General features: G+C 66.6%; 168 protein-coding genes, 1 tRNA gene and 1 pseudogene. 33 read left to right on the top strand and 137 right to left on the bottom strand.

The window, feature by feature from the left end:
- The 12 genes from VEW47_06870 to VEW47_06815 all read right to left on the bottom strand — a co-directional run.
- A partial coding sequence (locus VEW47_06870; protein ID HYS04900.1) for a PHP domain-containing protein occupies nucleotides 1-410 on the bottom strand: 410 nt, incomplete at its 3' end.
- A complete protein-coding gene (locus VEW47_06865) occupies nucleotides 407-1,063 on the bottom strand; it encodes a DUF4013 domain-containing protein (protein ID HYS04899.1) in 657 nt (218 codons plus the stop codon). The genes VEW47_06870 and VEW47_06865, both read right to left, overlap by 4 nt.
- Nucleotides 1,060-2,259: a hypothetical protein gene (locus VEW47_06860; protein HYS04898.1), complete on the bottom strand. Its 1,200-nt coding sequence runs from the start codon at nucleotides 2,257-2,259 to the stop codon at nucleotides 1,060-1,062. The genes VEW47_06865 and VEW47_06860 overlap by 4 nt, the downstream gene beginning before the upstream one ends.
- Before the next feature lie 27 nt (nucleotides 2,260-2,286).
- Nucleotides 2,287-2,496, bottom strand: a complete 210-nt coding sequence (locus VEW47_06855; GenBank protein HYS04897.1) for a type II toxin-antitoxin system HicB family antitoxin — start codon at nucleotides 2,494-2,496, stop codon at nucleotides 2,287-2,289.
- Between the two features lie 9 nt (nucleotides 2,497-2,505).
- A complete protein-coding gene (gene lexA, locus VEW47_06850; GenBank protein HYS04896.1) occupies nucleotides 2,506-3,135 on the bottom strand; it encodes a transcriptional repressor LexA in 630 nt (209 codons plus the stop codon).
- A gap of 237 nt (nucleotides 3,136-3,372) precedes the next feature.
- Nucleotides 3,373-5,427 carry a thioredoxin family protein gene (locus tag VEW47_06845; GenBank protein HYS04895.1) on the bottom strand — a complete coding sequence of 685 codons (2,055 nt, stop codon included), beginning with the start codon at nucleotides 5,425-5,427 and terminating at the stop codon, nucleotides 3,373-3,375.
- A gap of 259 nt (nucleotides 5,428-5,686) precedes the next feature.
- A complete protein-coding gene (locus VEW47_06840) occupies nucleotides 5,687-7,750 on the bottom strand; it encodes a glycosyltransferase family 39 protein (GenBank protein HYS04894.1) in 2,064 nt (687 codons plus the stop codon).
- 24 nt (nucleotides 7,751-7,774) lie between these two features.
- Nucleotides 7,775-9,583, bottom strand: coding sequence for a sulfatase (locus VEW47_06835; protein ID HYS04893.1), 1,809 nt, complete (start codon nucleotides 9,581-9,583; stop codon nucleotides 7,775-7,777).
- A 4-nt stretch (nucleotides 9,584-9,587) separates the two neighbouring features.
- On the bottom strand, nucleotides 9,588-10,838 hold the full coding sequence (locus VEW47_06830) for a dihydroorotase (protein HYS04892.1): 1,251 nt from the start codon (nucleotides 10,836-10,838) through the stop codon (nucleotides 9,588-9,590).
- Between the two features lie 43 nt (nucleotides 10,839-10,881).
- The gene (locus tag VEW47_06825) at nucleotides 10,882-11,973 is read right to left on the bottom strand and encodes an aspartate carbamoyltransferase catalytic subunit (protein ID HYS04891.1); all 1,092 of its coding nucleotides are present in this window, start codon (nucleotides 11,971-11,973) and stop codon (nucleotides 10,882-10,884) included.
- 5 nt (nucleotides 11,974-11,978) lie between these two features.
- Nucleotides 11,979-12,578, bottom strand: a complete 600-nt coding sequence (pyrR, locus tag VEW47_06820) for a bifunctional pyr operon transcriptional regulator/uracil phosphoribosyltransferase PyrR (GenBank protein HYS04890.1) — start codon at nucleotides 12,576-12,578, stop codon at nucleotides 11,979-11,981.
- A gap of 275 nt (nucleotides 12,579-12,853) precedes the next feature.
- On the bottom strand, nucleotides 12,854-14,599 hold the full coding sequence (locus tag VEW47_06815; protein ID HYS04889.1) for an alkaline phosphatase family protein: 1,746 nt from the start codon (nucleotides 14,597-14,599) through the stop codon (nucleotides 12,854-12,856).
- 62 nt (nucleotides 14,600-14,661) lie between these two features.
- Between VEW47_06815 and VEW47_06810 the strand changes: the two genes are divergently transcribed.
- Both VEW47_06810 and VEW47_06805 read left to right on the top strand, forming a co-directional pair.
- A complete protein-coding gene (locus tag VEW47_06810; protein HYS04888.1) occupies nucleotides 14,662-15,462 on the top strand; it encodes a dihydroorotate dehydrogenase electron transfer subunit in 801 nt (266 codons plus the stop codon).
- 38 nt (nucleotides 15,463-15,500) lie between these two features.
- On the top strand, nucleotides 15,501-16,475 hold the full coding sequence (locus tag VEW47_06805; protein HYS04887.1) for a dihydroorotate dehydrogenase: 975 nt from the start codon (nucleotides 15,501-15,503) through the stop codon (nucleotides 16,473-16,475).
- A gap of 9 nt (nucleotides 16,476-16,484) precedes the next feature.
- On the opposite strand, the gene VEW47_06800 is transcribed toward VEW47_06805, so the two are convergent.
- Nucleotides 16,485-16,958, bottom strand: a complete 474-nt coding sequence (locus VEW47_06800; protein ID HYS04886.1) for a thioredoxin family protein — start codon at nucleotides 16,956-16,958, stop codon at nucleotides 16,485-16,487.
- 134 nt (nucleotides 16,959-17,092) lie between these two features.
- Between VEW47_06800 and pyrF the strand changes: the two genes are divergently transcribed.
- The 4 genes from pyrF (at nucleotide 17,093) to VEW47_06780 (ending at nucleotide 21,531) form a co-directional block, all read left to right on the top strand.
- Complete coding sequence (pyrF, locus tag VEW47_06795) at nucleotides 17,093-17,809, top strand: orotidine-5'-phosphate decarboxylase (protein ID HYS04885.1); 717 nt, start codon at nucleotides 17,093-17,095, stop codon at nucleotides 17,807-17,809.
- Nucleotides 17,806-18,720, top strand: coding sequence for a hypothetical protein (locus tag VEW47_06790; protein ID HYS04884.1), 915 nt, complete (start codon nucleotides 17,806-17,808; stop codon nucleotides 18,718-18,720). The genes pyrF and VEW47_06790 overlap by 4 nt, the downstream gene beginning before the upstream one ends.
- Nucleotides 18,717-19,937 (top strand): patatin-like phospholipase family protein, encoded by a 1,221-nt coding sequence (locus tag VEW47_06785; protein ID HYS04883.1) that lies wholly within the window; start codon nucleotides 18,717-18,719, stop codon nucleotides 19,935-19,937. Before VEW47_06790 ends, VEW47_06785 begins: the two co-directional genes overlap by 4 nt.
- A gap of 160 nt (nucleotides 19,938-20,097) precedes the next feature.
- Entirely contained in the window at nucleotides 20,098-21,531 is a 1,434-nt protein-coding gene (locus VEW47_06780; protein ID HYS04882.1) for an AAA family ATPase, read from the top strand.
- A gap of 47 nt (nucleotides 21,532-21,578) precedes the next feature.
- Here VEW47_06780 and VEW47_06775 read toward each other — a convergent pair whose 3' ends face one another.
- The 7 genes from VEW47_06775 to VEW47_06745 all read right to left on the bottom strand — a co-directional run bounded on the left by VEW47_06775 (nucleotide 21,579) and on the right by VEW47_06745 (nucleotide 29,806).
- Complete coding sequence (locus VEW47_06775) at nucleotides 21,579-21,977, bottom strand: DUF2752 domain-containing protein (GenBank protein HYS04881.1); 399 nt, start codon at nucleotides 21,975-21,977, stop codon at nucleotides 21,579-21,581.
- The gene (locus VEW47_06770; GenBank protein HYS04880.1) at nucleotides 21,974-22,834 is read right to left on the bottom strand and encodes a glycerophosphoryl diester phosphodiesterase membrane domain-containing protein; all 861 of its coding nucleotides are present in this window, start codon (nucleotides 22,832-22,834) and stop codon (nucleotides 21,974-21,976) included. The genes VEW47_06775 and VEW47_06770 overlap by 4 nt, the downstream gene beginning before the upstream one ends.
- On the bottom strand, nucleotides 22,831-26,586 hold the full coding sequence (gene smc / locus VEW47_06765) for a chromosome segregation protein SMC (protein HYS04879.1): 3,756 nt from the start codon (nucleotides 26,584-26,586) through the stop codon (nucleotides 22,831-22,833). Before smc ends, VEW47_06770 begins: the two co-directional genes overlap by 4 nt.
- 142 nt (nucleotides 26,587-26,728) lie before the next feature.
- On the bottom strand, nucleotides 26,729-27,808 hold the full coding sequence (locus VEW47_06760; protein HYS04878.1) for a polyprenyl synthetase family protein: 1,080 nt from the start codon (nucleotides 27,806-27,808) through the stop codon (nucleotides 26,729-26,731).
- Nucleotides 27,805-28,521 carry a hypothetical protein gene (locus VEW47_06755; GenBank protein ID HYS04877.1) on the bottom strand — a complete coding sequence of 239 codons (717 nt, stop codon included), beginning with the start codon at nucleotides 28,519-28,521 and terminating at the stop codon, nucleotides 27,805-27,807. Before VEW47_06755 ends, VEW47_06760 begins: the two co-directional genes overlap by 4 nt.
- Nucleotides 28,522-28,531: 10 nt before the next feature.
- The gene (locus VEW47_06750) at nucleotides 28,532-29,023 is read right to left on the bottom strand and encodes a YajQ family cyclic di-GMP-binding protein (GenBank protein HYS04876.1); all 492 of its coding nucleotides are present in this window, start codon (nucleotides 29,021-29,023) and stop codon (nucleotides 28,532-28,534) included.
- A 105-nt stretch (nucleotides 29,024-29,128) separates the two neighbouring features.
- A complete protein-coding gene (locus VEW47_06745; GenBank protein HYS04875.1) occupies nucleotides 29,129-29,806 on the bottom strand; it encodes an outer membrane lipoprotein carrier protein LolA in 678 nt (225 codons plus the stop codon).
- A 147-nt stretch (nucleotides 29,807-29,953) separates the two neighbouring features.
- On the opposite strand from VEW47_06745, the gene VEW47_06740 reads away from it, so the two are divergent.
- Nucleotides 29,954-31,228, top strand: a complete 1,275-nt coding sequence (locus tag VEW47_06740; protein ID HYS04874.1) for a tetratricopeptide repeat protein — start codon at nucleotides 29,954-29,956, stop codon at nucleotides 31,226-31,228.
- Here the strand turns inward: VEW47_06740 and VEW47_06735 are convergent.
- Both VEW47_06735 and VEW47_06730 read right to left on the bottom strand, forming a co-directional pair.
- The gene (locus VEW47_06735) at nucleotides 31,212-31,823 is read right to left on the bottom strand and encodes a DedA family protein (GenBank protein HYS04873.1); all 612 of its coding nucleotides are present in this window, start codon (nucleotides 31,821-31,823) and stop codon (nucleotides 31,212-31,214) included. The two genes, VEW47_06740 and VEW47_06735, sit on opposite strands and share 17 nt — an antisense overlap.
- Before the next feature lie 26 nt (nucleotides 31,824-31,849).
- Entirely contained in the window at nucleotides 31,850-32,230 is a 381-nt protein-coding gene (locus tag VEW47_06730) for a hypothetical protein (GenBank protein ID HYS04872.1), read from the bottom strand.
- Between the two features lie 81 nt (nucleotides 32,231-32,311).
- On the opposite strand from VEW47_06730, the gene mutS reads away from it, so the two are divergent.
- On the top strand, nucleotides 32,312-35,014 hold the full coding sequence (gene mutS / locus VEW47_06725) for a DNA mismatch repair protein MutS (GenBank protein HYS04871.1): 2,703 nt from the start codon (nucleotides 32,312-32,314) through the stop codon (nucleotides 35,012-35,014).
- 12 nt (nucleotides 35,015-35,026) lie between these two features.
- On the opposite strand, the gene VEW47_06720 is transcribed toward mutS, so the two are convergent.
- The 3 genes from VEW47_06720 to VEW47_06710 all read right to left on the bottom strand — a co-directional run bounded on the left by VEW47_06720 (nucleotide 35,027) and on the right by VEW47_06710 (nucleotide 36,362).
- A complete protein-coding gene (locus tag VEW47_06720; GenBank protein HYS04870.1) occupies nucleotides 35,027-35,338 on the bottom strand; it encodes a hypothetical protein in 312 nt (103 codons plus the stop codon).
- A 227-nt stretch (nucleotides 35,339-35,565) separates the two neighbouring features.
- Nucleotides 35,566-35,901, bottom strand: a complete 336-nt coding sequence (locus VEW47_06715; GenBank protein ID HYS04869.1) for an STAS domain-containing protein — start codon at nucleotides 35,899-35,901, stop codon at nucleotides 35,566-35,568.
- On the bottom strand, nucleotides 35,898-36,362 hold the full coding sequence (locus VEW47_06710; GenBank protein HYS04868.1) for an ATP-binding protein: 465 nt from the start codon (nucleotides 36,360-36,362) through the stop codon (nucleotides 35,898-35,900). The genes VEW47_06715 and VEW47_06710 overlap by 4 nt, the downstream gene beginning before the upstream one ends.
- A gap of 274 nt (nucleotides 36,363-36,636) precedes the next feature.
- Here VEW47_06710 and xrtH point away from each other — a divergent pair, with 274 nt between their 5' ends.
- Entirely contained in the window at nucleotides 36,637-37,134 is a 498-nt protein-coding gene (gene xrtH / locus VEW47_06705; GenBank protein HYS04867.1) for an exosortase H, read from the top strand.
- A 19-nt stretch (nucleotides 37,135-37,153) separates the two neighbouring features.
- Entirely contained in the window at nucleotides 37,154-38,341 is a 1,188-nt protein-coding gene (locus VEW47_06700; GenBank protein HYS04866.1) for a tetratricopeptide repeat protein, read from the top strand.
- A gap of 24 nt (nucleotides 38,342-38,365) precedes the next feature.
- Here VEW47_06700 and VEW47_06695 read toward each other — a convergent pair whose 3' ends face one another.
- From VEW47_06695 to VEW47_06600, 20 genes are all read right to left on the bottom strand, one after another.
- On the bottom strand, nucleotides 38,366-39,706 hold the full coding sequence (locus tag VEW47_06695; GenBank protein HYS04865.1) for a sigma-54 dependent transcriptional regulator: 1,341 nt from the start codon (nucleotides 39,704-39,706) through the stop codon (nucleotides 38,366-38,368).
- On the bottom strand, nucleotides 39,703-40,956 hold the full coding sequence (locus VEW47_06690) for a HAMP domain-containing sensor histidine kinase (GenBank protein HYS04864.1): 1,254 nt from the start codon (nucleotides 40,954-40,956) through the stop codon (nucleotides 39,703-39,705). Before VEW47_06690 ends, VEW47_06695 begins: the two co-directional genes overlap by 4 nt.
- A gap of 811 nt (nucleotides 40,957-41,767) precedes the next feature.
- Nucleotides 41,768-43,126 carry an IPTL-CTERM sorting domain-containing protein gene (locus VEW47_06685; GenBank protein HYS04863.1) on the bottom strand — a complete coding sequence of 453 codons (1,359 nt, stop codon included), beginning with the start codon at nucleotides 43,124-43,126 and terminating at the stop codon, nucleotides 41,768-41,770.
- A 568-nt stretch (nucleotides 43,127-43,694) separates the two neighbouring features.
- Nucleotides 43,695-45,032 carry a hypothetical protein gene (locus VEW47_06680; protein HYS04862.1) on the bottom strand — a complete coding sequence of 446 codons (1,338 nt, stop codon included), beginning with the start codon at nucleotides 45,030-45,032 and terminating at the stop codon, nucleotides 43,695-43,697.
- A 49-nt stretch (nucleotides 45,033-45,081) separates the two neighbouring features.
- The gene (locus tag VEW47_06675) at nucleotides 45,082-46,641 is read right to left on the bottom strand and encodes an IPTL-CTERM sorting domain-containing protein (protein HYS04861.1); all 1,560 of its coding nucleotides are present in this window, start codon (nucleotides 46,639-46,641) and stop codon (nucleotides 45,082-45,084) included.
- Between the two features lie 461 nt (nucleotides 46,642-47,102).
- Nucleotides 47,103-48,326, bottom strand: coding sequence for an FtsX-like permease family protein (locus VEW47_06670; protein ID HYS04860.1), 1,224 nt, complete (start codon nucleotides 48,324-48,326; stop codon nucleotides 47,103-47,105).
- Nucleotides 48,320-49,009, bottom strand: coding sequence for an ABC transporter ATP-binding protein (locus VEW47_06665; protein HYS04859.1), 690 nt, complete (start codon nucleotides 49,007-49,009; stop codon nucleotides 48,320-48,322). Before VEW47_06665 ends, VEW47_06670 begins: the two co-directional genes overlap by 7 nt.
- A gap of 48 nt (nucleotides 49,010-49,057) precedes the next feature.
- A complete protein-coding gene (gene fabG / locus VEW47_06660) occupies nucleotides 49,058-49,801 on the bottom strand; it encodes a 3-oxoacyl-[acyl-carrier-protein] reductase (protein ID HYS04858.1) in 744 nt (247 codons plus the stop codon).
- On the bottom strand, nucleotides 49,791-50,246 hold the full coding sequence (gene fabZ, locus VEW47_06655; GenBank protein ID HYS04857.1) for a 3-hydroxyacyl-ACP dehydratase FabZ: 456 nt from the start codon (nucleotides 50,244-50,246) through the stop codon (nucleotides 49,791-49,793). The genes fabG and fabZ overlap by 11 nt, the downstream gene beginning before the upstream one ends.
- The gene (locus VEW47_06650) at nucleotides 50,230-51,459 is read right to left on the bottom strand and encodes a beta-ketoacyl synthase N-terminal-like domain-containing protein (protein HYS04856.1); all 1,230 of its coding nucleotides are present in this window, start codon (nucleotides 51,457-51,459) and stop codon (nucleotides 50,230-50,232) included. Before VEW47_06650 ends, fabZ begins: the two co-directional genes overlap by 17 nt.
- Complete coding sequence (locus VEW47_06645; protein ID HYS04855.1) at nucleotides 51,431-52,639, bottom strand: beta-ketoacyl-[acyl-carrier-protein] synthase family protein; 1,209 nt, start codon at nucleotides 52,637-52,639, stop codon at nucleotides 51,431-51,433. Before VEW47_06645 ends, VEW47_06650 begins: the two co-directional genes overlap by 29 nt.
- Nucleotides 52,640-52,879, bottom strand: coding sequence for an acyl carrier protein (locus tag VEW47_06640; protein ID HYS04854.1), 240 nt, complete (start codon nucleotides 52,877-52,879; stop codon nucleotides 52,640-52,642).
- A 28-nt stretch (nucleotides 52,880-52,907) separates the two neighbouring features.
- Nucleotides 52,908-54,278 (bottom strand): DUF1302 family protein, encoded by a 1,371-nt coding sequence (locus tag VEW47_06635; GenBank protein HYS04853.1) that lies wholly within the window; start codon nucleotides 54,276-54,278, stop codon nucleotides 52,908-52,910.
- The gene (locus tag VEW47_06630) at nucleotides 54,275-55,045 is read right to left on the bottom strand and encodes an outer membrane lipoprotein-sorting protein (GenBank protein HYS04852.1); all 771 of its coding nucleotides are present in this window, start codon (nucleotides 55,043-55,045) and stop codon (nucleotides 54,275-54,277) included. Before VEW47_06630 ends, VEW47_06635 begins: the two co-directional genes overlap by 4 nt.
- Complete coding sequence (locus VEW47_06625) at nucleotides 55,042-56,409, bottom strand: beta-ketoacyl-[acyl-carrier-protein] synthase family protein (GenBank protein HYS04851.1); 1,368 nt, start codon at nucleotides 56,407-56,409, stop codon at nucleotides 55,042-55,044. Before VEW47_06625 ends, VEW47_06630 begins: the two co-directional genes overlap by 4 nt.
- Nucleotides 56,384-57,385 carry a DUF1702 family protein gene (locus VEW47_06620; protein HYS04850.1) on the bottom strand — a complete coding sequence of 334 codons (1,002 nt, stop codon included), beginning with the start codon at nucleotides 57,383-57,385 and terminating at the stop codon, nucleotides 56,384-56,386. The genes VEW47_06625 and VEW47_06620 overlap by 26 nt, the downstream gene beginning before the upstream one ends.
- A 1-nt stretch (nucleotide 57,386) precedes the next feature.
- Nucleotides 57,387-58,217, bottom strand: a complete 831-nt coding sequence (locus tag VEW47_06615; GenBank protein ID HYS04849.1) for a hypothetical protein — start codon at nucleotides 58,215-58,217, stop codon at nucleotides 57,387-57,389.
- 4 nt (nucleotides 58,218-58,221) lie between these two features.
- On the bottom strand, nucleotides 58,222-59,922 hold the full coding sequence (locus tag VEW47_06610) for a CRTAC1 family protein (GenBank protein ID HYS04848.1): 1,701 nt from the start codon (nucleotides 59,920-59,922) through the stop codon (nucleotides 58,222-58,224).
- Nucleotides 59,923-60,029: 107 nt separating this feature from the next.
- Nucleotides 60,030-60,830, bottom strand: a complete 801-nt coding sequence (locus VEW47_06605) for an outer membrane lipoprotein-sorting protein (GenBank protein HYS04847.1) — start codon at nucleotides 60,828-60,830, stop codon at nucleotides 60,030-60,032.
- A 454-nt stretch (nucleotides 60,831-61,284) separates the two neighbouring features.
- Nucleotides 61,285-63,744: an IPTL-CTERM sorting domain-containing protein gene (locus VEW47_06600; GenBank protein ID HYS04846.1), complete on the bottom strand. Its 2,460-nt coding sequence runs from the start codon at nucleotides 63,742-63,744 to the stop codon at nucleotides 61,285-61,287.
- A gap of 733 nt (nucleotides 63,745-64,477) precedes the next feature.
- Here VEW47_06600 and VEW47_06595 point away from each other — a divergent pair.
- The 3 genes from VEW47_06595 to VEW47_06585 are packed head-to-tail and all read left to right on the top strand — an operon-like array spanning nucleotide 64,478 to nucleotide 66,935.
- Entirely contained in the window at nucleotides 64,478-65,299 is an 822-nt protein-coding gene (locus VEW47_06595) for a fibronectin type III domain-containing protein (GenBank protein HYS04845.1), read from the top strand.
- A complete protein-coding gene (locus VEW47_06590) occupies nucleotides 65,296-65,901 on the top strand; it encodes a hypothetical protein (protein HYS04844.1) in 606 nt (201 codons plus the stop codon). Before VEW47_06595 ends, VEW47_06590 begins: the two co-directional genes overlap by 4 nt.
- On the top strand, nucleotides 65,901-66,935 hold the full coding sequence (locus VEW47_06585; GenBank protein ID HYS04843.1) for a cohesin domain-containing protein: 1,035 nt from the start codon (nucleotides 65,901-65,903) through the stop codon (nucleotides 66,933-66,935). The genes VEW47_06590 and VEW47_06585 overlap by 1 nt, the downstream gene beginning before the upstream one ends.
- A 3-nt stretch (nucleotides 66,936-66,938) precedes the next feature.
- Here VEW47_06585 and VEW47_06580 read toward each other — a convergent pair whose 3' ends face one another.
- The 4 genes from VEW47_06580 to VEW47_06565 all read right to left on the bottom strand — a co-directional run bounded on the left by VEW47_06580 (nucleotide 66,939) and on the right by VEW47_06565 (nucleotide 73,342).
- On the bottom strand, nucleotides 66,939-68,930 hold the full coding sequence (locus VEW47_06580) for a hypothetical protein (protein HYS04842.1): 1,992 nt from the start codon (nucleotides 68,928-68,930) through the stop codon (nucleotides 66,939-66,941).
- Nucleotides 68,927-70,396, bottom strand: a complete 1,470-nt coding sequence (locus tag VEW47_06575; protein ID HYS04841.1) for a glycosyltransferase family 39 protein — start codon at nucleotides 70,394-70,396, stop codon at nucleotides 68,927-68,929. Before VEW47_06575 ends, VEW47_06580 begins: the two co-directional genes overlap by 4 nt.
- Nucleotides 70,393-71,178, bottom strand: a complete 786-nt coding sequence (locus VEW47_06570) for an SGNH/GDSL hydrolase family protein (protein ID HYS04840.1) — start codon at nucleotides 71,176-71,178, stop codon at nucleotides 70,393-70,395. Before VEW47_06570 ends, VEW47_06575 begins: the two co-directional genes overlap by 4 nt.
- A gap of 232 nt (nucleotides 71,179-71,410) precedes the next feature.
- Nucleotides 71,411-73,342, bottom strand: coding sequence for a sulfatase (locus VEW47_06565; GenBank protein ID HYS04839.1), 1,932 nt, complete (start codon nucleotides 73,340-73,342; stop codon nucleotides 71,411-71,413).
- Between the two features lie 106 nt (nucleotides 73,343-73,448).
- Between VEW47_06565 and VEW47_06560 the strand changes: the two genes are divergently transcribed.
- The 4 genes from VEW47_06560 to VEW47_06545 are packed head-to-tail and all read left to right on the top strand — an operon-like array spanning nucleotide 73,449 to nucleotide 78,740.
- Nucleotides 73,449-74,612 (top strand): polysaccharide deacetylase family protein, encoded by a 1,164-nt coding sequence (locus VEW47_06560; protein HYS04838.1) that lies wholly within the window; start codon nucleotides 73,449-73,451, stop codon nucleotides 74,610-74,612.
- Entirely contained in the window at nucleotides 74,609-75,814 is a 1,206-nt protein-coding gene (locus tag VEW47_06555; GenBank protein HYS04837.1) for a GNAT family N-acetyltransferase, read from the top strand. The genes VEW47_06560 and VEW47_06555 overlap by 4 nt, the downstream gene beginning before the upstream one ends.
- The gene (locus VEW47_06550) at nucleotides 75,811-77,004 is read left to right on the top strand and encodes a DegT/DnrJ/EryC1/StrS family aminotransferase (protein HYS04836.1); all 1,194 of its coding nucleotides are present in this window, start codon (nucleotides 75,811-75,813) and stop codon (nucleotides 77,002-77,004) included. The genes VEW47_06555 and VEW47_06550 overlap by 4 nt, the downstream gene beginning before the upstream one ends.
- Nucleotides 77,001-78,740 (top strand): hypothetical protein, encoded by a 1,740-nt coding sequence (locus VEW47_06545; GenBank protein HYS04835.1) that lies wholly within the window; start codon nucleotides 77,001-77,003, stop codon nucleotides 78,738-78,740. The genes VEW47_06550 and VEW47_06545 overlap by 4 nt, the downstream gene beginning before the upstream one ends.
- A gap of 23 nt (nucleotides 78,741-78,763) precedes the next feature.
- On the opposite strand, the gene VEW47_06540 is transcribed toward VEW47_06545, so the two are convergent.
- Genes VEW47_06540 through asnB form a run of 3 tightly spaced genes read right to left on the bottom strand, consistent with a single transcriptional unit; the run spans nucleotide 78,764 to nucleotide 82,774 of the window.
- Nucleotides 78,764-79,831 (bottom strand): glycosyltransferase family 2 protein, encoded by a 1,068-nt coding sequence (locus VEW47_06540; protein HYS04834.1) that lies wholly within the window; start codon nucleotides 79,829-79,831, stop codon nucleotides 78,764-78,766.
- Complete coding sequence (locus VEW47_06535; GenBank protein HYS04833.1) at nucleotides 79,828-80,862, bottom strand: methyltransferase domain-containing protein; 1,035 nt, start codon at nucleotides 80,860-80,862, stop codon at nucleotides 79,828-79,830. The genes VEW47_06540 and VEW47_06535 overlap by 4 nt, the downstream gene beginning before the upstream one ends.
- Nucleotides 80,843-82,774 (bottom strand): asparagine synthase (glutamine-hydrolyzing), encoded by a 1,932-nt coding sequence (gene asnB / locus VEW47_06530; GenBank protein HYS04832.1) that lies wholly within the window; start codon nucleotides 82,772-82,774, stop codon nucleotides 80,843-80,845. The genes VEW47_06535 and asnB overlap by 20 nt, the downstream gene beginning before the upstream one ends.
- A 301-nt stretch (nucleotides 82,775-83,075) precedes the next feature.
- On the opposite strand from asnB, the gene VEW47_06525 reads away from it, so the two are divergent.
- Genes VEW47_06525 through VEW47_06515 form a run of 3 tightly spaced genes read left to right on the top strand, consistent with a single transcriptional unit; the run spans nucleotide 83,076 to nucleotide 85,820 of the window.
- The gene (locus tag VEW47_06525; GenBank protein ID HYS04831.1) at nucleotides 83,076-84,221 is read left to right on the top strand and encodes a glycosyltransferase family 4 protein; all 1,146 of its coding nucleotides are present in this window, start codon (nucleotides 83,076-83,078) and stop codon (nucleotides 84,219-84,221) included.
- Nucleotides 84,218-84,955, top strand: coding sequence for a class I SAM-dependent methyltransferase (locus VEW47_06520; protein ID HYS04830.1), 738 nt, complete (start codon nucleotides 84,218-84,220; stop codon nucleotides 84,953-84,955). The genes VEW47_06525 and VEW47_06520 overlap by 4 nt, the downstream gene beginning before the upstream one ends.
- 52 nt (nucleotides 84,956-85,007) lie before the next feature.
- The gene (locus tag VEW47_06515) at nucleotides 85,008-85,820 is read left to right on the top strand and encodes a class I SAM-dependent methyltransferase (GenBank protein ID HYS04829.1); all 813 of its coding nucleotides are present in this window, start codon (nucleotides 85,008-85,010) and stop codon (nucleotides 85,818-85,820) included.
- A gap of 1 nt (nucleotide 85,821) precedes the next feature.
- Here the strand turns inward: VEW47_06515 and VEW47_06510 are convergent, their stop codons facing one another.
- The 41 genes from VEW47_06510 to VEW47_06310 form a co-directional block, all read right to left on the bottom strand.
- A complete protein-coding gene (locus tag VEW47_06510) occupies nucleotides 85,822-88,080 on the bottom strand; it encodes a right-handed parallel beta-helix repeat-containing protein (GenBank protein ID HYS04828.1) in 2,259 nt (752 codons plus the stop codon).
- The gene (locus VEW47_06505) at nucleotides 88,035-89,858 is read right to left on the bottom strand and encodes a glycosyltransferase family 39 protein (protein HYS04827.1); all 1,824 of its coding nucleotides are present in this window, start codon (nucleotides 89,856-89,858) and stop codon (nucleotides 88,035-88,037) included. Before VEW47_06505 ends, VEW47_06510 begins: the two co-directional genes overlap by 46 nt.
- Nucleotides 89,851-90,642, bottom strand: coding sequence for a polysaccharide deacetylase family protein (locus tag VEW47_06500; GenBank protein HYS04826.1), 792 nt, complete (start codon nucleotides 90,640-90,642; stop codon nucleotides 89,851-89,853). The genes VEW47_06505 and VEW47_06500 overlap by 8 nt, the downstream gene beginning before the upstream one ends.
- A gap of 26 nt (nucleotides 90,643-90,668) precedes the next feature.
- Nucleotides 90,669-91,454: a WecB/TagA/CpsF family glycosyltransferase gene (locus tag VEW47_06495; protein ID HYS04825.1), complete on the bottom strand. Its 786-nt coding sequence runs from the start codon at nucleotides 91,452-91,454 to the stop codon at nucleotides 90,669-90,671.
- Nucleotides 91,451-92,905: a flippase gene (locus VEW47_06490; protein HYS04824.1), complete on the bottom strand. Its 1,455-nt coding sequence runs from the start codon at nucleotides 92,903-92,905 to the stop codon at nucleotides 91,451-91,453. The genes VEW47_06495 and VEW47_06490 overlap by 4 nt, the downstream gene beginning before the upstream one ends.
- Nucleotides 92,902-94,302, bottom strand: a complete 1,401-nt coding sequence (locus VEW47_06485) for a polysaccharide deacetylase family protein (GenBank protein ID HYS04823.1) — start codon at nucleotides 94,300-94,302, stop codon at nucleotides 92,902-92,904. Before VEW47_06485 ends, VEW47_06490 begins: the two co-directional genes overlap by 4 nt.
- The gene (locus tag VEW47_06480; GenBank protein ID HYS04822.1) at nucleotides 94,299-95,438 is read right to left on the bottom strand and encodes a hypothetical protein; all 1,140 of its coding nucleotides are present in this window, start codon (nucleotides 95,436-95,438) and stop codon (nucleotides 94,299-94,301) included. The genes VEW47_06485 and VEW47_06480 overlap by 4 nt, the downstream gene beginning before the upstream one ends.
- On the bottom strand, nucleotides 95,435-96,898 hold the full coding sequence (locus VEW47_06475; GenBank protein ID HYS04821.1) for an O-antigen ligase family protein: 1,464 nt from the start codon (nucleotides 96,896-96,898) through the stop codon (nucleotides 95,435-95,437). The genes VEW47_06480 and VEW47_06475 overlap by 4 nt, the downstream gene beginning before the upstream one ends.
- Nucleotides 96,899-96,900: 2 nt before the next feature.
- Nucleotides 96,901-98,199 carry a nucleotide sugar dehydrogenase gene (locus tag VEW47_06470; protein ID HYS04820.1) on the bottom strand — a complete coding sequence of 433 codons (1,299 nt, stop codon included), beginning with the start codon at nucleotides 98,197-98,199 and terminating at the stop codon, nucleotides 96,901-96,903.
- Nucleotides 98,200-98,207: 8 nt separating this feature from the next.
- Nucleotides 98,208-99,260, bottom strand: a complete 1,053-nt coding sequence (locus tag VEW47_06465; GenBank protein ID HYS04819.1) for a glycosyltransferase — start codon at nucleotides 99,258-99,260, stop codon at nucleotides 98,208-98,210.
- Nucleotides 99,257-101,506: a glycosyltransferase gene (locus VEW47_06460; protein HYS04818.1), complete on the bottom strand. Its 2,250-nt coding sequence runs from the start codon at nucleotides 101,504-101,506 to the stop codon at nucleotides 99,257-99,259. Before VEW47_06460 ends, VEW47_06465 begins: the two co-directional genes overlap by 4 nt.
- Nucleotides 101,507-101,527: 21 nt before the next feature.
- Nucleotides 101,528-101,686, bottom strand: coding sequence for a DUF5989 family protein (locus VEW47_06455; protein ID HYS04817.1), 159 nt, complete (start codon nucleotides 101,684-101,686; stop codon nucleotides 101,528-101,530).
- Between the two features lie 48 nt (nucleotides 101,687-101,734).
- Nucleotides 101,735-103,471, bottom strand: coding sequence for a carbamoyltransferase (locus VEW47_06450; protein HYS04816.1), 1,737 nt, complete (start codon nucleotides 103,469-103,471; stop codon nucleotides 101,735-101,737).
- 13 nt (nucleotides 103,472-103,484) lie between these two features.
- Entirely contained in the window at nucleotides 103,485-104,924 is a 1,440-nt protein-coding gene (locus tag VEW47_06445) for a glycosyltransferase family 39 protein (GenBank protein ID HYS04815.1), read from the bottom strand.
- On the bottom strand, nucleotides 104,914-106,065 hold the full coding sequence (locus VEW47_06440) for a glycosyltransferase (protein ID HYS04814.1): 1,152 nt from the start codon (nucleotides 106,063-106,065) through the stop codon (nucleotides 104,914-104,916). The genes VEW47_06445 and VEW47_06440 overlap by 11 nt, the downstream gene beginning before the upstream one ends.
- A 2-nt stretch (nucleotides 106,066-106,067) precedes the next feature.
- The gene (locus VEW47_06435; GenBank protein HYS04813.1) at nucleotides 106,068-107,558 is read right to left on the bottom strand and encodes a radical SAM protein; all 1,491 of its coding nucleotides are present in this window, start codon (nucleotides 107,556-107,558) and stop codon (nucleotides 106,068-106,070) included.
- A gap of 17 nt (nucleotides 107,559-107,575) precedes the next feature.
- Complete coding sequence (locus tag VEW47_06430) at nucleotides 107,576-108,709, bottom strand: NAD-dependent epimerase/dehydratase family protein (protein ID HYS04812.1); 1,134 nt, start codon at nucleotides 108,707-108,709, stop codon at nucleotides 107,576-107,578.
- A complete protein-coding gene (locus VEW47_06425) occupies nucleotides 108,706-109,728 on the bottom strand; it encodes a glycosyltransferase family 2 protein (protein ID HYS04811.1) in 1,023 nt (340 codons plus the stop codon). The genes VEW47_06430 and VEW47_06425 overlap by 4 nt, the downstream gene beginning before the upstream one ends.
- Nucleotides 109,725-111,917 carry a polysaccharide biosynthesis tyrosine autokinase gene (locus VEW47_06420; GenBank protein HYS04810.1) on the bottom strand — a complete coding sequence of 731 codons (2,193 nt, stop codon included), beginning with the start codon at nucleotides 111,915-111,917 and terminating at the stop codon, nucleotides 109,725-109,727. The genes VEW47_06425 and VEW47_06420 overlap by 4 nt, the downstream gene beginning before the upstream one ends.
- A gap of 12 nt (nucleotides 111,918-111,929) precedes the next feature.
- The gene (locus tag VEW47_06415; protein ID HYS04809.1) at nucleotides 111,930-113,666 is read right to left on the bottom strand and encodes a sugar transferase; all 1,737 of its coding nucleotides are present in this window, start codon (nucleotides 113,664-113,666) and stop codon (nucleotides 111,930-111,932) included.
- Complete coding sequence (locus VEW47_06410) at nucleotides 113,663-114,883, bottom strand: glycosyltransferase family 4 protein (GenBank protein HYS04808.1); 1,221 nt, start codon at nucleotides 114,881-114,883, stop codon at nucleotides 113,663-113,665. Before VEW47_06410 ends, VEW47_06415 begins: the two co-directional genes overlap by 4 nt.
- Nucleotides 114,880-116,364: a radical SAM protein gene (locus tag VEW47_06405; GenBank protein HYS04807.1), complete on the bottom strand. Its 1,485-nt coding sequence runs from the start codon at nucleotides 116,362-116,364 to the stop codon at nucleotides 114,880-114,882. Before VEW47_06405 ends, VEW47_06410 begins: the two co-directional genes overlap by 4 nt.
- Nucleotides 116,365-116,398: 34 nt before the next feature.
- Nucleotides 116,399-117,352: a glycosyltransferase gene (locus VEW47_06400; protein HYS04806.1), complete on the bottom strand. Its 954-nt coding sequence runs from the start codon at nucleotides 117,350-117,352 to the stop codon at nucleotides 116,399-116,401.
- Nucleotides 117,349-119,352 (bottom strand): hypothetical protein, encoded by a 2,004-nt coding sequence (locus VEW47_06395; GenBank protein HYS04805.1) that lies wholly within the window; start codon nucleotides 119,350-119,352, stop codon nucleotides 117,349-117,351. The genes VEW47_06400 and VEW47_06395 overlap by 4 nt, the downstream gene beginning before the upstream one ends.
- Nucleotides 119,349-120,977 (bottom strand): glycosyltransferase family 39 protein, encoded by a 1,629-nt coding sequence (locus tag VEW47_06390; GenBank protein HYS04804.1) that lies wholly within the window; start codon nucleotides 120,975-120,977, stop codon nucleotides 119,349-119,351. Before VEW47_06390 ends, VEW47_06395 begins: the two co-directional genes overlap by 4 nt.
- The gene (locus VEW47_06385; protein HYS04803.1) at nucleotides 120,974-121,915 is read right to left on the bottom strand and encodes a glycosyltransferase family A protein; all 942 of its coding nucleotides are present in this window, start codon (nucleotides 121,913-121,915) and stop codon (nucleotides 120,974-120,976) included. Before VEW47_06385 ends, VEW47_06390 begins: the two co-directional genes overlap by 4 nt.
- Before the next feature lie 7 nt (nucleotides 121,916-121,922).
- On the bottom strand, nucleotides 121,923-123,026 hold the full coding sequence (locus VEW47_06380; protein ID HYS04802.1) for a radical SAM protein: 1,104 nt from the start codon (nucleotides 123,024-123,026) through the stop codon (nucleotides 121,923-121,925).
- 9 nt (nucleotides 123,027-123,035) lie between these two features.
- Complete coding sequence (locus tag VEW47_06375) at nucleotides 123,036-123,842, bottom strand: class I SAM-dependent methyltransferase (protein ID HYS04801.1); 807 nt, start codon at nucleotides 123,840-123,842, stop codon at nucleotides 123,036-123,038.
- Complete coding sequence (locus tag VEW47_06370; GenBank protein ID HYS04800.1) at nucleotides 123,839-124,756, bottom strand: glycosyltransferase; 918 nt, start codon at nucleotides 124,754-124,756, stop codon at nucleotides 123,839-123,841. Before VEW47_06370 ends, VEW47_06375 begins: the two co-directional genes overlap by 4 nt.
- Nucleotides 124,753-125,754 carry a glycosyltransferase family 2 protein gene (locus tag VEW47_06365; protein ID HYS04799.1) on the bottom strand — a complete coding sequence of 334 codons (1,002 nt, stop codon included), beginning with the start codon at nucleotides 125,752-125,754 and terminating at the stop codon, nucleotides 124,753-124,755. The genes VEW47_06370 and VEW47_06365 overlap by 4 nt, the downstream gene beginning before the upstream one ends.
- On the bottom strand, nucleotides 125,751-126,545 hold the full coding sequence (locus tag VEW47_06360; GenBank protein HYS04798.1) for a polysaccharide deacetylase family protein: 795 nt from the start codon (nucleotides 126,543-126,545) through the stop codon (nucleotides 125,751-125,753). Before VEW47_06360 ends, VEW47_06365 begins: the two co-directional genes overlap by 4 nt.
- 6 nt (nucleotides 126,546-126,551) lie before the next feature.
- On the bottom strand, nucleotides 126,552-128,273 hold the full coding sequence (locus VEW47_06355) for a hypothetical protein (GenBank protein ID HYS04797.1): 1,722 nt from the start codon (nucleotides 128,271-128,273) through the stop codon (nucleotides 126,552-126,554).
- Nucleotides 128,270-129,778 carry an oligosaccharide flippase family protein gene (locus tag VEW47_06350; GenBank protein ID HYS04796.1) on the bottom strand — a complete coding sequence of 503 codons (1,509 nt, stop codon included), beginning with the start codon at nucleotides 129,776-129,778 and terminating at the stop codon, nucleotides 128,270-128,272. Before VEW47_06350 ends, VEW47_06355 begins: the two co-directional genes overlap by 4 nt.
- Nucleotides 129,775-130,794: a phosphotransferase gene (locus VEW47_06345; protein ID HYS04795.1), complete on the bottom strand. Its 1,020-nt coding sequence runs from the start codon at nucleotides 130,792-130,794 to the stop codon at nucleotides 129,775-129,777. The genes VEW47_06350 and VEW47_06345 overlap by 4 nt, the downstream gene beginning before the upstream one ends.
- On the bottom strand, nucleotides 130,791-131,237 hold the full coding sequence (locus tag VEW47_06340) for a hypothetical protein (GenBank protein HYS04794.1): 447 nt from the start codon (nucleotides 131,235-131,237) through the stop codon (nucleotides 130,791-130,793). Before VEW47_06340 ends, VEW47_06345 begins: the two co-directional genes overlap by 4 nt.
- Before the next feature lie 783 nt (nucleotides 131,238-132,020).
- On the bottom strand, nucleotides 132,021-133,259 hold the full coding sequence (locus VEW47_06335; GenBank protein HYS04793.1) for a hypothetical protein: 1,239 nt from the start codon (nucleotides 133,257-133,259) through the stop codon (nucleotides 132,021-132,023).
- Nucleotides 133,260-134,080: 821 nt separating this feature from the next.
- Nucleotides 134,081-136,180: an alginate lyase family protein gene (locus VEW47_06330; GenBank protein HYS04792.1), complete on the bottom strand. Its 2,100-nt coding sequence runs from the start codon at nucleotides 136,178-136,180 to the stop codon at nucleotides 134,081-134,083.
- A gap of 43 nt (nucleotides 136,181-136,223) precedes the next feature.
- Nucleotides 136,224-136,874, bottom strand: a complete 651-nt coding sequence (locus tag VEW47_06325) for a polysaccharide biosynthesis/export family protein (GenBank protein HYS04791.1) — start codon at nucleotides 136,872-136,874, stop codon at nucleotides 136,224-136,226.
- A gap of 189 nt (nucleotides 136,875-137,063) precedes the next feature.
- Nucleotides 137,064-138,554 (bottom strand): YifB family Mg chelatase-like AAA ATPase, encoded by a 1,491-nt coding sequence (locus VEW47_06320; protein HYS04790.1) that lies wholly within the window; start codon nucleotides 138,552-138,554, stop codon nucleotides 137,064-137,066.
- 153 nt (nucleotides 138,555-138,707) lie between these two features.
- Nucleotides 138,708-140,489 carry a CRTAC1 family protein gene (locus VEW47_06315; GenBank protein ID HYS04789.1) on the bottom strand — a complete coding sequence of 594 codons (1,782 nt, stop codon included), beginning with the start codon at nucleotides 140,487-140,489 and terminating at the stop codon, nucleotides 138,708-138,710.
- Entirely contained in the window at nucleotides 140,489-141,583 is a 1,095-nt protein-coding gene (locus VEW47_06310) for a tetratricopeptide repeat protein (GenBank protein ID HYS04788.1), read from the bottom strand. The genes VEW47_06315 and VEW47_06310 overlap by 1 nt, the downstream gene beginning before the upstream one ends.
- A 91-nt stretch (nucleotides 141,584-141,674) precedes the next feature.
- Between VEW47_06310 and VEW47_06305 the strand changes: the two genes are divergently transcribed.
- Complete coding sequence (locus tag VEW47_06305) at nucleotides 141,675-143,903, top strand: CRTAC1 family protein (protein HYS04787.1); 2,229 nt, start codon at nucleotides 141,675-141,677, stop codon at nucleotides 143,901-143,903.
- Nucleotides 143,904-143,918: 15 nt separating this feature from the next.
- On the opposite strand, the gene VEW47_06300 is transcribed toward VEW47_06305, so the two are convergent.
- From VEW47_06300 to VEW47_06290, 3 genes are all read right to left on the bottom strand, one after another.
- Nucleotides 143,919-145,664 (bottom strand): CRTAC1 family protein, encoded by a 1,746-nt coding sequence (locus tag VEW47_06300; protein HYS04786.1) that lies wholly within the window; start codon nucleotides 145,662-145,664, stop codon nucleotides 143,919-143,921.
- The gene (locus VEW47_06295; GenBank protein HYS04785.1) at nucleotides 145,664-146,758 is read right to left on the bottom strand and encodes a tetratricopeptide repeat protein; all 1,095 of its coding nucleotides are present in this window, start codon (nucleotides 146,756-146,758) and stop codon (nucleotides 145,664-145,666) included. Before VEW47_06295 ends, VEW47_06300 begins: the two co-directional genes overlap by 1 nt.
- Nucleotides 146,759-146,832: 74 nt before the next feature.
- On the bottom strand, nucleotides 146,833-148,962 hold the full coding sequence (locus VEW47_06290; protein ID HYS04784.1) for a LysM peptidoglycan-binding domain-containing protein: 2,130 nt from the start codon (nucleotides 148,960-148,962) through the stop codon (nucleotides 146,833-146,835).
- A 385-nt stretch (nucleotides 148,963-149,347) separates the two neighbouring features.
- Between VEW47_06290 and recA the strand changes: the two genes are divergently transcribed.
- The 4 genes from recA to VEW47_06270 all read left to right on the top strand — a co-directional run bounded on the left by recA (nucleotide 149,348) and on the right by VEW47_06270 (nucleotide 152,460).
- Nucleotides 149,348-150,496: a recombinase RecA gene (recA, locus tag VEW47_06285; protein ID HYS04783.1), complete on the top strand. Its 1,149-nt coding sequence runs from the start codon at nucleotides 149,348-149,350 to the stop codon at nucleotides 150,494-150,496.
- Between the two features lie 77 nt (nucleotides 150,497-150,573).
- Nucleotides 150,574-150,649 (top strand) — tRNA-Phe (locus VEW47_06280).
- A gap of 324 nt (nucleotides 150,650-150,973) precedes the next feature.
- A complete protein-coding gene (gene hisC, locus VEW47_06275; protein HYS04782.1) occupies nucleotides 150,974-152,134 on the top strand; it encodes a histidinol-phosphate transaminase in 1,161 nt (386 codons plus the stop codon).
- Complete coding sequence (locus VEW47_06270; protein ID HYS04781.1) at nucleotides 152,131-152,460, top strand: antibiotic biosynthesis monooxygenase; 330 nt, start codon at nucleotides 152,131-152,133, stop codon at nucleotides 152,458-152,460. Before hisC ends, VEW47_06270 begins: the two co-directional genes overlap by 4 nt.
- Before the next feature lie 16 nt (nucleotides 152,461-152,476).
- Here the strand turns inward: VEW47_06270 and VEW47_06265 are convergent, their stop codons facing one another.
- Together VEW47_06265 and VEW47_06260 are read right to left on the bottom strand one after the other, a co-directional pair.
- Entirely contained in the window at nucleotides 152,477-153,493 is a 1,017-nt protein-coding gene (locus tag VEW47_06265) for a rhomboid family intramembrane serine protease (GenBank protein HYS04780.1), read from the bottom strand.
- 87 nt (nucleotides 153,494-153,580) lie between these two features.
- A complete protein-coding gene (locus VEW47_06260; GenBank protein HYS04779.1) occupies nucleotides 153,581-154,069 on the bottom strand; it encodes a hypothetical protein in 489 nt (162 codons plus the stop codon).
- A 218-nt stretch (nucleotides 154,070-154,287) separates the two neighbouring features.
- Between VEW47_06260 and VEW47_06255 the strand changes: the two genes are divergently transcribed.
- Both VEW47_06255 and VEW47_06250 read left to right on the top strand, forming a co-directional pair.
- A complete protein-coding gene (locus VEW47_06255; protein HYS04778.1) occupies nucleotides 154,288-154,809 on the top strand; it encodes a hypothetical protein in 522 nt (173 codons plus the stop codon).
- The gene (locus VEW47_06250; GenBank protein ID HYS04777.1) at nucleotides 154,806-157,145 is read left to right on the top strand and encodes a matrixin family metalloprotease; all 2,340 of its coding nucleotides are present in this window, start codon (nucleotides 154,806-154,808) and stop codon (nucleotides 157,143-157,145) included. Before VEW47_06255 ends, VEW47_06250 begins: the two co-directional genes overlap by 4 nt.
- A gap of 22 nt (nucleotides 157,146-157,167) precedes the next feature.
- Here VEW47_06250 and lexA (VEW47_06245) read toward each other — a convergent pair whose 3' ends face one another.
- From lexA (VEW47_06245) to VEW47_06215, 7 genes and pseudogenes are all read right to left on the bottom strand, one after another.
- Nucleotides 157,168-157,776 (bottom strand): transcriptional repressor LexA, encoded by a 609-nt coding sequence (lexA, locus tag VEW47_06245; GenBank protein ID HYS04776.1) that lies wholly within the window; start codon nucleotides 157,774-157,776, stop codon nucleotides 157,168-157,170.
- A 13-nt stretch (nucleotides 157,777-157,789) separates the two neighbouring features.
- Nucleotides 157,790-158,077: pseudogene (locus tag VEW47_06240) on the bottom strand (hypothetical protein).
- Nucleotides 158,078-158,203: 126 nt separating this feature from the next.
- Entirely contained in the window at nucleotides 158,204-158,866 is a 663-nt protein-coding gene (locus VEW47_06235; protein HYS04775.1) for an HAD family phosphatase, read from the bottom strand.
- Entirely contained in the window at nucleotides 158,863-160,626 is a 1,764-nt protein-coding gene (locus VEW47_06230; protein HYS04774.1) for an HD domain-containing phosphohydrolase, read from the bottom strand. The genes VEW47_06235 and VEW47_06230 overlap by 4 nt, the downstream gene beginning before the upstream one ends.
- Nucleotides 160,627-160,736: 110 nt before the next feature.
- On the bottom strand, nucleotides 160,737-161,744 hold the full coding sequence (gene nadA / locus VEW47_06225) for a quinolinate synthase NadA (GenBank protein ID HYS04773.1): 1,008 nt from the start codon (nucleotides 161,742-161,744) through the stop codon (nucleotides 160,737-160,739).
- The gene (locus tag VEW47_06220) at nucleotides 161,731-161,958 is read right to left on the bottom strand and encodes a hypothetical protein (GenBank protein ID HYS04772.1); all 228 of its coding nucleotides are present in this window, start codon (nucleotides 161,956-161,958) and stop codon (nucleotides 161,731-161,733) included. Before VEW47_06220 ends, nadA begins: the two co-directional genes overlap by 14 nt.
- Nucleotides 161,959-162,095: 137 nt before the next feature.
- Entirely contained in the window at nucleotides 162,096-163,292 is a 1,197-nt protein-coding gene (locus tag VEW47_06215) for an HD domain-containing phosphohydrolase (protein ID HYS04771.1), read from the bottom strand.
- A gap of 258 nt (nucleotides 163,293-163,550) precedes the next feature.
- Between VEW47_06215 and VEW47_06210 the strand changes: the two genes are divergently transcribed.
- From VEW47_06210 to VEW47_06185, 6 genes are read left to right on the top strand one after another with little or no spacing between them, the layout of a single operon-like run.
- The gene (locus VEW47_06210) at nucleotides 163,551-164,870 is read left to right on the top strand and encodes a 3-deoxy-D-manno-octulosonic acid transferase (protein HYS04770.1); all 1,320 of its coding nucleotides are present in this window, start codon (nucleotides 163,551-163,553) and stop codon (nucleotides 164,868-164,870) included.
- Entirely contained in the window at nucleotides 164,867-165,949 is a 1,083-nt protein-coding gene (lpxK, locus tag VEW47_06205) for a tetraacyldisaccharide 4'-kinase (GenBank protein HYS04769.1), read from the top strand. The genes VEW47_06210 and lpxK overlap by 4 nt, the downstream gene beginning before the upstream one ends.
- Nucleotides 165,946-166,983, top strand: a complete 1,038-nt coding sequence (locus VEW47_06200) for a lysophospholipid acyltransferase family protein (protein ID HYS04768.1) — start codon at nucleotides 165,946-165,948, stop codon at nucleotides 166,981-166,983. Before lpxK ends, VEW47_06200 begins: the two co-directional genes overlap by 4 nt.
- The gene (locus tag VEW47_06195; GenBank protein ID HYS04767.1) at nucleotides 166,980-167,558 is read left to right on the top strand and encodes an HAD family hydrolase; all 579 of its coding nucleotides are present in this window, start codon (nucleotides 166,980-166,982) and stop codon (nucleotides 167,556-167,558) included. Before VEW47_06200 ends, VEW47_06195 begins: the two co-directional genes overlap by 4 nt.
- Nucleotides 167,555-168,595 (top strand): PfkB family carbohydrate kinase, encoded by a 1,041-nt coding sequence (locus VEW47_06190; protein ID HYS04766.1) that lies wholly within the window; start codon nucleotides 167,555-167,557, stop codon nucleotides 168,593-168,595. Before VEW47_06195 ends, VEW47_06190 begins: the two co-directional genes overlap by 4 nt.
- A gap of 59 nt (nucleotides 168,596-168,654) precedes the next feature.
- Nucleotides 168,655-169,101 carry an adenylyltransferase/cytidyltransferase family protein gene (locus tag VEW47_06185; GenBank protein ID HYS04765.1) on the top strand — a complete coding sequence of 149 codons (447 nt, stop codon included), beginning with the start codon at nucleotides 168,655-168,657 and terminating at the stop codon, nucleotides 169,099-169,101.
- A gap of 7 nt (nucleotides 169,102-169,108) precedes the next feature.
- On the opposite strand, the gene rplQ is transcribed toward VEW47_06185, so the two are convergent.
- From rplQ to tuf, 32 genes are all read right to left on the bottom strand, one after another.
- Complete coding sequence (rplQ, locus tag VEW47_06180; GenBank protein ID HYS04764.1) at nucleotides 169,109-169,603, bottom strand: 50S ribosomal protein L17; 495 nt, start codon at nucleotides 169,601-169,603, stop codon at nucleotides 169,109-169,111.
- 7 nt (nucleotides 169,604-169,610) lie between these two features.
- Entirely contained in the window at nucleotides 169,611-170,591 is a 981-nt protein-coding gene (locus VEW47_06175) for a DNA-directed RNA polymerase subunit alpha (protein HYS04763.1), read from the bottom strand.
- A gap of 46 nt (nucleotides 170,592-170,637) precedes the next feature.
- Nucleotides 170,638-171,264: a 30S ribosomal protein S4 gene (gene rpsD, locus VEW47_06170; GenBank protein ID HYS04762.1), complete on the bottom strand. Its 627-nt coding sequence runs from the start codon at nucleotides 171,262-171,264 to the stop codon at nucleotides 170,638-170,640.
- Between the two features lie 16 nt (nucleotides 171,265-171,280).
- On the bottom strand, nucleotides 171,281-171,697 hold the full coding sequence (gene rpsK / locus VEW47_06165; protein ID HYS04761.1) for a 30S ribosomal protein S11: 417 nt from the start codon (nucleotides 171,695-171,697) through the stop codon (nucleotides 171,281-171,283).
- 159 nt (nucleotides 171,698-171,856) lie between these two features.
- Entirely contained in the window at nucleotides 171,857-172,246 is a 390-nt protein-coding gene (gene rpsM / locus VEW47_06160; protein ID HYS04760.1) for a 30S ribosomal protein S13, read from the bottom strand.
- Between the two features lie 13 nt (nucleotides 172,247-172,259).
- Nucleotides 172,260-172,373, bottom strand: a complete 114-nt coding sequence (gene rpmJ / locus VEW47_06155) for a 50S ribosomal protein L36 (GenBank protein HYS04759.1) — start codon at nucleotides 172,371-172,373, stop codon at nucleotides 172,260-172,262.
- 19 nt (nucleotides 172,374-172,392) lie between these two features.
- Nucleotides 172,393-172,611 (bottom strand): translation initiation factor IF-1, encoded by a 219-nt coding sequence (gene infA, locus VEW47_06150; protein HYS04758.1) that lies wholly within the window; start codon nucleotides 172,609-172,611, stop codon nucleotides 172,393-172,395.
- The gene (map, locus tag VEW47_06145; GenBank protein ID HYS04757.1) at nucleotides 172,612-173,373 is read right to left on the bottom strand and encodes a type I methionyl aminopeptidase; all 762 of its coding nucleotides are present in this window, start codon (nucleotides 173,371-173,373) and stop codon (nucleotides 172,612-172,614) included.
- Nucleotides 173,370-174,038 (bottom strand): adenylate kinase, encoded by a 669-nt coding sequence (locus VEW47_06140; protein ID HYS04756.1) that lies wholly within the window; start codon nucleotides 174,036-174,038, stop codon nucleotides 173,370-173,372. Before VEW47_06140 ends, map begins: the two co-directional genes overlap by 4 nt.
- Nucleotides 174,039-174,051: 13 nt before the next feature.
- Nucleotides 174,052-175,446: a preprotein translocase subunit SecY gene (gene secY, locus VEW47_06135; GenBank protein HYS04755.1), complete on the bottom strand. Its 1,395-nt coding sequence runs from the start codon at nucleotides 175,444-175,446 to the stop codon at nucleotides 174,052-174,054.
- 13 nt (nucleotides 175,447-175,459) lie between these two features.
- Nucleotides 175,460-175,915: a 50S ribosomal protein L15 gene (rplO, locus tag VEW47_06130; protein HYS04754.1), complete on the bottom strand. Its 456-nt coding sequence runs from the start codon at nucleotides 175,913-175,915 to the stop codon at nucleotides 175,460-175,462.
- Nucleotide 175,916: 1 nt separating this feature from the next.
- Nucleotides 175,917-176,312 (bottom strand): 50S ribosomal protein L30, encoded by a 396-nt coding sequence (rpmD, locus tag VEW47_06125; protein ID HYS04753.1) that lies wholly within the window; start codon nucleotides 176,310-176,312, stop codon nucleotides 175,917-175,919.
- Nucleotides 176,305-176,835, bottom strand: a complete 531-nt coding sequence (rpsE, locus tag VEW47_06120) for a 30S ribosomal protein S5 (GenBank protein HYS04752.1) — start codon at nucleotides 176,833-176,835, stop codon at nucleotides 176,305-176,307. Before rpsE ends, rpmD begins: the two co-directional genes overlap by 8 nt.
- A gap of 30 nt (nucleotides 176,836-176,865) precedes the next feature.
- Entirely contained in the window at nucleotides 176,866-177,228 is a 363-nt protein-coding gene (gene rplR, locus VEW47_06115; protein ID HYS04751.1) for a 50S ribosomal protein L18, read from the bottom strand.
- A 1-nt stretch (nucleotide 177,229) separates the two neighbouring features.
- Complete coding sequence (rplF, locus tag VEW47_06110; GenBank protein HYS04750.1) at nucleotides 177,230-177,787, bottom strand: 50S ribosomal protein L6; 558 nt, start codon at nucleotides 177,785-177,787, stop codon at nucleotides 177,230-177,232.
- Nucleotides 177,788-177,794: 7 nt separating this feature from the next.
- Nucleotides 177,795-178,187 (bottom strand): 30S ribosomal protein S8, encoded by a 393-nt coding sequence (gene rpsH, locus VEW47_06105; GenBank protein HYS04749.1) that lies wholly within the window; start codon nucleotides 178,185-178,187, stop codon nucleotides 177,795-177,797.
- A gap of 21 nt (nucleotides 178,188-178,208) precedes the next feature.
- Nucleotides 178,209-178,394, bottom strand: coding sequence for a type Z 30S ribosomal protein S14 (locus VEW47_06100; protein ID HYS04748.1), 186 nt, complete (start codon nucleotides 178,392-178,394; stop codon nucleotides 178,209-178,211).
- Nucleotides 178,395-178,409: 15 nt separating this feature from the next.
- Nucleotides 178,410-178,952, bottom strand: coding sequence for a 50S ribosomal protein L5 (rplE, locus tag VEW47_06095; protein HYS04747.1), 543 nt, complete (start codon nucleotides 178,950-178,952; stop codon nucleotides 178,410-178,412).
- 55 nt (nucleotides 178,953-179,007) lie between these two features.
- On the bottom strand, nucleotides 179,008-179,349 hold the full coding sequence (rplX, locus tag VEW47_06090; protein HYS04746.1) for a 50S ribosomal protein L24: 342 nt from the start codon (nucleotides 179,347-179,349) through the stop codon (nucleotides 179,008-179,010).
- Between the two features lie 2 nt (nucleotides 179,350-179,351).
- On the bottom strand, nucleotides 179,352-179,720 hold the full coding sequence (gene rplN, locus VEW47_06085; protein ID HYS04745.1) for a 50S ribosomal protein L14: 369 nt from the start codon (nucleotides 179,718-179,720) through the stop codon (nucleotides 179,352-179,354).
- Nucleotides 179,721-179,778: 58 nt separating this feature from the next.
- Nucleotides 179,779-180,060 (bottom strand): 30S ribosomal protein S17, encoded by a 282-nt coding sequence (gene rpsQ / locus VEW47_06080; GenBank protein HYS04744.1) that lies wholly within the window; start codon nucleotides 180,058-180,060, stop codon nucleotides 179,779-179,781.
- On the bottom strand, nucleotides 180,060-180,278 hold the full coding sequence (gene rpmC, locus VEW47_06075) for a 50S ribosomal protein L29 (protein HYS04743.1): 219 nt from the start codon (nucleotides 180,276-180,278) through the stop codon (nucleotides 180,060-180,062). Before rpmC ends, rpsQ begins: the two co-directional genes overlap by 1 nt.
- Nucleotides 180,279-180,289: 11 nt before the next feature.
- Nucleotides 180,290-180,700, bottom strand: a complete 411-nt coding sequence (rplP, locus tag VEW47_06070; protein ID HYS04742.1) for a 50S ribosomal protein L16 — start codon at nucleotides 180,698-180,700, stop codon at nucleotides 180,290-180,292.
- A gap of 31 nt (nucleotides 180,701-180,731) precedes the next feature.
- A complete protein-coding gene (gene rpsC, locus VEW47_06065; protein ID HYS04741.1) occupies nucleotides 180,732-181,397 on the bottom strand; it encodes a 30S ribosomal protein S3 in 666 nt (221 codons plus the stop codon).
- 27 nt (nucleotides 181,398-181,424) lie between these two features.
- The gene (gene rplV / locus VEW47_06060) at nucleotides 181,425-181,949 is read right to left on the bottom strand and encodes a 50S ribosomal protein L22 (protein HYS04740.1); all 525 of its coding nucleotides are present in this window, start codon (nucleotides 181,947-181,949) and stop codon (nucleotides 181,425-181,427) included.
- A 13-nt stretch (nucleotides 181,950-181,962) separates the two neighbouring features.
- Entirely contained in the window at nucleotides 181,963-182,313 is a 351-nt protein-coding gene (gene rpsS / locus VEW47_06055) for a 30S ribosomal protein S19 (protein ID HYS04739.1), read from the bottom strand.
- A 3-nt stretch (nucleotides 182,314-182,316) separates the two neighbouring features.
- Nucleotides 182,317-183,132 (bottom strand): 50S ribosomal protein L2, encoded by an 816-nt coding sequence (rplB, locus tag VEW47_06050; GenBank protein ID HYS04738.1) that lies wholly within the window; start codon nucleotides 183,130-183,132, stop codon nucleotides 182,317-182,319.
- 5 nt (nucleotides 183,133-183,137) lie between these two features.
- Entirely contained in the window at nucleotides 183,138-183,431 is a 294-nt protein-coding gene (locus VEW47_06045) for a 50S ribosomal protein L23 (protein ID HYS04737.1), read from the bottom strand.
- Complete coding sequence (gene rplD / locus VEW47_06040; protein ID HYS04736.1) at nucleotides 183,428-184,054, bottom strand: 50S ribosomal protein L4; 627 nt, start codon at nucleotides 184,052-184,054, stop codon at nucleotides 183,428-183,430. The genes VEW47_06045 and rplD overlap by 4 nt, the downstream gene beginning before the upstream one ends.
- Nucleotides 184,055-184,069: 15 nt before the next feature.
- On the bottom strand, nucleotides 184,070-184,798 hold the full coding sequence (gene rplC, locus VEW47_06035) for a 50S ribosomal protein L3 (GenBank protein HYS04735.1): 729 nt from the start codon (nucleotides 184,796-184,798) through the stop codon (nucleotides 184,070-184,072).
- A 7-nt stretch (nucleotides 184,799-184,805) separates the two neighbouring features.
- Nucleotides 184,806-185,132 carry a 30S ribosomal protein S10 gene (gene rpsJ, locus VEW47_06030; protein ID HYS04734.1) on the bottom strand — a complete coding sequence of 109 codons (327 nt, stop codon included), beginning with the start codon at nucleotides 185,130-185,132 and terminating at the stop codon, nucleotides 184,806-184,808.
- A gap of 85 nt (nucleotides 185,133-185,217) precedes the next feature.
- A partial coding sequence (tuf, locus tag VEW47_06025) for an elongation factor Tu (GenBank protein HYS04733.1) occupies nucleotides 185,218-185,404 on the bottom strand: 187 nt, incomplete at its 5' end.

Raw genomic sequence — 185,404 nt, 5'->3', positions numbered from 1 at the left:
GCCGCCCGCAGGACGGCGAGCGAGGACGACAGGACGACGAGCCCTGCCGAGCCGGCCCGCAAGGCGTCGAGGACCGAGAAGCCGGGATCGAGATGCCGCCGCGTCAGGATGCGGCAGAGATTGGCGTACCCATCCGGCGTTTTCACCAGGAGCGTTGCCCTCTCCCCCGCCTGCAGGCACCGCGCGCCGGGTGCCGTCACCTCCGCCCCGAGGATCGGCCGCAGCCCGCAGGAGAGCGCGATCTCCCGGAAGCGGACCACACCGTAAAGACCGTCGACGTCGGTGCAGGCGATCGCCCGCATGCCGCGCCCGGCCGCAGCGGTGCACAGCGCCTCGAGGCTCGAAGCACCCCGCATCAGGCTGTAGCTCGAACGGACTTGAAGATGGACGAAGCCGCCGGGCCCGCTCATCGCCGGATGTCGGGTGCCGTGTCGAACAGGTCGAAGCGCTGCGAGAACACCGTGGCGAAGCTGTAGCCGGCGACCTGCCAGAACCAGACGCTCGTCACCAGGAACCCCACACCCAGGCCGAGGAGTCCGACAAAGGAGACCGCGAGGGCGGCGAGCGTGATCCCCCAGGCGCGCCAGTAGGCCCGGCCTCCCTGCCGGACCCGGCGCAGAGCCCTGGCCGGATCGAACACCTCCCGCGCGTCGAATCGCCGGCAGTAGTGCGACATGTATCCCGGGATCGCCGCCGTGGCCCCCGCCCCCAGGAGCACCGCCGCGGCAAGGAGCGCGGTCGAGTCTTTCCACCTGGCCAGGAACCCGACGGCGAGCGCCGGAAGGTAGTACTCGAGCATCCCGAGGAAGGTGATCGTCCCGTACTTGAGGAGACGCCCGTACCCGCGCCACGACGGCCACGGCGCGACCCCGGCCTGCATGTTATGGACCATCTGGATCCGGTGACCCATGTTGAAGAGCCAGCCCACGCCCGGAAGAAGGAGAAGGACCGCGCCGACGAGCACTTCTCTCCGCGATTCCCGCGTCTGCAGCGGGAAGGCGAAGGCCGACCGCAGCCGCAGCGGAGTGCGCAGATCGATCCCTTGCCGCGGCCCCTCGTTCATGACGCCACCCCCGCCCGCTCCGCGAACATCCGCCCGGAGAGGATCGCCCGGTCGCCGAAGCGCCCGCGGATCCGATCGACCGCGTCCGCCAGCGACTCGGCCGCCCCGCCGTCGGAGGCTCTGTCGTCGAACGCCTGCGGACCGAACAGCGCCAGCTGCCGCGGCCCGCGCGCGACCTCCAGGCAGCGCAGCTCGATCCAGCGCACCCGCACCCGCCGCGCCCGCGCCCGCTCGCAGATCCCCCGCGCCTGCGCGAACAGCAGAAGATCGGCGGAGAGCGGCGGAGCCAGCCGCTCCTCGCGGCGCGCCAGGACGTCGTCGCTGTGGCGCAGCGTCACCCGCACCCGGCCGGCCCGCGCCTCGAGCCGCCGCAGCCGCCTCCCCGCCCGCTCGCACAGTCCGAAGAGAGTCCGCAGCAGTGCTCTCTCCTCGTTCGAGTCCTCGGCGAGCGTCTCGTCCTCGACGATCGCCGGCGCCGTCTCCGGCGGGCGGACCGGCGAGGCGTCGATCCCGAGCGCCTGGCTGCGCAGCCTTCCGCCCTGCGCGCCGAAGGCGACCACGAGCTGCGTCTGCGAGAAGCGCAGCAGATCCGCCACGCGGGCGATGTTGAGATCCGACAGACGCCCGCCCGTCTCGCCGCGCGCCGCCGGCAGGAGCCCGACCGGCAGCGGCGCCAGGAACGGCGCCTCCGAGCCCGGGAAGACGTCGCACAGACCGTCCGGCCGGATCACCCGCGCCGCAACGCGGCTCACCAGCTTGCTGGTGGCCAGGCCCACCGTCGGCCGCAGGCGCAGCCGCTCTTCGATCTCCCTGCGGATGCGCGCCGCCGCGTCCTGCGCCGCGCCGAACAGCCGCACCGTACCGGTGAGATCGAGAAAGGTCTGCCCCAGGGCGGCCGGCTCGACCAGAGGCGAGTAGCCGCCCAGGAGCGCGAGGACCGCACCCGTGGCGCGCTTGTAGAGCGCCTCGTTCGGATGCAGGACCGCCGCCCCCGGGCAGCGTCGCAGCGCCACGGGGAGCGGCATCCCGGCCCGCACCCCTTCCCGGGCCGCCTCCTGCGAGACCACGAGCACCGGCGCGCGCGCCGACCCGGGAGGCGCCAGCAGCACCGGCCGCCCGCGCAGGCCGCGATCGATCACCCGCTCGACGGCGATCGGGAAAGCGGCGATGTCGACGTTGAGAACGCTCCGGGACATGAAGTAAATGGCATCCAGGGCCCGCCTCTACGCCACCCGGATCGCCTGCACTCCGACGAACTCCGACTCGAACTTCGGGTCCCCCTCCTCGAGAAGCATCTCGACGACGTCGCGCAGGTTTCTCTCCAGCTCGTCGAGGCTGGCCCCCAGACTGTGGGCTCCCGGCCAGCCGGGCACGCGCCCGACGTACAGACCGGAGTCGGGATCCCGTTCAATCACGGCATTGAAGGTGCGCATCCTCATCCCTCAGCGATGAAACTTCCGGATCAGCCCGACCACGATCCCCTGCACCTGCAGGTCCCCCTCGTCCACGATGATCGAGGACACGCGCGCGTTGGCCGGGCGCAGCTCGACGCGCGTACCGCGGCGGTAGTACTGCTTGATGGTCGCGTCGTCGCCGATCAGGGCGACCACGGTCTGACCGTTCTCGGCGTCGCGCTGGCGCTTGACGATGACGATGTCGCCGTCGCGGATCCCCTCGTCCACCATGCTGTCGCCGACGACGCGCAGGGCGAAGTTGTCCTCGCCGCGCAGGAGCATCTCGGGGACCTCGACGGTCTCGGGGTAGGCGATCGCCTCGATCGGGCGGCCGGCGGCCACCCGGCCGAGGAGCGGCAGGATGGCGGTGGCCGGGCCGGGCTCGACCAGAGTCAGGGCGCGCTTCTGGTTGTCCCAGGGGGTTTTGAGAAATCCCTTCGCGACCAGGCTCTTGAGATGCTTCTGGACGGAGTTGTAGGAGCCGAAGCCGAAGTTCCGGCGGATCTCCTCGTAGGACGGGGAGACGCCGTGCGTCTGGATGTACCCCTTGATGAACTCAAACACGACCTTTTGTCTCTTGGTCAGGTTGCCGGGCTGCCCTGCCTGCGCGCGCGTCATCCTCGTGCTCCCGCCGGGCGGGGAACGCCCGCAATAAAGATGATAGCCGTGGCCGGGGTCCCCGCCTGGGCGCGCTCCCCCCGGAGACGCTCCCGGACGGCCGGTCCCCCGGCCCGCGATCAGGTTAGGTGTAAATCAGGTGAATGTCAAGGGGAAGATAAGGTTTTGTAGGTGGCCGCTTTCGTGCGGGGTGATACGACGTGGGTCGGTGGACGCCTTCAGCCCACTGAAACTCAACTAGTGCGTCGCTTGGTACTTGGCCAGGAAATCAAGCACTGCACTCGGATCATGCCCGGGGCTGCCTTCTTGGTCCTTGTTCTCCAGCGCGCCGGTTTCCTGATTGGCAACAGCCTTGCCGTCGGAGGCCAGGATCGTCAGGAACGGTACCCCGTAGACAGCCAGATCGGCACCATAGGACTTGGCCAGGTCCATGTTCTTCTTGGTCTTCCCCCCGGCGTCAACGTAGACGACCTCGTACTCATCCTGGAGCTTCAAAGAGATCTTCGAATCCTTCTCGTACAGATCGTGCAACTTGATGCACCAAGGGCACCAGTTCCCGCCCCACTGAATCAGGACACGCCGGTTGTCTTGTTTGGCCTTGACCAGGGCGGCCGCGATCTGTTGTTGCGCATCCGCTGCTTCGTCATAGACTCTCACGAATGCCTTCTTCAGCAGCTCCGCTCGTGACGGGAGTTTCCCTTCCTTCTCCAACCTCTGCCTGATCAGGCCGGGGCTGAAGATCTCGTCCAGGCATTCCCTCTGTGTCGATTCCGAGATCAGAATGTCTGTTGCGGCGTTCGCAGGCCCGATCCTCGCGGCAAAGAGAAGGGCCGCGATCTCCGCGGCTTTGGCGGGATCGTCCATGTGTACGGAGCCGTCACGGAGATCCTCCGAGAACCTGCCCAGCATGCCGTCCTCCTGCATGGGTCGTTCGACTTTTCGCGAGAGAATCTCCCCGACCAGGTCGTTCAAGCGACTCCCGAGCCTCTTGGCCTTCAAGAGAGCACAGGGGAGCAGCGGGTTTTCCGTGGAGCGAGAAGACCGGGTCAGAAAACGGTCGTCCCGCATTTCGGCCAGGTCTTTTTCCGTCTGCTCCCGGGAGAGGGTCACGCTGTAACGCGATATCGCGGCCAGGTGAGAGGCGGTTGTCCTTGCTCCATAGCCGTTCAAGGTCCCGAACACGGCGTTGGGGTCCATCGCGAGAAGAGTGTCGAGGCACGCACGCTGGGTCATGTCGGAAAGAAAGGTGTTGACCTCGGCATTGATGCCCCACGAGCGCCAAATCGTCAGCCGCGCCAGGATTTCCGCCGTCGCACGGGGCTCCTTTCGCGGGACTTTCCCATTCTCGAGGTCCCTATCGAACATCCCCAGGATGTTTGTGTTGGGAGGCGGCGTGGAGACCGAGCCTGACTTCTCGATGTCCCACCAGAATAGGTTCGAGTCGAGTGCGATCAGGGCCGCCGCCAGCAGCGAGCATGGGGCGAGGGGGTTTTCCGTCGCCTTCGCCGAGGAAGCCAGGAAGGTCGGCTGCCTCGCCTCGCTCGCCATTTTCTGTGCATCGGCGGCTGAAAGTATCGCGGGAGGGTAGTCAACGAGAGAAAGATGCGCGTGGCCTTCGCCGGTGTCGGGAGAGTGCCGGATGCCAGCCGTCGCCGACGCGCTCGAGGCCGGCTGTTCGGCCAGCGAGGCCTCTCCGGACTTGAGCGATGCGATTCGCTTCTCGGCCAGCGCGCTCCACGGGCTCGCCTTGTACTTCTCCCGCAAAGTCGACCAGGCCGCCATCTCTTTCTCCGCGTCGTAGATCAGATCCATCTCCGGGAGCTTGGGGCCGAACTTCTTCGTCACGACGATCGTGCCGAGGTAGGTGACTTTGCCTCTGGCCACGGCGACATTCATCTCGAGGGCCGGCGGCTTCTCCAGGATGATCGTCGCGTTGTAGTTCGACAGCCTGATGAACCGCAGCGAGTAGGTGCCCGGTTCACCGAGGTTGAACATCACCAGGCGGCCCTTCATAGTGGAGGCACGGATCACGCCACCGCCGTCTCCCGACATGACGAGAGCCGCCCCATCGAGCCCGTTCAGGCGAATAATGCCCTTGAATTCAAACTCAAGGAGCAGTAAGGACGACTGCATCGGATCGCCTTCGAGCGTCTTCGGTGAGCGCGGATACTTGGCGGCAAGCTCGGCATCGAGCGAGGGGCCCTCCGCTGAGATGTCGCCCGCTCGTGGCGACGGGCCCAGACCCAAGAGGGATAGAAGGAGAGCGCTGGAGAAGAGCGTAACGTACCTCACAGGGCCTCCTTTCCACGCCGGGCTCGATGACGGCGTGGCTGCCAACGAAGATGGAATCGCCAAATCGAGGGTGATCCTGGCTCATCTTTTACAGGATGCCGACGTTCCTGTCCAGAGCGACGGCCCGGGAACACCTGCTCCAGCATCCTGTCGTCCCGCTCGCGGTATCTTCCGGGACGGCGACGTCACTTCTCCAGCCCCCCATTCACGCCGGTCCGATCATGACCCCTGAGCTCGTCGTCGCTGACCCGCCCGCCCGCTACGGCTGTCGCCCGGGCGGTCTCTCCACCGACTGTCCCAGCGGCGGAACATCACCCGGGATCGGGGCGCCGGGCGGTTGCGCCCCCGGCGGCGCGCCCTGCGAAGAAGCGTCGGGCGGGGCCATCGGCTGCCCGGTCTCATCCTTCCAGAGCGTGTAGGTGTAGAAGATAATCTTGTCGGGGTCGAGGCGCGCGTCCGCCACCTGGGTGGCGTCGCCGAGCGGATAGCGCATGATCAGGTACCGCATCACCTCCGCGAACGGCCGGGCGAACTCGATGATGAGCGTGGCGCTCTTCGGCATCTTGATGATGCCGTCGAGATCGAGTGTCGAGGGGTCGTTGACCAGGTGGATGTTGGGGCGATCACCGATCAGGTAACGCAGTGTGTCCACGCGCAGGGTGTGCAGGACGTAGATCATCCGATCGGGCGGCAGGGTGCGCACGAATATCCCCATGATCGTCTGCGGGGCGCCGAAGTGCTGCATCGCCTGCTCCGACCGGCCGGCGCGCAGGAAGTAATCGCTGAATCCCTGCATAGCACTCCAGGCGATGAGAGGCGCCACGAGAAGCGCCCCGAGCCAGACGGTCAGCGGCGGGCGCAGCGACGCCACGTCCTCGAACAGGCGCCTCGCGAGAAGCGCTGCGAACAGACACAGCCACGGCACGTTCACGAGCATCCGCGTCAGGCTGGGCCCCGCGAGGCCGACCGTCAATAAGAGCGACAGGTAGCACAGGACGAGGAGACCGCAGGCGGCGTCCTGCCCCCGCAGGGCGCGCCATGCCGCGTAGATGAGACCGAGGGCCGACAGCGCCGCCACGACCGTGGTCTCGGGCGGGAGACCGATGAGACCGTAGACGGTGCTTATGCCGTCGCTGATGAATGCGTCGCTCTGGATGACGGCGTAGCGCGAGGCGAAATAGTGCGGCATGGCGCACGAGGCGAGGAGATTCAGCCCGAAGTTCGCCTTCGGCGTGATCAGGGCCGCGTAGGCTCCCCGCGTCACGAACCCCCAGGGGCCGATCCCCGACAGGAGCATCAGCAGCGCGACCAGGGCGGCGGCCGCTCCGAGGGCGACCAGGAGGGCGCGGCGGGCCCGGGGATCGGCGGGGCTTCCCTCCGCCCAGCCGAGCGGCCGGCGCAGGAGCCAGAATGCGACGATGGCGATCGGGACCGCCCGGAACGACGTGTAGCTCCAGAAGCCGAGCCCCAGGAAGACGCCCCAGGCCAGGTGGTCGCGCATCCTGCCGGTCTCCAGGGCCTTCAGGAAGAAGCCGATCGTCGCGAGGGCGAAGATCGGCGCCAGCACGGCGCGCTCGCCGACGCGGCTGTACAGGATGTGCCACGGGGAGACCGCGAGAAAGGCCGTCGATACGAGCGCCACCGGCCAGCCGAACCGATCGCGGGCGAACAGGTAGAGGACCAGGAGCGTCAGCACACCCGCGGCGATCGCCACGGCGCGCAGGGGGAAGATCAGGCCCATCACGGGGTCGTCCAGGAACCTCGGCGTCAGCCCGAACACGGCCGGCATCGCCTTCAGGAGGTTCAGCTCGATCTCGGCGCTCCTGAACGAGAAGGCGGCGAGGTGATGGAACATCGTCTCGCGGTTCAGTCCGGTCGTGGTGAGGCTGGCGAACGAGTGATGAGGGTCGTCCAGGATCTCCCGGGTCTCGAGGGCGTTGATCGCCTCATCGTTGTTCAGGCCCCAGGGAATGAGGTCGATGCGATAGACCCTGAGATAGAAACCTCCGAAGACGAGGAGCGCCACGAGCGACCACTCGAGACCGGGAGGGAGTGAGTGCAGGCCGAGGGTCGTCCGCTTGGAGCCTCTCGGCTCCTCGGTGTCGTCGAAGCGACGGACCAGAAGGACGAAGACCAGGAGCGCTGCGGCCAGGACCAGGAGCGCGGCCCCGGTCAGGAGTCTCCAGGTGAACCCTCCGGACCACGACAGGATGATCTGACCGGCGAGCGCCAGCGCCGTGGCCAGCGGAACCGCCGCGGTCCGCAGGACTCCGGACCGCCAACCCTCCACCCGGCCGGTCTCCGCCTGCATGATCTTCGGCATTCTCCCGCGCCGCGCGGCGGCGCTTCAGTTGATATAGCCGAGGGATTTTAGTCGTTCCCGGATCTCGTCGTCCAGGACGACGCTCTGCTCCGGTCCTGCCGGCCGCAGGTGCCAGATGAAGAAGCCAAGCCGCCCGCCGTCGGCGTGCGGCGGTCTCGTGTAGGCGGCGTCGAGCGTGGGACGGCCTTCCAGGGCGAAGGGCATGACGCGCGGATTGCTCTCGCCGCCCCCCAGGAAGATGTGATCGAGGACCGGCCGCCCGTCGACGAGAAGGTAGAATTCGGCCTCCGACTCCTCGGGAGCGATCGTGAAGGACAGGCCGCTCGCTCCGTCCTGGCCGTCGTCGGTGAAGGTGAGCGTCCCCGGCGCGCCGAGGACGTACTTGCCGCGCTCCCGGAACAGCGGGACCACCGAGCGGAAGATTCCCCGCGTGCGAACCTGCCCCTGGAAGCGGTGCTTCCGGCCGTCGCTGCTCCAGCGCAGGTTCCACCCCCCCGAAAGGAAGTCCACCTGCGCGAACAGCCCCCGCACCAGGGCCCGCCTGTCCTCGGGCCGCTTCTCCGACAGATCGTCCCGCTCGCGCGGATCGGCGGCGAGGTCATAGAGCTCGCCGCGGTTCTCGTCCATGGACTGGATGAGCTTCAACGATCCGCGCCGGATCGCCTTCAGATGCGCGTTCAGCCTGATCGTCTCGCTCACCAGCGGCCGCTCCGCCGGCGGGCCCGAGGCAGCCCCGCCAGAGGCTCCGGACGGCGGCACCCGCAGGAGGGGCATGAGACTCGCTCCCTGCACGCCCGGAGGCGGCGCGGTGCCGGCGACCTCGGCAATCGTGGGGAGCAGATCGATCGCGCTCACCGGCACCGTGACGCGTGCCTGCGGCGGACCGGCCGCCGGCGCCAGGCGCCCCATGACGAGCGGCACGCGCACGACCTCCTCGTAGAGCCGGCGGCCGTGACCGATCGAGCCGTGGTCCTTGAACTCCTCGCCGTGGTCCGCGGTGACGACCAGGAAGGCGCGCGTCCCGCGTCCGGACGCCGCCAGGCCGTCCAGCAGGCGGCCGATCTGCTCGTCCACGAAGCGGATCTCGCCATCGTACCGGTCGATCAGGAACCGGCGGTAGTCGTCCGGCAGGGGCAGACGCGGGTCCTGGAACTTCGAGATCGAATCGTAGGTCGCGTCCAGGGGGCCGTGGTAGTCGTCGGGGTAGAGGGCCCGGAACCGCTCGGGCGGCTCGTAGGGCCAGTGCGCGTCGAAATAATGCACGAAGAGGAAGACGGGCCTGCGCCCCTGCCGCGACAGCCAGGCGAGGGCGGCGTCGGTGACGCGGTCCGCGGCCGGCTCCATGCGGGCTTCCGGCCGGTAGGAAGGCCGCGACACGCCGAAGTCTTCGAAGGTCTCGAAGCCGCGATCGAAGCCGAAGATCGACGAGACGTAGACGTGCGACACGAAGGCGCCGGTCGAGTAGCCCGCCCGCTTCATCGTCTCGGCCAGTGTCGGCACGTCCGCCCCGAGCTTCAGGCCGTCGTTCTCGACCCGGTGGCTCGACGGAAGCCGGGACGTCATCATCGACATCACCGACGGCAGCGTCCAGGGCGCGGCCGACCAGGCCGACTCGAACACGGTCGAATGCCGCGCCAGCGCGTCGATGCGCGGGGACGTTCCGCGGTCGTAGCCGTAGACACCCAGGTGGTCGGCGCGCAGCGTGTCCACCACGATCAGGACGACGTCCTCGTGCGCCGCATCGAAGCGGCCGCGGCACGAGCACGTGAAGAGGTGCGCGGCCAGGAGCGTCAGCAGCAGGATCGGGACGGTCGGTCCGGGACGGACGGGCATCGACTCAGCGGCTGGCGACGGGCTGAAGCTCGTGGACCACGCGGCCCCCCACGACCGTGGCGACCGGCCAGCCGCGCAGGGTCCAGCCGTGGAACGGGCTGTTCCGCGACTTCGACTTGAACTGCGACACGTCCACCATCCGCTCGAGCTCCGGATCGATGATCGTGACGTCGGCGTCCGCGCCGACCGCGAGCGTCCCCTTCTTGATCCCCAGGATGCGGGCCGGGTTCCGCGACAGGAGCTCGACGAAGCGGGCCGGAGCCAGGCCCCCCTTCCGCACGCAGCGGTCGACGATCAGGGGGACCGTGGTTTCCAGGCCGATGATGCCGAACGGCGCCTCGTCGTACTCGACGAGCTTCTCGTCCGCGTGGTGCGGCGCATGGTCCGAGGCGATGGCGTCGATCGTCCCGTCCAGGAGCCCCTGCAGCAGGGCCTGCCGGTCCTCCTCGCTCCTGAGCGGCGGGTTCATCTTCGTGTTGGGATCGTAGCGCGAGTCGGCGACCGACTGATCGGTGAGGACCAGGTGGTGCGGCGTCGCCTCGCAGGTGACGGCGACGCCCTCCTGCCGGGCACGCCGCACCTTCTCGAGGCTGCCGCGCGTGCTGATGTGCGCCACGTGCAGCCGCCCGCCGGTCATGGCGGCCACCGCCAGGTCGGTCGCCACGGCGACTTCCTCCGAGGCACCCGGGATCCCCTTGAGGCCGAGGAGGGTCGACACGAATCCCTCGTTCATCACGCCGGAGGCGCTGAGGTTCGCGTCCTCGCAATGGTCGATGAGAGGGATACCGAAGATCTTCGTGTACTCCAGCGCCATGCGCAGCAGGTGGCTGTTCCCGACCGGCCGGCCGTCGTCCGACACCGCCACGGCGCCCGAGCGCACCATGTCGCCGATCTCCGCCAGCTCCACGCCCAGGCCGCCCTTGCTGACGCAGCCGATCGGGAAGACGTTCACCATCCCCTTGCGGCGCGCCTCGGCCACGATGTACTCGGTCACCGACAGGCCGTCGTTCCAGGGATCGGTGTTCGGCATGCACGCAACCGACGTGAAGCCGCCCGCGGCCGCGGCGCGCGTGCCGCTCTCGATCGACTCTTTGTGCTCCTGCCCCGGCTCGCGCAGGTGCACGTGCATGTCGACGAGCCCCGGACAGACCCAGTGCCCGGTCGCGTCGATCACGCGACCGTCCGGCGCCGCGCCCCGGCCTTTCTCGGGGACGCGCCGCTCGGCGATGCGACCGTCGACGATCAGGAGATCCATGACGGCGTCGGTCTTCGTGGCCGGGTCGATCACCCGGCCGCCCTTAATCAGCAAGCTCGCCAAGAGTGCCTCCCGCCAGGAGGTACAGGACGGCCATCCGCACGGCGACGCCGTTGGTGACCTGCTCCAGGATCACCGAATACGGGCCGTCGGCCACGGCGCTGTCGATCTCGACGCCGCGGTTCATCGGCCCGGGATGCATGATGATGACGTCGGGGCGGGCCCGCCGCGCGCGCTCGGCGGTCAGGCCGAACAGGTTGTAGTACTCGCGCGTGGAGGGGAACGCCCCGCCCTGCTGCCGCTCCCTCTGGATACGCAGCATCATGATCACGTCGGCCCCCTCGACGGCCTCGTCGATCCGGTACGTCACGCCGACACCGAGCCTCGGCAGCTCCACCGGCGTGAGCGTCGGCGGCCCGCAGACCACGACATCCGCCCCCACGGTCTTCAGCAGGAAGATATTGCTGCGCAGGACGCGGCTGTGCATCAGGTCGCCGATGATCGCGACCCGCAACCCCTTCAGTCGTCCCTTCCTCTCGCGGATCGTGAAGGCGTCGAGGAGGGCCTGGGTCGGGTGCTCGTGCCAGCCGTCCCCGGCGTTGACGATGTTCGAGCGGCAGTGGCGCGCCAGGAAGTGCGGCGCGCCGGAGGCCTTGTGACGGATGACGATCATGTCCGGCGCCATCGCCTCCAGGTTGCGCGCCGTGTCGAGGAGGCTCTCCCCCTTCACCACGCTCGACTGGAACGGCGAGAAGTTGAGCGTGTCGGCCGACAGCCGCTTCTCGGCGATCTCGAACGACGAGCGCGTGCGCGTCGACGGCTCCATGAAGAAATTGACGATGGTCCTGCCGCGCAGCGTCGGGACCTTCTTGATCGAGCGGGTCGAGACCTCGACGAACGAGCGCGCCGTGTCGAGGATCAGAGTGATCTCGTCGGCGGTCAATCCGTCCATGCCGAGGAGGTGCTTGTGCTTCAGCGCTACGAGAGGCCTGGCGGGCTCGTTCGCGGGGGCGACCGTCTCATCCGGCGCGGGAACGGCGGCCGTCGCCGCGGGCCGCCGCGCCGGCGCCGGCCGGCGCGCGCCGCCGGCCGCGGCCTTGCGTCCCGCCGTCTGCAACCGGCCGCCTTCAATCATCTCCTTCACCTCGCCGCCCGCGCCGGCTCCCGGCCCGGGCCCTTGCGGCTCGCCTTCTTCTCCGGCCGTTTCACAAGCAGGACCTCGTCGCGGCCGTCCTCCTCCTTCAGGAGGACCTGCACCATCTCGTCGAGACTCGTCGGGACGTTCTTGCCGACATAGTCGGCCCGGATCGGCAGCTCGCGGTGTCCCCGGTCGACCAGGACCGCCAGCTCGATGCTCTTCGGCCGGCCGAAGTCCATCAGACCGTCGAGCGCCGCGCGCACCGTCCGTCCGGTGAACAGCACGTCATCGACCAGGATGACCCGCCGCTCGTCGATCGGGAAGTGGATGATCGTCTCCTTGAGGATCGCGGAAGGCCCCACCGAGGTGATGTCGTCGCGGTAGAGATTGATGTCCAGGATCCCGAGGGGGAGCTCCTTCCCTTCGATCCCCTGCACCTTCCCCTGGAGCCTGCGGGCCAGGGGAACGCCGCGCGTGCGGATACCGACGAGCACCAGTCGCCCGACTTCGCGGTGGCGCTCGACGATCTCGTGCGCGATGCGGGTCAGGGTGCGGTCGATCTTGTCGGCGTCCAGGACGCTCAGGCTCTTCGTCTCGTTCACGCTCCTCCGGGCAAAAAAAATCCCGCGAACTCGCGGGTTTCGTGCTGCAGGGTTCTGTTTTCCAGGGCCACCACTGCCGCCACCTTCCCGGCCTCCCGGACCGGATTAAAAGCGCGTCGTATCGCCGAGGCCAAAGAAGAATACCCGACCCCGGCCGTCGTGTCAACCGCGAGTCTCCGCAACCGGCACCGCCCGTGCCCGCTCCCTGGGCACGAGCGGCGCTTGCGGGCGCCGGGCCGTTACATCGGCCTGGGGAGGTCTTTCAGCCCTGGACGTCACTGATCCATGTCGTAGCTCCCGATGACGGTGACCGGGTGGGCGGCGGTGTAGGCCTCGCTGAACAGACCCGCCAGGATGCTGCCGTGTGTGTCGCGCGCTACCGGCAGCCCGAGCGCGTACAGGACCGTGGGCGTGACGTCCGCGATCGAACCCTTGCCGAACACTCGCCCGCGCGACACCACGACCCCGTGGGCGAACAGGAAGCCGGCGGGGGTGTCCTCGTGAACACCGGAGAGGTGCTCACCACCCAGGATTTCGTCCCGCAGCCTGTGCAGGGGCGGCGCCGGCTCGATCCCGTGGGTCGCGGTCACGAGGACGAGGGTGGACTCCGCCTCCGCCCGCAGGGCGCTCTCCACGATGCCGTCGATCCGCCTGTAGTAGCGCTCCAGGACAGGTCCGTAGAGATCGACGTCACGCGCGCCGACATTGCCGAAGTCGGCGGGACGCGCGTAACGCAGGAAGACGTGCGCCACGCGGTCGAGACCGGGGAACGACAGCGCCGCCACGCCGCGCTCATTCCGGGTCCCGAAGCGCCGCAGCGCATCCAGGACACTGGTGTCGGCCGCGACCGCGCGCTTGATCTCGCGGACCAGGGAGCGGGCCTTGGGATCCTTCTGGCGCATGACCTCCGGGTCCAGGACCTTGCCGATCCAGTCCTTCTGCGCCCCATCGGTTGCGACCTCCGGCCACTCCGCGCGGGCGTCGTCCAGGTCGATGTCCCAGCCGGCCGCCTCGCCTCGACCGCCCTGGCGCCCGCTGATCTCCCAGAACGCCTGTGTCCGCCGCCCGGAGACCGACGACGCCCGCCGCTCCAGAACGGGCGCCAGCAGGAGATCGAATCCGATGCCGGGCGGCACGATGTCGAACCGGGGAGGGCGGCCGAAGACACTCCTGACCTGGTCGCTGCGCACGCCGTGGCGGTAAGGCAGCATGCCCGTGATCAAGGTGGCGCGGGTCACCGGGGCCACGCATGGCGCGATGGACGCGAGACGACCGTAGGACCCCTCCTGCACCAGGCGTGAGAACCCCGGGAGCTTCCCCTGGGCCTGCATCGTCAAGATCGTGTCGAGGTCGGCTCCGTCGAAATTCAGAAGCAGCAGGCGGCGGCCCACCGCGGGGGGGCCTCCATCAGTTCCTGGGACGGATGGATCCGCGGCCGGGCCGCCCGAGAGCGAGGCGGCGGGGTCCGCCGTTTCTCCGCGACCGGGCCGAGTGCCCGCGGCCGGTGTCCCGGCGCCGGACGCCGGACCGAGGCGCAACGACACCAGGAGAGCGACGAGGGCGATCCCGGCGGCCGCGGCCTGGGGAGCGGTCCGCCGGCGCAGGGACGGGGCCGTCGCGACGGTCACCTCGACGAGCCAGGCGATCGTCAGAAAGACACAGACCCGCGTCAGGCGATCCGCGACGGGCGGGGCCAGCCCCGATCGGTACTCCGACAGCATCGTCCAGCCGGAGCCGAGAAGTGCGGCCATGTTCACCGTCAAGAAGCCGTTGGCGTAGCGCAGACTCATCCAGCCCAGACGGAGCCGGTGGCTGGCGAAGAATCTCAGGGCGGCGTACAGAACGGGCCAGACGAAGGCCGCGGCCAGCGTGTACGCCAGGATCACCACGAGGGGGGCGACCACCGGCCAGCCCCGCTCCGATCCTCCCGGGCTGTTTGCGAGTCGGAGGAGGAGGGCCACGACGAGCCCGCCGTAGAGCCCGGCCATGGCGGCGTGCGCGACGAGCTTCGGAAATGTCACGGCATTCGATGGTAGCACAGCGTTGTCCGGCCTCCGGCCTTGTGATAGAGTCCGTTATCGGCATGCCGTTCGACGCACCGGCCCCGGTCCTCCGCCACGACGCACTCAACCGGGATCATTTCCTTCTCACCCTCGAGTGTCCTTCTATCGCCCGCGAGGCCCGGGCCGGCCAGTTCGTCATGCTGCAGACGCGCGCGGGATTCGATCCTCTCCTGCGACGCCCCATGAGCATCTGCCGCGTTCTGCCCGGGCGACGCGGCCGGATCCAGATCCTCTACAAGATCGTCGGCGAGGGAACGCGTTACCTGTCGCAGCAGCCGGTGGGAGCCCTCGTGCCGACACTCGGTCCGCTCGGGAAGGGCTTCCGCCTTCCGGACGGCGGGACAAGGCCGATCCTGGTTTCGGGGGGCGTCGGCATCGCCATCTTCCCGTTCCTCGTCGAAAGCCTGCGCGCCGCGCGCCGCGAGACTCCCCTGCTGGTCTACGGGGCGCGTTCGCGGGGCGACCTCGTGGCCCTGGAGTTCTTCCGCAAGAAACGCGTGCCGGTGCGCCTGGCGACCGAGGATGGAAGCGCCGGGACGAGAGGGTTGGTGACCCGGGTCCTCGAGCCGATTCTGGCCGACGCCGGCGGCGCGCCCCTGGAGATCTTCGCCTGCGGACCGACGCCGATGCTGAAGGCGGTCGGCGCTCTGGCGCTCGGGGCAGGGATCCCGTGCCAGCTCGCGCTGGAGTCCCAGATGCCCTGCGGAATCGGAGTGTGCCTGGGGTGCGTGACGCGCTGTCCTGCGGACCAGCGCGGGCCGGTCTTCCGGCGTGTCTGCACCGAGGGGCCGGTGTTTCGCGCCGACGAGGTGGTCCTGTGAGACGCGCGACGCCTCGCCGGCGGCGCGGCGGCGCGCGCGTGCGCGACGCCTCCCCGCGGCCGGCCGACGTCGACCTCTCGGTGAGCCTCGGGCCGCTTCGCCTGAAGAACCCGGTCGTCGCGGCCAGCGGCACCTTCGGGTACGGTTGCGAGTTCGCGCCTTACCTCAGGCTGGCGGATCTCGGCGGCTTCGTCACCAAGGGGCTGTCGCTTCTCCCCCGCCGCGGCAACGCTCCGCCGCGCACGTGCGAGACACCCTCCGGGATGCTCAACGCCATCGGCCTGGCGAACGTCGGTGTCGAGGCGTTCCTCGCCGAGAAGCTGCCGGCGCTGCGTGACTGCGGCACCGCGGTCATCGCCAACGTGTTCGGCGAGACGCAGGAGGAATACGTGGCGGTGTCGCGGCGTCTCAACGGCGCCCCGGGTCTGGCGGCGCTCGAGCTCAACCTGTCCTGTCCCAACACCGAGAAGGGGGGCCTCGCCTTCGGGGTGTCCCCACCGGTCGTCCGCGAGGTCGTTGCGGCCGTGCGGCGCGCCGCGCCCGACCAGCCCCTCATCGTGAAGCTGACCCCCAACATCACGGACGTCGCCGCCGCCGGGCGCGCCGCGAAGGAAGGCGGGGCCGACATCCTGTCGCTCGTGAACACGTTCCTCGGCATGGCGATCGACCTCAAGACCCGACGCCCGGTGCTGGACAACGTCGTCGGGGGTCTTTCCGGCCCCGCGATCAAGCCGCTGGCGCTGTACATGGTGCACCGTGTCCATAGGGAGGTCGGGCTGCCGGTCCTCGGCATGGGGGGGATCAGCCGCGTGGAGGACGCCCTTGAATTCATGCTGGCCGGGAGCTCCGCCGTCCAGGTGGGGACCCTGAACTTCTTCGACCCGACCGGCTCGGTGCGCCTGGTGCGGGAGATCGAGGCGTGGTGCGTGAGAGAGGGGGTTCGAGCGGTGCGGGAGATCACGGGGACGCTGAGGCTTCCGGCAAGCGGGACGCCGACACCCCCCGCCGGGTAGCGGGTCCCCTCACATCGCGCTGGTCGGCGGCTTCTCCGTGGCCCGGTCGACGTCGAGCGCGTCCTGGCCGAACAGCTCGTTCAGCGAGTCGTACACCTTCTCGCCGTCCGCCACCTTCCTCCCGCTCGCGTCGAACAGGACCAGGTACGGCAGCTCCTGGACTCCGTACTGCTCCGCGACCGGCATCGTCCAGTCCACGATGTCCACCTTCCTGATCGCAAGCTTCGCGGTGTTGCGGGACGCGAGCTTCTCGAGCGCCGGCCCCAGGACGCGGCACGGCGGGCACCAGACCGCGTAGAAGTCGAACACCGTGTACTTGCCGGGGACCGCGTGCGCCTGGAGGTCGACCCTCTCCCCGTGGGCGATGATCGAGACGTCCGCCTCCCCCCGCGGGGCGCGGTTGTACGCATACGCTCCCAGCAGCGCGGCCACTATCGCGACCGCCGCTGCCGCCAGGAGGACACCGCGAATGCCCTTGCTCATGACCGACGATTATCGACCGCAGTCAGGGTGAGGTCAAGAACGACCAGGGCAGGCCCGCCGCGCGTCCGGCGTCAGCGGGGTCTTCTTTGAGGCGCTCCTTGCAATGCGGCCCGAGTTCTGCAAACATTTCGAAGATGCAGGCAACCGACAGGCTCATCGTCGCCCTCGACGTCAACTCGCGCGACAGCGCTCTGTCCCTCGTGCAGACGCTGCGGCCGCGCGTGCAGCGCTTCAAGGTCGGACTGGAGCTGTTCACAGCCTGCGGCCCGGCGCTCGTGCGCGAGATCCTGGAGAAAGGCGGACAGGTCTTTCTCGACCTGAAATTCCACGACATCCCCAACACGGTCGCGCGGGCCGCGGTGTCCGCGGCGCGCCTTGGCGTCGGGATGTTCACCATCCATCTCTCGGGCGGGCCCCTGATGGCGAGGCGCGCGGCGGACGAGCTCGAGGCCCATTGTCAGGTGTACCGCGTGCAGCGGCCGAAGATCCTCGGCGTCACGGTCCTGACCAGTCTGTCCCCGGCCGACCTGGAGGAGCTCGGGGTCGGGCGATCGGTCGAGGACCAGGTCGTGGCCCTGGCGGAGATGGGGAAGGCCGCCGGGCTCGACGGCGTCGTGTGCTCCCCCCTCGAGGCGCGGCTCATCCGCGAGGTCTGCGGGCGGGAGTTCCTGGTGGTGACGCCGGGCATCCGCCCTGAGGGAAGCGAACCGGACGACCAGTCGCGCACGCTGTCCCCAAAAGTGGCACTTGAGGCCGGGGCCGACTTCCTGGTCGTGGGGCGCCCGATCGTCAAGGCGGACGATCCCCTCGAAGCCGCGGAGAATATCCTTCTTCAAATGGACGGGGCATGATGCACCGGACGGCGGGCGCTCTCGCCTTCGTTCTGCTCCTGGCGGCGCCGTACCTTCCCGCCGCCTTCGCCGCGGCCTCGACCAAGGCACCCCTGACGAACGAGGACGTGGTCCGGCTGGTGATGACCGGGACGCCCGAGAAGGAAGTCCTCGCCGCCATCGAAAAGCGCCCGGCCGATTTCGACCTGTCCGCCGACATGGTCGCCGAGCTGCGCCAGGCGGGCGTCGGCGAGACCGTCATCGAGGCGATGCGGCGGCGCCAGGCGGCCATGCCGAGACTCGAGGTCCCACCCACCCCGACGCCGGGTCCGGGCCGGACAGGCACATTGCGCGTCGAGTTCCCCCCCGCCGCCGGCGACGACCAGGCGCCGGCCGAATTCTCCGCAATCGCGCTGAAGTCCCTCCCCAGGGGGATACGGCGGCGGGGAGGCATGGAGGTGGGGCTGATGACCGACATGGCGCTGGCGGTCCTGTGCATCTCGGCCGATCACGTCCCCGATCACTGGGATTCGCGCTCGCAGCTCCAGGGGGCGCCGCGCCACGAGCTCCTCCTGTTCCGGCCCGGGAGCGCCACCGAAAAGATCAAAGGTCACGAGGTGCTCTATCTCGACCACCAGCCATCGTACGAGATCCCCCTTCCGGAGGGGACGCACAACATCGTCGTCGGAGCGGCCGGCAAGCAGGCGGGGTCGGGGACCTGGCGCCTGCTCGAATCGGACGGCGCCCGGATCACCATCGTTTCGGGACGCACCACGCGTGTGGCGGTCGAGGCGCGGAGCGGGATCAAGGGAAGCACCATGGCCGGGTTCAGTGTCGACAGCGCCTGGAAGATCGTCGCGGTGGAAGTCCTGGAGGGTACCCCCGCCGACGCGTCCCAGGCCGCCGCCCCGGACAAGGAGGCCCACCCGTGACCACGACCCCAGGCCGGGGCACCCTGAGCCTGGTCCTCGCGGGTGGCGGCATCACCGGCGCGATGTACGAGTTCGGCGCGCTGCAGGCCCTCGATCATTTCTTCGCCGGGTCGTTCCGGGTCAACGACTTCGACATCTTCGTCGGCACCAGCGGGGGCGCCGTGGTCGCGGCGCTGATGGCGAACCGCGTTCCGCCCGGGGAGGTGGGCCGCGCGATCATCCATAACACCGACCACCCGCTGAACTTCAAGCAGGACGACATCCTGGAGATCGACTGGCAGGAGATCAAGAGGTCGCTGCTCCGGGCTCTCAAGGTCGTGCCGGCGCTCGTCCGATTCTACCGACGCAACCCGAAGCTGTTCTCGATCGCGCGGGCCATCTACGCCCTCGAGGAGAACATGCCGCCCGGGATCTACAGCCTCAACAAGTACCAGGCGTACCTGCGCAAACTTCTGACGCGCCCCGGCTGCGTGAACACCTTCGAGGACCTGAACAAGGAGCTGTACATCCCGGCGATCCACCTGGACCGGGGGGAGCGCGTGCTGTTCGGGACGCCCGGCTGGCGCGACGTCGCCATCTCCGACGCCATCGCGGCGTCCTCGGCCCTGCCGCTGTACTTCCAGCCGGTGACCATCAAGGGGCTGGACTTCGTGGACGGCGGCGTCGCGAGCGTCGCGCACGTCGACATCGCCATCGAGCGCGGTTCACGCTTCCTCGTGCTGCTCAATCCGATCATCCCTCTGCGCAACAATCCCGACGCCATCTGCATCCCCACCTTCTCGGGCCACTGCGCGCGCATCCGGGAAAAGGGGATCACCTTCGTGGTCGACCAGACCCAGAGGATCTCCGCGCGCGAGAAGCTGACGCTGGGCCTGGAGCGCTTCCGCGCCCAGCACCCGGAGTCGCGCATCTTCCTGATCGAGCCGCCCTGGACGGACTCGTTCATGTTCATGGAGAACATCCTGAACTACGGCTCGCGCGTGGCCATGCTCAACTACGGCTACCGTTCCACGGCGCGCCACCTGCGGGCGCACTTCGACACGTACCGCCAGGCGTTCGCCGCCTACGGGATCGATGTCTCGCTCGAAGGGCTGCAGGAGGACAACCCCTGGGAGCAGCCGGCGAGTCTCGCTGTGCCGCCGTCGGCGCCGCCGGCCGAGACCTCCGCCGCCGTCCCCCTGGACGCCGCGATCGGCCAGAAGGAGAGCGCGGCCTGACCCCCGTGGAGTTGCCGTCGCCCCCGGTCTGCATTAGATTCCCGAATGGTCGCGTCGTTCACCGCCCCGGAGGTCCCGCCTGGAGAACATCGGCGATCTCGAGCTGCTCATCCAGTCGCACCATGCCCTCGTCGTCATCGAGAGCCCGGAGGAGGAGCGCGTGCGCTCGCTGGTTGCGGACGCCGCGGTCCGCCAGGAGTTGCCGTTCTTCGAGTGGAAGGTGACGACCGGACTGATCCGCACGGGAACCGGCGAACCGCTGCACGACACCGAGAAGCCGGACAAAGCGCTCAAGGCGGCGGCCGGGATGCGCACCGAGGCGGTCTACCTGTTCTACGACCTGCACAAGTACTTCGAGGACCCTGCCATCCTGCGTTCCCTGCGCGACATCGGCGAGTCGTTCTCGGCCGACCGCCGGACGCTGTTTCTCTGCGCCGAGTCGCTCGAGGTCCCGGACGAATTGAAGTCCTCGACCGCGATCCTCCAGCTCGATCTCCCCGACAGCCAAGCGCTCCGGGAGCTGACGGTGCGGACGCTGCGGGACCTGGGCGCGCCGCGCCGCATCCGGGTCGACCTCTCCATGCCCGAGCTCGAGCAGCTGATCGAGTCGCTGCGCGGGCTGACGCTGCAGGAGGCGCAGCGGGTCCTGATGACCGCCGCCCTCGATGATCTGAAGATCGACCGGCAGGACTTCAAGCACATCCTGGATCGCAAGAAGACTCTCATCGCCAGCGACGGCGTCCTGGAGCTCTGCGCGCAGGAGACGACGCTGCAGCAGGTCGGTGGTCTCGAGAACCTCAAGGCCTGGCTCAAGAAGCGCGGCGCGGGTTTCAGCCCGGAGGCGCGCCGGCACGGACTGGAGCCGCCGCGCGGGCTCCTGCTTCTCGGAGTCCAGGGATGCGGCAAGAGTCTGTGCGCCAAGGCGGTCGCCAGCGAGTGGGGGCTTCCGCTCCTGCGCCTGGACGCCTCTGCGCTGTACGACAAGTTCGTCGGCGAATCCGAAAGAAGGATGCGCGGAGCGCTGCGCACCGCCGAGGCGATGTCGCCGACGGTTCTGTGGATCGACGAGATCGAAAAAGGGTTCCCGGGGCGCGCCGGCGCGGAGTCCGACGGCGGGCTGGCGCGACGCATCTTCGGAGGGTTCATCTCCTGGTTGCAGGAGAAGAAGCGGCCGGTGTGCGTCGTGGCGACCGCCAACGACATCCAGGCGCTGCCACCCGAGCTCCTGCGCAAAGGACGCTTCGACGAGATCTTCTTCGTCGACCTGCCGGGTGACGCCGCCCGGCGCTCGATCCTGGCCGTCCACCTGTCGAAGCGCGGCCTGGATCCGGCGACCTTCGACCTCGCCGCCCTGGCGGCCGCGGCGGACGGATTCAGCGGGGCGGAGATCGAGGCGGCCATCGTCGCGGCGCTCTACTCGGCGTTCGCGGAGAAGGCGGCGCTGTCATCCCCCCACATTCTCGCGGAATTGCAGAGGAGCGTCCCGCTGTCGCGCACCTGCCGGGAGTCGATCGAGGAGTTGCGCGCCTGGGCCCGCGGGCGCACCGTGCCGGCGGCGGCAGAACCGCTCCGCTCGGCCACGACGGCCGCGTAGGCGGCTGCCCGGGCCGCCCGCGCCCACCGGCGACCGGCGACCGGCGATCAGACGACGGGCAGAATCCCCGCCAATCGTGCGCCCCAGGTCACGACCGAGAGCGCTCCCCCCGCCCCGAGCGCGAGGGTGAGCAGGCGCGTCCTCAGGCCTGCCCCCAGATCGCGGCCCGCCGCCGCCTCGGCCAGGAGCCAGACGCAGGCGACGGTCAGGGCCACGAACGCCAGCCCTCCGGCCGGGTGCATCGACAGGCTGGCCCTCCACTCCCCCCGCGCGAGCAGACAGACCGCCCGGGTCAGACCGCAGGTCAGGCACGGCATCCCGGTGAGCCGGTGAAGCAGGCACAGATCGAAGGGCAACGGTCTCCGGGGAGGCAGGAGGAAGGTCCCGGCGAGCAGACCGGAGACGGAGAGGCCGGCGGCGAGCCGCGACGCGCGCTCCCGTCTCACGCCGCGGGTGCCGCCGCGGTCGCACCCTTGCGCGCCTGGAGGAACCGGTACGCCAGGGCGAGGGCCATGAAATTGACCGCCATGGCGATGAAGACCCCCACGCAGCAGACCAGCGCTCCCAGGATCGCCACGAGGATACACGCAAGCAGGAGCAGGAACAGGCGCCAGCGATATCCCTCGGTCAGACGGGCGCTCTCGCTCATCGCCTCCCAGAAACCGAGACCGGTCTCGGCGATCACCGGCATCGCGAACAGCCACATGACCGCGAGAATGATCCCGGGCACGATCAGGCAGACGAAGCCGAGCATGGTCAGGATGCCGATCACCAGGTTCGCCAGGAAGGCGTCGAGGAAGCGATCGAACCCCTGGAACATCATGGCGATGTCGGGCTTGCGTCCCGACACGACACCCAGGAGGGCCCGCCAGATTCCGACCAGGATCGGGCCGCCGATGATGAACTGGAGCGCGGTGCCGGAAAAATGCACGAAGAAGTTCGGCACGCCGCCGATCAGCCCCTGGATCAGAAACATCGCGCCCAGGACGAGCCAGTGCGGTTTCACCAGGTTCCATCCCGCCCCGATGAATTCCCAGACGCGGAACTCGGCCGGCAGGGCGACCGCCGGAGTGGAGGGCAGGGCGGGCGGCGCCGAGGCGTCGGCGGCGGGCTCGCGCGGCGGGAACAGGTCGAGGAGCTCCGGCAGCTTGCCGGCGAACGTGGTGCCGCCGCTTCCCTTCTTGATGTGCGTCGCCTTGACGACGCGTCCTTCGCGCACCCACTGGCGCAGCGTCTCCAGGTCGGCGGGACCATACTCCTTCCCGTCGGCCGCGACGACGAAGTACTGCTCCTGGGTGTTCACTCGAACCTCAGCGGCAGGATCTTGGACACACCGGGTTCCTCCATGGTGACTCCGTAGAGGAGGTCGGCCGCCTCCATGCTCTTGCGGTTGTGGGTGATCAGGATGAACTGCGTGTCGCTCCGGAGCTGCTGCAGAAGTTTCGTGAACCGTTCGACGTTCGCCTCGTCGAGAGGGGCGTCGACCTCGTCGAGGATGCAGAACGGCGAGGGCCGGTAGCGGAACAGGGACACGAGAAGCGCCATCGCCGTCAGCGCCTTCTCCCCCCCTGACAGGAGACCGATCTTCTGCAGCCTCTTGCCGGGCGGTTGCGCCACGATCTCGATCCCCGCCTCCAGCACGTCGTCCTCGCCTTCCGCCAGACGCAGCTCCGCGGTGCCGCCGCCGAACAGCGTCTTGAAGCATTCCTGGAAATTCCCCTGGATCGCTGCGAAGGCGCTCTTGAAGCGCTCGCGCGCCTCGCGGTTGATGGTGCGGATGGTGTCGCGCAGGGCGGAGATGGCGTCCTCCAGGTCCTGCTTCTGCGCGCTCAGGAAGGAGAAACGCTCCTCCAGGTCCTTCTGCTGCTCGACCGCCATGAGATTCACCGGACCGATCGCCTCGATGTCGGCCCGGATTCGCTGCGCTTCCGCCTCGCGCTCCTCGACACCGGGACCGTCGGCGGGCGGCGCCGGCGAGGCGCGCAGGGCGTCGAGCGTCGTGGCCAGCTCGTCGCGGCAGGATCGCTCCAGGTGCTCGAGATCGGCCTCGGCGCGCGCCCGGCGCAGCTGGTGCTCCTGCTGCCGCTCGCGCAGGGTGGCCTGCGCCGCGCGTCCCTCCTTGACCGCCTGCTCGCGGGCCAGCAGGAGACCGCGCTCGTAGGCCAGCCCGGCGTGCGCCGCCTCGTCGCGCGACGCGGCCTCGGCACGCGCCTGGAGCGCCGCCTGGCGCTGCTGCTCGGAGCTCGCCTCCTGTCCGCGGATCTGGGCGACGCGATCGTTCCCCTCATCGATCTCGCGGCCCCTCCGGGCGATCGAAGTCTTGAGATCCCCCACCGCCTCGCCCAGGCGGTCCCGCTCGCGCGCCAGGGACTGCCGGCGCTCCTCGGCCGCCGCCAGGACGGCCCGCGCCTCGGACGACTCGCGGCGCACGCTGTCCAGCTCGGTGCGCAGCGCCAGGAGCTCGGCCCCCTTCGTCTGGATTTCCTCCTCGACCGCGCGGCGCTCGTCCTGGAGCTTCGTGAGATCCCCCGCGAGCGCCGCCGCCTCCCCGCCCCACGCGGCGATATCGCGCTGCAGCCTCGACCGCTCGCTCGTCAGGAGAGGCAGGGCGCGGTCGATCCGGTCCGTCTCCGCGCGGGCCTGCTGCAGCTTCAGATCGCGCTCGAACGCCAGTCGCGCCTCGTCCTGCACGGCCAGCGCCGCGACTCTCAAGCGCTGCTGCACCTCGGTCTGATCCTCGCGCAGCCGGACGAAACTCCCCTCGATCTCGTCGAGCGCCACCGCGGTGTCGGACATGCGCCGGGCGATCTCCTCCTTCTCCGCCCGGCGCTGCAGGAGCCAGTGCTGCAGGGCCCGGCCGTCGCCGCCCGTGGCGGAGCCGTCGAGACGGACGATGTCCCCCTGGGGGGTGACGTACGCGAAGGCGGGGTTCGCGGCGTGCAGGCGGAACGCCTGCTCGAGATCCTCGACCAGGAGAGTGCGCTCGAGGATCCGGGCGACGGGACCGCAGGGCACGCCGCCGATCTTCCCGGACAGCCGGTCCGCCTCCGGCGGTCCGCCCGCGGCCGAATCGGCCGCCGCCGCGCCGCTCTCCTCGGCGATGAACGACACGCGTCCGCGCGCGCTGCCGCGCAGGTACGCCACGCCGCGGACCGCGTCTTCCTTCCCGCCGACCAGCACGGCCTCCAGCAGATCACCGAGCGTCGCCTCCACCGCCTTCTCGAGGCCGCCCGGCACATCGAGGCGGTCCCCCACGACACCCCGCGGCCTCAGTCCTGAGGCCCCCTTCAGGATGTCTCCGACTCCCTCGGAGAACCCGGCGTGCTGCCGCTCCATTTCGGCCAATGCCGCGAGCCTCTCCGCCAGCACCGCGCCGCGACCCTTCAATTCCTCGGCGCGCTTCTCGGCCGCGCCGAGACGCTCAGTTGCCTCGCGCGCGGCCTCGGCCGCCCCCTCGTGTTCGACCGCGCAGGCCCGCGCGCGCTCCTGCCCGGCCTCCGACTCCCGCGCCAGCGATTCCACGTCCGACGCGGCGCGCTCCCGCAGGACACCGAGCTCCTCCAGCTCCCGCCCGATCCTGTCGAGCGCCGAGCACGCCACACGCCCCTGCTCCTCGAGCGAGGCGCCGCGCCGTGTCATCGCGGCGATCCCTTCGATCCGATCGAGGAGCGCCGCGCGCGCCGCCTCCAGCGCCGCCTCGCGGGTCTCGATTTCACTGGCGCGCGCGCCGTCGTCGACCGCGACCGCGGCCGTGGACGACCGGCTCGCGCTCAGACGCTCCTCGATCGCCTCGATGTCCGCGCCCGCGGCGGCCAGACGCTCCTCCTGCTCGGACAGGCGCGTCCGCAGGCCCAGCATCTCCTGCCCGCCCTCCGCCAGGCGCGATTCGAGGTCGCGCATCTGCTCCTGTCCCGCGCGCAGACGCTCCTGGATCCGATCGATTTCGAGATCGAACGCATGGATCTCGTCACGCCGCCGGAGCGCCGCCGCCTCCCCTTCTTCGAGCACCAGTCGCAGGCGCTCGAGCTGCGCCTCGTCGGCGGCGAGCGACGCCGCACAGGAGACCTCGTCCGCGCGCAGCGCCTCGAGAGCGGAGCCGGTCGCCTGCCGTTCGCCGTCCGCCATCGCCAGACGGTGTCGCAGGAGAGCCAGCCTCCTCTCCCGCAGATCGTCCACCAGACGCTGATACCGGCGGGCCTTGGCCGCCTGGCGGCGCAGGACATTGATCTGCTTTTCCACCTCGATGACGATGTCGTTGATGCGCAGCAGGTTCGCCTGGGCGGCCTCGAGCTTCTGCTCGGCCTGCCGTCGCTTCGTGCGGTATCCGAGGATGCCGGCCGCCTCCTCGAACATGGCGCGCCGATCCTTGGGCTTGGCGGCCAGGACCTGGTCGATCTTCCCCTGCTCGATAGTGGAGTAAAGCCGCGAGCCGATATCGGTCCTCGCCAGGAGGTCCTGGATGTCCTTGAGACGGCAGCGCTCGCCGTTCAGGATGTACTCGCTCTCCCCCGACCGGTAGATCCGGCGCGTGACGACGACCTGCTCCGGGATCTCCTCGATCGCGGTGATCCGCATGACGTCCGGCTCCGCTCCGGCCAGAGGCGGCGCGCCGGCGCGGAGAGGGTCGATCTCGGACGCCTCCGCGATCGGCACTTCGTGATCGCCGGGGAGCGCGGCTCCCGGGGCCTGCTCCACCGTCGCGGACTGGCCGTTGCCGTTCTCCGGCTGACCGTTGCCCGGCGCGTGGCCGTTCCCTGGCCCGGCCGAGTGACCGTCGGATAGAAGGTTTTTGAAGTGCAGGGACACCTCCGCCATCCCCAGCGGCCTGCGCCCCTCGCTGCCGTTGAAGATGACGTCCTCCATCCGGTCGCTCCGCAGGGAGCTCGCCTTCTGCTCCCCGAGCACCCAGGAGATCGCGTCGCCGATGTTGCTCTTGCCGCAGCCGTTCGGGCCGACCACGGCCGTGATGCCGTTCGGGAAGTCGAAGCGGGTCCGCCCGTAGAACGACTTGAACCCGTGGATTTCCATCCGGTCGAGCTTCAGGATGCGGGGCATCAGTCGCCTGAAAGGCCGGGGACGTGGGTGGCCATCGAGCCCCGGATCTTAGCACAGTGGTCGCGCTTCAAAGGATGAAATGAGACAACATATTGGGGTATCACGGGCCCGAACCGCAGGATGTTGAGGAAGTCTGCGCCGGTCAGTACTGCCGGAGCAGCACGAAGTCGGGCAGGGACAGGAGGGCGTTGCGGGCCGGCGACGGACTGAACGCCTGAAGTGCGGTCTGCGCCCTGCGGGCATAGGCGACCGCCACCTCCCGGGTGCGCTCGAGCGTATGACCGCGTCGCAGGAGATCGATGATCTCCTCGCGCGACACCGTCCTGAAATCGCGCTCCTCGAGGACAGTCTGGATCATTGCGCGGGCACGCGGGTCGCTCTTCTCGAGCAGGTAGATGAGGGGCAGGGTGAGCTTCCCCTCCCGCAGGTCCGAGGCGACCGGCTTGCCGAGGACGCTCTCGCTCGCGGTGAAATCGAGGAGATCGTCGATGATCTGGAAGGCCATCCCGAGGTTCATTCCGTAGTCGGAGAGCGCCGCCACTCTCTCGGGCGATCCCTTCGAGAGGACCCCCGCCACCCGGCCGCACCCCGAGAACAGGCAGGCCGTCTTGCGCCGGACGATATCGAGGTGCTCCGCCTCGCTGATGTCGATGTCCGAACGACGCCTGTCGGCGATCAGTTCCCCCTCGATCATCTTCAGCGTGATTTCCGCCAGGATCTTGATGATCACGAGGTCATCGGCGGCCAGGGCCATGTTCATCGATTTGATGTAGAGGTAGTCGCCGAGCAGCACCGTGAGGCCGTTGCCCCAGCGTGCGTTCAGCGAGCCTCGACCGCGCCTCAGCGCCGCCTCGTCGATGACGTCGTCGTGCACCAGCGTCGCCGTGTGGATGAATTCGAACACCGAGGCGAACATCACGTCGCGGTCGCCTTCGTAGCCGCAGAGCTGCGCCGACAGGAGCAGGAGGATCGGGCGTACGCGTTTCCCTCCCCCCTCGGCGATGTAACGGCCGATCTCATCGATGACGCCGACCTCCGAGCGCAGGTGGCGCCGGCATTCCTCTTCCACCTGGGCGAGCTTGTCGCCCACCAGAAGCATGATCTCCGGCAGGCCGGGGGGGAGGGAGTGCACGGCGCGCACCGCGGGGGGGGGCGGGGTCGCGGCGCCGCGTCTCGGGGGCCGCACACGCGCCGTCTTCAGTCCGGAGGCGGCGTCGGTCATGGCGTATCCACACGCACGGCGGGCTCCGCCTCGTCCTTGCCGGGCGGGGCCAGAGCACTCTTCGCGCCGCCGGGCAGGCTGCGCGTCTCGATCACCTTCGGTCCCTCGACGAGGTAGGCCACGCCCACCTTCTCGTAGGTCCAGAGCTCGCGTCCCGATCCTTCCGGCGCGCGGCTCGACGGCAGGCCGAGCGATCGCAGGACCTGCCCCACCTGGCTGCCGGGCGAGTAGGTCTCGAGCAGGGTCTTGACCTTCGGCCAGTCGGGTTGCAGCTGCAGGGAGACCGAGATCTGGACCGGCCGGCCGGAGCGCACCTTCTTCGAGATCTCCCGGTCCTCCGGCAGGCGGTACTGCACCGAGTCGAAGGTCTTCGGATCGTAGAAACGAAGGTAGTAGTAAGGGAACGCCGCGTCCCTGCGGGTCGCGATCTCGAAGAAACCGAGCGCGTCCGTCGTGGCCCGCGCGTCCTCGGCGCTCTGGTCGAGCGACCGCAGGCCGCCTATCTTGAGATAGGTCCGTGATTTCAGAAGGCGCACGACCTGCCCCGCCACCCCGGTGCCCGTCCCGTCGATGATCCGGCCGTGAATCGAGACCTGGCCCTCCTCCTCGTCCGCGAGCGCGGCAGCCGGCAGGAGAAGGACGGACAGAAGGGCCGCGGCGCCCGCGATAAGGAGAGCGTTCCACGCGTTCCGATGGCCAGTCCGTGGGCTCAACGACGGTCCCTCAGCGGTAGTTCGTGAACTGCATGTCGATCTTGAGTGAGGAATCGCGCAGGACCTTCATCGCCCCCTGCAGCTCGTCCTTGCTCTTCCCCTTGACGCGCACCTGGTCGGCCTGGATCGACGCCTGCACCTTGAGACCGCTCGACTTGAGGATCTTGACGATCTCCTTGGCCTGCTCCTGCGGGATTCCCTGCTGCAGGACGATCTCCTGCCGGAGACTCTGTCCCGTCGCCTGCTCCGGCGTCTTGAAGGTCAACCCTTTACCGGGGACGCGCCGCGCCGCCAGCTTCTCCAGAAGGATCTCGGTCACCGCCTTCAGCTTGTAGTCGTCGTCGGCCACCAGGTGGAGGACCTCCTTCTCGCGTCGGATGTCGGAGATGCTCCCCTTGAAGTCGTAGCGCTGATGGATCTCCTTGAGGGCCTGCTGAACGGCGTTGTCGACCTCCTGCAGATCGATCTTCGAGATGATGTCGAAGGAGTTTTCGGACGCCACCAGGTCCTCCGGGGGGCGAAAAAGGGGGCGATCTTAGCATCCTGATCCGCGCCATTGCAAGGTTCCCGGACGACCTCGCCGCCCGCGGCGCTTACGGAGGGATCTTCAGGACGGGGGGATCTCCTGAATCTCGATTCCGGCGGGGGTCTCGAAGCGGAAGAGCTCGTCGTCCAGCGTCTCCACCCGCCGCAGCCGGTCGAAACGATAGGTGATGCGGCTCCCCAGCGGATCGAAGATGGTCAGGACTCTCACCAGGTGATCGGGGCCGGGAGTCAGCAGGAGGTGGTCGTACTCCGGCCTGGGGGCGCGTGGCTTCAGCAGGAGCGGTCGCGGACCGCGCTGGTTCTCCCCGCCCCAGGAGATCTCGAACGACCCGACCAGGTCCACGCGCTGGAGCAGAATGGCGATGCCGCTGCGCGACCCCTCCTGGTCGAGCGGCGCCACCAGCACCTGGCGCTCCTCCGGCAGGTAGACCCAGCTCTTGCGACCGTCGGCTATGGCCAGCTTGCCGCGCGGGACCTCGTATTCCCAGCGCATCCGGCCCGGCCGCATCAGGTAGACCGTCCCCTTCTCGATCTGCGGTCTGGGAAGCCCCGCCGACTCCACGGTCTGCGTGAACGACGCGACCAGCCCCCGCAGACCGTTCAGGGCCTCCTCCACGCTGCGCGCCTCGCTCACCGCGTCCGCCGGCACCGGCGCCGTCCTCGTCTCCCCCTCGGCCCACGATGGGGTCGCGATCAGAATCGCCGGGATGGCTCCCCACAGCAGGATCGAGGACCGCATGCGGAGGATCCTACACGAATCGACGGGTGCCGCCCGCGGCGGATACGCGCGTTGACTCCCGTGGGGGCGTGGGTTAGACTCGCGCGCCGCTCCAGTCGCGGCGTTGCGCGAAGCGCCGGCGCGGAGACGGCGGAGACCAGCCAGAGGATGCGCATTCAGGGAAAGTGGCGGTGGGCCCTGCTCGCGGTCGCGGTGATCGGGTTGGCGAACGTGGCGTACGTCCCTTCCGGCGGCTTCGCCGTGCGCGAAGGACCGGGCGGGACCACGGTCCCGCTCGACCCGGGCTTCCACCTTCGAGTGCCCCTGTACCATCGTCTTTACGTCTATGACGGCGCTCCCGTCGTTCTCGACGGTCCGGTCGATATCGTCACGAGGGACCACGCCGCGTTCAAGCTGCCGGTGCACATCGCGGGGCGCGCGTCGCCTGGGGACGTGCTGACCTTCCATCGCGGCCGCACCGGCCGCGAGGCGCGCATCTACATTCAGGAGCGGATGACCGCCGCGGTGGCCGCGGCCGCCCGGGGATTCAATTCCGACGAGATCCTGTCGTCCGGGATCGATCGGCGGCTCGGGCCGCTCGTGTCGGCGGACCTGATCACGCGCGGCATCGCGGATGACGGTCTGCACGTGAAGGACCCCAGTCCTCAAGTCGTATTCAACGCCGTGGTGGATTACCTCAGACGCAAGTTTCCCACGTCGGCGCGCGCCCTGGCCGAGCGCTCCCTGCAGGCGGCACCCAGGGAGGCGCTCTACCACGCCGCGATGGGCGAGGTCCTCGAGTCCGAAGGCAAGAAGGACGAGGCGGAGCAGCAGTACCTGGAGGCGCTCTACGAGAACCCCGTGGCCCTCGAGCCGATGAGCCGGCTGTTCCTCCTGTACCAGACGACGCAGGAGCCGGCGAAGATCATGAAGCTCCAGCGCCTGCTCACCGCCAGCCTCGAGAAGAACAAGGACTCCGCCATCCATCACGACTGGCTGGGACAGGTTTTCATGCGGGAGGGTCAGTATGACAAGGCGGAGGAAGCGTTCCACGCCGCCATCGGTCTCGCCCCGAAGGAAGCCGAGTTCCAGATCGACCTGGGGGGGCTCAAGGCGAAGCAGGGCAAGCTCGACGAGGCGATCGCCGCCTTCCAGAAGGCTCTCGAGCTCAAGCCGGATCAGCCCCTGGCGCTGTTCAACATCGGATCGGTCTACGCGATCCAGGGGGACATGGACAAGGCGATCGAGCAATTCCACCGCGCGGAGCGCGCCGGCCCTCCCAACACCGCCCTGTTCAACTCACTGGCCCAGGCCTACGAGCAGAAGGGACAGCTCGACCATGCCGCCGAGTACCTGCGACGGTCGCTGACGCTGCGGCCCCAGCAGCCCGATCGCCAGGCGCAGCTGAAGGCGATCCAGGCCAAGCTCAAGAAGAAGACCTGAGACCGACCCGGCGCCTGCGCCTGGACCGCGCGATCGAGAGCCCCAGGTAGACCGCCAGGAAGACTGCGATCCCCCAGACGTAACGCCGGAACACGACGCGCACCTCTTCCCAGGTCGAGCCGAGACCGGTTCCTCCCCACGCGAGAACAGCCACCCAGAGCACGTTGCTCAGGCTCGAGTAGATCACGACACCGCGCGCCTCCATGCGCCCGATCCCGGCGGCGTAGAGGAAGAAGCCCCGCACGCCGGGAATGAAGCGGTTGACCGCCAGGAGGCGGGGCCCGAATCGTCCGAACCAGCGCTCGACCTTGTCCAGCTCCTCCCGCGCCCAGGCCGACTTCAGGAAGAAGTATGTGCGCCCCAGACGCGTGCCGAGGCGGTACGCCGTGAGGGCGCCTAGAACGCTTCCCGACAGCGCGGCCAGGAAGACCGCCGGGAACGACAGGGCTCCCGAGCCGGCGAGAAAGAAGCCGAACAGCATCGTCGAGTCGCCCGGCACGGGGGGGAAGACGTATTCCAGCCAGGCCAGGAGGAAGACGATGACCAGCGCCTCCCAGGCGTGGGCCGCCATGGCGTGCTGGATCGCCTCGCCCATCTAGGAGGCTGTCCGAGTCATGGCCCTCAGATCTTCTCGACCAGGTCGCCCAGGAACGGGATGGCCCAGCGCTCGCCGCGCATCGCCTTGATGACGCACACGATCGCGATCGCCAGGTACAGGAGCATCAGGTTGATGAGTCCGAAGGCGAACAGCCAGGCGAATATCCGGGAGATGGTGGCCAGCACCGCGCCCACGAAGATGACCCCCAGGAACACCAGGCAGGCGACACCGCACAGGATGAGCCCCTGCTTGGCGTGCCAGCGCACGTATTCGCGGCGCGTCACCATGAACGGCACGATCGCGAGGACCCAGAGGTAGGAGAAGATCAGCATGACCTTGTCCTCCTCGTTCAGGTCGTCCGGGGCCACCTGGGTCTCGTCGGCGGTGATGGGATCTTCGCTCATCGGGCAGGAACTCCTGCGAAGGCGCGGGACATCGAAGACGCTGCTTTATAATGGCGCGCCCCGCGAATGTCAAGGAGCGCCATGGACACGCTCACGCCGATGCTCCGCCAGTACCGCTCGATCAAGGAGCAGCACCCCGACGCCATCCTGCTGTTCCGTCTGGGCGACTTCTACGAGATGTTCTACGACGACGCGCTTGTGGCCTCGAAGGCGCTGTCCCTGACCCTGACGTCGCGCGGACGCGGTACCAGGAACGAGGCCCCCATGTGCGGCGTGCCGTACCACGCCGCGGACGCCTATATCTCCCGACTCATCCTCCAGGGGCACCGGGTCGCCGTGTGCGACCAGGTCGAGGACCCGCGCGCCGCCAGGGGGATCGTCAGGCGCGCCGTGACCCGCGTCGTGTCCCCCGGCACGATCACCGATCCCGCGCAGCTCCGGGCCTCCGAGCCCAACTACATCGCCGCGGTCCTGGCGCAGGGGGAACCCGGGCGCGGACGCCCGGCGGACGGTTTCGGCTGCGCCTACCTCGACCTGTCCACGGGGGATTTCCGCCTGTCCGAGCACCGCGGTCCAGGCTCCGGCGATTCCCTGGCCGCGCAGATCGCCCTGTTCCGGCCGCGCGAGATCCTGCATCCGGAGGGACAGTCCCTCGACGCTCTTCTTCCCAGGGAAGCGCTGGACGGCGTCCTGACCCGCGCCGTGCCGGGCTGGATGACCGCCGCCGACTCCGCGGCGCGGCTTTTGAACGAGATCCTCGGCACGGCGACCCTCGCCGGTTTCGGCGTGGAGGGACGGGACCTGGCGGTGGGCGCGGCCGGCGCGCTCCTGCACTACCTGCAGGAGGCGCACAAGGCCGATTTCCGGCACGTGACCCGCGTCGTCTGGCACGAGCCGAGCGAGGCGATGGTGATCGACGCCACCACGCTCAGGACTCTCGAGGTCGTGGAAAACGCCCGCGACGGCAGCCGCGAGTCGACGCTCCTCGAGATCCTGGACCGCACCGGGACGGCGATGGGCGGCCGCCTCCTGCGCGACTGGATGCTGCGCCCGCTTCTGTCGAAGGAGGCGATCGGCGAGCGTCTGGACGCCGTCGAGTTTCTCCTGGCGAGGCCGGCCGAGCGCGCCGCCTTACGGGCCAGTCTCGAGAAGGTCCACGACATCGAGCGCCTTCTGGCCCGCTGTTCGCTGGGCACCGCCACCGCGCGGGACCTCGTGGCGCTGCGCGACTCTCTCGCCGTCCTGCCGGAGATCGCCGCCTGGTCCGTGGCGCTCACGGCTCCTCCCCTGGCCCGGGTCATGGCGGGCCTGGACCTCCTGGCCGACCTGCACGCGCGGCTTCAGGAATCGATCGCCGACGATCCGCCGGCCGCGCTCAAGGAGGGGGGCTTGATGCGCGACGGCTTTCACCCCGAGCTCGACGAGCTCCGGACGCTGCGGCGCGACAGCCGCGCCTCGCTCGCCACCATCGAGGCGCGCGAGAGGGAGCGCACCGGGATCGGCTCGCTCAAGGTGCGCTACAACAAGGTGTTCGGCTATTACATCGAGATCAGCAACGCGCACAGGAAGGCGGTGCCGGCCGACTACGAGCGCAGGCAGACGCTCGTCGGCGCCGAGCGCTACGTCACCCCCGAGCTGAAGGAGCACGAGGTGAAGGTCCTCACGGCGCAGGAGCGGATCGAGACGCTCGAATACGAGCTGTTCACGGCCCTGCGCGACGAGGTGACCCGGGCCGCGGTCCGTCTGCGCGCCACGGCGCGGGCCCTGGCGACGCTCGACGTCCTGGCGGCGTTCGCCGAGGCCGCGGCGATCCACGATTACCGCCGGCCGGACGTCGACGACTCCCTGCGGCTGCGGATCGTCGAGGGGCGGCATCCCGTGGTCGAGCGGCTCCTGGAGCAGGAGCGCTTCGTCCCCAACGACTGCCTCATGGACGTCGAGGACCGGCAGATCCTCATCCTGACCGGCCCTAACATGGGAGGCAAGTCGACATACCTGCGCCAGGTGGCGCTCATCGTCCTGATGGCCCAGGCCGGCTCGTTCGTGCCCGCGGCGGAGGCCCAGATCGGCCTGGTCGATCGGATCTTCAGCCGCGTCGGCGCCTCGGACAACCTGGCGCGCGGCCAGAGCACCTTCCTGGTGGAGATGATCGAGACCGCCAACATCCTCAACAACGCGACCGTCCGCTCCCTGATCCTTCTGGACGAGGTCGGGCGCGGCACCTCCACCTTCGACGGCCTGTCGATCGCCTGGTCCGTCGCGGAGTACCTGCACGACGTGCCCGCAGTCGCGGCCCGCACCCTGTTCGCCACGCACTACCACGAGATGATCGAGCTGGCGCTCCTGAAACCGCGGGTGTGCAACCTGACGATGGCGGTGCGCGAGTGGAACGACACGATCGTGTTCCTGCGCCGCGTCCTGGAGGGGGCCGCCGACCGGTCCTACGGCATCCAGGTGGCCCGCCTGGCCGGGCTGCCGCGCGAGGTGATCGAGAGGGCCAGGGAGGTGCTCTCGAACCTGGAGCGTGAGGAGCTGTCACGCGACGGACGACCGAAGCTGGCGCGCGCTCACGCCGCCCCGCCGGGCGCGGCGCCGTCCGGTGAGCCTGCCGGAGGGTCGGAGTCAGGCCCCGGCAGGACGACGCCTGCGCCCGCCCAGCTCGGCCTGTTCGCCCCCGAGGAAGATCCGATCCTGGAGGAAATCCGCCACGCCCGGATCGACGAGATGACGCCGATCGAAGCGCTCAATTACCTGGCCGATCTCAGGAAGCGCCTGCTCCCCTGAGCCGTCCCGCCCTCAGATCTCGATCGCCCCGGTCAGCCGCGAGTAGGTGGGGATGTTCATCTCCAGGCCGGCCATGTGGTAGTAGCCCCCCGCCCTGCCGGGCTGCACCACGAAGCGCATGTCGACCCCCTTCTCGCGTGCCTGGTGATACGCCGCCGCGGCGGCGGTCGCCACGCTGTCGTCCGCCAGGAGCGACTCGGTCAGATCGACGACGACCCGCGTCGCCCCGGATTGCAGGAGGCCGTCCACGGCGGCGAGAAATTTCTTCTCCGGCTCTCCCGCGACGAACTTCCCTTTCACATGCACGACCTGCCAATCGGACATGGCGCGGGTCTCGATGCAACAGGGCCCGCGGCGACGCAACCACGCCAATCCGGTCATAGAGTGATCCTCCGCGATGATCGGTGCCGGCTCGACACCCGGAGGACGGTTAGGAAGGTCTGGATGACGGGGTCCGGTGTCGCGGCCTCCCCGATCTGCTGTCATCCATACTCCTGTCGGGGGCGGCCGTCAAGTCGGGGAGAGCACGGAGGCGATCGGGCGCGCTCGTCCTAGAAACTGGCCAGGGCCTCGCGCTCGTCGCGATAGATGTCGAAGATCTCCTGCAGCTTGGTCAGGATGAGGAGGTCCTGCACCTTGCCGTTGGGATTCAGGAGCTTGAGGGACACTCCCTTCTCCCGGGCGCGCTTGTAGCAGGCGACCAGCTCGCCGATGCCGGCGCTGTCCATGTAGGACACGCCCCCCAGGTTGAGGATGATGTTCTTGCGCCCCTCATCCAGAAGCGCGTTCACCGCCTGACGCAGCTTGATGTCCCCTTCCCCGATGGTGATCTTCCCGGACAGATCGACGACGGTGACCTTCCCGTGATGCCTGGCGTTCGCCTTCATCCCTTCCTCCGCTTGATGACCTCGCCGCCGCGTCCGGCACGGCCGGACGGCTCGAATTTCTTCTCGAGGACCACCTCGGTCCCCTTCCCTTTCCGGCGCTGGAACTCGACCCGGTCGACGAAATGTTTCATGAAGAAGATCCCCCTGCCGCTGCTGCGGAAGATATTCTCCCGCTCGAGCGGATTCGAGGTGTGGGCCCAGTCGAACCCGGGCCCCTGGTCGCGCACGCGCACCCGGAACAGGCCGTCGTCCTGCTCGAAGCTCACCTCGATCTCCTTCGAGGCGTCCATCCCGTTCCCGTGCTTGATGGCGTTGATCACCGCCTCGCGCACCGCCAGCCCGATATTGAGCGCCATCGACTTCGCGAAGCCCATCCGGCGCGCCAGTCCCTCGGCCATCTCGTGGACCAGGTCCACGTAGCCGATGCGGCTTTCCAGCCTGAGCTTGACGTTTCTGTCCACGCCGGGCGGACTCTCCCGACGGCCCGGTTCGGGACACCGATGGTTCGTCGCGTCCTCGATCACCGCGGCCGCTCCTGGCCTTCTGCCTCGATTGCTGGGACCTGGAGAGGGTGGCCGGGGCGATGGTAGCCAAAGCACGCGGGGGGTGTCAAATTGAGGTACAATCCGCCCCAACACGACCGTGAGCGACCAACGTCGAAAGGATTCCACGAAAGGGCTTCGTGCCCCGGGCAGCGGTGCGCCCGCCCGCCCCGGATGGTTCGGCACGGCCTCCGTGCGACTCACGGCGCGATTCTGCGTCCTGTTCATTCTCCTGATCGTCCTGTTCTCGTCGATCACCTCCACGCGTTTCGTCGGGGTCGTGCTTCACGATCACCTCACCCGGTTCATCGCGACACTCTCCGCCCGTGTCCTGGCGCTGTTCGGAACCGCGCTGGCCTCGGGACAGTTCCTGAGCCTGAACGGATTCGGCGCGTCCATCGAGGGGGCGTGCGACGGGGTCCAGCCGACCTACATCTACGTCGCGGCAGTCCTGGCATTCCCGAGTACCTGGCGCGCCAAGGCCTGGGGGATTCTGATCGGCATTCCCGCCATCTTCCTGATCAATTTCATCCGTGTGGCGACCATCATGCTCTGCGGAGCCTATTGGCCCAACTGGTTCGAGAGGGTGCATCTCTATGGCTGGCAGGCCCTCGTCATCGCGCTCACCATGGCCGTCTGGGTCTTCTGGGCGGAGCTCTTCGTTCGTCCAGGCCACCAGGCGCCTTCTTAGATTTCTCCTGAAATTCGGGGTGTTCTACGCCCTGAGTTACTTGATCTGGCTTCCCGTGCAGGGACTGTTCATCCGCCTGCTGTCCGCGGCCGCGGAACGAGTGCTCCTGCTCGTCGAGCATCCCCCCATTCTCACCGCGCTCACCGCCAGCGGCAGCAGCATCACGATTCACAGCTATGTCATGGGAGCGTCGCAACCGCTGACGCGCATGAACTGCGAGAGCTTCCACATCACCGTGGTGACCGCCCTGGCTCTGGCCCTTTCCGTACCCCTGAAGCGCTGGTCCACACGGGCGAAGGCGTGCGGTCTCGCCCTGACGGTGGTTTTCTTCGGGATCCTCGCCGTCTGCGTCGTGCAACTGGAGTGGGCGGCTGAGGTTTACGCCTCGACCCACCTCGGGATCACGCTCTACACGCCCCGGGAGAAGGAGTTTCTGGACTGGGCGATCCGGAAGACGAGCCTGGCGGCGGTCTACCTGGTGCCGGCGTTCCTCTTCCTGGTCTCCTACCTCTCCGTCTGGTCCACCCCTGCGCGCGTCGATGCCAAGGAGCCCGACAGGCGGAAAGGAATTGCCCCGACGCCGGGACGTTCATTCCGCACAGGTTGGCCGATCGTCACCGTCGCGGCCGCCGGGTGCGTCATCGCCGGATTGCTCCTGATTCCGACGCACGACGACCGGAACGGCCGGGTCGACCTGGAAGGACTGCAGAAGATCGTGACCCTCAACCCGTCGGCTCCCCGCGCCCATTTCTATCTGGCCCTCAACCTGGAGAAGGCGGGTCGGCTGGACGAGGCGCTCGTTTCCTACCAGCAGGCTCTACAACTCCAGCCGAATCTCGCAGGGGCGCATCTGGGTGCGGGCAACGTCTACTACAGGAGGGGGGCCTACGACCAGGCCGCACGTTCCTACGAGGAGGCCTTGAAGCGCGAACCTCAAAACGCGGCAGCCCGATACAACCTTGGCAACACGTTTCTGAAGAGGGGGCTGTTCGATCTCGCGGCGCAGTCGTATGAAGAGGCGGCCCAATCAGATCCGGATGACGCATCCGTCCAGAAGATGCTGGGGGAGACCCTCATGCACCTCAACCGACGCTGCGACGCCCTGGCCCACCTCGAGCGCAGCACCGTGCTGGATCGGCGGCTGTCGACGGACGCCACTCTGCTTGCGAACATTTCGATCCTGAAGTCCACCTGCAGACCGCAGTAGCCCGGTTATCACCACTTCATCTTCTCATCGATCCGGCCTGGAGGGATTGATCCCGAATCTCCTGACCTTGCGGCGCAGCGTCGATCGATCGATGCCGAGCGTCCGGGCCGCCTCGGTTTGACGTCCGCCGGCGTCGCGCAGGGCCTGGACGATCGTGCTGCGTTCCGCTTCCTTGAGCGCCTGGCCTGCGGCGATGGGAGAGCCCATCGGTCTGGCCAGGTCGTCCGGGATGACAGCCGGCGCGGGCCGCAGCGCGAGATCGCGCCCGGAGATGGGGCGGTCGACTGCAAGAGAGCGCGCGCGGCGCACGACGTTGCGGAGCTCGCGGACGTTTCCCGGCCAGGAGTAGTCCTGGAGGGCGACGAGCGCCTCCGGTGTGAAGGCGCCCTCGTGATCTCCGAGGAAGTGAGACGCTAGGAGCGGAACGTCCCCGCGACGCTCCCGCAACGGCGGGAGACTGATCTCCAGCCCGCGCAGACGGTAGTAGAGATCCTCACGCAGGGACCCCTGCCCCATCATCTTCTGCGGATCCCTGTTCGTGGCCGCGAGAAATCGCACCAGGACGGTGCGTGATTCGCTCGAGCCGACCGGCCGCACCTCCCCGTCGTCCAAGACCCGCAGGAGCTTCGCCTGGTGCGGCAGGCTCAGGCATTCCAGCTCATCCAGAAGGAGCGTCCCACCGTGCGACTTCTCCAGGAGCCCCACGTGGTCGCGGTCCGCTCCCGTGAAGGAGCCGCGGTGGTGGCCGAAGAACTGGCTTTCGAAGAGATCCGGCGGGGTGAGCGAGCAATTGTGAGCGACGAAGGGGCCTGTGGAAAGACTGGAAAGCCTGTGAACGGCCCGCGCCACCAGCTCCTTGCCGGTCCCTGTCGCCCCGGTGATCAGGACGTTGACATCGCTTCGCGCGGCCAGGAAGATGAGGTGTCGTACCTGCACGACCGCCCGGCTCATCCCGACGATCTCCGGGATGCCCGATTCGGCGTGGGACCTCGGGGCTGCTGCGGTACTCACCGCTTTCCTGGCGGAGGCCAGAAGCACCGCCGGCGCCACCGGCTTCACGAGATAGTTCGTGGCGCCGCGCTGGACCGATTCCACGACGCTGGCCACATCGTCGGCCGCTGTGACCAGAATGACCGGCACCTCCGGCCAGCGCTGCTTGAGCATCGTCAGGAGTTCCAGGCCGTCCATGTCGGGAAGTCCCAGATCCATGAAGATCAGATCTGGAACTCGTGATTCCATGGCGAGGAGGGCTTCCGTACCATTCGGGGCCGTGCGGACACCATCGAACTCTTCTTTCATCGCGAGCGCCATGAACTGCGCCGCGCAGGGGTCGTCCTCGACGATCAGGATGGAGCGATCTCTCATTGTGAGGGTTGGGTCTGGATGAGCGGCAGCTCGATGCGACACAGCGTCCCGCCGCCGTCCGCCGCCGACATTCTCATAAGCCCCCCCTGGGCCTCGAGGAGGCGGCGCGCCAGGAAGAGGCCGTAACCATGCCCCTGGGGTTTCGTCGTGTAGCCGAACTGGAAGATCCTCTCCCGGTCAAGCTCCGGGATCCCTGGACCGTGGTCGCGCACCAGGATTTCCAGATGCTTCTCCTGGGGCGTGGCCTCGACGACCACCTCCCCGTGCCCCTGCATCGCCTCGGCGGCATTGCGGACCACGATCGTGAGGACCTCGCGCAAGACGGGCGTGGGAGCACGCATGACGGGCGGCACCGGTGCCAGCGAGAGGGACCAGTGCACGCCCGGAAAGGAGGAGCCCACTTCCCGAACCACCTCCCGTACGATGCGACCCGTTTCCGCTCCGTCAGTCCTGGATCCCTGCTGGCGGGACGAACCCGGCGGCCCGAGGGTCACCCGGGCCAGATCCTCCAGGCTGTCGATGGCGCTTTGCAGACCGTCCAGGATCTCGCGATCGACCGCTGAACCGGAGAGCCTGGGCTCCATGAGCTGGGCGAAGCCACGCAAGCTGTGCGCCGCATTCTTGAACCCATGCGCCAGTCGCGCCACGTTCTCGCCCAGCTTGCCCACAGTGTGGGCTTCGTCCAGTTCTACTTCCAGCGCCGCCAACCGCGCCTGGAGCTCCGTGTGTCTCCGGGCCAGATCCTCCTCCTGCCGCCTCCACCGGCGAGCCACGTAACCCGTGGCCGCACCCATGACGAGGAGGAAGCCGGTGTGCAGCGTCATGGCGAGGACCGATCCCTTAAGCCCCAACAGTGCTTGCTGGAGCCAAAGCCCCGCCACCGCACCCCCGGCGATAAAGGCGATCCCTGACGGAGCCACAGTCATGGCCGCAAGGATCACCTCGAGCGACAGACCGGCGATGAAGGGAGACGCCACTCCCCCGGTCAGATACATCAAGGCGGTCCATCCCCCCACTCCGAAGAGGGCCGAGAGAAACCGGGCGACTGACGTGCTGCCGGTACGTCGGGAGAGGATGGCGGTTTGGAAATTCAGAAGCGCCGCGAAGCCAAACACCCAGAGGACCGAATTGCCGACGCGGAGATCCCCTCGCGCAAAGTAGGCCACCAGCGCAGCGGCGCAGAGAGCCAAGTGACGGATGAAGGGAACGCGGCCGAATGGTCCAGCGTCGCTGAACGGAGCGCTACTCATCAAATCCATCCCCTGACTAGAGTGGCGGTCCCGCTGCCCTGACGACAGCAGCAGACGATCGGTTGTTTTATGTGTCTCATGTACAGAAACAACTCGTTCTTGTCAAGGGGTTATTGAAGGGGAAGTAGGGAAGTTCATGATTTGACCGCTGTTCGTACCAAGTGACCTGTCCGCTTTCGCGGTGGGTGATGCACAGGGTGACGGAGGGTGTGACCTGTGGCTTGCAGTGCAGGCGGTGGTGCGCGCGATGAGTGGTAGACGCTCCTGGCTCCAGGCCTGAGTTCGCGACCGTTGCTGCGCTCGCCGGCTCGTTATGAGAACACGGTGCACGACAGGTCTTTTTGACAGGCGCCGATTTGTGCAGTCACGGCGAGTTGCCGCGGCTGTAGTAGAGCCTGTGTTGCGCCTATATTTGGAGGCTTGAATGCGGCTAGACTGCCACTACACTAACGAGATCGCCCGACTGGGACACCGGATGCAATCATCGTACAGCTGCGTGAAAAAATCACTGCGTACGATCTCGTTAATGTACCGGCATCCGCCTCAGTGTCATCACCGGAATCGCCCCGCGCCATGCGCCTGCTTCCAAATAACGCTGCACCTCAATGGGAGCCCGCAGGAATGGGTGGCGCTGAAGTTACAGCGAACCGGCCGCTTAACATGAACTCACACTACACGAGCACCGCAGCCGCTTGCGCTTCGGGCTTTCGTGCGTCGGCATCATTCGACTAGTGTGTAAGCACCAAGCTTCGCGCGCGCTACGAATCTAGCACACGTCAGCACAACTGCCTATCCCAAGAAAACACTATGGTTACATGACGAGCCGCTTTCTCTTGAGGAGCACGAAACTAACGCCGAACATTAAGAGCACAAGCACAACAACACCCCATTGAGAGAGAGTCGGTACTGCTGCATCCCCGATTGACGGCTGTACGTCCACGGTGAACTCGGTGAGCGTAGCGACGGTCGTCTTGCTTGCATCACCAAGCGCATAGAACGCCACAGGATTGCCGGTCTTGACATAAGTGGCGGTCGGAGGCCCGTTGTCAATGGGCGCCTCAAGCGCAATAGCGTCATCCGAAACCAGCGTCCTCGAGCCCAAGGCCCGACACACGATTTGAGCATGTACACTGTGCTGGTGCAGCGTTGGATATGAAGAGCTGGGAACGGTGCCCGTCGACGTGAACCGCGGATCCAACGATATGGTGACATCCCCGAGCCCGGAAACTGTACCGAACTCGGATGTACTCAACATAGTCGTCGCGAAGAGATTCGGATTGCCGGTCGCTGCGATCCGTGTGGTCGCTGTACCTGTTACGCTGAACGGAACGATTCCGAGGCTGGGAACCATCATCTTGCCCCTGCCCACCTTGGAGACAGTGCAATCCGTGGGAACAACTGGGTTCGAGCACATGGGTATCCGGAAGAGCAGGAATTCGCCCGGGGGGGGAGGCGCTACGAAGGGGTCCGGACGGTTATCAGGGTTGTACCACATCCATTTAGCCGAGGAAGAGATCGCCGTGGGGCCCGTGCTACAAACCAGCCCAAAATCCCCTGCAGCGCTGGTGTTGTCTTCTCCAACAGCCAGGACGCCAGTTTGGGAGGTGATTTGAGTAGTTCCGGTCCAACCCTTGCTATAGCTACTTCCACTCGTCCCCTTGTTGCACTCAACGACCGCTGCATCGACTTCCTGGAGTGTAGGATTGTTGACTGGTCCGCCAGCGCAGTTAGGGGTCTTGTCGGTGCCCGTGGCGCAGACTTGCCAGGCTGGATCCCCCGTCAGCAACGTCTTGTTTGTTGCGCTGTATAGAAACTGACCGATCCACCCCTGGGTGGTCGTGTTGTCTGCGTAGGTGGCGAAGAACATCCACTGATTTGAACACGATGCGGGGGCTGAGACAGTGTAACTTTCCGGGCCACCAGAACAATTAAAAATATCGCCTGCTAGACAATTCTCGACATTGCCGGTAAGGCTAAGCGGACCACTTGCGGGACCGAAGCCGAAGCTGTAGCCGTTGTCCGCCGTAACTTTTGCATCAACGGTCGCTGCCTGCGCCTGAGCGAAGGCTGCAAGAGCGATCGCGAGCCATGCTCCGGCGGCAACCCATCGAATCCTTCGTTGCTTACCGCACCGTGCGTCTATCATCCGAACGGCTTTTCTTGCTCTCATCCGCCAACCCTCCTGTGTCAATCTGGGGCTTCTTGTTCCGTGGACCTCGCGGGTCGATCTGGGTGATCAACGATTTTATCCGACGTCTAACATGCATGGGACATGCCAAATGTTGCCGAGTGACACATGAGCTTTGTATGCAGCAGCTTAGGCTGCATATCGACCTCTCAGAGTAGTCGACCACAGTGGTGCGAGAACTATCACCGTCGGAAGCAATAATCCTCGCAACGATCAGATCCTGCTGAGATTGCGGCGCGGGAGGGCAGATGGAGCAATTCGCCCCGGCGGTGGATTCCGCTTCACTAGATTGCCAGTGCAGAAGGAAGTATTCGGATCTTCCCAAGCTCATCCTCTTTCACGAGGGCGGGGATACTCCGGCAACGCCTCGCGGATAATCCGGAACCACCGTTCCAAAACCATCGGGGAACTGATGAGGCGCGGCGTCTGGCACTTGAGTCGCGAGGCGCATCGCCCTAAACGAATGCGTCCCAAGGTCCGGAGAGGAATCGACTGTGCTCGCGTCGCTGCCTTAGAACACGATTACCTGCTCCGAATCGTGGACGGCTATTTAGGCCATCCGCGCCGTCCTTCTCTTTTGAAGCAGGAGGAAAAGGCCTGACCCGCCCAGAGTGAGCACGAGCACGACGACGCCCAGCCAGTTCAGAGTCGGGACCCCGTTGACGCGGCACGATCCAGCGATGCCAAAATACCGCGGTGTAAGGTCCGTCGTCCGGAACGTGACTATGTTGAGATTGCGGTCGACGGTGCACGTTGGGACAGGCAGCCAGTGCCCCGAGAGCGTATCTCCCGATAAATAGTACGCTTGCAATGTGAGGTCACCGCCGGATGTTCCCAGGGGTCCGTAAAACTCGGGGTCGCCCAGGAGATCGTCAGTGTACGAGATGTTGATCGTTGCAGGTGCATCGAGAGACAGATCGGCCGAGCCGACATCGAGGGCGACCTGCACGGGACAGGTCCCGGAGGGGACATTGAACCGAGCCGGCACGCCCCATTCGAATAGCGGGGAGCAGTCGACACTCGTGTCGACACTAAACGCTCCCTGTGGAAACTGGACCACCATGTCGGATGCTGGCGGTCCACCCAGGCCCGATTCATAGAGCGGATAGGGGACGATGCAGTTGCCACCGCTCCTCGGTACCGTCGTGGATGTTTTCTCGATCGGGGTCTTCGTTCTGTCCACCGAGTCCTTCGCTTCCTGCTTGTCCGTAGCAGAAAGATCAGTACTGTGCTGTCCTGGCTTCCTGGGGTCCGTGAGGTTGCCGTCGAACTTGTTCGTGGGGTGGGAGAGTCTCAGCAGGTGACTCATCTCATGCTTCAAGACAGCTTCCGGATCGAAGGCGTCCCCGGCAGGATTCCAGGTTGTGTCCCCCTTCTTGTCATTGCGCTTCGGCGTCGGGTCGATGCACAAGAAAGCCTTCGTGATGCGCTTGCCCGCAGTCGGTGGACCCGTGTTTTTGCAATCGTCGGTCGAGGCGAACGCGCCACCGTCTTGGTTATGATCGCTTAGGCGAACCTCCATCTGGCAGTCGGCGCTGACCTTGCCTTCGTCCGCCGTCCCCTTGTTGGAGACTTCGAACGTCCAGCCAGTGGCAGCGTTGTTCCAGTTCGCGGCAGCGGCGTCGACTACTGATTTCCACGTTGTGGAACCCGGAAGGCCGTCGCCGGAAGACACGTTCTCGAAGCAATAGATGATCTTGACCTTGTCGGCTCCCGCGATCTTCTCCCAGTCCCACGAAGTCATGACAGTCGTGTGCGCCTGCGAAGGTTGCAGAAGACCCGAGGTCGCGAAGAGCGCAACCCGCAAGCATCTGTTGCTCCAGGTCGCTTTCAATAAAGGTGCGATCTTGACGAAATCATTCCAGGGAAGGTGTCGGTGCTTTTTCATGGTTCACTCCTCTCACTGTCCCCGACCTTACAGTTTGAGCGCGGAACGCTCAGGCCATCTTCTGCCTCACAGAACGGAAGAAAACTGTGGCAGCCGAAGTCACAAGCAGAAGCGCCAGCGCCATCAATCCCCACTGGCTGAGCGTGGGGACGGCGGGTGTGTGAACTTTCTTGACCGGGACGCAGATCAGTCTTGCCTGGCCCACCGCAACGTTCGATTCGAGCCCGAACTGCGTCGTCAAGTTCACGATGTGCGGAGGGTCATCTCCGGCGATCTGATAGCACTTGAGATGGGGATCGTTCAGGTCCCCCTGGCCGTTCTTAAGTGTTGGCGCGCACAGGAGCTGGGGTGGTCCAACCGCCACGCTCGGCTCGATGCCGAATTGAGTCTGCAGGTCCACCACGGCCGGCGGAGCAGCCCCTGCAATTGTGTAGCACGTGTAATGAGGAGCAGGTGGCGGCGGGCCAGGAGGCGCGGGGATTGGAGTGGGGAAAACCACTTCCTTCAAAGCGGGCACACAGAGCTTTTGAGGCGCGCCAACAAGGACGTTTTTCTCGAGACCAAATTCGCTTGTCAGGTCAACATGCACAGGTGGATTCGGAGCCGGACCTGCAATGTCATAGCATTTGAGATGCGGTGCGTTCAAGTCTCCTTCGTCCTTGCAACTTGGACAGACGCGCTTCGTCGCCGGCGGGCAGAGAAGCGTGGCCTGCCCGACGGGGACGTTGGGCGTGAACCCAAACTGGGTTTGCAGGTTCACCACGTCCGGTGGATCGGTTCCAACGATGTTGAAGCACTTGTAATGAGGCTTCATTTCGGCCGGCAGGACGCCGTGCTGGGCTTGCTGAGCCTCCTCTTCCGTAAGAACCTTTACAATGGGACCTCCCCCTCCTCCCGGCGGTGGAGAGCAGTTGACACCAGGAAAGAAGTTGCTGCTGAGGCCGGGAACCTGAATTAGCACATCCCCAACCGGATCGTCTAGGACACCGCCGGTATGGCACCAGGGAGGGATCGAAGTGCCAGCCTTCGGGACCGTGAAAGTGAACGTCGTCGGGGAAAGCAAGGGTCCAACGGTGCTACCGTCGGAAACTCGCCGGAAGGTGAGCGTGGGCTTGACAGGAAGCGAGGAGGTGAAGGTTCCGCAGGTATTGGATAGATGATTAATGGTCATGCTGCCGTTCGTCTGGTTTACGTCCCCTTCTGGGACCGAAGCGCTCATTTCCCACTGCTGGTCACCACCCGCGCATTGCACTACTAATGGTGAAACGCTGCGCAGCTCCAGCCGAACTATTTTGATGGGGATCGTGGCCAATGGCGGGGTGGCAGCCGCCAGCCGTTGGACAATAGTGTCCGTCGGCTCGAGTCGGCAGTGTCCCTGAAAGCAGTCGAACGGAACCCCCTTGAGGAAGATCCGGCCCACAAACCCAGCCGCGCAGAAGGGTGCGAACGTCCCAGCCGGCAGATTGAGGTCATCGTAAGTGGATCCACTATCGGTTTCGAAGAGATCGTAGCCGGGAGACACGGCCACTAGGTCGGCCTTGGCCCGCCCGAGACCAAGAACAGTCAGCGTTGCTGTGACGATGAGAATTGGGGCTTTGCGTCGCATCATCTGAACCCTCCGGACGGAATTTGCCACCGACCTATAGCACCCGAGCAGGCAGCCGCTGCCCGCGCCCTCTTCCTCTGACGCTCCGGCCGCAGTGGCCCACGAGAATGAGCCCGGTAGAGGGCAAAGCGCTATTTTCGGTGCTCGAAATCCGACTTTGACCCTTACCAGAGCAATCGCGATGCCAACTTCCGTACGCGCCTAAGTCCTATGAGGTTCACGGGGATCGAGGATTGGCGAATGACTCCTCGACCTGAATTTCTGGTGCAAAATGCTCCACGATCGGGTGTGGGATCTACTGGAACCTGGCTAACGCAATATTTTTGGGTCGCTTGTCGACTGGCGGAGGCCGTGCGGCACCTTGCTTCGAGATTTGGTGCAAGATCGAGCACAACTTGATGGCTGTGAAGCGGGAGAGCTTCCGACTGCTCGCGGGTAATAGGAGATTCCGACCTGCTCCCTGCCTACTGTCGCAATGCGTCCACGACGCGCGTGCGGGCGGCGCGCAGGGCGGGGAAGGCCGTAGCCACGACGGTGGCCGCCACGCTCGAAGCGCAGGAGAAGATGACATAGGCGGGGACGAGGTCGATTCCTCCGACGTACGGACGCGACGAGCCCGGAGGGGACGGATAGGTGATCCCGACGCGCGAGACGACGCGCGCCACGAGCGCCCCGACCAGGAGACCCGCCGCGGCACCCGCGAGGCCGAGGAACGTCCCTTCCAGGAGGAGGAGCCCCACGATACGACGCGGCCTGGCCCCCATGGCGCGCAGCGTGCCGAACTCCCTCGTCCTCTCGAAGATCGACATCGTCATGGTGTTGGCGATGCTCAAAATGACGATGACGGAGACGATCAGGGTGATGACGTGCAGCTCGCGGCGGAACAGCGCGACGACCTGATTGTGGAACAGGGCCAGGTCCTCCCAGGTGCGTACCTCAAGGTCGAGGCCGTTCTTGGGGAAGAGGTCCTCGAGGCGCTCGCGAACGGCGCGCGTCGCGGCGGTGTCGTCGAGCAGGACGACGATCGCCTCGATCCGCTGGCTCCAGACGAGCTTCTGAGCGGCCTCGAGGGGCACCTTCATCGTCCAGTCGTCGTATTCTTTCAACCCTCCGAGAAAGACCCCCCGCACGCGGACATCGATGGCGTTCAGGGCGCCGTCGGTGGTCTGGGAGAGCAGCGTCAGGTAGTCTCCCGGGCCGGCGTGGACCCTTTCGGCCAGCCCCTTCCCGAGGAGGACTCCGAAGGGCTCGCCGGAGGCGAGGCCCTCTCCGGCGACGATCGACAGTTGTCTGTGGAATTTCGCGTCGGCCTCCGGCTCGACCCCCTCCCCCAGAAATGAAACGGTCGTGTCGCGGTTCTGCGCCAGCCCGGAGAAGCTCAGCCTGCGTGTCACCGTCGTCACGTGAGGAACGCCGCTCAGGATCGACTGGACGCGGGGGTACTCGACCTCCGGGATCATAAATCGATTGGGGTCCGCCAGGTGTCCCTCGGCATAACCGCGCCTGAAGATCTGCAGGTGCCCGTGGCGGCCGTAGATCGCGTCCTCCCGGAGCCCGCGGAAGATGTTGAAGATGACACCGCCGTTGAGGATGAGGGCGGAGCAGCCGACGCTGATGGCGGCCAGGGTGAGGACCGTACGCCTGACGTTGCGGAATATGTTGCGGAAGGCGAGGCGGAAGCTCAGCAACCTCGGCCACCGTGCAGGAGGCCGTCGCGCAGCTCCACGACCCGCTTCGCCATTCCCTGCAGCCGGCTGTCGTGGGTCGAAAACACGAACGTGACGCCCTGTCGCTCGTTCAGCTCCCGCATCAATCCGACGATCTGCGCGGCGGTCTCACCGTCCAGGTTGGCCGTCGCCTCGTCGGCCAGGACGAGACTGGGACGGCCGACCAGGGCGCGTGCGATCGCCACCCGCTGGCGCTCACCTCCGGACATCTCGTCGGGCCTGCGCCTGGCGAGGGCGCTGATTCCGGTCCGCTCCAGCATCTCCGCCACACGCTTTCTTCGTTCCCTGAGCGGAGGAACCTTCGGACGCAGCAGGAGCGGGTACTCGACGTTTTCCGCCGCCGTCAGGACCGGTATGAGGTTGAATGTCTGGAAGACGAAGCCGATCTTCTCGGCGCGCAATGCGGACAGGGCGCCCTCGGGAAGGTCGTCGCACCGCTGGCCGTCCAGGGTGACGCGGCCGGATGTCGGCCGGTCGATGCAGCCGGCGAGGTTCAACAGGGTCGTCTTGCCGCTGCCGGAGGGGCCGACCACTGCCAGAAATTCCCCAGGGTCGACCCGAAGGCACACGCCCTTCAGGGCCCCGACGCGCTCGCGGCCGATCTGGTAATCCCTGCTGACCTCCTCCAGGTTCAGAACGCTCACGCGCGGGTTACCTCGCCCCGGCCCGCCGCCGCGGCCTCGAACCGGGCCTCACGCGGTGAGTCCTCCATCGATGACGAACACCTGGCCGCTGATGTAGCCGGATTTCGGGGACGCCAGGAAGGCGACGAGTCGCGCTACTTCCTCCGCACTGCCAAAGCGGCGACAGGGAATCTGTTCCAGGGCCTCCTGCCGGCTCCTCGCAGACAGCGTCTGCAGCATGTCACCTTGGATGTAGCCAGGAGCGACGGCGTTCACCGTGATCTGAAACCGCCCGAGCTCTCTCGCGAGGGAGCGGGTGAAGCCGATCAGCCCGGCCTTCGCCGCGGCATAGTTCGCCTGCCCGGGAAGGCCGCGGAGAGCGCTCACGGACGTGACGTTGATGATCCGGCCGTACTCCTGTTTCATCATGGACGCCGCGGCCGCGCGGCAGAAATTGAACGCCCCCTTCAGATTGGTGTCCACGACACTGTCCCAGTCCTCTTCGCTCATCGAGTAGAGGACACGATCTCGAAGAATCCCGGCGTTGTTGACGAGGACCCGGACCGCGCCAAGAGTATCGCGCGCGGCGGTTACCACCGCGGCCGCTTGCACGGCGTCCGCCGCGTCCGACCTGACAACGAGGGCGCGCCGGCCTATCGTCTCGATCTCCCGGCGCGCGGCGTCCGCGTGGGCTTCGTCGGACCGGAACGTCAGGGCGACGTCGCAGCCGCTGTGCGCCAGCTCCCGCGCGATGGCCCGGCCGATGCCGCGCGTGCCGCCCGTGACGATGGCGACCTCCCTATCAGAAGACACCGCCGTCTCCCTTCTGACGGCCCATCGTCAGCTCGCAGCGCGCCACCACCGCCCCATCCACCAGGGCTCGTCCCTTGAAGACGCCGGCGAACGACGTCATCTTGATCGCCTCGACCTCGAACCGGACCACGTCCCCCGGCTGGACCATCCCGAGAAAACGCGCGGATGCCGATCCGAAAAGGGGCACTTCCCCCTCGCGCAGCGGACCGTGCGTCAGCTCGAAGAGCAGAACGCAACACTGCGCCACACCTTCGAGGAGGGCGGCTCCGGGAAAGATCGGGCGCCCGGGAAAATGTCCGGGCATCACAGCATCCCCCGCGGTCACATTCTTGAGACCCACGAGGCTGCGCCCGGCCTCGTAGGAGAGGACGCGGTCGACCATGACGAACGGATAGCGTTGCGGCAGGATCGCCAGGATCCGTCGCGTGTCAAGCACGGTCGACACCGGGAGGAACCCCTTCTGGCAACGACAGCACCAGGGCTGCGCCGGCTCCCAGGGGATCGAAGGCGCAGACCATGACCGTGCGCGGCGCCGTCCCCCCATCCGCGGACCGGACGGCGCCTTCCTCCATCCCTCCAAGAAAGACCACAGTCCGGGGGAGGCGGCGGGCCTCGAGGAAACCGACTGCCGCGGCGGTCTCGATCGCCGACGATGCCCCGCGCCAGTCCCCCATCACCGGGGCCACCGTTGCGACCCGAATACCGCCGCGACCGAAGATCTCGCGCAGCGCCGATCCCCCGTCCCCCTCCAGTCGGGAGCCGCTCACTGCACCCGACCAAAGGCAATCCAATTCCTGCGGATCGCAGCCGGACGCGAGGAGGGCCCTCCGCATCGCGGAGACCCTTGCCGCGATCGTCTCCTTGGCCGAGAAACCCGGCGCGGCGAACGACTCACCGTGTCCCGCTACGACGGCCAGCGCGGCCGCACCGCGCGCGCGGGCGTCGGCGGCCCGCTCCAGGGCCAGGACGGCCGCCCCCTCTCCGGGGAAGACCGCATCCTCCTCGAACGGCGCCGTCCCCCGGAGTTCTCTCTCGCCGAGCCATGTCCAGTACGACAGCTCCTCGGCGCCGCCGGCGAAGACCAGATCGGCGTCCCCTCGGCGCAGGGCGTCCGCGGCGTACTCGATGGCCTGCAATCCGCCGGCCGTCCCGGACGAGACCGTCGAGTTGAGGGCCGAGTAGCCGAAGAGGATGGAGACGTGTCCGGCCGCGGCATTCAGGACCGTATTCGGGAAGATCATCGGATCGACGAAGCGGTGACCTTCGCGCCGGGCGCCGCGGTCGAACCGCACCATGCTTTCCAGGTTGCCGAAGGCGGTGGCCAGCACGACTCCCACCCGATCGCCGCGCGGGATAGGAGAATGGGTCGCCGCCTCCCGCTGCGCCAGAGCCGTGGCGGCCGCCGCGAGCTGCGCGGTCCGGCTGATCTCCGCGGTCCCACGGAAGGCGCCATAGTCCCGCAGGCTGAAGCCCTCGATCGCCGCGGCCCGGATTGGCTGTGGGGCGCCCTGGGGCGACGTGTCGCGCGCCAGGGGCGCTCCGCTGTCGAGCGCCTCCAGACAGGCCGCGTGACCTGCGCCGGCCGCCGAGACGATGCCGACGCCCGTCACGACGACTTCGCCCGCTGGCTCAGGGGCGGCCGAAGACGAGAGTGGCATTGTTTCCTCCGAAGGCATAGGAGTTGTTCAGGACGACCCGCGGGCGCAGCTCGCGCGGCCGCCCCGGCAGGTAGTCGAGGTCGCACTCGGGATCCGGCGTCTCCAGGTTCCAGGTCGGCGGGAGGACGCCGCGGTCGATGGCCAGGGCACAGGCAATCGCCTCCACGCTGCTGGACGCCCCCATCATGTGACCCGTGAGCGCCTTGATCGAGCTCACCGGCACGCTTCGGGCCCGAGACCCCATCACCGACTTGATGGCCAGCGTCTCGACACGGTCGTTGTTGATCGTACCGGTGCCGTGCGCGTTGATGTATTCGACCTCGTCGGACGCCACTCGAGAATTCTCCAGGGCCCTGGTCATGGCCTGGGCGGCCCCGCGCCCCTCGGGATGCGGCCCGGTGATGTGATACGCGTCGCAGCTCAGTCCGTAGCCCAGCACCCTCGCGTATATCCGCGCCCCGCGCCGCCGCGCGCGCTCCTCTTCCTCCAGAACCAGAATCCCCGCCCCCTCCCCGAGGAGGAGCCCCTTTCGATCGCGGTCGAACGGCCGGCACCTGTCGGGCGCCATGGCGTGCAGGCGGACGAACCCGACGAATGCGAGGCGGGAGAAGGCTTCCGCTCCCCCGACCATCGCCAGATCGACCCTGTCCGAACGGATCAGGTCCACGGCGCGGGCGATTGCGTAGTTCCCCGCGGCGCAGGCCGTCGGTATCGTCTGCACGGGACCGTGCACCCTGAAACGGGAGGCCAGGGCCGTCGCCGCGCTGTCACACCGATGGGCCACCACCTCGGCCCAGCCCTCTGGAGGAGGCGCGTCGAGAGCCCAGCGCTCCGCCAGCTCTTCCAGAAACTGCGGCTCCCCCAATGTCGTTCCCAGCACGACAGCGGTTCTCTCGGGAGGAAGGCTGTTCTCCAGTCCCGCGTCCGAGAGGCTCCGTTCTCCGGCCGCGATCGCCATCCGTGTCGCGCGGCCCTGGCGCGTCGCGCCGCGCCCGGCGCTGGAATCTGCGGCGAAGTCCAGCACCTCGCACCCGACCCGGTGCTTGAAGACCGAAGTGTCGAAGCTCCGGATCGGCCGGGCGCCGGACTTCCCCGAAAGGAGCGCCTGCCAGAACGTGTCGAGCGTCGACCCGATCGGCGTCACGAGACCCATCCCGGTGACGACGACCGCGCGCGTCATCTACTTCTCTCCCGCGTACTGCCGGACCTTGTCGAGGATGTCGTTGAGAGTGCGCACCTTCGGGATGTCTCCTTCGGGGATCTCGATCCCCAGCCTCTTTTCGATGAAAGCGACGAGCTCCATCGCCATCAGGGAATCGACACCCTGGTCGCGGAGAGGAACGTCCTCCTTCACGCTCGCCGCGGGAATTTCCGCCATCCTGGCGATCCGGGCGATGAGCTCGTCACGGATCTCGATCATTCATCCCTCCCTTCATCGGTGCGAAACATTACCGGAACCCCGCCGAAAAGCGATACGAGATCTCCATATCGAAGCGACCCTCCTCGCTGAACTGGCCGTAGAAGGAGTCCGGCGGACCTGCGAACAGATCGAAGCCGGCCTCCGCCTGCAGGCCGTTCGTGAAGCGGTAGCCTATCCGGGGGCGAATCATCGAATCGCCGTCCAGGCCGAAGTGCGCCTCGAGTCCCGCCGACCAGCGACCCCGTGCCTCCCAAAGCATACCTCGCAGGAGCAAGGCCGTGGGGCCGGCCGGCCCCTTGAGGCCGGCCGAAGACCCGATGACCTCCTGGTGCAGGATCTGGATGCCGAGCGTCGAACGCCTCGGCAGGGCCAGATCGACACCGGCGATCACGCCCAGGAGGTCCGCCCTGGCGACGCCGTCCTCCTCGGCAGGTCTCGTGGAGGGAAACCATCGGCCGAAGTCGTAAGCCAGCTCCCCACGGTAGATAGCCCGGCCGCGGCCCTTCGACACCGTCCCGCCCACCGTGGTCAGACGCACCGGCCCGGGTGTCATGTGGACGATCGATCCGCCCCCTGGAGCGCTGTCGATCCTCCGGAAGGAGACTGGGAGGTCGTCGAAGCCACGGAACGCCAGGGCCGAAACATCCCACCCCGACCTGAGGCAGGAGAAACGAATCCCCGACTCGATGTTGCGCCACGTGCGGGATGGCTTGCGCGTCGCATCGACGATCGTCTGGCCCGCGGGCCCCTCGGGACGGGGCGCGAAATCGGCTCCCTGCGGCGCGAAGACCGAGTACTTGAGGTCCGGTACCAGGACCGCCTGGATGGCCGCGTCCCCACGTGTCCACGTCCCTTCCAACATCCAGAGCGGGATGCGAATGTACTCGAAGTCCGGGAGGATGAACTCCCGCAGGTCCTTGGGAACGACGATGTCGGTCAGGAACCGACCGAACGCCTCGCCCCAGACCACCTGCTGCTTCCCGACGCGGATCGACAGCGCCTCCCGTGACCACTCCAGAAACGCCTCGCGCAGTGTCCCCTCCGACCCGAGCGCATGCTCGACCTCTTTCGGATATCGATCCGTGAGATCGTAGGCGGCATCGTAGAAACCCCGCACGGCAACGGTGACTGCGATCGGGCCCGCCCCGGCGGCCACCGTCCGCAGCTGGACAAGATTCCTCTCCTTGCTGAGCGCACGGGGAGGGTCGGTCCGAAGGGCCACCTCGCCGCGCAGCGTGCCATCCCACTCGATCGTCCATCCGCCCCCGTCCACACCGGAGGAATCCGGCGCGGCCCGCGCCGTCTTCATCATCGGGCCCCCCAGCACCAGCACCGCAGTGAAGCCGACCACCGGGCGGAACGGGAGCGCGTTCCAGTGTCGACACTTTTTCTCCTTCACCGCGGACGCGAGATGTAGGTGCGCGTGAACATCCGGTCCGGCAGATCCTTCTTCTCGAAGTTGCGAAACTCCATGATCGAGCGCCCGCCCCCCTCCGTCGCATCCTGAAGCGTCAGCCGCGTCGGCCGGGTCCCCCCCAGCACGTCCCGATAGTCGCCGTACACTCCGGTCTTCAGGAGCCGCCCCGAGACGGTGAAGAACTCCGCCCGCAGAGGGCGAAAAGTCTCACGCTCGACCCACAGGGCGACCTGGCGGTACGTGACGCTCGGACGGCGCGCGTTGAGCATGACGCGGTAGGTGTCGCGGCCGTCCAGGATGTCGGCGACCACGCCCGTCGCCTCGTAGTCCTCAAGGAAATTCAGGCGGGCGATGTCGCCATTGGCGACGTTGCCGGTGAGTCCCTGGTACGACGAGACGCGTGTCGCCCGGCCGATGCTGGGCAGATAAAGCCACGAGTCGTCCCCCGACATCAACAGTGCCATCCCCTTGTACTGCGCCGGCTCCAGGAACTCCACGAAGGATCGACTCCGCCCCTTGATGAAAACCCGGTAGAGGGACGTGTCCTCCCGCCCCGTGGCCGCCACCGTGGTGATTCGCACTTCCGCCGTATAGCTCAGAGCCGGGTTCCGGATGTCATCGGCCCGCTCGACGACCTCGTGCGCCTCAGGCAGGGTGCCTGGCGACGCCACGACCAGCGACGCGTCCGCCCACAGGATCACCAGGCCGAGGACGATCGTCCAGACATCGGGACGGTCGCCCCTTCTCAAGGACCCTTGCCCGCCGGCGCCGGAGTCTGCGACTCGTCCGCCGTCTCGACCGTCACCTTCCTGAACACCCCGACCGCGTTGAAGCCACCGAAGCCCGACGACATCTTCACGACCGTCCTCAGGGGAGCGCCTGACGTCTCCCGGACCGGACGAATGGCAAGCTTCGCATCGGGTCTCTCGCAGTTGAGCGTGGCGGGCACCACGTCGGCCTCCATGGCGAGGAGGAGGATGACGACCTCGGCAAGCGCGCTCGCGCCCAGCATGTGGCCGACGTACGGTTTGAGCGCCGTGACGAGCGGCTTCTCGAAACCCTTTCCAAAAATCGACGTGAGCGTCCGGGCTTCGTAGGCGTCCCACAGCGCGGTGGCCGTCCCGTGCGGATTGACCAGGTCGATCTCTTCAGCTTTTACACCCGTTCTCTCGAGTGCGTCCCTGAAGGCGCGCGCGCAGTAGTCGCCCGAGACGCATGGCATGGTCACCTTCCAGGCCTCCTGGTTGAAGCCTCCCCCCATGTACTCGGCGTAGATGCGGGCGCCGCGGTCACGCGCCGCCTCGAAGTCTTCGAGGACCACGGCCGCCGCGCCATCCCCCAGGACCAGACCGCTGCGGCGGTCGTCGAACGGCCGCATCACCCCGTCCCGGGCGTACAGTCCGTGACCGTCGAACCACAGGAATTTAGTGATCAGGAGCGGATGATCGGCGCCGGCGACGACCGCCGCTTCCGTCTGCCCGGAGCGGATCATGAGCGCCGCGGCCTCGATGGCGTACAGGCCGGAGGCGCAGGCGTTGTTGATGAACAGCGACGGCCCGTGAACCCCCAGCACGCGGGCCACCCTGTGCAGATAGAGGAAAGAATGCGTTCCGTACACGTAAGGCGAGTGATCGCGGTAGAGCTGGGTGAACAGCGTCTGCGGGTCGCGCCTGCCCGGCTGCCCACCGTCCGAGAGCCTGAGGGCCGTCTCCAGCACCTTGCCGACGTACCTGTCCATGCCGGGATTCTCGTGCGTCAGGACGAGGGCGACGCGATTCTGGTCGGGGTCGTGCCGCAGCCCGCTGTCCTGGATCGCCAGGTGCGATGCGGCGACGAGGTATTGGAGGTCGATGTCGTCCTCGGCGCCGTTCTGCATGAGCGTCCGGAGACGTCCGGAAGGCAGCCCGAGGGTCGTCAAGGAGAACTCGGGGACCGCCGCCACCGGGAAGCTGCCACACGCGACGCCGCCGAACTTCTGCTGCTTCAGAACGACGCCGCTCCGCCCCGCCAGGACGGATTCCCAGAGATCGTGCGAGCCGGTGCCGATCGCCGTGATCGGTCCGACCCCGGTGATGACGACCCGTCGTTCAGCGGCAGGCCATGAAGTCGTCATAGAATGTCACACGCTCGATCGTGCTCCTGTAGCAGGCCAGCGCCGTCGCCAGCAGTTGTCGCGCCTCGTCCCGCTGGGGCGGAGCGAGATTCTCGATCGATGTCTCCAGATAGGCGGCGTCGGACTGGTGGCGCACGAGCAGGGCGGCCTGTGCGCCTTGACGAAAGGCCTCCTTTTGCAGCCGCGGCAGCCGGTTTCCCGCCTCGAGGGCGCGGTCCAGACGGTCGGGTCGCACGAACGTGGACGCCAGTCCGATGCCCGTGATGCAAGCGATCTGGAGCGGATCGTCGTCCGGACCGCACGCCAGAAGCCCGCCCTCCTCGTCGCCGAGATATCGGAACCAGAGACCGCGGCCGTAGCCGTGGGCGCAGGGAGCCGCGTCCTCGTCGTCCAGCTCCCGGCAGGGCGCGGGGCCGGACTCATTCACTCCCCTATCCTGACTAAGCGCGGCGCGGGCGAACCCGAACCCGTTCCACACCAGACTCCGGTGCCGCCGGTCTCTGATCTCGTCCGCGATCCCGGTCGCCGCCTCGTGGCCGGCCCCATCCCGAAGACCGGCCCAGACTCCCAGACCGACGTAGTGCAGAAGCCGGTGGTCGGGGTCCATCGAATCAAGCGCCTCCTCCGCCGTCGCGATCCCGTGTCCCCATCGGAAGTAGCCTCTCGGCAGGTAGCCGGCCGCCGAACCCTCGAAGCAGAAGGGCTTGAAGAGCGGGCCCAGCGCCTCGCACCGGTGCCGCACCCACGGCCCATCGCCTTCCAGGACCATCGTGTTGAATCCGGTGAAAAACGCCTCCACGATGTGCCGCACCCTGTCCTCTTCCCCGGCCGAGCGCGCGCTCTTCCAGCCGGATGACCGCAACACCTCGCCCGGGTCGCGCGCCACGAGCCGCGGTCCCAGGGCCGGGTACGCGGCCCCGACCGTCAGGAGGGTGGCCGCGAGCGCCAGGCCCCATCGTCCCCGACCGCGCCGCACCTCAGGAACTCCAGAGAAACGAGAGGTCCGTGTCGATCGGCCTGGCCAGGCCGCGCTCCTCGTCCACGAGCTTTCTCAGGTCCGCATCGTCCAGGGTCAGCCGGTGCGCCAGGCGGGAGTCGCTCGGGAACACCTTCTGCGCCTCCTTCCAGACGCTCCGAGCCTCCGCGAGCTGGTCGTTCTTGACGTAGGCGTCGCCCAGCCCCAGATACGGCAGGAGATGGTGCGGCCTCAGCTTCTCCTTCGGGATCTCCGCCTGCAGCTTCAAACAGGATTTGAAGTCCTCGACCGCCTGGGGCGCGTGCCGCAGCACCTTCGGCCAGTGCAGGTGGTTCATCGCCCTCCCGTACATGGCCGCCCAGGAACCCGGCTCCATTGCCAAGACCTTGTTCAGCTCGCCGATGGATCGATTCGACAGGATTCCCTGCCCGACGATGCCGAGCGCCGGGAACGGCATCTTGTCGACATAGGCGAGCGCGAGGTTGAGGTGGAGCGCGCGGACGTCCGGGCGGGCCGCCACCTGCTTCTCGAAAAACGCGATGGAGCGATCGTACTCCTTCACCCGCACGCAGGTCTTGCGATACTCATTGCCGTACTTCACGCTGCCTGGGTCGAGAGCGATCGCCTTCTCGAGGTGGTCGAGCGCCTCCTGCTTGCGCTCCGGCAACGGCAGCGCGATCCCGAGGCCGAAGTGGGCTGCCGCATCGCCGGGCCGCTGCGCGGCCTCGGCCCGCAGCTTGTCCAGGTCGGGCGGGGGCCCTGCTCCGGAAGTCGGAGCACCGGCGGCCACACAGAGCGCGCCGCTCAGCACGATCCGAAAGAAGCCGCGCACGCCGTCACCTCCCGCCATACCGGTGCACCAGACGGACGACGCGGTCCGTTTTCTGGTTTCTGATCGATTCCGTCGTACCATCGGGCCATTGGACGCGGACTTCCTCGACGACTCCGCGGTTCCCCAGTCCGAAATGAAGGCGCGTGCTGCTCTGCGACGCGAAGCCGTTCCCGCCGTCCACCTCGCGGATTTGCGTCAGATCGCCGGAGCGGACGATGACGCGCGCCCCGATCGCCTCCGTGTTGCCGGCCGTCTCCCTCAGGTCGAAGGCGATCCAGTGTCGGCCGCGCTCTCCGCGATTGCGGTAGAGCGTCGGCCGGTCGCCCTGGTTGGCGACGAACAGGTCGAGCCGCCCGTCGTCGTCGAAATCGGCGACGGCGATGCCGCGGCCATCCTTGGTGTCCGTGATTCCTTCCTGGGCGGCCACCTCGACGAAGGCAGGCCCGTCGTTCCGGAACAGCCGCGACGGCTCGTAGCCGGAGAAGCTGCGCTCGCCCATCGTCGGCCAATTGCGCGTGTCGGTGATGTCGAGGTCGGGTGTCGTCGCCATGGTCGCCAGATCGTACCAGTAGTTGCCTTCGCCGGCGGAGACGAAGCCGTTCACCGTGAACAGGTCGAGGTCACCGTCGTTGTCGTAGTCGAGAAATTTCGCGCACCATCCCCAGCCCCCGTCGTACACCTCGGCCGGCGACGCCACGTCGGTGAAAGTCCCGTCTCCCAGGTTGTGCCAGAGCATGTTCCCTTCGCGGAGGTACTCGACCGTGGTGATGTTGGTGACGTAGATGTCCAGAAAACCGTCGTTGTTGTAGTCGCCGAATTCGACGTTCATTCCCTTCCTGTTGTCGGTCCCCTTGGCGGTCCGGGTGACATCGGTGAAGGTGCCGTCGCCGTTGTTCCGGAACAGCTTGTCGTCGCCGAAGTCGTTGGCGATGTAACAGTCCTGGTCGCCGTCGTTGTCGATGTCGCCGCACCCGACATCCAGCGTCCACCCCGTGTCGTCGAGCCCCACGCGGGGCGCCACGTTCGTGAATGTTCCGTCTCCATTGTTGTGGTAAAGGACGTTGGCTCCGCCATTGCGCGAGGTCTCGAAGCTGTCGTGCATGATCCGGGTCGTCGGTAGGTGCCACAGGTCCACCTCGCGAAAGTAGTTGCCGACTAGAATGTCGAGATTGCCGTCGAGATCGTAGTCCAGGAACACGGCGGCGTTGCCGTTGCCGCAGTCCCCGACCCCCGCTGCCTGCGTGATATCGGTGAATGTCCCGTCCCCGTTGTTCCTGAACAGAACGTTGCACCCCCACTTGACGACGTAGAGGTCGAGATCGCCGTCGTTGTCGACGTCGCCGAAGACCGCGTCCATGGACGTGCCGTGACTGTCGTTGACTCGTGCCACGCCGGCCTGCCGGGCGAGCTCCGTAAAGTGAAAGCCGCCGTCATTGCGATAAAGGTAGTTGGGGTATCCGGTCCGCGAGTCGGTCACGTACAAGTCGATGTCGCCGTCGCCGTCGTAGTCGGCGGCCGCCACCGCCGCGCCTACGGACGCGAGCCAGTTCATGATGTTGCCCACCTTGGGGTCGAGGTCCGGTTTGTGATGAACGTGCGTGATTCCGGCCTGCAGCGTGACATCCGAGAAGGCGGGGTCTTCTCCCGCTCCGTCGCCCTTCCCCTGCGCCGCCCCACTGCACGCCAGGGCCAGTGCCGCGCCCACCACACTCGCCATCGCGGCGGCGCGCGACCAGGCCTGGGCGGGAAACAGCCTCGAGGTTTCGCGCTCTGTGGCGTGTGTCCCTGATGGTGCCAGTCTTCCGGCGGCTGTCAATGGCTGAGTCCCACCGCCAGCCCGGATTGCTCAGGGGGACGGACCATCCCGGACAGGGCCTCCGGGACAAACAGAGAATCGGGGAGTCGGACCCTGCGGAAATTTCGGAACACCATCATCGACCGGTACCCCGCATCGCCGGCATCTTCCAGGACGAGCCGGGTGGGGCGTAGATCCCCCAATCCCTCGCGATACTCGTCGAACCGGCCTGTCTTCATCCGCCGCCCTGAGACGGCGTAGAACTCCGCCTTCAGGGGGTGGAAGCGTTTTCTGGAAACCCAGTAGAGGATGCGCGAGTAGGTCGTTGCGGGGCTCCTGGCGGCCAGATCCAGGAGGTAACAAGCTGTGCCGTCAAGATCCTCTTCGCGCAGGAGCGCCGCGGTGTACTGCCTGGACAGGTCGGTGCGGGCGATGTCTCCGCTCGCCACTTCCCCCGTCACGACGTTCCGGAGGAAAATGTGCAGTGCATCGCTCGCCCCCGGCAGGTACAGCCACGCATCCCGTTCGAGCATCAGCATCCGCCGTCCCGCGAAGGCTTCAGGTGCCGACTGGTAGGCCAGCGTCTGCTGCCGGCCATTGGTGTAGACAAGAAAGGACGACACGACGTCGGTTTGTCCGGGGTGGGAGGTGGTGATCGTCATGTCGAATCGGTACGCCCCGTCGGGATTCCTCACGGCCTCGGCCCGCTCCAGGATGTCCCCGGCCGAGTAAGCCGTGGCCGTTCCGATCCCGGCCGCCGCGGCCAGGAGCAGAACGCTGAACGGAAACACCTGTTCGCAGGCGGAGCGGGTCACCATGATCCTCTGTCGGGCATGACGACGACCTCACCCCGCGTTTAGGGCGCTTTCAACATTTTGACGTCGCATATACGCTCAAGTGGTTCTCTGTGCAAGAGAAATCCGTGTTTCAGGGCCATCAGCCGCTTAATCAGAAGGTAGCTCCCAGCGTGAGTCCCACTGAGGATTTGCAGGTGAAATAGCGAAGAATTAATGGTCATCCAAAAAATTGGGCCCCGGGGGGGCGCTTGATGCCCCACCCCAGCACACCAATATCCAGACGGCACACCGCGCGCCCGGAATTGTACGGGTTGCGCCGGAACGGTTTGCGCCGCTCACGGTGGTGTTCTTAGCGCCACCCGCAGAGGAGCGCACCATGTGTGAGGCACGGCAACCAAGTGACCGAACTCCAGCGCAGGGTCAACCACGGAACTGCTGACTTCTCCCTCCGCACCTTCCGCTCTTCACCAGGTCGCTAGGCGTGCACCATGCGACGCAGGACAAGAACTGCGAACCCGAGCAAGCCGAGAACAAGCACGATGATTCCCCACTGAGAAAACGTCGGAACCCCGACTGGCGTCGGATCGTAGACCTGTAATCTGATCTGGCCGCGATTCACATCGCCAACCGTGGACAGCTGGACGTAGTACCTTCCGGGCTGAGGAGCAGTGCACTGGACGCGAGCGTACCCTCCGTACGGAGGATTTGGCGGATTGTATCCGCCGGTGTAGTTGTTGTCATTGCATCCGTATTCATTGAGCGTGGAACAATTACCACTCGGAGAATAGTAGAGGGCGAGCCGTGTGTCCGCCGCGTACCCGCCCGATGCATAATTGTCGTAGGTTGCGACTGTGGTAACGCCGATAGAGCGACGCGGTCCGGGTCCGGCTGGTACGTCGTAGTAATACCAGACTGTCCCGCTTCCGTATTCAGGGAAGAACACATTGTGATCGGCGCAGCTGTATGGAGGGTCATAGTTGGCGGATGTGGCGTACGTGTTGTCCCTATAGGCCGGTGGAGGCTCGTAGTTGTTGGGGTAGTCGTACGGAATCTGGTAGGCGTTCGCGCATTCGTCGTTCGGAGGCGCCGCCGGGCACAAGCCCACAGTACACGCAACTGCCACACCCTTGAAGTTGCCGCCGACTGACAAACACGCGACATCGCTCGTGCTCGTGCAAGATCCGTCTGGATGACAACACGCTCCCGGCACCGACGGGCACTCGGCTGCCGCACACACCGTTTCTGGTCCTGAAAAGACGTCGCCCGCCGCAACGCAGCTGGCCTGGGAGACTTGCGTGCACGTGCCGGCCGAATGGCAGCAGGCTCCCGTCCCGGTCGCACTCTCCCGCACATCCAATGCATCGAGGTCATCCGTGGCGGCAAGACCCAGATCGGCGGCTCTCTTCTCGAGCCTTCCGCCCAACGATCCGCAGGTTGCGCCGCCCACTGTATGGCAGAACACATCCGCCGGGGAATCCCCCCCCAGCGCGGGACTGCCGGCCGCGAGGGAGTAATAGACTCTGTCGGTACCATTGAGCACATCGAGGGGCACCGTATCGACAATCACCAAAGCATCGAGATCGTCCGTCGCCCCGAGCCCCAGCATCGCGCCGGAAACCGCGATGACAAGATCCCCGTTGCCATTGAATTGCAGGATGTCGCTTGCAGCTACGGTCGCGCCGCCCAATGCCTTCAATCCAAACATCGTTCCGGAACGGAGAGTGAACCACTGTTTGGTGCGATCATAGACTCCCGGAGTCGCATTGTCATTGGTGGCCCTGATCCGCTTCTCTTGATCGACCTCGAGCGCGTCGAGGTTGTCGGAGACGGCAGCAACCAAGCCGAGGGCTGTTTCAGCACGAAAAAGCGTGTTCGTTCCGGTGCCCGCCGATTCGAAGACATCGCCCCCGCGCACCAATTGGGCGTTGACCGCCGTCCCAGGTAATCCCACCGACGCCGGGGTCACCGAGAAATACCACCCGTTGCCCTGAGGATTGAGAATGGTGAGGTCATCTCTGTCCCACGCGTTCAGTGTGTTCCACTGACGAATCCCATACTGGTAGAGGAGGTTCTTATTGTCGTTGTTGCCCACGTAGACGTCGGATGCAATGCGCGGGGACGCGCCATATTGATCCGCACCAATCGGAATTTTCCCCTGATACACAGTCGCTTGCCGACGTTCATTCAGCGAACTCCCCGCAGCGCCGACCGCCGCACTTCCCACACCAAAATAGATCGGCAGACCCGTGTTGCCGACGAGCTGATATTGCCCCACGGCCCATTCGGCATAAACGGTGTCAATCTCCTTGTGCCATTGAAAGAATGCGCCGTCCCGCGGGGCGTCCGCGATGGAATTCATATCCCCCCTCGAAAGGCTGGCGGCATTGACCTTGTCATGTAGGCCGACGCTTACGTGTCCGTTGCCGTGAAACAATGTGGGTAAGGCATCGAACGCCGCGCCGACGTCGCTTGCGGTATAGCCATGGAAAGTAGCGTTTCGCAGGCGAAGGTTTGCTGGTCGGATGGTCCATGATGACAGGGCTCCGGGGCCCCCATGGACGCTATCGATCGCGTGACCGGCAGGGCGAGTGTAAGTGTTGAGGCTCGTGTGGTCGAACTTCAGAATGCTTCCGGGTTGCGGCACGACAGGTATTGCTGCGGCAGTCGGGCCGAACGTGCCGAAACCGTAGAGTCTGGCATCATCCGCCTCTGCGATGAACTCTCGATGAAACTCGACGAAATCCTTTCCATACAAGCCTATCGGCATGAACATCATGTGCCAGGCGGGATGCATCGCCTGAATGTTCGCGGCCGCGATTCCCGGACACCAGTTCGCGTTCTTGATGTACTCCTCCTCCCATGTCGTCGCGAGGGCAAGGGAACCTACCGTCAACCAGCAAAGAGATACGACGACGCATGCTCCCCTGCGTGCCATGGGGGTCTCCTTGTGTCCGCACGGAACGCGGACCGTCTGTGGGGATTCCGAACGCTTGGACTTCGCGCACCAACTAAGTGCGCCAAGCACAACTCCGACCGGTGTCCCCGAGGTGCCGGTCTCGATTCTCGCTATCAGCCCTGAGCAATGATCTTTGAGAAACCAATCAAGCAACATACGTGCCGGCCTTGGCAGGCTTCCGCAACCTCCTGCGTATCAAGCTTTTCCATTTCAAGACAGGGAATCGGGTGGTGCTTCAGCACGACGGCCAGAGGCAGGATGCACCGTCCTCGATGGACAGGCGGGCACGTAACTTCTTGCAGTGACTTCCGCTAGGCGCCATCCAGGTCGGTCGGCGCATCTTGAACCATCTTGGCTTACGCTCCGTCTGCTCCGGATGGTCCGCGACCACGCCGATCATCACCCAAGCGAGGACGCAGACGATCGGACCTCTCCGCAGCTTTTGTCGCCTGGCGGTGGCAGGACGTAGAACCGGATCCATACCGGTGTCCTCACCGAAGGACACGAAATTGTCAGCGTCGATTACGTTGACAGGGCGCCACTTCACCGACAGCCCATGCTCCAAATGTGCGCAGGACTTGAAGTATTTGGAATCAGAGGGTTGCGAAGGAGGAACCGGGGAATAACACTATTGGTGGTGGCAGCCCGCTTGCAGGGACCCATCTGTCGGCAGCGTGCGGCTTGTTGATTCGCCGGCTGCCAAGGGGGGGCGATGACGACTCACCGCGGGGTCTTCCGCACGGTGGTCGGCTCGACCGGATGCCTGATCGGCCTTATCCTTTTAGTATGGCCGACCGGCATCCTTCAAGCGGACACGGTCGTCAGCCTCACCTGGGACGCCAACAGCGAACCGGACCTGGCGGGCTATCGGATTCACTACGGCACGTCTCCGGGCAGTTATACCCTTCCCACGATTACTGTTGTCGGCCAGAACAATGCCCGTACTATCACGAACCTCCAGGCGAACACGACCTACTACTTCGCCGTCACCGCGTACGACCTCGCGGGGAACGAGAGCCCGCTTTCGAACGAGGTTGCGGCCCAGCCGACGTCCACCACCCTTCCCACCATAGTCGGCGCGCTCGACCTCGGCACGCAGTCGATCTACATCCTCCAGTCCGGAAACCAGACCATCCAGGTGGTCGGCACCAATTTCCAGAGCGGTGCTGTCGTCGGCCTGGGAACGGACGTCAGCGTCGGCTCGATCTCGCTCTTGGACTCGAACCACCTGACCGCATCGATCATCGTAAGCGGCTCCGCGATCCTCGGGCCCCGGTCGCTGAGGGTCACCAATCCCGACGGCGCCACGGCCAGCAGGCCGAACACCCTGACCGTCGTGAAGACCGCGGATGTCAACCGCGACTGCAGGATCGACCTCTTCGACCTGAACGTCCTCGCCCGTGCCTGGAACACGATCAGCTCCGAGAGCGCTTACATCGCGGGGGCCGATCTGGACGGCGATGGTGACGTGGGAGGCCTCGATCTCGGCGTCTTCGTGAGTTACCTCGGTCAGCGGCTGGCGGTTTGCCCATGATTCCAAAACGACAGAATCGACGCCTGCCGGAGCGCGCCGCAGCTGTCGTCGCGCTGCTCCTGGTGCTCGGTCTGTCTTGCAAAGGCAAGGGGAGCGGCGGAAACGACGTGATCCCCTGCACCTCGATCTCCTACACCGGCTCGATCGGCACACCGGCGCCAGGGGATGTCTATCTCCTGTCGCTGGGGAGCTCCTGTGATTCCGTCGACATCAGCGTCCTGGTCACGAATCTTTCGGGGATCTTCACGGTCGGGTTCGAAGTCGACTACCCGTCCTCGGTGATCGGGTACCAGAGCTTCACAGCAGGCTCTCTTCTACAGCAGGGAAGCCCGCCGATTGCACCGCAGTTCTTCGTCACCAATCCCTCGCCGGGGGTGATCATCGTCAGCGGGACCCTCTTCAGGCCTGACACGAGTGTCTCCGCCACAGGCAACGCCATCTTCATTACCTTCCATTTCGTCAGGGTGGCCAGCGGCTCGGGCGCCGTCGACTTCAACACCGGGTCGGGCGGCTCGATCAACAACCAGGTCATCGACGAGAACGGGGCGGTCGTCGCCGCCTCCTTCGGCCCCGGACACGGTGGCGTCGTCCAGGTGCCTTGATGAACCGAATGGTCTACTGGTCCATCATGGCGGCGGCTGCGCTCATGGCGGGGGCGCTCGTCGTGGCCCCTGTCTGGGACTACTACCACTACGGGCGGCCACCGGCTTCGGGAATGCCGACCTCGCAGACCACACTCGCAGTGATGACCGGGGCGCCGGTGAGCCTCCCGACCCCCGCACCATCACCCCGCGGGACCGTCGAAGTCCCGATCCCAGTCTCGAGGACCGCTTCGGCGCCTCGCATGAGCGAGGGGCAGGCTGCCGTGCCTCAGGCCGCACCGGGCGCGTTGCGTCAGGCGAACGCCCCGCTCCCCGCGAGGGCAGCCGTCCTGAGTGGCCCGGCCGAGGGACGGCCGGCCATGGACACATCGCGTGCACGGATCGAAGCATCACCGACGAGGCCGGAGCCGGGCTCCGGCACGGGCGCTCCCGCCGCAGCTGCGCCGCGCGAGAACCCCCGGCCCGCAGTGAACCTGGTGGCGTCGCCGGGATGGATCGCGGGAAATTTCGCGCCACCTCCTCCGGCGATGCCTGCCCCGACCCCGCATCTCACGGACGCGAATCACGACCAACCGTCCGCGAGCACGGCGACCGCCACGGCATCGCAGGACGATCTGCCCCTGCGACTGACCCTGGCCGCCGACCGACAGTCCATTTCTCGAGGCGAGACGTTCTCGGTGCAGGTCGTCCTGACCGGTGCGCGTGAAATTACGAGCGTCCCCTTCCATCTCCAGTTCGATCCCGGGGTGCTCCAGTATGTCGCAGCCCGAACCGGACCGGCGCTGAACGGCCGCTCTCTCCAGCCGATCTTCCTGGCCTCGGTGAATCCCGGCAGACCGGGAGATCTCGCGGTAGGGTTGTCATTCGTCCGATCCTCCGGAACATTCAGCGGATCGGGCGCAATCCTCCTCATCGATTTCCAGGCCCTCGCGCCCGGGAGATCGGATCTCCTCTTCGATCGTGCCTCGGTCCGCGGCTCCGCGAGCGAAACACTCCCCGCGGAGATCGTCGGATCATCCGCCGAAGTCCGCTGACCTTCAGGGCAACAGCCGGTACACTCTATAGGTGCCGCGTTGATAGCCCTCGGCCAGACATGGCCAGGGGTCGGGATGGAGGAGGAGCGGGAAGTCACGCTCCTCTGGAGGGCCCACCACGAGGGCCGCGACTCTCAGCGACTGCAGGATGGAACAGGCCCGGGTCGCATCCGGGTTCGAGAAGGCCTCGCGCAGAGAGGCCATCCGGCGATCGAAGTCATGGGGATCCGCGTAGAACAGTCCGCTGGCCCAGGTGTCCGAGAGAACCGCCGGATGCCCGCTCAAGTAGACGAGCTCCGGGTTATTCCGCAGAGGAGACCCCTGCACCAGGCCACCCGACGCGATATGTGTCCGGATCCACCGACCGGCAGCCACCTCGTCGGCGGGGAGGGTCGGCTTGGCCACGGCGGCCCCGGCCGCGAACCAGCCAACCGAGAGTAGACCGAGTGCGAGAGCAGCCAGGGATGCAATCCGGGCGGTGCGACTCGCATCCGCGGCGATCCGGAAAGCCGGGAAGAGCCGATTCAGCGCGATGCCGCTGAAAACGGCCAGGCCGATCCACACGAACATGGACATCCGCATCGCCAGATCGTTGTTCTCGCCCGTGGAGGCCACGAAGCAGAGGAGAGACAGGCTTACGACACCCATCAGGAGGAAGGGGAGCAGGCCGTCTTTTCGATTTTCCTGACGCCAGGACAGGGTCAAGCCCGCCAGACCCAGGAGGAGGGCCGGCCCGAATTCCACAACGATCTGCAGCGGAAGAAGCGGAGTCGGGCGGACCCAGCGGAACTTGTCGATGTCGCCTCGTTGGCCGACGTAGAGATCCAGGACCGGCAGGCTGAGGATAATCGCGACGCCCGCGACCAGGACGCTGCGAAGGAGAGCATCGCGGGCCCGCAGCGCATCGATGCCCCGCAGCAGGACCAGGGTCGCCGCTCCACCCAGGGCCACGTACCCGTTGTAGCCGGCCATCGAGGCCAGGCAGACCCCGGCCGCCACGAGAGTCGCCGCGCCGCCTGCCGGCTTCCTGAGGTAGAGCAGGGCCATCAGGAAGACCACGAGGGCCGCGATCGCGTGGGGCACCCAGTAGAAGCTGGCGAAGAAGCTCGGCACCAGCATCCCCCTGTTGGAAACCCAGCCATCCACGTTCCAGTGCCGCAGGATGAATGTCACCGGGGACTGGATCCCGTCCTTCTCGAAGAGCGCCTTGACGGCCATCGGAGCCAGGTCGAACCCGCCGACCAGACTCACCAGCGGCAGCGCGAGGAGTGCGATACGTTCGTCACCGGTGATCTCCGAGACCGCCCGGTGGAACGTGACGAGGAAGACGGCCGCGAGCAGGAGCGTCAACAGGGAGATCAGCAGGTAGGAATGGGCGCCATCCCCGGCGAGAACCAGCATCGCTCCCAGGAGGATGTGCAGGAAGGTGTGGTAATAGAACGGGGAATCGCTCGCCAGGAACGGGTTGAGCGGTGGCAGCCCCCGGGCCGCGATCGACTCGGCGATCGCCAGATGGTTGTTCAGATCCCACCCCTTGACTCGCGTCTCCCCCCCTTCAGGTGTCGGGCCGATCGCAAGTGTCGGCGCCAGCAGGAGCAGTGTCACGATCACGATCGCGAAGACGGCGGGCGGAGTCCTCCTGCGGGAGGAGGCGACGGCGGGGCGGGGGCGGAGCGCGCCGAGCACGAGCAGCCCCGATGCGACCCCGGCCAGCACACCGAGCACGTGAAGCCGGTCGAAAGGGAAAATCTCGCCGGCCAGTCGGAGAGCGAGCGGAGTGATCGCAAGCGAGGCGGCGACACACTCGAGGAGGTCCGACAGCCGGTCGAGCCGGGCGGGGGTGCCGAGGCACAACAGGAGGGCGTAGCCGGGCAAAATCAACGCGAGGATGGCGCCGGACGCCGCGCCCGCCGTCCCACCCGGAAGCAGCGAGAGTACGAGGGCGGCCCCGAGAACGGCCAGCCCGCCCAGCCATGGCCCCCCCGCTCTCGTCACGGAACCCCTCCATCCCGGGGTGGCGCGGGAATGCCGGTCCGCGGCGCGAAGAGGTAGGCGGCCGCCCGGTAGGCCTCGAATCGCTCCCCGGCGAGGAATCGGGGATCGATCCCCTCCAGCTCCGGGCTCCGTTCGGCGCTCCAGCCGTGGGAGAAGACGAGCCACCACCGGGATCGCGGGGCGGTGACCATCAGCCGATTGGCTTCGGAGATGTAGTCCCGGATCACCGACTCCCCTCCTCCGACCACTCGGGCCGGGTCCCCGTGGTAGTAGAACCGGAACTGGGGAAGCGCGTCCTTGTTGACCAGAATCCGATCGTCGGGCCGGGCCACGTCCTCCAGCCAGCGGATCACCGGACGCATCTCCTGGCCTCCGGGCTCGGTGTGGTAGCGGTAGAGGAACACTCCGCATCCACCGGCGACCGCCAGCAGCAGGGCGGCAGCCGGGATGCCTCGGAAATGCCTGCGCAGCGACTCGATGCCGGCCGCGCCGAGAACGTAGAAGAGTGGCGCGGCAAACAGCATCTGCCGGGTCCCTCCGTAAGGGTAGAGCCGGAAGGCGGAGGCGGCTGCCGCCGACACCAGACTTCCCAGAAAGACGGCCAGCAGGTCCGCGCCGCGCCGCTGCCGGCGGAGGTGAACCATCCCGATGACGGCCAATGCGCCGAAGAGCAGGCCGGTTCCGGGATGGATGAAGGTGAAGAAGGCGAAGAGATCCAGGGTGCCCCGGACCAGGAAGCGGACGGCCGGCAGGAGCGACAGGGGAAGGAACTTGTCCTCGTAGAAAGAGGAAGGAGTCCCTTCGGTGAGCTGCACCGGCAGGGAGAGCAGATACCAGGGGATCGCCAGGAGGGTACCCGCAGCCAGGCCGATCAGGCCCCGCCACCACGCGCGCCCCCTGTCGCGACGGCCGCGCCAGGCCAGGACGAGCCCCATCATCAAGATGAGCCAGACGCTGCCATAGACGGAGAGAAGGGCCGCGAAGCTGAGGGTCCCGAGAGTGAGGGCGCTGCGCCATCCCCGCCGGTCGTTCTCGCCCGTCGCCTCCAGGAACGCGGCAACGAGCAGGGCGGCGAAGAACATCGCCTGGCTGTAGACCCGAAGAGACTGGGAATATCGGATCGGATAGGGAGCCAGAGCGATGAAGAAGGCGGCCGCCCTGGCGGTCCAAAATTTCCCAGTGGCCGCCGCGGCCAGGCGGTAGACGGCGGCGATCGCCAGGATCCCGAACAGGCAGGGCAGGAGACGCAGCCAGATCTCGCTTCGACCGGCGGCGGCGTGGAGGTGGAGCAGGCATGCGAAGCCCGGGGGGTCCAGAGTGATCGCGCGATTCGAGATCAACGCGTTACCCTGGGAAGCCCAGAACTGCTGGCACTCGTCGTAGGAAAGGCTGCGCCGGCCGAGGCCGACCAGGCGAACGGCCGCTCCAAGGAGAAGGATGGCCCAGAGCCACCGATCGTTCTTCACTTGAAGAGGGGCAGGGATGCGTCGGCGATGGCCTGAGCCGCCAGCTCGTGGCCGTGCGCATTCGGATGGGCGTCTTCCACCGACAGCCTGAGTTCGGAGGGAGGGTAGCGCATGAAGACCGGCAAGAGATCCACGACCTCGAATCCTTCTTTCCGCGCGGCCTCCATCACTTGAAGATGCAGGTCGGCGTAAGGATAGCCGGTCCACCCGTCCACCTGGAGGATCGGGAAGATGACGACCACGACCCGCGCACTGCGTTCCCGCGTGAGAGCGCCGATCTTCCCGAATGCGGTCACGACGCTGCGCCACTTCTCGCGGTCGGGGGCGTGCAGATAACGGATGTAGTCCCCTCCCCCGTACCGCCAGACGTCCAGCCAGTTCCATCCCAGATGGAGGAGCCGAAGGACATGGGAGCGTCTCCACCAGACGGGAGGATCGAAGTACTTGTGGAGCGACGGGCGGGGATCGATTTCAGGATCATTCAGGACATATCCTACGATGACCAGGCGAGGATCGAGAGCGAGGGCCCTGCGCTCCACGACCACGGCCTCATCCTGTGTGTTGTAACCGACCACCCCCAGGTTCAGCACCTCGAAGCGGCGCTGCCGGCCGGCCGGCGACCGGTTCAGGATTCCGGCCAGCACGCTGGGGTATGTCTGCTCTTCAGGAACCCCGAAGCCGAAGGTGAAGGAGTCCCCCACCACGGCCACTCGTACGAGCGACGGGTCGGCAGCGGACGGCTCCGCACCGCGCATGCCGAGACTGTTGGTTCGAACCGACATCCCCTCGAATGAACCGTTGCGTCCCGGAACCATCTCGTAGCTGAGCCCTGGGACCAGTGAAGGGCGGTAGAGCGACTCTCTCTGCTTGTCCGGCGGGATCGGAGTCGGGGGCTTGAGGTACTGGACCGGCCGGAACAGCCGTAATCCGACCTCACACAGCGACAGTGCGAGGAAAGAGGAAACGGCGATGAGAAGGAGGGGGGTACCGATTCTCTGGAGCAGGGGCGTTCTCCTAATGCAGGTAGCCGAGGCTACGGAGCTGCTGCAGCAGCTCCTCCGGGAGCGCCGGACCCGTTTCTTCTTCCCGTGCCTGCCCGCTCAAGACGTTCCTCGCCCGTCGCCAGAGCACGTCCACCATCTCGGCGACCGGCTTCGTCAGGTGAGCCGAGAGATCGTGCCGCTCCAGAGGATCGTCGGCAAGGTCGAAGACTTCGAGCGGACGGGCCGGGAACGGGACGATGTTGAAGCGACTCGGGTAGGGGGTCAGAACGACTTTGAGGTCTCCGTTCCGGATCATGAAGCGGTCCGGACCAAATTCGACCGCCTCGGCCAGGATCGAGCGAGGCGGCGGTTCCTCGCCCGTCTGCAGCGTCCTCGCGAGACTCCTCCCCTCGTGAGCCGGTTCGGGGGGGAGTCCGGTCAGCGCGAGAAGGGTGGGGGCCAGGTCGATCAGGCTCACCGGTGTCCGGATCCGGGACCCCGCGGGCACCCGGCCGGGCCAGCGCATCAGCAAGGGCACATGAATGAGCTCCTGGTAGAGCGAATGACCGTGATCCGGGCTGCGGTCGGGCTCCCTGTCCCAGAGTTCTTCCCCATGATCGGAGAGCACCACCAGGAGCGCGCGGTCGAGAATTCCCTCTCGTTCGAGCGTCAGGAGAAAGCCGCCCATCACCCGGTCGGCGTGCGCCACATCCCCGTCGTAGAGATCCGTGACGTAGCGGCGCTCGGCCTCGGACAGGATGAGATCGCCGCGGTGGATCGCATCGACCTCCTTGTAGGACACCACGGGGGGCAGGCGGCCGGCATCGGCGGGATTGGCGAAGTCGGCGTGCACGTAAGGGAAATGCGGCTCGTAGGTGTGGACGAAGAGGAAGAAGGGGGCGCCCCGGACCCGGCGGACCCAGGCCAGGGCGGCGGCCGCGATCGTCTCGGGGCCGCCTTCGATTAGCTCGTCGTGGTCCTCGTAGATTTCGAACCCTTGACCGAAACCGCACTGAGCGGAGACGTAGCCACCCCCGGTGAACGCCGCGGTCCGGTAGCCGGCCTCGCTCAGCCGCTCCGCGAGCAACGTCTGGCCGAGCGGGACCTCGCGGTTGTAGTCCCAGTGTCGACGCTGGTCGAACGGCAGGAGCGACGCGAACAGCGAAGCATGTGCGGGGAGGGTCCAGGGCGCGGCGGACATCGCCTGCTCGAAGACCATCCCCTCGGTGGCGAACCCGTCGAGAACAGGAGTCCGCGGGCGCGCGGAACGCAGAGCGCCAAGGCGGTCGGCGCGAAGCGTGTCGAGCGATACCAGGATGACGGAGGGACGTCCCGAGGCCCGGGCGGCGGACAGTCGCGGCAGCAGAATCCAGAGAACCAGCACGATCCCGGACGCCGCCGCCGCCAGCACGGGGATGACGAGCCGGAGTCCTTGCAGGACCGCGGGTGCGCGCCGAAATGCGCCGGAGTCCCCCGCGCGACTCAAGGCATCCCGGGAGCGACCGGCCAGGAGCAGAAGGGACGCGGCGGCGATCGACCCGAAGACGGTCCACGTCAGACCGTGACTGCTGAACCGGTGGAGGAGGAACACCGTCTCACGCAAGGGGAACGCCAGCGCGGCCAGTGCGAAGATCCACAGGAGGCCGAGGCAGACGATTCCGATCCTTAAGGGTCGCCGCCCCCGACGAACCAGCAGCCCCAACGACATGGCGAGCGCTGCGGATGCCAGGGCGCCCCAGGCGGCGCCGCGCGCCATCGGTCCCGCCAGACGGTGAGTCGCCAGCCAGAGCATCCGATGGCTCAGATCGGAGTTCAGCCACACCTCCCACCCGCCGAGGACGCTCCCGATGAAGAGCCCGATCGCGGCTCCCTCCCCCAGGACGACGACGAGACGCCGCGATGAAGACGCGGCCAGAGACGCCCTTAGCCATTGCTTCGCCCGGCCGAGGGAATTATGATCCATCAGTTGAGACCCGTCGCACGCGGATCGGAGTTCTCGCCCATGACAACACCAGGCGCTCTCGCGCCAGACTCCATGAAAAGACCGGATTGAACCGGTGCGTGGTTCCTTGGGCAAGGCATGGCAGTCTCTCCGACAGGACCTGCGAACGCACCTGCGGGAGACTTCCCCGCGCAGGCGCCTTCCGGCGCTGATCAAACGTCTGTTCAAGTATGCCACGGCCGCCGTTTTCTATTACGCCGGCCTGACCGGCCCGCTGCTGCGCCGAACGCTCGAGTCCGGACACGCCTGTCTGATCCTGGGATTCCACGGAACCACGGACGCGGACCCGGGGTATTTCTCCGCGGGTCACGCCATCTCCAATGTCCGCGATCTGCTCCGCTACCTGAGACGGCACCTCCGCCAGGTTGCGCTGGAGGAGATCGCCCTCCCGGTTTCGCGTGGCGAGTCGCCGCCGGCTGCCGCTTTCGCGGTGACGTTCGACGATGGACTCACGAACAACGTGACGTTCGCCATACCGATGCTCCAAGAGCTCAACTTTCCGGCCACCTTCTTCATGCCCAGCGCCCTGGTGGGCTCATCCCGGGATCTCTGGGTTGCGTCGCTCCGGGAGCTGGTGCGTCGCTGGCGGGGGGCGGCGATCCCGGAACTCCCCGGCCTCTGGCCCCGGTTGCCCACGGAGGACGAGGCGGGCCGCTATACCGCCTACTTCACGATCAAGGAAGCCCTCAAGACTCAGGAGGGCAGACGCCAGCAGATTCTCGACCGTCTGGCGGATGAGGCGGGTGGGCACATCCGCCCGCCCGAAGAGGAACGGGTGGTCGGGCCCGAGCAACTCCGCCGCATGATCCAGCACCCCTTCACCATCGGCGCCCATTCCAGAACCCACCCCATCCTTTCCGCGCTGGACCCCGAACGCGCGACTGCGGAAATCGACGGGTCCCGCAAGGATCTCGAGACCATGCTGGGCCGGCCCGTCCTGGATTTCGCTTACCCCAATGGTCGCTTCCCCGATCTCAGCGACGCCACGTGCAGGCTGGTCGCCGAGGCCGGCTACCGCTGCGCCGTAACCACGGAGCCGGGGATGGTGCGCCGCGGTGATGATCGCCTGGCTCTGCGTCGTTGTCTCCCGGGAAACGTGCCCGCCTTCCTGGCGTCGTTCGAGCTCCTCTCACGCGCCTGGGCCGACCGGAATCGTACAGGCGATCTCGCTCGACCTGTGGATCGACGGATCTCCTACCTGCGCGCCCGCGAGGCGAGGTCCACACCTTGATCCTCGAGAGGGTTCCCCCGGCGGAGTGGCCGGGGCGCCTCCTCCCCGAGTGGAGCCGTCTGCTGGACGAGGCATCGGAGCCCGAGGTGTTCTTGAGTCCCGAATGGATCATCGCCTGGACAAGGCACTACGGTGCCGGACGCGAGGCGCATCTTGTCACGGCGCGCGACGAAACAGGGGCCCTGGTCGGTCTGGCTCCGTTCTATCGTCGACGCCTGGGGCCCGGCGTGCTTTCGGGTCCCCGTGTCCTCGCCTTCCTCGGGGACGAGGGGGTTGGCTCGGAATACCTGGGGATCCTCGCGCGCAAAATCGCCGAGGAGCAGTTTCTCTCCGCGCTGGCGCAGGAGGTGAAAGGAGAGTGGGCCCTGGCCGACCTCCAGGGGCTCAAAGAGCGTCCTCCTTCCTCGGACCGGCTGATCGAGGTTCTCGGTGCCGGCGCGCCCGATCGGATTCACCGGGAGAGACATCCGTGCTCGTCCATCGCGCTCCCCGGTGACTATGAATCCTACCTGACCTCCCTGGCCGCCAAGTTCAGGACCACGGTCCGCTATCGGACCAACAAATTGGTGAAGAATTTCAAGGTGAGGATGCTGCGAACCACGCTGCCGGAAGAGCTGGACGGACACCTGGAGCGGTTCTTCGTGATGCACCAGGGAAGGTGGGAAGCGGAGGGGCACTCCGGCAACTTCTACAATCCGCGCAAGCGGGCGTTTTACAGGGAGGTCGCCCAGGGGTTTCTGCGTCGCGGCTGGCTGCGCTTCTACCATCTCGAGGTGGACGGAGTGATCCGGGCGGCGCAATTCGGCTTCGCGTTCCGCGGCGTTCTGCATTCTCTCCAGGAGGCCTTCGATCGCGATTTCAGTCCCCCGGGTGTGGGCGGGGTGGGAGTCGTGCTTCGCGGAATGGCCATCCGCGAGAGCATCGCCGAAGGCCTCGCGTCCTACGATTTTCTGGGCGGCGTGGAAGAATACAAGATCCGCTGGGGGACCACCCCGCACTACGTCCAGCGCGCGCGGATCGGGGCCCGGGGCCCGGCGGGGGGGTTCGCCTACCTGAGCACCGCGAGGCTCCGGGACGCCAGACTCTGGGTTCGGGGGCATCTCCCCGAACGACTCGTGGAAGCCCGGGATCGGTGGAGGATCCGACGACAGGCGCGCAAGGCTCGCGAGCTCGCCGCGGCGTCGGAGGATACCGCTCGATGAGGTTCCCTGCCCGTGGAATCGAGGAGTTCTTCCGCGACCGTTATGACCGGGAGGCGCTGTACGTCCCGTCGGGTCGTCTCGCGCTCTACCTCGCGTTCCGCGAGTGGCTGAGCCCCGGGGATCGCATCCTGATCTCTCCCGTCAACGACGACGTGGTCTTCTTCACGGTCCTGGCGGCCGGCCTCGTGCCGGTGCTGGGTCCCCTCGACCCCGCGACGGGCAACCTGGATCCCTCGGCGGTGGAGGACGTCACCTGGTCGAGCCTGAAGGCGGTGATGACCACGAATCTGTACGGAATCCCCGATCGGATGGACCTCCTGGACGAGAGATGCCGGCGCCACGGCATTCTGCTCATCGAGGACGCCTGTCAGGCGCTCGACACCCGCTTCGGGGACCGTCGCATCGGTCAGATTTCGCCCGTGGCCGCCTTCAGCTTCACGAAACACGTCGATGGAGTCGGGGGTGTTCTGTGCTTCACGGAGGGAGACAGGAAGGGTCCGCTGGCCCGCCGGGCGGAGTCCGAGATTCACCGGCGGAGCGCCGGCCGGAGGGCGCGGGACGGCGTCCGCCTGCTCGTCAGGGACGCGACCGATCGAACGGCCACCCGCCGCCCCCTGGCTGCCCTCGTCCGAAAGTTTCGTTCCCCTCGACAGGAGCGCGAGGGGCACCGGATGCCTTACGATCTCGCCCAGGTGCTCCGGGCCCGGGACGAAGGGGGTGGGCTGGATCGCTTCGACCGCTGGGTCCGCGTGGACAACCCCGGCTACAGGACCGAGCCGCTCTCACGGGAAATCACCAAGACGCTGTCCCGGCTGAAATCGTTCGAGGACAACAGGCGCCGGCGGCTTGAGGGCGCGCGCAAGCTTCTCTCGCTGGGACTCACCCCATCGTCCCTGCGGGTCGCACCGGACATCGCCCTGTTCCGCGTGCCTCTCTTCGTGCGGCAGAGGGAACAGGTGCTCGGCCATTTCGCCCGCCGAGGACTCCATCTGGACTATGTCTACGATCCTGCTCTCGACCTCTACGCCGCACCGGCGCTGGCGGAGCGCATCCCGTCGACCGATGCCGCGCTGGCGTGGAGCCGGGACGTCCTGCCCGTGGATCCGCTTCGGGCGGACCGGTTCCTGGCCATCCTGAAAGCGTCTCCCGGCATCCTCTCCCCGCCCGTGGAATCGCGCGCATCGTCGTGAGCGGCGATCCGATCCGCTTCCGGCGGGTGATCGTCCTCGCGGCGCTGCCGGCGCTGACGGCGGTGCTTCTCCTCTCGCTCAGGGCGTCGCAGCAGACGGCGGACAGCCTCGACTATGCCATCGCGGTGAAGACCGGCCGGGGAATCTACCACCCCCACCATCTTCTCTTTGTGCCGATGGTCCGAGTGGTCCGGGAAGGGATGGGCTCTCTCGGGGTGCCAGCCGATCCCGTGGTTGCCGGACAGATGCACAATGTCTTCTGGGCCATGATCGCCGTCCTCTCCATGTTCCTGCTGGCCGAGCACCTGACATCGTCCACCGCCGGGGGTCTCCTGGCGGCTCTTTTCCTCCTCCTGGCGCGAGGCTTCTGGCTGTACTCCACGCAGATGGAGGCCTATGTGCCGGCCACGGGAAGCCTGGCGCTGCTGACGTGGCTCCTCCTGCGCCGGGGCCGCCGTCCCACGACGCCGATGATCGGCGTGGTCCTGGCGCTCCTCGTGGCGGTCTGCATCCTCTACCACCAGTCCTGTGTTCTCATCAGCGTTCCGCTGGCGTACTGGCTCGCCGGAGGAGGAAAACTACGGGACGGAAAGAGGCTCTGGGTCCTGGGTCTCGCCGGTGTCCTGGTGATCGTCGCCTATCTCCTGGCCTTCCTTTATGCGGACGGCGAGGGGATCCTCCCGCAACTTTCCACAGCCGGTCCGGACTCGGCCCCGGCTCGCTTCGTGCGCTTCTGTCTTGCCTACGCGTTCCTGCCCAACCCCGGCTGGGGAACCGCGCGGAATGTCTCTGTTCTTGGTGTGGGCAGGATGATCCACAGCCAGATTCGGGATGTCGTTACCTTCCCCTGGTCCTTGCACCTCCTCGTCATTCCGGCATTCGCGATGGCGCTTGCGGGACTCGTCGTGTGGCACGCCGTCCGATCGTGGAGAAGCGTGGAGCTCGCCGCGGAGCGGCGCTTCCTCCTGATCTGGCTTCTGGTCTTCTATGCCTTCTTTCTCTGGTGGTTTCCGGGCGAGAAGGAGTTCTTCATCGTGACCCTCTTCCCCCTGATCCTTCTCGTCGCTCTTGCCGTCAAGGATCTCCTGCCGTACGCAGACGAGGGTGGCCGCCGCGGCCTCGCGGTCGTCCGGGCCGCCGGCTGCTCCACCCTGGTACTGCTCGGACTCGTCAACGGAGCCGGGACGATCCTGCCGTACCACCACGACCGCGGGCCGGCCTTCGCGGCGGCCTCGACGCTGGCGGCCAGACTACCACCCGGATGTCTGGTCGTAGGAGACATCTCGGTCCTCCAGAACCTGCGCTACTACTACGGAAGGGAGCGGGTCATGGAGACGGCGATGCCCCTGTTCTATTTCTACCGGGGCCTGGCTCTCCCCGACCGCTATCGACTGGACGCGGAGGAGTGCATCGCGGCGGACCTTTCCCAGGTCAGGCCTGACTATTCGCTGGGAGGCCTGGACGGGTACGGCGACCCGGGTGGGTGGTCGAACTTCGCGGCATGGCTGCTCGGTGTCTCTCCCGACCTGTCGTCCGAGATCTCCTCGTGCCGGAAGTTCGAGGGGCTGGGGGATGTCGAAGGCACCCCCTATCTGCGGCTCTCATCCATCCGGGAGCCGGTGCACGGCATCGAATCCGTCTTCGCCCGTCTGGACCGCGAGGTACGCAACAACTCCGAGGATGACGGACCCTTTCAAATCTGGCTGAAATCCTCTCCCTCACACTCCGGGCGCTGATCCGATCTGCGCCTCGCCCAGGATCAGTCCTGGCCGCCCCATCGGCCGTGGCGGCCCGATCCCCCTGCCGGGGCCCCGCTGACGCGCCGCTCGCGCAGCGGGTCGTCTTCAGGAGGCTGCGGCTCCCCCGCCCGCAGCAAGTCCTTGACGATGTAGATCGGCTTCTGCTGCGACTCGTAGTAGGTTCGGACCGCGATCTCCGCGAGAAGTCCGAGAAGGAAGCTCTGTCCGCCCAGCATGACGAACAGCGCCGAAAGCAGCAGGAGGGGCGACTGGATGAAGCTGACGCCCGTGGCGTACTTGAGGTAGCTCAGGATCCCGATCGTCGCGACGCCCAACGCGCCGAAGATGCAGCCCAGCGCCCCGAAGGCGTGCAGAGGCTTGGTGCCGTGCACTCCGAGGAAGCGCACGGTCACCAGATCCAGCAGGACCCGGTACACCCGCCAGAGACCGTACTTGGACTCCCCTCGGGTGCGCGGGCGATGCCCCACGGGCAGCTCGCCGATCCTGGCTCCTACCCAATGGGCCTGGGCCGGGAGAAACCGGTGCATCTCGCCGTAGAGGGTCATCTGATCGAGCACCTCGCGACGATAGGCCTTGAGCGTGCAGCCGTAGTCGTGCAGGGCTACTCCGGTGACAGCGCTGATCAGCCAGTTCCCCGCGCGGGAGGGAAGCCGCCTGGTGAAGAGCGGATCGCGCCTTATCCTCCGCCACCCGCTGACCACATCCTGGCCTCGGCTCAACTCCTCGAGAAGCCGGGGGATGTCGGCCGGGTCGTTCTGAAGATCGCCATCCATCGTTACGATCACGCTGCCGCGGGCCTGGTCGAATCCCGCGGCGAGAGCCGCCGTCTGTCCGAAATTGCGCCGCAGACGGACGACCGATACCCTGTCCGGGTGGGCGGCCTGAGTCGCCCGGAGCCGCTCGTACGTCCCGTCGGTACTTCCGTCGTCGACGTAGATGACCTCCCAGACACCTCCCGCGCCGGCGAACGCCGACATCGCGGAGTCAATCTCCGCGTGCAGCGGGTCGACGTTCTCCTTCTCGTTGTACAGGGGTACCACGATCGACAGCGTCGGTGGCCGGGTCATGGTGTCCGGATACCTGCGGCTTCCGCTTTCGGGATGGCTGGCATCAGGCCGTACCCCCTCCAGCTATTCCGGTTGTGCCACGAAATGACGGTGTCCCGCGCGCCCACGCTACGGTACCACTGCTCGACCACATCGCGCCTCAGATAGTGCGCGACCGGGGCGGTCAGATGATCGTGGACGATGGCGTGGATTTCCCGGAAGGGGAACACGCTGATGTACCCCAGGTACGGGTAGTAGAAGAGGAAGCGTCGCGTCCAGGCGAAGCGGGGGCTCCGAGCCGGCCGGTAGGCGGCGGCGAGGAGGATCCAGAGTGGCAGGGCCACGACGAACGAGAGGGCATGCAGGAGACGGGGCGGCAGCCTGGACGTCAGCCCGATCCTGAACGGCGAGACGATGTTCGTGATCCAGGCGTTGTTCTCGGCGCCGTAGACCCAGATGGAGACGGCGCCCCCCGGTCGCACCGCCCCGCTGAGAGCGCGAAAACCCGCGGAAGGATTCGAAAGGTGGTGCAGCACGCCCACCGAGAACGCGTAATCACACGACGCGGGTCGGAGCGGCAGGCTGAGCAGGTCGGCCTGGACGATATGGGCGGTCGGCTCGTCGCGTGTGTTGTCGAAGGCCGTATCGACCGCGTCGGACAGATCGACCCCGATGATCGCGGCCGCCCCGTAACGCGATGCGAGACGCGTGTGTCTGCCTTTCCCGCATCCCCCTTCCAGGACGACCTGGCCGCGGAACGTGTTCCGGCCGGCCGGCGCGATCCAGTCCAGGAACTGCTGCTCGTGATGATCGTCCACCCGCGAGAAGGTCCGCCATTCCCAGCCGAAAGCCGCGGCCGTGCGCGCCGCCTCATCCGTCGGTGCGGACTCCGCGAAACGAGGCACGCCGCGCCGCACGGGATAGGTCGCGCGGCAGTCGCGGCAACGCAGAACCCCCTCCATCACCTCGGCCCCCTGGGATGACGACGCCGCAAGATCGAAGCGCCCGTGACAGGAGGGACAGGCCAGGTGCTCAAGCAGTGACGGCTTCACGCGAGCGCATCCTTCCCCAGCTCTCCAGCCAGAGCTGCATCATCAAGAGGGTCCAGATCGGCTTGCGATTGTCGCGTCGCCCCTCGATGTGATCCTGAATCAAACCCGTGACCACGGCGGGCTCCAGGAGCCCCTGCTGTTTCAACCGTGCGGGGGACAGGAGATCCAGCATCATGTCGCGGAGCGGCCCGCGCAACCACTCGGCGACCGGGATCCCGAACCCTTTCTTAGGGCGGCCGACGATCCCCGGCGGGAGCCAGGGCTTCATGGCGCGCTTGAACACGTGCTTCGTCGTCATCCCCCGCAGTTTCCAGGACGTGGGCAGGCGGGCGATCAGCTCGACGAAGCGGTAATCCAGCATCGGCGCACGCACCTCGAGCGAGCAGGCCATGCTGGCCCGATCGACCTTCACCAGGATGCCGTCCTGGAGGTACATCTTCAGATCGACGTACAGGAGCTTCCCGAGAACGTCGGACGCCGGGGCGCAATCCATGTGCCGTCTGGCTTCGTCGAAGAGATCGGTCGTCGCGAGCGGCTCCCTCAGCTCCCGGCTGAGGATCGACAGCGCCTCGGGGCCCGAGAACGACCCGAGCCAGATCTGGTTCCGGATCTCCGGCGGATGCCCCGCGCCGCTGACGAACTTCCTGGCCTTGAAATCAAAGCTGATGTTGGAGCGCGACACGGGCAGCCGACGCACCAGCGGCTCGATGACCGTCCTGCGGACCGCCGCCGGAAATCCCTCGTAGACGCGGGCCAGCCGGTGGGCCTGATAGGTGGGATACCCCGCCAGCAGCTCGTCGCCTCCCTCTCCCCCGAGCGCGACTTTCACGCTCTCCCGCGCGAATCGCGACAGGAGGTAGGTGGGCAGGATGGACGCGTCCCCCAGCGGCTCGTCGAGAGTGGACGCCAGTGAGGGCAGGACGTCGAGGAGCGCTGTGGGCGTGAGAATCCGCTCTTCGTGCTGGGTGGCGAAATATCGCGCCACTTTGCGGAAATGGACCGACTCGTCGAACGAAGGCTCCTTGAAGGAGACCGAGAGGCTGCGAACGCTGCCCGGAGCGGCGCGCGACATGCAGGCCACGATCGAGGTCGAGTCGATTCCTCCGGACAAGAAGACCCCGAGAGGAACGTCGGATATCAGGCGGCACCTGACCGCATCCAGCAGGGTCTGCCGTATCTCGTCCTCGACCTCCGCCGCGGGCGGAGCCGCTTCCGTCCGGCCCTCAGGCCACCGCTGACCCGGAAGGTCCCAGTAGCGGCGCTCGGTGAACCGGCCTCCCTCGAGGACTCCCAGGTGACCGGGGCGCAGCTTCAGAATGCCCTGGTAAATCGTCCTGGGGCAGGGAACGTACTCATGCACGAGGTAGCGCGCGAGAGAACTGTGGTCGATCTCCCCGCGGACCGCGGGATGGCGAAGGAGCGCCTTGATCTCCGAGCCGAAGACGAACGCCTCGGGAGTCAGCGCATAGTGCAACGGCTTCTTCCCCAGCCGGTCCCGGGCCAGGACCAGGCGCTGCCTCCGACTGTCCCAGAGCGCCAAGGCCGCCATCGCATTGATGGCCGTGACGAAATCGTCTCCCCGTTCCTCGTAGAGGTGCACCAGCACCTCCGTGTCGGAGCGGGTCTTGAACCGGTGCCCCCGGCCGATCAAGTCCTCCGTCAGGCCCGGATAGTTGTAGACCTCGCCGTTGAAGACGATCCAGATGGTGCCATCTTCGTTCGAGATCGGCTGCTGGCCTGTCTCCAGATCGATGATCGCCAGGCGCCGCATGCCCAGCGCGACGCCTCCCTGCACGAAGAGTCCTTCGTCATCGGGTCCGCGATGGGCGATGGCATCGGTCATCGAGCGCAGTATTCCAGTCTCGGCGGGTCGGGAAGGATCGATGTTGATGTATCCGGCGATGCCGCACATAGGGCGAGAGGGGCCGTCCAATCCCGAGGAGGAGCGATCGTCCAGGGCGAATGCTAGCATAGCCCGACGGGAGCGCCGGGATCCTTGTTCCGTCCAAGCCGTGCCCTCTGGCACACGGGAGCCCTTTCGGTGTATCTTTGCCCATCCAGGCGCTCGCGGCAGAGGCTGAGCACCGAAGAATTCCGGAAATCCGTACTCTTGACGGGGCGGGACCGTGGTGGGCGGCGAGAGATTGTCCCGAGGCGGTTTTCCCCCTGCAGGTACGAACCGGTCGCCCTGGGAGGAGCGCAGGAAGGGGGAGGTGCTGCTTGTGGCACCGCTGCCCGGTCCTCCGCTCCTTGGCGGGATTGAGACCGGAGTGAAGCTCCTGCTCGATACGGAGCTCTCCTGCAGGGTCTCCATGCGCCTCTTCAACACGGCGCGGAACGGGAATCCTACCCGCGGGCTTCCTCGAAAACTCGCCTTCCAAGTGTCCGCCTGCGCCCGCTTCATCGCGGCGCTGCTGCGAGTGAGGCCCCGGATCGTGCACGTGAAGGCGGCGACGGGGATCAATTTCTTTCAGCACGGGCTGTACGCCGCTCTGGCCCGGCTCTTCGGAAGAAAGGTGCTCCTCCAGCTCCACGCCGGCGACTTCCCCGCCTTCGTCGAGAAGGCCGGGCCGCTCCGCCGTCGGATCATCCGATTTGTCCTACGCCTTCCCCACGGCCTGCTGGCACTCTCCCCTCGCTGGGCGGAATACTTCCACAGGCTTTCCGATGGCCGCCCCGTGGCCGTGATTCCCAACGCCACGCTGACCGAGGGCTTCTTCGAAGGGACGCCGGATCGCGTCCGTTTCGGAATCCCCGCGGATCGGCTGGTCCTTCTGTTTATCGCAACCCGGGACCCCCGGCTGGATGCCGACAAGGGGCTTCCGGACCTGTTGGAAGCCGTCAAACGGGTCCGATCGCGACATCCGAACCTGATGCTCGTCCTGGCTGGAAGGACGGCACGACTGGAAGAGATCTCAGCGATGCTCGGCCCGGAGGGAGACGCTTGGAAGAGCGTCCGGCCGGTGGCGGGAGAGGAGAAGTCCAGCCTCTATCGCTCGGCCGACTTGTTCGTCCTTCCTTCACAGTTTGAAAACATGCCCAACACCGTCATCGAGGCAATGGCGGCGGGCCTCCCGGTCGTGGCCACCCCTGTGGGCGCCGTTCCGGAGATGCTGGACGACGGCGAGGAGGGGTTTCTCGTCCCGGCAGGCGCGGTGGATGTCCTGGCCGATCGGATCGATCGGTTGGCTCGGGACACGAGCCTGCGGCGACGCATGGGCAGCCGCGCGGGGTTGAGGGCGGCGCGGGAATTTCACATTCACCTCCTGGAGAGGCGGTTGGCGGCCGAGTACGCCCGACTTGCGCCAGGAATGCTGCCGGCCCTCCTGCCGGTGCTTCCCCGTTCGAGCGAGTCGTGAATCGACCCGGGGTTTCCTCTGCGGAATACTACGACGCGCTCTGGGCGAGGAGCCGCCGCGCCGATCAGCACCATAAGTGCCGGATCCGGGCCATCCGGAAGATGATGACTCTGACACCGCAGCCCTCCGGGCGGCCCCGGAGAATCCTGGAGCCCGGCTGCGGGAGCGGGCTGATTTCCGTGGTGCTGACCAAGTACGGCGAGGTCGTGGGATTGGACCAATCGAAGGTCGGAATTTCGACGGCCCGCGCCGCGGTGAAGGGACAGTTCCACCTGGGAGTCCTCCCCGACATCGCCATCGTCGATGAGGGCTTCGACGTGTGCGTCCTGTCCCAGGTCCTCGAGCACTTCCCCGACCACGATCAGCTTCGCCTCCTGCGAAATGTCTTCGACAAAGTCAATCCGGGCGGCCACCTCATCGTCACCACGCCGAATCGATCGGTGTCGGAGAGGATGCGGTTCAGACCCGGCGAGCTTCAGCCGATCGAAAACTGGCTCGTCCCGGCAGAGCTGCAGACGCGGCTGAAGACCACGGGCTGGATGCCCGTCCGAACGATCTATGCCTTCAGCTTCTTCCCCGTCTTCATGAGTCACAACTGGCCCCGGCCCCTGCGTTTTTTCATCTACGACATCTTGAGGCTGCGCAATCCCCTCGAGGGCCTGCTCGAGACGCGTCCACTCGGAGATTGCACGGTGGTCCTCGCGGAGCGACGCGCCGCTCACGAGGCATCCTGACGAAATGGCTTTGAGCCCGAACGCAGAATCCCCCTTTGCCGGGAGCTTCGCGATGAGAAGGAGCGCTCTGCGCCTGTATGTGTTCGCGCTCGGCCTGGGTGTCCGGATGATCCTGCGGGGCATGTTTGTCGAAGGAATCAGGCTGCTGATTTCTCCGGTGGGATACTGGCGGTTCCTCCCGAACGCCTTCACCTATCAGGAATTCCTTCGCTTCGACAATCCCCGGACCCTGGACGTCAGCAGCCCGAAACTCCCCAGCGTGTTCTTCGCGACCTTGACATCCCGGGAAGTGCGCGCGACGGATCTCGACGACGACAAGATCTTCTCCAGATGGAAGCCGGCCGCGGATGCTCTCGGTCTGTCAAACTACTTCGTCGAATACCAGGACGCCCGTCACTTGACGTACCCCGACGAGACATTCGACTTCATCTACTCCATCAGTGTCATCGAGCATATTCCGGACGACGGCGATGCCGTTTCGCTGCGGGAGTTCCGGCGGGTCCTCAAGCCCGGAGGCACGCTTGTCGTTCAGATCCCCTACCGACGGAAGCGGGACGACATCTGGCTCTCGGTCGACAGCAAGGGGATGCCGCTGCCGGCGCCGCGGTTTTACGAACGGCACTACGACATGGAGAGGCTGAACGAGCGCCTGGCGACGGAGGGGCTGAGGCTGACCCAGAGAGTCATCATGGGGGAATGGCTCAATCTCGATCCCATGCTGAGCGCCACGAGTCGCCTGCCGCGCTACCTTCGCATCGCCATCAGACCTCTCGAGCCACTGCTCGCTCTGGTCAATTTCTGGGCGCGTACGGACGATGCTTCGGGTTACCCGCTCGGGGCACTCCTCGTCTATCGGAGGGTCTGACTCAGCTGCCGGTCCGCAGGTTCGACGGAGCGGCAGGCGGAGTCTTGTCGATCAGGGTCTGGGAGCCGCTGACGATGGCGTTCCCGAGGTTTCCGGACGCATCGACAAGACTGTTGAGAGGCAGCGAGAATGTGCCCGGACCGTCGGGGATGGTTGTATCGACCCTCAAGGTGCCGGTGAACGTGGTCCCCGGCACGGCGCCACTGAGGACGATCGTCCGGGTGCTGCTGTCGCTGGCGGTGAACACCAACGGCCCCGGCAACTGCACGACCGACGCCGATGTGGTCAGCACCAGCCCCACGTTCCCTGCTGCGGTGGGAGACGGATCGCTGAGAACCAGGGTCGCCGAGGGGCCGACTGCGGCACCATACTCCACGGCGCCGATGTCCCAGGCGGACCCGCCCAGAGACTGGTTGTCCGCGTAGGACGGAAAGTTATGGGCGCCCGCCACGGTGTTGTAGATGCTGGCGGTCCTCCCTGCCGGCATGCCGTTGGCGGTCCCCTTGTCCCGGGCCGGCGACAGGGAGTTGAGGTGCAGGTCGTTGCCCGACAGCGACAGGAGAAGTGGATTGGCACAGATCACGCTGTCGTTGGCGGTGCCATCGTTATCCACATCGGCCGACACCACGAGCCCGGAACACCCCGACGTCCTTCCGTTGAACGAGACCAGGGTCCCGCCCGCGGACGAGTAGACGAGGTTGTTCTGGAACGTGCCACCCGGGGACCAGTACACGAGCTGGCGCGATCCTGAGTCGTACAGGAGATCGTTTCGGAAGACGTTGCCGGTGCAGGGCCCCGAGCATGACGAGGCGATGGCCCCGCCGACGTTGTCGACGAAGGTGTTGTTGTAGACCTTGTTGTTGCTCGCCGACTTGTTGGAGCCGGTGACGTTGAAATAGAGTCCCGGTCCGCCGCCCCCCTGTCCGCAGCGCAGGAAGATGTTGTTGTAGATCTGGTTCCCGTTGGTGCTGATCCCGTTGGCGTCCAGCTTGATGCACTCGCCGTCCGAGCCCTCGAAGATGTTGCTCCGGATGATCCAATTGTTGCTGTTGTTCTCCAGGATGATGCCTCGTCCTATGGAGGATCCGCTCTTCTGCCTGGAAATGAGGTTGTTGTCGATGACCGATCCGGTGTAGTCGCCGTTGCCGGTGCCTCCCCCGTTGTCGCCCAGAATCATGCCGCAGGGCGTCCCGGTCGCGGCGGGCCCCATGACGTTCTGGTTGCCGTTGTCATGAATCCAGTTTCCGGTGATCGTATAGACCGTAGGGCCCGACGCGGCGGCTTGAACGTGGATTCCCTCGCTGTCGGACCAGCCGATCTCGTTTCCGGTGATGGTGATGTTCGTCGCTCCGAACGAGCCGATGCCGTAGCCGCTGCCGTTGCCGGTCACATCCGAGTCATACAGAATCTTGTTGTTCTGGACGATGATGTCGTGCGAGCCGGAGTCGATGCTCACCGCGTAGCGCCGATGGCAGCGAAAGGTCAGGCCCTTGATGGTGATGAAGCTGCTGCTGTTGATGACGAATCCATAGGCGTTGTTGTCGTTGAACACGTAGGGCTTCGGGTTGGCGGACCCGAGGGGCGCGTTGCCCCCCTGCCCCCACTTGACCAGGATTGTTCCGCCGACGCTCTGCGGGCTGTAGGAGTCGATCTCCGGCGCGGTTCCGGCGTATCCGGAGTGGGCGTTCGTGAGATCGGAAGAGGACGTGACGCGGTACGTCATGCTGCCGTCCGGCTTCTGGGCGCCGATGACCTTGCTCGAAGGCGGGCTGCTCGTGGCGTACCAGGTGTCGGCACAGGTGCCGGGGACGCCTCCGCAGACTCCGCTGCCGCAGCTCGTGCATTGTGTCCAGCCCGAGAGTGGAAGCATCGTGCCGTCCAGGTAGGCCGTCTCCGAGCCGTAGCCCTGGATCGTGATGGGCGATCCGGACGACCCATTCTTGCCGGAGATCGAGAACTGGTCTCCGAAATAGCGACCGTCAGAGTTCCGGGTCTCCCCGTCGTGCGCCGTGTGGACGCCCCGGATGTTCAATGTGTCACCGGCAGAGAGCAGCCCGATGCCGCTCTGGATGTCCAGCTTCGGCCCGTGCGTGCCGCAGGCCGTTGTCGTCCCGTCCCCGGCGCTCGGGCAGTTGCCGTCGACATAGTACGTGGCCGCCGTGACAGGGAGGCTTGCGGTCATGAAGACTAGCGCGCCGATACCGACCATCGCCGCTACCCGGCAGTGTGCAAGGGGGGCGATAGGGATGATCTTCGGCATCTTCCCCTCCTCCGACTTCGCGAAATGCCGCCGTGAACCGTCCCGGCTGGGACGGTCTTCGGTTCTACACTAGCAAGGATCACGCCACCGGGCCAGCGGTTATCGTCAAACAAGTTAGGACGACGGTGTGCGGCCGGGCGGGCCGGAGTCCGCGTGCGGGGTTGCGTTCTCGAAACCGACGTGACGTTTCTGCAACCCGGGGTCCCCGTTTCCGCTGCCTCCCCGCGCCCATCTTCCGATCGAGGCCGAAACTCCACGATCCGGATGCCGCTCAGGCTCTTCTCATCCGCCCGGTCGAAGAATTTCTCGAGCGTGGGAATCGCCAGGTCGAGAGGGTCTTCCTCCCAGCTCCTTCCCGTGACGAACCAGAGGCGCGGGCACTGATGAGACCACTGGGCCAGGGTCGCCTCGGTCGCGGGCAGCCTCTCCGTTTCACGAAAGTCCAGCCACCTGCTCCTGTCGGTCGCTCCTTCGTAATAGTGGAAGGCCGGGTACACTCCGATGACCAGCACGCAGTCCTGGGGTCCGCTACGGCTCCGAATCCACTGAACGGCAGAGCGAGCGTCTTCCTTGGAGTATTTCTGATCCCGGTAGTGATTCAGAAGACTGACCCCCATCAAGAGAAAGACTCCGCCCGCCAGGCCGATCCTCAGCCACACACCGCGCCGGGACACGAGCCCGAGCGCGAGCAACACCAGGTAGGCAGGGAAGGAAATCAAGGCGTATCGCGCGTTGAAATCGATCCGGCTCAGGAGAGTGACCAGCACGGGGAGGAGGAGCGGAATGCCGAACAGGAGGAGCAGGAAACGGGCCTGACCGGCCCGGCACCTGCGAACGGCGACCAGGCCCGACAGCAGCGCGCCTCCGAAAACGAGGGCCGCGACACCCACCACCCGGATCTGGTCCGGTGGGATGGCGACGGTGCGCACCAACCGGTGCATCTCCGCCAGGGAAGGACCGAGGCTGTACCCCACGCTGAACGCATAGAGGGCATAGGGAACGGAGAATACGGTGATCGGCTTGTAGAACCCGGCGCGATGCAGCGCGGCGCTGAAGACGACCCAGGCCCAGGGCACGTAGGCGGCCCCTGCCACGGCGATTCCCAGAAGGAGATTCCGCGCCGAGCGGGCGGGTATCTCCCGGCGATTGAACACGAGGGAGAGCAGGATTACGGGAATCAGGAACGCCGCATAGACGTGCGTGTACAGAGCCAGGATGAGAGTCGATACGAAGCCGGCCAGAACGCCCCGAGTCGGCCGCCGGACATAGATGAGGAAGCACGTCAAGGCGAGGTAGACGCAGACAAGCATCAGGGAGTACATCCGCGCGTCCTGCGAATGCCAGACTGCGAGAGGGGACAGCGCCAGCAGCAACGTCGCAACCTGCGCGGTGGTCTCCGGGACGATCTCCCGGCAGAAGAAATAGAAGACGGCGACGAACACCAGCCCCAGCAATGCCGAAAGAAGTCTCGCCCAGGTCTCCGTGCCGGGTCCCAGCCGCATCCAGCCCGCGAGGAGGAGATAGTAGAACGGCGGATGATTGTCCCGCGCCGTCTCGTCAAGCATCGACAGGACCGGCTGCGCGGCGACCCGCAGGGAGTAGGCCTCGTCGATCCAGACGCTCTGAGAGCCCAGGGAGCAGAGTCTCAACAGCATGGCCAGGAGAAAAATGACGCCGAGGACGAGCGCCCGGGATCCCGCCCCTCTGTCCGGAACAGGCGTCGGGGCGGCGGCTGGATCGTTCGGCGGACGGGGCGGGCGGAGGTCGCTCTCAGGCATAGCGGTTCTGGATCAGGGTGAGATTGCGATCGATCAGGGCCCAGGCATCCAGACCCCCGCAGAGAATGCCCTGGAAGGAGGGGCCATCCCCCTGTTCGATCTTGGTTCGAAGGAGCTCGTACGGATCGGTCGCCTTCCGATTCACCCCGTTCACGGAGGTGCAGGCCGACAGGTACCCCGCGCGGCGGATCAGCTCTTTCACATGGTCGTTGAAATCCCGGACTGTCCCGTAGGGGTAGGCCAGTGAAGACACCTTGAGCCCAAGGCGATCCTGGAGAACGTCCCGGGACCGGGTCACCTGTTGCCATACGTCGTCCGGATTCAACCGGCCCAGCGACTGGTGATCCCACCCGTGGGATCCGATTCTCACGCCCATCCGGCACACGGCGCTCAATTCCTCCCAGTTCAGGAATCCCCTTTCACCCACGCGGAGGGGGCTGACGTACAGCGTGGCGGGCAGTCCCAGGCGACGGATGACGGGAAGGGCGCAGCTGAGAAAGTCTTCCGTGCCGTCATCGAATGTCAGGGCGATTCGTGGTCCGGTATCCCCTTCCCTGCTCATTCCTTCGATCGCTTCCTCCAGAGGCTGGACAGCCCCCGTCTGCGACACGGTTTCCATTTGCCGGATGAAGTCCGACCGCGAGACGGCGAAGGGATCCTGGCGATCCTCCGCCACCCGGTGGTAGGTGAGAATCCGCAGGCCCGGCCGGAGCCGACCGCCGCGACCGATGCCCGCCAGACGGCTGCCTCCGGCCACCAGCCGGCGCGCCCATCTCTTGAGCACCCGCTTGGCTCCGGATGACCGGACGTTCAAGGCCCCCACCCCAGACGGTCTGTCAATGCCCGGACCACGAAAAGCGGATTTCCGAGGAGGTAGCGGCGCCACTTGTGTGGCTGACGCATCAGAATGTGGACCCACTCGATGCCGGCCCGACGCATCCAGAGGGGGGCGCGTCCGAGGTGACCCGCCAGGTAATGAAACAGGCCGCCGACGCCGATGGAAAGGTCACATCTCAGTTGCGGCGAATGACGATGGATCCAGAGCTCCTGGAGCGGATTTCCGAAGGCGACCAGGAGAATTCCCGCGCCGGATCGATTGATCTGCTCGACGACGCGATCGGTCTCGGACTCGGAAAAGTAGCCGTGGTGGGATCCTTGGATCCGAAGTCCCGGGATCAGCAGACGGAGCCGCTCAGCCGCGCTGTCCGCAACGCCCTCCTTTCCCCCCAGGAGGAAGACGCCCACCCCCTGGGAGACCGCGCGTTCGCAGAGCTGCGGCACCAGGTCCGTCCCCACCAGGTTGTCTGGAAACCGTTTCCCCGCCAGACGGCCGGCCAGATTCACGCCGGTCCCGTCGTTGAGGAGCAGGTCGGCCCCGTTCAGGACCTCGCGAAACGCGCGATCCCTCCAGGCGAGGTTCAGGGTATGGGCATTGACGATGTACACCTTCCAGGCTTCGCCCTGTCTGAAGCCGGCCGAAAGCGCGGCGAGCGAGTCGGCGCGGCTCAGACGGTCGAATCGGACGCCGAGGAGAGTGACCTCGTCTCCAGGGGCCCGCAGGCGGTGCCGGTGGGACGCCGCGGTCCTGCCGCTCATGGTTCGTGCTCCTCGGGAAGAAGGGCCACGAAGCGGTCCGGCATCACCGACCTGAGCTCTTGCAGACGGACCACCTGGAAGAGCACCAGCAGGATCGCGTACACAAGGGCCCCGCCCAGGATTTGCAGAGGCAGAGGCAGGGAGGAGCAGAGCCGGAGCCAGATCGGGATCGCGGCGGCCGCCACCGCGGGTCGCAGAATCTCCGCCTCGAGGAGCATCGGGAAGATTTCCCGTCTCAGGAAGAAACACTGGAAGGCGAGAAAGAGCCAGATGGAGATCATCGTCGCCCAGGCGCAGCCGAGTATTCCAAATCGCGGGATCAGCGCCAGATTCAGCAGCAGGTTCGTGCCCAGGCCCAGCACATTGACTTTCAAATCGATCACCTGCCGGTTGGATGCGAAAAGACCGGAAGCCAGGACACGCACGATGCCGTACGGGACCAGCGTCCAGATCACGACTTTCAGGACTCCGGCCGCGGGAGCGAAGTCCCGCCCGAAAAGCAGGCGCACCAATGGATCCGCAAGCCCATACACTCCCGCCGCAATGGGCAGGAGCACGACCAGGACGTAACGGATGGAAAGGCTGTTCGCCTTCTTGAACGACTCCGGCGAGTGGTGAAAGAGCTTGGAGAACACCGGATAGATGGACGTATTGAAACTCTTGGGCACCACCTGCGCGATGGCGAAGAGCCGGTACCCGGTGGTGTAGTACCCCACCGCCGCCAGGGTGGCCATTTTGGAGAGCATGAATACGTCGGCGCGCCAGTAAAGGGTGGCCACGACGAAGATTGTCCCGAAGACCGGAATACTGCGCACAAGTTCCCAGGTCACCCGGGAATCTGGATTCCAGGCGAGCGGGGTGATCTCCCGTTGAAAGAGAGCCAGGTTCAGCGCCAGGGTCAGGAAACGGAACGCCGCGAACGAGGCGATCAACGACACGACGCCATATCCCTTGTGGAGAAGCCAGAGACCGACCGCGACCCTCCCCGCGTTCTCAAGCATCGCCATGAAGACGATGTACTGCACTTTTTCGAAGGCGATGAAGATCGCCTCGCTGTACAGGATGACGATGGAAGGAAGGAGCGAGACAGCCACCAGCCATCCTCCCGTTTCCACTTCGTGTCCATATCCTGCGAGATGCACCGTCAGAACCACCCCTCCGGCCATCAGGAGGGCGACGACGACCCCGAGCGACGCGGAGGAGCACAGGTAGCGACGGGCCGCCTCCCGGTCCCGTGAGACCTCACGCGTGATCAATGAGTTCAGGCCCAGCGAGGTGAAGGAGTGCGCCACGAAGAAGAAGGTGAGGAGGAGATTATACGCACCCGTCCCTTCCGGCCCCAGCCGACGGGCGATTGTCCCCACCAGGAGGAGCGACAGGAGTGGATTGGCGACCTCGAACGCGACGAGCAGCGCGGTATTCCGAAGGGTATTCCTGGCGGTGCGGCTCAAACGAAGTCTCCTCCGGTCTCCCGCGCACGCTCCGTCTCCTGCCCCCCCATCCGGGCCCGCCACCAGGAGGCGCCTTCTCCCAGCGTGAGGACCCGGACCTCCTGCCCGGCCAGCCATCCCAGGAAGGTCCCGAAGGCCGCGGCCCGTTCGGGACGCGCTCCGAGGACCGAGGGGTGGGATCCGATCGCCACCCAGCAGCGGCGTTCCATGGCCGAGCGCACTTCCTTCATCCAGACTTTCTGCACGGCCCCGGTGGAGGCGTTGCGCTTCACGTAATCCCAGTCGTCCACCGCGACGGGCATGCGAACCAAGCCGCCGTTTCCGGCACCGGGAATCGAATAGGGAAAGGGAGAGTCATCCGCCTCGGCGTTCCAACTGTACCTTCGCTCGCCGAGCACTCTCAGGAGGGGGCCGCTCCAGCGGGAGCGAGGTGACCGGAACCCCTGGATGCGCGCGCCGGTGATGGACCGGATCTCCTCTTCCGCCCTGACCACGTCGTCCGTCAGAGCGTCGTCCGCCAGATCCGCCACCACCTGGTGGGTGCCGCCATGGCTCGCCAGCTCGTGTCCTTCCGCCGCAATCCGTCGCACCAGGTCGGGAATCTCCCGGCTGAATCTCCCCACGAGATTGTAGGTCGCACGGAAGCCGTGCCTGGCCTCGGCCTGCAGGCAGGCAACCGTTCCGTCCCGCACACTCTGGATCCCGCGGGGATCGTTCAGAATCGGATCCTCCACGTCGTGAAGCAGGCTGACGACGGCCCTTGCCCCCTCAGGAAGCGGGGATCGCCTCTGGAGAAGAGGCCCGTCGAGGCTCACGATTTCTCCCAGAAGCCGGAGCAGATCTGACGAACTGAGGCGGTCCAGAGAGAGCCCCGTTCTCCAGACCGTCGCTCCACCTTGATGCCTCGCAAGGAGGACGGCGGGTCCCGAACGGCCCCAGCGGCCCGCCACTTCTTCGCCTTCGCGCGGCTCCAGCGCCCACCCCGCCGAAGCAAGGAGCCGCTTTCGCAGACCCTGAATCCGGTGATGCCGGGGAAGCCGGCTCGGCGAGAGGCGGGCCCCGGTAGCCGTCAGCGTGATCTGCCGCGACTGACCCGCTCTTCTGCGACCGCCGTTGCCCGGGCCTCCTTCCAGGATGAGCATGCGGCCGCCGGCTGCGGTCAGTTTCCGCGTCACCTTCTCCGTCAACTCCCCGCACGCCCCCGACATCAGGCCGAGGGTGCCCGCCTCGGCCCGGCCGGACCGCAGGAAGTGCTCCGCGTACACCGTCTCCACCCTGAACCCTTCCGCCGTGAGAGCGGTGTGAGCCTCGCTTTCGCAAGGATGGAAAAAGGGAGCGATCCTCCCGTCCACCCAGCCCGTCGGCCGGTCCGGCACCAGAAGCACGACACGGATCACGAGCGTTCACCAGCGCCACGCGTGCGCCCGAGTTCCGATGCGAGGGCGCGTCCGAGAGCCTCTCCCGCTACGTGGTTGCCCTCGACGGTGAGGTGGCCGTCCAGGCTCATATAAAGGTAGGGTCCCGAGCTGTGCGAGCGAAAGACCGGCAACAAATCCAGAACCCTCAGGTCGAGTTGCCGGGCCATCTCCCGCCACCGTTTCTGGGGAAGATCGAGATCGAACGCGGTCGGATCGACCCCCTGCCGTCGGACCGAGCGCTCGAAGCCGTCCGTGTAGACCTGGAACTCCGCAGGGATCAGAACGACGAGCACTGGAATCCGCAGGGATTTCGCCTCGTCACGGAACTGCCGCAGGAGGTCCAGGGTGACTCCGTACCCGTCCTCCAGGTACCGGGCCGCGACCGGGGACACGAGGTCCTTGTCCGGTCTCAAGGGGTCGCTTCCGGCACGCCCCAACAGAGGACGGATCTGGTTCCATCCGTTCCAGAGCAGGACGTACGACATCGAATTGCGCTGCAGCCAGGAGCGGAGCGGGTAGGGAATGATCCCAGGCTGGCGGCGCCGGGCCACCAGCAGGCCGTCTTCGACGATCGCCTCCGAGGGGGAGAGATTGTTCTCGACGTCGTTCCCCACGTAGACACAGAGCACCGCGGCATCGGTCCGCAAGGGCCCCGCGAGCCGCCGGAACATCCGCAGCTCATGCCACGTGCCGTAATTGGGGGTTCCCGCATTGACCATGTCCACGTCCGCGCCCGCCGACAAGGGACGCACCGTCTCCTCCGCCGCGGCGAGAAAGGTCTCGCCTTCCTCGACGTTGAACGCCGAGACGAATGAGTCTCCGAGCACGAGAACCCGCAAGGCCCCCTCCCGCTTGGGGCCGGGCTCGGGACCGCGCAGACCGAGTGAATTGATCCGGACGTGGGTGGTGTATTCGGGATTCCGGAGTGTCCCCTCGAATCCAGGGCTCAGGCCGAAGACCAGTTCCGGATCGTTCCGGAACATGCCCCGGGGAAATCGGTAGAGTTTCTGGGGAAGGAAGACGCGAAGCGCCCCCTCGAATCCTGCGAGGGTCACCGCGATTGAAAACACCGCGAGGATGAGGTTCGACCCCCAGGCACGGATCCTGCTCGTCATGCCCTCTCGCGGACCTGGCTCGCGGACAAGGCTCTGGGCAGAGCCGCCGCCATCGCCGCCAGGAACCAGAGCAGATACTCCTGCTGCCGACTGTTGAAGATGTCCCAGGCCTGCTCCCAGAAGATCGCCACGAGTCCGGCGACCAGGGAGATCTGGAGCGGACGAAACTCCGGCGCGATTCTTCGGATCCCGAGATAGGCCGTTCGAAGGATCATGAGATAGACAAGAACCAGGGCCGAGAATCCCACGGCTCCGGTTTCTGCAAGGATGAGGAGATATCGGGAGTGCACGGTGTAGAGCCAGCCCGACCAGTCGGCAGGAAGGTAGGCGCGCTTGACACTGTCGTAGGTGCCGAAACCGGTACCCAAAGCGGGATTCGCATGGTACATGTTCCACGCGACACGTGTCAGATTGACGCGTTCCTCAAGGGCCGCTTCATGGTTGGACTCGGCCCGAAGGATGAACACCGGCAGGCAAACCAGAAATGCGAGGCTCAGTGCGCCGAGCACGGGGAGGAGTCTTCGAAGCGCGCCGGGCGCGCGGCGTTGCAGGAGAGCCACCATCACCATCAGGGCGAGGGCGAAGCCCAGCATGGGCGCCCGCTTGGCCGAAAGCACCAGGCATCCGAGCCCCATCATCATGCCGAGCAGGGGCATCAGACGAATGGAGAGCTTCTTCTGCGACAAGTAGAGGCCTGTCAGGGAGAGAGTCATGAGCGAGAAGTACAGCGCCGCCGTGGCAGGGGCATTCGCGAATGTTCCCCGCTGGCTCCCGATTCGTCCGGTCTCCAGGTCGGTGGCGCCGATCCGATTGGTGTTGCCGAGAACGTCGAAGGAGAAGCCGACGGCGTTCTGAACGAGGTAGATCACACATTGAAGAGCGAAACCGAGATAGAGGCCTCTGAGAAAAATGATGGCGTGGCTCTTGTCCTGCATGGCGTTGACCAGGACCAGGAAGATGACGAGCATCTCCGCCTCCTGGAGGAGCGACATGACGGAGAGGGTTCGATCGGTGGTGTTCACGATCGAGAGCAGGCAGGCACACAGGAAGATCAGCATCGCTACGGTGATCCCGGGCTCGAGCGTCGTCCTGGGCTTGCCCAGGACGCCGGTGGCGACCCCGACGATGGCGAGAACGGCGATCACCAGCGAAGTTCCGGTGACGACGAGGGTCGCCCGGTCCCGTTGGAGAAGGATCACCTCCACGAAATAGGGCATCGTGAAGCCCGCGGCATAGAGAAAGAAGTTGAACTTTCTCGGGAGGGCCAGGAAGACCGCCCCCGCCAGGCTCATCACGATCACGGCACCGAGGTATTTTGGAGAGCGGAGATTGAGAATCGCGCCGGCTCCGGCGACCAGGAGCGCCAGCCCGGCCGTCGCGGTCAGCGCGAGGTGGAATGGGGGCAATAGCCTCCCAAGAACGCGGCTTCCCGCGCCCATGCGTTCGCGGGCCGTCTCCATGGTCACCAGCAGATCCCTCCGGGACGGGTTCTCCCGTCGGCCGCCAGCCGCCCGAACAGGTCGATGAGGATCTGTCCTTCGCGCAGCAAGCCGGGCACCTGGTCGACCTCGGGATCGTCCGTGCCGACCACGACCACCTCCGCCTCCTCCAGCGCCTCCGGGAGCGTCCCGACCAGGAGCGAACCGATGTGGGGGATTTCCCGCTGGATGTACTCTCTGTTCGTCCCCACCAGGGACGAGAGGTGGACGTTCCGGTCGTAGATCTTCACGGGAACACCCTTCCCCAGCAAGCCCTCCACCAGCAGCACCATGGCGCTTTCCCGGAGATCGTCGGTGCCGGCTTTGAAGCTGAGCCCCAGCACGGTGGTCCGCGGACGACCGTAGGTGAGAATCTTCGCCATCGCGGCCTTGAGGTGCGCTTCGTTACTCGCCAGGATCGATTCGAGCAAGGGGGCCGTCACGTCCCTGCGTCTCCCCTCGTAGACCAGCGCCCGGAGATCCTTGGGAAGGCACGATCCGCCAAAGGCCATGCCGGGCCGCAGGTAGGCTGGAGAGATATTCAGGCGACGGTCTTCGCAGAGCAGGCGCATGACCTCCAGGCTGTCCACCCCCATCACCCGCGCCAGGCGACCCACCTCGTTGGCGAAGGACACCTTGAGGGCGTGGAAGGCGTTGTTGACGTATTTTACGAGCTCCGCCGTCTCGAGGGAGGTCGCGTGAAACGGCCTGTTCTTCCCGGCGTAGAGCGTTCTCAGCAACTCGGCCGAGCGCGAATCGGAGACCCCGCAGAGGTCGAAGGGTGCCGAGTCATAGTCCCGGATCGAGGTCTCCTCCCGCAGGAACTCGGGGTTCATCGCAACTCCCAGATCCCTCCCGACCTTGCGGCCGCTCCGCTCCTCGAGCATCGGTATGACCTTGCCTCTCATGGTGCCGGGGGGGACGGTGCTCCTCACATTGATCACCTGAAACTCGCCGACCCCTCTCAGACTGTCCCCGAGCTGGCTCAGGGCGCGCATGAGATGGGTGAGATCGGAGGATCCGTTCCCGGCCGAGGGGGTGCCCACCGCCACCAGGAAGGCATCCGCCCTGCGGGCGGACTCGTCCAGGGTCGTCGACGCGCGGAGCCGGCCGGTCCGCCGGCCTTCCCGGATCAGGTCCTCCAGGCCGGGCTCCATCACAGGACTCTTTCCCGATTCGATGAGCCTGACCTTCGACTCGCTGATATCGATGCCGACCACCTCAAATCCATCCCTGGACAGACACCCGGCGCATACGGAACCGACATACCCCAGCCCCAGCACGGTCACTCTCAAGCGCTCCTCCCCTCGGGAGAAGCCTGGCAGAGGCGGCGCAGCACGCCCACCTGCGTCGCGGCGACCACCGCTCTGGACCGCTTCAGCACCGCCATGTCCGTCCTGAAGGTCTCCGGATCCTCCTTGATTCGCAGGACCGCAGCGACGATCGACTCCGTTGAATTGTCCACGTGCACCGTTCCACCGGAGAACACCTCCCGGAGCAGCGGCCAGTCGGATGTGATCAGCGGCTTACCGAGCGATACCGCCTCGTACCCGCCCCGCTGCATGGTGTGATCCTCCCGGGTCAGGACAAGGATCGCGTCGGCGCCCCGGAGTAGAGCCAGGTAGTCGGCGTCCGGGATGAACCCGGTCAGGTGAACGTTGGAGGGAACCCGGTCCCTGACCTTCCGGGGGGCATACGACGGATCTCCGGTGAAGGAGAACTGAACGCCGGGGAGACGCCGCGCGGCCTCCGCCACCGCCTCCACCGGCTCGTCCACCGAATACGTGCAGACGAAGACCACGTGGAACTCTCCGCGCCGGGTGCTTGCCCCCGCGGGATCGAGGTTCAGCGCCAGGTCTTGCACCATCTCCACCCTGCCTCCCCATGACCGCACCTCGGCGGCCATGTGGGAGTTGGTGACGATGGTGGCCTGGGCCCGCCGCGCGAGAAACCTCTGCAGGGGCAACGACCAGCTCCAGCGCGCGTGCTGGAAGGCCCCCGAATGGGCGTCCACGATGAACCGGCAACGCAGAAGCAACGAGCAGAGCCAGACGACCAGCGGGGCCACCACCGGAGGATTCGCGACCAGCACCCCGTCCGGCCGCTCGCGCAGGAGAATCCAGGCGGTCTTCAGCCCCTGGAGAACATACTTGAAGGGGGCCAGGTGCGGGACCTTGAACCTGAGGTAATGGACCAGGTACGACGGGGCCCCCAACTGCTCCGCCAGGGCGTCGCTCCTGCGGCAGTAGGGGTACCAGGTGATGAACACCCAGCGGCGGCTCGGCGCGACGTCGGCACCGGCGACTTGACCTCGGGCGCTCCCGAAGACCTGTGAGGCGCTCATGCACCCGACACGGGGCGGATGGGGGCGGGCATGTCGCGCCCGGCTCCCGTCGCATCGACGGCATCCGAAGGCGCGCCCTCGGTCGCGCTCAGGACCGGCCATCCCGCCACTTCAAGGTAGAGCGCTTCCAGCTTGCGCTCGACGATCGACATGCTGTAATCCCGCACGACCACGGTTCGATTTCTCTTTCCCTGGGCACGCACCAGGGCGGGAGAACACAGCAGCCGGTCCAGAGCGCTCGAGAGCGCCGGTCCATCTCCGGGGGGAATGAGAAGGCCCCCCTCCCCGTAGCCGAGCATTTCTGGAATTGCGCCCACGTCCGTCGCCACGACCCCCAGGCCTGCCGCCATTCCTTCGAGGAGGATGTTGGGCATGTTCTCGAAATAGGACGGGAGGACCAGGATGGCGCTCGCCCTGAGGAGATCCCACTTTTCCGGATGATCCACAGGACCCCGGCAGAACACGCGCTGCTCCTTCCCTTCCGGGTCGATCCCCTCGCGTCGAAGCCGTGCGTAGGTCTCCTCCGCGTTCTGGAGCCCCGCGAGAATCCAGCGGCTCTGGGGATGCTTCCGCGCGAGTTCCGGCAGGACCGAAAGGACATCCTCCAGCCCCTTGTCCCTGTTCAATTCCTCCCGCCCGGTGCCCAGAAAAAAAACCTGGTTGGGACGGATTTCCCCGCCGCTGCCCAGGCGAGCCGCCTCGTCTTCTCCAAGCCCGTTGGGCACCACGCGGATCCGTGCCTTCGGAGCGATGGTCGCCACGCGTTGCGCCCACGAGTTGGAGAGAACGGCGACCCGCCGGCAGCGCGACAGGGTCGAACGGATCCAGACCCGCAGCGGAAGGACGCTTCCCCGGTAGAAGGTCTCGAATCGACCGCTGTGAATCTGCAGTAGAACCGGGACCCCCGACAGCCTCGCCACCAGGGCGTACAGGGCGTTCTGGTGAAAATTGATGCCGCTGCTGGTCTTCACGTGAACGAGATCCAGAGGCTCTGTCTTCAGCTCTCTCCTGAAGCGACGGATCATTCCAGACTGATAGGCCAGCCTCGTCAGGAAGGACCGGGAGGGATCTGGAACGCGGTGCGTGTTGAACAACCGCATGGAGCTCCGGCGACCGAGGTCTCCCTGGAGGAGCTGGGCCACTCCCTTCTCCACGCCACCCCGGTAGGGCGGCTCGGGGAGGGGCCCCGCGAGGAGAACCTTGGGCAAACAGACAAGACTCCTCCTCGTGGCGGGCCATTCCTCCCCTTCCCACCAGAAAGAGTCGGCCGATCGCCGGGGCGCCAGGAGACCGATCAGGAGACAGGCGCCCTGAACCAGCCACTCCAGGACGTAATACGCCGCCCGAGGAAGACTGCGGCTGCGGAGGACGAAGATTGTGAAGGCGGTCAGGGAAAAGACGAGCCAGGCCAGGATCGGCCAGCCGATCCCCTCCCACGCCGCCCACAAGCAGAGGGCGCCGAGAATCAGGTGCAGGAGCGTGAGGAACACACGATCAAGCCCTCGGAAGGCCGCCCGAACCTCTCTGCGGGAAAGGAAGATCCTTGCCGCCTGTCCCCGTCCGATGAAGAAGCCGTGCTTGAAAGAGCGCAGGAGCCGTCTGACGCTCTCCCTCGGGACGGTCATATGCCGGATCATCGGCACCTGAAGGATCTCGATTCGATACCCGGCCGCCCGGATCCGCTGGGCGAGCTCCTCCTCTTCCTTGGCCCTCAGGAACGGATCGAAGGATCCTGCGTCCTCCAGGGCACGACGACGGTAGAGGGCGCAACCACCGTAACCGGGAGATGCAGAGGCGGAGGGATCGTCCGGTCCGCTGTAATACTCCTGCTCGGAGGGAACGAGAGCCTGCCCCGTGCGATAGAAATCGCGGCGGCGCCCCGCCACCACGCCCAGCGACGGGTTGGATTCCATCGCAGCAAGGGCGGCCGGGAGGAACTCGCGCTCGAGCTCACAGTCGCCGTCCAGGAAGAGAATGTAACGGGAATCGGTCCGGGTGGCTCCTAGACGCCTCATGGCGGACGGGCAGATGCGCGAGGACCTCCGGACCGAGAGGACGCGGCACCCCGATTCGATTCCGACCCGGGCGGTCGAATCTACGGAGGCCGAATCCACCAGCAGGATCTCGCCACCCCCCTGGACCGCCAGGGCCCGGCGGACGGCGGCGAGACACGTCCCCAGTATGGCTGCCTCGTTGCGGGCGATGACGACCACGCTGATCAGACTCTGGGACCGGGGGGGTTCCAACAGGGCCTCTCCGTGCCGGACCTAGAAGATCGTGTAGATGAACGGCGCCAGGGCCGAGCCGTGCGTCAGGACTATCAGAATTCCCAGCAGGGCGCAAAGAATGATGATAGGAGCGAGCCACCACTTCTTTCGAACCTTCAGGAAATCCCAGAACTCGGCGGCGAACTGGATCTTTTCCATGACAGAGTTCTTGAGGCTCATCTCTCCCTCGTTCTCTTCTTCGTCCCGCTAGTCGAGCTGGAACTCATCACGCCAGTCCTTCTCCTCCTTGAACGGAGGCTGGTCCTTCTTGTCCAGAAGATAGGGCCCTGCGACCAGGTAGTCCATGTGGGTTCTCATGAAGCACCGGTACGCGTCGTCCGGGGAACAGACGATCGGTTCTCCTCGGACGTTGAACGAGGTGTTGATGATCACCGGGACTCCCGTCCTCCTCTCGAATTCGCGGATCAGGTCGTAGTAGAGAGCGTTCTGCTTGCGATTGATGCTCTGGATCCGGGCGGAGTGGTCCACGTGGGTCACGGACGGGATGACACGCTTCCCCTCCCGGACCGGAGCCACGAGCAGCATGTAGGGGCTGGGCCGGTCGATCTCGAAATATTCGCCGATCTTCTCTTCCAGTACGGACGGGGCGAAGGGACGGAAGCTCTCCCGGAACTTGATCTTCAGATTGACGACGTCCTTGTTCTCCGGGTTCCGAGCGTCCGCCAGGATGCTCCGGCTGCCCAGGGCCCGGGGGCCGAATTCCATCCTCCCCTGAAACCAGCCGATGACGGTCTGCCCTTCGATGAGGGCCGCCACCTCCCGCACCAGATCGTCCCGTTCCAGGCGTCGATAGGGCGCGCCATAGCGCTCCAGTGCCTTCCGTATCTCTTCCTCGCTGTACTCCGGTCCGAGGTAGGCGTCCTCCATCGGGGTCATTCGCGGATGGCCCAGGAGGGAGTGGAAGATATAGGCCGCCACTCCAAGCGCGCCGCCCGCGTCCCCTGCGGCCGGCTGGATGAAGAGGTCCTTGAAGGGACCCTCCCGGAGAATCCGGCCGTTGGCGACGCAGTTCAGGGCGACGCCCCCCGCGAGACACAGGTTTTCCATTTTCGTCTCGCGGTGCAGCCAGGACGCCATCTTGAGCATGATCTCCTCGGTGACCTTCTGCACCGACGCGGCGATGTCCTTGTGCCTCTGGTCCAGCTTGGATTCGGGGTCGCGTGGAGGCCCTCCGAAGAGCGCCGAGAAGCGGCCGTTCACCATCCTGAGGCCGTGGTGGTAGGAGAAGAAGCGCATGTCCAGTTCGAAGCTTCCGTCATCCTTGATCTCGATGATCTGCCTCACCTGGTCCACGTAACGGGGAACACCATAGGGCGCCAGACCCATCACTTTGTATTCGGCGCTGTTCACCTTGAATCCCAGGTAGTAGGTGAACGCGCTGTAGAGGAGCCCCAGGGAATGAGGGAATCGAATCTCCTTGAAGAGATCGATCTCCCGATCCCGTCCCACGCCGTAGCTCGCCGTGGCCCATTCCCCCACGCCGTCCACGGTGAGAATGGCCGCTTCCTTGAACGGGCTCACGAGGAAGGCGCTGGCGGCATGCGAAAGGTGGTGCTCGGTGAACAGGACCTTCCCTTCGTACTTGAGCTCCTTCCGGATCAGTTGAGGGATCCAGAGCTTCTCCCTCAACCACACCGGCATCGCCTTGGAGAAGGAACGGAACCCTCGTGGAAATGTAGACAGATAGGTCGAGAGGAGCCGCTCGAACTTCAGGAACGGCTTGTCGTAGAACCCCACGTAGTCCAGATCCTTCGCTTCGATCTTCCCCGCCTTGAGACAGTACTGGATGGCCTGATGGGGGAACCCCTCATCGTGCTTCTTCCGTGTGAAGCGTTCCTCGGAGGCCGCTGCCACCAGGCGTCCATCCTGAATGAGGCAGGCGGCGGCGTCATGATAGAAACAGGAAATACCCAGAATGTTCACGCTTCCGCATCCTTCAGAATTGTTTCAGACACTCGTCCATCCTTTCCCGTGTCCGCTCCCTCAAGGCCCAGAAGGAGCCCGGCGATGCAGGCGCGTGCATGGGATCCTTGCGGAAAAGCCTCATGAGCAATGCGATGGGGCCCAGTCCGACCACGAACAGCAGGACGAGAAGAATGAACGTCTGAACCGTCGCAATCTTCTCCGCGATTCGCTTCCACCCCTGCCAGAGAGCCTTCAAAGACCCGCGTATCTCTCCCCATAACGAATTCTTGAGCGTCAAATCCACAACATAGGCTCCCAGGAGAATGAAGGCTGGATCCGCCGGGATCCGGTAACGCATCTGGGTGAAGAAGGGGGCGTAACAGGCCCCGAGCGTGATCGGCCACACGACAAGGAACGCGGACCCGGGAACCGCGCGCCACGCGACCAGCGCGCCGATCGCAGCGGCCAGCAGCAGGGCGCTGAATCCCGCAGCGTACAGAGCCCGCGAGGAATTCCCGACCAGTGAATTGTCCACCGCCATCCGCGGGTCTTTTTCGTGAAGCTTCTCCCGAAAGCTCCTGTCGGCGGACGCGAGCCGGTCGGGATAGGGATCCCAGAAGTGCAGGAACTCGGCCCAGACATAGCGCACTGTCCACCAGGGATTCCGGGCCAGGCCCGAGAGCTTGGACATCAGAAGGTTTTCGCCGCTTCCCTCCCACAGAGGAGGATCCACCCCGGGGGCGGCGGGGAGATGGAGACCGGGGCGCAGGACCAGGGCCCTGTAGTCTCCGCTCCTCTTCATCCCGTAGAGCCATGGCACCAGCACCAGAAGAGAGACGAACCCGACGACCGTCAAGGAGCGCACGCCGGCGGCCCGGGCTCTCTGCCCGTAGAGCATCCAGATTAACAGAAAGATGCCCAGGACCCATCCCCCCTCGAAGAGCATCGCGGAGAGGGCGACTCCGACTCCCGCCAGGACCAGTCGGACGGTCGGCTCGGCCTCCCCTGACTTGTCCCAGGGGAGGAGCGCCAGCACCCACCACACCAGGAAAGTCCCGAGGACCACGGGATACTCGATCCCGGTCAGGACCACGTGGACCGGAAAAGCGGCAGCCCCGAAGAGCGCCAGAAGCCCGGCGCGAACTCCGAACAGCCGTCGCCCCAGCGTCCAGACGCAGAGACAGGTGGCGGCTCCGAAAAGGGCCTGGATGATTCGCAGCGGCGTCAGACCTGGACCGAACATCCGGTAGCTTGCGGCCATCACCAGGGGGTAGAGCGGAAAACGGTAGTATCGGGCGTCGAAGTGCCCGGATTCGAGGAAGGCCCGGGCGGCGCGGTCATAGTCCAGAGAATCCTCGAAGTAGAATCCAGGCTGCTCGAGCAGCACAAATCCCACCCGGAGCGCCAGCGCCAGACCCAGGAGGGCGAGAACCCATTTCCACTCGCGTGGAGCGGGACGATCAGGCCGCATGCTCACGTCTTCCTTCCCACTCCCTCAGTCGTTCCAAAAGCTCGCGCCCGATCACCGCAGGGGAGGCCTTCTCCTGGAACCGCCTCCTGCCGGCGAGGGCCAGCCGCTCCGCCATCGCCCCGTCGTTCCGGAGGCGCAGGATGGCATCGGCGAGCGCCGCGGGGTCGCCGCGCCGGCAGAGCAGGCAGTCCACCCCGTCCGTCAGCAGCTCCCGGGCGGCGGGAGAGTCACCCGTGATCACGGGCTTCCCCGCTGCCAGGGCCTCGTAGACCTTGTTCGGAACCACGCGCGAAGCCTTCCCGGTCTCGCCGAAAATCCCCAGGCAGAGGTCGGACTCACGAATTGTTGCGGCCAGGCTCTCCGGGGACTCCGATCCCCGGAATTCCAGGGAGCGTACTCCCAGCCCGCCGGCCAGCGCCTCGACCTTGTCCCTCTCTTCTCCATCCCCAACCAGCAGGAATCGGCATGGGACGCCGTTCTCCTCCAGGAGTCTGGCCGCGCGCACCACGGTCTCGAGGCCGTGCAGGGGAATATACCGTCCGAAGTGAAGCACCGTGTAGGGACGCCCGTTGCGCGGAGACGCCGCTTCGGGGCGGAAGACCCGGTCATCGGCGCCGATCGGCAGCACCCAGAATTTCTCCGCGCGCAGAGCGAAGGTCTCGCGGAAAAACTCCACATGCGCCCGCGTGTCGAGGAGGACCCGGTCCGCGAGGCGGCAGGCGGTCCGATCCACCCAGGCCAGGAACTTCGCCTTCGGACCCTCCCGGGCGACCGCGCTCCGATCCAGAACCAGCGAGTCGTAGAGGCTCAGGAAGGCGTCGAAGATCAGCGGTACTCTCCGCAGGCGGCTGAGGACCCAGGCCGGGAACACATCGAAGTGGCCCGAGTAGCCCACGAACAGGAAGTCCGGCCGGGGCGATGTCAGAAAGCGCGCCGACAGGGACCCGTAGGCGCGCGCCCAGCGGAGGAGCAGGCCCGGCCTGAGCCACGCCGACCGGGCATGCCCCAGCTTCTGCGAGGTGTCTTTCCAGAGCGGGAAGTGACACTCCCGCACTTCCACCCCGCTGGCCCGCAATCCGGCCATCAGGATCCGGTTGCGCGGATAGTCGGAGTCGTACGTTCCCCAATAGCAGACGGTCATCTTCAGGCGTGCTCCAGGGTGCCGGATGGCGCTCCCCGGGTTTTCCTCCTCACGTTCCTGGAGAAGTAGGCGAGTCGACTGACGATGGAGAGGGTCCCGCGGAGGACGCGGCGGAACTCCCGGGCGCTCGTCAGTCTCAAGGCCGTGCGCAGGATGAAGCGCGGACGGAGATAGAACCGGCGGTACGCCTCCAGACGCGCCTTTTCCAGGTCCAGCCGGGTCAGGGTCTCGGTTTCCAGAACGATGTCCCGGGCCGCGTAGTCTTCCCAGGTGGCGGCCTTCAGATACCCCTTCCTCAGAGATTCCTCGTACATCTCGGTTCCGGGGTACGGTACGGCCGCCGCGAACTGCGCATTGTCGGGATCCAGGCGGACGGCGAAATCGATGGTCTCCTTCAGGGTCTCCTTCGTCTCCCCCGGCCCTCCCAGCATGAAGAAAGCCTGTGTCTTGATCCCGGCTTTCCGGGCGACCTGGAACGCCTTCTCGACCTGGGACAGCTGAATTCCCTTCTTGAGCCGCTTCAGGATTTCCTTCGAGCCCGATTCCACTCCCAGGTAGATGTTGTCGCAGCCGGCCTTGCGCATCTCCCTCAGGAGCTCCTCGTCCACCGTATCGACCCGGCCCATGGCGATCCAGTGAACCTTGAGCTCCCGCTCCTGGATGAGCCGGCAGATCCTGAGAAGCCGCTCGCGATCGATGGTCATGGTGTCGTCGTCGAAATAGATGTCGTCCACGCCGTAGTGCTTGACCAGATGCTCCATCTCGTCGACGACCGCCTCCGCCTTCCGGGCGCGGAAGTCCCGGCCTACCATCGTTCCCGGCCACAGGCAGAACGTGCAGCGGTGAGGACATCCGCGGCTGGAGAGCATGAAGGTTCCGTTCGTTCCCTGGTACTGGGCGGTCTGGTACTTTTCGATGGGAACGATGTCCCGGGCCGGATAGGGCCAGCTGTCGAGGTCGAAATCGAACGGCCGATCCGGCGTGACCTGGATCGAGGATCCCTCCCTGATGGTCAGGCCCGCGACCTGGGAGAGCGGCGTGCCGTTCTTCAGGGCGAGAGCGGTCTCCCGGATCGTGACTTCAAACTCGCCGCGGATGATGGCGTCCACCTCCGGGTGCTCTTCCAGAAGCACCCTGTGGAAATAGGTGGCGTGGGGACCCATCAAGGCCACGAAGGTCTGCGGCCGGAGCTCTTTGATCCTCCGCACCGAGGCCAGATCGTGGTCGATGGACGGCGTCGAGCATTCCATGGCGATGAAGTCGGGCGCCAGCCGGCTCACCTGGACGGCGTACTCCTCGATCCCGAGCTCGTCGCAGACTCCGTCCAGGAAGCTCGTTTCGACCCCGGCTTCACGCGCCAGCGCCACCGCGTAGGACAGGAAGATCGGATACTCCAGTTTCTTGTCCTTCCGCTTATGCGGCCATCGGACGGAGGCTCTCGCTCCGTACCCCTCGCCGGGCCAGGGTGGATTTGTCACCAGTGCTCTGAACATTGCTGTGTCTCCCCTCTTCAGCTTCCGATCACCAGCCCCCGGGAGACCAGCTCCGCGTTGGCCACATCGAACCGGTCCAGGGCCTCCTGGGTCCTGGCCCAATCAGCAAGATCGTCGAATCCCTTCTCCAGCGGCACCCTTGGCTCGTACCCGAGCCGGGTCCGGATTTGCGTGATGTCGGCGTAACAGTGTCGAATGTCCCCTTCCCGGAAGGTTCCCAGGATCTTCGGTCCCAGATCCCGATCCGGCGCCAGTCTCAGGGTCAGGCCGCGTACGAGCTCCCGCACCGAGGTCAGCGTTCCCGTCCCCACGTTGAGGGCCTGAAAATCGGCTTCGCTCTTCTCCATCGCCAGAAGGTTCGCCTGAACGATGTCGCTGACATGAACAAAGTCGCGCCCCTGTTCCCCATCCTCGAAAAGACACGGCGGCTTGCCGTTGAGCAGACGGCTGGAGACGATCGCCGCCACGCCGGTATACGGATTGGAGAGGGCCTGTCCCGCGCCGTAGACATTGAAGTAGCGCAGCGCCACGGCCGGTATTCCGTAGGATTTTCCCATGACCAGCACCGTCTCCTCCTGGCTCCGTTTCGTCACTCCGTATACCGAGGTGGGGCGGAGCGGTTTGGATTCGTCGGTGGGGAGTGGTGCCAGATCCCGACCGCAGGCCGGGCAGGCAGGCTCCCATTTTCCGGAAAGGAGCCGCTCCCGACCGCGCTGTTCCGGCGCCACCGGTCCGCAGGCGGTGCAGCGATATCGCCCCTCCCCGTAGATCGACATCGAGGAGGCGACGATCACCTTCTCGACCCGTGAGCCCGCCCGGGCGACCCTCTCCATCAGCATCGCCGTCCCCAGGCTGTTGACACGGGTGTAGCCGGCCGCTTCGTACATCGATTGCCCCACTCCTACCGCGGCGGCATGGTGGAAGATCACCTCCGCGCCATCCAGAGCGCGGTTCAGCGTCTCGGCGTCCAGCAGGTCCCCCCGGATGATCTCGACTCCGGGAGACTGAGGGCGGCTCGGGACGGCGCCGTGGACCTGGGGATCCATGACGTCCAGCACCCGCACACGATGACCCCGCTCGACAAGCGCCGATGCCAGGTGCGATCCGATGAATCCGGCTCCGCCGGTCAGGAGGATTCTTCTGGAGATCACGTCTCTCTCCCCGCCACCGCCGTCGGACGGGAGGTTTCCGGAGACTGTTCCTCGGCTCTCTCCCCTGAGATCCGGGGGCTTCCGAGCTCCATCCGGCGAATTCGATATTGGATGTCCTCCACCACTTGCCGATTCGCCGCGATGAGATCGCTGACGATTCCTATCAGGCCGAGCAGGAGCCCCATCGCCAGCAGGATGGCGCCGGTGAGCAGCGACTGGAGCTTGCCGACCGGTCCTTCCGAGGTCAGGAAGTAGTAGAGGAACCGCAGCAGCAGCACCGCTCCGACTCCACTCACCAGGACTCCCAGGTAGGAGAATACTTTCAGGGGCTCGTACATCGAGTAGATCCTGACCATGGTGCTGGCGGACCGCTTCAGGTAGAACCAGAGACCCGGGAAGAGACGGGACTCCCTCAGTTTCTCGTTGACCCTGACCTGGACGTGAGCCACCGTGAGATTCTTCTTGCCGGCCTGGATCAGGGTCTCCAGGGTGTAGGTGAATTTCGAAAAGACGTTGAGTCGCAGCGCCGCCTCCCGGCTGTAGGCCCGGAACCCGCTCGTGGAATCGAGAAGCTCGATCCCGGAGAGCCCCTGCATCACCCGGTCCCCAAGTCGGTGCAGAAGCTTCTTGATGACCGAGAAGTGCCGGATCCCCTGCACCTGGCGATCCCCCACGACCATGTCGGCCCTGCCTTCGAGGATCGGGCGCACCAGACTCTCGATGTCGCGGGCGTCGTATTGATTGTCGGCGTCCGTATTCACGATGATGTCGGCCCCCAGCTTCAGGCTCGTCTCGAGACCGGCCCGGAATGCTGCGGCCAGCCCCTGATGCCGGGGGAGCACCACGACATGGGCCACACCCATCCGCCGTGCGACCTCAAGGGTCCGGTCCGTGCTCCCATCGTCGATCACCAGCACTTCGACGGCGTCGACTCCGGGCAGCGCCCGGGGCAGGCCGGCGAGAGTGAGCGGGAGGGTGGTCTCCTCGTTCAGACAGGGGATCTGGATGACGACCTTCAAGCCTTCTTCCCCGCTCGGCCTTGCTGGACCTTCCCTTCTTCCTCGGTCCCGTAGCCGTAATAACGATGGTACGAATAGGCGTAGCGACCCGCCTCGAGGTCGACGCTGTTCAGGACCAGGCCCCGTATGTTGGCCTTCACCTCGTCCAGCTTTTCGCGCGCGTGCCGGACCATGTCCCGGGCCGCGGCGCCGGGCCGGTGGACCATGATGACCGCCTCCGACCGTGACGCCAGGATGAGGGTGTCGGGGACCGAGATGATCACGGGGGAGTCGATGACCACGGCGTCATAGTGACTTCTGAAGTGCTCGATCACCTCGCGCATCCGCTCCGACCCCAGCAACTCGGAGGGGTTGGCCGGAATTTCGTGACACAGGAGGACGTCCAGGTTCTCGACGAATGAGTGCTGAACGGCGTCCTCGGGACGGCAGGACTCCTTCAGGAGACGGACGATGCCTCCCGACCCCTTGCGCGCGAAGTAGCGATGCTGGGAAGGACGACGAAGATCGGCATCGATGAGCAGGACTTTCCGGCCGCTCTGGCTCATGACCACGGCAAGGTTGGCGGAGGTGGTGGACTTCCCCTCGCCGCCCACCGCGCTCGTGATCAGGATCGTCTTGGGAACGGGGCGTCCGGTCGAGAACAGGATCGAGGTCCGGAGGTTCCGATAGCATTCGGCGGGGTGGGACCGCGGCTCATCGATGGTGACGAGTCTGGCCTTCCCCTCGGCTTTCCCCACGCCTCGGCTGAGGGCGAAACCGGGGATCACGGTGAGGAGCGGCAGACGGAGGTAGCGGACCGCATCTTCGGGATCCTTGATTCGACGGTCCAGGTTTTCCGCGAGGCTGGCCAGACCCACCCCCAGGACCAGCCCCAGCAGGAGCGCCACTGTGAGATTCCTCACGGGCTGTGGCTCGATCGGAGACCGGGGGGGCTCGGCCCGGTCCAGGACCTTGACGGCGGTGGCCTTGATCTGGCTGGAGAGCTGCGCATCGTTGAGACGGCTGAGGAGGTCGTTGTAGGTCTGCCGGTTCAAATCAACCGTCTGCTTGCGGAAAGAGTACCCCACCGCAGTCCTCGAGAGCGTTCGGGCTTGCGCCTTGTGGGCATCCAGGGCCTGGGAGAGGGCCGACTCCTTCTGGGTCAGCGCGGTCACCTCGGCCTGGAGATCCGCGATCTGGGACTCCGTGACCTGCGGCGGCGCTTCGGGGCGTGCGGTCGGCTCCCCGAGGCTCTCGAGCTCCTTCGCGATCCTTGCAACCTTCTCCTTGAGGGTGATGATATCGGGATGTTCCTCGCCGTATCGCTGCGACAGATTCCGCAAGTCCACCTGCGCCTGGACGTAATCGGCTTCCAGGCTCTCCCGCAGTTTTCTCTGAATCTCGGCGTCCAGTGACTCGGCCGCCGAGCTGTGGCCTCGCGCCGAGCGTGTCGTCCGATTCTTCTTCATCGTGGCGAGCCGGGTCGATTTCTCCATCCGCTGGAACCGGGTGGTGAGGTACTCGTCGTTGAGCCGGCTCAGGTTGAACGTCGAGAATGGATCGGCGTCATCCGGCGCGACGATTTTCTCCTTGTCCTTGTAGACCCGAAGATCCTCCTCCGCCGCCGCCAGCTTGGTTCTCTGCTCGGCGAGCTTGGTGGTGAGCCAGGCGACCGCCTGGTTCGCCATGGACACCCTCGATTCCTCATTGCTGTCGGCGTACTCGTCGGCGATGGCATTGGCGATTCGAGCGACCCGGTCCGGAATTCCTCCTGTCACGAAGACGGTGATGAGCTGCGTGTCGTCCGCGGTCTGGACCCGGACCCGGCGCTGGAGCTCCGTGGCCGCGCCGGATGATTTCTCCTCCAGCCGCGCCGGATCCACCAGCCCGTAAAAGCCCTCCTTCATCAGCCGCTTGACCGCCTCCTGCAGCAGGCTTCGGCTGGTCAGGATGGCGGCCTGGGTCTTGAGGTAGTCCCTCTGACCGAAACGCTCGCCCGGGATCGGATCGGAGGTCAACAGGCGAGGGCTCTCCCGTCCCGCCAGGAGAGTCATCTTCGCTTCGTAGACCTTGGGTTGGAAGTAGGTACCGACTCCCACCGCCACGGTCAGCGCCGCGGTGAAGCCGATGACGAGCCACTTCCGTCTCCAGAGGACCTGGAGGTAGCCCTGGAAATCGAATTGCTGTTCCTGATGAACTTCGTCAGCCATTCAGTTCCCTCGTCAGAAAGACCCCAGCGCCCGGAGGACCACGCTGAGAGTCTTCAAGAGTATCTGAAAATCCCGCAGGATTGATTGCTCCTGGACGTATTCGACATCCAGCCGGATCCAATCGTGAAACGAGGTCTTGCTGCGGCCATTGACCTGCCACAGGCCGGTGATGCCCGGCCGCACCTTGAGCCGCACGTCGCGCCAGGCCGGACAGAACTGCATCTCCCGGGAGGCCAGCGGCCGCGGACCGACCAGGCTCATCTCCCCCTTCAGGACGTTCCAGAGCTGGGGCACCTCATCGATGCTGTACTTGCGCAGGAGCCGCCCGAGGACGGTGGAACGCGGGTCGTTCTCGATCTTGAAGACCGGCCCGTCCACTTCGCTGAGGGGACGGAGCTGGGCCTGCATCGCTTCTGCGTCCTTGACCATCGTCCGGAACTTGACCATGCCGAACTCCCGGCCGTGGCGGCCGCACCGCCGCTGCCGGAAGAAGACAGGCCCCGGACTGGTGAACTTGACGGCCAGGGCCACCGCCAGGAGCAGCGGCGACATCACGACCAGGCCGAAGAGGGCCGTGGCCAGATCGAATCCCCTCTTGAACGTCCGGTAGAGCGCGTAGCGGAGCTGGCTCTGGGCGTAGCTGCCGGCGGTGGCCGCCACGCCCTGGATCAACATTTCGGCGTCGGCCAGGTCGAGCTCACCGACGTCCAGATCCTCCGGGATCGCCACCACCTCGCGGAGGGCCTGGTTCGGGGAGATCACCGTATCGGCCGCGAGGACGCACCCCTCGACTCTGGAATTCCGCTCCACGCGGGCTCCCGGAAGAAGCAGGCTTTCCCTCAAGAAGGCCCCCTCCTCCACGAAACAGCCGTCCCCGATACAGGTCGGACCGATGATCTGGACTCCGGAACCGATGACGCAGTCCCGGCCGATCATCACCGGTCCGTGGAGGGTGGCCGTCGGCGAGACCTCGCTGCCTCCTCCCACCCAGATTCCATCGGCGATCTGGCCCTCGAATCGATAACCGTTCACTTCACCACGGAGAACGGATCGATTGACTTTCAGGTAGTCGTTCATCTCAAGGACGTTCCGGCAGTATCCCTTGATCTCGCAGGCGAACACCCGCTTCCCATCCTGACGCAGCTGGGGAAGCAGCTGTTCCTTGATGTCGTAGTAGATCCCCTTTTCGATCAGGGGCAGGACCGCCGGATCGAAGACATAGAGCCCCGCGGGCACAGGGGAATTCTTTTCGCGGTCCGACAGGTTGCGGACCGTGATCCCCTCGACGCGGTCCCCGGCTCCGAGCCGCAATTCCAGATGGTGCCAGTCGCGGGATCCGTTGGTGACCCGCCGGACTCCCAGGGTGGCGAGGGCCTTCCGGGACTGGTGAAATTCCATGAGGGTCTTGAGGTCGGTGTTCAGGAACAGGCTCCCGTGAAGCACGATGAAGGGCTCCCGGCCCAGGAAGTCGGCCAGGGGCGGCAGGCATCCCGCCGTCCCCCGGGGGACCTCCTCACGCGAGTAATGCAGACGCATCCCGAGCCGGCGGCCATCCCCCAGAACATCCTCGAAGGGATGCTCGGCCGCGTTCACCGTCAGGGCGACCTCGCGGATCCCGCTCTCTTTCAACAGAGCCAGCACGTATTCCACCATCGGACGATTGGCCACCGGCAGGAGCGGCTTGGGCACCGTCCGGACCAGAGGCACCAGATGCGTGTCCTGGCCCCCGGCGAGAATCACCGCTTTCATCGCTGTCCTCCGCAAACGGCCGCCGGCAAGGTGGGCAGGGGCGCCGTCCCCTGCGTCTGCCCCCGGGCCACGCCATAAATTTCCTCGAGCTCCGAAACCATGCGCTGTCTTGCGAATCTCGTCTCGGCCACGCTCCGGCCCGCCGCTCCCATCCGCCGTCTCACGTCGGTGTCGAAGAGGAGCCCTTCCAGCGCGGCCGTCAATGCAGGAACGTCGCCGGGGGGCACCAGCCGTCCAGTGACTCCGGGGACCACCAGCTCCGGAATGCCTCCGACCGCGGTCGCTACAGCCGGCAGGCCGGAGGCCATCGCCTCCATCAGGGTGACCGGCGTGTTGTCGGAGAGCGTCGGGAGGACGAACAGATCGGCCCGCCTGTATTCGTCCGGCATCTCCTGCCTGGGGACCCTGCCGGTGATCTCGACTCCTGCCTCGCCGGCGATCCCCTCCGGCGGATCCCCCACGACCCTCAGCCGGAGTCCGGGATACCTTTCCCGCAGACGAAGGAAGGCCGGCAGGAGCTCGGCGATCCCCTTCGTGCTGTTGTTCGGACCGGCCACGTAGAGAAGGGTCGGCGGTCTCCCCGCCGGAGCGCGTCCCTCCATCCCGGCCGGTCGGAACAGGTCCAGATCGATCCCGTTGTAGACGACGTGCACCCGCTTCCTCCCCAGGAAGGAGTAACGGAGAAGGTCGCCGAGCCAGCGGGAGGGAACCACCACCTCCAGCCTGGAGGCCGCGAAGACCGCTTCCTTGAGCACTTTGTTCGCGACGGAGAGGCCCGGCCACGCCGTGCAGAACAGGCAGAACCGCTTCATCCCCTCGCACGACGGGGGTTCCGGCACCGATCGAACGCACAGCGGCCATTGATCGTGGATCGTCCAGAATGCCCGGCGTCGCCTCGACAGGAGCAGCGAAGCCAGGGAGAAACTCCGACCCTGGATGATGTGGAAGTGGATCAGGTCGGGGTTCAGCGAATCAAGCGTCCGCCGGAGTCTCCGCACGAGGGCGGGGCTCCAGTAGAGGTGCGACGCACCCTGCCCCTCAGCCGGGGGCATCGTCAGGGAGATCACCCGGAGCGCCCCCTCCCGGCGATCCGACTCCGATTCGCCGCCGTGGATGAAGGTGACTTCATGCCGGCGGGCCAGCTCCTCGGCGGACTCCCGCGCGATGACTCCGGCACCGGAATAAGGATATCGCCCGCACAGGACAGCGATCTTCACGCCTGCTCCTGTCCCTCGAACGGGGTACCGATCGGCCGGGGCAGCCCGGTGGCGGCGTAGCGGCTCAGGAACGCCTTGAACTGCCGCCAGTTCTCCTTGATGTCGTAGACGTTGCGGATCCTGGACACACGCTTCAGGATTCGCCGCGGCGTCAGGTAGTGCTCGATGTAGATGCGATTCATGGCGTTCTTGAGCTCGGCGGTCGACAGGTCGCACCAGGAACGCCCGGAGACTCCGTCGAAGTCGTGCCAGTCGGCCACCTGGTGCTTCACCTTCTCGTAGTACGGAGTCCCCGGGATCGGGGTCATCAGGCTGACCTGGATGTCGTCCGGCTCGGTCTTCTTGATGAACTCGAGGGTCTCCCGCAGCGTCTCCCTCGTCTCTCCCGGAGCGCCGAGCGCGTAGGTGCAGTGGACCCTGATCCCGGCCTCCTTGGCCCAGCGGATGGTGTCCTCCACTTCCTTGAGCGTGATTTCCTTGTCGATCGTCTCATCCAGGAGTTTCTGGGAACCGCTCTCGACGCCCAGCAGGATCTTCGTGCAGCCGGCCTTCTTCATCAGCCGGAACAGTTCGGACGTCGTCTGGTCGCCGCGGAAGTTGGCGATCCAGCCTATCTTCACGCCGCGGCGGAGAATCTCATTGCAGATCTCCTCGACGCGCCTCACGGTCACGTTGACGGTGTCGTCGTGGAAAAACACCTCCCGGGCCCCGTAGCGCTCCTGGAGGTGAACGATCTCGTCCACCACCTTCTCCACGCTGCGGAATCGAACCTTGTTGTTGAACATCACCGGAACCCACAGGCAGAACGTGCAGCGGAACGGGCAGCCCCGGCTCGCCATCACCATGAAGCAGGGATCCTGCGTGCGCAGCCCCACGATGTACTGGTCCCCCGGCACGAGGTCGCGGTCCGGCCAGGGCAATTCATCGAGATCCCAGATCAACGGCCTGTCCGGATTGACCACCACGTCACCCGCCCGCTTCCAGGTCACACCCGGAACGGACGCGAGATCTCCGCCGGAGTTGAGCGCGTCGGCCAGGTCGGGGATGGCCACCTCGAACTCGCCCCGCACGGCGGCGTCGACGAACGGCTCGGCCACCAGCTCCTGGTGGAAGACCGTCACGTGGGTATCGACCAGCACCGTGGCCGCCCCCGTCTTCTCCTTGGCCAGCCGGGCCATCAAGAGGTCGGTGTGGATCGTCGGTGTGGAGGTGGCGACGACCACGAGATCCGGACGCTCCTCCAGAAACCGCTCCACCGTGCCGTCGATACCCAGGCCCTCGGCGATCGAATCGACATAGAGGACCTCATAGCCCCGGTGCTTCAGCAGGGCGCCGCACTGGGCGAGCCAGAAAGGGTAGGCGTGGGGCACCTGCTTGGTGATCTTGCGCGGCAGCCGGTGGGGCCACCTGTCTCCGCTCCGGATCATCACCGAGTTGATTCGGTCGTCCGGCCCGTTCAAAAGCAGCACTTTCTTGATCATGACCATCTCTCCGATGCGGCGAATGTGTCTCGTGTCACGACGTCCATGCCTCCACGCGGGGTGGCGGGACTCTCCCGACCGCCCGAAGAATCCAGTAATAGAGGTACCCCGCCCCCAGCAGCATCCGGCGCTCCTGCGCGAAACTGACATCGGGCCGGCCGGCCACCCGCGACGCGGCGGCGGCCAGAGCGCAGAGTGAGCCCCCGAGCGCGAACAGGAGACAGTTCAAGGCGATGCCGGCGATTTTCTCCGTGCCGATGGCGGCGCGGGTGTAGCCCGAGTACAGGAGCCGCTCCCGGAAGAACGCCCGGGTCAGGCGCGAGGCGGGCACCAGATGCTGGACCACCAGGGTCGGAAGGTAGAGGATCCTGTGGCCGAGTTCGTGGGCCCGCGTGAAGAACTCGGTGTCCCCTCCGCCCATCAAGGACTCCCCCTTCCGATCCAGGTCGAGACGGAACAGTCCGATCTCCTGGAACAGGTTCTTCCGGAACGCCACGTTGGTGCCATAGAGCCAGGGTGACGAGGTCACCGGAACGACCTCCGGACCGCGGTCGCAGTGGATCAGGTATCGCAGGAGCGCATCGCTGAACCACACCGGCCGCGGAACCTCCCAGACCAGGTCGACCCGGCCGCCCACGATGGGTGCATCGTGACGCTCGAACCCCTCCAGAATCTCCGCCGCCCAGTCGTGCCGGGCCCGTGCGTCGTCGTCGAGGAAGGCCACGATCCCGCCCGCCGCTTCCCGGACGCCCCGGTTCCGGGCGGCGTCCAGTCCGAGCTCCGTCTCGCGGACAGAGCGGATATCGACCTTCGCGCGCGCCGCACACTCGGCCACGACCGCCGGGGTGGAGTCGGTCGAAGCGTTGTCCACCACCAGCACCTCGAACAGGCCTCGGGCCAGGCTCTGACGCTCCAGGCTCTCGAGCGCGCCTCGAAGGAGATCGGCCCGGTTGTGCGTGCAGACCAGCACCGTCAGCGGCTTGTTCATCGCCGATCCTCGAGGTCGAGCGGGCGCAGCGTCGAGCGGCGCGCCCGGGGATCGTAGGCGTACATCAGCGCGGGGCGGTCGGGGTAGAGGGCCGCCAGCGCGCGATCGGCTTCGGGACCGAGATCCCTCGCGTAGACGACACCGCTCCGAAAATCGAGAGGATTCCGGACGAGATCGCCGGGCGGCATCCTGCCGCTCCCGGTGGAGAGAAAGACCAGCGCGGAGGAGAGCCCCGATCGCTCCACTGCATCGAACAGATCCCGGTTGTGGCTCACCTTGTCCCGGTAGTGGAACATCAAGAACGGTATCGAACCGGCCAGGGTGAGGATGGCACCGAACCCGAGGACGAGGGCAGCCCCCCGCCTCACCTTCCAGCGAGGAACCACCCCGGCGAGCGCCTCCGGAGCCCGCATCCAGCCGGCCGACAGAAGAATGGCGAGATAGGTGATGCCGTCGTAGTAGTAGCGTGGACCGTACTCGTTGCCTCCCTTGTTCTGGAAGACCAGATAGGAAATCGCCAGGGCGGCGAGAGACATGGACATCAGCACCAGGACCGGCTCGCGCCGGAACCACTCCCGCCACCGACGCCCGCGGACGAGCAGCCAGAGACCCGCGAGGCTGCCGGGCGCGAGCCAGAACAGGAGCTTGAGGAGCCACCAGCCGGTGACCGCCAGATGGTCGACTCCCAGTCCAGGCTGGATGTCGCCGGGATCGTAGGCCGCGTAGCCGGTCCGCCAGAACGACCCGAACATCCGCTGGTCGTAGGCAGCCAGCCCCAGGACGGCCGCGGCCACCGGTGCCGCGGCGGCGGCCAGCATTCCCCACCGGCGCTCACGCGCCCAGCGTGAGGCGAGCCAGAGACCCAGGGGAATCGTCAGGGTCAGGGCCGGTCCCGGACGGATCCAGAGCGCGGAACCGCCGGCGAGTCCCGCCACGATGGCCCAGACGATACCCGCCCCCTCCGCAAGACGAATCACCGCGACCAGGAAGAGAGTGATCAGGAGGACCGTCGCCGGATGATTGAAGTAGGAGGCCGCGTTCAGCAGGAAGAACGGAGTCAGCAGGATCATTCCGATGACGGCCGGCTCGCCGTGGCGGCCCAGGATGCGTCCTCCGGCCCAGCCGGCCAGGATCAACGCCGCCGCCGACAGGAGAGGGTTCACCGCCCACGGGACTCTCGCCCTCACCCCCAGCGACAGGATCGCGGCCCACCCGGGAAAGGCCTTGGCGAAGAAGCGGCCCCGGGAGTCGTCCATGATGAAGCTCCGCGCCCGGAAGAATTCGGAATGGGGGGGCGCCTGGACCCAGAGTCTGCCGGCGGCGAAGATCCGCGCCTGCGTCAGATAGGAGTTCTCGTCCGAGGAATTCGGAAAATCCTGCAGGACCACGAACCCCACAGTCGTCGCCAGCAGGAACACCAGCACGCCGAGGAGGATCGATCGGCGCAGGGCGGGGATGGCCTGCAGGCCTTCGACCGCGCGCCGAACCCCGTCCGACAGGGTCCTCTCAAAGCCGCCGGCCGGCCGCTCCAGAAGCGCGGGAATCAGCGACAGGAAGAGCAGGAACAGGCCGCCGATCGTCCCGATGGCGCCGAACCCCCGCACCCGGTAGATCAGGCTCTCCTCCAGTCCTCCCTGAGGCGCCAGACAGGCCCGGACCAGGGGGCCGGCCAGGACTCCTGCGAGAAAGAGCCCGCCTCCGACCAGGGAGAGGGAGGCGCGCCAGTTGACCAGGGCCATGGCACCAACGGCCCCCGCCATTAGGGCGGCGATCAGAAGCGTGAAGCGGAGGAGCGCCATCTCAGCCGAATGCGCCTCCTGGAGCAGGTACTCGAGGGTGTCGTATCGGCCGACGAGTGTTCTCAGATTCCAGGCCATGAGCCCGAGAGCGGTGGCACCGGCGGCCAGCGCTCCCGCCAGGACCTGGCCGGGCCTGAGAATCAGTCCGACCAGCGGGACAGGGAGGCCCGCGTGGTTCACGGAGCCGGTGACCTGTCTCATCCGCGCTTTCTCCCATAGAGAGCGAGGGTCGATCCGTCCGGCTCCGGGAACGAAGCCAGCAATTCGAATTCCGAGAGCCTCTGCTCGAAATAGGCCTGCATCCTGGGAACCACGTCCTCCCACGGTGGCACCGCATTGGCGCCGTCCTTGGTGGCCAGGAAATCGTACCGATCGAAAGCCTGGTAGAAATCGTCCCGGTTGAAGGGATCGAGCCCCACCTCGACGGCAACGTGTCGCTTCATCCGGTTCACGAGCTGAACGACGGTCACGGGAATGTCCTGCCGCGCCGCGTAGTAGGCGATGCAGGGACCGTTCACCTCCCGCATGTCGGGAATCACGCCCAGCACGGGAACCTTGCCCGAGAGGTCCGGGCGTCTGGCCAGCTCCTGTTCCAGCCGGGCGACCAGCGGGCGGATGTTCCAGTCCCCCCGGTCCTCCGTCCGCCAGCTGCCCGCCAGACCGGTCACGGGGAGGAGGACCAGGATCCCCATCGCGATCAACGCCCGGCCCGCCGCGGCGCGACGCCACAGCGCGACCAGCCCTCCCGCCGCCATCACGAGGAGGATCGGTATCCAGGGAAGGAGATACCGGGACTGCTTGTTGGCCACGGCGAAGGTGAACAGGGCGTAGAGACTCAGAGTCCAGGTCAGAAGAAGCGCCCGGGCCCAGGCCGTTTCGCGGCCACGCCACAGGAAAGCCAGGATCCCGACGACCGCGGTGATCGTCAGGGGCCATCCCAGGAGTTTTCGCGGGAGCGCGTCGATATGGTACAGGACAGACGCCGCAGCGAAGGGAGCGGCGAACCCATCGGCCGCGCCGCCGGCATGGACGATGGTCTTGTCGACCAGGATCGGCAGAATCGGCACATAGTAGGGGGCCGCGACCATGCCTGCCGCCAGAAGCGCCAGCGCGAAATTCCCCCACCGGCGACTCCGCGGAACCGCCCCCTTCGACGGGGTGGTGAGACCCGAACCGAGCACCAGGAGCACCGGCGCCGCCAGGAAGAGAAAGAAGGTCCACTTGGTCAGCATGCCCGCTCCTGCGAGGACGCCGAACAGCAGGCTCAGGTCGCGCCGGGCGAACCGGTCGCTGGCCAGGAGCGCCAGCACCGACACGACCACCATCGCCGCCAGGGGAAGATCCAGCATGTACTCTTCGGCGTTCAGACGGATGCCCGGCGCGGCCAGCAACATGAGTGAGGCGGCGAGCCCGACCGGCGCCCCGAGGAGTCGATTCCCGAGCGCCCATGTGGCGATGACCAGAAGAACCAGGAAGAGAATCTGCGTCGCCATCGCCGTCTCGTAGGAGCGGCCGGCCACACGATAGAGGAGGGCGGTGAGACCCGGAACGAGCGGCGGATAATAGCCGGAGGGGGTCAGCAGTGGAAAATCCTCCGAGCCGTGGAGAATGGCGCCGAACACGCCGTTCGTCAGCGCGGACGGATGTCGCAGAATGCGCTCGTAGACCAGGCTGTCCCGCAAGTGGACCGATTGATCCCATCCCGGCGGAGTGCCTGTCTCCCGCAGGGTGGGGGACACGGCCGCGACGATCGCCGCCACCCCGAGCAGCAGGATCAACATTTCCTGTCCGGCCGGCCGCCGCTCGGCGCTCGCCAGCGAGATCATGACCTGGCCTCCTCACGGCGCTCGAGGTCCGCGACTCTTTCCGGCGCCGGGCCGCCGCCCAGGAGGAACCGCCCGGCCCCCTCGAAGAGAGCGACCAGATAGATCCCCTGCTCGGCAATGCCGCGTCGATCCGCGCGGAGGATTGCCCGCGACAGGTGGACGGTCCGGATGCCCAGCCGGGCGACGAATCGCCACCCGCTGATCCAGTCTCCGGCCAGGACATGCTTCGCGAAATAGCCGCCGGCGCCGATGCCATAGGCCCGGGACAGGCGCCGGTTCTGGGACGACGACCGCCAGGAGCGGTGCCGGATGACCGCATCCGGGGCGTAGACGATCCGCTCCCCCGCTCGCAGGATCCGGTGAATCATGTCCATGTCCTCGGCGCTCTCGAGGGCCGCTCCTGGCCCAAATCGCTCGTCAAATGGTCCCGACAGCCGCAGGACGTCGCGTGCGGCCGCGAAGTTGCCTCCGCCACCGACGCGCCAGGGGTGGGTACGCCTCGAGAAGACCGGGCATCCCTCGGGAGAGTAGACAGAAGTCGTGTCCTCCCGTCCCGCGACACCCTTCTCCGGCAGCGTCCGGCCCACCACCGCTCCCGCCCGGCCGGATATGATCGGTCCGGTCAACGCCTCGACCCATCGTGTGTCCGCGAGACAGTCGTCGTCGGTGAACGCGATGATCGCTCCGGCGCACTCGGGGATCCCCTGGTTCTTCGCGCGGGAGAGCCCCGTGCCGATTCCCCGGATGTACCGAACCGGCACCTTCCTCCCCTGGCGACCGTCGACGGCCTTCCGGGTCGCCTGGTCCCCGCTCTGATCCACGATGACCACTTCGGCCGGCGCAGGCGAGCAGGCCAGCACGGAGTCCAGGCAGTTCTCGAGGAGGGCGCTTCGATCGCGCGTGCAGATGAGGACCGAGACATCCGGACGTGTCGTCATCGCTTCCTCAATGGGACCAGAGACCGCAGCAGCGGGAGCAGTAGGGGAAGAGCCCGTCCTCCCGCATGGCGCGGCGGAACGCTCTGTAGGCATCGTTGTTCCAGATGTCCTGGAAGTGCTCCTTCCGCACGTTCCCGACGATCAGATCGGGGCGGTCGGAGCAGGGTGTGACGTCGCCGTTGGGGAGGATCTCTGCCTCCAGCCAGGGCACGAGGCAGCGGGTCTTGCCGAAGGCCTCCTCGGGGCGCGCGTAGTAGTCACCGACCTGGCCGGGATGGAGATCGGGCAGGAACCGGAGCTCCATCGCGCTCTTCCGCAGAGCCATCTCGCGCATCTGAGCGGCGATCGAGTCGGAGTCGAGCACCGACACATCCATGACGAAACCGCGCCACGACCCGGCGTGGGCTTTGAACTTCTCCATGAAGTAGGCTTCGTTGGCTCGTCCGATCTGCTCGGTGGTGAACCAGAGCTGGGACAGGATCATCCGGTCCGCCCCCATTCTCTCCACCGTGTCGTACGTGGGGAGGAGTACGTGCTGATTCCCGGGGGAGACGGTCGTGTTCACGATGATCTCAGGCTTGCCGCCGCTGCCATTCCGCGCCGCCCGGAGCGCCGCGACACCGTCGGCGATGCGCTTGAACGAACCGTCCATCCCGCGAATCCGGTCGTGAACGTCCGGGGGTCCGTCGACGGAGACCATGACGGCATCGACGCCGAGCTCGACCAGACGCTTTGCGTCCCGGGGAAGATAGGTGCCGTTGGTGTTGATGCTGCAATAGAGTCCCTTCGATTTGATGTACTCGACGAAAGGCATCAGGTCCCGGTGCAGGAACGGCTCCCCTCCCCAGAGAAAGACACCCGTGCCGTCCCCGGCCACGTCATCGATGACCGCGCGCAGGGTGGCCAGGTCCAGCTGCTGGATCTCATGTTCTTTGCTCAACTCATGAAACAGTCCCTGCTCGCCCCACTGCCAGCACATGGTGCAGCGCAGGTTGCAGCGGTAGGTCATCATGAAGGTGAGGAGCCGGGGCGACGACCAGCGATCCGGCATGAACGCCGGCCCGGTCCTCAGCAGGACGCCCTTGAGTCGTGAGGCCAGCTCATACGACATGGGGGAGACTCATTTCCGAGGCGTCACCACCGCCAGGTAATTGATCGCAAGATGTGTATCCAGGTTCTCGAGCGCGCGGGCCACTCCGATGCCGGATCGGGCCGCCGATCGGATCGCCCGCTCTGCGGACAAGGCGAGCAGGTTGAGCCCGAGGTAGATTCCCTTCAGAGGGACGGCCGCGATGCGACCCGGCCGGCCGTACCTGCGAATCAGGTAGTCCTCCACGCCCATCGCGAGCGCCGTATTCGCCAGCTGGGGAATGAGCCGCAGGTATCCGCCGTTCTCTTCGACGCGGACCTCGCCGAATTCCCCGAGCATCTCCTCGAGCTCACGACGGCTCCATCGATGGACACGGTCGCCAGGCGGATAGGGCCAGATCCCGATCGTCGTAAGGAGGATCCGGCCACCGGCGCGCGTCACACGGACAAACTCGGCGAGTGCCCGGCGATAATCCTTCATGAGATAGAAAGCCTGGGTGCAGAGCACCAGATCGAAGCAGTCCCCCCCGAAGGGCAGACGGGTCGCGTCCGATTGGACTTCCACGCCCCAGTACCGGTTTAGATCCAGCCCGACATAGCGGGACGCCCTGTTCTCGAACAAGCCTCGATAAGGCTTGTATTTGCATCCGACGTCGAGCACGTCGATGCCGACTTTGCCGTTGAGGGCGGCGGCCTGGCGTGTCAGACCGTCTGCGATCTCCTGCAGCATGAGGTAGTCGTGCTGCCAGAGCCGGGGTCTCGAGATTCGCCTTACGACTCGCGCGGCCTCCCGCCTTTCGTCGACCTGTCGCACAGCCGCCGGAGCCGGCGCGCTCATCTCTCCTCCATCAGGGTCGCAGGCTCCGCCCGCTCCCGGTTTCCCGACCAGGCGGCCTGGACGAAGCCCTTGACGAGCCCACGGGCGAAGGCCCACGAGGAGAGCACATCCTGGCGACGTCCCAGCATGATCGCCCCGCCCAGATCCCGACCGGCGTCCCAGACGTTCCTGGCCATCCGCGCCGCCATGTGCAGGTCCCCCCGGTGGAGATGCTTTCCATAGAAGGTCCCCTGCCCCACGCCGTAGCCGTGGTACAGCCTCACCTGATCCGGTCCTCGTCTCCACGATCGATGTGTCACCACCATCGTCGGCAGATACCGGATCGGAACCCCGGCGCGGAGGAGGCGGTACCCCAGATCGTTGTCCTCGGCGGCCGGTGCCGCGGTCCCCGGACCGAGCGTTTCGTCGAAGGGGCCGACGCTGCGCAGGAGATCAGCGGGGATGACCATGTTGTTCCCGAAGAGAACATCCCGGAAGGTCGGCCGCGTGTACGTTGTCTCCCGACCGTTCTCCCGGAGGGATGGCGCGGTCACCGCATCCCCTTCAGGAGTCTCCCCGACGACCCGGCCGGTAAGGACGCATCCCCCTCCCGTCTCCGATGCCGTCCGGCCGATCACCTCCAGCCAGTCGGCGGCCACCAGGCAGTCGTCGTCCGTGAAGGCCAGCCAGGACGCACGGGCCTCCTTCACTCCCAGGTTGAGCGCCGCGCTCTTCCCCCGGCGCGCGCAGCGGAAATACCGGAACGCAGGACCGTCCCCCGGCCCGACGGGACACGACTGCTCCTGCCGGCTCTGGTCGAGGATCAAGACCTCCGCCTCGGTGAAGCGGGTGGCGGACAGACTTTTCAGACATCCCGCCAGGAGCTCGGGGCGATCGGCGGTGGCGATCAGGACGGAAATTTTCGGAGTCTTCACGCCGTCCTTCCCGTCCGCTTCATCGCAGCCGCATCGGGCAGAACGGCGGGATCCCGGGCTTCACGAACGCCTCGCCAGTAGGCCCGCTGTCCCATCAAAGACTGGGCGTGACTCAGGTAGGACCCCCGCAGCGAGAGCCATTCCGCCACGGTCAACGATCCGGCCAGCGTCGCCCATGCAGGGGCGAGCGGATCGAGCGACGCCAGACCGGACCAGCGAGCCAGTCGTTTGAGCGGATGGGTTTCCCGTTCCGACAGCCTCAACGATGAGGCGAGCTCGGGATGCTTCCCGGCCAGCGCCACGTCGGCCCGGCCGACGCAACCCAGGTCCCGCAACCAGGCCGGGAAGCTCTTGTCGTAGATCTGGCGGGCCACGGCCCGGGAGGTGAAACGGACATCGACTCCCTTCTCGCTCAACCGCCAGCCCAGGTCGTAGTCCTCGTTCCCGTAGTCTACGAACGTCTCGTCGAAGCCGCCCAGACCCAGGAACAGCGCACGATCGATCGAGGCGTGCCCGAAGGACCAGTCGTCGAATCGCATCCGGTAACCCGGCGCCGAGAGGCGTCGTTCCATGTCGCGGCTCCAGGCTTCGACCCCTTCCTTCAGGAAGGACCTGCGCACCTCCTCGACCAGCCTCAACGCTCCAAGCACGACCCTCTCCGGGGCATCGCCGTGCTCCGCGAGGTGGACCGCCGCCAGATCCGGGGCGGCTATCATGTCGTCGTCGAGGAAAAGGACGATCTTGCCCCGGGCCGCTTCTGCGCCGCGGTTGCGGGCCGCGGCCAGGCCCCTGTTCCTCTGCGCGATGACCCGCAGACGCGGGGCGGTTCCCAGATCGTCGAGCAGGGCGAGCGTTCCGTCGGTCGAGCCGTCGACGACCACGATGACCTCGAGATCCGCTCCGACGTCACGCTGATTCAGCAAGGCCGGAATGGTCCTCGCCAGAATCGATCGGCGGTTGAACGTCGGCACGACCACCGAGAGTCCCGCCCGGCTCACCGCGCCACCTCACGGACGACCGGGGACCGTCTCGAAAACATCTCCCGAATCCGCGCTCCCACCCATCGCCGCACCCCGTAGCCGGTGCGGGCCTTGAACGCGAAGGACCGGACCGAGTCGTGGCAGGAGATCTCCGTCCGGCGCAGCGCGAAGGGATCCGTCTCCCGCCCGTTCCCACCAGGCTCGCTCGAGCAGGCCCCCGCGTACCCCGCCGCCCTGACCGACCGCCGACACCTCTCGTCGAAGAGCCCATGCGGGTAGGCGAAGAAACGGACTGATTGGCCAAGCCGGTCCTCGATCGTTTTCTTGGAACGACGGACTTCGTCCTCGAGCGCCCGATCCGGCAGGTCGGGCAGGAAAGGGTGCGTCCGGCTGTGCGCCCCGATCTCCATTCCGCGGGCAACGAGCCCCGCCGCCTCGTCCCAGCTCATGAGAGCCCGGGGGGCGTCGCCGTGGCGCGCGTCCCAGGCATTCGTCTCTCCCACCCGATCGCTCACCAGAAAAAAGGCGGCTCGGAAACCGAACCGCTCGAGAACCGGCACGGCATGATCGAGGAGGCCCCGGTACCCGTCGTCGAAGGTCAGGGCCACGGCTTTGGGGGGGGACACCCGCTCGCCGCGCACGACCTGGAACACCTCGTCCAGCGACAGGACCTTGTATCCGCCCTCGTCGAGCGCGGTCATTTGCGCCTCGAACTCCTCCGGTGTCACACCCCACTGGCGCAGTCTGTGGCCCGGGTCGGGATCGACCCAGTGGTACGCGAGCACGTTGATGCCGGAAGCGTCAGGCACGGCGGCTCATCTCCTCGAGATCGCTGTCCCGGACTTGAGGGAGTCGGAGGCTGTCCGGCTCTCGCTCGGCTCCGGACCGACCACCCGGAAAATCTGCACGTCCTCTTCCTGATGGACCGGCCGTAGGAAGGACGCTCGAGACAGGTCGTAGGCGCCAACTTTTCGCTCTTCCGGACCGTAGAAGACGTAATCCACGCCGAAGCGGCGCAGGAGATCCATCCGCTGCTCATCGCTCCAGCCCGGGCGGAAGAAGCCTTCGAGGTCAGACTGCCGACCTTCAAGATCACCCGTCAGCTTGTCCTCGCCGATGAAGACGCGCTGGCCGGAGAGCCTGGGAATGTAGTTGCCTGTGGGATAGGTGGAGAGAACCAGCGCATCCTTCGGTATCTCCCGGCCCATCCACTCGAGCGCCGCCACCTCCGTCTTCGGCAGATAGGTGGGCCCGGATACCTGGGTGGCTTCGTAGAGGTAAGTCAGCGTCAGATTCACACTGCCCAGGCAGCACAGCACGATGGCCGCCGCGCTGGCGGCCCTCACCCCCCGCCATCCTCTGAGAAAGCCTGGCCACCACCGCTCCGCCGTTCGCCGACGGCGCCGGAGCATCGTCAGAAACACGGTGCGGCGGAGCCCCTGAGTGGCCAGGATCGCCAGCGGGATCTGGGCCCCGTTGATGAGATGCCAGCGCCAGTTGAACTTCGGGAAGTAAGCGACTGCCAACGCCACGAGGAGCCACGCCTTGGCCATCCGCTCCCCGGCGCTGCGGTTGGGACGCAGGAAGCCATCGAACGTCAAGAGCACGATCAGAAGGCTGGCACCGAGACCGAGGGCCAGTCGAAACGGATCCGGAGTAAAAAAATCGAGCCGATCGACGACGTTTCCCCACATCGGCTCCCGGGACAGGGTCCAGCGATTCAGGAGCAGGACCGGCAGCGGCAGACCCACGATCGCGGCAAGGTAGAGCCATCTCCGGGGCGCCGGTATTCGCTCCCGAACCAGCCATTCCAGAAAAACGTAGGCGACGGCTGTGGGAAGGAGCACGACCGCCTCGAAGGTGTGGCTGGAAGCGAGGATGGTCGCGCAAAGTCCTCCGATCAGCGCCGGCGCGAATTTTCCTGCCCGCTCCGCCTTCAGGAGACCGAGGAGACACCCCACCATCAGCGCCGCCGCGAACACGAAATGGGGATAGACCAGCATTGCGTGAAACAGGCTGGTCTCGACCAGCCAGGAGTCTACCGTCTTGGTATGGATGCCGATGAGGCGATAGACGAGCCGCGACACCCAGACGAACCCCACGCTGAAACAGGCGAGAATCAAGGCCATCCGGCGGTACCGGACCCGGCGTATCGCGGTGGCGATGAAGGCGTAGGTGACCAGGACCAGGGAAACGATGGAGAACCCGCCGAACAGCCTGTGGACGAAATCGAGACTCCATCCCGTCGAGCCGGCGAGGCGGCCCAGTACCAGGTAGATGAAGTTGAAGAGAGCCGGAGGATTCGGCTCCGGCGTGTAGTTGTTGGTGAAGAGAAAACGTCCTTCGGCGGCCTGTCGCATCAGCGCCAGGTAGACGTTGTTGTCGTCGATGGCCGCCACACCGATCAGACCCATGAACCGATCGGACGGCGATGTCTTGCGGAAGGCGACGCCATACGGTGTCCAGGCGATCGCCAGCAGCAGCGCGGCGATCAGAAGCGGAAAGATCCATTCTCTCCTGCCCACACGGCCGGTCATCGGAACGCCTCCGCCCAGACTTTGCCCACCAGCCGCCGCTCCTCCCGGAACGCTCCCGACAGGGCATAGATCAGGCCGAAGCCGGCGAGACAGGAAGCGGCCCGCAGACCCACGATCGGAATCGAGGGATTGGGGGTCACGCTCTTCCAGGCGGCCATGAGCATGAGGAAGGGAAGAGCCGTGAGAATCGGGGCGCCCACCGATCGAGTCAAGAATCCGGCGGCATCGAGGCCCGCCCACCGGGTGGCCCGGACGATCACGATCCCCGCGTCAACCACCACGATCGACACGAGAGTGCCCAAGGCCATTCCGAGGAACCCCAGGGTGGGATAGAGGACGAGCGCCAGAACCAGATTGAGAACGTATCGGACTGTTTCCGCGCCCAGGAGCACGCCGATGCGGCCCGATCCGAACAGCAGAGTCGACGAGGTGAGGGAGGCTGCGATCATCAGGTTCGCCAGGGCGAAGGCCGCCAGGACCGGATAGCTCTGCTCGAACCCATCGCCGACCCACAGGCGCAGCAGCGTCGGGCCATCCACCAGGAGAATGGTGACCAGCGGCAGGGCGAGCGCGAGATTGACCCGGGTCCCGACCTCGAGCAGGCGCGCCGATCCCGAGCGCTGGCCCAAGGCCTCCATCTCGGAGGCCATCGGGAAGAGAACGCCGGAGATCGGCTGCAATCCCTTCGAGACGAAGGACGCGAGAGTGACCCCGACGCTGAAGACGGCGACGGCCGCCGGCCCGGCCAGAACCCCCAGCAGAAGAAGATCGGCGTTGTCGAACAGGGTGCGAAGGCTCTCGTACCCGAACGAGAGCGCGGAGAAGATCGAGACGTCGGTGGACACCCCGCGCCATTCCGGCCCACCCGTCAGATGAATCTGGGGCGCGACCCGCCGGATCACCAGCCACCGGGTGAGGTGCCCTCCGATCGAGGTGGTCAGTTGGATGCCCCCCAGCGACAGCAGGCCATGGCCGGTGGACAGGAGGAAGAACGTGGCGCCGAGGCGCGACAGCGCCCACACGATCTCGACGGCGTTGAGCTCCTGGAAGCGATGGAGCCCGGCCAGGACGCTGCGGGTCACGCCGAACGGAAAGGAGACCAGGAAGTTGATGGCGATCAGGATCAGGAGGGCGCGGGCCGCCGCCTGCTCCGCAGCCGGCACGTGGAAGAAGCCCAGCGTCGTGAAGCTCGCCAGAGTGAGCGCCCCGCTGGCGAAGACTCCCACCGCCAGGTAGATCCGGAAGATCGAGCCGATATCGCGGCTGGCGTCGCCGATCCTGCCGCTCCCGGCCAGCCGGGCGACCGCCCGGACGCCGGCCGCTCCGCTCCCGGCGTTGAGGAAGCCCAGGTAACTTCCGATGGCGGTCGACAGGACCCAGATCCCGTACGCACGCGGACTGAGGTGCCGCACCACGAGCGGCGTCAACAGGAGCATGACGACCCCGTTGACCGCTGCGCCGGCATACCCGGAACCGATGTTCCGCGCCACCCGCGACACGCTCATTCAGCGTCCTCGTCGCCAGAAAGCACCGCGGCGGGAGTCCCGAGAATCTTGCGCACTGCGACCCGGGCCCGCGCGAAATGGCCGGTCTCGTCTCGCTCGAGGTGCCGGAACTTGTTCAGGCAGTAACCGGCCCAGGCGAGGGTCAGAAGCGGCGGCAGGAGTTCCCGCGGAATGTTCATGGCAGCCGCATAACGGCCCAAAGTGCGACGCAACTCATGGGCCAGTGGGTCCCGCCCGTGCAGGAGCCGCTCGAGGGCAGTGAATGGATCGTGCTCAATCTGTCCCTCGGTCCGCAACAGGACCCACAGACAGAGGTCCATGATGTCGTACGCGGGCACCGAGAGCTCATCGCAGAGCTCCCAATCGATCACGCCGTAGTGCTCATCGTCCCCCAGGATGTTCTCACCGCAGAAATCTCCGTGCGCCAGGACGGCGGGCAGACTCCCCCCGAATCCCTCCCGAACATTCCGCGCCGCCGCTTCCAGCAGCTCCCGCGAGCGGCCGGTCCGATCCAGCTTCACGCTGAACTCCTGAGTCCAGGCCGAAATCAGTTCCCCGCGTCCGGTTCGGGTGGCACGCCCGAGCATGGCGCTCCAGTCCGCGGCCCAGGCCAGGAACCGGCGGAGGCGACCGTTGAGACGCATCCCCGGGGTCAGCCACGTCGATACCTTTTCGCCGCGAAGGGCGCTCTGGAGGAGAGCGTGACGACCACCCACTTCTCTGTAGAGGAGAAGCCGCGGCACCGAAGCCGCGGGGATGGTCTTCTGGCAGTCGCCGAGGGACATGAGTCCGCGGCGCTCCCTCTCCAGGTAATGGGCTCCCGCCGGATCGAACCCCACCTTCCCCACCGCCGACGGAAAGGGGTCCCCGGTGAGGAAGAAGAAATAGACCGACTGGTCGGCGTAGTCCTTCTCTTCCTGAGGGCGATGGATCATCAAGATCGAGACTTCGCCTGGAGGGACGCCCATCGACTCCGCGGCCAGTTCCCTGTACGTATTGGACAGAGCGTCGATCATGCTTCTCTCCGGGCCACCACGATCAGGTTCGGGAGGAACAACCGGTGCAGGCGCAAGGCGCACAGGCAGCGGGCACCGAGCGCGAGCAGCCGCTGCCGGGGACCGCGAACGCCGACGGCGAGACGCAGGAAGTACAGGAACGGCTCCGGCCGATCGAGAGGCACCAGGATCCGCGGCGAGCGCAGCGACGGGTAGGCGTAGAAGGTTTCGATCGTGTCGAACCCCTCCCGGCGGGCGCGCCGCAAGACCTCGCGACCCGCCAACCCGACCCAGCGCCTCCTTTCCAGGACTACGACCCACTGTCCACCCGGAGCCAGGAGCGCCCGGAGGCGCTCGGGCCGAGCCGGCGGATGCCCGTTCGTTCGATCCTCGAGCATCAGATCGAAGCTGGCCGTCCCGGCCGGCTCGGGCTGATCGTTCCAGGACTCCAGTCGGACTCCCATCTGGCGCAGCGAAGAAAAGAGAGTGGAACCTTTGCTGGCGAACTCCACCGCTCTCTGACCGGGGCGCGGGAAGAGCAGGCTCCGCCACAAAGGGCTTGCGCCCCCGATTTGGGGCACCGCCTCCGGCTGGGCGGGCATCGCAACGGGCAGGAAGATCGACGATTCAGTTGTGCTGGTCACCGCGTACAGCTCCGCCATTGAGAGTCTCTGGCTCCCCGCCAAAAATATCTGAAGACAAACAACTTACCTCTAAAGACCGCCTGCAGAGGCCAGCGGCTGGAGCAGATCGGGATCGCACTCCAGGGCCGCCTGCCGGCGGAAGAGTTCAAGCAAGATGCGTACCCTGTCGCCACTCCTGAACGTCATCGACACCCGTCCTTCGAATCCCGTGAACGGACCCTGCAGCACTCGGACTCGAGTTCCCGTGTTCAATCGGACGGGCCGAAGCAACTGCCGGATGCCATCTTTCTCAATCTGTCGTACGGAAGCGAGGGTCGCGTCGGTGACCGCGAGGGGCGTCGTACCGCTCATCAGCACTCTGACGAGACCGGGTTGCCACCGCAGCCGCGCATAATCCCGGGCGAATTCGAATCGGGCGAAGAGGTAGCCGGGGAAGAGGGCGGCTTCCCGCCACGAGGGGGAGTTCCCTCCTCGGACCGGCCTTCGGATCCGGGGACAATAGACCTCGAGCCCCGCCTGGTTGAGTGCGGCCTCAACGGGGCGCTCTTTGTTCGGCTTGGTCTGGATCGCGTACCAGGGCATCGCCAGTCCTTTGTCCCGGTCCTAGAAGACCTGGAAAACCAATCCAAGGAAAAGTGTGTCCACAGTCAAATCCTCGCCCGAGCCCTCGGCTGCCGTCTGCTTGCGCCGCCGGGCTTCTCCCGAAATACTGAATCGCGGATCGAGTGTGACCGAGCCCCGGATGGCGCCACCGGTGTACGTGAGCGCAGTCCGATCCCCCGATTCGAGAACCGAGTCGCGGGTCCCATACTCACCGAACACCCCCAGCGAAGCCGACCGTCCGACGGTTCCCGAGATTCCGGCATAGGCGTTCTGCGCCACGGTCACCGTGGCGACGCCTGCGTCGGCGTCCAGGCTCCGGCGGTAGCCCGAGACGAAATCGAAGCGCCGGAAGGGGTGGTGCAATGTCGCCGCAGCCATCAGCCAGTTGCGGCTATCCCCTTCGCGGGTGACACGCGACACTCCCGTCGACAACACATACCCGGCGCCCGCTGGGGGCCCGTGGGACCAGGACACGTCCACCCTGTGGGCCTCTGCGTCGGCGGTCGACTCGCTGAGGAAGTCGAAACGGGAGTAGCCGTACGTGGAGGAAACGCTGTCCCTCAGCCCGACCTGCTTCTGGATGCCGAGACGGCCGGAGTAGGTATTGACGTCGACTGACGGCGTCAGATCGAGCCGCTCGAGACGGGATGAGCCACCGACTTGCAGGACGAGCGATCGCGACACGCTGGTATCGAATCCTGCGTCGGATACGCTCCGCCAACGATGGGTCTGCCGCGTGAGAATGATGGTTTCGTCCGTCGGCGCCGCCCCTATCTGGAGCGGGTTGCGGCTGTAGAAAAAGTGCTCGAAGAGATTGAGGTGGGTGCGACGGGTGACGAGGTATCGGCCATCGAAATGGAGCGCATGATTGATCGTGTCGAACTGATTGTTGCTCCCGTACCGTGTGTAGAAGGCATCGTAATTCGCCGACCAGTCCGTCCTCTGGCTGCTCTTGTGATCCGCAAGACCGGCTCGGAGGTCCGTGATGGAGTCGCCGTTCGATCCTCCGCTGTCGGACCGCAGGGCGGGATTGGTCGTGTATCCCCCTCCCACGCCGACGCTGAACTTGAAGTCACCGCGTGTCGGAGCCGCCCCATCCTGCACCTGGGCGCGAAGGAGTCCCGCCGGCAGACAACAGGCTCCGAGGAGCAAAAGCAGGATCCGGCGTCCGGTGCTGCGGGAGAGGACCTTTCTTGAGGTCACCGTGAAGAGGTCCAGTCTTGACCAGATCTTGATCACGGAGGCCTCAGGCGTTGTACCTACACAATTTCGCGCGCATGAATACCCCGAGGACCCGGTAGCTGCCATCAGGTACTCACCTGGATATCCGATTGGAGAAACCCTGCCCGCTGGTCTGATAATCGGTGTCGGACCGGCAAAATTCCTTGTCCGGTTCCTGCCGAAAACGCATCGGGGTTTTGCCTCCGCCACGATTTCGATCCGCGTGGGCGTCGCTACGCCCGGCGCAGCACGCCGGCCTGATGCGGAACCTGATGTCCTGGGCAAGGATTTGCAGGGTCGTCTAAGCCCAATCTTCCAGGCCACGATGGGATATATGCGGACCCGCCATCCCGTGGCGGAGCAGGAGGAACTTCTCGATCTCACCGGATCTGCTCGGAAATCCTGCCTGTGATGACCAGGTTGGGCGTACCAATGCGGTACCACGTCTCTTGTGGAAGAATCTGTCTGGCAGACCCAGCCCTGACTTGGAAGGAGACGGCCTCACACCCCTCCACTCTGGATATCCGGGCCTGAGACTGTGCGAGGTCGTTCATCGACAGAATTCTCATGTAAAATTGACGTTAAAATGTCGCTTGGAGCATGAATACACTTAGAATGTCGCTGGGGACTTCGGCTTCCCGGCCAGCGGCCACACGAAGCCTCAGACCCTACGACGATCTCGTAAGCACTGACCTCTCGGAGGGTTGGCAGAACCCCTACCCTGCAGCGTGACCACCCCACGTCGTCACTAGCAGGCGATCAGAAATCTATTCGAGATTACGTTCGAATATACCGGGTTCCTGGGGGGAGTCAAGGAAGAATATCATGGGGTGGAGCCATCAACTCTTGGTTTTTACAGTTTGGAAATCTCCCGCCGTATCAGCACTTTCGAGACAGGCAAGAGTCATCTCGTAATGAAGCCTGCAAGGCACATCTCCCTCCCATTCGACCCGCACGGTTCGGGCTCTCTGCGTGACGCCGTAGGAGGGAGAATGCAGGTCATCCTCCACCCACGTCCGTCTGCCTTCCGGAGATCGTTTCCACAGGAAATTCAGGATCAGTCCACGTTCGTGGCTACGGGCGGTCCAGCCTTCGTGCCCGGACGTGACGCTCCAGCCGGGAGCCAGGTGGAAGCTGGCCAGGCACCGGTGCCGGCCGTTCCCATCGAGCCGATCCTCGATCTGGATGTTGCTGCTCGATCGGTTCATGAGCACGCTCCGGCGATGAACGACACCGGCGGGAAGACGCCGGTATCCCTGGTGCTCGGCCCGCAGATAGGCGTATCGCTCGCGCGAGCGCCAGCGCAGCACACGGGGGGCGTCCTCCGGAATCAGACGGAATGGCTCGTCGGGAAACGGATTGATCTCCTCGTCGTCGACCTGCAGGACATTGTGCGCGCGCGTGGAGCGGAAGCGGTTTCGCAGCGACAGGTCCGAGGCGTAGAGGCCGGTGCCGCGATCGGGCAGGACCTCCAGGCCGAAGGCATAGAGATCGAAGGCCAGAGTGTCGTTGTGGGCGTGGCTGCCGTTGTTTCTCTGCCCGATGCCTCCCGCGTCCACCACCATCTGGATGCTCCCGGCGCCCAGCTGGTAAATTCCTGCGTGCCGAAAAGCATGACAGCGGAAGCCCGGGGATACGTCGAGGGCTCGCAGCGAGTCCCTCCAGGCGAGAAACGGCCGTCCCAGTACCCAGGCCCCTTCCACCCAGGCGTCGCCGGCGAGCAGGAGCCATTCCGATCGGCGGAAGAGATACGCCCCCAGCGCCAGGAGAGGCCTCCAGTCGCGGCGCGGACGATGGTATTGAGAGAAGATGAGGAAACGGCCGTCGTCGTTGTCTCCCACTTGAGGGAGCGTCCCGTCGGGCCGAATCAGGATCGCCACCGCCTCGATCATTTTTTCCAACGTCTCGAGATAGGGCCCGGGGAAGGCCCCCCCTCTTTCGGATTCCAGGAGCGCGGGAAAGAGGAACATCTCGGTGACGAAGGCGTGGTAGGAGAGAGAGGCTTCATAGTGGAGCCCGTCCGCCGTGACCTGGCGCTGCATCTCGGAAAGCAGTTTCTCGCGGGCGAACTCTCTCCAGTTTCCGGCCTCGCGGAACTCGGCGAGACCGAGACCACAGAGGTACAGACCGGAAAGGTTCGAGACGTAATGGTTCCCCCGAACCGGACCGTCCTCCAGGTTGTCGAGGATGAATCGGGCGTGGAGGAGCAGGGACTTGAGCAGCTCACCCCAGAACCGGTCGTCCCCCGCCCCGCGGAGAAATCCTTCCGAGGCCAGGATCTGCGCAGCCCTGATCGCCACATCCATCGTGCAGCTCCAGTTGATCCCGCGATAGACGGGGTTTTCCGCCACGAACGAGGCGATGTGGGACACCGCGCGCTCCCTGAAGGCGGGGTCACCGCTCAGCGCCGACGCCATTCCCAGCGTGGGGAGATGCTGGAGACGGGAAATCTCCCAGGGAACCTTGTAATCCTGTCCACGATCGGGTGCATGGACCATCTCGAGAGAATAGACTCCGCGCTCCCAGCGCTGGCCCGACTTGAAGTCGCGATGCCAGTCGGGATTCGGCCCGAGATTCACGGGCCCGGACCCCAGGAGGTCGAAGATTCCGTCCGTCACGGCGCGTGCCGCCGCCAGGATCGGCTCGCACGAGACGGGCACCGCATCTCGAAGAGTGCCCGCGGTCGTCGCGCAATGACTCGAGGCGGGGACCAGCGGGACGCCCTCACGGCGTCGCGCGACCAGGTCGGCCAGCGAGGACGCGGGGGAGGTCATGCAGGAAAGCAGGTCGGCATCGCTCAGGTGGGTGACGCGCCGGCGGTTCCGGAGCCTCCGCGCGTATCGCACGACTCGTCCCGACAGGCGGCGCAGTCCCTCCCCCGCCGGAAGGGAAAGGGCCTTCCTGATGTCCCAGGTCAGATCGGCCAGGCGGTAAGTCACTGTGCGTGGGGTTGCGATCGCGGCCTGTCTACTTCGCACCCAATCAGCGCACCACCACCGTGTCGCCGGATTGGAGAGTCAGATTGTCGTCCGGCTTCTTGCCGGAGACGATGGCTTCATACGAGACCTCGATCACCTTCTCCCCCGAGGGAGTCTTGCGAAAGATCGCGATCTTCTTCTTCCCTCCGAACGGAGTGATTCCACCCGCCATGGAGATCGCCTGGAGCAGGCGCACCTGGGACTTCGGCGTGACTGGACCGGGGCGGACCACTTCACCGAGAAGGTAAATCTTGATGCTGTTGATCTCCCGGACGACGACCGTCACCGACGGGTTGCTCATGAATTCCTTCAGACGGACCTGAATCTCCTTCCCGAGCTCCGCCGGGGTCTTGCCGGCGGCGGCGATGTCCTGGATCAACGGCAGGGAGATCTTGCCATCCGGCCGGACCGGAACCTCACGGGTCAAATCCGCATCCCGCCAGACCGAGACCAGAAGCACATCCTCCACTCCGATGCGGTACTGCGGCTCCGCGGGGTAGACCTCCTTGGCCGTGCCCACGACCGGCTTCCCGGAACTCTCCTGCGGGCTCGGCTCCGCCGCTGGGGGCTGGTCCTGATCGGGGGAGGCGGCGAGCACCTGCGCCGGAATCGACAGCGCGATCCCGGCACACCAGAGAGCCAGAACTCTGATCAAACCTTCTCGGGCTGCAGTCATGGAAAGCGGCTCCGCTTGAGCCGCTGCCTTATCATCAACTGACGTGGGCGAGAAACGGCGTCGTTTTATTTTACAGCCAATTCTCCGACCGTCAATATGAAATGCAGCGACGCGTGGATGCCTCCGAGAGAGTCAAGAAACCGTCACCGTCCCGAAATTCCGGAACACCTACTCGGAGCCTGCCTCGTAAGGGCGGAAGACCGGCCTGTCGAGGCAGCGGTACTGCACCGCCTCGGCGACATGTCGAGGCTCGACCGACGTGGCGCCTTCGAGATGGGCGACGGTGCGGGCCACCCGAACGATCGCGTCATGCGCCCGGGCCGAGAGCCCGAGGCGACGGATGGCCTGCCGCAACATCTGCTGTGCCGAGGCCAGCGGCGCCGTCTCGATTCCCTGTTCGCGCCTTCGTCTCGCGGCCGCGACACGGGCGGCCACGACCGCGGAAGGTTCTCCGGGCGCGGCTCTCGCGAGGTCTCCGAGGGAGACCGGTGGCACCTCCAGGTGCATCTCGAAACGATCGAGAAGAGGTCCCGACACTCGCGAACGATACTGCGCCACCTGGGCCGGCGTGCACGCACACGCTCGATCGCTTCGCCCCAGCTGGCCGCATACGCAGGGGTTCATCGCCCCCACGAGAGTGAACCGGCACGGCATCCTTGCGGCGTAGCCGATGCGATTGATGACGATCGCACCATCCTCGAGCGGCTGCCGCAGGACGTCGAGGGTCGTGCGGCCGAACTCCGCCATCTCGTCCAGGAACAGCACGCCATGGTGCGCCAGGGTCACTTCGCCGGGTCGCGGCAGTCGACCACCCCCCACGAGACCCACGCCGCTGATCGTGTGGTGCGGGCTCCGGAAGGGTCTTGCCCTGACGAGACCCGGCTCGCGCAGGAGACCCGCGGCGCTGTAGACGCAGGTCACCTCGATCGACTCATCGAGCGCGAGCGGCGGCAGGATACCGGGCAGCCGCCGCGCGAGCATGGTCTTGCCGCAGCCGGGCGGCCCGATCATGAGCACATGGTGACCGCCGGCGGCCGCCACCTCCAGCGCCCTCTTGGCGTGCGCCTGCCCCTTCACCTCCGAGAGATCGAGTCCGAATCTCGACGAATCCGGCTGGTAGGTGGCGGCCTCGGAACGCTCCGCGCGTCGCTCTCCCCGCAGGACGGCGGCCGCGTCGAGCAGCCGCTCGACGCCGTGCACGCCCGGCCCCGGGACGGACAGCGCCTCCTCGCGGTTGGGGAGCGGCACGATGACCTCGTCGATCCCGCTGCTGCGCGCCAGGAGCGTCGCCGGCAGGCAGCCGGGCACCCGACGGACCGAGCCGTCGAGGGCCAGCTCTCCGAGAACGAGGATGTCGGCGAGCCTCTGTGCCGGAAGGTCGCCGTTCGCCGCCAGAATGCCGAGGGCGATCGGGAGGTCGAGGGCGGAACCCTGCTTGCGCAGATCGGCCGGAGCCAGGCTGATCGTGATCCGGCTCGGCGGCACGGTGAACCCGGCGTTCCGGATGGCGGCGCGCACGCGGTCCGCGCTCTCGCGCACGGCCGCGTCGGGGAGCCCGACGGTGTGGATGCCGGGCAGGCCGCGGTTGATGTCGCATTCGACGAACAGAGGGATCGACTCGATACCGAGGAGGGTGGCGCTCCGGACCCGGGCCAGCATGGACCGCTCCGGCGGCGGGGTGTCTTCAAGCAAGGCGCCCCCAGCCGCGACCATCGGCTCTCCGGGACGCGGTTGCGGTATGTGGATGGTAATTGCGCGCGGAGCCTTGCGTCAAGTCGACGCCTGCAGGCGATAGCCGCAGGCGGTCCGGGATCAGCGCGGCACGGTGCCCCGCCCGGAGCTGGCGACGAGACCGCTCCCCTCGCGGATGACCAGGAACTGGTCGGCGGCGACGGGGCCGATTTTCTCGACCCTCTTCTCATTCGCTGGCCAGCGGACCTCGATCGAGTCGACTTGCGCGGCGGCGCCGAGACCGACATGCAGGCGCATGTCGTTCTGCGACAGGTAGGAGGAGGCGCTGCGCACTTCCTGAACCTGGGTGCGGCCGGCCGCTCGCACGGTGACGCGCGCCCCGATTCCGTCGCGGTTGCAGCGCACCCCCTGGAGTCGCAGGGTGATCCAGTGACCGGCGGTGTTTCCGCCGTCGTTGCGCAGCAGCGTGACCCTGCGGTTGCTCGTCGTGAGCACCAGGTCGCGGTCGCCGTCGTTGTCGTAGTCCGCCGTCGCCAGGCCGCGGCCGGTGTCCATGGCGTTGAAGTAGGCGCCGCGCGCCCGGCCGACATCGGCGAATCTGCCGCGGCCGTCATTCTCGAACAGGAACGGCCGCTCGGCGTAGGTGATGATGTCGCTGTCCTGCTCGATATCGTCCATCGGGTGGCCATTGGTCACGACGATGTCCAGGTCGCCGTCGTTGTCGTAGTCGAACATGTCTGTCCCCCAGCCGGTCATCAGGAGACTGACCTCGCCCAGACCGGCCGGATAGGTATCGATGGAGAACGGTCCCTTGCCGCCGAGATTGCGATAGAACTCGTTGGTTTCGTGGGTGAGGTTGGTCACGAAGAGGTCCTGCCAGCCGTCGCCGTCCAGGTCGCCTGCATCGACGCCCATGCCGGACTGGGGCTTGCCGTCTTCGCTGCAACAGACCCCGGCGAGCAGGGTCACGTCCGTGAATCGTCCGTTGCTGTCGTTGCGGTACAGCCTGTTGGGCGTCGCGTCGTTCGCGACGTAGAGGTCCTCGTCGCCGTCGAGATCGTAATCGAACCAGACCACCCCCAGCCCCTTGCCACCCGGGTCCCAGATTCCAGAGCGGCGCGAGACTTCCTTGAAGGCGCCGTTCCCCTCGTTGTGGTAGAGCGCGTCGGGGAGCCCGGCGTAGGAGTCCGGGTGGCAGTAGGAGCGGCGGTTGGAACGCAGATTGCCGCAGAACTTCTGGTCGTCCAAGGTGAAATCAACGTAATTGGCGACGAACAGGTCCAGCCGACCGTCATTGTCGTAGTCGGCCCAGGCGGCGCTCGTCGCGTACAGGCCGTTCTTGACGCCGGCCTGTTGGGTGACGTCGGTGAACGTTCCATCGCCGTTGTTGCGGTACAGGACCGACGGGCCAAAGTTCGTGACGTAGAGATCCTCGTCTCCGTCGTTGTCGTAATCGCCGGCCGTACAGCCGTTGCCGTAGCCCGAGGCGTTGGCAACGCCCGCCCGGTCGGTCACATCGACGAACGTCCCATTCCCTGCATTCCGGAAGAGTCGCGAGTGCGCAGACCCGGCGGGACGCGGAGTCCCGGGGAGCGCCCCGCTCTGCACGAAGTAGATGTCCTCCCACCCGTCGCGGTCATAATCGAGCCAGCAGACCCCCGGGGGCACGGTCTCGAGGTAGTATTTCTGCCCCGTGCCGCCGTGCGTGTGGACGACGCCGTCCAGTCCGGCGGCGGCCGTGACGTCAACGAAGGTCACAGGAGCCGGCCCCTCTGGGCCGAGGGGCTTCGGCGGATCGGCCGCTCCGGCCCGGCCCGCCACAACCGGCACTGTCACGAACGCGCCCGCCGACAGGAGCACGATGAGCAGACCCGGCACACCCGGCGGCCCGCACTTGATCATCAGTACCCCAACTTCTCTTCGGGGATCGTCTGCAGGGCGGCGAATGTCGTGAGCTCCCGGTTGGACGCCTCCTGGTCGCCGCGCGCGAGGTAGAGGCCGGCGAGGAGGTAGTGCGGCCGGCTCAGCTTCGGATCGAGACTGGTCGCCTTCTTCAGAGCCTCGAAAGCCTCCTCGCGCCTCCCGAGCCGGATGAAAATCTGGCCGATCTCGTCGTAGATCGGTGCGTGGTCGGGAAAACGGACGGCGAGCCCCTGGTATTCCGCCAGCGCTTCCGGATACTTCTTGTCGAGCAGGTACTGGACGGCCGTCTGGCTGCTCGCCTTGACCCGGGCCTCTTTCTCCTGCTGTGACCTGCTGCGACCGCTCAGTTCGGCGTACGCCGCCTGCTGCTTCGCCGCTTCTTGCAGACGTCCAGCGCGGGCGCAGGCGTTCGCGAGATTGAAGCGCGCGCCGACGTGATTCGGGTCGACCTGCACGGCCTTTTCCAGGGAGGCGATTGCCTCCGGGTACCGCTTCAGGGCCATGTAAGTGAGGCCGAGGCTGTAGTAGGCGTCCGGCACATCCGGCTTATGCTCCACGACGTACTTGAGGTGCTCCTCTGCCTCGTCATACTGCCGGCTCTGGTAGGCGACGACGCCCAGGTTGTAGTGGACCATGAGCATGTCGGGATGGGTTTGCAGGACTTCACGGAGGGCCGCGGCCCCCGGGCCCAGCTCGCCCTGGTGCAGGAGTGTCCGAGCCAGGAGCAAGCGCGCCGGCACGTCCTCGGGATGGCCCTCCAGAAATGCCTGCAGGAAGGTCTGCGCCTTCCTGAGCATCCCGAGGTTCACGTAACAGATCCCCAGACTGGCGGTGATGCGCGACTCATCCGGGTCGATTCGAGCGGCCTGTTCGTAGGGCACGACTGCCTCGGCGTAGTCGCCGTCCTGGAACGCTGTTTCCGCGCGGCTCAGGAGTGACTGCAGCGTTTCGGAGGGATGCGCGCCCGGAGCGGTGGGTCCCGTGCCGCGTTCGTCCCGAGCGCAGCCGGAGCTCACGGCGCACAGGAGAGCCACGACCATGCTGCGGGCGTGGGCGGTGTCTATCAAGATCATATGTCGAGAGATCATAGCAGATCCCAAGGGCCACGCTGGAGAGCGGGGGGATCGGCTCGCCCTTCCGTAGCGCTTGATATAATCGGGCCCTATGAACGCCGACATCCAGGCGTCGATCGCGGTACTCCTCTCGGCCGGCCTGACGTTCCTTCTGTCGGGATGCAGCGGAGAGCAGGAGTCCTCAAGAGCGACGACCACCCCGGCCACCTCAACGGAAAGCGGCACGCGGCGAATGGCAGCGCGCCTCGACGAAATCACCGGCGGCCTCGATCCGGTGAAAAACGTGTTTCTGAACACGCAACGGGCCGCGCGCATGCGGGCCGAAATGGAGCAGACTCCCAGCGCGAGGGCAGACCTCCTGCCACTGCTCGCCGACGAGCTGTTGAGAGCCGGCAGGACTGAGGAGGCGATCGCGATCAGCCTGTCCCTCCTGCATCCCGACACGCTCCATGCTCCTCCTGCGGTCGGGACCCACAGATTCCTGGGCCTCTGTTACATGCGGTTGGGCGAGCAGGAGAACTGTGTGGCCCACCACGGCATCGACTCGTGCCTGGCACCGATCAAGGGGAGTGGTTTGCATACCGTGACGCGCGGCTCGCGATCCGCGATCGCCGAGTTCGCCGCCGTCCTCGGGGACCATCCGGACGACCTCGGCGCCCGCTGGCTGATGAACATCGCCTACATGACGCTCGGGGAGTACCCGGACAAGGTGCCGCCGAAATGGCTCATCCCGCCGAAGACCTTCGCCTCCGAGTACGACGTCGGGCGCTTCTACGACGTCGCGCCGAAAGCCGGTCTCGCGATCCAGGGGCACGCGGGGGGCGCCATCATGGAGGACTTCGACCAAGACGGCTTCCTCGACGTGATGTTCTCGTCCATGGGGGTGCAGGACCAGCTCCACTTCTTCCACAACAACGGCGACGGCTCGTTCACCGACCGGACGGAGGCGGCCGGTCTCATGGGCGAGACCGGCGGCCTGAACATCATCCACGCCGACTACGACAACGACGGACACCCCGACGTCTTCGTCCTGCGGGGCGGCTGGATGCAGAAAGGGGGGCGGTATCCCACCTCGCTCCTGCGCAACAACGGCGACGGGACGTTCGAGGACACGACCGAGAAGGCCGGCGTCCTCAGCTTCCATCCGACGCAGACAGGGGCCTGGGGCGACTATGACAACGACGGGCGGGTCGATCTGTTCATCGGCAACGAATCGAGGGCAGGGGACACGCACCCGAGCGAGCTGTACCACAACAATGGGGACGGCACCTTCACCGATCGCTCCGTCGAGCTGGGGAACACCGATTTCGGCTACGTGAAGGGGGTCGCCTGGGGCGACTTCAACAACGACGGAAGGCAGGACCTGTACGTCTCCGTCCTGGGCGGCGACAATCTCCTGTTCCGGAACGACGGCAGGAGGGCCCGGCCGGGGCCGCGCGGCGAGGAGTGGCAGTTCACCAACGTGGCGGCTGCCGCCGGCGTGACCGGTCCCAGGGACAGCTTCTCGACCTGGTTCTGGGACTACGACAACGACGGCTGGGAGGACCTCTACGTCGGCGGATACAAGATCACCGACCTGTCCGACGTCGTCGCCCTGCACTTGGGGGAGCCGACGCGCACCGCGCTGTCGCGTCTGTACCGTAACAGGCATGACGGAACATTCGAGGATGTCACCCACGCGGTGCGTTTCGACCGAGTGGCGTTGCCGATGGGGTCCAACTTCGGCGACCTCGACAACGATGGGTGGACGGACGTCTACATCGGGGACGGCGAGCCGTGGCTCGGGACTCTCATTCCGAACCGGCTGCTCCGGAACGCCGAGGGGAAGACGTTCCAGGACGTCACCTACTCGGCCGACGTCGGCAATCTCCAGAAGGGGCACGGCGTGGCGTTCGGCGACATCGACAACGACGGCGACCAGGACATCCTCGAGGAGATGGGCGGCTGGTTCGAGAGCGACATGGCGCCGGCGGTGCTGTTCAAAAACCCCGGCCACGGAAACCACTTCATCACGCTCCGCCTCGAGGGCCGGCGCTCGAACCGCTCGGCGATCGGCGCGCGCATCAAGGTGCACCTCACGACCTCGGCGGGCCCGCGCGACATCTATTCCACAGGAGGCACGGGCGGCAGCTTCGGCGGCAACAGCCTGCAGCAGGAGATCGGCCTTGGCCGGGCGACCGCGATCGAATGGATCGAGGTGCGCTGGCCGACACCCGGGGAGCCGCAGACCTTCCGTAACCCGAAAATGGATCGCGTCTACCGGATCGTCGAGGGCGATTCGAATTTGGCGGCCATTGACGTGCGCCGCATCGACTTCTGAAGTGGACCGCGCGACTCAGCGTGAGGCGGTTCCCGGCCCGGACTTCGCGACGATGCCGCTGCCTTCGCGGATGATGAGAAATTGGTCCGTTGCGGCCGGGCCGACCTTCTCTACCTTTTTCACTTTCTCGGGCCACCGGATCTCGATCGAATCGACCTGCGTCGCGGCGCCCAGACCGAAGTGCAGGCGCATGTCGTTTTGGGACAGGTAGGACGACGCGCTGCGTACTTCCTGCACCTGCGTCCGGCCGCCGGCTCGCACGGTGACGCGCGCGCCGATGGCGTCCCGGTTGCAGCGGGTCCCTTCCAGGCGCAGAGTGATGAACCGGCCCGCGGCGGCGCCGCCGTCGTTGCGCAGGAGTTTGGCGTGGCCGTTGTTCGCGGCGACAACGAAGTCGAGGTCACCGTCGTTGTCGTAGTCGGCGGTGGCCAGGCCGCGCCCGACGGCCGGCGTGCCGAAGTAGGCGCCGTGGGCCCGCCCGGCGTCCGCGAACTTCCCGTGGCCGTCGTTCTCGAACAGGAACGGCCGCTGCGCGTAGGTGATGATGTCGCTGTCCAGGGCGATGTCGTCCATCGGGTGGCCGTTGGTCACCACGATGTCAAGGTCGCCGTCGTTGTCGTAATCGAACATGTCCGTCCCCCAGCCGGTCATCAAGAGACTCACTTCGCCCAGACCGGCCGGGTAGGTGTCGATGGAAAAGAGCCCCTTGCCCCCCAGGTTGCGATAGAACTCGTTCGTCTCGTTGCTCAGGTTGGTCACGAACAGGTCCTGCCAGCCGTCGCCGTCCAGATCCCCCGCGTCGGTTCCCATGCCGGACTGCGGCTTGCCGTCCTCGCTGCAGCAGACACCGGCCAAAAGAGTGATGTCGGTGAACCGGCCGTTGCCGTCGTTCCGGTACAGCGTGTTGATCGTGGCGTCGTTGGCGACGTAGAGATCCTGGTCGCCGTCCGCGTCGTAGTCGAACCAGACGACGCCCAGCCCCTTGCCGTCCGGATCCCAGATGCCGGAGGCGCGCGCCACCTCCTTGAATTTCCCGTTCCCCTCGTTGTGATACAGCACGTCGGGGAGCCCTCCGTAGGCATCGGGATGGCAGTAGGAGCGCCGCATGGTGCGCGCGTTGCCGCAGAACTTCTCGTCGTCCATGGTGAAGTCGACGTAATTCGCCACGAACAGATCGAGACGCCCGTCGTTGTCGTAGTCGGCCCAGGCTGCGCTCGTGGCGTACAGGCCGTTCTTCACGCCCGCCTCCTGGGTCACGTCGGTGAAGGTGCCGTCGCCATTGTTGCGGTACAGGATCGACGGACCGAAATTCGTGACGTACAGGTCTTCGTCGCCGTCGTTGTCGTAGTCGCCGACGGTGCAGCCGTTGCCGTATCCCGAGGCGTCGGCGACCCCGGCCTTGTCGGTCACGTCGACGAACGTGCCGTCCCCCTTGTTCCGGAACAGGCGTGAATGGGGCGTCCCGGCGGGGCGCGGAGCCCCGGGCAGCGGCCCGCTCTGGACGAAGTAGAGATCCTGCCAGCCGTCGCGGTCGTAGTCCAGGAAGCAGACGCCGGGCGGGACCGTCTCGATGTAGTACTTCCGCCCCGTCCCGCCGTGGACGTGGACGACGTCGGCGAGCCCCGCCGCCGCGGTCGCGTCGTTGAAGGTGACCGCCGACCCGCCGGAGGTTCCTCCCGGCCCGGGCGCCGCCGCCAGGACGCCCGCGATCAGGACCGCGCCGCTGAGGACCCGCGCTGCGGGGCGGGCGAGTCTTCCCATCAGTAACCCGACTTCCCTTCGGGAATCGTTTCGAGCGCGGCGAACGTCGTGAGCTCGCGCTCGGCCGCCTGCGCGTCCCCACGCTCGCGGTAGAGACCCGAGAGCAGGTAGTGCGGGTCGCTGAGCTTGGGATCGAGCGTGGTCGCCTTCTGGAGCGCGGCGAAGGCCTCCTCCCGCCGGGACAGGATGATCAGGATCTGGCCGATCTGGCTGTAGATCGAAGCGTCGTCCGGGAAGCGGGCGGAGAGCGCCTGGTACTCCTGCAGCGCTTCGGGATACTTCTTGTCGAGCATGAACCGGATCGCCTTCACGCTGCTGGCCTTGATCTGGGTGTCTTTTTCCTTCTGCGCCTTGCTGTGGCCGCTCAGATCGGCGTACACGGCCTGCTGCTTCTCGGCCTCCTTCATCCTGCCGGCCCGGGCGTAGGCGTTGACCAGGTTGAAGCGCGCCCCCACGTGTCTCGGGTCGACACGCACCGCCTGTTCCAGAGAGGCGATCGACTCCGGGTACCGCTTCAGCGCGAGATACGTGAGGCCGAGAGTGTAGAAGGCGTCGGGCAGGTCCGGCTTCAGCTCGCAGGCCCGCTTGAGGTGCACCTCCGCCTCCTCGTAGAGTCTGCTTCGGTACGCGACGAAGCCCAGGTTGTAGTGCGCCATGACCAGGTCGGGATTCGTCCGGAGGACCTGACGCAGGGCCTGGGCCGCCGCTCCCAGGTCCCCCACACGCATCAGCGTCCGCGCCTGCACCAGCCGCGCCGCGGGGTCATCTGGATGCCGCGCGAGGAACTGCTCCAGAAGGTCCTGCGCCTTCTTGACGAGACGGTTCTTCAGATAGCAGGTCGCGAGGTTGACCGTGGCGCGGGACTGATCGGGATCGATCTGCACGGCCTGCTCATACGCCATCTGCGCTTCCAGGTAGTCGCCGTCCCGAAACGTATTTTCGGCGTGCGACAGGATGGTCTGCAGGGATTCGGTGGGCCGTGCCGCCGGGGTGGATGGTCCGGTCTCGGGACCGCCGCCCGGGCAGCCGGCGAGCGCGGCGCACAGAAGAACGGCGGCGACGGCCTTGCAGACGGCGGGCGTATCGCGGGTCATCGCGGCCGGATCTTAGCAAACGCTTGCGGGCAAAGCCACACAGGGGCGATGAGGGACGGGGGTGGGCGACGGGGCTATAGAACCCGGATGGTCAGGACCTGCCCGGCGTGGACGGTGTTCCCGGCGAGGCGGTTCCAGGCGCGCACCTGATGAACGGTCACGTCGTAGAGCTGCGCGATGCGGTACAGAGTCTCCCCCCGTCTGACGCGGTGCTTGATGAAGCCGACCCGGCCTCTCTTGCCGGCGACGCCGCCCCCCGACACCCCGGATGGAGTCTCGCTCTCGCCCACCAGCACCCGGTCGCCGGGACGCAGGACCGTGTCGGGGGGGAGCTTGTTCCAGCGGCACAGATCGTCGGAGGTCACTCCGAACTTGACGGCGATCGACCCCAGCGTGTCACCCATCTGCACGCGATACTCGATCCGCCCGCCGTTGACCGACACCGCCGCGTTCGACGAGTCCTGGTCCGGACGCGGACCGTTCCCCTTCTCGCCGTAGTAGGCCACCAGCCGCTGGCCGGGACGAATGGTCGTTCCGTTCAGGTTGTTCCACCTTCTCAGGTTGGCGATCGTCGTGCGGTACTTGGCGGCGATCTGCTGCAGCGTCTCCCCCTTGCGCACGCGGTGGACGACCTTCTCTCCCATGTCGAACGTCGGGTCCTCGCTGGCGGCCGCCAGCGCGACCTGGGGCGTGCTCTTCGAGATCGGGATGTTCAGGACCATGCCGCGACGCAGGCGCTTTCCGGCGTAGCGCGGGTTGGCGTCGAGCACGGCGCGCACGGGGACACCGTGCTTGCGCGCGATGAACGAGAAGGTCTCGCCCGGGCGGACCTCGTGCAGAGTCCAGGACACACGCTGCTCGTCGGCCAGGGTCTCGAACTTCGCCTCCACGTCGGCCTTGGTTCCGTCCGGGACACGCAGCACGTAGGTGTCCCGGTTCGGAGGGGTCACCAGACCACGCAGCTCCGGGTTGAGGGAGCGCACCGTCTCGAGCGGGACCCCGGCGGCGTCCGCCACCACCTGGAGGTCCGTCGCCTTGTCGATCGTCAGCGTGTCCCAGCTCAGCTCGGGGTCGAGGTCCACGAAGAAGCCATAGTCCTCCGGCGACTTGTCGATCAGGATCGACGCGAGGATGGCGGCCACGTACCACTTGGTCTCGGTGCGGATGTAGCGCGTCTTCGTGAGGGCCCAGTAGTCCTTGGCATGGGTCCGGGCCAGGGCGCGGTCGATCTTCCCCTCCCCCGCGTTGTACGCCGCCATCGCCAGGTACCAGTCGCCGTAGCGCGCGTGCAGCTCCTTCAGGTAGGCCGCGGCCGCGCGCGTCGCCTTGTCGAAATCGCTGCGCTCGTCCACCCACAGGTCGCTCCTGAGACCGTACTTGCGCCCGGTGAACGACATGAACTGCCACATCCCCTTGGCCCGGGCCCGCGAGTAAGCGTTGAGCTTGAAGGCCGATTCCTGGTGGGCCATGTAGGCGAGGTCCTCCGGGAGGCCCTCCTCGCGGAAGATCTTCTTGATCATCGGCAGGTAGGCGCCGGAGCGCTTCAGACCGGATTCGAACTCGTCCCTGAGCCGGGTCTGGAACGCCTCGATGTACGCCAGGACCCGCGGGTTCAGGACGACCGGGATGTCGTACGAGATCTTCCCGACCACCTGCTGGATCTTCTGGCGCTCCTTCTCCGCCTCCTCGGGAGGCAGGTAGGTGGTGATGTCCTTCAGCTCGTCGAGAGGCGAGCGGTTCTCCTGTCCCTCCGGCTCGCTGTCGCGGTTGTACAGATCGGTGTCCATGTCGGCGATGTTGCGAACGATCTCGTCGAACGCCTTCTTGAACGCCGGCTGCTCGTCGAGATCGACGTCGCTCGACAGCACGATGTCGACCGCGTGGTCGAAGTGCTCCTTCGCCTCGTCGAAGCGCCCGGCCTGGTAGGCCTCGAGACCGGCCTGGTAGGCTTCCTCCATCTGCTCGCGCACCTGGCGCACGTGCTGGGGGACCGACTCGCGGCGCGTCCGGTCGGGGGTCGTCTCGCGAGCCACCACCGGCACCGCGCGGTCCCCCTGCTCGCCCGTGGCGCCGGCCGGGTCGGTCGTGGCCGGGCGTGCCGCGGGGCTGGATTCATCCTGCGGGACCGCCGCAGGCGATGCGTCGGGGGCGCTCGTGCCCGTAGTGGCGCAGGCGGCCGTGAGCAGGGCCAGAGGCCCGAGCATCAAGTACCAATGGAAACGCGTCTGAGGTCTCATAACAAAAATGATCGGCGATGACCGATCCGCCGATCGCTTCCTCAATATAAGGGGGGTCCGCCGGGGTGTCAAGGAAAGGATGCTTGGTAACCTGCCCGATGTGCCGCGTCCCCGCCGCCCCGTCCGCCCGCGGACGTCAACGATCCGACGCGTCCCTCCCCGGCCGGTCGGGAAGCCGGAACTCCTGATCCTGCGGGCCTTTTCGGGGTGGCCCGCCTCTTGCGAAAGGCGGTCTGTTGCCGCGTCTCTGCGCTCACGCGCGTTGACAGCCCCGGAGGATTATCCTAAGATGGCCGCGCTCTCCCCGGAGACCCCGAAACCCCGTCCGCCAAAGGTGATCGTAGAGATGATCATGGACCCCAAGGAGAAAGGCCGGACGATCGAGCTCGCGGTCGCCCAGATCGAGAAGCAATTCGGCAAGGGATCGATCATGAAGCTGGGAGCGAAGGATTTCCAGCAGGAGATCCCGATCATTTCCACGACCTCGCTGTCGATCGACACGGCACTCGGAATCGGCGGCGTGCCGCGCGGCCGGGTGGTCGAGATCTTCGGCCCGGAGTCGTCCGGCAAGACGACGCTGGCCCTGCACATCGTGGCCGAGGCGCAGCGCAACGGCGGGCTCGCGGCGTACGTCGATGCGGAGCACGCGCTCGATCCGGATTACTCGCGCAAGCTCGGCGTGGACGTGGACAACCTCCTGGTCTCCCAGCCCGACTCCGGCGAGCAGGCCCTCGAGATCACCGAGGTCCTGGTGCGATCCGGGGCGATCGACGTCCTGGTGATCGACTCGGTCGCGGCCCTCGTTCCCAGGGCCGAGCTCGAAGGGGAGATGGGGGATTCGCACGTCGGGCTGCAGGCCCGCCTCATGTCGCAGGCCCTGCGCAAGCTCACCGGTGCGGTGGCCCGCTCGAAGACCTGCCTGATCTTCATCAACCAGATCCGCGAGAAGATCGGCGTGATGTTCGGCAACCCCGAGACCACGTCGGGCGGCCGCGCCCTGAAGTTCTACGCCTCGGTGCGCCTGGACATCCGGCGCATCGCCCAGATCAAGGACGGCGACGTCGACATCGGCAGCCGCACCCGCGTCAAGGTGGTCAAGAACAAGACCGCTCCCCCCTTCAAGATCGCCGAGTTCGACATCCTTTACGGCAGCGGCATCTCGCGCGTCGGCGATCTCATCGATCTCGCCATCACGCACAAGATCATCGACAAGAGCGGCGCCTGGTTCTCCTACGGCGAGACGCGGCTGGGCCAGGGACGCGAGAACGTCCGCCAGTTCCTGGAACAGAACGCCGACCTGGCGCGCGAGATTGAGGCCAAGCTGCGCCGCGTCCTCGGTCTGATCAAGGAGCCGCGCACCGTCTCTGACATGAAGGGGGACGGCAAGGACGCGACGCGGGCCCCGGAGAGCAGGGACGCCTCGAAGCCCGCGCCACCGAAGGACGCCTCATCGCGCGACCAGCCCCGACCGCGCGGCCACGTCCCCGCCGCCCGGCCCTAGGAGCCTGTCCGCAGTATTGACAGCGCGCGCCGCCGGTTGCTAGCATCCGGCGCTTCCAGTAACATCCCACCGAGGGTGCCGCGGTAGCTCAGTCGGTAGAGCGAGGGACTGAAAATCCCTGCGTCGGCGGTTCAATTCCGTCCCGCGGCACCACAAAATCAAGCACCTGGCCTCCACCTCTCTTCCCCCCGCTCATGCGTGACGGATCTGTGACCATCGCTGAGCGTATCACTGCATCAACGCGATGCCGGACTGACCGAGGATGGCGTGAAACCTGAAGCGGACAGCATGAACGGGGCTGGCCGCGCCGCTGATCTGACCGAGAAGCAACAGGGCAGGCTGGTTGTGGGGTGCTGCCCGCCGGCACCTCTCCGCCGCTGATCGCGCGGACGCGAATCGCACGCCCGTACGATAATGGGCGCCGCGGCCCGCCGCCCGGGACACCCGTTCCGGCCGGGCGGCCGCCCGGAGGCGCTCATGAACGAATGTCTGACCCGTCGTGGCTTCGCACGCGGGCTCGCGTCCGCGCTCGGCGCGTGCGTCGTCGCGCCCGGGCTCGCGGGCGCGTCCGCGCCATCGAGCACGCCCGCGGCCGCCCGCCCCCACAGCGATCTGCCGCCCGGCACGGTGCGCATCGACTCCAACGAGAACCCCTACGGTCCGTCGCCGATGGCGCTCGAGGCGATGAGCGACTCGCAGAAGATCGCCGCGCGCTATCCCGACGCGCTGGAGGAGGAGCTGGCGCGGGCCCTGGCGAAGCTGCACGGCGTCTCGCCGGACAGTGTCCTCCTGGGGTGCGGCTCGGGCGAAATCCTGAGAATGGCGGACATGGCGTTCCTTGGCCAGGAGAAGAAGGTCGTCGCGGCCGAGCCGACGTTCGAGGCGGTCCTGGCGTACGCCCGCGTCACGCGGGCCGACCCGGTGAAGGTGCCGCTCACCCCGGACCATCGTCACGACCTCGTGAAAATGGCGGAAGCCTGCGACGAGCGCACCGGTCTGGTCTACGTCTGCAACCCGAACAACCCGACCGGGACGATCGTCACGCGCGAGGAGCTCCGGGCGTTCATCGGAGGCGTCCCGAAGACCGCGACCATCCTGGTCGACGAGGCCTACTTTCATTTCGTCGAGGATCCGCGCTATGCCAGCGCCTTCGAATGGATCGGCACGACTCCGAACCTGATCGTGGTGCGCACGTTCTCGAAGATCTACGGTCTGGCGGGGATGCGTCTCGGCTACGCCGTCGGGACGAAGGAGGCCGTGGAGAGGATGGGACGCCATCGCATCTGGAGCAATACCAACGCCTCGGTGCTCAAGGCGGCGCTGGCCTCGCTCGCGGATGGCGGATACGTGCCGCGCAATCGCCGGGGTATCAACGAGACCCGCCGGCGTCTGTGCGAGGAGATCGGGAAGGACGGCCGGGCCGTCATGCCGTCGGAGGCGAACTTCGTCATGATCGAAGTCGGCTCGGACGTCGAGCCGGTCATCGCGGCGCTGCGCGCCCGCGACATCCTGGTCGGCCGGAAGTTCCCTTCCCTGCCGAACTGGCTGCGTGTGTCGATCGGCACGCCGGACGAGATGCGGCGTTTCCTGGCCGCCTTCCGCGCAGTCGTCCCGCCGCGGGAGACCCGGGCGGCGTGAAGCGCCGGGCCGACGGCAGGCGGGCGGCGCTCCGGATCCTCTGGGAGTTTCGCGTCCGAGAGAACCGGACCCCCGAGTTCGAGGAGCACTACGGCGGGAACGGCATGTGGGCGCAGTTTTTCCGTCGCGGAAAGGGGTACAGGGAGACGATCCTGCTGCGCGATCGCGAGGTGCCCGGCCGCTACGTGACCATCGACGTCTGGGAGGATCTGGCGTCCTACAGGGCATTCTCCGAAGCGAATGCCGAGGAGTACAAGGAGATCGACCGGCGCTGCGAGGCGCTGACCGAGCAGGAGCGCTGTCTCGGTTTCTTCGAGACGTCCTGAGGCGCGCGCGGCCCGGTCAGAGCCATCCGTTGAGCCGCGCGATCTCGAGGTGCCGCCCGTAGGTCAAAGCCATCGCGGCGAACGATCCGACCGTGACGAGGAGCGCCGCAGAGGCGAGCAGTCGCAGCGCAATCTCCCCCCCGCGGGTCTTCGGCTCTCCGGGCGAGACGAGGAATCCCAGCATGCCGCCGGCGACCAGCCCTCCGAAGTGCGCCAGGTTGTCGATCCCGGGCATGAACAGCATGAAGGCGCCGTAAATCAGCCAGCGCATCAGCTGCTCTGCGACCAGCCTGCCGACGCTGCCGCCATGGAAGCGGCCGTAGACGATCCCGAAACCCATCAGCCCGAACAGCGCCCCCGAGGCGCCGACGGCGGGCGCCGGGCTGAAGAGGGCGCTCACGAAGAGCGCGAACACGCCGCAGACCGTGTAGATGACGAAGAACTTGCGCGCCCCGAACGTCTCCTCGACCAGCGGGCCCAGCGTCGTGAGCGCGTAACAGTTGAACAGGAGGTGCAGGAGACCGCCATGGAGGTAGTTGGCCGTGACCAGACGCCAGGCCTCTCCCTGGAACACCTCGGGGCGTGCCTTCTCACCGAACAGCCAGAGCGCCACGCCCGGAGGAGACAGGAACCGCATCGGCCCGGCGCCCGGCCCGCTCGTCCCCCACACCAGGAGGATGAGGAGGGTGATCCCGACGTTGACGGTGATGAGGAGGGTCGTCACCGTGCCGGATCCGGGGAACAGAAGGGAGACCAGCCGGCCGACGCCACCGGACGGAACACCCGACATCGAGGCGCCGCAGGAGGGGCAGCGCCTCTCGCGACGCGGGACGAGAGTGCGGCACTCGCGGCACATCCGCATCCGGACGCGCACGCCGCGCTCGAGGTTCTGCCAGCCGGCGACCTTGACCTCGAGCGCCTGGCGCCAGACCTGCTTCTTCCACTCCCACCGCGCCCCGCGCATCCCGAGCGCGCCGCCGAGACGGAAAAGCAGCTCGAGCGCGGCGCGCAGGAGTCGTCCCAGGGTCGCCATCGGAATCCTCCGGCCGCGCGCGGCGCTCCTGCCTGGTAGCCTGTCCTGCTAGAGGGAGGGGCGCGAGGCGGAGGTCGTCGGGGCGGTCTACTTCCAGGTCCAGCCGACTCCAACTTTCAGATCGGGATCGTCGTTCGTGAGTCCGACCTTCGCCTCGATGAAGAACGACGTGGCCGACTTGAGCTTGGTCTCGACTCCGCCGACCCCCATGACGCTAAAGTCGGTCTGGCTGTTCGCGTGGTCCGGGTCCGCGTAGATGAGCCCGGCGCTGCCGCCGACGTACGGCTTCCAGACCTGGACCTTCGAGAAGACGTAATGGACCTCGGCGTTAGCCTGCAGGACCGTGACGTGATCTCCGAAGCCGATCTCGACGTTCGGACGGAACCGTACGTTGCGGGCGAATTCTCCCAGGTCCCAGTGGACGCCGCCGTAGAACTGGTCCGGATTGCTCGACAGTCCCACGCGCGCCCCCCAGCCGCGATAACCGACTTGGGCGGTTCCCTGTGCGAGGGCGGGTGTGGCAAGGACGACCAGAAAAGGAAGGATCAGGAGCGGGGCGATTCTGCGTGCTTTCATCGGGTCCCTCCGAGACACTTTGGGGATTGGCCTGATGGGAAGCGCGCCGGTTCCCTCTTTCCTCCGGATATGGAACCGACGCAACAGGATACGACGGACGACATGACGAACGAGAGCGCCAAAGGCTATCACGCGCCACGCGGAGGGTCAAGGAACTATTGCCCGCTCCGGCGCAAACTCATTGACGCTACTGAGGCTTAATCGTATAAGGAGCGATCATGGACTCCCGCATGAGGGCGGCCCTCCTCGCCTCTCTCACTCTCGCCTCGATGCCAGCCTTCGCCACCACCGTGAGGCATCTGGACATCAAGGAGATCGTCGGTGCGTCCGATACGATCGTCCAGGGTCGCGTGGAATCGATGCGCTCGTTCTGGCAGGGAAAGCAGATTCATACCGAGGTCCGGGTCAAAGTGTCACGGGCGCTGAAGGGAGCGCGGGGAGACCGGCTGACGTTCCTGCAGGCGGGAGGCCGTGTGGAATCGCCCGTGCCGCTCGAGATGACCGTCCCCGGGGCCCCGACCTTCCGCGTCGGCGACGAGGCCTACTTCTTCCTGCAGCTGGGGAACACGGGTGAGCGTTACGTCGTCGGGTTGTTCCAGGGGCACGTCCCCCTGCGGCACGACGTCAAGGGAGACTTCGTGGTGTTCGGCGGCGCGCGCCGGAGCCCGGCAGAGTTCGAAGAAGTGATCCGACGGGAGATGGCCGGTCAGGAGCAGGACACGCCGGGACGTCCCCGGTGACGCGGCGGTGCGGCGTGCAGTTTGCCCCGGTCGTCGGGCCGGACTGGCGCCGCGCCGTCGCCGCGCTCCTGGCGATCTCGGCGGCGACCGTCGCCGGAATCACCCCCGCCCGCGCCGGCGGCAACATCGAAGCGGTGGTCAACGGCAATACGCAGATCGCCGACGCCGTCTGGAGCCCGCTGGCCCTGCCGATTCCGTGGAGACTCAACGACCAGGGAGTCATCAACAACTGCAACAATGGGAACCCGTTGTGCGCGGAGGGCGTGTCCCCTTTGACTCTGCAGCGCGCCATCGACGGGTTGACCGCTGCCTTCAACACCTGGCAGAACGTGCCCACGTCGCGTATCGCCTTCACCTACGCGGGGACCTCGACGGTGACGGCCGTCGGGCTCGACAACGTGCACCTCATCACCTGGGCGGACGGCGGCACGCTGAACTGCCCGGCGGGCGTGGTCGCCACGACCCCCAACTTCCACCTGACCGCGGATTTGACGGTGTCGAGCGCGAATCGCGACCTGAACAGCGACGGGATCATCGATCTCGATCCCGCCGTGTATCCGAACGGCGCGGTCCTGAAGGCCGGCACGATCGTCGACGCCGACATGGCCTGGTGCCCGGCCGGAAACGATTACGTCGACGTGCCTCTCGACGCGACCACCCATACCCTCGACCTGGTGGCCGTGGCGACGCATGAGCTGGGTCACTTCCACGGCCTGTCGCACTCTTCGCTGGTCAGCCCGCTGGCGACCATGACGCCCTTCGTCGACATCACCGTCGACTTCGACCAGGACTTCCGCGTCCTGTCGCAGGACGACATCGCCTCCACATCGCGCTCCTACCCGGAGACGTCGCAGAAGGGGCTCTACGGGACCATCACCGGGAGGCTGGTCCTGCCGGGCGGGACTACGGCCGCCGACGGCGTGAGCGTCACGGCCTTCAACACGGCGACCGGCGAGATGACGGTGCAGGTGTTCAGCGTGTCGCGCTTCACCGCGGGCACCCTCCTTCCCGGCACGTTCCGGATCGACTGGCTGCCGCCGGCGAACTACTACGTCGGCGTGGAGTACTTCGACAGCACGACCGGGATGAGCGGCGGCGGGGACGACGACTGGTGGGACGACAATCGCTTCAACTCCACGATCTTCAACAGCAACGTCAGCGGGGGTGCGAACCCACCCTACATCGCCCGGCCCGAGTTCTACAGCAGCCCGGAAACCTCCACCGACGACCTGGCCGACCAGGTGGCGGTCGCGATCGGGGCCGGCCAGACCTTCGACGTCGGCTCGATCGTCATCAACACCGACACTCCGCCGGCGCCGGCCGGGGCGACGGCGCTGAACCTGGACAACAGCACCACCGCCCGGGTCGCCTTTCCCGCCGGGTTCTCGTTTCCCTTCTACGGACAGTCGTGGACGAGCGTCTTCGTCAACGACAACGCCAACCTGACGTTCGGCGCCGGAGGCACGTTCTCGCACAGCGGCACCTTCCTGGGTCCGGATCCGAACCAGCCCGGTGTGTCCGTGCCGCCGCGGATCGCGTTTCCGCTCAGCGACCTCGATCCGGGCGCCGATAACCGCGGACGGTCCGGCGGACCGCTCGACGTCTTCTGGACATTCGTGCCCGACGGGACCAACCCGCAGAACGATCGGATGGAGTTCATCTATCTCGGGATACCGGTCACCCTGACCACCAAGAGCTGCACGGCGGTCGTGCGGCTGTTCAGGAGCGGACGGATCGAGATCCAGAACCGCTTCGTCAGCGCCTGGTGGGGGATCACGGGAATCAGCCCGGGCGGGGACGGGACGGAGCCGTTCGCGCAGATCGACATCACGCGGCAGCTCCCCTATTCGGGGTCCGCGGGCCAGGCGATCTTCGAGCACTTCGAGTTCGCCCAGTCGGCGAGCGTCGGCGGGGGGAACGCGCTGCGCCACGCCAACGACACGAACGGCTCCCTGCTGATCTTCATGCCGAACGCCCAGGGAGGATACGACCTCGGCTCGCCGAACTTCGCCACCCAGGACTCCGGCGAGGTCCTGAATCAGGTGTTCGGCGACGCCACGCACCTCGCGTGGGACGCGCTCGCGGGGGCCGCCGCGTACAACGTCTACCGTGGCGGCCTGGGGTCGTTCGTGGACACCGACGGCGACGGGGCGGCGGACCGGTACGGCGGCTGCCTCGACGCCGGGCTTGCCTCTCCCGCGGATATCGACGCGGCCACGCCCTCGGCGGGGACCGGCTACTTCTACATGGTCACGGCCCGCAATCCCCCAGGCGAAGGGAGCCTGGGCCGGGCCTCGAGCGGCGCCGCCCGGCCGAACGTCTCTCCCTGTCCCTGAGCTTTCCGGCCCGCGGGCCGGATCAGGCGTAGCGGCGCAGGAGTCCCGAGACGATCCCCTGCACCCGCAGGGACTCCGGCCGCACCACGATCGGCTTCATGGAGGGATGGGCCGGGACCAGGCGGACTCTCCCCCGCTCACGGCGATACGTCTTCAGGGTCGCTTCCCGGCCGTCGACGAGGGCCACGACGACCTCGCCGTTGCGCGGCGTGGCGCGCTCCTCGACGACGACATAGTCGCCGTCCAGGATCTGCTCCCCCGTCATCGAGTCCCCTTTGACCTGCAGGACGTAGGTGCGTCCGCCGCGCGCCAGGTCTTTCGGCAGTGCGACCGTGCGCTTCTCGGCGATCGTCTCGATCGGCCGCCCCGCGACGATCCGGCCGAGAAGGGGCACGTCGACGGCGGAACCGCTCCGCGCCGCGGGCAGGAGATCCACCCCCCGACGACGGCCCCGGCGACGGCGCTTCAGGAGACCCCGCTCCTCCAGGAGCCGGAGGTGCTTGTGGACGGTCGAGACCGAAGCGAGCCCTGCACGGCCGGCGATCTCCGCCAGCGTCGGGGTGCGCCCGCGCTCCGCGCCGAGGGAGCGCAGCGCCTCCAGGATCTCCTTCTGACGCCGGGTCGGCAGCACGCGATCCTCCGCCTCAGGACCCTTCGGTCGAACGGGCCCCGATGAACCAGTCATCCTTGTCCTTGAAGAGGACGTTGAACGAGGTGAGCGACCCATAGACACGCGTGATGTACTGCTGCAGCTCCACCTTGTCTTCGTCGCTCAGCTTCGGGTGGGCGTTGATCTTCTGCTCCAGGACGCGCAGGCGATCGCGCGCCATGATGATCTTGTGGAAGAAGACCTCGATCGGGATCGCCTTCTCCTGCGCCTCCGACTTCCCCGGCTTGAGGATGATCGAGCCTCCCTCGTAGCGCGACGCCATGCGCACGTCGCTCAGCCCTAAGAGCTCGTCCAGGGCGTCCTTGAGGGCCCACTTGACCGCGCCGCGGTCCAGTCCTCCCTGTGTTTCATCGCTCATGGCGGTGTTCTCTCCGTCCCGGAATGGGGTTCACTGCGGCGGCGTCGCGTCCAGGGGGAAGAGGTTGACGATCGACAGGAGCGAGTCCCCCCGGCCGACGACCGAGGCCGCGCGCGCGGTGCTCTCGGACGCCGGGTTGAACGCCACCGAGAATCCCGAGTGCTCGAACATCGAGATGTCGCCGTCGCTGTCGCCCACGGTGATGACCTCGCGGTAGTCGACCCCGAACTGCCCGCAGAACAGATCGACCGCCTCCCCCTTGCGGCCGTGCTCCACGTTCACCTTCACCTCGCCGGTCAGGACACCGGCCTTCGTCACCAGCCGGTTGGCGATGGCGTACTCCAGGTCGAGCTCATGCATGACCCTCTCGATCAGGATCGTCAGGCCGGTGGAGATCACTCCCACCAACAGACCCTGCTCCTTGAGGACCGCGACGCATTCGTGCACGCCGGGCCGGTAAGGGATGGCGTCCGTGATCGCCCTCAAATCGGATTCGGCCATCCCCTTCCAGTGCGCGGCGTCGCGCGCGCAGAACTCTTCGTAGGAGATGTCGCCCCGCTCGAACGCCTCCTGGTGCCGGAGAGCCTCATTCTCCCACAACCCCAGCCGCTCGTGGATGTGCCGCCAGACGCTGATCACCGGCGTCAGGGTGCCGTCGAGGTCGAACAGGACCGCGCGATAGACCGTGCTCACATTTCCTGGTAGGCGGCCGGCTTCTCCGGCGCCTTGAAGGCCCCCGCCTTGTACGCCTCGTTGAACGCAGTGACGACGCGCCGGTCGAAGGCGCGGTCGCTCAGCTCGAACAGCCGCGCGATCGCCTTGTCGAACGGCATCGCCTTCTGGTAGGGGCGATTGGTGGTCATCGCGTCGAAGGCGTCGGCGATCGCCACGATGCGCGCCGGCAGGGGAATCTGCTCCCCCTTCATCCCCATGGGGTAGCCCGATCCGTCCCAGCGCTCATGGTGGAAGCGCACCCCTGGAATGATGTCCTTCATCGGCTTGATCTTCGACAGCATCTGATACCCCTTGTTGGGGTGCTGCTTCATGACGGTGTACTCCTCGTCCGTGAGCGCCGCCGGCTTGCGCAGGATCTTGTCCTCGATGCCGATCTTGCCGATGTCGTGGAACAGCGACGAGATGTGGACCTCGTAGATCTCCTTCTTGGAGAGACCCATCTGCTTGGCCAGGAGCACGGCGTACTGGTTGACGCGCTCGGAATGGCCCCGCGTGTACGGGTCCTTCTCGTCGATGGCCTCGGCCAGCGCCTTGACCGTGCCGATGAACAGCTCGCTGTTCAGGGTGACGGCAGCCGACAGGCGCTGGATGTAGTTCTGCAGCTGGTCCGCCATGGCGTTGAAGGTGTCGGCCAGCGCCCCCAGCTCGTTCCGGGCGTCGACCCGCACGCGCTGGTCGAGCTGCCCCTTCGCGAACGCTTCGGTCCCGGCCGCCAGCGCCTTGATCGGCCGGGTGATCAGCCCGGCCAGCAGGTACGCGAGAATGAGCGCCAGAGCCATCGCCAGGCCGGCCCAGAAGAGGGTCGCCTGGATCATCTGGTTCACGGTCGCGTACGCCTGCTTCTTCTCAATCTGCACGAAGATCTTCCAGCCCTGGGCCGTGGTGTCGCAGGAGGCGATGTACGGCACCGGCCGGTTGTCGATCGTCAGGACGTACTCCGAGGTCAGGGCCGAGTGTCCGCCGGCCTTCAGGCAGTCCTGCACCACCCCGAAGGTGCGCAGGTCGCTGCGTTTCAAGACCCCCTCCTCGTCCTGCCTGGCGAACAGACGTCCCTGGCTGTCCAGCGCATAGATGAGGTAGGACGCGCGCCGTCCGCCCACCACCGGGTCCCAGTACGCCGCGAAATCGACGACCCCCGTGAGGGCTCCGACCGGGGCGGTTCCGATCCCGACCGGGACGCTCACGATCAGCACCGAGTGCTGACCCTCGTCCGTCTCCAGGACCACCGGGTCGCTCACGTCCTGTCCCCCCTGCATCGCGGCCTTCACTCCCTCCTTGACCGTCGCCTCCACCGCCGACCGCGGGAACCCGGGCTGGCGCGCCTCGACCGACTCTCCGTCCTTCGGCGTGTAGCGCACCAGGAGGAGGTCGGTCCCGATGAGACGCTCGATCAGCGTGCGGTCCGGGATGAGACGCCCCCCGCCGGCCGCGGACGCCCTCGGCAGCGCCGCGATCGCCTCGGACAGTCGCCCCATCTGCGCCTTGACCCCTTCGATCGCCGCGTTCAGCTGGCGCGCCACCGCCGCCGCCGTCTGCAGCTGCGCCTCCTGCTGCGAGGTGACCAGGGCCTCGCGGCTGTAGCTGATCAGCTTGTAGGCGGTGATCCCCAGCGGCAGGAGCCCCATCGCCGACAGGACCAGCAGGAACCAGTAGACGATCTTGCGCGTCGGGGGCCGCGGGGCCGCGTCGGTCTTCGGGGCGCTTTTGGGGGCTGTCATCGTGGAGCCGGTGTCACCTGCCTCGTCGACGGTGGCCGGACGCGCGGAAGGACGAAGAACGCAGGTGATTATAGGGACGCGTCGAGCGCAGTGTCAACCGACGGGCGCCGTCAGCGGTCCCGAGGCACGGCCATCATGCGCTCGAGGGCCCGGCGCGCCAGGACCGCGTCCTCGGCATCGACCGTGATTTCGAAAACGTTTTCGCGGAGGGAGCGCTCGACCGTGTCGAGGCCGATCATCTTCATGTAGGGGCAGTGCAGGCGGCAGCCGATGCAGCCGTCGGCCGGGATGAACTGGCGGTCGGGGAAGCGCTTCTTGAGCTGATGGATGAGGGCCCACTCCGTGGCGATGATGAAGGTGCGGGCCTCGGGGTGGCGCTGCACCGCCTGGAGCATGCCCGAGGTCGAGCACACCTCGTCGGCCATCGCCAGCACGTCCTCGCGGCACTCGGGGTGCGCGATCACGACGGCGTCCGGATGCCCCAGACGCGCCCGGTCGACACTGGCGTCCCGCAGCACGTCGTGCGTCGGACACGCTCCGTCGTACACGACGATCTCCTTCTCCGGGACCTGCCGGGCCACCCAGCGTCCGAGGTTCCGGTCCGGAGTGAACAGCACCTTCCGGCCCGGCAGGCTGCGGACGACGGTCACCGCGTTCGCCGACGTGCAACAGATGTCGGACATCGCCTTCACCTCGGCGCTGCTGTTGATGTAGGTCACGACGGTGTGGTCGGGATAGCGCTCCTTCCATTTCAGGAGCGACTCGGGCGTGATCGAGTCGGCCAGGGCGCACCCCGCCGAGAGGCTGGGAAGCAGGACGGTCTTGTCCGGGTTCAGGATCTTCGCGGACTCCGCCATGAAGTGGACGCCGCAGAACACGATGGTGCGCGCCCCGGTCTTCTGCGCCTCGAGCGACAACCCGAGCGAATCCCCGACGAAGTCGGCCGCCTCCTGCACTTCGGGGAGCTGATAGTTGTGGGCCAGGAGGACCGCGTTCCTGGCCCGCGCCAGGGCCCGGATCGACTCGATCCTGCGGACGGTCGCGCGCGCGTCCCCGACGCGCCAGGGCGCGGGGGTCGACTCCTCGGCAATCGCAACGGCCTCCTCAACGGCCCGCATGCTTCTCCCCCTTCGCTCCGTGCTCGACCACCCGCGCGCCCCGCTCCGGACGGATGTCGCGGGTCCCGGCTGGAAACACTCTCCAGAACTCCCTCTTGATGAGGCTCGTGATCGTGGCGCTCTTCGAGAAGCCGTGGTACCGGGCGATGGTCTCGAGCATCGTCAGGTCGAGTTCGGTGGCCGTGTAGGTGCGTATCTTCTTGTGAACCGGCATGGTGGCTCGGGGCTCCTCGGGTACGGCTGATGTTATATAAACTTTATATAGTACAACTATAATATCCTACACGACTCCGGGGCGACTGTCAAGAGGGGGATGGGGTCGGACTCGGCCCCGAAGGTCGGGGAGAGGGGTCAGGTGCCGGTGCGGGCTTCCGCGGCGGGGAAGGGACCCGCCTTGTCCCCGGGAGCCTCTTCGGCGGCGGGCCCGGCGTGGACCGCCGGTGCCGGTCCGGGCTCCGCCGCGGGAGGCTGCGCGATCTCCCCGTCGACGACCCCCTTCGACTTCAGGACGCGGATGAAGGCCTCGACGCACTCGGGACAGAACTGGCGCCCGGCCATCTTCTTCATTTCCTGCATCGCGAACTCGAGCGGCAGCCCCACGCGGTACGGGCGCGTCGAAGTCATGGCGTCGAAGGCGTCGGCCAGGCAGACGATGCGCGCCGCCAGCGGGATGTCCGTTCCCTTCAGTCTGTCGGGGTAGCCGGTGCCGTCGTACATCTCGTGGTGGTGCTTGATCCCCGCCACGTGCTTGGTGAACGTGGCCACGGGGGCCAGGATCTGGGCGCCGACCACGGGGTGCGACTTGATCGACTCGCGCTCCTCCGGCGTGAGATTGGCCGGCTTGTTCAGGATCTTGTCCAGCATGCCGATCTTGCCGATGTCGTGCAGGAGCGCCACCTGCGCGACGATGTCGACCTCCTCCTTCGGCAATCCCATGGACCGCGCGATCAGGCGGGCGAACTTGGCCACGCGCTGCGAGTGGCCGGAGGTGTAGCGGTCCTTCGCCTCGAGCGCGATGGCCAGCGACTCGACGGTCTGGATGTAGGAGTGCTCCAGGTCGTTTCGGGCCTGCTCCAGGTTGCCGAGGGCGGCCGTGAGCTGCTGGTTCCGCACCTGCAGGTCCGACAGGAGCCTCTCGTTCAGACGCTTCATCTCCCGCTGCCGCAGGAGGGCGGTGATGGTGAACTTGATGTCCTCGAGGTCCCACGGAGTCGGGATGTACTTGTCGAGGCCGGCGTTGTTCAGGGCGTAGATCGCCTCGTCCAGGCTGGGCTTGTCCGACAGGAGGATCTTCCCGACGGTCGAGAACTGGGCGTTGACGATCTCCAGGAACCGCCCGCCCGGGATTCCCGGCATTCTCTGAGCGGCGATCACCAGCTCGATCGGCCGGTTCTGCTCCCGCAGCGCGTACAGGACGCCGAGCCCTTCCTCCGCCGAGGCCGCGGCCAGGACTTCCATCCCGGGCGGACTGACCGCCGCGATCCTCTCCTTGAGCTGGGAGCGGGACATCTCGTCGTGATCGACGATCAGCATCGCCGGACGGGTCATGAGGTCCCCCGGGGGGCGCGCGCCGCGCCCGAGGCCGCGCGGTGGGCGGCGCCGGACAGAACTCCTCTGTGCAACATTCGCGTTGAATATAGGGCCCGCCCGAGGGTGCGGACAACCGCAAGGGTGACTTGCGAAATCGTGCTCCGGCTCCAGGCCGCCCCGCCCGCGGGGAAGGGCGCGGGCGGAGCGCGCCCGGCGTCTTTCACAGGACGACGTCGCGTTGACGCTCCGTGAAACGCTGGACTATACTCCGCCCGCATGTACCGAGTTTACGGGGCTCTCCTAGCGCTCGCCTGGGCCGCCGTTGTTCCCTGCCAGATGCTGATGTCATTTTTGCAACGAGCGCGGCCCCTTCCCCTTCGCGAGAGGCTGGGGTTCCTCCCGGACGACGTCTTGACCGGCGGCTTCTGGATGCATGCCGTCTCCGTGGGCGAGATGCGTCTGGCGCTTCGGATCCTGCCGGAATTGCGGAGGCGCTTCCCGGGCGCCCCGGTCCACGTCAGCACGGGGACGCCGACCGGGCGCGCGCTGGCGACGGCCGGGGCCGGCGGACCGCCGCCCGAATCGATCGGCGCCCTTCCCTTCGACCTCCCCTTCGCCATGGGTCGCCTCCTGGACCGGCTGCGCCCGCGCGCCGTGCTGATCGTCGAGACCGAGATCTGGCCGAATCTTCTCAGGCTCTGCGCCAAGCGCGGCGTTCCGGTCCTCCTGGTGAACGGCCGGATCTCCTCCCGATCCTTCCCGCGTTACCGGGCCCTGCGGGGGTTCGTGGGCCGCGCTCTTCCCGGTTTCCGGACCCTCGGCATGCAGTCGCGCGACGACGCGGACCGGGTCATCTCCCTGGGCGCGCCCGCGGATCGCGTGGTCGTCACCGGCAACCTCAAGTTCGATCTCGAGCCGCCGCGCGTCGATCCGGTCGCGCTGCGCAGACGCCTCGGCGTCGAGGAGACGGCGCCCCTGTTCGTCGCGGGAAGCACGGCGGCGGGCGAGGAGGCCCCGGTCCTTCAGGCTTTCCGCGCGCTGCGCGCCGCGCACCCGCGCGCCCGTCTCGTCCTGGCCCCGAGACACCCGGAGAACTTCGGGGCGGCCGAGCGGACGGCCCGCGATGCCGGGCACGCCGTTCTCGCGTGGAGCCGTCTTGCGGAAAGGACGGCGGACTCCCCCTCCTCGGGCGCCTGGGAGGTCCTGGTCCTCGATCGTCTCGGCGTCCTTCCGGAGGTCTACGCCGCCGCCGATCTGGTGTTCGTCGGAGGAAGCCTGGTGCCGCGCGGCGGCCAGAACGTTCTGGAGCCGGCCGCCCTCGGCAAACCTGTCCTGTTCGGCCCTCTGACCGACAACTTCCGGGCCGCCTCCGAGGCGCTCGTGTCGGCGGGGGCCGGCTTCGTGGCGCGCGACGGCGAGGAGCTGGGCCGCCTTCTCGTTCGTCTCCTCGACGACCGCGCCGGCTACAGGGTGGCGTCGACCATGGCCAGACGCGTGGTCGAGACGAACCGCGGGGCCCTCCTCAAGACGATGACCCTGATCGAGGAGGCGCTCTCTCCGGGCGGCTCGATGACTCTGCGCGCCGCCCGGACGTGAGGGGCCTCGAGATTCTCGACGCGCCGCTGGCCCGGCCGTTCCTGGCGGTGCCCGGGCTGGCCTACCGGGCGGCCGTCACGCTGCGCAACTCCCTGTACGACGCGGGGCGTCTCCCGTCCCACCGCCTCCCCTGCGCCGTGGTCAGCATCGGCAATCTGACCATGGGCGGAACGGGGAAGACGCCGCTGACGTCCCACGTGGCCGCCCTGCTGCGCGAATCGGGCTACAGGGTCGGGGTCGTGAGCCGCGGCTACGGCCGGCGCGGCGGGAACGCCCCACTCCTGGTCTCGAACGGCCGGACCGTCCTGGCCGACGCGCAGAGCGCGGGGGACGAGCCCTACCTCATCGCACGCGACAATCCGGCGGTGCCGGTGGCGATCGGCGCGGATCGCGTCGCCGCGGCGCGTTTCCTGGTGCGCTCCTGCTCTCCTGAAGTCCTCGTGCTCGACGACGCGTTCCAGCATCGCAGGCTGGCGCGCGACCTCGACCTCCTGCTGCTCGACGGCCGCGACCCCTGGGGCAATGGTAGAATGCTGCCCCGCGGACCGCTGCGCGAGCCGATCGCGTCCCTGGCTCGCGCCGATGCCTTCGTCCTGACCCGGTCGTCGGGACAGGTCCCGGCCGACCTGGCGTCCGCGCTCGAGCGATTCAAGCCGGGCGCGTCCGTGTTCCACTGCCGCCTGCAGCCGCGCGGGTTCGTGACGGCGGAGGGCGAAGCGGTCGGCCTGGCATCGCTGAAGGGCTTCTCGGCGTTCGTTTTCTCCGGGATCGCGCGGCCCGAGCGGTTCGAGGAGGACCTGCGCGATCTCGGTGTCGGGATCGCCGGCGCCCGGCGATTCGCCGACCATCACCGCTTCCGCCGGCGCGACCTGGAGGAGATCGTGCTCGAGGCCCGGCGGCTCCGCGCGGATGTCCTGGTGACCACCGAGAAGGACCTGGTTCGCCTCATGGATGCCCCCGAGGGATCGCCGCCCCTGTACGCCCTGGCGATCCAGGCGTCCTTCCCGTTCGGACCGGGGCCCCAGGGGTGGCTCCTCGATCGGCTGCGGCAGGTCCGCCCGGATCGGAGGATGACGTGAGCGGCGGCGGCTCCGCGCGGCGTGTCGCGACCGGCCGGCGTTTCTCGCCGATCCGCCGCCTCCGCCACATGGAGCAGACGCGTGCGGCGCGGCACTTCGTCGCTTACCTGTTCTGTCGCAGCCTGATGTTCTGTCTCGCGCTCCTGCCGCGGAGTCTCGGCCAGGCCATCGGCCGCGGCTGCGGCCTGCTGTTCTACCTGGTGTCACCGCGGCACCGCCGCATCGCCCTCTCCAACCTGAAGCGGGCCTTCGGCGACTCGATGCCTCCCCGGCGCCGCGCGCGCCTGGCGCGCTCGTCGTTCGCCCACGCGGGGATGATCATGGCGGACGCCGCCTACTTCCGGCGCACCGCCCGGCGGCCGCTGGAGAGCGTCGCCGTATACGAGGGCCAGGAACACTTGATGCAGGCCGCGTCCGCGGGGCGCGGTGTCCTGGTCTTCTCCGCGCATTTCGGACACTGGGAGCTGGTGGCCCTGCTGCAGGCCCGTCTCGGCGTGCCGTTCACCATGGTCGTGCGCCCCCTCGAGAACGCGCGTCTGAACGAATTCCTCACCCGGCTGCGCGGCATCACGGGGAACGAGGTGATCGCGAAGTACGACGCAGCGCGCGGCGTCCTGCGGGCGCTGCGCGGCGGGCGCGCGGTGGCGCTCCTCATCGACCAGAACGTGCGCGGCGAGGGCGGGCTGTTCGTCGACTTCTTCGGCCTGCCGGCCTCCACCACACCCGCGCTCGCGATCTTCGCCCTGAAGTGCGGAGCGCCGATGGTGCCGGTGTTCTCCTATCCGAGACACGACGGGCGGCTGCTGATCCGCTACGGGCCGCCGCTGCAGGCGGAGCGGCGGGGTGCCATCGCCGACGACATCCTGGCGACGACGCGCCGGTGCACCGCCGTTCTCGAAGAAGAGATCCGCCGTCACCCGGAGTACTGGCTGTGGATGCACAATCGCTGGCGCACGCGCCCGCCCGCCGTCCCCGGCGGCGCGCCGGGGCGGGACGGGCAGCCCCGTGACGTGCTGGCGGGGTCCCTGCGATGAGCCGCGCCGCGATCTTCCTCGACCGCGACGGCACGATCTGCGAGGAGGTGGGGTACGTCAACCACCTGTCGCGCAGCCGGCTGCTGCCGGGGAGCCTGGAGGCGATCCGTCTGATCAACCAGGCGGGTCTTCTGGCGGTGGTCACGACGAACCAGTCGGGCGTGGCGCGCGGCTACTTCAGCGAGGATCTGGTGGAGGCGGTGCACGCGCAGCTGCTCTCCGCCGTGTCCTCGGGAGGCGCGCGTCTGGACGCGATCTACTATTGCCCGCACCACCCGAGCGAGGGGTCGCCCCCCTGGCGCACCGCCTGCGACTGCCGCAAGCCGAAACCCGGAATGATCCTGCGGGCGGCGCGCGAGCACGGCATCGACATCGCCGGCTCGTACGTCGTCGGCGACAGTGTCGTCGATATCGAGGCGGGAGCGGCCGCCGGCCTGCCCGGGGTCCTGGTCCTCACCGGCTACGGGCGCGGTCTGCTCGAGCACCAGAAGCACCGGTTCAAGACCGAGCCCGCGCACGCAGCCGAAGATCTCCTCGGGGCCGTGCGCTTCATCCTGTCGCGGAGGCGGACATGAAGGCTCAGGGGACGGCGCGCGACTCGCTGCTCGCGGCGATCGACCGGATGGGCGGCTCGCGCGTCATGGTGGTCGCCGACCTCGTCCTCGACGAATTCGAGTACGGGGAGATCGACCGCGTCTCCCGCGAGGCTCCGGTCCTCATCCTGGCGCATCGCGGCACGGTCCGTCTGCCCGGCGGCGGGGCGAACGCCGTGCACAACCTGGCGGCGCTCGACGGCAAGCCGCTCGTCGTCGGGCGGGTCGGCGGGGACGAGGCGGGGGATCGGCTGCTGTCGCTCCTGAACGAGCGCGGCGCCGACACGACGCGCGTCTGGCGCGACCCCGGGTACGCGACGCCGGTGAAGCGCCGTGTCCTGGCCGGCAGCGCCCATTCGGTCCGCCAGCAGATCGTCCGTATCGATCGGGGAGGCGGCCCGGCCGTAAAGGCCCAGGGCTCGCCGCTCCTGCCGGCGGTGCGCGAAGCGGTCGCGACGGCGCAGGGAACGCTGCTGTCCGACTATTCCCTGGGGCTTCTGAACGGGGACACGATCGGTGCGGTGACGGAGGCGGTGCGGGCCGCCCGGAAACCCTGGTTCGTCGACTCGCGCTCGCAGATCCGCCGGTTCCGGGGCATGACCGCCGCCACGCCGAACCTGCAGGAGGCGGAGGCGGCGCTGGGCGAGCGGGTCGAGGACGATCTCGAGAAACTGGGGCGCGCCGGGACGGCGCTGTGCGCGAGCCTCGACGCCTCGACCATCGTGGTCACGCGCGGCAGTCAGGGTATGAGCGTGTTTCCGCGCGACTCCGACCCGGTGCACCTGGGCGTGTACGGGACCGACGAGGTGGCCGACGTGACCGGCGCGGGGGACACCGTGATCGGTGTATTGACCCTGGCGATGCTGGCGGGAGCGGGAGCGGTGGAGGCGGCCAGGCTCGCCAACTACGCCGGCGGCATCGTGGTCATGAAGCGGGGCACGGCAACTGTAAGCCGCGAGGAGCTGCGCCGCGCCGTGCGCACCGACCCCGCGCTCGATTCGCCCGCCCGCCGCGCGTGACCCGCAGCGCCGCGCCGGCCGCCGGACGCGTCCTTCCCCTTCGGCGCGTCCTCCGGGAGATCGCGCGGCTGCGGCGTCTCCGCCCGGAGATCCGCGTCGTCCTGGCGAACGGACTCTTCGATCTCCTGCACGTGGGTCACGTCCGGTACCTCCAGGCGGCCCGCCGGCTGGGAGACGTCCTGGTGGTCGCGGTGAACGATGATCGCTCCGCGCGTCTGCTCCGCGGCCCGGGGAGGCCGATCCTCGGGTCGGCCGACCGGGCCCGCATGGTGGCCGCCGTGGACGGGGTGGACTTCGTCGTCCTGTTCGGCGGACCGACCGTGGCGCCGTTGCTCCGGCGCCTCAGGCCGGACGTGCAGTGCAAGGGGACGGATTACACGCGCGCGAGCGTGCCCGAGCGGGGGGTCGTGCGTTCATACGGAGGGCGGGTCGCCATCGTGGGCGACCCGAAGAGGCATGCCACCACCGACCTGATCGCCAGGATCCGCCGACTGGCGGGCCGCTGAACGTCGGCTATTTCTCGTCCTTCTCGCCGCCCTCGTCCGCAGCCGGCTCCTCGGCCGCCGCGGCCTCGACCTGCGCCTTCTCCTCGGCCTTGGCCTTGCGGCCGCGGCGCGCCTTCTTGTCGTCCTTCTGCTTCTTGAAGGTCGGCTCCGAGCCCACCAGCTCGACGATCGCCATGTCGGCGCCGTCACCCGGTCGCGGCCCGAGCTTCAGGGCGCGGGTGTAGCCGCCCGGACGCGCCGCGAAGCGCGGTCCGAGAGTGTCGAACAGCTTCTTGACGACCGTCTTGTCGCTGATCTGCCGCAGGACCTGACGCCGGGCGTGCAGGTCGTCCCGCCGCGCCAGGGTGATCAGCTTCTCGGCGAACGGCCGCAGCTCGCGGGCCTTCGGCAGAGTGGTCTTCAGCCGCTCGTGGCGGAACAGATCGGTCGCCAGGTTGCGCAGCAGCGCCCGCCTGTGACTGGAGGTCCGGCCGAGCTTCCGGTACCCGACGTTGTGGCGCATGCCGCTCCTACTCCTCCTTCGGCTTCAGGATGTGGTCGACCTTCATCCCGAGCGACAGACCCATCTCGGCCAGGAGCTCCTTGATCTCGTTCAGGGACTTGCGGCCGAAGTTCTTGGTCTTGAGCATCTCGGCCTCGGTCTTCTGGACCAGGTCCGCGATCGTCTTGATGTCGGCGTTCTTCAGGCAGTTGTACGAGCGGACCGACAGCTCCAGCTCCTCGATCGAACGCATGAGGTTCTCTCTCATGCGCTCCTTCTCGCGATCCACCTCCTCCTCGTCCATCTCGGGGGTCTCTTCGAAATTGATGAAGATGGACAGGTGGTCCTTCAGGAGCTTGCTCGCGAGGGCCACGGCGCTCTGCGGCTGCACCGCGCCGTTGGTCCAGACCTCGATGGTGAGCTTGTCATAGTCGGTCGTCTGACCCAGCCGCGCGTCCTCCACCGTATAGTTGACCTTCTTCACGGGAGAGTGGACCGAGTCGATCGGGATGAAGCCGATCGAAAGGTCGGTGTCGAAATTCCGATCGGCCGGGACGTAGCCGCGGCCCGGCTTGACGCGCATCTCGATGTTGAGCCGGCCCTCCTCGCTGAGGGTGGCGATGTGGACCTCGGGATCGAGGATCTCGACGTTGGGGTTGCTCTCGATCTGGCCGGCCTTGACCTCCATCGCCCCCTCGGTCCGCAGATAGATCGTCTCCGGATGGCCGACGTTGAGCTTGAGCGGGATCTGCTTGAGGTTGAGGATCAGGTCGATGGTGTCCTCCACCACGCCGGGGATCGAGGTGAACTCGTGCAGCACCCCCTCGATCTTGACCGCGGTGATCGCCGCCCCCTCGATCGAGGACAGCAGGACGCGCCGCATCGCATTGCCGATCGTCGTGCCGAATCCACGCTCGAACGGCTGGGCATGGAACTTTCCGTAGGTCGGCGTCAGCGACTCCAGATCGCACTCGAGTCGCTTCGGTCTCTGAAAACCTTTCCACAGCATCGGGTCGATCCTCCTGGGGGCCGCGCGTTGGGGCGGCCCGATCCGATTACTTGCTGTAAAGCTCGACGATCAGCTGTTCCTGGATGGGCATGGTGATGTCCTCGCGGCGCGGCAGCGTCGACACAGTCCCCTTGAAGCCGCCCGTGTCCACCAGGAGCCACTGCGGGAACCCGCGCGCGCGCGCCTGCTCGAACGAGGCGAGGAAGGCCTCGTTCTTCTCCATCTTCGGCCGGAGCGACACGACCTGCCCGGGCTTCACCAGGAACGCCGGGATGTCCACCTTGCGGCCGTCCACCCGCACGTGGCCGTGGGCCACGATCTGGCGGGCCTGGGCGCGCGACGAGGCGAATCCGAGACGGTAGACGACGTTGTCGAGCCGGCGCTCCAGGTTGATGAGCAGCAGCTCCCCTGTGATCCCCTTCTTGCGGCTGGCCGCCTGGAATCCGAGCCGGAACTGATTCTCCAGGAGCCCGTACAGTCTCTTCACCTTCTGCTTCTCGCGCAGCTGCACGCCGTAGCCCTGCAGCTTGACCCGCCGCTTGCCGTGCTGCCCCGGGGCGAAGTTGCGCCGCTCGATGGCGCACTTCTCCGTGTAGCAGCGCGTCCCCTTCAGAAACAGCTTCAGCCCCTCGCGACGGCAGAGCCGGCAGACCGAACCACGTGTCCTCGCCACTCCTTCTCTCCTCCTCTCAGACGCGCCGGCGTTTCGGCGGGCGGCAGCCGTTGTGCGGGATCGGCGTGACGTCCTTGATCGCCTTGACTTCGAGCCCGATCGCCTGCAGGGCCCGGATGGATGATTCGCGTCCGGCGCCGGGCCCGGTGACCCGGACCTCGATCTGCCTGACGCCGTGCTCCTTGGCGGTGTTGCCCGCGGCCTGGGCCGCCAGCTGCGCCGCGAACGGCGTGCCCTTGCGCGAGCCCTTGAAGCCGATGCACCCCGCCGACGACCAGGACAGGACGTTCCCGGCCTGGTCGGAGATGCTGATCACCGTGTTGTTGAACGACGCGTGCACGTTGCAGATGGCGAACGGGACGTTCTTCCGATCCTTCTTGCGGCCCGGCGCCTTGTGGACCGCCGCCGCCCCCTCACCGCCGGCAGCCTCCACCGGCGCCGCGTCCTTCCCGGGGCCCGGTGCGGCCGTCTCCTTCGCCTCGGCCTTCTTGGCCCTCGGGGCCTTCTCGGGCTTCGGGCCGCCTTCCTTCGGGCCCGCGTCCTTCGTGTCTTTTGCGTCAGCCATGGATCTCCTCGGGTCTTGACACCCTCTTCATCCCTTCTTGCCGGCCGGGGCCTTCTTCTTGCCGGCGACCGTCTTGCGCGGCCCCTTGCGCGTGCGGGCGTTGGTGTGCGTTCTCTGGCCCCGCACCGGGAGGTTGCGGCGGTGCCGCATTCCCCGGTAGCAGCCGATGTCGATCAGCCGCTTGATGTCCATCTGGACGTTCTTGCGCAGGTCTCCCTCGACCTGCCCCTCTTCCTGGATCACATCGCGGATCTTGCGGACTTCGTCCTCCGCGAGATCCTTGACCTTGATGCTCTTCCCCACCCCCGCCTTGCCGAGGATGCGATTGCTGCGCGACCGGCCGATCCCGAAGATGTAGGTCAGCGCGATCTCGATCCGCTTGTTCTGCGGCAGATCCACACCGGCGATGCGTGCCACGGAGCCTCTCCTTCTATCCCTGGCGCTGCTTGTGCTTCGGGTTCTCGCAGATCACCCGGACCACGCCGCGCCTCTTGATCACCTTGCACTTGTCGCAGATTCTCTTGACCGATGCCCTGACCTTCATGTCCGGCGTCTCCCCCGCCTCACTTGAACCGGTAGACGATCCGTCCCCGCGACAGGTCGTAGGGGGACAGCTCGACGAGCACCCTGTCTCCCGTCAGGATGCGGATGAAATTCTTGCGCATCTTCCCCGAGATGTGGGCGAGCACCTGGTGCTTGTTGTCGAGCTGCACCCGGAACATGGCGTTCGGCAGCGGCTCGACGACCACCGCCTCCACCTGGATCGCCTCATCCTTGGGCAACTACAGTCCCTCCACTTCGCCGCCGAGGAGCAGGGGCCCGTCCTCGGTGATGGCGATCGAGCGCTCGAAATGCGCCGACAGAGAACCGTCCAGCGTCGAAGCGGTCCAGCCGTCCGTGTGAATCCGCACGGCCGGCCCCCCCACGTTCACCATCGGCTCGATCGCCAGGGCCAGCCCCTCCTTGAGGACCGGGCCCGATCCGGGCGTCCCGTAATTCGGGACCTGCGGATCCTCGTGGAGCGAGGTCCCGATGCCGTGGCCGACGAACTCGCGTACCACCGAGTATCCCTGTGCTTCCACGTGCCCCTGCACCGCCGCGGAGATGTCCGAAAGCCTCGCCCCCGCGCGCGCCGCCTGGATGCCCTTGCGCAGCGACTCGCGCGTCACCCGCAGCAGATCATCGGCCTCACGGGAGATGCGGCCTACGGGGACGGTCACGGCCGCGTCCCCGTAGTATCCCTCAAGTACCACTCCGAAATCGAGCCCGACGATATCCCCCTCCTTCAACATCTTCTTCGCCGAGGGGATGCCGTGCACCACCTCCTCGTTCACCGAGGCGCACAGAACGCACGGATACCCCCGGTACCCCTTGAACGCCGGCCGGACGGCCGCATCCCGGCACATCTTCTCCGCCAGGCGATCGAGATCGGCGGTGGTCACTCCCGGCGCCACCGCCTTGGCCAGCGCGGCCAGGATCTGAGCCACCACGCGGTTGCAACGGTCCATCGTCTCAATCTCTTCCCGGGACTTGTAGATGATCATGCCGTCAGTCCCGTGACCACCGCCGCAATCCGCCCGAACACCTCGTCCGGCGTTCCCCGCCCGTCGATCTCGACGAGTCTGCCGGTTTTCCGGTAGCGCGCCACCAGCGGTGCCGTCTGCTCGCGGTAGGCCTTGAGCCGTTGCGCGATGGCCGCCTCCACGTCGTCCGGGCGCTGCCTCAGCTCCGAACCGCAACGGTCGCAGACCCCGTCGACCTTCGGCCGGTTGTACCGGACGTGGTACGTCGCGCCGCAGTTCCCGCACGACCGACGACCCGCGAGGCGGTCGACGATCTCCGCCTCGGGGACCTCGATGCCGATCACCCGATCCAGCGCCTGGCCGCGTTTCGCCAGGATGCTGTCCAAGAGGTCCGCCTGGGCGACCGTCCGCGGGAACCCGTCCAGGAGAAAGCCGTCCGCCGCGTCCGGCCTGGCCAGCCTCTCCTCCATCACCTCGGCCACGAGCCCGTCCGGCACCAGCTCCCCGCGCTCGACGATCGCCGCCACCCTGCGACCCAGGGGCGATCCGTCCCGGATCGCCGCGCGCAACAGGTCGCCCGTCGAGATGTGCGGCAGGCCGGTCCGCCGCGAGATCTCCGCAGCCTGCGTCCCCTTGCCGACCCCCGGGGCGCCCAGGAGCACCAGCCTCGCCCCGGAGCCGCCCACAGCACTCATCCCTTCACCCGCGGCGGCCGCGCATCCTCGCCCCCTTCAAGAAGCCGTCGTAGTGCCTCATGATGAGCTGCGATTCGATCTGCTGCACCGTGTCCATGGCGACGCCGACGACGATCAGGAGCGACGTCCCGCCGAAATAGAACTTCAGGCCGAGCCCCTGCGTCAGGAACGCCGGCAGCCACGCGTCCAGCGTCGGACCGATGAGCGGGAGCGCCTGGATGTTGAGCCCGCTGATCAGGATCTGGGGGAGCAGCGCGATCATGGCCAGATAGATGGCTCCCACGAACGTCAGACGCGTCAGGATCTCGTCCAGGTATTCCGCCGTCCTCCGCCCGGGGCGGATTCCCGGGACGAAGCCGCCGTATTTCTTCATGTTGTCGGCCACGTCCATCGGGTTGAAGATGATCGAGATGTAGAAATAGCAGAAGAAGATGATGGCCACGAAGTAGAGGAGGTTGTGGAGGGGCATGGTGTAGTCGAGCTGGTGGTACAGGCTGGCCAGCCACGGCTTGTCCTGCACTCCCAGCCACTGCATGAAGGTCAGGGGGAACGCCAGGACCGAGGAGGCGAAGATCACGGGGATGACTCCGCCCGTGTTGAGCCGGAGCGGCATGTGCGTCTGCATGCCGCCGTACATCCGCCGGCCGACGACGCGGCGCGCGTACTGCACGGGGATCTTGCGCTGCGCCCTCTCGACCCAGATGATGGCGGCGATCACGGCGGTCATCACCGCCAGGAGGATCAGAATGGAAATGACCCCCAGGTTCCCGGTCGTCACGTCCTGATAGAGCGTCGCGACGGCGGTGGGCAGGCCGGACACGATGCCGGCGTAGATGATGAGCGAGATGCCGTTGCCGATCCCGCGCTCGGACACCTGCTCGCCGACCCACATGATGAAGGCGGTGCCGGTCGTCAGCGTCAGGACCGTCATCATCCGGAAGCTCCAGCCGGGATGCGGCACCACGCCGCCCCCCCCGCCGGCGCGCGACAGACTCTCGAGCCAGAAGGCGATGCCGAGCGCCTGGACGAACGAGAGCATCACCGTCCCGTAGCGCGTGTACTGCGTGATCTTCTTGCGCCCGACCTCCCCCTCCTTGGACAGCTTCTCGAGATACGGCCAGATGACGGTCAGGAGCTGCAGGATGATCGACGCCGAGATGTACGGCATGATGCCGAGCGCGAAGATGGTCAGGCGCCTCAGGTTGCCGCCGGAGAACAGATCGAGGAACCCGAGAATGCCGCCCCCCTGCTGGCGGAAGAACGACTCCAGCGCCTGGAAATTGATCCCCGGGACCGGGATGTGCCCGCCGACGCGGTAGACCGCGAGCATCAGGAAGGTGAAGATCACACGCTTCCTCAGGTCCGGGATGCTGAAGATGTTCTTGATCGAGTCGATCATCTCGCTCTCTTTCCTAGCGGGCCGCCGCGGGGCGGGTGATCACCTCGGCGCGGCCGCCGGCGCGGGCGATCTTCTCCGCCGCCGACTTGCTGAACCGGTGCGCCTTCACCACGATCGCCTTCGTCAGCTCGCCGTCCCCGAGGACCTTGATCCCCGACAGCATCGCCTTGACCAGACCTTCCTTCACGAGCCGCTCGGGCGTGATCTCGCCGTCCAGGGTGTTCAGCGCCCCGACGTTGACGACCGCGTATTCGGTCCGGAACAGGTTGGTGAAGCCGCGCTTCGGCACGCGCCGGTGAAGGGGGTTCTGGCCGCCCTCGAAGCCGAAGTACTGCTTCCGGCCGGACCGCGACAGCTGCCCCTTGTTGCCGGCAGTGGCGGTCTTGCCGTGACCCGATCCCGGACCGCGCCCGATCCGCTTCGGCTTCTTGCGCGCCCCCTTGACAGCCCTGAGCGTCGAAAGATTCAGCTTACGCGCCACGCTCCCCCTCCTCGATCCTGACCAAGTGCGGAATCGCCTTCACCATGCCGCGCACCGCGGGGTTGTCCGGCCGCACCACGCGATGGTGCGGGTGGCGCAGGCCGAGCGCGCGCAGCACCCGCTTCTGTCGCACCGGGCAGGCGATGCCGCTCACGTACTGCACGATGGTGATCGTCGCGCCCGAAGGCTTCCGGACGCGCGGCTCCCGGGCCCGCGGCTGCGGCGACTCCGGGATGTTGCCCGGCCCGGCCTCGGAGTGCCCGGAAGCACCGGCCGCTTTCGGCGTCGCCGCGGCGCGCTTCGCCGGTTTGTTCGCGGCCGCAGGGCGCGCCGTCGTCTTCTTGACCCGCTTGGCGCCCGCGGACGGTTTCTTCGCGCTAGGCATCGACGCCCTCGGTCAGGACCGGAGGCGCCGCCGGAGCGTCGTCCACGACGCGTCGCCGGTTGCGGGTCGTCTGCGGATCCCGGAGCTTCATGAGCCCGTCGAACGTCGCCTTCACGACGTTGTGCGGGTTCGCCGAGCCGAGCGATTTCGTCAGGACGTCCTGCACGCCGGCCGATTCCACCACGGCCCGGACGGCCCCACCCGCGATGACGCCGGTTCCCGGAGAGGCGGGCTTGAGGAGGACCTGCCCGGCGCCGAAGATCCCCAACACGGGGTGCGGGATCGTCGTCCCCCTCATGGGGATGTGGATGAGGTTCCTCTTGGCACGCTCGATCCCTTTGGCGATCGCCTGGGGGACTTCCTTCGCCTTGCCCGCCCCGTATCCGACGTGGCCGCGGGCGTCGCCGACGACCACCAGCGCGGAGAAACGGAAATTCTTGCCCCCCTTGACGACCTTCGTCACGCGGTTGATGTGGACCACCCTGTCCTTCAATTCGAGAGAGTCCGGCTTGATCCTTGGCACTCGTTTACCCCCGGGTCGTCGCCGACCCGCTTAGAATTTCAATCCGGCGGTCCGCGCCGCGTCCGCGACCGCCTTGACGCGGCCGTGGTACAGGTACCCGCCGCGATCGAACACGACCTTGTCGAGGCCCTTTTCCAGGAGACGCGCGGCGATCAATTCCCCGACCTTCTTCGCCGCCTGGACGTTCCCGGTCTTCGCCTTCTCGCCGCGCAGCTCGAGTGTCGAGGCCGTGGCGAGCGTCACACCGCGCAGGTCATCGATCGCCTGCACGTAGAGGTGGTCCAGGCTGCGGTACACGCACAGGCGCGGCCGCTCGGCCCCGCCCTCCACCCGCGCCCGCACGCGCGCGTGTCTCTTTTCCCTGGCCCGGTCCTTGTCGTGCTCATGCACCATCTCAGGCTCCCGCGGCGGCTCCGGTCTTCCCGGCCTTGCCGGCCTTCTTCTTGATGACCTCGTTCGCGTACCTGATTCCCTTCCCCTTGTACGGCTCGGGAGCCCTCAGCTTGCGGATATCGGCGGAGACCTGTCCGACCTTCTGCCGATCGGCGCCGGCGACGGTGAGACGGGTCTGCTTGTCCACCTTGATCTCGATGCCGTCCGGGATCGGGAACTCGATCGGGTGGGAGTATCCCAATGCGATCGACAGGACCCGACCCTGGATCTGGGCCTTGTAGCCGATGCCGACGATTTCGAGCTCCTTGCTGAAGCCGTCCTGGACGCCCTTCACGGCGTTGGCCACGAGCGCCCGGGTCAGACCGTGGAGCGCACGCTGCTGCCGCGTGTCGTCGGCGCGCTTGAACACGACAGTTCCCTTGTCGACCGCGCACGTGATCCCCGCCGGCAGGGGGTTCAGCAGGGACACCTTCCCCTTCTCCACGAGGATCTCGTTCCCCTGCACCTTGACGCTCACCCCCGCGGGGAGAGCGATCGGCATTCTTCCGATTCGCGACATGTCCTCTTCACCAGACGTTGCAGACGATCTCGCCGCCCACGCCCGCCTTGCGGGCATCGTGGCCGCTCAACACACCCTTGGGCGTCGACACGATGCTCACACCCAGCCCGCCCATCACCGGCGGGATCTCGCCGGAACCCGCGTAGACGCGACGACCGGGCCGGCTCACCATCTGAATGCCCGAGAGTATCGGCGTCCCCTCCTCGTCGTAGCGCAGCGTGACCCGGATGGACTTGAACTTCCCCTTTTCGACCGAGGCGACCCCCGCGACGTACCCCTCGGCCTTCAGGATCGAGGCGATCGCCAGCTTCATGTTCGAGTGCGGGATCTCGACGCGGGGGTGCCGGGCCCGCACGGCGTTGCGGATGCGCGTCAGCATGTCGGAAATCGGATCGGTCATCGTGTCCTCGGCCCCTTTCGCCTACCAGCTGGACTTCGTGACGCCCGGGATCAGCCCCTGCAACGTCAGGTTCCGGAAACAGATCCGGCACATCTGGAACTTGCGCATGAAGCCCCGGGCGCGGCCGCAGCGCTTGCAGCGGTTGCGGATCCGGATCGCGTACTTCGGTTTCTTGCGCATCGCCGCGATCCAGGCTGTGGTCGCCATCGCTCTCAAGCCTCCCTAATCGCGCCGGAACGGCAGGCCGAGGAGGCTCAGCAGATTCTTCGCCTCCTCGTCGGTCTCGGCCGTCGTCACGATCGTCACGTTCATCCCGTGGACCTTGTCCACCTTGGTGTAGTTCACTTCCAGGAACACCAGCTGATCCTTCAGCCCCATCGTGTAATTGCCGCGCCCGTCGAAGGAGCGCGTGGGCAGACCGCGGAAGTCCCGCACGCGCGGCAGGGCGATGGTGACCATCCGGTCGAAGAAGTCGTACATCCGGTCGCCGCGCAGCGTCACGGTGCAGCCGATCGGCATGCCCTCACGGATCTTGAAGTTCGCGATCGACTTGCGGGCGCGGCGCATCACCGGTCTCTGGCCTGAGATCGCCCCGAGCTGCTCCACGGCGGCGTCGAGGATCTTGATGTTCTGATTCGCCTCGCCCACTCCCATGTTGATCACGATCTTGTGCAGGCGCGGCACCGCCATCGGGTTCTTGTACCCGTAGCGTTCCATCATCTGGCGGACGACCTCCTTCTGGTACGCCTGCCGGACGCGGGACACATAGCGTCCCTCGGGTTTCGCCGCCGCCGCCGTCTGTTGCGCCATCGCTCCGCCCCTACTTGTCCAGGACCCCGCCGCAGCGCCGGCAGGCCCGGACCTTCTTCCCGTCTTCCAGGATCTTGTGTCCGACGCGCGTCGGCTTGCCGCACTCGCCGCACACCGGCATGAGATTGCTGAGGTCCACGGGCGCCTCGCGCTCCAGGATCCCGCCCTTGATGTTCTTCTGGGGGTTCGCCTTGGTGTGCTTGCGGACGAAGTTCACGCCCTCGACGATCGCCCGTCCCTCCGCGGGGAACACGCGCAGGACGCGCCCGGTGCGCCCCTTGCTCTTTCCCGCCAGGACCACCACGTTGTCGTTCCTCCGGATGCTCCGCGCCCGCGGCGCCACCGCCGTCATGGTCAGATCACCTCCGGAGCCAGGGACACGATCTTCATGAAATTCTTGTCGCGCAGCTCGCGCGCGACCGGGCCGAAAATGCGCGTGCCGATCGGCTCGCCTGCGTCGTTGATCAGGACGGCGGCGTTCTGATCGAAACGGATGTACGTCCCGTCCCGTCGCTTCTGCGTCTTGCACATCCGCACGATCACCGCCTTCACCACCTGGCCCTTCTTCACGTTTCCCTCGGGGATCGCCTCCTTGACGTTGGCCGTGATCACGTCCCCGATGCGGCCGTAGAAGTTGATCGAACGGCCGCGTGTGTGGATGCAGGAGATCCTCTTCGCCCCTGAATTATCGGCGACTTCGAGGTACGTCCGCATCTGGATCATGTCGATCTCCTCGCGTGTCCTGGGACGCCGCCACCCCGCGGCGGCCGGTCCCCGGGCGTTACTCCGACGCCCTCTCCAGGATCTCCTTGACCACCCAGCGCTTGTGCCGGGAGAGCGGGCGCGACTCCTGGATGCGCACCCGGTCGCCGATCTTGCACTCGTTCTTCTCGTCGTGCGCCATGAAGCGGGATCGCCGCCTCAGGTACTTGCCATACAGCGGATCCATCACCAGCCGCTCGACCTCGATGACGGCGGTCTTGTCCATCTTGTCGCTGATCACGATCCCGTCCTTCTCGAGCCTGCGGCGCTTCGCTTCAGTCTGCCCTTCCAAGAGCTCCATCACTCTCTCCCGGTCGCCGGGGCGGACTCCCCGGCCGTCTTCTCGCGGATCACCGTCAGGACGCGCGCCAGCTCCTTGCGCACGAGGGCGATCTTCTGCGGGCTCTCCGACTGCCCGGTGGCCTTCTGGAACCGCAGCTTGAAGATCTGCTCGCGCAGCGTCTGCTCGCGCGTCCTGAGCTCGTCCACGCCTTTCTCGCGCAGCTGGTTCGCCTTCACCTGCGGCATCGTCAGATCCCCCGGTGCACGAACATCGTCCTGAGTCCGATCTTGTGCGACGCGAGGCGCATCGCCTGGCGCGCGATTTCCTCGGTCACCCCTTCCATCTCGTAGAGCACGCGTCCCGGCCTCACCACCGCGACCCAGCCCTCCGGCGCCCCCTTCCCCTTGCCCATGCGGGTCTCGGCAGGCTTCTTGGTGATCGGCTTGTCGGGGAAGATGCGCACCCAGATTTTTCCACCGCGCTTGACGAAGCGGGTCATCGCGATGCGCGCCGCCTCGATCTGTTTGTCGGTCACCCACCCCGGCTCGAGGACCTTGAGCCCGTAGTCACCGAAGGAGATCGTCGACCCGCGCCACGCCTTGCCGCGGCGCCGCCCGCGCATCTGCTTCCGGTACTTGACTTTCTTCGGCATCAACATGGGGTTCCCGTGCCTCCCGCCGGTCCGCGGATCAGATCTGGGCCAGACCCAGCCTGTCCTGAGGACGCGTCACGCTCTTCAACTCGCCCTTGTAGATCCACACCTTCACGCCGATCTGGCCATACGTCGTGCGCGCCTCTCCGAACCCGTAGTCGATGTCGGCCCGCAGCGTGTGCAGCGGCAACTGCCCCTCCAGGTACCACTCGGAGCGGGCGATCTCCGCGCCGCCCAGACGGCCCGACACGCGGATCTTGACGCCCTTGGCGCCGAACCGCATGGCCGACTCGATCGCCTTCTTCATGGCGCGCCGGAACGCCACGCGCCGCTCCATCTGCAGCGCCACCGACTCGGAGACCAGTTGCGCCTCCAGCTCCGGCTTGTGGATCTCCATGATGTTGATGAAGATCTCGCGGCCGGTCTTCTTCTGCAGATCGTCACGGAGCTTGTCCACCTCGGCCCCCTTGCGGCCGATGATGATTCCGGGGCGCGAGGTGTGGATGTTGATCTTCAGCTTGTTGGCGGCCCGCTCGATGTCGATGCGCGCCACGCCGGCGTGCGCCAGGCGCTTCTTCAGCTCCGTGCGCAGCGCCAGGTCCTCGTGCAGGAGCGCCGGATAGGTCTTTTCGGCGTACCAGCGCGACTGCCAGGTGCGGTTGAACCCGAGCCGGAAGCCGTAAGGATGGACTTTTTGACCCACTCTCTCACCTCGCTCTGAGGACCGACCTCAAGCCTTTTTCCTGCCGGAGCCCTTGCGCCCGCTCCTGGCCGCCGGGGCCGCGGGCTTCGATCGGCCCGCCGATCTCCGGCCCCGCGCAGGGCGCCCTTTGGTTTCCGTCCCCGCCGTCTCCCGCGCCTCGTCGGCGGACGCCGCGCGCGCCGGGCGCGGAGCGACGGACACCCGTCGCTCGCCCAGGCCGATGGTGATATGGCACATCCGCTTGAGGATGCGGAAGGCCCGCCCCATGGGGGCCGGCTGGATGCGCTTCAGCATCGGCCCCCCGTTGACGAACGCCGTATGCACGAAGAGACGGTCCACGTCCACGTCCTGCCGCTTCTGGCGCGCGTTGGCCACCGCCGAGTCCAAGAGCCGCCCGATCTCCGAGGCGACCGACTTCTTGGTGAAACGCAGCGTCGCGGCCGCCTCACCCACATCCTTGCCCCGGATGAGGTCGACCACGAGGCGCGCCTTCTGGGCCGAGGTCCCCAGATAGCGCACCGTCGCGGACGCAACCAGATCCTGTGGAAGCACCGTCCTCCTCCGCCTACTTCGTAGTCTGAACGACGCCCGCCGAGGGGGCCGGGCCTCCCGGCGACCCGGGGGCTCCGGGCGCGCCGGCCGCCGCCGCTGCCGAGTCCGCGCGCGAGTGGCCGCGGAACGTGCGCGTCGGGGCGAACTCGCCAAGCTTGTGGCCCACCATGTTCTCGGAGATGTACACCGGGATGAATTTCTTCCCGTTGTGCACCGCGATCGTGTGCCCGACCATGTCGGGGATGATCGTCGAGCGCCGCGACCAGGTCTTCAGGACCTTCTTCTCGAATCGCCGGTTCATCTCTTCGATGCGCTTCCTGAGCGGCGCCTCGACGTACGGGCCCTTCTTGATGCTTCTCGCCATGGCCTATTTCCTGTGGCGGACGATGAACCTGTCCGTCCGTTTGTTGTTGCGCGTTTTCTTCTCGCGCACGCCCCAGGGCGTGCACGGGTGGCGGCCTCCGGAGGTCTTCCCCTCGCCGCCGCCGAGCGGGTGGTCGACCGGGTTCATCGCGACGCCCCGGACCGTCGGCCTGATCCCGAGCCAGCGACGCCTCCCGGCCTTGCCCATGGAAATGTTTTCGTGGTCCAGGTTGCCGACCTGGCCGATGGTGGCCTGGCAGACTTCGTGCACCCTGCGAATTTCTCCGGAGGGCAGCTTGACCTGCACCCACCCGGCGTCCTTGGCAAGGAGCTGCGCCGAGCTCCCGGCGCTCCGCACCATCTGCCCGCCGCGCCCCGGCTTCAGCTCGATGTTGTGGATGGCGGTGCCGAGAGGAATGCTCTTCAACGGGAGGGTGTTCCCCACCAGAATGTCAGCCGCCGCGCTGTTGACGATCGTCTGTCCGACCACCAGGCCGTTGGGGGCGATGATGTAGCGCTTCTCCCCGTCGGCGTAATGGATGAGCGCGATGCGCGCCGATCGGTTCGGGTCGTACTCGATCGTCGCCACCTTGCCCGGCACGTCCTTCTTGTCCCGCCGGAAGTCGATGTCCCGGTAGGACCTTTTATGACCGCCCCCCCGGTGCCGGATGGCGAGCCAGCCGATGTTGTTGCGGCCGCCCGTCCGCTTCTTGCCGACGGTCAGCGGCTTGTGAGGCTTCGTGGACGTGATGTCGTCGTTCGTCGTCACCGACATGAAGCGCCGGCTCGGAGTCGACGGACTGAAGTTTCTGATCCCCATATCCTCTACACCGCCTCGAAGTACTCGACCGGCTTCTCGCCCGGCCTGAGGGTCACGTACGCCTTCTTCCAGTCGGAACGCCGCCCTTCGTAGCGCCCGACCCGCTTGCGCTTGCCCCAGGCGTTCTGGGTGCGCACCCTCGCGACCTTCACCTTGAACAGCGTCTCCACGGCCTGGCGGATCTCCACCTTGTTGGCGCGGCGGTCGACCTTGAACGCCAGGACCGGCCCCTTCTCCTTCATCAGGGTCGTCTTCTCGGTGATCAGAGGAGCCACGATCACTTCGTGCGCGCTTCTCATGGCTTGAGCACCTCCGCGACGCGGCCGGCGGCCGCCTCCGTCAGGACCACCGTGTCGTAGAGCAGCAGATCGACGATGTTCAGCGCCGTGCTCAAGGTGGCCTTCACTTTCGGCAGGTTGCGCGCCGAGAGCTCCAGGTGCCGGTTGCCCGGCTCGTCCACCAGGAGGGCCGATCCCTTGACACCGATCTCGTCCATGAGCCGCACGAGCTCCTTCGTCTTCGGCTCTTTCAGAAGCAGCGACTCCACCACCACGATCTTCCCGTCCTGGAGCTTCGCCGACAGTGCGGAACGCAGCGCCCCTTGACGTTTCTTGCGCGGAAACGCGAAGGCGTAGTCGCGCGGCTGCGGGCCGAACACGGTTCCGCCCCCTCTCCAGATCGGGGATCGGATCGAGCCGTGCCTGGAGCGGCCGGTCTTCTTCTGGCGCCACGGCTTCTTGCCGCCGCCCGAGACATCGGAGCGGTTCTTGGTGGCGTGCGTGCCGCTCCGTCCGGCGGCTCGAAACGCGATCACGGCCTCCTGAATGAGGTGCTCCTTGACGGGGCCGGAGAACACGTCGTCGGGAAGAACGAGGTCCCTGACCTCCTTCCCCTCCAGATTCACGACCGGCAGCTTGGGCATGGTGTCCTGTCTTCCCTAGGCCTTCTTGGCCGCCGCCTTGGCGGCGGTCTTCGCGGCGGTCCTGGCGCCCCCCTTGGGGGCCGCCTGGACCTGGACCTGCTTGATCTTGATCGGGGCCCGGCTGCGCCGCACGACTAGAACGGCGCCGGTGGCTCCCGGCAGGGCCCCCTTGACCACCAGGAGATTGTTCTCCTCGTCGATCCTGAGGACCTCGAGGTTCTTCACGGTGACCTGGTCTCCCCCCATCCGGCCGCCCATGCGCATGCCCCGGAAGGTGCGCGACGGATAGGCCGAGGAGCCGATCGATCCGGGGGCCCTGTGAAACATCGATCCGTGGCTGGCCGCGCCGCCCCGGAAATGATGCCTCTTCATGACGCCCTGGAACCCCTTCCCCTTCGAGACTCCGATGACATCGACGCGGTCCTGCGGCTTGAACAGGGTCACCAGAACCTTGTCCCCTACCGCCGGGTCGTCGCCGCCCGGGATCAGACGGAACTCCTTCAGCCGGCGGGTCGGCGGCACGTTCGCTTTGTCGAAATGCCCCTTCAGCGCCTTGGTCACGTTGCGCGCCTTGCCCGGCTCCACGAGCCCGAGCTGCACCGCCTCGTACCCCTCCTTCGCCTTGTCGCGCCGCGCGACCACGACGCAGGGTCCGGCCTGGACGACCGTGCAGGGGATCGTCCCCCCTTCCACGTCGAAGACCTGCGTCATCGCGATCTTGCGCCCGATCAATCCTTCGACCACGCCCGCCTCACCGCCGTTCCTTCTCGAACGCCTTGATTTCGACCTCCACCCCGGCGGGGAGGTCGAGCTTCATCAGCGCGTCCACCGTCTGCGAGGTCGGCTCGAGGATGTCGAGCAGCCTCTTGTGCGTCCGGATCTCGAACTGCTCCCGGGACTTCTTGTCCACGTGGGGCGATCGATTGACGGTGAACTTGTTGATTTTCGTCGGCAGCGGGATCGGTCCCAAGACGCGCGCGCCGGTCCGCTTCGCCGTCGCCACGATCTCCGTGGTCGACTGGTCCAGGACGCGATGGTCATATGCCTTCAGGCTGATGCGAATCTTTTCGTTCAGCATGGTCCTGCGTCCCGCCCCCTGTTCGTCCTCAAAGAACCCGGCCGGCCGCCGCCTTCGCGGTGATCCCGGCCCTTAACCGCTCCGACTACTGGACGATCTCCGTGACCGTGCCGGCGCCGACGGTGCGGCCACCCTCGCGGATCGCGAAGCGCAGCCCCTTGTCCATCGCGATCGGCGTGATCAGCTCAATGGCCAGTCCCACGTTGTCCCCCGGCATCACCATCTCCACGCCCGACGGCAGCGTCGATACCCCCGTCACGTCCGTCGTCCGG

It is taken from the genome of Candidatus Dormiibacterota bacterium (assembly GCA_035635555.1).
In the GTDB taxonomy this organism is placed as follows: Bacteria; Acidobacteriota; Polarisedimenticolia; order Gp22-AA2; family Gp22-AA2; genus Gp22-AA3.
This window is presented reverse-complemented; position numbering and strand designations above follow the sequence as displayed.

What these genes read in the sequence shown, in the direction of transcription:
- VEW47_06230 (HYS04774.1), bottom strand. Translation starts at nt 160,626, where the DNA reads ATGACAGCCCCCAAAAGCGCCCCGAAGACCGACGCGGCCCCGCGGCCC.
- rpsS (HYS04739.1), bottom strand. Translation starts at nt 182,313, where the DNA reads ATGGCGAGAAGCATCAAGAAGGGCCCGTACGTCGAGGCGCCGCTCAGG.
- VEW47_06650 (HYS04856.1), bottom strand. Translation starts at nt 51,459, where the DNA reads ATGCCACTCTCGTCTTCGGCCGCCCCTGAGCCAGCGGGCGAAGTCGTC.
- rpmD (HYS04753.1), bottom strand. Translation starts at nt 176,312, where the DNA reads ATGCCTAGCGCGAAGAAACCGTCCGCGGGCGCCAAGCGGGTCAAGAAG.
- VEW47_06100 (HYS04748.1), bottom strand. Translation starts at nt 178,394, where the DNA reads ATGGCGACCACAGCCTGGATCGCGGCGATGCGCAAGAAACCGAAGTAC.
- VEW47_06385 (HYS04803.1), bottom strand. Translation starts at nt 121,915, where the DNA reads ATGACGACACGTCCGGATGTCTCGGTCCTCATCTGCACGCGCGATCGA.
- VEW47_06340 (HYS04794.1), bottom strand. Translation starts at nt 131,237, where the DNA reads ATGGGAGTCCGACTGGAGTCCTGGAACGATCAGCCCGAGCCGGCCGGG.
- rpsQ (HYS04744.1), bottom strand. Translation starts at nt 180,060, where the DNA reads ATGGAGCTCTTGGAAGGGCAGACTGAAGCGAAGCGCCGCAGGCTCGAG.
- VEW47_06690 (HYS04864.1), bottom strand. Translation starts at nt 40,956, where the DNA reads ATGAGTAGCGCTCCGTTCAGCGACGCTGGACCATTCGGCCGCGTTCCC.
- VEW47_06590 (HYS04844.1), top strand. Translation starts at nt 65,296, where the DNA reads ATGATTCCAAAACGACAGAATCGACGCCTGCCGGAGCGCGCCGCAGCT.
- VEW47_06440 (HYS04814.1), bottom strand. Translation starts at nt 106,065, where the DNA reads ATGACCGTCTGCTATTGGGGAACGTACGACTCCGACTATCCGCGCAAC.
- rplP (HYS04742.1), bottom strand. Translation starts at nt 180,700, where the DNA reads ATGTTGATGCCGAAGAAAGTCAAGTACCGGAAGCAGATGCGCGGGCGG.
- VEW47_06295 (HYS04785.1), bottom strand. Translation starts at nt 146,758, where the DNA reads ATGACCCGCGATACGCCCGCCGTCTGCAAGGCCGTCGCCGCCGTTCTT.
- VEW47_06645 (HYS04855.1), bottom strand. Translation starts at nt 52,639, where the DNA reads ATGACGCGCGCGGTCGTCGTCACCGGGATGGGTCTCGTGACGCCGATC.
- VEW47_06390 (HYS04804.1), bottom strand. Translation starts at nt 120,977, where the DNA reads ATGATCTCGCTGGCGAGCGCCGAGCGGCGGCCGGCCGGACAGGAAATG.
- VEW47_06465 (HYS04819.1), bottom strand. Translation starts at nt 99,260, where the DNA reads ATGAGCGCCTCACAGGTCTTCGGGAGCGCCCGAGGTCAAGTCGCCGGT.
- VEW47_06640 (HYS04854.1), bottom strand. Translation starts at nt 52,879, where the DNA reads ATGATCGAGATCCGTGACGAGCTCATCGCCCGGATCGCCAGGATGGCG.
- rpmJ (HYS04759.1), bottom strand. Translation starts at nt 172,373, where the DNA reads ATGAAGGTCAGGGCATCGGTCAAGAGAATCTGCGACAAGTGCAAGGTG.
- VEW47_06475 (HYS04821.1), bottom strand. Translation starts at nt 96,898, where the DNA reads ATGGAGACGGCCCGCGAACGCATGGGCGCGGGAAGCCGCGTTCTTGGG.
- VEW47_06190 (HYS04766.1), top strand. Translation starts at nt 167,555, where the DNA reads ATGAAGGCTCAGGGGACGGCGCGCGACTCGCTGCTCGCGGCGATCGAC.
- VEW47_06215 (HYS04771.1), bottom strand. Translation starts at nt 163,292, where the DNA reads ATGACCCGTCCGGCGATGCTGATCGTCGATCACGACGAGATGTCCCGC.
- VEW47_06835 (HYS04893.1), bottom strand. Translation starts at nt 9,583, where the DNA reads ATGCCCGTCCGTCCCGGACCGACCGTCCCGATCCTGCTGCTGACGCTC.
- VEW47_06675 (HYS04861.1), bottom strand. Translation starts at nt 46,641, where the DNA reads ATGATGCGACGCAAAGCCCCAATTCTCATCGTCACAGCAACGCTGACT.
- VEW47_06550 (HYS04836.1), top strand. Translation starts at nt 75,811, where the DNA reads ATGAGGTTCCCTGCCCGTGGAATCGAGGAGTTCTTCCGCGACCGTTAT.
- VEW47_06415 (HYS04809.1), bottom strand. Translation starts at nt 113,666, where the DNA reads ATGAAAGCGGTGATTCTCGCCGGGGGCCAGGACACGCATCTGGTGCCT.
- VEW47_06745 (HYS04875.1), bottom strand. Translation starts at nt 29,806, where the DNA reads ATGCGGTCCTCGATCCTGCTGTGGGGAGCCATCCCGGCGATTCTGATC.
- VEW47_06600 (HYS04846.1), bottom strand. Translation starts at nt 63,744, where the DNA reads ATGGCACGCAGGGGAGCATGCGTCGTCGTATCTCTTTGCTGGTTGACG.
- VEW47_06405 (HYS04807.1), bottom strand. Translation starts at nt 116,364, where the DNA reads ATGATCAAGAAAGTGCTGCTTTTGAACGGGCCGGACGACCGAATCAAC.
- VEW47_06595 (HYS04845.1), top strand. Translation starts at nt 64,478, where the DNA reads ATGACGACTCACCGCGGGGTCTTCCGCACGGTGGTCGGCTCGACCGGA.
- VEW47_06855 (HYS04897.1), bottom strand. Translation starts at nt 2,496, where the DNA reads ATGCGCACCTTCAATGCCGTGATTGAACGGGATCCCGACTCCGGTCTG.
- rpsH (HYS04749.1), bottom strand. Translation starts at nt 178,187, where the DNA reads ATGACCGATCCGATTTCCGACATGCTGACGCGCATCCGCAACGCCGTG.
- hisC (HYS04782.1), top strand. Translation starts at nt 150,974, where the DNA reads ATGAACGAATGTCTGACCCGTCGTGGCTTCGCACGCGGGCTCGCGTCC.
- recA (HYS04783.1), top strand. Translation starts at nt 149,348, where the DNA reads ATGGACCCCAAGGAGAAAGGCCGGACGATCGAGCTCGCGGTCGCCCAG.
- pyrF (HYS04885.1), top strand. Translation starts at nt 17,093, where the DNA reads ATGCAGGCAACCGACAGGCTCATCGTCGCCCTCGACGTCAACTCGCGC.
- secY (HYS04755.1), bottom strand. Translation starts at nt 175,446, where the DNA reads ATGATCGACTCGATCAAGAACATCTTCAGCATCCCGGACCTGAGGAAG.
- VEW47_06375 (HYS04801.1), bottom strand. Translation starts at nt 123,842, where the DNA reads ATGAGCGCGCCGGCTCCGGCGGCTGTGCGACAGGTCGACGAAAGGCGG.
- VEW47_06445 (HYS04815.1), bottom strand. Translation starts at nt 104,924, where the DNA reads ATGCGGCCTGATCGTCCCGCTCCACGCGAGTGGAAATGGGTTCTCGCC.
- VEW47_06510 (HYS04828.1), bottom strand. Translation starts at nt 88,080, where the DNA reads ATGCCGAAGATCATCCCTATCGCCCCCCTTGCACACTGCCGGGTAGCG.
- VEW47_06210 (HYS04770.1), top strand. Translation starts at nt 163,551, where the DNA reads ATGTACCGAGTTTACGGGGCTCTCCTAGCGCTCGCCTGGGCCGCCGTT.
- VEW47_06300 (HYS04786.1), bottom strand. Translation starts at nt 145,664, where the DNA reads ATGGGAAGACTCGCCCGCCCCGCAGCGCGGGTCCTCAGCGGCGCGGTC.
- VEW47_06790 (HYS04884.1), top strand. Translation starts at nt 17,806, where the DNA reads ATGATGCACCGGACGGCGGGCGCTCTCGCCTTCGTTCTGCTCCTGGCG.
- VEW47_06570 (HYS04840.1), bottom strand. Translation starts at nt 71,178, where the DNA reads ATGTCGGTTCGAACCAACAGTCTCGGCATGCGCGGTGCGGAGCCGTCC.
- rplQ (HYS04764.1), bottom strand. Translation starts at nt 169,603, where the DNA reads ATGCGCCACAACGTCGGGTACCGGAAGCTCGGCCGGACCTCCAGTCAC.
- VEW47_06345 (HYS04795.1), bottom strand. Translation starts at nt 130,794, where the DNA reads ATGATCGACGCTCTGTCCAATACGTACAGGGAACTGGCCGCGGAGTCG.
- nadA (HYS04773.1), bottom strand. Translation starts at nt 161,744, where the DNA reads ATGCGGGCCGTTGAGGAGGCCGTTGCGATTGCCGAGGAGTCGACCCCC.
- VEW47_06320 (HYS04790.1), bottom strand. Translation starts at nt 138,554, where the DNA reads ATGCTGGCCCGGGTCCGGAGCGCCACCCTCCTCGGTATCGAGTCGATC.
- rplF (HYS04750.1), bottom strand. Translation starts at nt 177,787, where the DNA reads ATGTCGCGAATCGGAAGAATGCCGATCGCTCTCCCCGCGGGGGTGAGC.
- VEW47_06625 (HYS04851.1), bottom strand. Translation starts at nt 56,409, where the DNA reads ATGACGACTTCATGGCCTGCCGCTGAACGACGGGTCGTCATCACCGGG.
- VEW47_06350 (HYS04796.1), bottom strand. Translation starts at nt 129,778, where the DNA reads ATGAGCGTGTCGCGGGTGGCGCGGAACATCGGTTCCGGGTATGCCGGC.
- VEW47_06685 (HYS04863.1), bottom strand. Translation starts at nt 43,126, where the DNA reads ATGAGAGCAAGAAAAGCCGTTCGGATGATAGACGCACGGTGCGGTAAG.
- VEW47_06380 (HYS04802.1), bottom strand. Translation starts at nt 123,026, where the DNA reads ATGTCGTATGAGCTGGCCTCACGACTCAAGGGCGTCCTGCTGAGGACC.
- VEW47_06315 (HYS04789.1), bottom strand. Translation starts at nt 140,489, where the DNA reads ATGATCAAGTGCGGGCCGCCGGGTGTGCCGGGTCTGCTCATCGTGCTC.
- VEW47_06740 (HYS04874.1), top strand. Translation starts at nt 29,954, where the DNA reads ATGCGCATTCAGGGAAAGTGGCGGTGGGCCCTGCTCGCGGTCGCGGTG.
- VEW47_06355 (HYS04797.1), bottom strand. Translation starts at nt 128,273, where the DNA reads ATGACCGGCCGTGTGGGCAGGAGAGAATGGATCTTTCCGCTTCTGATC.
- VEW47_06840 (HYS04894.1), bottom strand. Translation starts at nt 7,750, where the DNA reads ATGCCGAAGATCATGCAGGCGGAGACCGGCCGGGTGGAGGGTTGGCGG.
- VEW47_06585 (HYS04843.1), top strand. Translation starts at nt 65,901, where the DNA reads ATGAACCGAATGGTCTACTGGTCCATCATGGCGGCGGCTGCGCTCATG.
- VEW47_06830 (HYS04892.1), bottom strand. Translation starts at nt 10,838, where the DNA reads ATGGATCTCCTGATCGTCGACGGTCGCATCGCCGAGCGGCGCGTCCCC.
- rplB (HYS04738.1), bottom strand. Translation starts at nt 183,132, where the DNA reads ATGGGGATCAGAAACTTCAGTCCGTCGACTCCGAGCCGGCGCTTCATG.
- VEW47_06495 (HYS04825.1), bottom strand. Translation starts at nt 91,454, where the DNA reads ATGAGCGGCAGGACCGCGGCGTCCCACCGGCACCGCCTGCGGGCCCCT.
- VEW47_06720 (HYS04870.1), bottom strand. Translation starts at nt 35,338, where the DNA reads ATGTCCGATTGGCAGGTCGTGCATGTGAAAGGGAAGTTCGTCGCGGGA.
- rpsJ (HYS04734.1), bottom strand. Translation starts at nt 185,132, where the DNA reads ATGCTGAACGAAAAGATTCGCATCAGCCTGAAGGCATATGACCATCGC.
- smc (HYS04879.1), bottom strand. Translation starts at nt 26,586, where the DNA reads ATGCCCCGCATCCTGAAGCTCGACCGGATGGAAATCCACGGGTTCAAG.
- asnB (HYS04832.1), bottom strand. Translation starts at nt 82,774, where the DNA reads ATGTGCGGCATCGCCGGATACATCAACATCGATCCTTCCCGACCCGCC.
- VEW47_06435 (HYS04813.1), bottom strand. Translation starts at nt 107,558, where the DNA reads ATGTTCAGAGCACTGGTGACAAATCCACCCTGGCCCGGCGAGGGGTAC.
- VEW47_06255 (HYS04778.1), top strand. Translation starts at nt 154,288, where the DNA reads ATGGACTCCCGCATGAGGGCGGCCCTCCTCGCCTCTCTCACTCTCGCC.
- VEW47_06480 (HYS04822.1), bottom strand. Translation starts at nt 95,438, where the DNA reads ATGACGAGCAGGATCCGTGCCTGGGGGTCGAACCTCATCCTCGCGGTG.
- VEW47_06265 (HYS04780.1), bottom strand. Translation starts at nt 153,493, where the DNA reads ATGGCGACCCTGGGACGACTCCTGCGCGCCGCGCTCGAGCTGCTTTTC.
- rplR (HYS04751.1), bottom strand. Translation starts at nt 177,228, where the DNA reads ATGGTGCATGAGCACGACAAGGACCGGGCCAGGGAAAAGAGACACGCG.
- VEW47_06045 (HYS04737.1), bottom strand. Translation starts at nt 183,431, where the DNA reads ATGAGAAGCGCGCACGAAGTGATCGTGGCTCCTCTGATCACCGAGAAG.
- VEW47_06220 (HYS04772.1), bottom strand. Translation starts at nt 161,958, where the DNA reads ATGCCGGTTCACAAGAAGATACGCACCTACACGGCCACCGAACTCGAC.
- VEW47_06195 (HYS04767.1), top strand. Translation starts at nt 166,980, where the DNA reads ATGAGCCGCGCCGCGATCTTCCTCGACCGCGACGGCACGATCTGCGAG.
- VEW47_06715 (HYS04869.1), bottom strand. Translation starts at nt 35,901, where the DNA reads ATGAAGGCGAACGCCAGGCATCACGGGAAGGTCACCGTCGTCGATCTG.
- VEW47_06455 (HYS04817.1), bottom strand. Translation starts at nt 101,686, where the DNA reads ATGGAAAAGATCCAGTTCGCCGCCGAGTTCTGGGATTTCCTGAAGGTT.
- rplD (HYS04736.1), bottom strand. Translation starts at nt 184,054, where the DNA reads ATGCCCAAGCTGCCGGTCGTGAATCTGGAGGGGAAGGAGGTCAGGGAC.
- mutS (HYS04871.1), top strand. Translation starts at nt 32,312, where the DNA reads ATGGACACGCTCACGCCGATGCTCCGCCAGTACCGCTCGATCAAGGAG.
- VEW47_06400 (HYS04806.1), bottom strand. Translation starts at nt 117,352, where the DNA reads ATGAACAAGCCGCTGACGGTGCTGGTCTGCACGCACAACCGGGCCGAT.
- VEW47_06540 (HYS04834.1), bottom strand. Translation starts at nt 79,831, where the DNA reads ATGACCCGGCCACCGACGCTGTCGATCGTGGTACCCCTGTACAACGAG.
- VEW47_06515 (HYS04829.1), top strand. Translation starts at nt 85,008, where the DNA reads ATGAGAAGGAGCGCTCTGCGCCTGTATGTGTTCGCGCTCGGCCTGGGT.
- VEW47_06825 (HYS04891.1), bottom strand. Translation starts at nt 11,973, where the DNA reads ATGATTGAAGGCGGCCGGTTGCAGACGGCGGGACGCAAGGCCGCGGCC.
- map (HYS04757.1), bottom strand. Translation starts at nt 173,373, where the DNA reads ATGATCATCTACAAGTCCCGGGAAGAGATTGAGACGATGGACCGTTGC.
- VEW47_06695 (HYS04865.1), bottom strand. Translation starts at nt 39,706, where the DNA reads ATGAGAGATCGCTCCATCCTGATCGTCGAGGACGACCCCTGCGCGGCG.
- VEW47_06505 (HYS04827.1), bottom strand. Translation starts at nt 89,858, where the DNA reads ATGCCTGAGAGCGACCTCCGCCCGCCCCGTCCGCCGAACGATCCAGCC.
- VEW47_06605 (HYS04847.1), bottom strand. Translation starts at nt 60,830, where the DNA reads ATGGTGACCCGCTCCGCCTGCGAACAGGTGTTTCCGTTCAGCGTTCTG.
- VEW47_06680 (HYS04862.1), bottom strand. Translation starts at nt 45,032, where the DNA reads ATGAAAAAGCACCGACACCTTCCCTGGAATGATTTCGTCAAGATCGCA.
- rplN (HYS04745.1), bottom strand. Translation starts at nt 179,720, where the DNA reads ATGATCCAGATGCGGACGTACCTCGAAGTCGCCGATAATTCAGGGGCG.
- VEW47_06800 (HYS04886.1), bottom strand. Translation starts at nt 16,958, where the DNA reads ATGAGCAAGGGCATTCGCGGTGTCCTCCTGGCGGCAGCGGCGGTCGCG.
- VEW47_06760 (HYS04878.1), bottom strand. Translation starts at nt 27,808, where the DNA reads ATGACCGACGCCGCCTCCGGACTGAAGACGGCGCGTGTGCGGCCCCCG.
- VEW47_06175 (HYS04763.1), bottom strand. Translation starts at nt 170,591, where the DNA reads ATGCTGTGGAAAGGTTTTCAGAGACCGAAGCGACTCGAGTGCGATCTG.
- VEW47_06395 (HYS04805.1), bottom strand. Translation starts at nt 119,352, where the DNA reads ATGAGACAGGTCACCGGCTCCGTGAACCACGCGGGCCTCCCTGTCCCG.
- VEW47_06310 (HYS04788.1), bottom strand. Translation starts at nt 141,583, where the DNA reads ATGATCTTGATAGACACCGCCCACGCCCGCAGCATGGTCGTGGCTCTC.
- VEW47_06565 (HYS04839.1), bottom strand. Translation starts at nt 73,342, where the DNA reads ATGGATCATAATTCCCTCGGCCGGGCGAAGCAATGGCTAAGGGCGTCT.
- VEW47_06290 (HYS04784.1), bottom strand. Translation starts at nt 148,962, where the DNA reads ATGCTCGGGCCTCTGGCCCTGCTCACGGCCGCCTGCGCCACTACGGGC.
- VEW47_06420 (HYS04810.1), bottom strand. Translation starts at nt 111,917, where the DNA reads ATGGCTGACGAAGTTCATCAGGAACAGCAATTCGATTTCCAGGGCTAC.
- rplX (HYS04746.1), bottom strand. Translation starts at nt 179,349, where the DNA reads ATGACGGCGGTGGCGCCGCGGGCGCGGAGCATCCGGAGGAACGACAAC.
- VEW47_06810 (HYS04888.1), top strand. Translation starts at nt 14,662, where the DNA reads ATGCCGTTCGACGCACCGGCCCCGGTCCTCCGCCACGACGCACTCAAC.
- VEW47_06730 (HYS04872.1), bottom strand. Translation starts at nt 32,230, where the DNA reads ATGAGCGAAGATCCCATCACCGCCGACGAGACCCAGGTGGCCCCGGAC.
- VEW47_06735 (HYS04873.1), bottom strand. Translation starts at nt 31,823, where the DNA reads ATGGGCGAGGCGATCCAGCACGCCATGGCGGCCCACGCCTGGGAGGCG.
- VEW47_06865 (HYS04899.1), bottom strand. Translation starts at nt 1,063, where the DNA reads ATGAACGAGGGGCCGCGGCAAGGGATCGATCTGCGCACTCCGCTGCGG.
- VEW47_06860 (HYS04898.1), bottom strand. Translation starts at nt 2,259, where the DNA reads ATGTCCCGGAGCGTTCTCAACGTCGACATCGCCGCTTTCCCGATCGCC.
- VEW47_06260 (HYS04779.1), bottom strand. Translation starts at nt 154,069, where the DNA reads ATGAAAGCACGCAGAATCGCCCCGCTCCTGATCCTTCCTTTTCTGGTC.
- VEW47_06305 (HYS04787.1), top strand. Translation starts at nt 141,675, where the DNA reads ATGAACGCCGACATCCAGGCGTCGATCGCGGTACTCCTCTCGGCCGGC.
- lexA (HYS04896.1), bottom strand. Translation starts at nt 3,135, where the DNA reads ATGACGCGCGCGCAGGCAGGGCAGCCCGGCAACCTGACCAAGAGACAA.